This is a genomic window from Microbulbifer maximicatervae (SeqCode) (assembly GCF_056232625.1).
Map to the genome: position 1 here is coordinate 636888 of NZ_CP174324.1, position 230686 is coordinate 867573.

Annotated in this window: 195 protein-coding genes, 1 tRNA gene, 2 pseudogenes and 1 riboswitch (2 of these 199 only partly in view); of the genes and pseudogenes, 126 read left to right on the plus strand and 72 right to left on the minus strand. The window is 47.7% G+C overall.

The genetic code is table 11. The annotated features are described in order from the left end of the window. From ACJJI6_RS02810 to ACJJI6_RS02825, 4 genes are all read right to left on the minus strand, one after another. Positions 1–421 carry the 5' portion of a DUF8426 domain-containing protein gene (locus tag ACJJI6_RS02810; RefSeq protein WP_475712445.1) on the minus strand. It extends 1856 nt beyond the left edge of the window, so 421 of the gene's 2277 nt are visible here — the first part of the coding sequence; its start codon is at positions 419–421; the stop codon falls past the left edge of the window. A gap of 65 nt (positions 422–486) precedes the next feature. Then, positions 487–1182, minus strand: coding sequence for a YecA/YgfB family protein (locus tag ACJJI6_RS02815; protein ID WP_475712446.1), 696 nt, complete (start codon positions 1180–1182; stop codon positions 487–489). 147 nt (positions 1183–1329) lie between these two features. Continuing rightward, entirely contained in the window at positions 1330–1950 is a 621-nt protein-coding gene (locus ACJJI6_RS02820) for a hypothetical protein (protein WP_475712447.1), read from the minus strand. Positions 1951–1966: 16 nt separating this feature from the next. Next, a complete protein-coding gene (locus ACJJI6_RS02825; RefSeq protein ID WP_475712448.1) occupies positions 1967–2212 on the minus strand; it encodes a hypothetical protein in 246 nt (81 codons plus the stop codon). A 507-nt stretch (positions 2213–2719) separates the two neighbouring features. On the opposite strand from ACJJI6_RS02825, the pseudogene ACJJI6_RS02830 reads away from it, so the two are divergent. Next, positions 2720–3824, plus strand: a pseudogene (locus ACJJI6_RS02830) (IS630 family transposase). A 530-nt stretch (positions 3825–4354) separates the two neighbouring features. Here the strand turns inward: ACJJI6_RS02830 and ACJJI6_RS02835 are convergent. From ACJJI6_RS02835 to ACJJI6_RS02845, 3 genes are all read right to left on the minus strand, one after another. After that, entirely contained in the window at positions 4355–5101 is a 747-nt protein-coding gene (locus ACJJI6_RS02835; protein ID WP_475712449.1) for a siderophore-interacting protein, read from the minus strand. A gap of 5 nt (positions 5102–5106) precedes the next feature. Next, positions 5107–5556 (minus strand): MarR family winged helix-turn-helix transcriptional regulator, encoded by a 450-nt coding sequence (locus ACJJI6_RS02840; RefSeq protein WP_444958016.1) that lies wholly within the window; start codon positions 5554–5556, stop codon positions 5107–5109. A 168-nt stretch (positions 5557–5724) separates the two neighbouring features. Next, positions 5725–7449: a hypothetical protein gene (locus ACJJI6_RS02845; RefSeq protein WP_444933520.1), complete on the minus strand. Its 1725-nt coding sequence runs from the start codon at positions 7447–7449 to the stop codon at positions 5725–5727. A 438-nt stretch (positions 7450–7887) separates the two neighbouring features. Between ACJJI6_RS02845 and ACJJI6_RS02850 the strand changes: the two genes are divergently transcribed. The 5 genes from ACJJI6_RS02850 to ACJJI6_RS02870 all read left to right on the plus strand — a co-directional run bounded on the left by ACJJI6_RS02850 (position 7888) and on the right by ACJJI6_RS02870 (position 11579). Beyond that, complete coding sequence (locus ACJJI6_RS02850; RefSeq protein WP_444933519.1) at positions 7888–8280, plus strand: hypothetical protein; 393 nt, start codon at positions 7888–7890, stop codon at positions 8278–8280. Between the two features lie 185 nt (positions 8281–8465). Further along, entirely contained in the window at positions 8466–8900 is a 435-nt protein-coding gene (locus ACJJI6_RS02855) for a type 1 glutamine amidotransferase family protein (RefSeq protein ID WP_444933518.1), read from the plus strand. Between the two features lie 260 nt (positions 8901–9160). Then, positions 9161–9505, plus strand: a complete 345-nt coding sequence (locus ACJJI6_RS02860) for a type 1 glutamine amidotransferase family protein (RefSeq protein WP_444914099.1) — start codon at positions 9161–9163, stop codon at positions 9503–9505. Positions 9506–9733: 228 nt separating this feature from the next. Continuing rightward, positions 9734–10153: a hypothetical protein gene (locus ACJJI6_RS02865; protein WP_444933517.1), complete on the plus strand. Its 420-nt coding sequence runs from the start codon at positions 9734–9736 to the stop codon at positions 10151–10153. Positions 10154–10355: 202 nt separating this feature from the next. Continuing rightward, positions 10356–11579 carry an enterotoxin (HBL) gene (locus tag ACJJI6_RS02870; RefSeq protein WP_444933516.1) on the plus strand — a complete coding sequence of 408 codons (1224 nt, stop codon included), beginning with the start codon at positions 10356–10358 and terminating at the stop codon, positions 11577–11579. Positions 11580–11690: 111 nt separating this feature from the next. Here the strand turns inward: ACJJI6_RS02870 and greB are convergent, their stop codons facing one another. Together greB and ACJJI6_RS02880 are read right to left on the minus strand one after the other, a co-directional pair. After that, positions 11691–12191: a transcription elongation factor GreB gene (greB, locus tag ACJJI6_RS02875; protein ID WP_475712450.1), complete on the minus strand. Its 501-nt coding sequence runs from the start codon at positions 12189–12191 to the stop codon at positions 11691–11693. A 39-nt stretch (positions 12192–12230) separates the two neighbouring features. After that, entirely contained in the window at positions 12231–14177 is a 1947-nt protein-coding gene (locus ACJJI6_RS02880; protein WP_444959645.1) for a S9 family peptidase, read from the minus strand. A 263-nt stretch (positions 14178–14440) separates the two neighbouring features. On the opposite strand from ACJJI6_RS02880, the gene ACJJI6_RS02885 reads away from it, so the two are divergent. The 4 genes from ACJJI6_RS02885 to ACJJI6_RS02900 all read left to right on the plus strand — a co-directional run bounded on the left by ACJJI6_RS02885 (position 14441) and on the right by ACJJI6_RS02900 (position 23813). Continuing rightward, positions 14441–15295, plus strand: a complete 855-nt coding sequence (locus ACJJI6_RS02885; protein WP_444913362.1) for a beta-keto acid cleavage family enzyme — start codon at positions 14441–14443, stop codon at positions 15293–15295. A gap of 464 nt (positions 15296–15759) precedes the next feature. Further along, entirely contained in the window at positions 15760–23061 is a 7302-nt protein-coding gene (locus ACJJI6_RS02890; RefSeq protein ID WP_475712451.1) for an FG-GAP-like repeat-containing protein, read from the plus strand. Next, complete coding sequence (locus tag ACJJI6_RS02895) at positions 23040–23486, plus strand: hypothetical protein (protein WP_475712452.1); 447 nt, start codon at positions 23040–23042, stop codon at positions 23484–23486. Before ACJJI6_RS02890 ends, ACJJI6_RS02895 begins: the two co-directional genes overlap by 22 nt. 39 nt (positions 23487–23525) lie before the next feature. After that, on the plus strand, positions 23526–23813 hold the full coding sequence (locus ACJJI6_RS02900) for a hypothetical protein (RefSeq protein ID WP_444933512.1): 288 nt from the start codon (positions 23526–23528) through the stop codon (positions 23811–23813). Positions 23814–24117: 304 nt separating this feature from the next. Here the strand turns inward: ACJJI6_RS02900 and csrA are convergent, their stop codons facing one another. Continuing rightward, positions 24118–24288: a carbon storage regulator CsrA gene (csrA, locus tag ACJJI6_RS02905; protein WP_444933511.1), complete on the minus strand. Its 171-nt coding sequence runs from the start codon at positions 24286–24288 to the stop codon at positions 24118–24120. Between the two features lie 1149 nt (positions 24289–25437). Beyond that, entirely contained in the window at positions 25438–25728 is a 291-nt protein-coding gene (locus tag ACJJI6_RS02910; protein WP_444933510.1) for a hypothetical protein, read from the minus strand. Positions 25729–26690: 962 nt separating this feature from the next. Between ACJJI6_RS02910 and ACJJI6_RS02915 the strand changes: the two genes are divergently transcribed. Further along, a complete protein-coding gene (locus tag ACJJI6_RS02915; protein WP_475712453.1) occupies positions 26691–27038 on the plus strand; it encodes a DUF5992 family protein in 348 nt (115 codons plus the stop codon). 257 nt (positions 27039–27295) lie between these two features. Here the strand turns inward: ACJJI6_RS02915 and ACJJI6_RS02920 are convergent, their stop codons facing one another. Continuing rightward, complete coding sequence (locus ACJJI6_RS02920) at positions 27296–27520, minus strand: hypothetical protein (protein WP_444933508.1); 225 nt, start codon at positions 27518–27520, stop codon at positions 27296–27298. Positions 27521–28132: 612 nt separating this feature from the next. Between ACJJI6_RS02920 and ACJJI6_RS02925 the strand changes: the two genes are divergently transcribed. The 4 genes from ACJJI6_RS02925 to ACJJI6_RS02940 all read left to right on the plus strand — a co-directional run bounded on the left by ACJJI6_RS02925 (position 28133) and on the right by ACJJI6_RS02940 (position 32026). Next, on the plus strand, positions 28133–28468 hold the full coding sequence (locus ACJJI6_RS02925) for a hypothetical protein (RefSeq protein ID WP_444933507.1): 336 nt from the start codon (positions 28133–28135) through the stop codon (positions 28466–28468). Positions 28469–29199: 731 nt separating this feature from the next. Then, a complete protein-coding gene (locus tag ACJJI6_RS02930; RefSeq protein WP_444933506.1) occupies positions 29200–29535 on the plus strand; it encodes a hypothetical protein in 336 nt (111 codons plus the stop codon). Between the two features lie 225 nt (positions 29536–29760). After that, the gene (locus tag ACJJI6_RS02935; RefSeq protein ID WP_444933505.1) at positions 29761–30102 is read left to right on the plus strand and encodes a hypothetical protein; all 342 of its coding nucleotides are present in this window, start codon (positions 29761–29763) and stop codon (positions 30100–30102) included. A 457-nt stretch (positions 30103–30559) separates the two neighbouring features. Next, a complete protein-coding gene (locus ACJJI6_RS02940) occupies positions 30560–32026 on the plus strand; it encodes an alanine/glycine:cation symporter family protein (RefSeq protein ID WP_444933504.1) in 1467 nt (488 codons plus the stop codon). Positions 32027–32069: 43 nt separating this feature from the next. Here ACJJI6_RS02940 and ACJJI6_RS02945 read toward each other — a convergent pair whose 3' ends face one another. Beyond that, a complete protein-coding gene (locus tag ACJJI6_RS02945; RefSeq protein WP_444933503.1) occupies positions 32070–32444 on the minus strand; it encodes a SirB2 family protein in 375 nt (124 codons plus the stop codon). 233 nt (positions 32445–32677) lie between these two features. After that, positions 32678–33550, minus strand: coding sequence for a M91 family zinc metallopeptidase (locus tag ACJJI6_RS02950; RefSeq protein WP_413662402.1), 873 nt, complete (start codon positions 33548–33550; stop codon positions 32678–32680). 677 nt (positions 33551–34227) lie between these two features. On the opposite strand from ACJJI6_RS02950, the gene ACJJI6_RS02955 reads away from it, so the two are divergent. The 5 genes from ACJJI6_RS02955 (at position 34228) to ACJJI6_RS02975 (ending at position 38411) form a co-directional block, all read left to right on the plus strand. Continuing rightward, positions 34228–34644 carry a hypothetical protein gene (locus ACJJI6_RS02955; protein WP_444933502.1) on the plus strand — a complete coding sequence of 139 codons (417 nt, stop codon included), beginning with the start codon at positions 34228–34230 and terminating at the stop codon, positions 34642–34644. Between the two features lie 5 nt (positions 34645–34649). Further along, positions 34650–34871 (plus strand): hypothetical protein, encoded by a 222-nt coding sequence (locus tag ACJJI6_RS02960; protein ID WP_444933501.1) that lies wholly within the window; start codon positions 34650–34652, stop codon positions 34869–34871. Positions 34872–35141: 270 nt separating this feature from the next. Then, a complete protein-coding gene (locus ACJJI6_RS02965) occupies positions 35142–36137 on the plus strand; it encodes a zinc-dependent alcohol dehydrogenase family protein (protein WP_475712454.1) in 996 nt (331 codons plus the stop codon). A 273-nt stretch (positions 36138–36410) separates the two neighbouring features. Continuing rightward, positions 36411–37367: an antibiotic biosynthesis monooxygenase gene (locus tag ACJJI6_RS02970; protein ID WP_475712455.1), complete on the plus strand. Its 957-nt coding sequence runs from the start codon at positions 36411–36413 to the stop codon at positions 37365–37367. Between the two features lie 96 nt (positions 37368–37463). Further along, positions 37464–38411, plus strand: coding sequence for a DUF5996 family protein (locus tag ACJJI6_RS02975; protein WP_413662398.1), 948 nt, complete (start codon positions 37464–37466; stop codon positions 38409–38411). Positions 38412–38429: 18 nt separating this feature from the next. Here ACJJI6_RS02975 and ACJJI6_RS02980 read toward each other — a convergent pair whose 3' ends face one another. The 4 genes from ACJJI6_RS02980 to ACJJI6_RS02995 all read right to left on the minus strand — a co-directional run bounded on the left by ACJJI6_RS02980 (position 38430) and on the right by ACJJI6_RS02995 (position 41496). Beyond that, complete coding sequence (locus tag ACJJI6_RS02980; protein WP_475712456.1) at positions 38430–38909, minus strand: low molecular weight protein-tyrosine-phosphatase; 480 nt, start codon at positions 38907–38909, stop codon at positions 38430–38432. 41 nt (positions 38910–38950) lie between these two features. Further along, on the minus strand, positions 38951–39577 hold the full coding sequence (locus ACJJI6_RS02985) for a hypothetical protein (protein WP_475712457.1): 627 nt from the start codon (positions 39575–39577) through the stop codon (positions 38951–38953). A gap of 126 nt (positions 39578–39703) precedes the next feature. Next, positions 39704–40372, minus strand: a complete 669-nt coding sequence (locus ACJJI6_RS02990) for a class I SAM-dependent methyltransferase (protein WP_475712458.1) — start codon at positions 40370–40372, stop codon at positions 39704–39706. Positions 40373–40584: 212 nt separating this feature from the next. Then, the gene (locus ACJJI6_RS02995; protein ID WP_475712459.1) at positions 40585–41496 is read right to left on the minus strand and encodes a LysR family transcriptional regulator; all 912 of its coding nucleotides are present in this window, start codon (positions 41494–41496) and stop codon (positions 40585–40587) included. A 106-nt stretch (positions 41497–41602) separates the two neighbouring features. Between ACJJI6_RS02995 and ACJJI6_RS03000 the strand changes: the two genes are divergently transcribed. After that, the gene (locus tag ACJJI6_RS03000; RefSeq protein WP_475712460.1) at positions 41603–41902 is read left to right on the plus strand and encodes a GFA family protein; all 300 of its coding nucleotides are present in this window, start codon (positions 41603–41605) and stop codon (positions 41900–41902) included. Positions 41903–41969: 67 nt separating this feature from the next. On the opposite strand, the gene ACJJI6_RS03005 is transcribed toward ACJJI6_RS03000, so the two are convergent. From ACJJI6_RS03005 to ACJJI6_RS03030, 6 genes are all read right to left on the minus strand, one after another. Continuing rightward, a complete protein-coding gene (locus tag ACJJI6_RS03005; RefSeq protein WP_444893547.1) occupies positions 41970–42413 on the minus strand; it encodes a YtoQ family protein in 444 nt (147 codons plus the stop codon). Between the two features lie 156 nt (positions 42414–42569). Further along, positions 42570–43037, minus strand: a complete 468-nt coding sequence (locus ACJJI6_RS03010; RefSeq protein WP_475712461.1) for a nuclear transport factor 2 family protein — start codon at positions 43035–43037, stop codon at positions 42570–42572. 166 nt (positions 43038–43203) lie between these two features. Next, positions 43204–44085: a phosphotransferase gene (locus ACJJI6_RS03015; RefSeq protein ID WP_475712462.1), complete on the minus strand. Its 882-nt coding sequence runs from the start codon at positions 44083–44085 to the stop codon at positions 43204–43206. Positions 44086–44097: 12 nt separating this feature from the next. Then, positions 44098–44748, minus strand: a complete 651-nt coding sequence (gene pnuC / locus ACJJI6_RS03020; protein WP_475712463.1) for a nicotinamide riboside transporter PnuC — start codon at positions 44746–44748, stop codon at positions 44098–44100. Beyond that, the gene (locus tag ACJJI6_RS03025) at positions 44741–45004 is read right to left on the minus strand and encodes a hypothetical protein (RefSeq protein ID WP_444893550.1); all 264 of its coding nucleotides are present in this window, start codon (positions 45002–45004) and stop codon (positions 44741–44743) included. Before ACJJI6_RS03025 ends, pnuC begins: the two co-directional genes overlap by 8 nt. 61 nt (positions 45005–45065) lie before the next feature. Next, positions 45066–47207: a TonB-dependent receptor gene (locus ACJJI6_RS03030; protein WP_475712464.1), complete on the minus strand. Its 2142-nt coding sequence runs from the start codon at positions 47205–47207 to the stop codon at positions 45066–45068. 55 nt (positions 47208–47262) lie between these two features. Beyond that, positions 47263–47378, minus strand: a riboswitch (TPP riboswitch). A gap of 61 nt (positions 47379–47439) precedes the next feature. Here ACJJI6_RS03030 and ACJJI6_RS03035 point away from each other — a divergent pair. The 3 genes from ACJJI6_RS03035 (at position 47440) to ACJJI6_RS03045 (ending at position 49981) form a co-directional block, all read left to right on the plus strand. Further along, positions 47440–48276: an SDR family NAD(P)-dependent oxidoreductase gene (locus ACJJI6_RS03035; protein ID WP_475712465.1), complete on the plus strand. Its 837-nt coding sequence runs from the start codon at positions 47440–47442 to the stop codon at positions 48274–48276. Positions 48277–48309: 33 nt separating this feature from the next. After that, on the plus strand, positions 48310–48603 hold the full coding sequence (locus tag ACJJI6_RS03040; RefSeq protein ID WP_444928144.1) for a hypothetical protein: 294 nt from the start codon (positions 48310–48312) through the stop codon (positions 48601–48603). 427 nt (positions 48604–49030) lie between these two features. Further along, positions 49031–49981: a DUF2608 domain-containing protein gene (locus tag ACJJI6_RS03045; RefSeq protein ID WP_475712466.1), complete on the plus strand. Its 951-nt coding sequence runs from the start codon at positions 49031–49033 to the stop codon at positions 49979–49981. Positions 49982–50406: 425 nt separating this feature from the next. Here the strand turns inward: ACJJI6_RS03045 and ACJJI6_RS03050 are convergent, their stop codons facing one another. Beyond that, positions 50407–53172, minus strand: coding sequence for a di-heme oxidoredictase family protein (locus ACJJI6_RS03050; protein WP_475712467.1), 2766 nt, complete (start codon positions 53170–53172; stop codon positions 50407–50409). A 1262-nt stretch (positions 53173–54434) separates the two neighbouring features. Next, positions 54435–55523, minus strand: coding sequence for a tRNA (uridine(54)-C5)-methyltransferase TrmA (gene trmA / locus ACJJI6_RS03055; protein WP_475712468.1), 1089 nt, complete (start codon positions 55521–55523; stop codon positions 54435–54437). A 53-nt stretch (positions 55524–55576) separates the two neighbouring features. On the opposite strand from trmA, the gene ACJJI6_RS03060 reads away from it, so the two are divergent. Next, positions 55577–55981: a secondary thiamine-phosphate synthase enzyme YjbQ gene (locus tag ACJJI6_RS03060; RefSeq protein ID WP_444917522.1), complete on the plus strand. Its 405-nt coding sequence runs from the start codon at positions 55577–55579 to the stop codon at positions 55979–55981. Between the two features lie 27 nt (positions 55982–56008). Here the strand turns inward: ACJJI6_RS03060 and ACJJI6_RS03065 are convergent, their stop codons facing one another. The 6 genes and pseudogenes from ACJJI6_RS03065 to ACJJI6_RS03090 form a co-directional block, all read right to left on the minus strand. Then, positions 56009–57034 (minus strand): Gfo/Idh/MocA family protein, encoded by a 1026-nt coding sequence (locus ACJJI6_RS03065; protein WP_475712469.1) that lies wholly within the window; start codon positions 57032–57034, stop codon positions 56009–56011. 150 nt (positions 57035–57184) lie between these two features. Beyond that, positions 57185–57519: pseudogene (locus tag ACJJI6_RS03070) on the minus strand (TusE/DsrC/DsvC family sulfur relay protein). A 6-nt stretch (positions 57520–57525) separates the two neighbouring features. Further along, a complete protein-coding gene (gene tusB / locus ACJJI6_RS03075) occupies positions 57526–57819 on the minus strand; it encodes a sulfurtransferase complex subunit TusB (protein ID WP_475712470.1) in 294 nt (97 codons plus the stop codon). A gap of 1 nt (position 57820) precedes the next feature. Next, a complete protein-coding gene (tusC, locus tag ACJJI6_RS03080) occupies positions 57821–58183 on the minus strand; it encodes a sulfurtransferase complex subunit TusC (protein WP_445364002.1) in 363 nt (120 codons plus the stop codon). Positions 58184–58737: 554 nt separating this feature from the next. Then, complete coding sequence (locus tag ACJJI6_RS03085) at positions 58738–59082, minus strand: hypothetical protein (protein ID WP_445364004.1); 345 nt, start codon at positions 59080–59082, stop codon at positions 58738–58740. A gap of 577 nt (positions 59083–59659) precedes the next feature. Continuing rightward, complete coding sequence (locus tag ACJJI6_RS03090; protein WP_475712471.1) at positions 59660–60775, minus strand: agmatine deiminase family protein; 1116 nt, start codon at positions 60773–60775, stop codon at positions 59660–59662. A 1316-nt stretch (positions 60776–62091) separates the two neighbouring features. Here ACJJI6_RS03090 and ACJJI6_RS03095 point away from each other — a divergent pair. Beyond that, positions 62092–62607: a hypothetical protein gene (locus tag ACJJI6_RS03095; protein ID WP_475712472.1), complete on the plus strand. Its 516-nt coding sequence runs from the start codon at positions 62092–62094 to the stop codon at positions 62605–62607. Positions 62608–62808: 201 nt separating this feature from the next. After that, a complete protein-coding gene (locus tag ACJJI6_RS03100) occupies positions 62809–63384 on the plus strand; it encodes a hypothetical protein (RefSeq protein WP_475712473.1) in 576 nt (191 codons plus the stop codon). A gap of 250 nt (positions 63385–63634) precedes the next feature. On the opposite strand, the gene ACJJI6_RS03105 is transcribed toward ACJJI6_RS03100, so the two are convergent. The 9 genes from ACJJI6_RS03105 to ACJJI6_RS03145 all read right to left on the minus strand — a co-directional run bounded on the left by ACJJI6_RS03105 (position 63635) and on the right by ACJJI6_RS03145 (position 72685). Next, positions 63635–63970, minus strand: coding sequence for a TusE/DsrC/DsvC family sulfur relay protein (locus ACJJI6_RS03105; RefSeq protein WP_444941451.1), 336 nt, complete (start codon positions 63968–63970; stop codon positions 63635–63637). Positions 63971–63976: 6 nt separating this feature from the next. Then, positions 63977–64270, minus strand: a complete 294-nt coding sequence (gene tusB, locus ACJJI6_RS03110) for a sulfurtransferase complex subunit TusB (protein ID WP_475712474.1) — start codon at positions 64268–64270, stop codon at positions 63977–63979. Position 64271: 1 nt separating this feature from the next. After that, positions 64272–64634 carry a sulfurtransferase complex subunit TusC gene (tusC, locus tag ACJJI6_RS03115; protein WP_444941453.1) on the minus strand — a complete coding sequence of 121 codons (363 nt, stop codon included), beginning with the start codon at positions 64632–64634 and terminating at the stop codon, positions 64272–64274. Between the two features lie 2 nt (positions 64635–64636). After that, complete coding sequence (tusD, locus tag ACJJI6_RS03120; RefSeq protein WP_475712475.1) at positions 64637–65029, minus strand: sulfurtransferase complex subunit TusD; 393 nt, start codon at positions 65027–65029, stop codon at positions 64637–64639. Positions 65030–65100: 71 nt separating this feature from the next. After that, positions 65101–65784, minus strand: coding sequence for a Bax inhibitor-1/YccA family protein (locus ACJJI6_RS03125; RefSeq protein WP_444897635.1), 684 nt, complete (start codon positions 65782–65784; stop codon positions 65101–65103). Between the two features lie 239 nt (positions 65785–66023). Continuing rightward, positions 66024–68453 carry an endonuclease/exonuclease/phosphatase family protein gene (locus ACJJI6_RS03130; RefSeq protein WP_475712476.1) on the minus strand — a complete coding sequence of 810 codons (2430 nt, stop codon included), beginning with the start codon at positions 68451–68453 and terminating at the stop codon, positions 66024–66026. 10 nt (positions 68454–68463) lie between these two features. Beyond that, positions 68464–69738, minus strand: a complete 1275-nt coding sequence (locus tag ACJJI6_RS03135) for a glycosyltransferase (RefSeq protein WP_475712477.1) — start codon at positions 69736–69738, stop codon at positions 68464–68466. Next, positions 69735–71978, minus strand: a complete 2244-nt coding sequence (locus ACJJI6_RS03140) for a glucosidase family protein (protein WP_475712478.1) — start codon at positions 71976–71978, stop codon at positions 69735–69737. The genes ACJJI6_RS03135 and ACJJI6_RS03140 overlap by 4 nt, the downstream gene beginning before the upstream one ends. Then, the gene (locus ACJJI6_RS03145; protein WP_444897631.1) at positions 71978–72685 is read right to left on the minus strand and encodes a TVP38/TMEM64 family protein; all 708 of its coding nucleotides are present in this window, start codon (positions 72683–72685) and stop codon (positions 71978–71980) included. Before ACJJI6_RS03145 ends, ACJJI6_RS03140 begins: the two co-directional genes overlap by 1 nt. Before the next feature lie 367 nt (positions 72686–73052). On the opposite strand from ACJJI6_RS03145, the gene ACJJI6_RS03150 reads away from it, so the two are divergent. The 7 genes from ACJJI6_RS03150 to ACJJI6_RS03180 all read left to right on the plus strand — a co-directional run bounded on the left by ACJJI6_RS03150 (position 73053) and on the right by ACJJI6_RS03180 (position 82521). Continuing rightward, positions 73053–74375 (plus strand): TolC family protein, encoded by a 1323-nt coding sequence (locus ACJJI6_RS03150; RefSeq protein ID WP_475712479.1) that lies wholly within the window; start codon positions 73053–73055, stop codon positions 74373–74375. Between the two features lie 3 nt (positions 74376–74378). Next, the gene (locus ACJJI6_RS03155; protein WP_475712480.1) at positions 74379–75488 is read left to right on the plus strand and encodes an efflux RND transporter periplasmic adaptor subunit; all 1110 of its coding nucleotides are present in this window, start codon (positions 74379–74381) and stop codon (positions 75486–75488) included. Positions 75489–75498: 10 nt separating this feature from the next. Next, positions 75499–79179: an efflux RND transporter permease subunit gene (locus ACJJI6_RS03160; protein WP_475712481.1), complete on the plus strand. Its 3681-nt coding sequence runs from the start codon at positions 75499–75501 to the stop codon at positions 79177–79179. A 141-nt stretch (positions 79180–79320) separates the two neighbouring features. After that, complete coding sequence (locus ACJJI6_RS03165; protein ID WP_444941461.1) at positions 79321–79668, plus strand: hypothetical protein; 348 nt, start codon at positions 79321–79323, stop codon at positions 79666–79668. 202 nt (positions 79669–79870) lie between these two features. Next, positions 79871–80761, plus strand: coding sequence for an AEC family transporter (locus ACJJI6_RS03170; RefSeq protein ID WP_444917495.1), 891 nt, complete (start codon positions 79871–79873; stop codon positions 80759–80761). A gap of 139 nt (positions 80762–80900) precedes the next feature. Then, entirely contained in the window at positions 80901–81425 is a 525-nt protein-coding gene (locus ACJJI6_RS03175; RefSeq protein ID WP_444917494.1) for a hypothetical protein, read from the plus strand. Positions 81426–81552: 127 nt separating this feature from the next. Further along, positions 81553–82521 carry a UDP-glucose 4-epimerase family protein gene (locus tag ACJJI6_RS03180; protein WP_475712482.1) on the plus strand — a complete coding sequence of 323 codons (969 nt, stop codon included), beginning with the start codon at positions 81553–81555 and terminating at the stop codon, positions 82519–82521. Between the two features lie 30 nt (positions 82522–82551). Here the strand turns inward: ACJJI6_RS03180 and ACJJI6_RS03185 are convergent, their stop codons facing one another. The 6 genes from ACJJI6_RS03185 to rne all read right to left on the minus strand — a co-directional run bounded on the left by ACJJI6_RS03185 (position 82552) and on the right by rne (position 92502). Further along, positions 82552–83103, minus strand: coding sequence for a hypothetical protein (locus tag ACJJI6_RS03185; protein ID WP_444917492.1), 552 nt, complete (start codon positions 83101–83103; stop codon positions 82552–82554). Positions 83104–83377: 274 nt separating this feature from the next. Continuing rightward, entirely contained in the window at positions 83378–84043 is a 666-nt protein-coding gene (locus ACJJI6_RS03190) for a class I SAM-dependent methyltransferase (protein WP_444917491.1), read from the minus strand. Positions 84044–85484: 1441 nt separating this feature from the next. Further along, positions 85485–87137, minus strand: coding sequence for an asparagine synthetase B family protein (locus ACJJI6_RS03195; protein WP_475712483.1), 1653 nt, complete (start codon positions 87135–87137; stop codon positions 85485–85487). 1227 nt (positions 87138–88364) lie between these two features. Beyond that, complete coding sequence (locus ACJJI6_RS03200) at positions 88365–88601, minus strand: hypothetical protein (protein ID WP_475712484.1); 237 nt, start codon at positions 88599–88601, stop codon at positions 88365–88367. Positions 88602–89282: 681 nt separating this feature from the next. Beyond that, positions 89283–89370, minus strand: a tRNA-Ser gene (locus tag ACJJI6_RS03205). A gap of 165 nt (positions 89371–89535) precedes the next feature. Then, positions 89536–92502, minus strand: coding sequence for a ribonuclease E (rne, locus tag ACJJI6_RS03210; RefSeq protein ID WP_475712485.1), 2967 nt, complete (start codon positions 92500–92502; stop codon positions 89536–89538). A 784-nt stretch (positions 92503–93286) separates the two neighbouring features. Here rne and rluC point away from each other — a divergent pair. Together rluC and ACJJI6_RS03220 are read left to right on the plus strand one after the other, a co-directional pair. Further along, the gene (rluC, locus tag ACJJI6_RS03215; RefSeq protein WP_444928108.1) at positions 93287–94282 is read left to right on the plus strand and encodes a 23S rRNA pseudouridine(955/2504/2580) synthase RluC; all 996 of its coding nucleotides are present in this window, start codon (positions 93287–93289) and stop codon (positions 94280–94282) included. A gap of 14 nt (positions 94283–94296) precedes the next feature. Next, positions 94297–94938, plus strand: coding sequence for an HAD-IA family hydrolase (locus ACJJI6_RS03220; protein ID WP_282932471.1), 642 nt, complete (start codon positions 94297–94299; stop codon positions 94936–94938). Here the strand turns inward: ACJJI6_RS03220 and ACJJI6_RS03225 are convergent. Further along, positions 94935–95531 (minus strand): Maf family protein, encoded by a 597-nt coding sequence (locus tag ACJJI6_RS03225; RefSeq protein WP_475712486.1) that lies wholly within the window; start codon positions 95529–95531, stop codon positions 94935–94937. The genes ACJJI6_RS03220 and ACJJI6_RS03225 overlap by 4 nt on opposite strands. A 106-nt stretch (positions 95532–95637) precedes the next feature. Here ACJJI6_RS03225 and ACJJI6_RS03230 point away from each other — a divergent pair, with 106 nt between their 5' ends. The 22 genes from ACJJI6_RS03230 (at position 95638) to ACJJI6_RS03335 (ending at position 113956) form a co-directional block, all read left to right on the plus strand. After that, complete coding sequence (locus ACJJI6_RS03230) at positions 95638–96180, plus strand: YceD family protein (RefSeq protein ID WP_108733565.1); 543 nt, start codon at positions 95638–95640, stop codon at positions 96178–96180. A 73-nt stretch (positions 96181–96253) separates the two neighbouring features. Then, positions 96254–96448 carry a 50S ribosomal protein L32 gene (rpmF, locus tag ACJJI6_RS03235; protein ID WP_108733564.1) on the plus strand — a complete coding sequence of 65 codons (195 nt, stop codon included), beginning with the start codon at positions 96254–96256 and terminating at the stop codon, positions 96446–96448. Between the two features lie 3 nt (positions 96449–96451). Continuing rightward, a complete protein-coding gene (gene plsX / locus ACJJI6_RS03240) occupies positions 96452–97510 on the plus strand; it encodes a phosphate acyltransferase PlsX (RefSeq protein WP_282932473.1) in 1059 nt (352 codons plus the stop codon). 51 nt (positions 97511–97561) lie between these two features. Continuing rightward, the gene (gene fabD, locus ACJJI6_RS03245; protein WP_475712487.1) at positions 97562–98506 is read left to right on the plus strand and encodes an ACP S-malonyltransferase; all 945 of its coding nucleotides are present in this window, start codon (positions 97562–97564) and stop codon (positions 98504–98506) included. Positions 98507–98562: 56 nt separating this feature from the next. Continuing rightward, positions 98563–99306 (plus strand): 3-oxoacyl-ACP reductase FabG, encoded by a 744-nt coding sequence (fabG, locus tag ACJJI6_RS03250; protein WP_282934677.1) that lies wholly within the window; start codon positions 98563–98565, stop codon positions 99304–99306. Between the two features lie 225 nt (positions 99307–99531). Then, positions 99532–99768: an acyl carrier protein gene (gene acpP / locus ACJJI6_RS03255; RefSeq protein WP_020415205.1), complete on the plus strand. Its 237-nt coding sequence runs from the start codon at positions 99532–99534 to the stop codon at positions 99766–99768. A gap of 191 nt (positions 99769–99959) precedes the next feature. Next, positions 99960–101201, plus strand: a complete 1242-nt coding sequence (gene fabF / locus ACJJI6_RS03260; protein WP_475712488.1) for a beta-ketoacyl-ACP synthase II — start codon at positions 99960–99962, stop codon at positions 101199–101201. Between the two features lie 45 nt (positions 101202–101246). Next, positions 101247–102017, plus strand: a complete 771-nt coding sequence (locus tag ACJJI6_RS03265) for an aminotransferase class IV (RefSeq protein ID WP_444896975.1) — start codon at positions 101247–101249, stop codon at positions 102015–102017. Continuing rightward, positions 102014–103078: an endolytic transglycosylase MltG gene (gene mltG / locus ACJJI6_RS03270; RefSeq protein WP_475712489.1), complete on the plus strand. Its 1065-nt coding sequence runs from the start codon at positions 102014–102016 to the stop codon at positions 103076–103078. Before ACJJI6_RS03265 ends, mltG begins: the two co-directional genes overlap by 4 nt. Further along, positions 103078–103698: a dTMP kinase gene (gene tmk / locus ACJJI6_RS03275; protein WP_282932477.1), complete on the plus strand. Its 621-nt coding sequence runs from the start codon at positions 103078–103080 to the stop codon at positions 103696–103698. Before mltG ends, tmk begins: the two co-directional genes overlap by 1 nt. Positions 103699–103745: 47 nt before the next feature. Then, entirely contained in the window at positions 103746–104771 is a 1026-nt protein-coding gene (locus ACJJI6_RS03280; RefSeq protein WP_413662280.1) for a DNA polymerase III subunit delta', read from the plus strand. 104 nt (positions 104772–104875) lie between these two features. After that, complete coding sequence (locus ACJJI6_RS03285; protein WP_413662279.1) at positions 104876–105229, plus strand: PilZ domain-containing protein; 354 nt, start codon at positions 104876–104878, stop codon at positions 105227–105229. A gap of 7 nt (positions 105230–105236) precedes the next feature. Next, positions 105237–106013 (plus strand): TatD family hydrolase, encoded by a 777-nt coding sequence (locus tag ACJJI6_RS03290; protein ID WP_413662278.1) that lies wholly within the window; start codon positions 105237–105239, stop codon positions 106011–106013. A 27-nt stretch (positions 106014–106040) separates the two neighbouring features. Beyond that, positions 106041–106664: a dUTP diphosphatase gene (locus tag ACJJI6_RS03295; protein WP_444942543.1), complete on the plus strand. Its 624-nt coding sequence runs from the start codon at positions 106041–106043 to the stop codon at positions 106662–106664. 133 nt (positions 106665–106797) lie between these two features. Next, complete coding sequence (locus ACJJI6_RS03300) at positions 106798–107778, plus strand: malate dehydrogenase (protein ID WP_475712490.1); 981 nt, start codon at positions 106798–106800, stop codon at positions 107776–107778. Between the two features lie 72 nt (positions 107779–107850). Next, complete coding sequence (locus ACJJI6_RS03305; RefSeq protein WP_413662277.1) at positions 107851–108489, plus strand: DUF2244 domain-containing protein; 639 nt, start codon at positions 107851–107853, stop codon at positions 108487–108489. A gap of 83 nt (positions 108490–108572) precedes the next feature. After that, positions 108573–109049, plus strand: coding sequence for a thioredoxin-dependent thiol peroxidase (bcp, locus tag ACJJI6_RS03310; RefSeq protein WP_475712491.1), 477 nt, complete (start codon positions 108573–108575; stop codon positions 109047–109049). Between the two features lie 416 nt (positions 109050–109465). After that, positions 109466–109912 carry a helix-turn-helix domain-containing protein gene (locus ACJJI6_RS03315; RefSeq protein WP_020415217.1) on the plus strand — a complete coding sequence of 149 codons (447 nt, stop codon included), beginning with the start codon at positions 109466–109468 and terminating at the stop codon, positions 109910–109912. Between the two features lie 111 nt (positions 109913–110023). Continuing rightward, on the plus strand, positions 110024–110356 hold the full coding sequence (yajC, locus tag ACJJI6_RS03320; protein ID WP_282932486.1) for a preprotein translocase subunit YajC: 333 nt from the start codon (positions 110024–110026) through the stop codon (positions 110354–110356). A 137-nt stretch (positions 110357–110493) separates the two neighbouring features. Further along, complete coding sequence (locus ACJJI6_RS03325) at positions 110494–111087, plus strand: OsmC-related (seleno)protein (protein WP_475712492.1); 594 nt, start codon at positions 110494–110496, stop codon at positions 111085–111087. A gap of 63 nt (positions 111088–111150) precedes the next feature. Further along, positions 111151–112188 (plus strand): D-cysteine desulfhydrase family protein, encoded by a 1038-nt coding sequence (locus tag ACJJI6_RS03330; protein ID WP_475712493.1) that lies wholly within the window; start codon positions 111151–111153, stop codon positions 112186–112188. Between the two features lie 109 nt (positions 112189–112297). Next, positions 112298–113956 carry an alanine/glycine:cation symporter family protein gene (locus ACJJI6_RS03335; RefSeq protein ID WP_413662275.1) on the plus strand — a complete coding sequence of 553 codons (1659 nt, stop codon included), beginning with the start codon at positions 112298–112300 and terminating at the stop codon, positions 113954–113956. A 126-nt stretch (positions 113957–114082) separates the two neighbouring features. Here the strand turns inward: ACJJI6_RS03335 and ACJJI6_RS03340 are convergent, their stop codons facing one another. Together ACJJI6_RS03340 and ACJJI6_RS03345 are read right to left on the minus strand one after the other, a co-directional pair. Then, positions 114083–116245 (minus strand): M4 family metallopeptidase, encoded by a 2163-nt coding sequence (locus tag ACJJI6_RS03340; protein ID WP_444896982.1) that lies wholly within the window; start codon positions 116243–116245, stop codon positions 114083–114085. Between the two features lie 421 nt (positions 116246–116666). Then, a complete protein-coding gene (locus tag ACJJI6_RS03345) occupies positions 116667–118001 on the minus strand; it encodes a glutamine synthetase family protein (RefSeq protein ID WP_413662273.1) in 1335 nt (444 codons plus the stop codon). Between the two features lie 168 nt (positions 118002–118169). On the opposite strand from ACJJI6_RS03345, the gene ACJJI6_RS03350 reads away from it, so the two are divergent. Further along, on the plus strand, positions 118170–119459 hold the full coding sequence (locus ACJJI6_RS03350; RefSeq protein WP_475713435.1) for an NAD(P)/FAD-dependent oxidoreductase: 1290 nt from the start codon (positions 118170–118172) through the stop codon (positions 119457–119459). Between the two features lie 60 nt (positions 119460–119519). Here ACJJI6_RS03350 and ACJJI6_RS03355 read toward each other — a convergent pair whose 3' ends face one another. Beyond that, positions 119520–121325, minus strand: coding sequence for a M4 family metallopeptidase (locus tag ACJJI6_RS03355; protein ID WP_444957910.1), 1806 nt, complete (start codon positions 121323–121325; stop codon positions 119520–119522). Between the two features lie 867 nt (positions 121326–122192). Between ACJJI6_RS03355 and ACJJI6_RS03360 the strand changes: the two genes are divergently transcribed. Both ACJJI6_RS03360 and cysB read left to right on the plus strand, forming a co-directional pair. After that, entirely contained in the window at positions 122193–123095 is a 903-nt protein-coding gene (locus ACJJI6_RS03360; protein ID WP_413662270.1) for a 5'-nucleotidase, read from the plus strand. 313 nt (positions 123096–123408) lie between these two features. Continuing rightward, positions 123409–124380, plus strand: a complete 972-nt coding sequence (cysB, locus tag ACJJI6_RS03365) for an HTH-type transcriptional regulator CysB (protein WP_282932493.1) — start codon at positions 123409–123411, stop codon at positions 124378–124380. 46 nt (positions 124381–124426) lie between these two features. Here the strand turns inward: cysB and ACJJI6_RS03370 are convergent, their stop codons facing one another. The 3 genes from ACJJI6_RS03370 to ppsR all read right to left on the minus strand — a co-directional run bounded on the left by ACJJI6_RS03370 (position 124427) and on the right by ppsR (position 127128). Continuing rightward, a complete protein-coding gene (locus tag ACJJI6_RS03370; RefSeq protein ID WP_444896984.1) occupies positions 124427–124720 on the minus strand; it encodes a hypothetical protein in 294 nt (97 codons plus the stop codon). A 175-nt stretch (positions 124721–124895) separates the two neighbouring features. Then, positions 124896–126227: an aminodeoxychorismate synthase component I gene (gene pabB / locus ACJJI6_RS03375; RefSeq protein ID WP_475712494.1), complete on the minus strand. Its 1332-nt coding sequence runs from the start codon at positions 126225–126227 to the stop codon at positions 124896–124898. A 73-nt stretch (positions 126228–126300) separates the two neighbouring features. Next, positions 126301–127128 (minus strand): phosphoenolpyruvate synthetase regulatory kinase/phosphorylase PpsR, encoded by an 828-nt coding sequence (gene ppsR, locus ACJJI6_RS03380; RefSeq protein WP_444896986.1) that lies wholly within the window; start codon positions 127126–127128, stop codon positions 126301–126303. Between the two features lie 189 nt (positions 127129–127317). Here ppsR and ppsA point away from each other — a divergent pair, with 189 nt between their 5' ends. From ppsA to rraA, 3 genes are all read left to right on the plus strand, one after another. Continuing rightward, on the plus strand, positions 127318–129681 hold the full coding sequence (ppsA, locus tag ACJJI6_RS03385) for a phosphoenolpyruvate synthase (protein ID WP_282932498.1): 2364 nt from the start codon (positions 127318–127320) through the stop codon (positions 129679–129681). Between the two features lie 430 nt (positions 129682–130111). Then, entirely contained in the window at positions 130112–130681 is a 570-nt protein-coding gene (locus tag ACJJI6_RS03390; RefSeq protein WP_444928099.1) for a L,D-transpeptidase family protein, read from the plus strand. 135 nt (positions 130682–130816) lie between these two features. Next, a complete protein-coding gene (gene rraA, locus ACJJI6_RS03395; protein ID WP_413662263.1) occupies positions 130817–131296 on the plus strand; it encodes a ribonuclease E activity regulator RraA in 480 nt (159 codons plus the stop codon). Positions 131297–131365: 69 nt separating this feature from the next. On the opposite strand, the gene ACJJI6_RS03400 is transcribed toward rraA, so the two are convergent. Beyond that, on the minus strand, positions 131366–132805 hold the full coding sequence (locus tag ACJJI6_RS03400; RefSeq protein ID WP_444917463.1) for a di-heme oxidoredictase family protein: 1440 nt from the start codon (positions 132803–132805) through the stop codon (positions 131366–131368). Positions 132806–132959: 154 nt separating this feature from the next. Here ACJJI6_RS03400 and ACJJI6_RS03405 point away from each other — a divergent pair, with 154 nt between their 5' ends. From ACJJI6_RS03405 to ACJJI6_RS03415, 3 genes are read left to right on the plus strand one after another with little or no spacing between them, the layout of a single operon-like run. Further along, positions 132960–133199: a hypothetical protein gene (locus ACJJI6_RS03405; RefSeq protein WP_444917462.1), complete on the plus strand. Its 240-nt coding sequence runs from the start codon at positions 132960–132962 to the stop codon at positions 133197–133199. Continuing rightward, positions 133147–135381 carry an acyl-CoA dehydrogenase gene (locus tag ACJJI6_RS03410; protein WP_413662260.1) on the plus strand — a complete coding sequence of 745 codons (2235 nt, stop codon included), beginning with the start codon at positions 133147–133149 and terminating at the stop codon, positions 135379–135381. The genes ACJJI6_RS03405 and ACJJI6_RS03410 overlap by 53 nt, the downstream gene beginning before the upstream one ends. Positions 135382–135403: 22 nt before the next feature. Then, complete coding sequence (locus ACJJI6_RS03415) at positions 135404–137611, plus strand: acetyl-CoA hydrolase/transferase C-terminal domain-containing protein (RefSeq protein WP_475712495.1); 2208 nt, start codon at positions 135404–135406, stop codon at positions 137609–137611. Between the two features lie 6 nt (positions 137612–137617). Here the strand turns inward: ACJJI6_RS03415 and pta are convergent, their stop codons facing one another. The 3 genes from pta to ACJJI6_RS03430 form a co-directional block, all read right to left on the minus strand. Continuing rightward, entirely contained in the window at positions 137618–139792 is a 2175-nt protein-coding gene (pta, locus tag ACJJI6_RS03420) for a phosphate acetyltransferase (RefSeq protein ID WP_444896993.1), read from the minus strand. A 2-nt stretch (positions 139793–139794) separates the two neighbouring features. Continuing rightward, on the minus strand, positions 139795–140997 hold the full coding sequence (locus tag ACJJI6_RS03425; protein WP_475712496.1) for an acetate/propionate family kinase: 1203 nt from the start codon (positions 140995–140997) through the stop codon (positions 139795–139797). Between the two features lie 235 nt (positions 140998–141232). Further along, on the minus strand, positions 141233–142831 hold the full coding sequence (locus tag ACJJI6_RS03430; protein ID WP_282932507.1) for an isocitrate lyase: 1599 nt from the start codon (positions 142829–142831) through the stop codon (positions 141233–141235). 114 nt (positions 142832–142945) lie between these two features. On the opposite strand from ACJJI6_RS03430, the gene ACJJI6_RS03435 reads away from it, so the two are divergent. The 10 genes from ACJJI6_RS03435 to asnB all read left to right on the plus strand — a co-directional run bounded on the left by ACJJI6_RS03435 (position 142946) and on the right by asnB (position 157035). Next, positions 142946–143881: a LysR family transcriptional regulator gene (locus tag ACJJI6_RS03435; protein WP_108733532.1), complete on the plus strand. Its 936-nt coding sequence runs from the start codon at positions 142946–142948 to the stop codon at positions 143879–143881. A 176-nt stretch (positions 143882–144057) separates the two neighbouring features. Next, complete coding sequence (locus ACJJI6_RS03440; RefSeq protein ID WP_475712497.1) at positions 144058–146232, plus strand: malate synthase G; 2175 nt, start codon at positions 144058–144060, stop codon at positions 146230–146232. 406 nt (positions 146233–146638) lie between these two features. Next, positions 146639–147487 carry a right-handed parallel beta-helix repeat-containing protein gene (locus ACJJI6_RS03445; RefSeq protein WP_475712498.1) on the plus strand — a complete coding sequence of 283 codons (849 nt, stop codon included), beginning with the start codon at positions 146639–146641 and terminating at the stop codon, positions 147485–147487. A gap of 86 nt (positions 147488–147573) precedes the next feature. Further along, positions 147574–148422 (plus strand): NosD domain-containing protein, encoded by an 849-nt coding sequence (locus tag ACJJI6_RS03450; RefSeq protein ID WP_475712499.1) that lies wholly within the window; start codon positions 147574–147576, stop codon positions 148420–148422. Between the two features lie 323 nt (positions 148423–148745). Then, complete coding sequence (locus ACJJI6_RS03455) at positions 148746–150926, plus strand: FUSC family protein (protein WP_475712500.1); 2181 nt, start codon at positions 148746–148748, stop codon at positions 150924–150926. Positions 150927–150943: 17 nt separating this feature from the next. Then, a complete protein-coding gene (locus ACJJI6_RS03460; RefSeq protein WP_475712501.1) occupies positions 150944–151156 on the plus strand; it encodes a DUF1656 domain-containing protein in 213 nt (70 codons plus the stop codon). 41 nt (positions 151157–151197) lie between these two features. Further along, positions 151198–152280, plus strand: coding sequence for an HlyD family secretion protein (locus ACJJI6_RS03465; RefSeq protein WP_444893662.1), 1083 nt, complete (start codon positions 151198–151200; stop codon positions 152278–152280). 40 nt (positions 152281–152320) lie between these two features. Continuing rightward, the gene (locus tag ACJJI6_RS03470) at positions 152321–153781 is read left to right on the plus strand and encodes an efflux transporter outer membrane subunit (protein WP_475712502.1); all 1461 of its coding nucleotides are present in this window, start codon (positions 152321–152323) and stop codon (positions 153779–153781) included. Positions 153782–153913: 132 nt separating this feature from the next. Then, a complete protein-coding gene (locus ACJJI6_RS03475) occupies positions 153914–154954 on the plus strand; it encodes an aspartate/ornithine carbamoyltransferase family protein (RefSeq protein ID WP_475712503.1) in 1041 nt (346 codons plus the stop codon). Positions 154955–154995: 41 nt separating this feature from the next. Continuing rightward, a complete protein-coding gene (gene asnB / locus ACJJI6_RS03480) occupies positions 154996–157035 on the plus strand; it encodes an asparagine synthase (glutamine-hydrolyzing) (RefSeq protein ID WP_475712504.1) in 2040 nt (679 codons plus the stop codon). A gap of 252 nt (positions 157036–157287) precedes the next feature. Here asnB and ACJJI6_RS03485 read toward each other — a convergent pair whose 3' ends face one another. After that, positions 157288–158463 carry an alpha-hydroxy acid oxidase gene (locus ACJJI6_RS03485; protein WP_475712505.1) on the minus strand — a complete coding sequence of 392 codons (1176 nt, stop codon included), beginning with the start codon at positions 158461–158463 and terminating at the stop codon, positions 157288–157290. Positions 158464–158737: 274 nt separating this feature from the next. On the opposite strand from ACJJI6_RS03485, the gene ACJJI6_RS03490 reads away from it, so the two are divergent. Together ACJJI6_RS03490 and ACJJI6_RS03495 are read left to right on the plus strand one after the other, a co-directional pair. Then, complete coding sequence (locus tag ACJJI6_RS03490; protein WP_475712506.1) at positions 158738–159064, plus strand: hypothetical protein; 327 nt, start codon at positions 158738–158740, stop codon at positions 159062–159064. Positions 159065–159159: 95 nt separating this feature from the next. Continuing rightward, the gene (locus tag ACJJI6_RS03495; RefSeq protein WP_475712507.1) at positions 159160–159663 is read left to right on the plus strand and encodes a GNAT family N-acetyltransferase; all 504 of its coding nucleotides are present in this window, start codon (positions 159160–159162) and stop codon (positions 159661–159663) included. A gap of 82 nt (positions 159664–159745) precedes the next feature. On the opposite strand, the gene ACJJI6_RS03500 is transcribed toward ACJJI6_RS03495, so the two are convergent. Beyond that, complete coding sequence (locus tag ACJJI6_RS03500; RefSeq protein WP_445358517.1) at positions 159746–160174, minus strand: Rrf2 family transcriptional regulator; 429 nt, start codon at positions 160172–160174, stop codon at positions 159746–159748. Positions 160175–160290: 116 nt separating this feature from the next. Between ACJJI6_RS03500 and ACJJI6_RS03505 the strand changes: the two genes are divergently transcribed. After that, positions 160291–161190 (plus strand): NAD(P)/FAD-dependent oxidoreductase, encoded by a 900-nt coding sequence (locus ACJJI6_RS03505; protein ID WP_475712508.1) that lies wholly within the window; start codon positions 160291–160293, stop codon positions 161188–161190. A 107-nt stretch (positions 161191–161297) separates the two neighbouring features. Here the strand turns inward: ACJJI6_RS03505 and ACJJI6_RS03510 are convergent, their stop codons facing one another. The 4 genes from ACJJI6_RS03510 to ACJJI6_RS03525 form a co-directional block, all read right to left on the minus strand. After that, complete coding sequence (locus tag ACJJI6_RS03510) at positions 161298–162683, minus strand: L-serine ammonia-lyase (RefSeq protein WP_475712509.1); 1386 nt, start codon at positions 162681–162683, stop codon at positions 161298–161300. 188 nt (positions 162684–162871) lie between these two features. Next, on the minus strand, positions 162872–163849 hold the full coding sequence (gene cmoB / locus ACJJI6_RS03515; protein WP_444897008.1) for a tRNA 5-methoxyuridine(34)/uridine 5-oxyacetic acid(34) synthase CmoB: 978 nt from the start codon (positions 163847–163849) through the stop codon (positions 162872–162874). 7 nt (positions 163850–163856) lie between these two features. Next, positions 163857–164600 (minus strand): carboxy-S-adenosyl-L-methionine synthase CmoA, encoded by a 744-nt coding sequence (gene cmoA / locus ACJJI6_RS03520; protein WP_444914037.1) that lies wholly within the window; start codon positions 164598–164600, stop codon positions 163857–163859. A 100-nt stretch (positions 164601–164700) separates the two neighbouring features. Further along, positions 164701–167610: an insulinase family protein gene (locus ACJJI6_RS03525; RefSeq protein WP_475712510.1), complete on the minus strand. Its 2910-nt coding sequence runs from the start codon at positions 167608–167610 to the stop codon at positions 164701–164703. A 177-nt stretch (positions 167611–167787) separates the two neighbouring features. Here ACJJI6_RS03525 and ACJJI6_RS03530 point away from each other — a divergent pair, with 177 nt between their 5' ends. Genes ACJJI6_RS03530 through ACJJI6_RS03540 form a run of 3 tightly spaced genes read left to right on the plus strand, consistent with a single transcriptional unit; the run spans position 167788 to position 169625 of the window. Continuing rightward, the gene (locus ACJJI6_RS03530; protein WP_108733516.1) at positions 167788–168519 is read left to right on the plus strand and encodes a DUF599 domain-containing protein; all 732 of its coding nucleotides are present in this window, start codon (positions 167788–167790) and stop codon (positions 168517–168519) included. Then, positions 168506–168841 carry a nucleotide pyrophosphohydrolase gene (locus ACJJI6_RS03535; RefSeq protein WP_444917440.1) on the plus strand — a complete coding sequence of 112 codons (336 nt, stop codon included), beginning with the start codon at positions 168506–168508 and terminating at the stop codon, positions 168839–168841. Before ACJJI6_RS03530 ends, ACJJI6_RS03535 begins: the two co-directional genes overlap by 14 nt. Further along, positions 168834–169625: a methyltransferase gene (locus tag ACJJI6_RS03540; protein ID WP_444917439.1), complete on the plus strand. Its 792-nt coding sequence runs from the start codon at positions 168834–168836 to the stop codon at positions 169623–169625. Before ACJJI6_RS03535 ends, ACJJI6_RS03540 begins: the two co-directional genes overlap by 8 nt. Here ACJJI6_RS03540 and ACJJI6_RS03545 read toward each other — a convergent pair. Continuing rightward, a complete protein-coding gene (locus tag ACJJI6_RS03545; RefSeq protein ID WP_444917438.1) occupies positions 169622–170131 on the minus strand; it encodes a DnaJ domain-containing protein in 510 nt (169 codons plus the stop codon). The two genes, ACJJI6_RS03540 and ACJJI6_RS03545, sit on opposite strands and share 4 nt — an antisense overlap. 348 nt (positions 170132–170479) lie before the next feature. Between ACJJI6_RS03545 and msrA the strand changes: the two genes are divergently transcribed. The 9 genes from msrA (at position 170480) to ACJJI6_RS03590 (ending at position 182515) form a co-directional block, all read left to right on the plus strand. Next, positions 170480–171103, plus strand: coding sequence for a peptide-methionine (S)-S-oxide reductase MsrA (msrA, locus tag ACJJI6_RS03550; protein WP_282932528.1), 624 nt, complete (start codon positions 170480–170482; stop codon positions 171101–171103). A 328-nt stretch (positions 171104–171431) separates the two neighbouring features. Then, positions 171432–172106, plus strand: coding sequence for a YopT-type cysteine protease domain-containing protein (locus ACJJI6_RS03555; RefSeq protein ID WP_444917437.1), 675 nt, complete (start codon positions 171432–171434; stop codon positions 172104–172106). A gap of 545 nt (positions 172107–172651) precedes the next feature. Then, a complete protein-coding gene (locus ACJJI6_RS03560; RefSeq protein ID WP_444917436.1) occupies positions 172652–173428 on the plus strand; it encodes a hypothetical protein in 777 nt (258 codons plus the stop codon). Between the two features lie 1036 nt (positions 173429–174464). Next, a complete protein-coding gene (locus tag ACJJI6_RS03565; protein ID WP_444917435.1) occupies positions 174465–175835 on the plus strand; it encodes a DUF1254 domain-containing protein in 1371 nt (456 codons plus the stop codon). Positions 175836–176733: 898 nt separating this feature from the next. Beyond that, entirely contained in the window at positions 176734–177513 is a 780-nt protein-coding gene (locus ACJJI6_RS03570; RefSeq protein ID WP_444917434.1) for a hypothetical protein, read from the plus strand. 1256 nt (positions 177514–178769) lie between these two features. Then, positions 178770–178958, plus strand: a complete 189-nt coding sequence (locus tag ACJJI6_RS03575; RefSeq protein WP_475712511.1) for a hypothetical protein — start codon at positions 178770–178772, stop codon at positions 178956–178958. Positions 178959–179041: 83 nt separating this feature from the next. After that, positions 179042–179605 carry a hypothetical protein gene (locus tag ACJJI6_RS03580; protein WP_475712512.1) on the plus strand — a complete coding sequence of 188 codons (564 nt, stop codon included), beginning with the start codon at positions 179042–179044 and terminating at the stop codon, positions 179603–179605. A 525-nt stretch (positions 179606–180130) separates the two neighbouring features. After that, complete coding sequence (locus ACJJI6_RS03585; protein WP_475712513.1) at positions 180131–180700, plus strand: hypothetical protein; 570 nt, start codon at positions 180131–180133, stop codon at positions 180698–180700. Positions 180701–181651: 951 nt separating this feature from the next. Beyond that, complete coding sequence (locus ACJJI6_RS03590) at positions 181652–182515, plus strand: hypothetical protein (protein WP_475712514.1); 864 nt, start codon at positions 181652–181654, stop codon at positions 182513–182515. A 280-nt stretch (positions 182516–182795) separates the two neighbouring features. Here the strand turns inward: ACJJI6_RS03590 and ACJJI6_RS03595 are convergent, their stop codons facing one another. Then, entirely contained in the window at positions 182796–183404 is a 609-nt protein-coding gene (locus ACJJI6_RS03595; RefSeq protein WP_444917430.1) for a YopT-type cysteine protease domain-containing protein, read from the minus strand. 2643 nt (positions 183405–186047) lie between these two features. Here ACJJI6_RS03595 and ACJJI6_RS03600 point away from each other — a divergent pair. The 4 genes from ACJJI6_RS03600 to ACJJI6_RS03615 all read left to right on the plus strand — a co-directional run bounded on the left by ACJJI6_RS03600 (position 186048) and on the right by ACJJI6_RS03615 (position 192226). Beyond that, complete coding sequence (locus ACJJI6_RS03600; RefSeq protein ID WP_475712515.1) at positions 186048–187940, plus strand: VCBS domain-containing protein; 1893 nt, start codon at positions 186048–186050, stop codon at positions 187938–187940. Positions 187941–187977: 37 nt separating this feature from the next. Further along, positions 187978–188283: a hypothetical protein gene (locus tag ACJJI6_RS03605; RefSeq protein ID WP_444917427.1), complete on the plus strand. Its 306-nt coding sequence runs from the start codon at positions 187978–187980 to the stop codon at positions 188281–188283. A 407-nt stretch (positions 188284–188690) separates the two neighbouring features. Continuing rightward, on the plus strand, positions 188691–190595 hold the full coding sequence (locus tag ACJJI6_RS03610) for a hypothetical protein (RefSeq protein WP_475712516.1): 1905 nt from the start codon (positions 188691–188693) through the stop codon (positions 190593–190595). 953 nt (positions 190596–191548) lie between these two features. After that, positions 191549–192226 (plus strand): hypothetical protein, encoded by a 678-nt coding sequence (locus ACJJI6_RS03615; protein WP_475712517.1) that lies wholly within the window; start codon positions 191549–191551, stop codon positions 192224–192226. A 416-nt stretch (positions 192227–192642) separates the two neighbouring features. On the opposite strand, the gene ACJJI6_RS03620 is transcribed toward ACJJI6_RS03615, so the two are convergent. Further along, positions 192643–193560 carry a helix-turn-helix transcriptional regulator gene (locus ACJJI6_RS03620; protein ID WP_444917424.1) on the minus strand — a complete coding sequence of 306 codons (918 nt, stop codon included), beginning with the start codon at positions 193558–193560 and terminating at the stop codon, positions 192643–192645. Positions 193561–195025: 1465 nt separating this feature from the next. Further along, a complete protein-coding gene (locus tag ACJJI6_RS03625) occupies positions 195026–195415 on the minus strand; it encodes a hypothetical protein (RefSeq protein ID WP_475712518.1) in 390 nt (129 codons plus the stop codon). A 355-nt stretch (positions 195416–195770) separates the two neighbouring features. Between ACJJI6_RS03625 and ACJJI6_RS03630 the strand changes: the two genes are divergently transcribed. Beyond that, the gene (locus tag ACJJI6_RS03630) at positions 195771–195995 is read left to right on the plus strand and encodes a hypothetical protein (RefSeq protein ID WP_444941491.1); all 225 of its coding nucleotides are present in this window, start codon (positions 195771–195773) and stop codon (positions 195993–195995) included. A 17-nt stretch (positions 195996–196012) separates the two neighbouring features. Here ACJJI6_RS03630 and ACJJI6_RS03635 read toward each other — a convergent pair whose 3' ends face one another. Together ACJJI6_RS03635 and ACJJI6_RS03640 are read right to left on the minus strand one after the other, a co-directional pair. Continuing rightward, positions 196013–197143: a hypothetical protein gene (locus ACJJI6_RS03635; protein WP_444917422.1), complete on the minus strand. Its 1131-nt coding sequence runs from the start codon at positions 197141–197143 to the stop codon at positions 196013–196015. Between the two features lie 623 nt (positions 197144–197766). Then, positions 197767–198093, minus strand: coding sequence for a hypothetical protein (locus ACJJI6_RS03640; protein WP_475712519.1), 327 nt, complete (start codon positions 198091–198093; stop codon positions 197767–197769). 1493 nt (positions 198094–199586) lie between these two features. On the opposite strand from ACJJI6_RS03640, the gene ACJJI6_RS03645 reads away from it, so the two are divergent. Next, the gene (locus ACJJI6_RS03645; RefSeq protein ID WP_475712520.1) at positions 199587–201167 is read left to right on the plus strand and encodes a bifunctional AfsR/SARP family transcriptional regulator/alpha/beta hydrolase; all 1581 of its coding nucleotides are present in this window, start codon (positions 199587–199589) and stop codon (positions 201165–201167) included. Between the two features lie 185 nt (positions 201168–201352). On the opposite strand, the gene ACJJI6_RS03650 is transcribed toward ACJJI6_RS03645, so the two are convergent. Further along, positions 201353–201685 carry a hypothetical protein gene (locus ACJJI6_RS03650; protein WP_444917419.1) on the minus strand — a complete coding sequence of 111 codons (333 nt, stop codon included), beginning with the start codon at positions 201683–201685 and terminating at the stop codon, positions 201353–201355. A gap of 1127 nt (positions 201686–202812) precedes the next feature. Between ACJJI6_RS03650 and ACJJI6_RS03655 the strand changes: the two genes are divergently transcribed. The 7 genes from ACJJI6_RS03655 (at position 202813) to ACJJI6_RS03685 (ending at position 208604) form a co-directional block, all read left to right on the plus strand. Then, positions 202813–203004: a hypothetical protein gene (locus tag ACJJI6_RS03655; protein WP_444917418.1), complete on the plus strand. Its 192-nt coding sequence runs from the start codon at positions 202813–202815 to the stop codon at positions 203002–203004. An 841-nt stretch (positions 203005–203845) separates the two neighbouring features. Further along, positions 203846–204208, plus strand: a complete 363-nt coding sequence (locus ACJJI6_RS03660) for a hypothetical protein (RefSeq protein WP_444917417.1) — start codon at positions 203846–203848, stop codon at positions 204206–204208. Positions 204209–204294: 86 nt separating this feature from the next. Then, positions 204295–205203 carry a hypothetical protein gene (locus tag ACJJI6_RS03665; protein WP_444917416.1) on the plus strand — a complete coding sequence of 303 codons (909 nt, stop codon included), beginning with the start codon at positions 204295–204297 and terminating at the stop codon, positions 205201–205203. A 104-nt stretch (positions 205204–205307) separates the two neighbouring features. Next, a complete protein-coding gene (locus tag ACJJI6_RS03670; protein ID WP_475712521.1) occupies positions 205308–205694 on the plus strand; it encodes an OTU domain-containing protein in 387 nt (128 codons plus the stop codon). Positions 205695–205904: 210 nt separating this feature from the next. Next, positions 205905–206537, plus strand: a complete 633-nt coding sequence (locus ACJJI6_RS03675) for a hypothetical protein (RefSeq protein ID WP_444941496.1) — start codon at positions 205905–205907, stop codon at positions 206535–206537. A 321-nt stretch (positions 206538–206858) separates the two neighbouring features. After that, positions 206859–207671, plus strand: coding sequence for a hypothetical protein (locus ACJJI6_RS03680; RefSeq protein WP_444917413.1), 813 nt, complete (start codon positions 206859–206861; stop codon positions 207669–207671). Between the two features lie 540 nt (positions 207672–208211). Then, positions 208212–208604 carry a hypothetical protein gene (locus tag ACJJI6_RS03685; protein ID WP_444917412.1) on the plus strand — a complete coding sequence of 131 codons (393 nt, stop codon included), beginning with the start codon at positions 208212–208214 and terminating at the stop codon, positions 208602–208604. 432 nt (positions 208605–209036) lie between these two features. On the opposite strand, the gene ACJJI6_RS03690 is transcribed toward ACJJI6_RS03685, so the two are convergent. Beyond that, entirely contained in the window at positions 209037–209171 is a 135-nt protein-coding gene (locus ACJJI6_RS03690; protein WP_475712522.1) for a hypothetical protein, read from the minus strand. Between the two features lie 598 nt (positions 209172–209769). On the opposite strand from ACJJI6_RS03690, the gene ACJJI6_RS03695 reads away from it, so the two are divergent. The 21 genes from ACJJI6_RS03695 to sctC form a co-directional block, all read left to right on the plus strand. Further along, positions 209770–211029: a hypothetical protein gene (locus ACJJI6_RS03695; protein WP_444917410.1), complete on the plus strand. Its 1260-nt coding sequence runs from the start codon at positions 209770–209772 to the stop codon at positions 211027–211029. Between the two features lie 59 nt (positions 211030–211088). Then, entirely contained in the window at positions 211089–211367 is a 279-nt protein-coding gene (locus ACJJI6_RS03700; protein WP_444917409.1) for a hypothetical protein, read from the plus strand. A gap of 12 nt (positions 211368–211379) precedes the next feature. Further along, positions 211380–211910 (plus strand): SycD/LcrH family type III secretion system chaperone, encoded by a 531-nt coding sequence (locus tag ACJJI6_RS03705; RefSeq protein WP_444917408.1) that lies wholly within the window; start codon positions 211380–211382, stop codon positions 211908–211910. Next, positions 211897–213081, plus strand: coding sequence for a type III secretion system translocon subunit SseC family protein (sctE, locus tag ACJJI6_RS03710; RefSeq protein ID WP_444917407.1), 1185 nt, complete (start codon positions 211897–211899; stop codon positions 213079–213081). The genes ACJJI6_RS03705 and sctE overlap by 14 nt, the downstream gene beginning before the upstream one ends. 46 nt (positions 213082–213127) lie before the next feature. After that, complete coding sequence (locus tag ACJJI6_RS03715) at positions 213128–213874, plus strand: hypothetical protein (protein ID WP_444917406.1); 747 nt, start codon at positions 213128–213130, stop codon at positions 213872–213874. A 72-nt stretch (positions 213875–213946) separates the two neighbouring features. Beyond that, positions 213947–214843 carry a helix-turn-helix transcriptional regulator gene (locus ACJJI6_RS03720; RefSeq protein ID WP_444917405.1) on the plus strand — a complete coding sequence of 299 codons (897 nt, stop codon included), beginning with the start codon at positions 213947–213949 and terminating at the stop codon, positions 214841–214843. Further along, the gene (locus tag ACJJI6_RS03725; RefSeq protein ID WP_444917404.1) at positions 214834–215619 is read left to right on the plus strand and encodes a hypothetical protein; all 786 of its coding nucleotides are present in this window, start codon (positions 214834–214836) and stop codon (positions 215617–215619) included. The genes ACJJI6_RS03720 and ACJJI6_RS03725 overlap by 10 nt, the downstream gene beginning before the upstream one ends. 35 nt (positions 215620–215654) lie before the next feature. Continuing rightward, entirely contained in the window at positions 215655–216773 is a 1119-nt protein-coding gene (locus ACJJI6_RS03730; RefSeq protein WP_444917403.1) for a TyeA family type III secretion system gatekeeper subunit, read from the plus strand. Beyond that, on the plus strand, positions 216766–217143 hold the full coding sequence (locus tag ACJJI6_RS03735) for a hypothetical protein (protein ID WP_475712523.1): 378 nt from the start codon (positions 216766–216768) through the stop codon (positions 217141–217143). Before ACJJI6_RS03730 ends, ACJJI6_RS03735 begins: the two co-directional genes overlap by 8 nt. A gap of 3 nt (positions 217144–217146) precedes the next feature. Beyond that, complete coding sequence (locus tag ACJJI6_RS03740) at positions 217147–217542, plus strand: hypothetical protein (RefSeq protein ID WP_475712524.1); 396 nt, start codon at positions 217147–217149, stop codon at positions 217540–217542. Between the two features lie 369 nt (positions 217543–217911). Then, positions 217912–220035: a type III secretion system export apparatus subunit SctV gene (gene sctV, locus ACJJI6_RS03745; RefSeq protein ID WP_444917400.1), complete on the plus strand. Its 2124-nt coding sequence runs from the start codon at positions 217912–217914 to the stop codon at positions 220033–220035. A gap of 11 nt (positions 220036–220046) precedes the next feature. Beyond that, positions 220047–221456 carry a type III secretion system ATPase SctN gene (gene sctN / locus ACJJI6_RS03750; RefSeq protein WP_444917399.1) on the plus strand — a complete coding sequence of 470 codons (1410 nt, stop codon included), beginning with the start codon at positions 220047–220049 and terminating at the stop codon, positions 221454–221456. Between the two features lie 143 nt (positions 221457–221599). Further along, the gene (gene sctO / locus ACJJI6_RS03755) at positions 221600–222067 is read left to right on the plus strand and encodes a type III secretion system stalk subunit SctO (protein WP_444917398.1); all 468 of its coding nucleotides are present in this window, start codon (positions 221600–221602) and stop codon (positions 222065–222067) included. 8 nt (positions 222068–222075) lie between these two features. Continuing rightward, on the plus strand, positions 222076–223824 hold the full coding sequence (locus ACJJI6_RS03760) for a hypothetical protein (protein WP_444917397.1): 1749 nt from the start codon (positions 222076–222078) through the stop codon (positions 223822–223824). Then, the gene (sctQ, locus tag ACJJI6_RS03765) at positions 223821–224873 is read left to right on the plus strand and encodes a type III secretion system cytoplasmic ring protein SctQ (protein ID WP_444917396.1); all 1053 of its coding nucleotides are present in this window, start codon (positions 223821–223823) and stop codon (positions 224871–224873) included. Before ACJJI6_RS03760 ends, sctQ begins: the two co-directional genes overlap by 4 nt. Continuing rightward, positions 224863–225525 (plus strand): type III secretion system export apparatus subunit SctR, encoded by a 663-nt coding sequence (gene sctR, locus ACJJI6_RS03770; protein ID WP_444917395.1) that lies wholly within the window; start codon positions 224863–224865, stop codon positions 225523–225525. Before sctQ ends, sctR begins: the two co-directional genes overlap by 11 nt. Before the next feature lie 51 nt (positions 225526–225576). Continuing rightward, complete coding sequence (sctS, locus tag ACJJI6_RS03775; protein WP_444917394.1) at positions 225577–225831, plus strand: type III secretion system export apparatus subunit SctS; 255 nt, start codon at positions 225577–225579, stop codon at positions 225829–225831. A 1-nt stretch (position 225832) separates the two neighbouring features. After that, entirely contained in the window at positions 225833–226633 is an 801-nt protein-coding gene (gene sctT, locus ACJJI6_RS03780) for a type III secretion system export apparatus subunit SctT (RefSeq protein WP_444917393.1), read from the plus strand. Further along, positions 226630–227688, plus strand: coding sequence for a type III secretion system export apparatus subunit SctU (gene sctU, locus ACJJI6_RS03785; RefSeq protein WP_444917392.1), 1059 nt, complete (start codon positions 226630–226632; stop codon positions 227686–227688). The genes sctT and sctU overlap by 4 nt, the downstream gene beginning before the upstream one ends. A gap of 25 nt (positions 227689–227713) precedes the next feature. After that, positions 227714–228178 carry a type III secretion system chaperone gene (locus tag ACJJI6_RS03790; protein ID WP_444917391.1) on the plus strand — a complete coding sequence of 155 codons (465 nt, stop codon included), beginning with the start codon at positions 227714–227716 and terminating at the stop codon, positions 228176–228178. Between the two features lie 1249 nt (positions 228179–229427). After that, positions 229428–230686: the 5' portion of a type III secretion system outer membrane ring subunit SctC gene (gene sctC, locus ACJJI6_RS03795; RefSeq protein ID WP_475712525.1), read on the plus strand. It continues 583 nt past the right edge of the window; only the first 1259 of its 1842 coding nucleotides appear in the window; its start codon is at positions 229428–229430; the stop codon falls past the right edge of the window.

The following is a 230686-nucleotide window of genomic DNA, read 5'->3' on the forward strand; positions in this document are numbered from 1 at the left end:
ATTGGTTGGGGTGAGCGGCAGCAAAGACCCGGTTAATCACTGAGTGCAACACGCCAATAACCAAGCCCTGGGATTTAAAAGCAATAAAGCTATCGACAACCTGACGGTGTGTTGCTTCTGAGCCATCAGAAAAAATTTGCCAGGTTAGGCTGCGAAACTCTTGTTGTAATTGTTCGAGCGCTTTCCGTGAGAGGGCTCCTGTCTTTATGGTGGCGACGCCATTGCTGCGGGTCCACCACAAGTCTTCCAGTAGCTTATCGGAAATAGTACCGGTTTCTCGCGCCTCCTGAATACGGGAAAGTAGATCTTTATAATCTGCTTCCCACTGGGCTTTCGAATCGAGAAAGGTTATTCCGGCAGCGCCGAAAAGTGTAGCAACGGCGCTAGAGAGTTTGCGGGCGCTGGTGGTTTCCGTATCCATCTATATCATCCCTGTAACTGGTTATTTTCTTGGTTTGGACTGCCCCGGATTTCTAGCTGGAGTACTTAATGCAAACAGCAGCGTTTAAACTTTTTACCGCTGCCACAGGGGCAGGGGTCGTTGCGGCCGGTTTTGGGGTCTGCTCGGTGGGGACTGGAGTTGGTTGAGAGTTCCGGGGCCCGTTGTTGCAGCCAGTGACGGTGCAGGGCGCGGGCGGCGGGTTCTATTTGGGTGATGCTGTGCTGGTGCTCTGCATCGGTGAGGGCGCCGAGGTGATCGAAGTGTTCCTCGCGGCCGTGTAGGGCGATGGCTTGCAGCTGGGTGTCCAGTTCTGCGGGCAGGTTGGGCCATTGGCCCAGGTCGACGCCGCGCATATAGCCGAAGCACCACTCCTCGACGATGGCGAAGGGAGCTTCGCCCTCTCGCTCGGTGATACGAAACAGGGCGCTGAACTCTGCGGGGGTTTCCACCAGCATCATGGCATTGCTGTTCATCAGCTGGAACAGCAGCGCGGTAAAGCGCTGCATCTCCTCTTCACTCTGCCACTCCGGCTCATTGCCGGGGCCGCCCCAGAGGGCGGAGAACCAGCGGCTGGGGGGAATCATTTCCGGGCCGGACACCAGGGCGGTGAGAAAACCGTCCAGTTCGCAGATATCCAGCACCGAATCGTCGTTGCCGTATTTGAGCAGCACGTCCTCAATAAATTCCAGATCGGCTTCACTGATGGGTGTATCGAGATTGAGGGTTTCGCTAAATGTCATTGGGCGTCCTCCAGCAGGGCTCGGCGCTATTGCTGCTCTCTTGTCCTTTGTGTACTGCTGGGGATGGTGATTCAGCTGCCGGGTGGCGTCAAGGGTTGGGGACCGCTTGTTTCTTTAGGGGAATCGGGTTGGTTGTTTATTGTTCAGCTAGAGGTCTAGTTTTGTCGAGGGTATTGGGTCGGCAGGCTTGGTATGTTCCAATTGCTCGTCAATCTTGTAGAAGTGGGGTTCGCAGTTACTATTGGTGTTATTGGTTATATGAATAATTTCGGTGGCTACAAATAAATAGCTGTAAGTACTGAAGTGCCCATACCTGCCGGGGCCGTGTAGTTCGCCTTTTGCGATAAGAAAATGACTGCTCCAGTCTACAACCTCAATATCTGGTTGCGAACTAAACCAAATAGATTTGGGTTCGATTACTCTATCAGTTTGAGCTTGTAGAAGCTGGATGTTACAGGGCTCAAAGGTGTGCGTTTCTGGCGCTATGGCTAAGTTGTCTCTGAAGTACCCAATTAGTTTTCTATCTGTTTGATTAGTACATGTTTCGATGAGGGAAAGGGTGGTAGGAAAGTCCTGGTCTGGGGTGCGCTGGTATTCTAAGCCGCAGTTTCTACTTTTCTCAATAGTCTGTTGCGGTAAGTTATAGCCACCGAATCGCTCTCCCGCACAGCTGGATAGCAGTGGTATCGCTACTAGACGTACGTGCCTAAAAATCTCATGTTGAAATACTACCCTAAAGATCATTAGGGTGTATTTAATTGTGGGCACAATTAGTTTGTACTGTTTATTCCCCCTTTTTGGATATTGGCATCCAGCCTAAATAGGTGCGGGCATTTTCATAATGATCCATACCCACTTCCCAGGTGGTATTAGCGTCCCCATTAATAGATCTTGTTGATTTCCATATTACCCGTACATAGCCGCGGCTGGTGGCATCCCCTTTATGGGGCAGGCGTTCGCGGCAACTGATCCACTGTGGGAGTTCTGGAGTGGCCACTTTGTCTGTTATTGAGGGGGAGTGATTGATCAAATGATTACTCCTTTTGAAAACAGGGTTTTTATTGGAATTTTCTTAACCAGCTTTCTAGCTCGGCAGCTTCTGCTCACTGCCTAATCGCTTCGGATGAGTATAGTTGCTGTTTGTGATTTCTGCCGCCTGATAAGCTCGGTTACTACGGAAAGTAAAGGTTAGTTTGTAAAGCACTAGAGGGCGCCATACTAAAGTTGTTAACACCCTTGGATTTGGCTCTTGAGTAGTGCGGGCGGAAATTAGGTGGCAGGTAAACCCTTTATGGCTCGAACTGGGATGATGTTAAAAGTGGCAGCTCTAGTGGTGACTATTTTTACGCTGTTTGTAGTGGTCTAATACTTCCGGGTACTTCGCTAAGACGGTAAAACCGCCAAGCGAGGTGAAGTATGACAACAAAAGGTACACGCCGGCAATTCAAGCCGGAGTTCAAAAAAGACGCCGTAGCCCTATTAGTCCATGCGGAAAGTAATGTAACTAATCTAGGGCTGTCCGTATAATGTATCTATTATGCGTACACCTAAACCTGTTCAAGTTTCTGACAGTGACACGGATATTTTGAACGAGTGGTGCCGGTCAACAACTCTTCCACATGGTCAAATTATGCGGGCGAAGATTATTCTTCAGCTCAGCGAAGGCATGACTCCTACAGATGTAGCTATCGCACAGCGAGCGTCACCGAAGACTGTTCATCGCTGGCGAAGCCGCTTCGAACACGAAGGTATTGAAGGACTGCGAGAACGTACTCGTAGTGGGCGACCAACTGTTATCGAAAAGGACGTTGTAGATCATGTATTGTTTTTAACAACACAGCGTATACCGGAAGAAGCGACACACTGGTGTATTGAGCTAATGGCTAAATACGCAGAAGTAACACCATGGCAGGTTCGGCAGATATGGAAGCAGCTGACCTACGACCCCATCGCCTAAAAACGTTCAAGATCAGCAGTGACCCTGAATTTTCTGAAAAGGTTATCGACATTGTGGGTCTATATATGAACCCACCAGAAAACGCGGTAGTTCTTAGTGTTGATGAGAAAACACAAATTCAAGCCTTGGATAGAACTCTGCCCGGTCTCCCTCTAAATCCGAGTCGAATAGGCAGTCGGACTCATGATTACAAGAGGCATGGTACTGCGAGTTTGTTTGCCGCCTTCAATACACTGACTGGAAAAGTGATTGGAAAGGTTGTGAATAGAACTATCAGCAAGGAATTTCTATCATTTTTGAAGTTGGTCGATCGACGTACAGATTCAAATAAAGATCTCCATATAATATTGGATAGCCTCAGCGCACAGAAGATGAAAGAGGTTTGAGATTGGGTGGAATCACGTCCGCGCATTCACCTTCATTTTACCCCTACCAGTTCATCATGTTGAATGCAGTAGAGGGATGGTTTGCCCAACTAGAGCGTAGAGCGCTATACTGGAGAGTATTCACGAGTGTTTCGGAGCTAAAGTCAGAACTGGAATACTTTATCAAGATTCATAATGCTAAAGCTGCAAAGCCATTTAAATGGACAAAGCCTGCCGGTCAAATTCTGGCTTCAGTAGAACATGCAAAACAATCATTACAGAAAAACAATCATTACAGAATTAATCGCATAGACCACTAGCCGCTTATGAAACGACTAGCCTCTTGTGGTATTAAATTAACAATTCTTTTAAATTAGTCAGAGCGATGACACTCAATTGGTAGCCACGGATAATGGCACCTATTAGATTCAGTTTTGTTGTCTTGGTCGGAAGAGGCTTCGTCAGCGGCGAAAGCCGGCATAAATGTACAAACTACGGCTAGAAGCAAAGCTCTAAAAGAAATTTTTTTAATCATCATTTAATCCTTTAATTGATATAAGTCTCTTGAAGGCTAACACGTCAATTTAAAGCGCACAAGGCATGAATCATTACCATGCTTTCCTATTGCAAAGATAATCAAAGTTCCGGGACCATTCCTGCGGTAGTGGCTGGCCGTGCCTCTATGTATGAATGGCGCTGTAGGTCGGGTGCCCCGGAAATTATCAGGCAGATTTCTAAACCCGATGCCCGGGTTTTTTGTCTAATTATTGGTATCGGTTAGATAGGCCCGTTTCTGTTGAGTAGGGAAAGCCTATAATCAGAAGGCTTTCTCTTCCCGCCTACCCATAAGTTATCCCTGTCCTTCCATCTTTTCATTGTCCATGCGCTTGGCGAGTTTGTGGCCTTCGTCCGACTGCCCAATTTTCCAGTAACTGGAGATATAAATATGGGTTTTAGGGATTGCTCTTTCCTGCTTAAAGAATTGCCGTAGGGTGCGCATGCTGTCGAATTCACAGGCGGCCCATACGGAGGCCTGTCCATCGAGCCAGGTTAGTGCCTGTAATTTTTCCAGTAGTTTCTCGCCGGATGGAGCCGGATTGATAATCCATTGGATTTGCAGATTCTCTGGGTGTTCCAGCTCTTGAATATCAGCTTCACTGGAGACCTCAATTAATGCGTACCCCTTTGCATCCTTGGGTAGCTCCGCAAGGTTTACGCTGATGGCTGGCAGTGCAGTCATGTCCCCCAATAGTAAAAACCAGTCTGCCTCGGGATTGGTCATTTTTTTGGGGCCGGGGCCGCGGGTTAAGATCGTATCGCCGGGCTGTGTTTTAAGTGCCCAGCTTAGAGCGGGCCCTTCGTGTTCATGCAGGGCGAAGTCGATATCAATTTCAGTTTCACGCTGGTGTCTGATGGTATAGCTTCGCAATAGCGGACGCTCGCTTCCAGCTTGTGGAAACAGAAATTTGATATAGGCGCTTTCCTGATTGGGGGCGAGAGTTTTTAAATCATCGCCACCGAGGGTGATGCGCAGCATATTTTCAGTAATTTGTGTCCTGCGAATAACGACCAATTCTCTGGTAACTTTCTCGGCCATAGGGTTTAGCTCCTTTCGTCAGGGGTGGAGTGTTCTTTCATATTGGCGACCATAACGCTGGCAATGCGGGCGAAGTTTTCTAGTTCTTCAGTACTCAAGTTGCGAGTCATTTGTCTGGCCACTTCAGCTTCTTGTCCGCTTACTTTTTCCAGCGTGCTTATTCCGTCTGTAGTTAGTGTCAAAAACTGGCTGCGCCGATCATTGGGGTTGTCGGTCTTTTCGATTAGCCCCGAGTGCACCAGGTCGTTTAGCACTCGTGTTACTTGGGCTTTGTCCAAATTCATCCGCTGGGCAATTGACCGGGCAGTACTCAGTGGAAATTTGAAGACACCTTTGAGTACCCGTATATGGCTCACCGGCAAGCCAATTTGCTGCTCCTGTATGCCAGCTCGCAAACGCCGTTTGTAGGCGTGAATAAGCTGGTGGAGGGATTCATTGATTGCGGTATCTTTCATGGCGCCATGCTAACTGGTTGATAGTGTCAACTTTATTGATATTGGTTGACTCTGTCAACTAAACTTAGATGGAGAGAGGCTGGATTGGTGGTCTGTGGAGGATAATTTGGATGGGGGTGTAGGGAGGCTGGGAAGGGGGTACCCCCTTCCCGTGAGCTTAATTAGGTGTTACCAAGTCAAGCTGATATCGGTTCCATCAAACTTTACATCTGAATCGTACACATACTTCAAGGTACCTTTCCAGAAGGAGCCGTGCCATTCCCAGTCGGCATCGTAACTTACCTCATTGAGTACTTTCTGTCTGAAAGCATCAAAGCTCCCGTAGCGCTCTTCACTTCCCATAATGACGACCCAGGTCTGCTCGTTCCAATCGCAGGTCACAGTGTTGGAGTCACCATTGCCGCAGGGGTAGCGGACGGCAACGTATCCATCATCTTCCCTACCAAACTTCCAGTTACCGCTGCGGGACTCCTCCTCGAACTCTTCGGGCCACTGTAGAGCGACATCGGAGCCGCCGGAGTGAAACAATTCTATCTCCGGATAGGGGTTGTACTGGATCACGGCGACATTGTTTACCTGCTTTATTTTCGGCAGGTGGTCATTTTGCATGGTGCTATTGCCGTCGCCGACTTTTGCCCAGATAGACTGGGAGCCGGTGGTGGCTATCCAGGGGGTTTGTTGGTAGCCCTGGCGGCCTCCCCAATAATTCTGGATGGAGTGCATCATGACTCCGCCATCTTTGTACATGGAGAAGTTGGCCGAGGAGAGTACGGAACTGCGGCTGAATACAGCCCCCGCCTTGGCGGCCGCAGGGGCGGCTGCTTCGGATAGTCCCAGGAACTGGTCAAATGCTTTGAGCCCCTCATAACCTTCGAGTTGGTATTTGCTGGCGAACCAGGCGGTATCCGCTGCGACATCGGGGTGGAAGTAGGCTCCCTGGCTCCAATAGAAGGGTACGCGCTCTTCCCGGGGAAAGTCTGCATAGATCTCGTTTCTGGCATCCCCCAACGAATGGCCGACTGAATAATTTATGTTGAGATCTTTACCGAAATATTCGAAAACCTCATCGGTGATTTCCAATCCGGAAGTGGCGAGCATTACTCCGGCGGGACTGGGGGTGCGTACTGACTCTTTGCCCAGGCCTGTCAGGAGGTAGATAATCCGGTTGATATTCCCACCGGACCCATTGCGGCGGTAGCCGTCATTACTGCGCCCGGCTGCGGCGAAGTTGATCCCCTGGTCGTTGGTCACCAATAAAATATCTTGCAGCAAGCGATGAGCAGCGCCGATTGCTAGTTCACGGATTTCCTCATCCTCTGCAAAGTCTACGAGGTTTAGCAGTGCCGAGAGGGTATAGGGGTAGTAAACAGGGGAGTAGAACTCATAGAAACCATATTGGTTCTTCACTTCCAGGTAGCGCTTTAGGCGCTTATAAGTTCTGTCGTCCTCAAATGCCCCATATTTCTCCTGGAGGAGATATTGGGCAGAGGTGTACATGATCATATGGTTTTCTGAAGCAAAGACATGGTCACCCGTCCCGCCTTCATTAAACCAGAAGTGATAGCCGTCGAGTGCGGCAAAGAGTTCGTCTTTTATTTCGGGGCGGAAGAACAAGATGCGGATTAGGCGGGTGAGAGTGAAGTCAGAATTTTTCTTGCCGCCGTTGCGGAGTACATCCAGGTTCTTATTTAGCGCATCCCAGTTGAGATCATCACCGGTGTATGCCTGAAGTACGACGGCAGTATCGTTGGTAGAGGTGACTCCTTCCTCAATATATTGCAGCTGCCTGTCAATATAGGCGTTCTCATCAAAGGACTGGGCTTGAGACGTCGCTGACTGAATCGCCAATCCTAATAAAATCGGGTACAGCACTCCTGCTGATGGCACTTTCATAAGTACTAGTTCCTATTTGGTTTTAATTGATTTATAAAATAAATACAAGCGTACCACTTATCTATTACATAAATTTGGCGCTTGAGAAGCTAGTTATTTTCTTTCGGGATTAGTTGCAAAAACGATCAGTGGATATTGCTGGTTCTCAAATTGAAAATATTTTTTAAGTAGTCATTCTTGAGAAGTAGGGGGCTGGTGCTTTATCTAATTTTTCTGGCGTTTCCGCTGTGTCTAATTGGTACGCAGACGTACTCAAGATAAATCTGGTTTATGCTCTGTATTATTGGGTGGGTAAAGTAGAAAAGTTACTCTGTCATCTCGGGTGGGGTTGTGATTCGTACGAGAGGTTATTTTCCGTTGAGTGACGATGGTTCTTCTATATTGTGGTTTGATTCGCCAGTAAATATTGCAGTGTTTCTACAGCTCTAGGAGAGGGAGATGAAAAACCTACTGATATTCTTCGCAGCCGGAAGCCTCGGTGCTTTGGCAAACAGTATTGCGGTGTGGCTATTTGGCCAGTTGGGGATTAATGCCGCTTTGGGCGTATCAATTGCCCCTCCTCTATCTCCTGAGTGGCTTTATCCTCGTATTGTTTGGGGTGGCTTGTGGGGACTGCTATTTATTCTTCCGTTCTGGTCATCAAAGTTACTTGTAAAAGGAGCTCTTCTTAGTTTTTTTCCCTCTGCATTTCAATTGTTTGTGGTTTTCCCTGTGATGGCGGGGAAGGGTGTTGCCGGATTTGAGTTGGGAGTCTTAACACCAGTCCTGGTATTGTTTTTCAATTGGATTTGGGGTGTTGTTACTGCCCTAACTATTAAGGCTGCTCGGTAATAGGGTGTTAACTTTGTGGTGGTAGGCTTGGCGCTATAGAAATGTTGGCCGCTGTTACTTCAGGGGCAGTTCGACCTCGCTATATCGCTTTTCTCCTGCAAACTATCGATCTTATGTCAAGGTTGTACGTTACTCATGTAATCTATCTATTTCGTATCAAAGTTATTCGAATGGGGAAGTTGAACGTGGGAAAAACGGCAAAAATCTGTAGCCTTATCTGCTCTATGATAATTCTTGTGATGGGCTTTATTACAACTTCACAAGCAGCTGAGACTAAGCGGATACTAATCGTTGCTTCTAATCTTCAGGATATGGGTGATCCGGAGAAACACGATGCAAGAAATAATTTGTGGGAGTACGCTCCGCCTTACCATATTTTTGTTTCCCATGGGTATGACGTGGACTTTGTTTCGCCAAAAGGTGGGGTGGTCCCGTTTATGATGGATCCACTGGGAATTAGTAGTTACACCATCAAACATGAAGGTTTTTTAGAGCGGGCTAATAGTTCACTAAAGCCTGAGCAAGTAGTTATAGAGAATTATGCAGCTGTTTATATCGGTGGAGGCTATGGAACCTTATTTGATGTGGCATCTAATCGTGAGCTGCTAAGGAGCCTCTGAATAACTCCGTAATGCCTCTGCGGGTCTTGAAGGCTGCAGATGTTAGGCGCAGCTCGCCGCGAATGGCCGTAGCCCTTTGCAAGAGCTGCAACGCAGCAGCTGTGGCCTTCAAGGCCCGCCCTTCGGGGCTTGCAGAGCGATTCACACTCCGCGTTGCGACTTCTTGAAAGGTCTAGACATTCCTGCGAAGCCGCGCCTTGATTGTGAACCGCTCTGCATGCCAGAGGTATCACGGAGTTATTCAGAGGCTCCCTAATATTATGGGTGGGATTTACCAGAAAGGGGGAGTTGTGGGCAGCTGTGGCCATGGGGCAGGTGCGTTTGCTGATGTGAAACTGAAAGATGGCCATTATATGGTAAAGGGCAAGAAGGTTGCCGGTTTCCCGGATTCCACAGAAAAAGAGAAGTCTTGGGCTAAACAGGGTACTTTATTACCGTTCTTGGTAGAGGAACGCCTTCGAGAGAATGGAGCCATTATTATTAATAAGGATAATGTTGCAGATAAGCATGATGTCATATCCGATCAGCGTATTGTTTCTACAATGTTTTTACCTTCTTCTGCGCTGGTTGCAAAAGAAATGCTGGGTTTAATCGAGAGCAACTAAATTGCTCCAGTACCTTATTGTGTATTTGCTCTATCGTTAGGCAGTCATTCTGCGGGTCAAGCTCTAACGAGTTTGGCCTCAATGCGACCAATCTCTACCTGTTAGTCTCAATATGCTATAACGCGGGTAACCAACTCGGGATCACTCGATCGCCCTGTAGCTAAATCTTGTCTCTGCATATTTATCTACCATTCTTTCTAAAGGGAACTGAAATCGGCGGCAGTGAATATGCGTCCATTTATTGTATTAATAATATCGGTAACTTTGGGAAAGCTGGCCTATGTATTTAGCCCCTCTCTGGGGAATAATGTAATAGTGGCCTTATTGGCCCTATTGGGTGTGGTTCCCTATTTGTTAATGCCGATTAGATCCGAGTTTTTCAGGGCGCAGATTCTTCAATGGGCTAAACAGAATAATATTGGCGTTTTGAGACTCGAGAGTAGGGGGTTTTCCAAAGGACGATTGTTTTGGCGTGTATCTGATGCGCAAAGTGTCTTCTGTGTTACCTCAAAAAAAGATACTTATTGGGTGGCGTGTGGCTCGTGGCTGCTGGGTTCTTATAGTCGGAAGCTACTGGTCTACAAACAGGTTGGAAGTGTTCTGGACTTGGTTGCAGCATTTGACGGAGATAATTGCCTGGTTGAGTGACTCTGTTTGGCGGTTATTTGCCTTAAGAGTTCGCCTTAATAGCAGCAATGTGAATATAAATATATTTTTGTTTGCGATTCATTATAAGAAGTAACCTATTGATTATAAAAAAGCCTGATATATTTGGCCGCGGTTCAACAAAGGTGTTTTCCATGGCGTTTCGCTGGTTTCATCTTTAATTTTCATTAAGAGAGAAATAAATATGTCACAGGTAAGTGATGACTTAGATTTGGTGGCGAAGAAAACGTCCAGCCCAGTGGTGGTGAAACTTTCATTAGCCAAAGCGTTTAAGAAAAGTGCCGAACCTATTCGTGATACTCAGATTACTTACAAACAGAATGTTGTTGCAATTAACACTCTGGTTACCAGTGTGTTGTCCTCGAGTTTGCCCACTTTAAATCAAAACCCACCGGACTGGAGTGATTTTGTAACAGCCTACACACAGGCCAATGCAGATGCTTTGGACTGGGTAAACAATGTACTAGCCAGGCTTCTGGATGTGCCTGGTGAAGTACAGAGCTATAACAGTGTTATCAGCCAGCTTTTACAGGATGCCCTTTCTCAAGCGAATATCCTCAAAAATGACCCGAGTAATAGTTCTGCACTGCAAATACTCAAGAATGATTTGAACTCAATTACCTCGCAACTGGGAATTGTTTCAACCTTTATCAGTGGTGCGATTAAGGCAATTCAAGGGTTTCAAGATAAACTGCCAGATATGGCGACACAATTGCAGTCAATTGCCGACAATTCTGTAAAGGATTCCCAGGCTGACGAGAAGAAAATTGCTGATCTAAAGCAGGATATCAAGAATTTACAGGCAGATATCAAATCCCTGACTGCCAGCATCGTTGCTCTGGGTATTGCCGATGCCACTGCTATCTCTCTGGGGACGGTTGCTTCTATCGTGGCTTTTCCTGAGGGCTTGTTGACCTGGTTTGTGATGGGGCCGGTGGCTGCTGTGGCATCAACCTTTATTGCTCTGGATGCTGCAAAAATTGTTGCCGATCAAAAGAGTATTCAGGATAAACAGGCAGAGATGGACCTGATCACTGCTGATGTATCTACTCTACAAATGTTGTCTCAGAGCTTTGGGCAGCTAGCAGAAGAAACCCAGCAAGTTGAAGATAATTTACAGGCCGTGTTACAAGAGTGGCAAACGCTTGAAAGTGATGTTTCCGATGCGATAAGTGACATTCAAACTGCGATCTCTGATGAAGAGGGGGCGAACTATACAGCTGTTATCAATGACCTTAACGATGCCGTGGCCGAGTGGAATGATGCTTATTCCCAAGCGGGCAGCCTGTTTATTGAGCTCAACGTGAACAATGCAGAATTGAACATTGGAATGAGTTCCGAACAGGTTAAATCTGCTTTTTCTACTGGAAGCACTGTTGGTGTGATTCAGTATTATAATAATCTCTGAGAATATTTTTGCAGTTTAGCTTTGAAGGCTTATTCCTGTGGAATAAGCCTTTTTAATTGCGCGGCAGCTAAATTGACTTCCCAAACTAAGTGTTTGAGAGTGCCAAGGTTTTTATTCCTCGTAACGAATGTCAGTAATATAAAAAGTCTGCCACTTTTCCCCCTGACGGATATCCACTTCATCATCGAGCTTGCGCCCTAATAAGGCACGGGCAACGGGGGAGTCCATGGATATCAAGCCTGCTTTTACATCGAATTCATCGGGTCCTACAATGCGGTAGCAAACGCTCTCTCCCTCATCATCTTCAAGCGTTACCCAGGCTCCAAAAAAAACCTTTTCCTTATCGTCCGGTATTCGATCTACAACAGTAATCTCTTCCAGGCGCTTGGTGAGAAAACGTACGCGGCTGTCGATTTCCCGCAGTCTTTTTTTACCGTAGATATAGTCTGCGTTTTCCGAGCGATCTCCCAGCTTGGCGGCGTCGCTAACCGCCTGGGTTACCCGGGGGCGCTCCTCCTCCCAGAGATGCTTAACTTCGGCGCGCATACGTTGCGCGCCCTCTGCGGTGATGTAGCGGGAGCCGCGTGGACGCGGCGGTCTCCATCTTCCCATAGTATTTTTTTAAACTCTTTTTAATTCAATATTGTTTAATTATAGGTTTTCGATGGTAATTCCCGGGCCGGGTTCCGCGAGCGGGAAATTAAATATGCGGCTATAGAATTCAAGCTCTCCCTCCAGGGCCAACTTGATACTGTCGCCACTGCGGAACCCATGCCCTTCATTGGCAAATGTAATATAAGACACCGGGATACCTCGCTCCCTCAGGGCATCCACCATGGTTTCGGCTTGGTTGGGTGGTACTACCTTGTCCTCCATGCCCTGGAAGAAAATCACGGGGCAATTCAGCTTTTCCACATCGTTAATGGGGGAGCGCTGAAGGTAGACTTTTTCTGCGGAAGGCCAGGGTCCTACCAGTTTATCCAGGTAGCGGGACTCAAACTTGTGGGTGTCTTTGGCGAGGCTGCTCAATTCCCCAATTCCATAATGGCTGGCACCTGCTTTAAAGGTATCGTGGTAAGTCAACGCTGCCAGCACTGTGTAACCGCCGGCACTACCACCTTTGATCAGCAGGCGATTGGGGTCGGCGAGCCCATCTTCTACCAGGTATTCTGCACCGGCGCAGACATCTTCCACGTCGTAGATGCCCCACTTATCGGCGAGGCGGTCCCGATATTCGCGGCCATAGCCGGTACTGCCGGAGTAGTTTACGTCCAGAATGCCAAATCCCCGGCTTGTCCAGTATTGAACTTTCAGGCTGAGGCCTGCTGATGTGGCGCCGGTGGGGCCTCCATGACTAAATACAATCAGCGGTGGCTTGTCGCCACTGGGTGCTTGGAAGTTGGGGTTGTGGGGTGGGTAATAAAATCCGTGTACCGCACGATTATCCACTTGGAAAGTGACGGCTTGAGCGATGGAGAACAAATTGGTTGGCAGCGAGCTGCTATTGCTACTGGCAATCTGTTCCGTTTTACCCGTCTTTTGGTTAAAGCTAATAACAGCGGGAAAGCTCTCTGCACCTGCGGCAATCATCACCCCGCTGCCATTTTCACAGTGCAGGCTTTCGATATCACAATAAGGCTGGGGAAGAGTTTGATGCTCTCCGCTTTTTATATTGACCTTCCCAAGGTGCCAAGTGCCACTCTGGGTGTAAGTACAGAGGATTTCCGTGGGGCTAATAAAGCCGTAAGTGGACATTCCAAATACCCACTGTGGTGTGGCGAATTCTGCTTCTTTTTTCCACAAGGGTTCGCTTTGTCCCAGCCTATATAGGTTCCACCAGTTGTTGCGATCAGAGACATAGCAGAGTTCGCCCTCAGGAGACCACTGGGGCTGAAAGACGGATTCATTCTCACCGCCGGCTACTTGGGTGACTTCACCGATATCCCCCACCTGATCGAGTTTGGCGATACAGAGCTCTGTCGCGTCCCAGGGGAGGTTAGGGTGGTGCCAGCGCAGAAAAGCCAGTTGATCACCGGCCGGATTCAGGGTTGGGTTCGAATAAAAGTCTGCCCCTTCTTGAAGGATTGTCGGCGGATTTGCCAGTGGGTTGTTTAGGTCTACCGCGATAATGCGCGCACGGGGTTCCTCGCCCTGCTGGTGGCCACTGGTATCTTCCTCGACACAAATTAATCGATTTCTCAGGGGGTCGACAATCAGATCGGCGTAGCGGGAGCTATTTTCTGCGGTGATTGCTTCGGGGATCGCATTGTCGAGCTTCATGCGATAAATGCGCTGATCTTCTGCCAGTACGAAATAGGCGGTGTCACCGTAAACAAGATAACTGCCGCCTCCATATTCATGGGCCTTGGTGCGTACGGCGATAGGAGCGGGGGTGAGATCTCTGCGCCCATTTTTTGGACAATACTGCACCAGTACATTCCTGCCTTTTTCAGACGGGCGGGACTCCAGCCAGTAATAGCGGCCATCTACTAAATTGGCTTCTGCCAGGCGAACGCTGCCCTCCACGAGAAGTTCTGCGTTGATTGCAGATTTCCAGCTGCCGTAAGGGGCGATGGTTGGAGTGATAGTCTCGCTCATGAGGTACTTACTTCCTTATTGGGTTTTTTCGCATTCTGCCGAGATGAATCCGGGGAAACAAGGTGCCTTGGCGGGGGCCCTATGATAGTCTCGCATAACCAAGCAAGCGCTTGGTGCTGTATTTTGTCGATGCGCTATCCAGAATCAGCTCTTCCACTCGCTCTGGTCCTTTTACGATCAGTTGGTGTTGTAGGAGCGACGCGCACACGCTGGATAGCCCTGTAAACAGCGGCCTTAACAAAGATAATTCAGGAGAGCCAGCGATGTCTGATGAAGTGGTGATTACTTGCGCCCTAACCGGAGTGCTTACCAACCCCCAGCAGCACCCGGTCCCGGTTACCCCCAAGGAAATGGCGGAATCCGCCCGTGAAGCCTACGATGCGGGGGCTTCCGTTATGCATGTTCATTTCCGCGCGCAAGAGGAAAACAAAGGCCATTTACCCACCTGGGACCCGCAAATAGCCTTGGAAATTGCCGATGCAATTCGCGATAAATGCCCTGGCGTTATTCTAAATTTTTCAACTGGCACTATCGGACGGGATCAGCAAGGCCCCTTGAGTTGTGTGCGTGCCGGTAAGCCGGAAATTGCCGCCTGTAATGCGGGAAGCCTGAACTATTTAAAGGCGCGATCCAACGGCACCTGGGCTTGGCCACCCATGGTATTTGATAATCCGGTCGATAAGGTAGAGGAGCTGTTGGCAGTTTGTCGGGAGACCGGTACCCGCCCGGAATTTGAGTGCTTTGATATTGGTATCGTTCGCTCTGTGGGAATGTATGCGGATGTAGGGATGGTGGATAAGCCCAACTACAACCTGGTGATGGGAGTGGCTTCAGGTATGCCTGCCGATCCCGATTTACTGGAAATTATTCCAAAATATATGAAGCCCGGCAGCTTATGGCAGAGCACAGTGATCGGCCGTGAGGAAATCTGGCCGGTGCATCGCAAGACTGCAGAATTGGGCGGCCATTTGCGCACTGGAGTTGAAGATACCTTTTACTTGCCGGGAGGAGAGCGGACTTCAGGGAATGGTCAATTGATTGAGGCTCTTGCGGCTGTAGCTGAAGAGACTGGGCGAAAGGTGGTATCGCCGAGCCGGGCGCGGGAGATTTTTTGTTGAGATTGGTTTAATTCTGCAAAATAGCCCGGCACTGGGTCGGACTATTTTGAACACTGCGCGCACCTCTGCTGGGGCGATAATTTAAGAAATAATAGGGTTATTTTAAAATTGTCGGGGCTCTCGGTATTTCTAAATCTTGGTGGTTTATCTGAAACTGTTAGGACCAGCTGCTGAGGTAAGTTTCAGAATGCAATCGGCTCTCTTCAGAAGTTAGTGATAATGTTGTCTCTGATTGCTAAAAATTGATCAATCTTAAGTCGCAAAGAATTACTGCCCCCCAAAGTATAGTTTCTAGTAAACAGTTGTTTGGAAGCTACAGGCCTCTTCAGGAAATGGATTAGGCTGTGGCCGAGCACGATCTATCCTTATTCGTAATGTCGTGATTAGCACAACTTTGTTGACTTTGATGGTGTTTTTGTACAAAATCCGCTCCATTTTTTATGCCCTATAGGTAAGGAAGTCGGATGATTGCGGTGCGTACTGTTGTTCCGAGCGGCAATATAACTGTAAGGTTTATACTGTTGTTGGGTGTGTTGCTGATGTCATTTTGCGCACATGCCTTTGACTCGACCGGGAAAGCAATTTACACCAAGGATATCGACGGGGATGGTGAGCAGGACTACTATATTGTTGGTCGTGAACGGTATCTGATATTACATGGTGAAATTCCTACTCCGATTACTTTGCCTCCTAGCCCCTCTTATGTAGTTTATGCAGATGGTTTAATTGCCCCTTTTACGGTGTCTGATAGTGAGCTGTTAGGGTATACACTTCTTACAGAAGGGGTTGATTTTTATTATGGTGATTTTGATGGCGACTCTATAACAGATACGCTTTTTAGGAACCAATATGCAGATGGTTCCCCGTTTGTTCTGACTGGCGTAAATGGAGAAGAGGTTCCAGCAAATATCGTCGCATTTCCGTCATCTGACAATTTGTCAGCTTTATTGTCTGATACTCAAAATAGATTTTACATAGATGATATAAATTCGGATGGTCTTGATGACCTAGTTTTACAACCTGATGAAGTTTACTTAGCCTATACAGCTTATCTTTCTGATGGGGAACTACCCAAGTTAGAGCAAGATATTCTATCGAGCGAGATGCAATCCGCAACCATTGCTGGTAGTTCTGCAGGTCAGTTTAGGGTCAACGAATCAGGTAGCGCTACTTATTCATTAGCAATAGCAACTGGAGTAGGTACCGCCGGTGTTGCCCCCCAGTTATCCATTAATTACCAAGGTAATAGTGGTAATGGCTTATTAGGGAAAGGGTGGTCTATAGGGGGGCTGTCAGGTATAACTCGTTGTAGGCAGACCCTTGCTACAGATGGGCAGGCTTTACCTATTAATTTCACTTCTTCAGATAGATTTTGCCTGGATGGACAGAGGCTTATTAACGTCTCTAATAAGGTTTATGGCTCTGAGGGTGCTGTGTACCGCACGGAGATTGATTCCTTTATCAAGGTTACTTCATTTGGCAGTTTAGGAGATGGGCCAGCGTATTTTACCGCTGAGAGAAAAGACGGCTCTACGAGCTGGTATGGTAATACAGCTAACTCCCGAGCAACTGCAGATGGTTCTGATGAAAACGTTGTTTCGTGGTTACAGAACGAGTTTCAAGATAGTGTTGGCAACCGAATTGAGTTTGAATATGAAGGTGACGCGAATACTGGCAAGCGTGTTCATGAAGTAAGATATGCTTACGGAGCGGGAGATAATGCCGCAGCTGTACAGTTTACCTATACCCCTAGACCTGACTACCTGGAAGCTTATACCGCTGGGCACTTGTTTAAAACCACTAAGCGCCTATCTAAGATTACCTCCACTTCAGATGGTAGTACCCTTCGCGAATACAATATTAGTTATCAGTTAGTAATAGATGACCTGTCTAAAAACCAAGTCTCCCTAATTGATGGAATTCAGGAATGTGTGGGTAGTAACTGTTTGCCCGCCCTCACTTTTGATTGGTCCCAGTATGACCTGAGCTATGGCTCAGCCAGTGGTACGGTAGACTTTACCGCTAACAGCAGTAGGTCGTTGAAGGATTTCCAGGTTGGCGACTTCGATGGTGATGGATACCAAGATGTTGTTTGGTTGGAGCTGGATGTTGACAGTGAAAGTGATCAAGATCACCAGGTCAAATATGCTCTGTCAAATGGGGTACGATTTGATCCGACAACTTATACTAATGGTAAGAGCTACTTATATTCAGGGGCCAATGCCGACGAGGATATCAGCATTGGAGTGCTTGATTACAATGCCGATGGCCGCTCAGATATTGCTGTATATGATAATCGCTATGCCAGTAAAACTTGGCATGTTTACCTGTCCACATATGTTGGCTCTCAGTGGAGGCTATCATCCAATGGTATTGACACGGGAGTACAAGAGCCTGATGGTGTCTTTGTTGATGTAAACTCTGATGGTCTTTCTGATTTGGTGGTTTTAAGTGGGGATAGCCTGCGTGTGTATCACCTTGAAACCGGATCAGCCCCGATTACTTCAGACTCCTACTATAAATTTGGGGATCCTAAAAGTTACTCTATTGATCTCCCATCCAATAGGAATATAAATAGGATTACTAATACACCATTAAAAGCTGCATCAGCAGATTTTAATGGTGATGGTAATGTCGATATAATGGTCGCTTTACAGAGGCCTTCAGTTAGTGGGTGTAAAGACGATCGTACTAATAGATCTGTAGACTTGGATATTTGCCTTGATGAGAATGGAGACATAAAAGAAGGGTATTCCTATACCTATACAGCATCTCATTCTGGGCATGCGATATATGTTTATAATTCTGAAACAGATAGCTACGATCTCTTTGACAGTCTTGGGGGATACCCCATGGAGTCTCATGTTGCAGCTGACTTTAATGGCGATGGGCTGACAGATTTATTGTTGCATGAATCCTCATCAACAAGTGTTTATCTGAGCACTGGCACTGAAATGGTCGAGGTTACTCCCAGTGGCTTCGCTTCAGAGGATGCAGGGGTATTGGATTTAAACCAGGATGGAAATCTGGATGTCTATTGGCCAGATCATGATTCTGGAGTATTGAAAGTTGAGCTTTGGGACTCTCAGACGTCGAGCTTTGCCACTACAAAGTCAGTAATCTCTATACCTAGTGACGAAGATTACACATATATCTTTGTTGATATTAATGGTGATAACCAGCCGGACTTTCATAAAATTACAGACGGAGGAAAGCTGACTTCCTATGTCTCGAATTATGATAGTTCTGCAAGCCGGGATATTCCCAGTAAAGTAATTACAGAAATTGATAATGGTTTGGGGAATGTTACCAATATTTCCTATAGTAATACGGTAGATGCTGGGTTCTACAGCCGCCTTGAGATGTCTGAATCTGTAAATGGAAAAGAGTGTACCACCACGCCTACCGAATACGATGAGAATGGATTGGAAATTCCAGGGGCCCCATATTGCTATCTAACGAAAACGGCAAATCCCAATGATTTTTATTCTGAGCTCAACGGCCCTTGGGCGCTGCCGGAGGAGAGCGTTACATTAGGAAAAGACACTCCAGTTTTAGATGTTTTGATACCAATGTATTTGGTTTCTAAAGTTGAGAGCACTTCTCCTTCCGCAAGTGTATCCCCTGGCTCTGTTGATTATTCAGCAATGAATGCAATTTCCTACGAATATTCGCAAATGAAATTGCAAGCCGCAGGGCGAGGAATGCTTGGCTTCCGAAAAATTTCTACCATTGATGAGCAGACTGGCGTAGAAACATCCACTTACTATCGTCAGGATTATCCTTTTATAGGAATGCCCCTGCAGACTGAAGTCCGAACTGCATCCAATGCTTTGATTCGAAAAGCCGCGAATATCTGGAATTTACAGGGATGGAATGGTTCAAATACGTCTGTGTTTCCTTATCAGCCTTATTTAGAAAATGTGATTGAGGAGACTTACTCGCTTGAAAATGATGGCGCCTCACATGGCGATCATCTACAAACGGTAATGACTGAAAGTAGCTATGATAACGATGGTAATGCAACTTCAATAAAAGTCAGAACAGTTGATGAGGTATCTGGTGAACAGTTTACTAAAGAGACGCTCAATTGTTTTGGCGGAGTTATGGCAACCCACCCTAATTCTAGCTGCTCAGCTGGGAGTGAATGGGAGTCTGAAAAAGGACGCTTGACTTTTACCCGGGTGACAAACAGTCGACCGGGGCTTGCTGACCATGTGCGTGAATCTGAATTCTCTTATTACGATAGCGGAGAATTAAAAGGCCTATTACACACCGAAACTGTTGAACCTAATAAAGCAGAATATAGATTAACAACGACTTATGAATATGATGATTTTGGTAATATTCAGAAAAAGACGTCAAGTGCTTCTGGTGAACAAAGTCGTTATACAAGAACTGAATATGATGCTTCAGGCCGTTTTGCAGAAAGGATATACAATAGCCTTGAGCATCTTACGGAGGAAGTGGTTAGCAGGAATTCATTTGGGGCACCTCTTCAGGTTAATGGCTTAAATGGATTAATAAGTTATATCACTTATGATGTTTTTGGGCGGGAGACGTATCGATATGATTCTTCCGGCGCTGATACAGAAATCCAATACTTGCTCTGTAATTCCGGGTGTATTGCTGGAGCTGAATATAAAGTTATAAAGAGCAGTAGTACTGGTGCAAATGCTACGGAGTATATGGATGCGCTTGGGAGAATAATCCGCACAGAAATTCAAGGCTTTAGTAAAACTATCTATACGGATCAGGAATATGATGATCTGGGAAGGGTCAAGTATGTCAGCGAACCCTATTTCGCCGGTGATGGTACCCTATGGACACAGACAGGCTATGATCTTTTAGGCCGCCCAGTTCATATTAGTGCACCAGATGACTCAGAGTTATCAATAAGTTATGACGGTCTTGAAATTGTTACTGTTAATGATAAGGGGCAACAAAAAACTGAACGAAAGAATGTTCTCGGTGAGCTGGTGGAGGTTGTCGATGCACTCAGTGGACGTATTACCTATGAGTATGATAGTCAGGGCAATCTGGGCAAAATTCACTCTTGGGGTCTAACAAACTCTTCTGGGAATCATATTGAGGAAAATGATGGCTTGACTTACCCCATTTCGGTCGTGATTGATTACGATGATATGGGGCGAAAAAACAGTATGAGCGACCCTGATAAAGGTGATTGGTCTTATACTTATACCAAGTTTGGTGAGCTGGAAACCCAGACTAATGCAAATGGCCATAGGGTTGAGTTTACCTATGACGCTCTAGGCCGAATGAAAACTCGTATCGATCTTGAGAATGGATCTACAGTTTCTGCCAATGTCACCTGGCAATACGACTCTGCTAACAATGGTGTGGGACAGATAGAGCTGGTTGAGGATTCTGTTAGTGGCTACCAAGTGCTCTATCAGTATGACGATATTGGCCGAAATACCACGCAATTGGTGGACTTTGATGGTAGTGGCTCCCAAGTATCCTATGTTACGACCACAGAGTTTGATGAATTTGGGCGTATTTACAAAGCCTACGATGCCTTGGATGATTTGTTGGCCGGCGGCCAGTCAGGTATTGAAAATCACTATAATGATTACGGCTATCTTGACAAAATTACCGATCTTGCTTCAGGTGACTTAATTCAGCAAGTATTGGAACAAACTGCTCGAGGACAGCTAAAGAAACAATTGCTAGGTAATGGTGCAACCAATAGCTACGGTTACGATAGCAAAACTGGGCGGCTCCTTAACCAGACTTCCGATGTGCTGGGTGTATTTGGTGTCCAGCATATCAGCTATAACTGGGATACCTTAGGTAATCTGACAAGTCGTCATAACCAGAGTGGGGATAAAGACCTACGTGAAAGTTTCTGCTATGACGATCTTAATCGCTTGGTAAAGAGTCATATTGGCGGTAATGATTATAATTGTTCTGGCTTGGCCTCTTCTGACCAGGACTTGCGTTACAACGCTATTGGCAATGTCATTTATAAGGCTGGTGTGGGTGATTACGCCTATGGAAACAGTTCTGGTCCCCATGCGGTCACTTCTGCCGGAGGTGTCGCCTATCGTTATGATGATAATGGCAATATGACTGCCGATGATTTTGATGGTGGCCGGGATATCGATTACACCACTTTTGATAAAGCGGAGCGTATAGAAAAAGGAAACCATATTACTGAATTTCTGTATGGTACTGAGCGCTCCCGCTATTATCGTAAAGATACCAATAATGCTACAGGGGAAGTGATTGAAACTTGGTACCTCGGTAATATTGAACGTATTGAAAACTCGTCCAAGCCTGGGGAGATTCAGTGGAAGCGCTATCTTGCCGGCACAGCAATTTATACCCTGACTACAGATGCTAGTTACGCTGTCCAGTCAACTGAGAAAGTATTCCAATATTTGGATCATCTGGGTTCGATAGATTTGCTGACTGATGATACTGGTGAGGTAATTCAGCAGATGTCTTTCGATATTTGGGGGCAACGTCGAAACAGTACAGATTGGGGTGGCTTGAGCTTATCGTCCTTGGCTGAGTATGATACTGATAATACAACGCGCGGATATACCGGCCATGAGATGCTGGATGCGGTTGGTATTATTCACATGAATGGCCGTATTTATGACCCTCGATTGGGGCGGTTTATGCAGGCAGATCCTTTTGTTCAGGCTGCTGCTGATACACAGATGTACAACCGCTATTCTTATGTGCGCAACAATCCCCTGAATGCCACGGACCCCAGTGGATATTTTCTTGACATTTTGGAAATGTCGTATGTTTCTGCTCGATTAAATAAACCAATTACTAGTTTATTTGCCGAAAGTCCTGAGTTTACGGCGGCGTTGCAAATTGTAGGAACGGCAATCAGCGCTTATTATTGTGGTCCCTGCTCAATTGCTTTTTCCGCTCAATTCTCGACGGATGTAGCCTATGCGAGAACTGGGGATTTTGGACAGTCCTTAAGAGCAGGCGCAATCAGCGGAGCCAGCGCAGCGGCCTTTTATGGGATTGGTAGCGCTTTTCAGGGAACTTCAGGTGCTGGGGCGGGAGCCGCCCGGATTGCTGCCCATGCAATGGTGGGAGGTATTACTGCTGAGCTTCAAGGTGGTAAGTTTGGCCACGGCTTCTTAGCCGCAGGGTTTAGTGCGGCAGCTTCAGCTAGCGGTATTTTAGGTGAGCCAGGAACTTTCACTCCAGAAGGGATTATCGGCTCAGCGGTTATTGGTGGGACAGCCTCAGTGCTCACAGGCGGGAAGTTTGCCAATGGGGCAGTTACGGGGGCGTTTAGTTATGTGCTTAATCATGCATTGCATGAGTCCCCGCTAGATCAGGCTATTGATAACGCTCATTCGCGACTTGATGCTCTTAGGCGCGGCCTTGAAGGTGCAAACTCAACTTGGGAAGGTCAATACTTAGGAATGTATGTATATGAAGTCGATGGGAAGTATATTCTGTCACAACCCTTTCCTGCAGATGTGGAGGGTGGTTATATGATTAACCCTGATAATCAAGGGTTTGCGGGCACTTCATTTGCTGTTGATCTTGACGCGGTAAGTATAGCTGCCGTAGCCATTAATGATGTATCTGGGACATGGAGATCTCCAGAGCAGTGGAGTAAAGGGGTTTATCTAAACTGGTCTAGTCAAATTGATGGGCCTGTTTCTGTGACTATTAATGATAATAGTTATCCTTGGTATAAAACTAGCTGGAGGTTTCAGCAGGATCAATGTATGAGAACTGGATGGAAAGATGGGGCATGTTAAAAAAAACGATTGCTAAAATTATTTATGTAGGACTAGCCAGTTTACTTGCTTGTAATGTACAGGGAGGTGAATTAGCGAATCATATATCAATTTATAAGCTCATAGTCGATCCTGAAAAATATGATGGCCAGCTTGTGATGGTATCCGGTTATATTGGCGGAAAAAATGGCCCTAGTAGAGGCTTATTCGTTAGGAAAATTGACGCATTAATCTCTAATACGGTGAACAAAATTAACTTTGATAGATCTTCTACATCTGAAGCCGTATTCGAAAAATGCCCATGGTCTTATGCGACGGTTGTGGGGAATTTTTCAGTTTCACCTATCACTGGTAAGTTATCATTAAAAAATATTCGATCTGTTAGCTCCTTTGATATCTCAAATGAGGAGCAAGGGGTTAAGCGCCTGCTTTGCTATCATGATTAGTCAGAATCAGTATTGATCGGGGGAGGGTATTCTACACAAATGGACTATTCCAAGAATCCCATTCTCCCTGGGAAGCATTGTTACTTAAGAGGTCAAACCATATGCACTATTGGCATTAATGGTTGTAGTGAAGCCGTTGTAGCGCAGGCTGCGTATGCAACAAATCTAGATATCCATAAATTCGAGAAAGGTCCTAGTAGTATTGCTGGCGTTGATGATTATTGGCCATTTCAATTTGGTTCAGAGCTAAGCGCTATGAAGTCGTGGAGAGTTTCAATCAAGGCGCAAAATGATGAATTTGGATACAAGCAGAAGGGATTGTATTGAGAAATTGGGTATAAATTTTCAGGATGTAGTAGAAAGGAAGCGTCAGCAGTCGCTTATACCCTGTGCCCAGCGCATATCGAACTGGATACAGTCTCTGCTGACCCCACCAAGCCTTTAAAGCGGCTGTAAAATTACGGCTGAGATACAACCAGTGTTTTGCTTATATACCCAGGCGTTCGAGTATGGGGGAGCCTTCTCAGAAATGGAGCCGTGCTTTCTGGGATCTAAATGTCGACCGTTCCAGTCCGCTAGCTTTAAATAGCGATCCAGCCGAAAGGGCAGCCCTTTCGGCATATTCAGTTTCTCACTGGCTACTCCTCCTGATACGCACATAAATCTCTTCGCGGTAAACAGGCAGGGATTTGGGGGCATTGATCCCTATCTTCACTTGATTGCCCTTAACCTCCAATACTGTAACTGAGATATTGGTTCCAATTCTCAAGTTCTCGCCGGTCCGGCGCTTTAAAATCAACATGGTCATTTCCTGCAGAGATTAAAAATCGTGTGCGGATCTTCCGCATGGGGGATGCTTGGTAAGTAATGGGTGGCAGAAGTGAGCGGCGGTGCACGAGAGCGGTAAGCGTAGAATAAGAAAAGACAGACGCAACGCTGCCAGAGCTTGAAGAATCTCTTCAAGCCTCTGAATCTGCTCCACTTTATTGAAGACGAGCGGGTTTCTAGCGTATTATCCACTGAGCCACTTTGATAGTTTGGTTATCAATTTGGTTAGCTGGCCCCTGGTGTGTCCGCACCTTGGGTCAGCGCCTTTTACTTACTCTTACGTCACGCTACCGTTCTCCTTTGAGAGATGGGGTTGGAAAACTCTTGGGTCTCTTGATCTTTTGGTTGCGAGCCTATTCAGGCATACTCAATTACGGCCAAAATATCGATAAATATCTGTCAATTCTACGTAGCTTTGACACTAAAGCAAACTGAATAAAATCTAATAAGATTATTTTCGTGCCTATATTTTATGGCCTATTCATCCATGGATAGGGCATGGAGCACCCATAGATTGAAAGTTGTAGGAAGGTTTCACGGTGAGTTTTTGTAGATTCTTAATTATAAGTTTTGGATTGGTAGCTTTGAATAGGTGTGGTTTGAATCATGTAAAGCTTGTCTCCGTGATTTAGGCCGTAAGTAGCCCATCCAGCTTCAATGGTGAGAAAATTCTAGTTAGAGGGTATTTGCGTATTCGCAATAAAAGTAGGGCTCTATATCTAAGTAGAAGTTTAGCTAAAGGGCGATTAGTATAATGCAAGAGGCTGCTGGCTTTCTCCACCGCCTCTACTCAACTCGCCCAACCTGTAAATCGGCCTTCCAAGTTTTGATTGAAGTAAAACCCGTGCTTGGAATTGATACCCAATCACTCGTGGGCAGGAAGAGCGCTGCCGGCAATACCACCGCGTTTTCTAGGGGCTATATACCGACTGTATTGGTTCAAAAGTTCCACATAAGAAAGTGTAACTAGTCGGTTATACCTTGTACTTAGAGTTTATCGAGGTTGTATTACCGCCTGAACTGAGCTCGCTCAGCCTTAAGGTGACTTTAATAGTATTAATTGGGATGGTGAAGTAGCCATCCCCCAGTACATCAATATGCTAACCTGTCTTTGCTGCTTAAATTAATGTATAGACAGATTTCTTAAATCAGCAACATTTGAATGAACACTACAGTCATCTGTGCTCTTTATTACTACATCTCTTCCGGCTGCCAGTGCTGATAAAAGAATACTTAAATACATCTTCCCTTCTTCAGTGGTTCCTATGAAAGCAAATGAAAAACTAGTATTTGTTGAGCAGGCTACTTCCCCGGTTGGAGCGTCTTCAGTTTCAATAAAGACTTTTCCTTCATCTTCAGAGCTTGTATATGAGGGGGCCTGTATGAATTTGGGAAATCTTTCCTGAATAAACAAACTCGGCATTGCTGAATGTGGAATAAAAGCCCAGTAAAACCACTACCAAAATTCTCATTTTGATTTCCTTGTAGTAAATTGTAAAAAATATAAAGGTGTTAGTGTAGAGGCTGTATGGTACAATACTTTGACTACGCTGCGCTAGCAGCGTGCAAATTTATATCGTTTGCCATCCCATCTATTTAGTCTGCTTGGTTGTGCATGTAGGTTCGAGAAAGCATTTGATCCTTGTTTCAATTCCATGGCGCTTATAACTAAGATTATTTTTATTTCTCAAGCATTGGTTTTTGGTTGGTGAGCCCTGCTACCAATCCGTCAACATTAAGTTCATTTTTGGAAAGATTACAACTTAGTTTTAATTGGGTGAGATGTGGAAGGTGTTTCTGGACGCCCGAGGGTTGAAAGGAGCAAGAATTAGGTTTTGGCTTTAAAAATTGAGGCTTTAGGTAAAAGCCAAGAGGAGTGGAGGTAGCTAGGGAAGGAAAAAATAATCAGCAGGGTGCTCTAGAATGGTAGCGTCAGCGATCGCTGATGCCGTGTACCCAGCGTTTCCCGAGTTTGATACAGGCTTGTCGCGATCCAGTCAGGCCTTGAAAACGGTATTCAAAATTACGGCTGAGATACAACCAGTGTTTTGGTGGTACTCCCAGGCGTTCGAGTATAGGGGGCGCCCTTAGAACTGGAGACGCGCTTTCTGGAACCTAAGTGTTGACCACTTCAGCCTATAAGCTCCAGGTAGTGATTTAGTCGAGACTTCTTATATTTTGAATAACTAGAAGTAGACGCTGTTCGCTTCCTTTGGGTAAGCTTATTGGAAGGCGGGTTTGTGCTAAGTAGAACATTAGTTTTCTTGGTGGCGATTAGGGGTAGATAAGCCACCTTGCCGGGCAGTCAAGTTGACCTTGTCCGGCAAGAATAATAAGATTTTCCCCTCTATTTAAGAAACTACACTGGAAGTAATGATGAAGAAAATTATAGCCACTAGCTTAATGGCGCTTTCCATGCAGGCAGTTGCAGATAAAGGCTGGATTGCTACAGATGTTGAGGTAACAGCTGTTACAAATACCAATTCTAATGGCCAAAGCTTTTCAGTGGTTGTGACTGATGGTGATGGAAATTATCCATGTGAAGATACAACAATAGGTTTTCCTCTTGGTGCTGCAGGCAAGGAAGGCGGGGATGAAGGTATTCATAACAGAGCATTTAGCTTAGCCATTACAGCCTTAACTGCTGGGAAAAGAGTCAGCATATATAGCTATTCTGACAACTCAATATGTAGTGGAGCAGCACATATTAAGTTGCTTAAATAAGCTTATCGGCCTAGGTGCATCCTCACTGTATCTAGGCAAATTTGTAAAATTTAAGCTCTAGACTCTTTAGTGATCATAGATTCGTCCATGCAACGCATAAACCAGTTGATATCCATCGATCTTTCTCTCCAGAGGGCGATAAGCACCTTGAGTTTTTCCATATCATTGTGATCAAGGGGGCTGCCCTGAATATAGCATTGAGCTAGTATTGATGTATTAAAAGGCTCTTGCCAGCGATGAATGACTTCAGTGTCGGACTAAGTTTTGGCCGTAGTTGAGTCAATATAGAGCATAAGATGATGGTAGTGACTGCTCATTACCGCATAGGCTGCGATATCAAGGGCAAAGGTACCAGCCAGTTTTTGTATTCTGGCCTCAATCCAGTGACGTCGGTGCTCATAGTTTTTCCCAGACTGAGCATCTCTAGCAAAGGAATGCCCTACGTACACAGCGAGAGATGCAATGATAATAGGGTGCCGCATCAAGAGATATCTGTGAGTATCAAGGTGGGGTCATGGAATTAAAGGGTATCTTTTTTATATCCAGTATTTTGTGGAGATCCTTACACTAAGTTAATGGATTTAACATTTAAATATATTTCTTTGATGAGTGCCCGAAAATACGGATGCTTCTTTCCGGAAATACGTTCGTTGTTTTTCTTTCGGTTTCGAGTGAGTTCGTCTCAGAATTAGGTGTAAAGGTTGATACCTTTAATTGTTGGTGCATTAGCTCCATTTGAAACTCTCTTTTTTTGGGAGGTGAAGCAGCTGGGAAAGAGTATCTGAGTGCTATTTGATAGGTGGATTATTTTTCTTTCTTTTGTTTTTATATAGAGTTAATTGCGTGATTTTCACGATATAAAAATGTTAAAGTTGGGCGGCAAGCTGCCCAGAAGATAATTGTTGTGTGAGTTATATAGAATGATGAATAAAATGTATTTGCCTTTTAAAACAGAAAGCTTATGATGATTGCTACTCTAATTGAAGCGTTGATTCTGCTTAATTTATTGTTGAGTGCCGGGTAGGAGAGGTGCAAAATTGTGCTATGATACACAAGCCTCACCTTTTTATTATAGTGATTTTTAGGATATATTGATGAGAAGAAGTATAACTGCAATGTTAGCAGTACTCTTAATGAGTACATCTGCGCTAGCTGAAGACTGGGTAACTCATACGGATACGATTGAGAAGTTAGATGTTTGGCCTTCTGGTAGTAATGCGTGGGCGATATCGATTGTGCCAAGTACAGAGCCCAATGCAAGCTGCCCCGATGGCTTTTACATTGAGCAGAATGCGGTTAACAGTTCTGCGGCTTATAGTACTCTTTTGACCGCTTTCAGTATGGGGCTTCCGGTATCTATACAGTTTAAAGTATCTACTGCTTTAAACGATAACTGTAAGGCGAATCGAATAAGGTTAAAAGCTTCTTAAAGGTAATAGTTTGATTTTGCGAGCGGCGGATCAGACGGGTTCGCCTTCTCTGGTTTTTGTTTCTGATGCCTATTCTAATGGCTATTTCTTTCTGGTTTAGAGTTAAGCGCTATGAAATCGTGGGGAGTTCTACTTGGGGCTCGAAACGGTGGGTTTGGATAAAGACAGAACAGATAGTGTTAGAATATTGGGTGGAAATTAGTAGGATTTAGTAAGCGAAAAATTCAGGACACCTATTGGTTAAAAGGTGATATGGGTCGGTCATACAGTTGGCAAGGGCTTATACATCTACCAAGCCCTGGGGCTTAAAAGAGTGCTGCACGATCACCTTCGGGATTGGCCTGGCACGTGAAAACCTCAGCCTCAACAGCAAGTAGATCAATTGATCTTTTACAGAGTTGTCCGCCAAAAAGGTGCAATGGAATTCGGACGTTTCTATTTCACTGTGATCAAATGGATTACCCCCTAAAAACGCAGGGCTAATTCGTAATCTTTCAATAGTTGCTGGCAGTGGGTATTAACCTTAAGGTTTAGTCAGGTGTTTAGGGGTTCCGAATCGATAAAATTACAATATGGTTCTAACATTTACTTTCGTATAAATTGCCGAACAAATTCGCTGTGTATAAAATAGATAAGTTGGATTTTGCCTCATTTCTAAAAAATGAGACAAAGTTATTATAACTGGTACAAATGAAATAATTATCGTCCCAAAATAGGGATAAGGGTTTATAATGAAAAGTCAGTTAGCGGCAATTATAGCGGCAGGTTTGCTGAGTGCTAATAGCTATGCAGCAGAATACTCCGGATGGACAAGCATCGAACAAATTTCTCTTGGATGGGGAAGTAAAAGGGTTAACTTAATGTTAAAGGATGAGATGCCTGATCCACTTGATTGTAGTGATGCTAATTTAATGGTACAGGCAGATGAAAATGCACCGAATTTAGATCATATCCTTTCTATTGCTCTCACCGCTCATTCAGCAGGAAAAGAAGTAAACCTGGTAATCGATGATGAAAGCTGTTCAACTGGCGGTAATATTAGATTGCTTTCTCTATTGATTAGATAGTTAATAAAAGTAAAAGTGATATATATCTAGGTTAGAGGCGGTGCGACAACTGTAAGGCAAATTGAATCAAGCTAAGCGCACCGTATAAACGGTCAGGTTTTACAATAGACAAACTGATTTTTGTAATTTTAGATTACGATAGGTGTTGCTGATTTTTTAAACGGGACAATTTACTTTGTCCCGTTAGTAGATAGAAGCACAATAATTTTTTATTGGAGTGTTAATGTGAGATTTTTTTCGTTATTTTTGATTTTTTTCTCTGCTAGTGTTTTTGCGGACTTTCCTGAAGAGCAGGGTGAGATTAATTTTCTACAGGTCCATAAAACGCCTGAGTCAGACTCATCCTTAGGGAATAGATTTATTGTCAGGCTAGATGGAGATATGTCTGACGATACTTGTGGTGGTGGACAGTGGACTGGTTATTTGACGTCTGAAGCTGGTGCGGCCCAATATTCAATGCTGCTTTCTTCTGTAATGGCCGGGAAGAAAGTGAAGATTGAAGGAAATTCAAATGTGATCTGTGAGGGTACTTCCACTCTTATTCGAAATATTTATTTGGTGTTCTAAGTCAGCTTTATAGTGGTTTCGCGCTGAGGGTGTTGGAGTGTCGTTTTAATGAATGATCTTCAGCGCATTAATAGATCTTATGAATTTGACAGATTTCATTATTATCATTTTGTTTTACTGGTTTTGCATGCCTCCTAAGTACTATATCTTGCGCAACGATTCAATTTTGAAGTAAATAAAAGTCTTTTGAAACGGCTATAGTTGCTAGACCTTATTTCTTAAAGCTAGTTAAGCTTAATTAGCGGTTAGTAGTTCTTAAAGTGTTGCAACATACCATTCTCTGAGTATTCCAAGGTTAATAGGAAGGTTTTTGAGGTTGGTATAATTTCTACGCCAACTCTGTCATGTATCTTTACAGATCCATTTTTTTCTCAAAATTAATTCTTGAAATATCTGCTAATCTTACTACCAGCGGGCTGGCGGCATTTATAACTATAAGCGGTCAATGGGTTAGGTAATGCAGGATTTTCTAGATCATTTCACTACCCTGATCGAGTGGGCAAACCTGCTTGCCTGGGGTGGCGTCGGTGGCATCTGGTGGCTTGGAATCTTGATTTTAGGATTGCTGCCGGCGGGGCTCTACTTTTCTATTCGGACTCGCTTTATACAATTTCGTCACTTTGGTCATATGGTCAAAGTCATGATTCGTGGCATCCATAAGGAAAATGAAAATTCAGTAACCGCATTTCAGGCATTTGCCACTAGCGCAGCTGCGAGAATCGGCACCGGAAATATTGCTGGTGTGGCTGTGGCTATAACCGCTGGCGGGCCCGGAGCGGTGTTTTGGATGTGGCTGGTGGCCTTGCTGGGGATGGCTACCAGTTTGGTGGAGAATACTCTCGCGCAAACTTACAAAGAGCGCGGCGATGTTCCCGGGGCGTTTCGCGGCGGGCCTGCCTATTACATTGAAAAGGGGCTGGGACCACAGTGGAAATGGTTGTCCCTGACTTTTTCAGTTTTTCTCATGATTTGTTACGGATTTACCTTTAATGCTGTGCAGTCAAATACGATGGCTGCCGCATTGTATGGAGCTTGGGGTGTAAGCCCTTTATGGGTGGGTTTTTTTATTGCGCTCTTTGCCGGGATTATTGTTTTTGGCGGTATTCGTTCAATTGCGCGCTTTGCCGGTATTGTTGTCCCTTTTATGGCAATTGGTTACTTGTTGGTAGCATTCTATGTGTTGGTCGCCAATATTGCTGAATTACCTGGGGTGCTGTTGGAAATTCTGGCAAATGCCTTCGGGTTTCAGGAGGCTGGGGCGGGGGCCTTTGGTGCGGCGGTGGCCAATGGAATCAAGCGGGGCCTGTTTTCCAATGAAGCTGGACTTGGCTCCTCGCCGAATGTCGCTGCTGCTGCAGATGTAAAACACCCAATGGTGCAGGGATACGTGCAAATGGCATCGGTATTTCTCGATACCATTATTATCTGCACTTCCACGGCAGCAATTATCTTGGTGGCAGATGTCTTTATGGTCGGTAATTTGGAAGGGGTTGAGTTGGTTCAAGACGCGCTGGCGAGTGAGGTGGGTACCTGGGGGAGTAGTTTTATTGCTACTGCATTGATGTTTTTTGCCTTTACATCAATTATCGGTAACTACTATTACGGCGAAACCAATATTTATTATCTCTACCACACTCGAACATCCATCTTATGTTATCGGCTATTGTTTTTGATGTTCGTACTTTTTGGGGCTTGGGTGGCAGATACGGGAAGTGCAGAAAATTTTGTCTTTCTTTGGCGTATGGCCGATGTCTCGATGGGTTTTATGGCATCGGCAAACCTTATAGCTATCTTACTTTTGTCTGGTGTGGCCTTTAAGGTAATGGCAGATTACGAGAGCCAGTTGTCTTCCGGGGTGCGTGAGCCGGTGTTCAATGGAAGTAAATTTAAAATAAAAGGCATTGAGCACGATGTTTGGGGTTGATACCAGTTTGAGGTTGATACCAAGAGTGCTCAATGCCATCCAGTTACAAGCTGGGCTTGTGCATCGCCAGATAGAAAATAGCGACTACTTGCAGGAAGGCAAGTACACAGGCAGTGATTCTAATTGGCTTGGAGAAGTTGGGGCGCAAAGCAAAGATGCCAGCAATAATGTAGCCAAATACCAGGGCTACTTTCGCAGCTAGCCAGGGCGATGTGCCCGGGTTCCAGCTGCCGAGAACCACCAGTCCGGCAGCCGCAGCTAACAGCAAGGTGTCGTTGAGGTGTGGCACCCAGCGTAGGGGGCCATTTCGCCAGCCCGTGTTGTGGCTGAACTCCAACCCCACTCTGATGGTAAACAGCAGGATACTGAGCGCTGCGGCGGTCATGTGGACGTGTTTTATAAGGGCATAATCAATCATGGTTATGATCTGCTGTATGTTGACCAAGGTGTTCTGTGTGCCTTCCATGCAAAGGGAAGGTGTGATTCTAGCCGCCAAAGCATAACGACATGCTGCGGTCGGATGCAATATGTAAAGCGGGGAGGGCAAGAAACCTGCTGCTAGCGATATCTCATAAGTTGATACCGTTAGCAGTAGGTACAGATCATATCTGTCAGTTTGCTTTGGTGCTGGCGGGGCCCATATGCGCGAGATTAGTTCAGGTTTCTGATCTGGCCATACTTCATCCGTTGCGCTACGCCATGTTCAGCCCGAATCATGTTTTCGTTAATGGCTAGCGGGTCAGTAGGTACATTACCGTCATCGTCACTGAGCCCGACAGTGGCGATCTCCTCACGCAATTCCATGGAGCCACCTACCCAAATCCAGCCGCTAGTTCTGGTTGAGATCAGGTTGTTACGGTTTGGGATAGTTATATTGTTATAAACAATATTTAGACCGCCATTGGCAATGCGGGCCATGGTTAAGGGAGCATTTTGCTGGCGGAGCACTCTACCCATGGGAGCCTGGCGTTCATCCGCCAGGAAAGTGGAATTTGCACTGCCCGACAGGTATCGCCCGCGATTACAGCGGTCAGCGTGGACCAATTCATGGGCCAGGGTGATATAGCTTGGGCAATTCCCCATTGCCACGGTGCCGTTGTTGGCCAGGTTGGCGGTTTGCAGGGCTGTATTGTTCCACATTACAACTCCGCTGGAGCCGCTGCTCATCACTTTGGCCATAAAGCCTCTGTCTGGGCTTACTAGTGGGAGGTAGCTCTTAAAGCCGCTCCATACCTGATCCATCAGCCACTGGTCGGGACGAAATCCGAGAGCGTGGTGCTCAGTAATTCTGGTGTCGTGGCGGCTGGTAATTAGTCGGCGTAGCAGAGTGGTGCTGTTTGCCCTCAAACCAGCTGCAGTCAAAATACCAACTCCCTCTGTAATTCGCAGCACATGTCGCCCCCCGGTTCGGTATCGCTCCTGTGTATAGGTAAGCGCGGTACCGACACCGCCGACAAGAGTATTCAGGGCAGCCCTTACTTGTGTGATAAACGTGATATTACTGGAGTCAATGCAGAGTCCCATTGTTATTCTCCCGTCCTGCTCGCAATACGAATTATCGTGGCTGAGAAAAGCTGTGACTTTTTGAAGTTTCTTAAATGGAAATTAATACGTAAGCAGCATAAAGCTAAAGGTATTAATCGATATGATTTTGATAATAGTGTTCTGTACTTGCCTAGAATTTCTGAACTGAAAAGTTCTCTTTGGTCAGGTTGTATGTTTTGTAAGCGAGGCAGGATGAATTCCTGGAAAATTAAATTTTTTTTTGTAATTTTTTTGAAATACATCTTGTAACTATCTAAATGATTATTTTAGGGATGCCTCTACGACTCTACTCCCAACTGGTACGTTTTGCTATATATTTTATTTTCCATGATGATTATTTTAATAAATTTAAATAATTGCCTGTTGAGCAGTGTTGGAGAGCGCTATTTGGCAACTTACTACTGGGGTGGAAGGAAAGAATACACCGCACTCGAGACACGCTGTGAATACATCCCTGTAAGCTCCTAATCGGCATCCATGCCTCATAGGGTCCCAAGCGTGGTGTATTCTTTCCTTCTCCCTTTTTAGTATGTGCTTGTCTGCTTTTGGGTACTGCGAAATGCTAAGTTTGGCTTGCATTGTGTGTTTTCTTGGTTCTGATTGGGCCTCAAGGGATGTAGCTGTAAAGTATTAAGGAAAGTATTTGGGGGAGAGATGTGGGATTAACCATTAAATTAGTGCTGGTGTTAGTTGTTGTTGCGGGTTTGATTCTGGTATATGCAACTGTTTCCTATAGCAAATATAAATGGGTAGCGGTTGAGTATCCCGTTGATGTTACAAAAAAGGGAAGACGTGAATTTAACTTCCGATCGCAATTAAGTGTGCCTTACGAGCTGGAGTTGCAGACAGAAAGGGTGCTTGATTTTCGCGAGCAAAATTGTCGGTTGGGTATTCAATTTCTTGATAAGGAAAAGTGTAAAGATTATTCTGAAACGCTGGCTATCGATTGGGCAATTTTAGAGGAGGGGGTCGAGGTTGCAGTGGGTAAGAGCGGTGACAAGGCCTCAGGATTTTGGGGGGCAACAATGGGAAAAACACTGCATGTATTCGAAATAATAAAGGGCAGGAATTAGCTTCTGTGATAGAGCCTGACCCTGCATTTGCTGTTGCGGACCCGGTGCTTAAGGCGGTAATTGATCGGGTAGAACACAAAAGTGCCGTTGTTTACTCCGGCCTGCTTAATTTAACTTCTTATCTGCTTATTGTTATCGCTGCTGCAATTTGCTTCATTGGACTTACTACTGGGGTGGAAGGAAAGAATACACCGCACTCGAGACACGCTGTGAATACATCCCTGTAAGCTCCTAATCGGCATCCATGCCTCATAGGGTCCCAAGCGCGGTGTATTCTTCCCTTCTCCCTTTTTAGTATCTTCAAGTGGCTGACTTGAAATTGCTAGCTTGAACCACACATAAGTAGATCCAAATGGCGATTTGTAAATGGGTTTGATTTATCAGGAGGAATCTAAATGGCCCCACTGTTAATAAGCGTCAAACTCTAGTGTTCATGGTACATTTTGTACAGCGTGAAGGTCGTTGTTCATAATCAATCGAAAAAAGGATACGGCGATATGTTAAAGGCGGAATATCAAGAGCGCGGACCAGTGCCGCAGGATGTTATTGAGGCGGTGTCCTTTGATACCCCTGAACTTCAAGAGGGGCAGGTGTTGCTGGAGATGCTGGCAGCACCAATTAACCCTTCAGATGTTCTGACCCTGACGGGCGATTATGGGATGTTGCCTCCTCTTCCTGCGGTTGGAGGCAATGAAGGTGTTGCCAAGGTCGTCAAACATGGACCTAATGTTACCGCGCCAGCCATTGGCCAGGTCGTTCTCCTGCCGGTAGGAAGCGGCACCTGGGCTACACATATGGTGGCCAATGCCCAGGGGCTGATTCCGCTCCCGAATAATGTAGACCCTCTACAGCTTTCCATGATAACGATTAATCCGCCAACAGCTTACTTGCTGTTGAGCGAATTTGTAGATCTCAAGGAGGGGGATTGGGTTATTCAGAATGCCGCAAATTCCGGTGTGGGGTCTTATCTGACAACCCTGGCCAAGTTGCGGGGCCTGAAAGTGATCAATGTTGTCCGCCGTGAGTCTTTGATTGAGCCGATGAAGGCCGCAGGCGCTGATGTGGTTCTCGTGGATGGTGAGCACCTGGGTAAGCGAGTGGCTGAGGCTACTGGTGGTGCTGAGATCAAGCTAGGCATTGATGCTGTTGGTGGAATGGCAACTGCTCGCATGGGTGAAGCTCTGTCAAATGGCGCAACCTTAGTGAATTATGGCGCGCTTAGTGGGGAACCTTGCGTTATCGCACCGGGGATGATCATCTTTAAAGATATCACCGTGCGCGGGTTCTGGTTGGCCAAATGGTTCGGCTCGGCATCCCCAGAGCGGCAACAGGAAGTTTTTGGCACTATCACAAAGCTTGTAGCGGAAGGTAAGTTATCTGCACCAGTTCATGGCACATACCCTCTGTCTGAAATTAAAGAAGCGGTACGAATAGCTGCGGCAGGCGGGCGTGACGGCAAAGTACTGGTTGTTAGTGAAAGCCTTGCCAGTTGAATTCTAAGTATTAAATAGTACCCCACCAAAAGTGCCACCTGATAAGGTGGCACTTTCGAAGACAGTTCCGTCATTTTTTCAGAGCTTTATTCCTCAAATGCTACCCTTGATGTCAGCTCTGACTTTTCATCTAAATTTATCTGCTGCCCATTGCTTTCTAAAAAGCGTTAGTTCGTGGAAATCGACAACGACGAGTTTGTTGTTTATATAAAATTTTCAACTTATGTGGACTTTAGTTTTTCTGCCTAACTTCATGGAGATTGCTGCCAGCTAATGGAGGAGAGTACCGGCGCATGCCTTGTCTTGTCCCAGGAAGTGCCAAAGCGCTTAGGGGAAGAGTACCGCTCATGCCACCAAAAGTTGGTAGACATTGCGCTAGAGTGCGATGGATTACGTGAGGTCAGTTTGTTGGAGCCCGTCTCTAAAATTCAAAATGAGTGGGTTCAAATTTTTCAGTTTGAGACAATTACTCAACTGGAGGAGTTTGTTAGTAATGGATTATTTAAAGACCTGATTATTTTTTTGGAGAAGCAGTTTTCTGTTGAGGTGGTGTCACAAGTTATAGCTGAAGCTGATCAGTTGACAGTGCCGGTGACAATTGTGATTTCCAAGAGTGTTAAACCAGAGTACTTTCGCGAATATATGGAGTGGCAGGAAAAGATAAATGAAGCAATTAAAGCATTTCCAGGTTTTTTGGGGGCAGGTCTTACCAAACCTATAAAAGGCGTTCAGGATGATTGGGTAGTGGTGTTTCGGTTCGATTCCAATAAGCATCTTGATGATTGGCTTGACTCTGATGAACATCAGAAGTTGGTGAAATTAGGGAAGGGTTTTTTTAGGGATGTAAATGTAAAGCGGATAGGGCACGGATTTGAGGATTGGTTTACTCATGCTCGTGGACGAGCCAACAATCCTGGGCCCGCGCAGTGGAAGATGGCAATGCTGGTTCTACTGATGTTGTACCCCATAGTTATGGCCATTGAAATATGGCTGTTGCCCTTGGTGAAGGACTTGCCGTTTGCATCAACCAATTTTGTTGTGAGTATGCTGATTGTTTCTTCACTTTCGTGGGTGGCTATACCCGCTATGACTAAAGTTTTTAGAGTTTGGTTGTCAGATACATCAGGGAAGCTAACTCGAGTAAATTTCATGGGAACTTTAGTCGTTATAGTGCTGTATTTTATTTTGATAATACTTGTTGGTTGGGTAGCTAAATTGCCCACAGTCTAGGGTGGTATATAAGAGATTCTAGGGCTATTTTTCATCGAGAGTCTGTCGTTATCTGCAGTTTACGGGGCCAATGGTTGGCAAGCTGGAGCACATTTAGTGAGCAATTTAAAGAATCGGTCTGAGAGTAAAGACTGGCCAGAGTTACCCTACGCTGAGTCGGTAAATACGATTGCCACCCTGCATATGTGGATGCAAGTTATTGGCAAGATTCGCCTGGTACAAACTCCTTGGATCAATCACTCCTGGCATGTTCCTTTATATATTACCGCCAGAGGGCTGGAGACATCTCTTATCCCTTATGGAGGGCGGTCGTTTTCTATTAGCTTTGATTTCTATCATCACGTACTGAAGCTGTTGACCACTGAGGGGGGAGAATGGGTATTACCCTTGGAGTCCCGCACAGTATCTGATTTCTACTGGGAAGTAATGGCTGCACTCAAGCAGCTAGGTATACCGGTTGAGATTAACACCATGCCATCCGAAGTGGCGGATGCGATACCCTTTGAGAGGGATCAGGATAACTACGAGTATGATCCCGAATATGCTAGGCAGCTGTGGCAGGCGTTGGTGCAAATTCATCGGGTTTTCACTGAGTTTCGCAGTCGTTTTATTGGCAAGTGCAGTCCAATTCATTTTTTTTGGGGAAGTTTTGATTTAGCACTTACCCGTTTTTCTGGCAGGGAGGCGCCTCCGCACCCTGGAGGCGTTCCACACTTTCCCGATTGGGTGGCCAGGGAAGCCTACTCTCATGAAGTTAGCAGTGCCGGTTTTTGGCCTGGTGGCGGTGGTGTAGATGGTGCTTGCTTCTATTCATATACTTACCCAGAGCCCCAAGGATTTCCCGAAGCAAGGGTCGCGCCCGCCTCAGCTTACTATTCCAAAGATCTGGGTGAGTTCTTGCTGCCCTATGATGCGGTGAGAGCTTCACGCTCCCCCGATGAGGCGCTGTTTGATTTTTTGCAGAGTACTTATGAAGCCGCAGCCGATAAGGGAATGTGGGATAGGTCTGCCTTGGAGGAAAGTTTCCCCCCACAAGCCCGGTAGAATTTGTGGGGGCTTTGCTTACTCTCTGCTTTTAAGCTGCTCGATAAATGCATCAGATGCTTGTTCTATAAGCTGGAGAATATGTTGAAACCCTTCAATACCACCATAGTAAGGATCGGGCACTTCAGCTAAATCACTATCTTGCAACACTGATAAAAATAACCCTAGTTGGGCGCCTGATGAGTCAGGCTGCAAGGATTGCAATGCTTCCAGGTTATCTTTGTCCATCGCAAAGATATGATCGTATTTTGTAAAGTCGGTAGTGGCTACCTGGCGAGCGTAGCTATTTTCAAATGAATAGCCATTTTCTTCACCAATAGCCAAAGTTCGCGGATCTGGTCGCTTACCTGCGTGGTAGCTGATAATGCCCGCAGAGTCGACGGAAACAGGAATACCCGCCTGCTGTGCCTTGGTGCGGAAAACGGCTTCCGCCAAGGGAGATCGACAAATATTACCGAGGCAGACAAATAATATCGAGAGAACTGAATTTGCTGTCAAAATTGCTCCAAGATACTTTGGGTAAATTAAAGAGGGGTATTTTAATCAAAATATCGAATGTTTACACTTTGGCTATCAGGGGTAATAGAAAGCACAGCTTTAGTCTCAATATAAAAGGGCTGATTTTCATTTGAAAAATAGTTGGGGTTAAGCTGCTTTTGTGTGAAAGAGACCGCATTCTCTGTTGTCCAGTAAGCTTGCTCTGGCCCCCAGTTTTCAGGCTTTAGCTCGTATAGTAAGTCCAAAGTATTTTCAGATAGCTTGTAAACCTGTAAGGCATTTTCATTAAAACCGGCATCCAGGTCTTGTTCGGCAACAAAAAGATATCCGCCTTGCGGAGACAGCAAAGGGTAGCCGGCAAGAGAATATTCATGGCCGTTTCTCAAGTCTAGCAAAATATAGGAATGTGCTTCCCAGAGCTGTTGATGAATCAGTAGCAGGTTATCAGTTATTTGATCAATTGCAGAGTAGGTTATATGTTCTGCGGGATTATTAGCGGGAAGGATGTCTGTGTACGTCAGTGATTTTCCGCTATTCAGGGCTATAGTCAGGTGCCTTGGTTGCGTTCGCTGGATATGGTCGACCTGATTACTCAATCCACTTTCGATTGACCTTGCACAGTCTAAGGAGTTGTGAATGTCAGGACATTCAAATTTATCTTCAAACACACTGAAATGCAGGCCCAGGCAATAATTGGGAACTACTACTAAAGCTGACAAGGTAACGAATATCAGCGGATTTCTCAGCCCCAGCTTAAACGAGAACTTCATCCTCATAAGTGCCCTATAGATGCTCTAGCCAGTGATTTTGTGCCGCGCACTGAATAGTGCCACACACCCGCGAACTTCTATTTTGTACTCCTTAAATCGACTGGCAAGGAATTTATTGAGGTCCTCTTCACAATCCTGGGTATTAGAAAATATCCCTTTCTTATTGTAGATAGCCATTAATTTCTTGGCAGCTCCACTTTTCGGTACGCCTTCAGACAGGATGGTGGAACCAAATACGGTGCCTGATTCCGATAGCAGGGTTGCGACATTATCCAGCGCAACCAGTTTTTCTGACAGCTTGCCGGGAAGGCAGTGAAATAGGTAATTTAAGGAAATTGAATCAAAAACTTCAGTCTCTAAAGTAATTTTATCCAGGACATTGCAGCGGAACTGTGTTGGATTATACCGAGCCACTCTTTGCGCTGAGATATCCAGGCTGTTTTGGTTTAGGTCCATCAGGGCGAGGCGGACTGTGTCGGAGGGGAAATGGCACCTGTCCATAAAGTAGCCCGTTCCAACACCTACATCCAAGTGGTTGGAGGATATATTTCGATTGAAGTGCTCTAGTATTCCAGGAGTTGGGCACTTCCAAATAAAGCGGTTTGATATGCCCAGAACCCACATATCATAAAGCCAAAGTACGGGTTTGGAATAGACAGCTTGGCCTTGTTCGACCTCTTTAGTGATTGTCACTTCAATCTCCAATGTATGACTGTTGTGCGGCTTTACCAATAAAGGAGAGGGGATGTATTTACAGTGTATTTCGAGAGTATTGTTTTCACTCTCTTCAGCCCCAGTAGCAAGCCGCTTATTATTGTTCTATGGTACCACCTAATGTGGTGCTAAACAGCTGAGTGTTTCACAGAGGATCTCTAATCGCTGCAGAGTTCTTTAGTGGCACATTCTCACTCATCAAACAGGCTAAAGTCATACTCCTGCAAGCGCTCCTGTGCAAAGTTCAAAAACACGTCAATTTTCTTTGAATCTTTTCGCTTTACTTTATAAATAGCACCTACAGTTTTATCTTTTCGCTCCAGCTCAGGGAGTACCTCTACCAGTCGCCCCTTTTTGATATCCCGTTGGCAAAAATAGGAGGGAAGCTTGGCGATGCCATTCCCGTTTAATGCGGCTGCTCGGGTATGGAAAGTTTTGTTGGAGATTAAATTTCCATTGAATTGGTAGAACTTCCCATCAATTGACCAGCCATCTTCCAGGCCGTCAAGGCGGGTTAGCATGATGTTGTGTTGGCTGAGCTCGGCAATGGATTTGGGGCAGCCGTGTTCTTCCAGATAGGTCGGCGCGGCAATAAAAATAGGGCGGATACTAAATAGGGGCTGGGCGTAAAACTGGCAATCGGGCAGGGTTTCCCATACGCGAAAAGCAATGTCGATATCGTCCTCGATTAAATCCAGGTGGTAGGGGCTGAAGATAAGCTCCAAGCTGAAATCGGGGAATGCTTTCTGAAAATCATTGCAGATATGACTGAATACTTTTAAGCCGAGGGTTTCCGGAAAAGTGATTTTTAATTTTCCTCGGGTGAGCGTTGCCGCCTCTGCAATCTGGTCTTCCAGCTCGGTGAATGAGCTGATTATTTTTTGCCCTTTCTGGTAAGCAATCCTTCCGGCGTCTGTGACAGCGATTGCCCGGGTGGTGCGATTGAGTAATACCTGGCCAAGGGCCTGTTCAAGTTGGGCGAGAGTCTTGCTTACGGTGGGCGTAGACAGGCCCAAGTGCTTGGCAGCTTTGCTTAAGGAACCGTGATCAACAACACTGCAAAAAACGTTGATCAAGTGGTATTTGTCGTACTCTCTGCGCACAGACTGTTTCCTTAAAGCTAAAAGATCTTTTCAATATATCCCCTTTGTTAAATTAAAGTAAATAGTAAACTGCTTCCCCATACTAATCGACCAGGGAGATAAGGCTATGAATCCGTTAACTTGTCATTGTGGAGCGATTCATTTCAACAAGCTTATAGATGCCCTGTTTGTACCATCGGGCCAAAGGGGGCACGCTGATACTGAAGTCGCTATCCATATCAGCGATCCTGAAAAGTCACTGCGCAAATACCACTTTAAAGAGGGGGCTTTACGGGAGAAGGCATTCTGCAAGCACTGCGGTGCAGAAATCTATGCGATCAATCGTAGCGGCGAACTAGTGCACAATCTATCAGCAGAGGCAGCCTCTCGGCCGAACTATGCCGGTGTCCTTAATTACGGCTTTTAACTAGCAGCACCTACTGATTGTGCAGTTTTGTCAGTAGATGCCTGCCGGCTTGCTATCCAGAGGCTCTTTAGGCCTGAGTGGTTAAGTACTTCAGGATATCGACAACCTGTGCGGGGGTCTGTGCCCAGGCCTGGGCGGCACCGTCCACTTCCTTGAGTGCGTGCACCAAGGATTCATCGTGAAGTGTGATATAAGACTTGCCTAAGGCTGCACAAAAGCCGGCATCAAATGCGGCGTTCCATTGTTTGTATTTCTCTCCAAATCGAATCACCGCCAAATCACAGTTTTCAATCAGGTGCTTGATTCGGATTGCGTTAACTTTGGCAGATTTGTGATCCCGCCAGAAAGCGTTCTGCTCCTCACCCAAGCCATCACCAGCGGCATCGCTGGCATCGTGGTTGGTGACTGCGGAAGAGAAGGAGATATCCAGCCCTTCTTTTTGGCAACCCTCGATAATTTGCGCACGCCAATCGGAGTGGATTTCGCCGGAGAGGTAAACTTTAAGCTTCATTGAGTGGCCCTTTAAAACTGGAGACTAATATGCAATTTAGAGTCACATACTAGCACTTGGAAGCTTTGAAATCCGGTAGTTGTTCCAGTTGGGAGGGACCTGAGAGAGATCAAATGGACATAGGCCCTGTGCGATCAGGGCCTGTAAGGCATTTTATTATAGGACTTGCTGCTCAAACTGGACATCTTTGGGGAATTTCTCTGCGGGCAGGCGGGTTGAGTGCAATTGGGCTACTAGCCACTTGCCATCGATTTTCTTAACAATGGCGCTTTCCAACCACACCGCTTCTTTATTGCCATCCTCGGATTTAAAAATGGACTTGGTCCAGTAGTTGATGGTCAGCAGGTGCTCACGCTCTTCAAAATTGATAATGCTGAAGTAGTTGATTCTTTCCAGCTTTGAGGAATTGGGCTTCATTACGGCGATAAGGTCTTCAATATCCCAGACTTCACCGTGCTCAAGGAGTATAAAATCGTCGCTGACGCCGTCTCGCATAGCCTGGTGGTCCAGGTTTGAAAGCGCAGCAAACAGCCCATCTATCGTTTTAAAACCCTCGGGTTTCTCTACCGCTTGTGCGTTGATTGCGATCAAGGTAAGTAGTATTGCAAAAAATGATCTGATCACAGGAGTACCTCTGTGGTTATTTTTTAGGGGTGTGAAAAAGGGGGTATTTTAGCCGAGTCGGGCCCTAGTTGAATTACTTCGGTAGCAACTTCGAAAGCAACTTGGATTGCGCCGCAGTGACTGAAAGTCGCTTCTTGGGGATTGGGCCTATTCTAGCAGGGATTACTCAGCTGAGGCTGTGAACCGATAGGCCTTTCAATAACTGTTGGGCTTTTTTCCCGATATATCTCCCTTGCTCCGGGGACCTTTGGGTTTGGTTACTCCATTGTACCCCGTGCCAGAGAATACAAAGGTAACCGTAGATCAGCTGCCATAACCCCAAGCGCTGATTGTCTTCAGGTGACACAGTGCGATTAAGATAGCACTCCAGCAAACTATTTTGCTCTCGCTGATTCAAGTTGTGTTCCTCTACCAAAACAGCGAGGTCATAGAATTTATCCCCCATTGATGCGTACTCCCAGTCGATAGCGTATAGCTTGTTAGAGGGAGCCCAGATCAGGTTGCCAACCGTTAGATCGTTGTGACACAGGCAAAATTCGTCGCCCATCCGATAAGCAGCGTCAATTAATTGCGGAAGTTTCTCTTGCAGTGTGTCGAGCAAGTGGAAATAACTGGCTCGCTTATCGATAAACTGCCTGTAACTTGAGATTTTCTCACCGATGTTTAATTGGGCATCAATTGCAGGGGAACCGTGTATACGGCGCAGCAGATCGGCAAGTTTTTCCAAACTGTGGGCGACATTTTTATCCCAGGGAGTGCCTTCAATATAGCGGGTCAGCAAATATCGGTAATGCGGGTCACAGTAAACCAAAGGGGCACAACTGTCGGAATATGTGGCAGCTTGCAACGCCTGCTGTTCAGCAGCCCTGTCGAGATTGAGCTGATCGCTGATGCCGGAGTTTATCCGCAGCACCATCAGCTGATCGGCGGACTCAACCAGAAAGGCGTTATTGGTCAGCCCCCCAGCCAGGGCCCTGACCACCCTGGGCCGGGCCTTGCTCCAATGATGCCAATCGTTGGGGATGATGTTGCTCAAGTCCTGGCTCATATCAGTTGGTCACTATGCCGCTGCCATTGTTTGAGGAGCGCTATCGGGTTGTTGTTTCTCTTTTCGGAAAATGGCCAACCACTGGAAATAGCCAATCACAACCAGCACCAGGTACAGCATAAACAATACGGCAGTAAGGTAGAGTTCTCTGTCCAGGTAGAGATAGATTGAAGCTCCGTCTACGACAATCCAGTAAAGCCAGTTCTCCAGTACCTTCCGGGTGACCATATAGGTGGTGACGATTGCCCCCAGAGTCGTGAATGAATCCAGGTAGGGGAGGGCGGCACTGGTGTTGTGATCCAGCAGGTAGCCGATCAGTAAAGTCAGTATCAGGGTAGCGCCAATAACTATCGAGTGGGTTTTTCCGCTCCAGCGGTGGATTTTCAGATCGTCCTGCTGGTTTCGGTGATTTCGCCATTGCCACCAGCCATAAACTGCCATCAGCAGATAGAAAACCTGTAGTGCAGACTCCATTAACAGGCTGACATCCCAAAACAGAAACAAGTAGATCGTCGTACTGACAAAGGCGGCATACCAGCAGCTGATTTTCTCTCTCATGGCCAGAAGTAAATAAGCCAGAGCCAGTATTACAGCGGCTACCTCCCAGAGGGACATGGCCGCAATCGAAGCGCTGATTGCGGTGCTGATATCCTGGTCAAACATGCGCTTCTCCCGGGGCCAGGTCGCCGTCAATAAACTTGCATACAAAAATGGCGCGGCCAAACTGCTCGTAGGATTTGCGCATTTCCAACTTGAGCACATCCATCAATAGATCGTAATTCCCAAACACCTGAGTACTCATTGTATTGGTGATTACCTTGAGTTCTGGATGGCTGTTTAACTGTGCGATAAACGCTTGAATAGCCGGGATGTACTCGTCCTTTAACGGATACATACTGATTTCGACAGAGAGCTGCATAATTTCCCTCTTGATAGAGAGTTTTGGAGCAGCGAAACGCTGCCCCAAAGTCACTGAGTGATTAGAAGGTGTAGGTGCCTGTTACCCCGGCAATCCGGGGCTCACCATACTGATAGTAGGGCTCGGGTGCGTAGCCGTTGGCCGGGTTGTTGCCATATTGGTTACTGAAGTAAAACCCGCGCACATAGTAATCTTCATCAGTCAGGTTTCTTCCCCACAGGGCAACATCCCAGTTATCTCCCTGGTAGGTCAGGCGAGCATTGACCAGTTCGTAGGCTGTGGATTTTTCGTCGTGGCTGTTTGAGAAGTAGAATTCGTCTTTACCCTCAAGCTCCAATCGCAAGATCAGGTTGGGAAGCAGATCGATTTCTGTACCGGTGAAGAACTGGTAGTTGGGGGCGTGAGCGATATCGCGGCCATCCAGATCAACCGCAGCCAACACCGTTCCTGCGTAGTCATCTCGGGCATCGACGTGGGAACTGCTTTCGTAGTCTTCGAATTCTGCATTCAGCCAGCCAGCAGAGGCGAAAAAGCGCAGGGCGTCGGTAGCCTGATAGTTCAGTTCCACCTCAAGACCAGTAGTACTTCCGCCGGCTGCATTGGCAAGGTAGTCACTAAATGAGTAGTCGGCAGGGTTAAAGATAGAAACCTTGGCCTGAACGTCATCCCGGTCCTGGTAGAAAGCGGCAACCTGGGCTTGCAAACGATTCTCCAGCCAACTGCCCTTAATACCTAATTCATAGTTGAGCAGTTGTTCGGTATCGAACTCGAACATGTCACTGTTGATCTCAGTGTTGCTTGTTGATTCTGAGATGATTCTGCCGTTTACACCGCCGGCTTTATAGCCCCGGGAAACCGTAGCGTAGAGCAGGGTGTTGCCGGTGTAATGGTATTGCAGGGAGATATTGCCGCCCCACAGATTTTCACCATTATCTGCATCGATGTTATAGGAGTCAGAGTAATCGGCTTCGCGTCTTTCCAGTCTAAGACCGGTGATCAAGTTGATCGCTGGGGTGATTTCCGTAGAGAGCTGGCCGTAGATGGCAGAGTTTTCAGTATCAAAAGTGCTGCGGAAGTTCTGGTTGCGATTCAGGTCCTCGCGCTCCGTGCGGCCGTAAAGGCCCACTACCCAGTGGCTGCGATCCCAGAATAACTTGGACTCTTCGGTAGAGAGTGCGCGAAGGTCAATACTGATATTGTCTTTATCGCGCTGGTAATTATCCGTGGAGCTGTATTCCCAGGAATGAAAGCCGACATAGCTCCAATCCTCATCGTAGCCATATTCTGTATCTGAATCGGCGAGGCTGAGAGTGCCTTCTAGGGTAAAGTTCTCGTTACCAGACCATTGAGCAGTCAATGCGCCGGCAAAGGTTTCCTGGCGATCCCAGCCGGGCTGGTCAGATTGGGTTTCGCGAGTGTTATAGAGAGAGAAAGCATCGTAGCCGTTATCAACATCGATATAGAAGAGGGTAACGCCCAGCTTTAAATCGTCGGACGGGGAGTAGGCCAGCTTACCGCGCAGTACAGACTCATCAATATTACTGGTGTCATCTCGGTTGAGATACACATTCTCGGTATAGCCGTCGGATTTGCGTTTGCTGGCAGCCAATCGATAGCCAAGAGCATCGCTCAAAGAACCACTGGTAGCCGCGGACAGACTCTGTCCATTGTACTCACTTAGCTCGGCGGACACCTTGGTGGTTGACTCACTGGTGGGCGCTGCACTGGTCATGTTGATCAGGCCGGCCAGGGCATTAGCACCGTACACGGTGCCCTGTGGACCCCGCAGGATTTCCACTTGGTCGATATCCAGGGTGCTGGCTGCGAGCCCCAGGCCAGTAAAATCGATACCGTCGATGATCAGGCCTACAGAGGGGTTTACCGGATCGATAAACTGGCTGCGCTCACCAATTCCGCGAATCTGTACAAATCGTCCCCTGGAGGCGCCGGAGGAAAAATTCACATTGGGCGCCATGTTCAAAAGCTGGTCCAGATTGGCCGCGCCCCGCGCATCGATCGCGCTTTCATCCAGTACGGTAACACTGGAAGGAAGCTCCAAAAGGTTGGTTTCCCGTAGCTGTGCCGTAACCACCACTTCCTCAAGCCCGGTCTCTGCGGTATTAGCGGTGGCGATACCGGCGAACAGGCTGCTGGCAAGGCTGACAGACCAGGCAATAGGGTGGGTGGGAAACTGTTTTTTCATGGTTCTCTCTCGAATAACGGCAGTGAAAGAGACCCGGAGTGCGACGTGGGGAGGTTTTGCTTTGTCTACCTATTCCTACGCCGGTATTAACCGGATCAGGTTCAAGGGTTTGTCGCGACAGACCAATTTGATCCCCGGACATCTCAGGCAAGGCCACCCCTTAGGTTTTGCGGGCGCGATGATAGCAGAAACTGGGGTATAAAGTGGTAAAAGCAAGGAAGGGAAAGCGCTTATGGATCAGGTATCTTACTTCAGTGGCAAGACGGCACTGATTACCGGTGGTGCTTCTGGAATCGGTGCGGCCTTGGCCTGTCGACTGGCAGCATTTGGGGCTCAAGTCATTATCGCGGATATCCAGCAGGACCTCGCTACGCAGGTTGTCAGCCAAATACAGGAGTCCGGTGGGAGAGCATCGTTTGTTCACTTGGATGTTCGTAACTATGATCAATTTTTTCAGGTCATTAGTGAAGTATCTCCGTTAGATTTCCTTTTTAACAATGCTGGCGTAGGAGTTGGAGGATATTTTTCCGATCATAATCTTGAAGATTGGAAAGCGGCGATTGATATCAATTTGTTTGGCGTTATTCATGGGCTCCAATGTGGTTTCCAGGCCATGAAGCGCCAGGGCTCTGGCCATATTATCAATACTGCCTCGATGGCGGCTTTAGTTCCGTCGCCAGCAATGGCTGCCTACTCAGCTTCCAAGAGTGCTGTGGTAGCAATATCAAAGGCTATTCGCCCTGAGGCCGAGTCCTGCGGTGTACGAGTGAGTGTTTTGTGTCCCGGGGCAGTATCAACGCCGATTTTGCAGGGAGGTGGCGTCAATGGGCGGATGCCAACTCCCATTCCTCCTCAACAGCAGGCAGAAATGTTCGAGCCTCTGGGGCCAATATCTGCTGATGCTTTTGCAGAAAAGGCTTTGTCTCAAATTGCAAAGAACAAAGAAATCATTGTTGTGCCAGCAAAACTTAAGTTGCTGTGGTGGCTGGAAAGATTGTTTCCTTCTTTGTTGTGTCGCCTTTCCTTTAAGCAGATGGAAAAAATACTTCAGCCTTTGGGACTAAAATAATTGTATCTTTGGAAAGGTGGAGTAAATTGGGAAATGATAATTTCCTGTGACCACTGTGGTGAAGTTTGGGAGTTTTCTGCTGAGACCCTGTCGAACATTCAAGGAATAGCACGGAATTTTCCTGAGGGGCGCATTACTGCAAGCTTACTAAAGGCGCTGAGAAGGGAACTTAAGCTGCCCATGCTCTACAGCAAAAATTTTGCTAATCATTTGACTATGAGAGAGGGATGCTGTTTTTACTGCCAGGAGCCCCTGGGCATAGAAGAAGCGTTTATAAAACACTGTCGGGGCTGTGGTGCCTTGAATTTGGATCGCAGATTTGCTTAATGGGGAGCAGCTTATTTAGAAGCACCCGGCGTGCCGAATTATCAGCATGCCGGGGTGGGGGCGGGGCAGCTTTATGCCGCTAATAGCAGAATCTAATATCCTGGTTTGGAGAAAGTATATCTATGAAGGGACTGGTGGTTGTATTGTACGACAACAATATGAAGCTCTGTTCAAATTATTCACAGATTAAGTATTATTTCTTTGCTAATAGAGCTGGCGGCTTACGCTTCCTATTTGGTACCCCCTCAGAACTTGATTCGATTTTCTGTTTTTCTGGCTCTGAATGATAAATTGCTATTTTTCAGGGGCACAAGTTAAGTACTATCTAGTCTAGGCATCATGCCAGTACAGTCTCTGTCTCCAGCTACGCCAAAACCATTCACTTTTTTGTGTTAATAATCAGGGTAAGTAAAAAGGAATTTATTTTATGAGCAAGTTTAATTCTCTACTGTATTCGATTGTTTTAATTGTGGCTTCTCATTGTGTGTCTGCCGGTGCTATTAAGAAAGAGGTGAGCAGCTTTGAGGACGTCCAGAATATAATTGAAGAATCAGCTACCCCAATAAATACGTTACTGGTTATGGATAATGATGACACCTTGAGTATGATGCCTTGCGCTGAAAAGTCTCAATGTCAATATCTTGGTGGCGCAGCTTGGTACTCATGGCAGGAAACTTTATTGGAAACCGATCCTAATTCAGGTTTCCTTGTGGCAAAAACAAAAGAGGAGTTGATTAATATATCCGGTTTGCTCTTCTCTGTGAGCAATATGGTTTATACAGATGACAATATTGTGCCGGTACTTGACAGTTTGAGGCAAAGTGGGGTGCGATTGATGGTTGAAACTGCAAGGGGTGATGCAGATGTTTCAGCTACCGAGAGACAGTTCAAACGCTTGCCAACCCCGAATACGTCCTACCAAAATTTATTAGAGCTTATTCGGTCAAATACTCTCAACTTCAGTCCAAATAATCAATTTAGCCTTGCAAGTCCGTTTAAGCCCTGTGATTTAAGTGAGGCAAGGCCAGTAAGCTATCGGCAAGGTATTATGTACTTAGCAGGGCAAGATAAAGGCTTTATGCTTGACTGCTTGCTGCGATCCTACAATTCTTCGGCTAATAGTAGTGAGCACTACCTAATTTCCAACATTATCTTCATTGATGACAGTTTTGAGAATGTCGAAAGTGTTTACCAGGCATTCAAGGACAATAAGAAATATGAGGTAATAGCCCTGCACTACACCCGTCTAAGTAAGCACAAGCAGGATTTTATGGACGGGCCTCAGAAAAAAGCATTACAAGAAACTGCGAAAAAGAGATGGGAAACCATCATGGCGAGTCTTAATAGTGCGCTATTAATGCCGGCTGTTGAAAACTAGTTTAACTTCCTTGTAACTAAGCTCAACGGCTCCATTTCTAAACTGTCATCCAAGTAAAAAGGGAAGTGTATACGTCTACCTCCAATATTTAATCGATTTTGGAGGTGCCGAGCACTCAGAAGAGATGGTAGTCGTTGTATAACGATTAATCGGTTATAACTCAGTTGAAGAGGGAGGAGCATTAACCGGCTGTAATTTCGCGAGCCACGCGCCTAGGTCTTTTTGGCAGAGTGCAGGCTTGCCGCACCATTGCTACTGAATCGATTTTTTAAGTTTTGATAAAAATAGAACACGTTATTTGCGGATGGACGTTTCTGTAAAAGCTTTGAATTTTTCCAGTGAACAATAACGTATATCTCCACCAGAAAGGTATCCAGCAAGCTATGACCTTAGCTGGATACCCTTGTGATTGGTTAGGTTATGGTTTACAGCGACTGTAAGAACTTGAGTAGCGAGTTTCGCTCTGAAGCCGACAGATCAATATAGTTCTGTTGGCTCTCAGCAGCTTCTCCCCCGTGCCAGAGAATGGCTTCTTCAATAGACCGGGCGCGACCATCATGCAACAAATTACTGTGACCATTCACTGCGCTATTAACACCCAATCCCCATAAGGGAGGCGTTCTCCACTCGCGGTTGTACTCCGCGCTAATCGTTAAGTTGTCTGCCAAACCTTCGCCCATATCATGCAGGAGTAAGTCTGTATAGGGGCGAATGACCTTGCCTCTCAACTCCTCAAGAGGGTGAGCGTGATTGGTGTTCATCTCTGGCCGGTGACAGGATGAGCAGTTGATCGATTCAAATAGAGCTTCACCCTGAGCCACGATGGATTCATTGATTAAATCGGGATTTCTGGGCGGTGCGCCCAGTGCCTGAAGATAAGTAGCTAGGTCGTCCAGGTGAGAATCAGTGAGCTCTTCGTCGTGATTACTGTGCTTTTTACATTCCAGCTGTTCGATACCACAGTTTGCATTGGGTTCCAGTGCTGTGTTCACGCCAATATCATTGTTCAACGCATCTGCTGAGAAGCTGCGCAAGCTCGGTTGGGTAGCTTTCCAACCAAAGCGTCCTACCTGGGGAAGAGGTGTTGAGCCCGTATCGACTAGTGATACTCGCCCAGAGATACCATCGCTATTGGAATCGTTAGGGTCGTGCCACTCAAGGATTTCTGTTTCGTCAACCGCCTCAAGTAAGCCCAAGCCAGTGATGTTTTGTGGCATACGTGGCGAAAAGTAATCAGCGGATGTGTTTTCACCTTCATTGGTTGTTACTACATAAGTGGGGGACTGTAGGGTGTAGCTATCCCCATTGGCATAGCTATCTTGAATGGGGCTATAGGTGACTTGAATAGATCCTTCTGGAGCTATGTCACTATTGAGTGAATGGGTTTGGAGGACAGGGCCAAAGTAGTGGTTTGGCAGGGGTTGTCCTGCTTGGGTTATTGCACCGGACGACAGCTTAAAGACCATCGAATTGGGAACACTAGCCTCTGAGGGGGCCGGGCCCCGGCCGTTATTGATATGGCACGCCAGACATGATTGCTCAATGGTTAAGCCTGCTGATAGGTTTGCCATTTGGTTGAAGTCTGGGTTCCCGAGTTCCTCGTGCTCTCCGGTATTAAACCGGGTGTGGAATATCCTGCGACCATCTAGAAACTCGTTGTGCGTCTCCCACTGGATGTTGAGGGCTTCTCTGAAGTAGGCTGTCCAGTCGGCGATTCCGCTATCCACGATGTAAGTATCATAGACATCAATACCATCCAGTATTGGGTAGGTGACTTCAACTGCATCAGCGTCGGAAGCCGTTGCCCATTTACCATCGCTGCCTGCGTAGTAGGTAAGAGTATTATCGTCAGTATTTACTGAAATGACTTCTGAAGCGGGTACCGGGTCAGTAGCCCTGATGTATGCTGCGGTTGCTTCACCGGCACTTTCAACAGCGGTCTCAGTTTCCAGGTCTGCAACCATATGAATACCAGGTTGGCCCAGGAGAATGCGGTAGGTGTCTGTGTAGTAAACTGTCTGCCCACTGACATTCTCATCGCCCTCCTCAATGCCAATGAATTGCTGAAACTCCACCTCCATCCATTCGCCGACTTCCAGCTGCCCGTCATCACCATCGTGAGCATCGTAGGTGATACGACATACCCAGACTTGGCCTCTCCCATCTTCATCAGCTTCCCGGTAAGGGGTTTCATCAAATCTGGCGTTGCTATTAAAGTCAGCGCGGTGTTCATTTGAATAAGAGGAGCGGCATTCGGGTGGCCGATAAAGCGCGTATTCGGCAGAGTAAAAGATCTCAATCAGGTTCTCACCGGCGGGCGTATGGTCGTGAATCTCTATGCCAAAGGTTCTGTGTTCAAAGTAGAAGGTCGGGAACTCGTAAAAACTATCTTCGGATTCATGTCGCAGACGTGCTCGGCCACTTGCCAGTGTTACAATGGTGCCATCTTCCTGAATATACCAGTGTTGAGACTCTTCTTCTGGCTGCTCAGTATCAAATAGAGGGGTATATTCTATGGACGCGGTTTGATTAATTTCCTCTGCCGCACGATCAAAAACCATCAGTTCCCACAAACTATATTGCGAACTCCCCTCACTGAGTTCAGTTCCGTTTAGCTGGATATAGCGATACTCTCCACCAATTAGGTGAGAATCAATGCGTTGGCCATATTCTCCTGAATCAGCTGTTGCCAGGGTGGTCCATGTTGTGCCGTCGCTTGAGCCCAGTACCTCGTAAGATTTTGCGTTGTGGTCGCCCCAGTCTATGACCACTTTGCTGAGCAAGTGTGTAGATTTAAGGTCAAGGGTGAGGCTTGATGTGTTGGCAGTATCACCACTTTCCCAAAGTGTCCTTCTTAAGTCATCAATGGCAAGGACCCCGTTGCCAGAACTGGAAGAGATAGTTCCACTACCTGCAATGTTTTGTCCAACCTCTTTATCGGACTCAGCTGGATCACTGTTTGAATTTGGTGTCTCTTCGTCGGACTCATCCGGGTCACCGCTTGAAGTCGGTGTTTCATCAGTGGAGCCGTTGCCCTGAGAGTTGGGGGTAGCTTCTGTGGGGTCTTCATCAGAGCTATTATCCCCGCCTCCACCACCACATCCGGACAATACCATTATGAATAAGGCGAAAAATGCTGTTAAACAGATTTTTGCCAGTGGATTGATTGTTTTCTTGAAATACGGATCCATATATTTCTCTTTTTATCAACAGCTATTTATAGTAATAGTGATGAAATGAACTTTATCTGTAATTTAAAAGGAGAATTTTCAAAATTCCTGTTGAGGGTGCTTGGTTCGGGGTAAAAATAATTTAACTATTATTTTTGGTGTGTGTCCTTTTGTTTGTATGTGCTGCTGTCTTTTGGTGATGATTACTCTTGGCCAATATTGGATATGAATTTTCTAGCTTGATTTGTAGGACGACATAATAGTTATATTTTTTATTTGCATCGTTATGCTGCGTCCAGAAGGGATGAATTTAAGTTAAAAAGGACAGCGATATGAGCTTGTTCTCAGCTTTCTGTTTTACTTCGCATAAAGTATGTGATAAGGCGCACCTTATGTCTGTGATTTAGATCGGTGTATTTAATAGGTCTGGCTTATAGATTGATATCGTGTGTCAGTTGTGATGCTGGGTGCGTTAAACAGTTAATCTTAGGTCTTGTGTAAGATTTGGTACAACTAAAAATAGTTGTTTAAAGTTTGGTATTTAGTTTTCTACCCACAGTTACCTTTATTCCCTTGGGTGTTTTTTATTAATTAACAAACTCACCAGCACTAGGTGTCACGCTCTAAGGAGCCTCTGAATAACTCCGTAATGCCTCTGCGGGTCTTGAAGGCTGCAGATGTTAGGCGCAGCTCGCCGTGAATGGCCGTAGTCCTTTGCAAGAGCTGCAACGCAGCAGCTGTGGCCTTTAAGGCCCGCCCTTCGGGGCTTGCAGAGCGATTCACACTCCGCGTTGCGACTTCTTGAAAGGTCTAGACATTCCTGCGAAGCCGCGCCTTGATTGTGAACCGCTCTGCATGCCAGAGGTATCACGGAGTTATTCAGAGGCTCCCTAAGTCTTGATAATTAATTTTTTATACGCGAAGGTGTTATGTATATTGAAAGGTGAGCCGTACTTTTTTATGAATGGTTGTCGAACATTGAGCATCGCTACGTCGAGCCTGCTTCGTATAAAAAGCCCAAGCTTATTGGAGTGGCTGGTTTTGGCCATTGATTAATACAGCAATGACTTGAGCAGGGTGTGTAGATTATTTAATGGTGCTCATCGTTTGGAAAGTAAGCCGAAATCTCTTCGGCTCAGATAATATCGAGAAATGAGTATAGTTTTTAATAGCTACTTGTATTGCTGAGCTTTGAATCTTTATGGTGATTTTATAAATGGACTTAGGAAGGGCTCCAGCGTTCAATAGGATCAGAATGCTGGAGGCCTTCAGCTAGTGAGGCACTACTTCCTCACTAGCAATAACCCGGTTTCCGTATGATCTGTATAAGGGAACTGATCAAACAGAGCAAATCGTTCAATGCGATGGGTTTTGGTCAGCGACTCCAGGTTTTCCAATTGGGTTTCCGGATTGCAGGAGATATACAGGATTCTCGGGAAGCGGGCGACCATCGCACAGGTGTCTTCATCCAGGCCCGCTCGAGGAGGATCAACCAGGACGGTGGAGAAGTCGTAGCTATCAAGGTCTATATCCTTAAGTCGGCGAAAGGGGCGTACCTTATCGATCGCCTGGGTAAACTCTTCACTGGACAGGCGTACGATATCCAGGTTGGTGATCTGGTTGTTGGCGATATTCTCCTGGGCGGAATTTACCGATACCTTGGAGATTTCAGTGGCCAGGACCTTACGGAATTTCTCACTGAGCGGGATGGTGAAATTGCCATTGCCACAGTAGAGCTCCAGCAGATCGCTATCACTATCTCCGCAGGCACTTCTCGCCCACTGGATCATGGAGCGACAGATCTCTCCATTGGGTTGGGTGAAGCTACCTTCCACCTGTTTGTACTGGTAAGTTTTCCCAACGATATCCAGTTTCTCGGTAACGAAATCACGCTCCAAAACCACTTTTTGCTTGCGTGAGCGCCCCAAAATCGGGAATCCTAGCTGTGCCTGGAGTGCTTTGGCTTCCTGCTCCCAGGTCTCATCCAGTTTCTTGTGGTAGATCAGCGTAATCAGCGCATCACCATTCAGCGTGGTAAGAAACTCGGCGGAGAACAGGCGCTTGCGCAGGACTTCGCTATTATTGACAGCAGCCAGCACCTTCGGCATCAACTGATTCATCAGTTCAGAGCCGACGGTAAATTCATCGATGATAAAGGGCTTCTTGTACTCACCCTGGCGGTACATGGCGTAATTGGCTACACCTCCCTCATGCCACACCTTGAATTCGGCGCGCAGGCGGTAGTGAATGGGCGGGGAGGGGAAGAGTTCCGGCTCCAGGTCAGTGAACTTGCTGTAAGCCTCTTGCAGGCGCTCGGCCTTGTCTTGAAGCTGTTGTGGGTAGTCGTCAGTATTAACGCGGTACAGTGCCATATTACAATGCGGTGTCAGTACAAAAAGCGGGCGCGAATTATATAGGAAACCGTATGGCAATAGGTGAGATAAAAATTCCGGTTCATGGGCAGGGGCTTCACGAGTTTACCGGCAGTGTAGTTGATTGGGTCAGTGAACAGGCTCCCGATGAGGGTCTGTGTACACTTTTCATACAGCACACCTCTGCAAGCTTACTGATCCAGGAGAATGCCGACCCCAGCGCGCGCCGTGACCTTGAGAGCTGGCTTAATCGACTGGTGCCGGAAAATGACTCGCTTTACACTCATACCCTTGAAGGGCCAGATGATATGCCGGCTCATATCAAGTGCAGCCTTACCGCGACCAGCTTGTCCATTCCAGTGCAAAAGGGGCGTTTGATGCTGGGTACCTGGCAGGGGATCTACCTTTGGGAGCACCGCCATCACCACGGGGCTCGGCACGTTATCCTGCATATCTGATTCAATACGGCGCGTTGGTGGCGATAGCTAGACGGCTACGCCAACTGCCTGACAGTATTGGTCGATCAATGACTGGGTTGCGCGGGCCCTCTCGATAGCCTGGATACGGTCAACTTGCTTATCTGGTCCTGTTAAGCAGCAGAAGTTTTCGATCATTTGTACCGCCTGCGATTGCTCTATTGGGACTTGTTGGTGTTCGAACTTATCTGGCGATGCCTGACCTCGGCGAACCACAAACTCTGGCGTATATTCAGGATTGTAAAAGGCAGCGCTGTCTCTCCAGTCGAGTACAAAGTCGTCTAGCTGGATTAGGCCGCTTTCTCCCAGAATGTCCAGGTCCATTTGCCAAACGCCTGAGTCATAGCCGAACTCAAAAGTTGAAGTCTGCTCGCTGGCAAATTCAATCAGGCCCGCACCGCTTATAATGGTCCCTGTTTGTGAGTCCCGCTTTATCGCTCCTGAAATTGTCTTTATTGCTCCTGTAGGGCGCATATATTCGACGATTGCACGCATGTTGTACCAGCCGATATCCCCGATTGCGCCAGTGGGTTCTTTTTGTGAATTGAAGCGAATATTGTCGCGGTCCATCATCGAGACAAAAAAGGCGCTGTGAATTCTGTTAACTGGGCCCAGATGCTGTTTTTGTTGCTGAATAATTTTGGCCGTGCGGGGATGGTGGGTGAAATGTGTGGCGTCCATAAATGCCAATCCTTCAGACTGAGCCCGGGCGGCAATTTTGTCGACCGAGGCAGTATTGAGAAAAGGTTTCTCGCAGAGAAGATGCTTATGGTTGGCCAGTGCCGCGAGGCAGATTTCCTCGCGGCTGGTGGTGGGGCTAGCCACGTAAATGGCATCCGAATCTTGCGCTTCTAGCAGGGATTTCCAATCCTCGTAGGTATTGGGAATTTGATGCTCATGGGCAAACTCCTTGGCTTGCGAATACCGTCTGCTGGCAACGGATGAGAGGCAGGCATTGTTAGCACGACTGATTGCCTTGCAGGTAAAGTCGGCAATTGCGCCACTGCCGACTATTCCAAAGCGCAGCTTTAACATTGGATGACTCCTGGTGAGATTTAAAATTGAGAGCGATAGATTACGCTTCTACCAGAGTCTAGAGCAGGTGATTGATGGGGGCGGTCAGCCGGATATTTAGAGGGGAAATTGACCAGGCTGTTTCAAAGTGCGCCTGGCCGGCGGAGAAATTTACAGGCAATTAGTTGGTTTAGGTAAGCCGGCAACTTTACTGGCCACCCTTGCTGGGCTTGGGGGGAAAGTTGCATCAAATAGATACTGCGGCCCTTTTCTGCGCCTAGATGCTGGCCAATATATTTCACCAGCGGGCGCATCGCGGGGGAGAGTTCAAACTCGCGGTAGAATTCTTGTAACAGCTCAATAACTTGCCAGTGTTCCTCGGTTAACTCGATGCCCTCAGCATTGGCTAGCTGAAGGGCGGCGTCCCGGCTCCAGTCGCTGAGGTTGCGCAGGTAACCCTCCTTGTCCAAAGGGATTTTCTGGCCATTGACTACTAGGTTGCTCATTTTTTGTTACCGAAACCAGCTGACTATGGGTTGATGCTGGGTACAGAGCTGTACCCAGCGCGCATCATCGATCATTTCCACTTTATCCATATTTGCTGCAAGTTGCTGCTGGCCACGGGCAGCGGTGTCTGCTTCAAGGCAGAAAATTTGAGTACTTGGCACCGTTTCCAGAGCCTTGTGCCTCAGCGCATAGACACCATCTTCAATAAGCAGGAGCGAGTCATCCTGAGTAAAAGCACCCAGGCATTCCTTAAGGGCACTGCTGGTATAAGGGGATTTACTAACAATATGCAAAGTCATATCAGAAGCTCAATACAGTGGGATAGGCGCTGATCAGTGAGCCGGTATCTTTAGCGGCTTTAGTCTCGGCGCCGGCAACCTGGATCTGCTCCAGGGTGATATTGCGTTCAGCAAGGCTTTTCTCACAAACGAAAAACTGTTCAATGCCAAACATCGGCAGAGCCTGCAAATTGCGTCGCAGGCTTTTCTGGCCGATATCCGCAGGTGATTGCTGGTCCAGCAACTGGAATACCCCATCGCCGAGAAATAGCAGGTCCATGTCCTGTTCCATCGCGGCCGCTGCCAGTACGGCTTCGATACCTTCCCTCGCCAGGGCATTGCCGTAGGGGGCGGTGCGGCATAGGGCCAATGATTTAGTACTCATGCTTAGCCTCCAAAGGTAATCAGGCGATCGGAAATTAGAAATTATTCTGGACACCCATAGATTGGAGAAAGGCGTTAACAGTGTTGCTAGCGCTAACCCCAGTATCTATTTCTTTCTGTTTGCTAGGGAGCCTCTGAATAACTCCGTGATGTCTCTGGCATGCAGAGTGGTTCACAATCAAGGCGCGGCTTCGCAGGAATGTCTAGGCCTTTCAAGAAGTCGCAACGCGGAGTGTGAATCGCTCTGCAAGCCCCGAAGGGCGGGCCTTGAAGGCCGCATCTGCTGCGTTGCAGCTCTTGCAAAGGGCTACGGCCATTCGCGGCGAGCTGCGCCTAACATCTGCAGCCTTCAAGACCCGCAGAGGTATTACGTAGTTATTCAGAGGCTCCCTAGTTAAGTTGAGATGAAGTGCTGAAGGTCAATGCTGGCCTTAGGAAAACTGCGGTTATGGGCAAGTATGGAAAACAGCATCGAGAGAATCGGGGGGGGCTAGCAGGGTGTTGCAGAAAGGTGTAGCTGAGAATCGCCTATGCTGCGTACCTAGTTTTATTGAGTCACCTGCAAGCGTGTCGTACGGCCTCAGCAGACCCTGCCAAACGTTTGAAGCGGCTTTCAAAATTACGGCTGAGATAAAGCCAGTGCCTTGGTGGAATATCCAGCCGCTCGAGTATGGGAGGAGTATTTTCATCAATGGCTCTGCGCTTACTGGGGGCTAGATGCCGTCCGCTCCGATTAACTAGCTCTAAATAGTGATCCAGCCGAAAAGGAAGCGCTTTAGGCATATTCTGTCGCTCACCGCCTACAAGTGGCAGTAGCTTTTTGGGTTGCACTTCTAAGATTACTGCACGAATACGCTGTAAAATGGGAGTGTGATCAGGATTTTCTGAAGTTTTTGCCATATTGGCTCGGATGAGTTTGAGGTCGATATAGCCCACACAGGCGGCAAGAGCCTTTTCATTCAATAAAGCTTGGGATTTAACGCGTCCTTCTCAGATGTGCTCCGTGCACTTATCTTCAGCGATAGACTCGCAGGGATCAAGAGTATCGCTGTTTAGATAGCGCTGGGCCAAATTAGGGGCCTTGAATATTCTTTGCCAGCGATCAATCACCTCGAAAAGAGACCACTTATCAGCAGTTTTTTTATCAATGTAGAGTACCACTTGGTAATGATTGCTCATTATTGCATAGGAGGCAAGATCCAGGGCAAAACCTCAGTCAAATTATGCATGCGATTTTCAATTCACTCGCGTCGATGCTCGTAATCTTTCCTGGATACACTATTCCGACCATAAAGAAATGCTCGCCGTACACAGCGGGATACGCAGTGGTAATAAGGTTTGCGTCAAGAGATATCTGGGTGCTTCGCGGTAGAGTCATCGGCTGTACGAGTATTAGTGTTTTGCAGATTTGTGCTCCTTTATCAATAATGTTAGCGATCTATACTTTACGTTTGATGAGTGTCTAGTAACTTGATCCTTAAATAATAATTTCTTGCTGTGTAGAACAATGAATACTGCCACCACCAGAGGCAATTCCATCAATTGCTATTTGCTCAATATTATGATTTGGAAAGGCCTCTTGTAAAATAGCTCTGGCTTTCGCGTCTGCGTTTTTATCACCAAATTTTTGAGAGATTATTGCACCGTTACAAATATAGTAACCAATATAGCCTGCGGCAAAGTCTCTAGTGCCAAATCTTTCGTTAATAATTTCTGGTGTATCCAAAATATGTAGTTTAAGTGGGTTTTCATCTGCGTCGACACTATTGCTTAATGTTTTGATGTTTTCACGAGTAACCCAATAGTCATAGGAGGATTGATAATTATCCCGGCTAACTATCACTTCACCTGGCTTAATAAAGCGTGCATAAAAATCGGTATGGCCATCTGTGATATCCTTACCCTTAATACCTTTGAGCCAAATAATCTTCCGTAATCCGAGTAGTACCTTGAGTTCCTCCTCAATATCAGACTTTGACCATCCTGGATTGCGATTTTCATTGAGAATGCAGCTCTCAGTCATTATTGCGGTGCCATTGCCGTCGACTTCAAAGCATCCACCCTCCAGTACAATATTTGCTCTCTCATGGATTGCTCCAGATCGATTAGCGATATACTTGGCGACGTGTTTGTCTAGTGAGTGCTCCTGTTTGTTGCCCCAACCATTGAAATTGAAGTTTAAAGCGACTTTTTCTCCATAGCTGGATCTTACGAAGATAGGGGCAGTGTCACGGAGCCACAAGTCATCAACTTCAAAAGTGTGTAGCTCAATTTCATAATTTGAATTATCTAAATCCAGTAGTGTTTTCGCTTCATGTAAGTCCTTTCTGCTCACCAGGATAGATACAGGCTCATAATTGGAAATTGTATTCGCAATTAATGCCAGATTTTTTTTCACCTCAGGAATTTGCTTGTGTGACCAAATGTAATTGTTTGCAACAAAAGCCATCCATGTTCTTTTGTGTTGGCCACTTTCATCAGGCATGTGAAGTGAGCTATAGGCTAAGCTCTGTGTGGCTAATGTTTTTTTTGCGAATAAGGAGCCTCCGAACAAAAGGGAGCTCATCTTAATAAATAGTCGTCGGTCAATCATGGTGGCTTGCTGCTATTTTAAATAGTTACTTTTCTGAGGTTGATGGGGTCCAAGTCTAATGTCATTTTGCATTTAAGGCTATAAGTTCATGTGAAGTTTGCAGTCTAATTGCTATATAAAAATTATATTAAAATATATTTTCTTTTTAAGTGGGGTTGTCGTGTGTTTGAAGGGAATTTGTCCTATTTGAGTGCGCTCTATAGAGCCTTAATCTATCTTTTTGTTTAAAAGTATAATTAACTAATATTATATTAAATAATTTGTTTATAATAAGAGTGCCCGGTTGTTGCTGGGCGATACGACCTGTAGAGAGATTGCTGGGGAAAGCTTTACTGGCTAAGGCTCCAGCGACCCGTGCACTTGTCTTCAGCATTAGCTTGATAAGTGATAGGCTCGTTTAAACAGCGCATAAACAGGCTGAAACCTGTTAAGCGTGAAACGGCATGATCTAGTGTCTTAAGCTCGTAGCGTTCAATACTATCGCCGTTTATATAGCGCTGGTCCAAATTAGAGGCTTTGAATATTTTTGCCAGTGATCAATCACCTTGAAAAGAGACTACTTATCAGCAGATTTTTCGTCAATGTAGAGTACCACATGGTGGTGGTTGCTCATTACTGCATAGGCGGCAAGATCCAGGGTAAAAATCTCATTCAAATCATACATATGATTTTCAATCCACTCGCGTCAGTACTGGCCGGATACACTATCCCGACCACAAAGGAATGCTCGCCGTACACAGCGGGATACGCAGCGGTAAAAAGGTGTTGCGTCAAGAGATATCTGGGTGCTTCGCGGTAGAGTCATCAATTGTATGCGCATTAATGTGTATAAATATACAGTACTTTGTGGATTTGCGCTCTTTTGTTAATAGTGTTGGCGGTTTATACTTTACGTTTGACCGGTGTCGATAAATGTTATTCTTGGGCCTGTAGGGGATGTGGCAGAAGTTACGCTTGACGTTATCGAAAATGCTCATACATATGAAGTGGGAACAACTGAGTGTTGGGCAGCAAATACGCTTGATACAATTTAGCTTTGGGTAAGTGGAGTAATTTCAACTACTGCTGGAACTCTAGTTGGCACCGGAGCTGTAACGGCTGGTGTTGGCAGGCCCGCTGCAGTATCAGGTAGAATTGTGCTTGGTGTGGGTACAACTTACGCAGTGGATAATGCTCTTTATAATGTGTACAAGAAGTACTTGAAAGAGCCTTTGGTACAAATAATAAGTACTGGAGTGGATTTTATACGGTCAGATGATGAGAACATCAGATGATGTTCTGGAGTGATTTGCTCAAAAGGATGGTTGGTAAGAGATATGAATAAACTTACAATGACAAAACTAAAAATCGGACTTTCAATAATATTTTTGTCGATAGTTCTGGGACTTTTAGTGTCAAGGGGTAACCTGCATTATACTAATATTTTTACTAGTTTTTTTCCTTTATTTTTATTGTTTCTATTTGCTTCCGCGCTGGTTCTGCCGAGGTTTCATATAAAATATTTATCTAAAAAAAATGAAGATTTAGTCGTTATCTTTGCGTTACTTGTTGCTAGTGCTGTGTCATCGAGGCTCATACTAGGGGGTGTGCATGCGATAACTTGCTCTCCGTCTGAAATAAGTGTGATGGTTGAGTCCAAGGGGAGGGATTGTGGCACTTTTAGCTGCCTCAATTATGTAAGGGTGCAAAGCGATGATTTTGTCAGCGGTGTTGCAAGGTTGGATGCAGAGCATCTTAGGGGTATTAAGACGGTTAGGGATGGAACATACGTGAAAATTAAGGGTTGTCTTTCCAGTGTAGGGATTAACCTAGATGGATTCTCTTCCAATTGATAACGGTAATTCCGGTCAATTCTGTACACCCATAGATTAGAGAGAGGTGCTAGCAGCGTTGCTGGCGTTAGTCCCAGTAGCTATTTCTTTCCGCTTTATAGTTAAGGTGAGATGAAATTCTGAATATCTATGCTTGGACTTAGAAAAGTCTTTGGGGTGTAATGAGGTTGTAGGTGATTTAGAAGGGATTGTGCATTCAAAATGCAAAATAGTGATTTGCAAGAACCAATAGTTTTTGTTGTTGGTTATAGCTATGTAAGTTGGATTAATGCTCTTTTGCTATCTTGCCTGCTGGTTGCTCTTTGTTACAGAGTATACCTAGTTGGAAATTGCAAGATGGTTTTTAAATATAAGTCGTTGATGAGCTTTTTTGGGGCGTGGCTACTGTTGATTTGTATGTTTGTATATGGAGGTATGTCTCAACGATCTTCGGTTCAAAAAAGCCATGAAGCTTTAGCCGAGGGGCGAGGTGTAGGTTATGTTGAGGGTGATGTGGTATATGAAGAAAAGCCATGGTTTAGAGGGGGTGATGATGGTCCCCAAATGTCCTTTGCTAAAATAAATGGCGTGTTGTTTGTCATATATAACAGGTCTTCATCTGAATGCATTAACAGAAAGCTTGCAAAGAAGGTGGGGGGTAACGGGAATATTGGTCTAGTTTATCGGGCCTGGTATATTGAAGAGGAGAAAATATCTCAGCTGGAAGAGGTTCAAGATTTCTCTCCTTGCCTAATAAGGTTAGAAATTATTTCCGCTGACAAATTTAAAAAAATTTAACCATTCTGGGCCCAGTGCGCCGAGTTAAATCGGCAAAAGATTGGAGATGTAAGCCCTCTGCCCGGTAAGGTTTAGCAAACTGCTGGGACCCTGAGTCATGGGCGTTGTGTGCAGTACATATGGATTTGAGCCCAAGGGGCAAAGAACTCGCAAATAAGCACTGACCTTATATGGTGATTAGATTAAATCCATTTAGGTGGTCTGCCGGCCAGGTTGTTTCTAGCTTACCTGGCCAAGTGTAGTGAGGGGATTACAAGCAGTTGGTTGGCTTAGGTAAGCCGGCAATTTTACTGGCCACTTTCGCTGGGCTTGGGGGGAAGAGCTGCATCAAATAGATACTGCGACCCTTTTCTGCGCCGAGATGCTGGCCAATATATTTCACCAGCGGGCGCATAGCAGGGGAGAGTTCAAACTCGCGGTAGAATTCTTGCAACAGCTCAATAACTTGCCAGTGTTCCTCGGTTAACTCGATACCCTCAGCATTGGCTAACTGAAGGGCGGCGTCCCGGCTCCAGTCGCTGAGGTTGCGCAGGTAACCCTCTTTGTCCAAGGGGATTTCCTGGCCATTGACTACTAGGTTGCTCATTTTTTGTTACCGAAACCAGCTGACTATGGGGTGATGCTCGGTACAGAGCTGTACCCAGCGCGCATCATCGATCATTTCCACTCTATTCATGTTTGCTGCAAGTTGCTGCTGGCCTCGGGCAGTGGCGTCTGCTTCAAGGCAGAAAATTTGGGTACTTGGCACTGTTTCCAGAACCTCGTGCCTCAGCGCATAGACACCATCTTCAATAAGCAGGAGCGAGTCATCCTGAGTAAAAGCACCCAGGCATTCCTTAAGGGCACTGCTGGTATAAGGGGATTTACTGACAATATGCAAAGTCATATCAGAAACTCAATACGGTGGGGTAGGCGGCGATCAGTGAGCCGGTATCTTTTACGGCTTTAGTCTCTGCGCCGGCAACCTGGATCTGCCCCAGGGTGATATTGCGTTCAGCAAGGCTTTTCTCACAAACGAAAAACTGCTCAATGCCAAACATCGGCAGAGCCTGTAAATTGCGTCGCAGGCTTTTCTGGCCGATATCCGCAGGTGATTGCTGGTCCAGCAATTGGAATACCCCATCGCCGAGAAATAGCAGGTCCATGTCCTGTTCCATCGCCGCCGCTGCCAGTACGGCTTCGATACCTTCCCGCGCCAGGGCATTGCCGTAGGGGGCGGTGCGGCATAGGGCCAATGATTTAGTACTCATGCTCAGCCTCCAAAGGTAATCAGGCGATCGGAGTTGGCGACAGCGTCGGTTAGTTGGCCGAGTCCAACCAGCTCAAAACCCTCAGCCAAGTTGGCGGCGGGTCTTTCCAGGCGCTCGGCTTCTCGCTGATTCAGCACGCCGCGCCGTTGCGCAGCGGCAATACAAACTACCAAGTCCAATTGGTGCTGGTGGCCCAGTGCCTGCCACTCTGAAGTCAGATCAGTTTCGTCCTGGGGAGGGGCGGCAATGGCATTGCTGTTTTGCACGCCGTCGCAGTAGAAAAACACTCGATAAATTTCGTGGCCTTGCTCTAGAAGGGCTTTGGCAAACCGGAGTGCACTGGATGAAGACTGGGTGCTGTGGGGGGCTGAGTAGATGGCTAGGGAAAACTTCATAGGGGGCCAAATAGTAAAATGCCCCGCGGAGCGGGGCATTGTGACTTGCTCAACAAAGCTGATGCTTATGCTTAGTCGTCAGAGGATGCGAATCCAAGGATGTGCAGCAGGCTGGTGAACAGGTTGAAGATGTTCAGGTACAGGGAGGCGGTTGCCATCAGGTAGTTGGTCTCGCCACCATTGATGATGCGGCTGGTGTCGTACAGGATGAAGCCAGACATCAGCAGGGCAACAACGCCGCTCAGGGCCACGCTAAACAGCGGCATGTGGATGCCGAAGAAGCCAGCGATGATAACGCCCAGGAAACATACCAGTACTGCGATCAAGCCAACGGCCAGGAAGCCGCCCATAAAGCTGAAGTCTTTGCGGGTAGTCAGTACGTAGGCAGACAGGGCAAAGAAGATCAGGGCAGTGGTGCCCAGGGCTTGCATAACGATCTGACCGCCGCCAGCCATGCCCAGGTAGTGGTTAAGCAATGGGCCAATGGAGGCACCCAGCAAGCCGGTAAATGCGAATACAACACCAACGCCTGCGGCGGAGTTTGCTGTGCGCGGTAATACGAACCAGATGAGGGCCAGGGCTCCGAGGGAGCAGACCAGGCTCATGCCACGACCCATGCCAATAGACATGGAAATACCGGCGGTAATGGCACTGAAGAGAACGGTCATTGCCAGTAGGGCATAGGTATTGCGCAACACCTTCGCCGATTCCGAGCGATCCAGTGCGCGGGTTTGAGTATAAGCTTGCGGTTGCATTTAGCGACTCCTGCTATTAAGTGATAGAAGAATCATATAGCTCGCAGTGGGGACCTTCAAGTCGGGAAAACCCTTTTAGCGTCCGTCTGCCAGTCTCTATGAATTCACAAAAACCCTATATTTTTAAAGGATTTATTCAAATATTCTCCGCTTATTGTGGGGGCTCTGGGGCATTTTTCAAGTGTTATCGCTCGGGTTGGAGGGTGCGAAGAGTGTGGGGCTCGATAAACCGAGATCGATTACTTTCCACCCTTGATGGGTAGGTCGATATCCACGATCAATGGCAGGTGATCTGAGGCTTGTCGGGTCAGCGATGTCCTGGGCACCCGTACCCGTTTCACATTGAGTCCCGCACTTAGGAACATGTGATCAATACGGACCTTTAGGAAGGTCCCTTTGGGGTTGTGGCGGGGCGCCTGTTCCTGGGCATCCCTGAGATAGCCTCCGAGTCGCTTGCACTCGGCAGAGTTGGGTAGCGCGTTGAAGTCTCCCAGTAGCACTCGCTCTCCGGTGCAGCGGGGGTTGCTGAGCCATTCGGGGCCGAGAAGGGCATCCACCTGGCGCAGCCGCTCTGCACGGGATAACCCCAGGTGGGTGTTGATAATCTGGATAGGTTTGCCATTGGCTTCGATTTCCACCCAAACAGCTCCGCGCGGTTCGTCTGCGGAGGGGTTAAAAAGTCCCCCTTTGCCGGAGGGAGGGCCGGGCAAAATCCCTTTCTTGATGAGCCGGGCGGGGAGATGGGTGAGGATCGCATCACCGTAGCGCTCCTCTTTCATATTTATGGTGGGCTGGAAGTGCAGGTCCATTGCCAGTAGACGAGCAAGTCTTTCGGCCTGGTCGAGGCCTCCGGTGCGTTTGCGCATGACATCCAGTTCTTGTAATGCCACCACATCCGGGCGATAGCGGGCAATTACCCGGGCAATTCGCTGTGGGGAGAGCTTGCCATCCAGCCCTCGGCAACTGTGCACGTTGTAGGTCATGATGCGCAAAACAGTTTTTGGTATCCTGTGGTTATCTACCTTCATGGGGCGGGCGCCACGGAGGTAGGCACGGGCTGTGGAGCGCAGATCCTGCGGGCGCCAGTAGCCCCGACTGGGGTCTGGGGGCTGGATATCCTCTGGCATCAGGGCGAAGGCATGGGTCTCATTGGGGCCTGAGCCGCCGTGACTGCCATTTTCCATGGCGAAAGTCATGGGTTGCCGCATACCGGCACACCAGCCGTACATCATAAAGTCGCCAGAGTCCGGGTGCCGGCACAGGCTGGCCATATCCTCTGCGGCTTCAACCGGGTAGGGGTGTTCGTCCCCCATCAATTTGCGGCCGTCTTCAGGAAGCTTGATGGGGCCATCTTTCCACCACCCATGCACTGGTGAGGAAGCGGGGGAGGATGGGTCTTCCAGATAGAGTACTAGGGGCACATTGGCTTGCTCCACCATCCTTTTGGCGGCATCTGCCCGGCTGGTACCGTTTAGATCAATGTTGTACAGCATCGCGATTGGGCCCAGGGCCGCTATGGCAGTAGGCGTTCTATCGCCCTCTTGCGTGGATTCCTCTTCGATGCTGCTTTTGTCCATCCACTCACTGCCGAACAGTCGAGCTCGCTCGAAACGGACTTTTTTGGGGATAGTGGTAGATTTGATCTGCGGCGCTGAAGGTAAATTGGATAGAGCTTTCGAAAGGGCATCGCCAAGGCTGCGCCCGTTGACCTCTTCATAGGCCACTGTTTGTTCCTGGCCGTGGTCTGAAAAAATCCATACGTCGTAGTGCCGTCGCTCAGAGCCGTGAGCAGCCTTCCAGATTTTGGCTATCGCACTGTCTATCCCCTTCAATACCCAGTGGGCAAAGGCCGATTGCGGCCCGCGCCGGTGGGACTGCTCATCGTAACCGAGCAGGTTGATATAAATAACCGGTAGGCCGCGGGTGATATCAACTTTCACCCCCATGGTGCAGAGCTCTCTCGTGAGAATGGTGATGGCGACCCTTGTGGGAATAAACATCAACTCCTTAATCAGGTTTTGGCCACCGATTATCCCGCGTACGCAGTCGACTAGAGATAAAACCAGCTCAATCAAAATTAACGCAGTAGTGCGAACAAGGCTCCAAATATTGGTGACAATCAGAATGGCGATTGCCATGGGGCTGGCTTCGCGTAGGGCTGGGCCCCATCCCTGGTCGGCGGGGCAGAAGTGCGCTTCACCGGTTTTTGTGCCGGCTTTAAACAGGCTGAGATAACAGCTTCCCCCACGCAATAGTGGATCGCGGTGTTGAGTCTTAATTCTTTTTTCGACCAGGGCGGCAACCTCGGGATCGTACATCCGTCCGAGTTTTTGCGTCTCGTGGACGAGGAAGCCAAATGCAGGTACGGCCTGGCGCACTCCATAAAAAAGTTCGGCCTGTACTGCAGGAGTTGTCGATGGGACTCCCGGGTACATGTGCTCCAGGCGATAGTGCTCTTTTCTGATTAGCCGCTTCAGAAATGGCATTCGCCCTCGGGCCAGTGCTTTGAGAAGTTCGGGGTAGGCCAGTCCGTCAATCTGGATCAAAATTAGCCCCGGAGCATGGGGGCTATTTGGGTTGGTGGATAGTCCGAGCAAGCGAGTAATCCACTCGCTGCGACTGAGTCGGCGGCGCCAGCGTCTGATTGATAGTCCGATACGGCTTAACATAGTTTCTGGACTAACGCTTAGGTGGTTGATTCAAGGCTGCGCCTGCGGCTTCTGTGAAGCCCTCGAAAATCTCCCACTGTATGGTGATTAATTTTCCAGTGCGTATACATCGCGCATAAATAGAGTTATCAAGCGGCCAGTTGTAGTGCACGAGGGGTTGATAGAGATCCAGTGCTCGCTGGGCACAGCTATTCATGGAAAAGTCCTGGGCCGTAATTCTGGCTTCCTTAATCATCTGCTGGCGGTGGTCGTTAGACAGGTTGTGGAACCAGCGTATCGCGGCGACAAAATCATTGAGCGATTCTTTGGTTACCAGGCAGCCGTTAATACCTTGCTTCAATATATCTCTCGACCCATTGGCTTCCAGTGCGATCACGGGAACTCCAGAGGCCATTGCCTCAGACAGCACTAGACCTTGGGTTTCAGTAGTGGAAGTAAATAGAAAGGTGTCCATTGCGCTGTAGACATCCCGGCGGGCATCACCAATGACTTTCCCTGGCATATGTACACGTTGTATTAATTTTTTGTCGGTAAAAAACTGCTGGAGCTGATTTTCCAGTGGGCCGCTGCCAGCGAGAAGAAAGTGTGCGGATGGATATTCCTGTAAAAATTTGGCGACGGCCTGACAAAGAAAAACCAGGTTTTTTTCCTTCCCAAAGCGGCCCAGGTGTCCCAACAAGAATGCTGATGCAGGTATTTTCAGTTTTTTCCTGAGCTTATTGCCTTCTCCATGGGCGTATTGCTCTGGGTGCACTCCCGTAGGGACTTCCGCGATTGGAGTTTGTACCCCTCGCTCCCGGAGAAGTCTCACAACACTCAGGCTTGGTGCCAAGACCAGATTAGCTTTATTGGCGAAGCGGGTGGCAACTTCCATTACAAAGCGTTTGAGCGCTTGTGAATCTCCCATCAAGTTGTGGGTATAGTGCTCGTACAATGTGTGATGGGTAAAAACGAGCGGTAGCTCGCGCTCGCGAGAAATGCGCAGGGCTGTCAGCCCCAGGAGAAAAGGGTGGTGGGCATGAAGGATATCCGGACGGAATTTATCCAGCGCATCATTCAAAACCCCCGAAAATGGCAGCGCCATGGAAAAGTCGGTGCCATTAAAATTCTGGATGGAGTGAATTCTCAGAACATGTTCTTCATCGTCAGACTTTTGCGGGAACTCAGGTGCGATCACCAGTACTTTATGCCCACGTTTGCGATATTCCTCACTAAACGCGGCGACGGAGTGCGCAACGCCGCCCACGTGAGGCAAGTAGGTGTTGGTGAGCATCACGATATTCACTTGGGGCTCAACTCCGCACTCTGCGATTCGTCGGTGATCAGCACTGGCCGGAAGCCGATGGCCTTAATGGCGATAGGTGGGGGCTTCCCATGCCAATCGGCAGCCCAAGAGACCGTTGGTGTGGAGCCTGGTTGAATTTGCAGGGTGACCGAGCCAAACCGGGTTGGCGCGGGCCCAAAGCGGATGGGCTGATCTGAGTCAGTACCTTTGAGCCACTCGGGGGGTAGCCCGGAGATAAGAACCAGAGCGTCCTGCTCTTCGCGGACAAAGCAATTGCGTTGCATCGCCACCCACTCAGCCGCTGCCCAGGCGTGCTGTCCATCCCCCATACATCCGCCGAGAGAATGGGGGTGAATGGCTTCCGGCCATTGCCCTGTTGGCGATGCCAGTTCTGCCACACTGCGCATAAGGTCAATACAGCGGGCATCTCCAGCGCGAAGCAATACCTGGGCAATGTGGAGAGTGAGGTAGGCGTTAATGCCGGAATGGATCATGTCCTGGAAAAACCCGCCGCTCACAAAGCACTTTTCCATCAGGTATTCCGCCAGATCTACCAGCCTCGGGTCCTCTGGTGGGTAGAGTTGCAAGGGATAGCCTGCGGCGATCGACCCTACGGCACCGGCATCCAGGCGCCGGTTTGGTGAGGCTGGCATCGCGGGGCGGCCCAGGCGGTCCTGAGCATCCTGCAAGCTTTGATCAATAGTGCTTTGGAAGTCGCTGGCAGCGGTATTGAAGCGATGGGCGTTGTCATCCATACCTTCGCGCGTGCAAATACTGGCGGCACTTTGCAGACCGGCGACGCCCCAGAAGTCGTCCCAGTAGTAGCAGTCGTTGGGCCCCAGGTGTTCTGCACTGAATCCCGCAGGGAGCAGGCCCCCACAGGGGCTGCCATCATTCGGCAGGCGCTTGTTGATAATCCATTTGGCACCCCTGACGACAGGCTCGCACCACGGCTGCTTTAAGGGTTTGCCGGTTAATTCACAATAGAGATTGAAGATCCAAAGGGCTTCACCATTGGAGTCCCATTCGCCATCCTGGGAGTGAAAAAAACCATCCCGCTTTTGCCGGTGGGGAAATTGCTCCAGAGCTCTTTCTGCGCGGTCTGTCAGTCCGGCATAAAGCAGCGACTGAATCATAAATGCCGCGTCTCGAAACCAAAACCGTTTATACGTGTAAGGGCCTGGGTAGACATCTTTGGGAGAGTGGAGAATAAGGGTGCGTATTGCTGAGTCGTAGAGAAACTGAAACTTTTCGTCGGGAACGGTCAGGGCGCAGTGACCTTCCAAGACGTGTTCCCAGCAAAGGGGAGAGCGCTGCTTACTCTCCTCTGTGACCAGGGGAATAGCAACCTCAATCTTGCGGGATTTTCGGTCTTCGATGCGAAACATGGCGGCAGCGGAGGCCATGCCAATATCGCAGAGTCCCTCGCGATTGCTTTCTTTGTCCCGGAGATGGAGGTAGATATCGCCACGCTTGTAATTGGATGCCAGGTGTTTGTCTACCGGCTGACTGAACTCTACGGCGGCCTTGTCTTCAATAAGCCAATTGCGTCCGCTATCGCCCAGGCGAACCTTGTGAACAAAGCTGACGCCTTCAGGATTGCAGGGGCGCAAGACCACCATTAGCCAGCCGCCTCCCGGGCACTGGGCATTGAGTTCAAGCACACAGCGGGGGTGGCCCTGGAGCAGGCTCACTGAGGCCCTATTGTGCAACTTCAGACCCCGACGATGGGATTCGGTAACTATTGCAATATCATCTCCCAGTTCCTGGTGCTGGTTGCAGAAGCCGAGGGTGGAAGGCATTAGCTCTTCACCGCTATCACTGATGACCCAGACATCGATAGACCAACCATCGTAGTGGGGTGTAAGTAGGCCTCGGGGGTCGACAATCGGCAGTTCTTCGCAGTCGGGTATACCTACAGCGGTCCAATTGCGGTGGCTCAAATTGCAGTGGCTAATGGAAAAAGCCCGAGGGATAAACGACTTGTCATAGGGGTCGAACTGGCGCTGAATCCAGTAGGGCCACACCCAGTCCAGGTTGTGTTGTATGACTTTACTGTTGATCAGTGCTCGAGCGTGAAATACCGCCCCTGCGCGTAGCAGCTCGATGGGTTCACTCACCTCTGAAGGCTCGGCAAAGCGCTGTAAGTGCGCCATCAAAGTGAGTGGATCAAGGAAACCGTGAGCTGTGGCAAAGCGGCGTACGAAGAAGCGCCAGGGTAGCCATTTCATCCAAGGCATCAGAGGTCCTCTTCTTTAATAATTCTTTTCAAAGCTCGGCGAGCCATTCGGGTGAGCCCAATTAGTGCAATGACTGCCAGGGCGAATCCGGCAATATAAAATCCCCATTGAACGGGAGTGCGCTCTTCAACCTTGCCCAGGGAGGTGAGGTCTGCTGCGATGGAGCCGATGTAAACGTTGTGCAATGTAAGGGGGATAATTCCAAGGAAATTTCCGATCACAAAGTCACGCAGTCGAACTGGAGTCAGTCCAAAGAAGTAGTTCGACAACTTGAAGGGAAATAGGGGAACCAGTCGGGTCAACATAATCATTTGCCAGCCCTCGCGACGAATCACTTCGCCAACAGTCGCGGGCTTGATATGAGACATAACCCACCGAGAGGGCTTCTCGCCAAGAAGGTAGCGGGCGATAAGAAATGCGAGGGTTGCCCCAAGTACGGTGCCGGCAATAACCAGTAGAGTTCCTTTTATAACGCCAAATACGAACCCCGCCCCCATGGTAAAAATGACGCCAGGGAGTAAAAAGACGATTGCTGCGGCCACAATTAAGATAAATAGCAAACTTGTCTGCCAGCCCTGCTCATTGAGCCACTGCATCAGCTCAATAATCTGATCATCCAGGTCAAAATAAACCAATAAGCTCAACACCCCAGCCACGGCGATAGTGCAAACCGCGAGAATCAATAGAGGAATAAACTTCACCGCCATAGGGTTTTCCACGGAACCAAAGAAATACGGTTTTGATTGCCGCCATTAACTAGCCTAGCTAAAGGATCGCGACAGGTGATGCTTCTTTATGGCGTCTACACAGTTTCTGTTCGGAAAACTGATGGGAGGGGGCTGTCCGCTCTAAGAGATGCTGGTGTTTTCGAAAATGAATCTCTAGTCGAGAGTCGGTGGAATATAAACTTACTAAGTTATTAAAAATGTGAATATTGTCCAAGGGGATAAATAGGAATCCGCCAGTCTGGGGTCAGCAGTCCGGGCAGTGGCTGTCAACAGATATACTTACTCGATCCTAAATTTATTTGCGTAGTGAGCAGATTTAAATTGTTGCTGGAAATAGAGGTGGCCGTTGTTCGAGTGTGCGCTCGCAATACTGCTGACTGGCGGCGGAGCCTGGAGCTATGCCAGCGAGCCGGTTTTGACCCTGGAAGATGCCGTCGATTTGGCAGTGACAGCTAATTTGCGGATTCAAGCGGCCGCGCTCGAAGTTAACGAGGCTTGGGATGACGTCGAGGCATTAAAAACAAGGCGCTATCCCCGGCTGGAAATGAATGCGGGAATAATCGATAACCTAACACGCCAGAGGTACACCTTCGATCGTGGCGTTTTTATGCAGAATTCTCCGATAGGCCCTATCCCCCCTCGGGACATAGAAATCACATCAGAGGAAGGTGTGACCAAGACCTTCTCCGTCAGCGCGACTCAACCTATCACACAGTTGTACACCATAGAGCTAGAGATTTGTGAGGGGTATGTTGTCACCGAAATGGCGGAGGAAAAGGTTCGCTTGGTGCAGCAGGATATAGGCTACCTCACCAAGATTCAGTATTTTGAAATCGGCAGAATCCTTGGTGATTTACAGGCCGTGGATGAAGCCATTATCTTCCTGACTTCTTTGAGTGAACTTGTTGGGAATTATGTTGCACAACAAGTTGCCCTCGAGTATGAACTGTTGGATGTGCGAGCACGCCTGGCCCAACGCAGGCTGGAGCGCCAGCGCCTTACCGATGAGATGGCGACAGCGAAGGAGCGTCTCAATGCGTTGATGGCCCGGGATGTTGAGACCCCCTTCAATATTCAGAGCCTTCCAAACCCACATCATTTAGCGTTCGATGTCGAAACCTCTTTAGGGCTTGCCTTTGAGCAGCGTCCAGATCTTGCTGAATCAGAGCTGTCGATTGAGCGGGCTGAATATAGTTACGATGTGAAGAAGTCTGAATACATCCCCGATATCGATTTGAATATTGAATACCTGAAGCTCTATGACGTCAGGTTGATACCTGATGCTGAAGCTTTTATTGCCCTGGAAATGCGCTGGGAGTTTTTTGATTGGGGGCGGAAACGGGATGAACTGTCCAGTCGTGCCAATAAAATTCTTGAAGCGGAAAAAAAGTCTGAAGAGGTTCGAAACCGAATAGAAATAGAGGTTCGTGAGAGTTTGCGTCGCTTGCGTACTTCTCAGGAGTCAGTGGGGGTTGCACGGGAATTACAGGCAGCTTATAGGGAGAAAGTGCGGGTAATGACAAATCGTTACCGCGAGCAAGCTGCCGTTCTGAGTGATGTCCTGGAGGCGGAAAAACAGCTTTTTCGTGCGAATAGCGACTACAACCGCGCGATACTGTCTGTATGGGGATCCCTGGCGGAATATGAAAGGTCGGTGGGGGAGGTGTGATAAATGCGCGTTATCTGCCTCTGTATTATCGCTATATTAGTGTCCGTTAGTGGTTGCCACCGCCAACCCCCGGAAAGAAAACCCACACCGGTAGAGGTTTTTGTTGCCCGCTCGCAAGACGCAGCAGCTGGTTATCCCTACTCTGCAGTCGTCAATCCTTATACGCAAGTTGACGTAGCTTTTCGTACAGAAGGCTATGTACGTGTAATTCCCTCGCGAAAAGCGCTGGGGCAGACTCGTTTGCTGCAAGGAGGGGACTACGTTAAGCGTCACGAAGAATTGGCTAAGATTGATGACGAGCAATACAGAGATCGCGTGGTAGAGGCTGCGGCAAATGTGAGTAAAGCGGAAGCAGAACGGCGTAAAGCTGATCTCAATTACAAACGGGCAACTGCGCTTTTTGCCACGGCTAGTATTACCGCTCCTGATTATGATTCAGCCAGGGAGGAGTATGAGATTGCTCAAGCTGCGGTGGTCGGTACCAAGGCTCATTTAGATCGGGCAGAGGAAGAGCTGCGGGATACAGTACTGCGCTCTCCACTTACGGGCATTATCCTGCAACGCAATATCGAAGTGGGTACATTGGTCCACTCGCAGTCGGTTGGCTTCGTTGTGGCTGATATTTCCCGCGTTAAGGTTGTATTTTCCGTACCGGACATCGTGTTGAGTTATGCTCCACTGGGCAGTGTGGTGTCATTGCGTACAGAGTCTTTGCCGGATCTTGTTTTTAAGGGAATGATCACTGAAGTTTCACCTATGGCAGATCCCCGCACCAGGGTTTTTGCGGTCACTGTTACCGTTGATAATCCTAAGGCGCAGTTGCGGGTAGGAATGATTATGTCTCTGGCCTTGGACAAAATACCGATACCTCCAGATAGGGTTCTCATACCACTTTCCTGCTTAGTTGCTCATCCTGAGAAATCTAAAGGATTCGCTGTATTTGTACTGGAACGAGATGGTGAAGTTTTACGAGCAAAACTAAGAAAAGTGCTCCCGGGGCAAGTAGTTGGCAATAATATTGTCATTATCCAGGGGTTAACTGAGGGCGAGGAGGTAGTATCAACGGGTGCTGCTCAGCTCAGAGATGGGGAAGCCATAATTGTCGTGCCTTGAGGGCTAGGGAATGGCAGATCAGGAAGAAAAAAGACAGGCAGAAATTATTGAGGCGGAAAGTCACCACCGTTTCAATACTGCTCGTTTTTTTGTAGATAACCCGAGTATTTCTGCTGCATTGCTGGTCACTATCCTGGTATGGGGGGTAGTTGCTTATCTCTTCATGCCGAAAAGCAAAGATCCAGATATTCCTGTGCGTATAGCGATAGCAACAACCTATTGGCCTGGTCAGTCTGCAGTTCGAGTTGAAGAGTTAGTAACGCGAAAAGTTGAAGAAGCGATTGCGCAAAGTGAATACTTGCATGAGCCAGATGCGAGAACTTTTGCAATAAAATCCTTAACGCTAAATGGTGTCTCCATGGTGCAAGCACAGCTGGCACCGAAAACTGATGTTACTAAAGCATTTAATGATCTCAATCTGAAATTAATTGATGCACAACAGCAGTTACCGTCTGGTGCGGGCAAAATTTCCCTAAATTCAGAATTCGGTGATACAGCCGCTATATTACTCAGCGTGGCGAGCCCCCGAGCGGGCCCTACAGAGATTACCTTGCGTGCAGAGGACATTAGGGAAGGTATTACAGAAGTTCGCGGACAAGAATCGAATGGTAAGGGGCGTGTCAGTATTGTTGTTGCTCTCCCTTTGTCGTTGGCTAATACGTACTCTGCAATAGGATTATGGATTTTTGCAAGTTGGCTTGAAGAGCAGGGATATGGAACAAATTTTGAAGTCTTAAATGGTGCCGGATACTTAGGGGTGGATTTCTTATCTGATAAGAGTAACAGCGAAATACTGGCAGCTACAAAACGCTACTTATCCGACAAATTAAGCGCCCAGCGCTTTTTCCCCGATGCCTGGGATCCATTCGTGGTTCGTGATCTCGCCAACACTCGTGAACATTTAACGAAAGTGGCCGGTGCAAAATATAGTTATCGGCAGCTTGATGATTTTTCTGACCTTATTGCTGCAAATATCAGAACTATTCCTGAAGTGAAAAGAGTGTTGAGAACTGGAGTGCTTACCCAGGAAGTAAAACTTCTGTATTCTCAGGAGAGGCTGGCTTCCTATGGGCTGCGACCTGATATGATTGCCCCGATTCTTAATGCGCGTAATACGACTATTCCTGGCGGCACCATCATTTCGAATGACTTGGGTATCGCCATTATGCCTAGTGGCGAATTTGGTAACCATGAGGAAATTGCCGATGTTCCCGTTGCTCTTAGTAACACAGGAACGCCGGTATATTTGCGCGGAATTGTCGATGTTATTATGGGGTATGAAACTCCGCCGCCCTTATTAAATTACTATGTCAATAAAGATGAAAACGGAGAGTGGCAGCGTAGTCGCAGTATAAATTTATCTGTGCAAATGCTGGATGGCAAACAAATAGGGGAGCTGGGGCGTAATGTTAGTGAGGTACTGGACAAGGTTAAGGTAGATCTTCCGCCAGACCTGATTATAGACCGGGTTTCTGATCAGCCTCGACAGGTCCGGGAAAGTGTAAGCCTCTTCCTGGAGGCATTGATTGAAGCCATTATTTTAGTTGTGATAATCGCTTTTATCGGATTCTCTGACTGGCGATCCGCCGTGCTTTTAATGATATCTATACCAGTAACATTAACTATGACCTTTGGGTTTATGCAGTTGTTGGGAATAGATATTCAGCAGGTATCGATTGCGGCGCTGATTATAGCCTTGGGGCTTTTGGTGGATGATCCTGTTGTTGCCAGTGATGCGATCAAGCGGCAAATGGCATCCGGTAAGCCCTCTATCATTGCCGCTTGGTTGGGGCCAACTTTACTAGCGAAAGCCATATTTTTTGCGACATTAACCAATATCGTTGCTTACCTACCATTCTTGCTATTAACCGGAAATCAGGGAGATTTTCTACATAGCCTTCCTATTGTTATGGTTTGTGCCTTAGCTGCATCCCGAATCGTTTCTATGACGTTTATTCCTTATCTGGGTAACACATTATTGCGTCCCCCGGAGCAAAAGGAGCGGAGCTTGGAGGTGAGGCGAAAAGAAGGGCTGACAGGGAGTTACTATCGGGCGGCAGGCTGGGCTATTAGTAATAGAAAGATTATTTTGTTGGTTGCCTTGGGATTGCTTGTATTTGGTGTTGTTATAAAGACCCAATTGAGGAATGCATTTTTCCCGGCGGATGTTCAGTATCTTTTTTATGTGGATGTGTGGCTACAAAATGATGCGAGTATTGATGCAACAGATAATGTTGCAAAATTAGCCGAAGAAATAATTAGAAAAACTATTGAGGACTATGAGCAAAAACACTCAAAAAAAGGGTCTGCACCTATTTTGGAGGGGATTAGCAGCACCTTGGGCGGTGGGGCGCCGCGTTTTTGGTACACAGCCAACCCTCAGCAAAAGCAGTCTAACTATGGGCAGATTATTGTCCGATTAAGTGATAAAAATCTAACATCTATCCTAATTCCACTTATCCAAAGTGCTCTTTCTGAGAGTATTCCGGGGGCGGGATTGGACGTTCGTCAACTGCAGACAAGTACAGTAGAGCACCCTGTTGAAATAAGAGTTTCGGGGCGTGTGGCTGTAGGTTCTTTGGAGGAAGAGAAGGATATTGCACTCTTGCGAGAATATGCCGCAGAAGTTAAAGAAATTATTGAGAGTTCTCCCTATGCCCGCGTAGTCCGTGCTGATTGGGCTGGAAAAAGCCTGGTATTGGATATGAATGTGATAGAGGATCGCGCCGAGATGTCAGGGGTAACTAATGCTGATATTGCCATGGCCTCATCCTCTGGCTTTAATGGTTCCAAAGTTGATACCTTACGGCAGGGAGATAAAGAAATTCCTATCGTAGCCCAGCTTCGCCTGGCAGAGCGTGGACAGCTGGAAGATGTCAACAATCTATATGTATTTGCATCTGATAGCGATATTCATATCCCACTGCGGCAAGTGGCAACAACCTCAATACTGTTTTCGACAGAGCGAATCTATAGGCTGGAAAAGTTTCGAACAATCACAGTATATGCATTCCCATATGCCGGTTTTATTTCATCAGATATTATGGCTGATATTGGGGGAGAGTTGAAGGAACTCTCTGAATCGCTACCTGCCGGATATCAACTACAGATATCTGGAGATGCGGCCAGTACGAAGCATGGATTTTTGCAGCTACTAATGATTATGGCTGTCTCTTCCAGTGCGATTTTTTTAGCTTTGGTATTTCAATTTAGCAGCCTGATAAAGCCTTTGGTTGTATTTGCCACTGTGCCATTGGGCATGGTTGGTGCATTGGTGGCCCTATATATCTCCGGCCAGCCATTTGGCTTTATGGCGTTTTTAGGGATAGTGAGCCTAATAGGAGTCATTGTCAGCCATATTATTGTTCTGTTTGATTTTATTGAGATGCGTCATGCTGCAGGAGATTCGCTTCGTCAGGCATTACTTGACGCAGGTATTCTTAGGCTGCGCCCCATTTTAATCACTATTGCGGCGACTACCTTCGCCTTGATTCCCTTAGCCATTCACGGAGGCCCTCTCTGGCGGCCATTATGTTTTGCACAAATTGGCGGACTTATCCTGGCCACTTTTGGAACACTATTCTTGGTGCCGGTAATCTATACAACCATGGTAGAGGACTTAAAGTGGATTAAGTGGGTTGAGCGTAAGTCAAAGAAGGGTAGGGACCCCAGTGATTTGGTGACTACCTAAAGTGTGGCTTCTCTCCCTTGAGTCATACTGTTAAGGTTTGATGACTCTTGCAGTTAATAATCCTATTGGCAGGAAGGAAACGGCTACTTACTGAACATCAGTTGTAAATTACCACTGATATACTCTGAGAATTGTCACTTAATGCAGCGCAGCTGGATAGTGAAAAGGCTATGTTTTGATCCTATAACCTCGACAACAGCCAGGATCAAAATGCGCCTATTAATGAAACTCCTGATACCGGCAAAGGCCGGCAATAAGTCCATTGCTGATGATAGTATGTCTGTGGCGATGAATGATTTTATCGCCTCAGCCAATCCTGAGGCTTCTTACTTCTTTTTGGAGCAAGGAAAGCGGGCAGCAATTTTTATCTTTGAGGAGAACTGTCAAGATCAGCTGATGACCTATAATGAAAAATTTTTTGCGGCCTTTGATGCTGAAATATGGATCACTCCGACCTTAAACCTTAAGGAGTTGCAGCTGAATTTATAGGCATTTTTTACGGTTGCTGTTTCTCACTTGAAAATCCGTCAGAGTATCGCAATTTTGCCTGCGTAATTCTGTGGGGTATTTAAAGGTAAATATATTATCGAATTTTTTGTGTGTTCTGTGGGCTCTAGTGGGGCTGTCAGCGTATTAAAGGGGTGCTTGTTACGCAGTGCTGAGAAGTAGGGCAGAGGGAGTTTGATGTTCGATGAGAACCCTATTTGAGAACATATTTGAAGTTATTATTCCTGTATTTATCTGTGTTCTTATTGGATACCTATTTGCGGCAAGTAAGCAAGAACTAAATTCCAAAATGGTATCCAAATTAATGGCCCATATTGGTTATCCGGCGCTGATATTGGATCATATGCTGGGCCAGAAGATAGTATTGGGTAAGTTTCTATGGATGCTGCTGGCCGCCTTCCTGATGTATTCGTTGATGTCAGTACTAGCCCTTCTACTCTTATCTTTATTTAGGCAAAATATACGTACTTACTTTTCTTGTATAAGTATGAACAATGTAGGCAATATAGGCCTTGCAGTGTGTGCGTTAGCATTTGGACATGCGGGAGTTCTATACGGAATTGCTTTTGTTGTTGTGGGAATGATCTTTTTCTTTGTTGTTGCCCCTGGAGTAACATCGGGTAGCTGGTCGGCTAAGGAAATTATGCTTAGCCCAGCAATTTACAGTGTGGTTTTTTCTATAGTCGCATTGATTTTCAATATAAGTTTACCAAAGCCCGTTATGTCATCTCTTAATATTTTGGGCGGTATGGCAATCCCTCTAATGTTATTAACCCTAGGACATAGCTTGGCCCAAATTAAGCTGGGTGATACTAAGATTGGATTGGTCTTTGCTATTGGACATATAATTCTCGGTGGCGCCGTCGCGCTTATTTTGACAAATCTGTTTAACTTTACTGGTGCTATGCGAGGGGTGCTTATTCTGCAATCCCTTATGCCATGTGCTGTTAGTACTTACCTCTGGATATCTATTTATCGCCCCCAAGATACCCCCAAGATATCCGGTATTATTTTCCTCTCAACTATTATGAGCATTTTTATTTTGCCTGTTGTGTTGACTTATTGGGTACAGTAGTTCACAGCCAGTGTTGTAGCTCCAGGCTGATTTGGGAGTGATAAGGTGGTTCACTAAACTTCTGTGTGTTGTTCATTTGGCCTTCACAATGCGTAATTCACTGCCGTAGGTAGATAATTTAGGGAGGCTTCATACTTCAATGCCAACACAGACCTCGACTGGGCGGCCATTTTGGTTGCTGTTGACTTTGCTACTTTTCCTGCTGGCAATGCCCCCCCTTGTTCTTGCGACCCCCCATCCCTTAGGGCTATCAACCAGCTCCGGTCGTGATCAGTATGCTATTAAAGAGTATTTGTTTGTTACATCTTTTCGCGTGCTCTACCTGGATAGTGCTGCGGATAAGCAGGTTGGCCTGGATAGGAAAGTGCAAGCTCCACCGATCCGCCACTTTGAAGGTGCTACTGCCAAGAACTTTCAGGAAAAGATAGCCCATAAAAAATACCACCAGATTTGTGATCGTCAGTCACCCAAAGGGTTGTCTCTTTGCGAGGAGGCGAACTGGAAGTACAAGCAAGCGAAAGCCTGTTTACAAGCCAGGGAAGCCTGGGAGGCCCGTTGGGGCAGGCCGGATACTCAAGCTCCACATGGGAGAGCCCTGAAGAATGTCCGGGCTCGGCTTAAAAATGCTATTACTGATAAAGAACGCCTTTGTGGTATTGAATAGACTTCTAATAGACAGCGATGCTTTGATAGCTTGTCATGTTCGCTATGTAGTTGACGAGATAAAGGTGTGTCGAAAAAGTGGTCCGTGTAAACTAACGTGAATTCTACAGCTGAGAAATAGGCCTCCATTGAAAGGACGTATATTACTAACCGGCGCTAGTGGCTTTGTGGGAACCGCACTCTTGCCGCAGCTTCGCAAAGACGGTTACCAGGTTTTGCCGGTGTATCGCCGGGAAGTTGAGGGCGGCTTTCAGATCGGTGACCTGTCAAGCAATACGGATTGGGCTCAGGGGCTTGTTGATATAGATACAGTCATTCACACCGCAGCACGTGTCCATGTAATGACGGAGACATCTGCTAACCCTCTGGAGGAATTCCGTCGGGTGAATGTCGGGGGCACTATCAAGCTGGCACAGCAGGCGGCTTCATCTGGTGTTAGACGTTTTATTTATCTTAGTTCTATTAAGGTTAACGGGGAGTCTACCGACAACCGCTTACCATTTAATGCGGATGAACAATGTGATCCTACGGATCCCTATGGGATTTCAAAGAAGGAGGCCGAAGACGCACTGCTTGAGCTGGCTGAGTCAACAGAGATGGAAGTCGTTATTATCCGCCCACCTCTGGTCTATGGCCCTGGGGTCAAGGCGAACTTCCAAGTGATGATGCGTTGGCTTACCAAGGGAATCCCACTGCCACTTGGGGCTATTAATAATCGCCGAAGCTTGGTATCTATCGGTAATTTGATCGACTTGATCCGCGTTTGCATTTCTCACCCCAATGCGGCAAACCAGGTATTTCTGGTATCCGATGATTTGGATGTATCGGTAACAGATTTGTTGCGTGGTTTATCCCATGCCATGGGATGTGATGCTCGACTATTGCCTCTTCCCCAATTCGCACTCACCAGTGCGCTGAAGCTAATAGGAAGGGGGGCAGTTGCCGAGCGCTTGTGCGGTTCACTACAAGTGGATATCACTAAAACCAAAGAGTTGCTTGACTGGACCCCCCCGGTGGCCTTAGGTGAAGGTCTGGCGGAGACTGCACAGGCATATTGCCAGGCAGGAAACTCTCAGTCCCCACAAAAGAGCACTTAGTCAACATTTATTGCCTACGGAGAGGGGTAGTCACCCCTCGTAATTGGCAACCGCAGCGTAAAAACCAAGCAAGTAGGTTGCTGGAACCTCAATGGTAGAGCTGTGCCCGGATCTTGCTCTCAGTTTAAGTTTGAGTTTATCTCGATTGCGCACCGAAGCCTGTATTTGTTCCTCAGTGAGAGCAATATCCAGAATCTCTTCAAGCATACATTCATTACCACTTACGCATTGAAGGACATTTTTGTTAATAGGGGCCGTCTCTACTGGTTGTCCGCCATTTAACTCCGCAGACTCATAGTGACGCCACGCCTTGCGATAGGTGATATGGATCTGTAGATGGTACTTCGTTGGCTCGTTAGCAGCGGGTTCAAATGCGCGGAGGTTGTAGTAGTAGAGGTTCAGGTCAGAGCCATCAGTAGTGGCCTGTAATTTCGGTCCTGAGAACTGAGTACCAGAATTTTCCCCACTAGCTTGGATAGATACGGCCTGCCTGATTTCCCCTGCCGTTTTTTCCGAGAGCTGAGTGACTGAGCTACAGCCAACCAATAAAATCGCTACCAGAGTTAGTGTGAATTTGGTCATGGGTCTTCCCTGTTTTCTTTTCACTTCTTTTGGGGCGAAAGTATCGCATAGTTGGGGTGCTGGCTGAAATTTTACGTAAATCTTTATACTCTAGGAGGGCAGTGGCATCAATTGACAACTTCGGAGGGAGCTTTTTAGTTGCAAATAATAGGGCGTATCAGAGGGTAATTGGCCGTCTATTCAGTATTCTAGATTTTGAAAATAGGAACATCAAAAGGCGGTATCTACCTTGCGATACTTTACGAGATACCGCCTTTGCAGTTGAGCTTGTATTTCACGCTGTGTAGATGGATTTTTTCCCAACAATGATAACCGAATCAGCTGGTACAGTTGTATTTTCAAAAGGAATTTGTTCTTCGTCAAAGTAATAGGACTCTACGGTATCAAAGCCCGCATTTTTCATAAGAGATTTAATTTCTTCCGTAGAGCGTATATGAAATTTAAATTGAGTGAAGGGTATTTTTTTGAGCGATTTATCTGAACGAATCCCGAAAACTGCTCGCCCTCCAGGTGAAAGCCAGTTGCTAATATGACTGAAAAAGCTTAATAAATCGTCGATAAAGTACAGAATATTAACTCCGATAACACCGTCAACGCTTCCATCTTTAAGCTGGACTTCCAGGCAATCACCACAAATTACTTCCGCTGCACACTGGCTGCCTCTTAGTGTTTCTCGAAGTTCACTGGCCATAACTTCTGACATTTCAATACCTAAATAGTGGCCATTAATGCCTAACCCGCTCAATATCGGTAGCGACAGCGACCCATTACCTGGTCCGATTTCGACGATTGACTCATCTTTTTGCGGCGATAACTTTTGAATGGTTTGATTGGTAATAAGCTGATTGAGCATACTCATTTTGTTGCCCATTTCAATGCCAGCCTCTCCCTCAGGGCATGAAAGCTGGTTTGCGATAGATTCTAGATCTTGGTTTTCCATTAGTAATTTCTTTGTTGTCGGTCTCAGTTATATCGCCAGGAGTATAACCCTGAAGTTTAAATAGTGTTTCCTTTTCTTAGTAGGGCTTTAGATTCACAAGAAATTGTGCCGAATGCCAGGGCCCCATTCACAGTCATACCCAAGAATGATGATTGTGTGTTATTCCGTCTTGAAAGCAGGAGTGGACTCGGTAGAGTTAAGCGATAGATTATCAAGTGAGAAGATTGAGGGGGGGTTATAGTTCTGACGTTTCTAATGACAATCGAGAAGTGTTATAGGCTAGCAGGGTGCAATAAACTTCGATGCTTACTTCCGACCGACTCTGGCGGTGAGAGTAAAGGCCGGTAAAATGAAGAGAGCCTGGCTCTGAGCTATGGGTGGCACTTTCTTCTCTACAACACTTTGTGGTAATAGCCTGGGATATTTTGCCAAGGCTGCTTTTTGCGCACATTCACAAACATAACGGTGCAGTCCCAGCAGCACTGCCCGCATTGCGCCTTGATGCTTTTATAGTAGTGACAAGCTTCCCGAGGTGGAGTTCGCGGGGATGCAAATGGATATCATCTGGTAGGCAAATCCTTGGGCCGAGCACCAGCATGCTGGAAAAATCATTAAACGAATTGTGCGGTACCTGTTTCTAGGGTTAACTGACGGGCTTGCCGTTGTAGGGTAAGCGATCAATGTCCCGGCAACCATCTTTGAGGCGCTGGAGAGTGCCGGTGGACAGTCTGGCTATTCGTAGATGAGCAGCTACTGAGCGCAGACGACACGTCCCGTTGCTGATAACTGGCATTGGTGCTAAGCGGGGCTTGTATGCATTCCCGCAGCCAGGCTCCCTAGTGGATCTGGGTTTTGTAAAAGGCCTGCCGCATAGTCCGTTTATTAGTTCGGCACTTGCGCTGGGGCCACCAACTGTTATCGCAGTTGGGGATAGCTTATTTATTGCCGATCTAGCATGTGGCCAGTCATTATCGCATCGATGGCTCGGGAAATATTAGCGAGTAATGCAAGGCAGTAGCTGGACTCTTTGCCAAATAGAAGCAATGCCTAGTAGTGACGGACAGCGACACCGTTTAGGTGGGCAATGGATTTAACAAATTGCAGCACATTCTGGCTGAATTAATCAAAGTGATCAGCGCCATTGCCAATGCGGCCGCAGGCCTTACCCGCGAGCACATTGGCAATGGTACCCCGAAGGCGACCAAGGAATTTGGCTAGGCTGGGGACCTCAACGGGGCAGAAGGGCGACGCGAACAAGCAGGATACTGAACTGGCGACGATTGTGGGTTGATATCCCAGAATATTGTATCGTTTGAGCTCGCTCTTCATTACAAAACACCAGCGCTAGAATACTAATTTTCCCGAAACAAGGTGGCATGCGATTGTGGTCGCCACAAATATTCGGGACTTGAAGACTCTTCGTAATCGGTGTCGCAAACTGCTAGATTGAACCTGTACGGCTGAGTTTGAGAATATGAGCCCAATGAATGGCGGCGCCGCTTCCATGCATGTTACGGGTGACTTTTTCCGACTGCCATTTGTTCAGATTTGCAGTCAAATCCTCAGCCATTTGCTTTTCTTTGGATGAAACGAAGTCAAGCTCCTTAAGTATTGATCTGGTACGGTCAAATAGGACTTCGTTTGGATGCGCTTTCCCCTTTCCGAAGAAAAGTGATTTGGCCCATTTTATCCCAGAAAGGTTTTGCTCAGAGGTGTTTAGATCCAGTTCGGATTGAATAGGGGTTGCCTGGCCTGGCTCCAATACCGGAATGTCTATTGAGTTGGGCAAGTTTTCCAGCATATCTGACGAAGGCATCTTTTTCTGTGTGTCATAGGGCATTGTCACAAGATCGGGGCAGCACACATGCATGATATCGTAAAGGACCTGGCCGTTGCCGACACGCAATGGGTTTGCACTCAGGACAAGTTGATAAAAGTACTTACTACCAAGTGTGACGCCCATCACCTCAGTGCGGGGCATCTTTGCTGCGTGATGGCGACTTCTGTTTGCCCGATAGTGGCGGATTGACATTTCAATGCCGCGATTTTCAGGCAACGCCGCCGACTTCTCGGTATTGGAGATAATGTCACCCATCCATGCCTTGAAGTTTTCGGTCGTTGAAAAATGGTTCTGGTAGCCAAAGAGGAAGCTTACAAAATTCGTGGAGCCGAATTTTAGATAGAAATCCCGGTGATCCTCACCGCCTGCACCCGGAAAATTTACAACTCGCCCTTGGTTATTACCAAGCGACAGAATATGGGGTGCATACCGTCCCAGGTTGTAGTCCAGCCAATTCTCGACGCTTTGCTCAGCAGGAAGACCTATCCGCTGAATTTTCATCCCTGCATTTAACTTTAAGCCAAACTTGTGGGCAATCCGCGTAGCGCAGTCGTAATCTTCCTCCTTACGCTTGATCGAATGAAAAAGAATCGAACCATCAGTGAATGCATTTTCCAAGCCATAGGTTTTTACAGTGTAGATGAGCAGAGCTAGCACCACTCTACTATCCAGCCCGCCTGTTAAGTCTAAGCGAATAACGCGGCCTGATTGTAAAATAGCCGCGATGCGGGAAGACCAAACCGAGACGAATTGTGCAATTGCTTCTTCGTAGTTCATTTCCTGAAAGAAATTACGATTTTTCGAAGCGAGCTTGAGGCCTGACTGCCTAATTTCAAGAGTCTCTGATGCAGAAAGTTGCTTGATTTCTTTATAAATGGTCTGCTCAGACACTGACTGGAGGCAAAATGTACGTTGAGAGTACCAAGAGCGTAAGTGGTGGGGAAGAATGGTTAAATTCCAGCCACGTTTTTTTGCAACCTGCACTAGCTGTCGGAAAGAACTACAGACAGCCCAGTTATCACCGCTCTGATAAAAATAGACTGGGAAATACCCGCGATAATCTGTTTCCAAAACAGCGCAATCGTTTTTTAAACGTACATGAGCATAGCACCCATCACTGTCTGCCTCAAAGGGTGTGCTGTTTTTATTCAGTAAGCTGTTATATACGAAATTAGTACCAGAAAACGCATAGCCCCATACTTGTTCTTTGTTCGGAAGATTACCTTGGTCAAAAAAGAAATCTTGATTTTGCATTATTGATTTTCCAAAAACATCAAATTCTATAATACCATTTTTTAGATGTTGGTAATTAATAATCTTGGCAGGGTGACGTTTCCGTTGGTAAAAAATCTATTGCGAGGTGTTGTTTTGAATTTTTTCGGGGGGGTAAGAAAGCCTATTTGAAATCTTTCTTTACAATTAGATTTAATAGAGTTGTATGCTTTTTAACTTGTACCATTGTCTCTCTTTGCCGCTTGCATTGTGTTTTTGTTTTGCTCTTTCACCTATAAAATTCGCTAGTTATTTGTGATTCCCTGCCGCAAGATTCTTAGCCTCAATGAATTTAGTTTATTAGGTTCAAGTTTTATTGGATGATCTGTCGTCAGGTGGAATTCACTTTACTTCAATGTGCCCTGACCGATATGCAAGGTGGCTAAGTTGATGTAAACCCTCTAAGACTATTTGAGAGTGAGAGCCCGTATATCTTGCTCCTTTTGTTTTTACTTGATTGGTAATTGTGTAAGCTAAAGGGTCGCCGTTTACTTCTCCTGATTCTTGGGGCGCTCTTAGTTTGTGAAATGACTCAAGCGGCGCTTGAGTTGGTGCGAGGTATGTGGTCAAAGTAGATTTCACGGCGTGGAGCGTTTTTAGGTGCTCGGAATATATTTTCACCGATTTAGAACCTCAGAATACTGGTGCGGGCTGTATGAATTGAGGCAGGGCATAAGTCGCCACGAAGAAGCTCAAAGGCTCGAAGCTCCAATGTATGCGTTTGCTGGCTGTGTCGGGGTATGAGCCGCCATCTCGAAACCAATGCCTATAGAGGTAGTAATTAGGGGGAGTAATCTGAGGCACCGAAAGCTCAATTTTCAGCTTTGGCTCAATCATGGTTTTCCATCGTAGTCAGAATGATAGCCGAGGCCTCTAGTTAACCGAATGGTTGACTAGGTGATGGATGCGAATGACTGATAGTGGGATGCCCAGCTATAGAGCTGGTGCTCTTATATATGCGCACATCTCTTCTTTGCTGCCTGCTATTAGGCCGGCCTTTTTAGCGGGCAATTGACCTATAAGCTTAGGGGTGTGCTCCATACTGTACCCGGTGCAAGTGGCAGCCTACGGATCTTCCAATTCGGTAATAACTAACTTGTGCCTTTACCTTTTTTCACTTCAGCTAATGCCTTGGGGATTACTTGTATTGCCTTTGTGTATAAGTTTTTCGGGGCTGCGTCATTTGGCCGAGTTGTGATTTACTTTTCTTTATCCGCTAGTGGTCTGTTGCTCATCGTCATCGTCTTCATCCAGATCAATGATCATTTTTCTATCTCTACCACTTTTACAGGACGTCAAACCTTTAGGTTCGTTGATCTTGCCTTTCTCCGCTCTCACTTGTTGAGTCAGCTTCTCTAGCCTAGCTCTTGCTCGCTCTTCTTTGGAAAGCCCTTTGAGTTTCTCATGATGAGCAGTATTGAGGTCTTTGATATTGTTATTTATCAAATAATTGTCCGGATACAATTATCGCTTATGCGGTTGCGCTGGAGTCTTTTGTGTTCATAGCAATCTCGGACATTGCTATTTATGAGGAGGGATGTGATTTTTACTCACGTAGAGCCGAGAAGAGTGGCGTGGGCGTATAGGGTCAAAATGTGGCTCACCAGCTTCTGGTGGTCCCTCAATGTAGTTCCATCTGCAATAGGTTGGGCGCCCCATGATAAAGCTTGCCAAGTGGCTGACAGCTCAAGTGGCAGATTCAAATCGTTTGGGGGATTTAAGCTTTCAGTCTGGCCCAGAAGAGGGGCAGCCCCTGTTAGGATGATTTTCCCATTGCTGGAAAGAGGTACTATCGACAAGTGTGAGGTGAGTATCTGGCATCCCTCGTGTGTCATTAGCCATTTGGGTTTATTGCCGCCTGAGTTCAATATATCTGAGCTCTAGCTCCTCGCGCATGTTTAGCTTATAGCCCGCGATATAAATTCATTTTCAAATGGCTTTTCTACTTTTCTTTCGTAGCTTGGAGGAGAGTACCGGCGCTATGAAGGCATACACTTCCCGCCTCATTGGCAACAAGAGATGAATTTGCGTTGAGGCTTTGTTGAGATCTATACGAAAAAGGGCGGTACCAAGAAAATTGGTACCACCCTTTGTTGCTTGTAAGTCAATGATTTACAAGACTTTATATGGCGGTGGGGCAGGGATTCGAACCCTGGGACCTGTTACAGTCAACGGTTTTCAAGACCGCCGCTTTCGACCACTCAGCCACCCCACCAAATTGTGCTGCGCATTATACATGGCTTCCGGGGATGTACAAGCGCCATTTTGATTTTTTTTATATAGTTCAATAAGTTAGGTGATTTATTGACCAGTTCAAGGCTTACTGTCAGGTTGATAAGGCCGCCCTGGCCATTGGCTGGGGCGGCTTGGCAGCTATCGCTTAGCTCGCTTCTGCAGAGTCGCGATCGATATCTGCGTTGGCATCAATTTTCACGGCCTTGCGGCTGATACGCGGGTCGTTGGCCGGGCGGGCGAGGGCGCGTGGATTGTGCTCAATCGCTGCCGGCTGTGCGGTATCCAGCGGCTGCTGGGAGCCCACTTCACGGCGCTCAGTAACAATTGAGAATTCACCCAGTGGTTTGGGGTTGATGCGCGGATCATTTACTGCGCGTCCCTGGCTAGGTGCGGTCGGTTTCTCTTCGGAAGCTGCCTGCTCGGCGGCAACAATTTCTTCCCGAACTTCCGGCTCGCTGGTGCCTGCCTGTTCCTGTAAAGCTTCAGCTGCAGCTTGTGCTTCCTCAAGCACGATTTCCTCTGCTGCTTCTACTTCTGGCTTGGCAGGAGTGGTTTCAGCTTTGGGGGCAGCCGGAACTTCTGCCGTGGTGGCTTTTTGTTCTGGCGCTTGCTCTACAGGCTTGGCCGGCTCGGCAGCTGGCGCAGCTGCTTTTTCTACCGGGGTAGCTTTGGGTTTGGGCTGAGTAGGCTGCTGTTGCTGCTCGGAGGCGGCTGCTTTGGCTGCCTGCGGGGCGCTTTGTGGTTGGGCTGCAGGCTTCTGGGCCTCTCGTGCTTCAGATTTTTCCTCGTGAGCAGTTCGCACCGGCATTGTGATGGCGGGCTGAGCTGCTTGCTTGGGGGCTCTCTGAGGCTTCTGAGAGTCTTTCGCCTTTGGCTTGGGCGCCTCGGTACGAGCCTCTTTTACGACTTCCTTGGTCTTGCGGGCTTCGCTTTCAGCTTCGTCAATGGCTTCGTGAACTTCGCGATTCAGCTCTTCCTGGCTGTGAGCTACCGCGGTTGCTGCGGTGTTCTCACTGCGGCGTCCGCCTCGACGGCGCGCCTGAGGGCGGCCGCGCACATTGCTCGGGCGACGCGCTGGACGTTGCTGATCGGAAGCGTCTCCGGCTTGTTCGTTGGTATCAACGGTATTTTGGGTTTCAGCAGTTTGAGTGCGGTTGTCGCTGCGGCGGTTGTCGTTGCGGCGACGGCGACGTCTGCGCTGACCTTCACCCTGGCGATCGGAGGCGCTGTCATGCTCGTCCAGCTTGGCGCTGCGCTTATCTTCACGTTGGTCGTCGCGTTTATTGTCTTCGCGGCGATCATCTTTGCGGCGCGCGGGGCGGCCGCTGCGGTTGTTGCGATTTCCGCGCTGGTTGCGATTGCGGTTGCGCTGCTGGTAGTCCTTGCCGCGGCCTTTGGACTTTTGATGCTTCTTCGGCTCTTCCTCTTCTGCGGTGAAGAAGGAGGCGATAGCGCTAATCAATCGACTGAAGAGTCCAGGCTCTTCCTTTTTCTCCGGAGTGGGTGCTGGAGCGGTGTGGGCAATTTGCTGCACGGCCGCTTGCACTGGAGCTGGACGCTGTGGCTTTTCCTCTTTCTTGGTCACTGTCTCTTCGGCAGTGCCAGAAATCTTGTAGGAGGTTTCCAGGGTGGCAGTGTCATCGTCACGTAGGCGCTGAACTTCAAAGTGCGGCGTTTCCATTTCTGCGCTGGGCACAACTACTACGCGAGTGGAATTGCGGGACTCGATCTGGGAGATCGTTTTACGCTTTTCGTTCAGTAGGTAGGTTGCGACATTCACCGGGGTAATTGCACGGATCTCGGCGCTGCGCTCTTTCTTCGCTTCCTCTTCTACCAAGCGGAGAATTGAGAGAGCCAGAGACTTGGTGCCGCGAATAGTGCCTTGACCGCTACAGCGGGGGCAAACGCGGAAGGTGGTTTCACCCAGGGATGGGCGCAGGCGCTGGCGGGACATTTCCAAAAGTCCGAAGCGGGAGATGCGGCCAACCTGAACGCGGGCGCGGTCCATGCTGAGGGCCTTCTCCATACGCTTTTCAACTTCGCGCTGGTTGGACTTGCTCTGCATGTCGATAAAGTCGATTACAACTAGTCCGCCCATATCGCGCAGGCGCAGCTGGCGAGCGATTTCGTCGGCGGCTTCCAGGTTGATATTGCGCGCGGTCTCTTCGATATCGCCGCCCTTGGTTGCGCGGGAGGAGTTGATATCGATAGATACCAGAGCCTCTGTCACATCGATAACAATGGAGCCACCGGAGGGGAGCTTCACTTCGCGCTCGAACGCTGTCTCAATCTGGCTTTCAATTTGATAGCGATTGAACAGCGGGATGGCGTCTTCGTAGTACTTCACCTTATTGGCGTAGTGGGGCATTACCTGGCGGGCAAACTCTGCGGCCAGCTCAAAGGCGCCTTTGTCGTCGACAATAACTTCGCCGATATCATCGCGCATGTAGTCGCGGATGGCGCGGATAATGACGTTGCTTTCCTGGAACAGGAAGTGTGGCGCTTTGGAGGTATCAGCTTCTTCTTTGATGGCGTTCCAAAGTTGCAGCAGGTAGTTGAGGTCCCATTGCAGCTCGTCACCGCTGCGGCCAACGCCGGCGGTGCGCACGATGATGCCCATGCCTGAGGGGACGTCTACACTGGCCAGTGCGTCGCGGAGCTCGGAGCGCTCATCACCTTCAATGCGGCGGGAAATGCCACCGGCACGAGGGTTGTTGGGCATTAACACCAAGTAGCGGCCGGCGAGGCTGACAAAGGTGGTGAGGGCGGCGCCTTTGTTGCCGCGCTCTTCTTTGTCCACCTGGACAATAACTTCCATGCCTTCTTTGACAACATCTTTGATTTTGATGCGGCCTTCGATGTCTTTGGGCTGCTTGAGGAAGTACTCGCGAGAGATTTCTTTCAGGGGGAGGAACCCGTGGCGCTCTTCGCCGTAGTCGACGAATGCAGCTTCGAGGGAGGGTTCTACACGGGTAATCTTACCTTTGTAGATGTTCGCTTTTTTCTGCTGGCGGGTTCGGTTCTCAATATCTAAATCATAGAGCCACTGGCCGTCGACCAGGGCAACACGCAACTCTTCAGGTTGGGTTGCGTTGATTAGCATTCTTTTCATGCGTGTCGTTTTCCTTGCGTTGCGCAAAGGTGTGACACCGCTACTCACAGGCTTGCTTGTTGGCTGTCCGGTGGAGAGGACCACCAGGCAGGGCAGGGAAAATAAGGTATGCCAGCTCTACCGCGCCATGGATCTATGCGGCTTGTTGAGACTGACATTTGCCTATTATTCGCTCTGCAAAAACTCCGGATACGCGCTGTTATTGTGCTATCCGTTGGTACCTTTAATACCTTTTGTTAGTACTGCCCTGTACCTGTGCTGCAGGCTTCTGCAGCAGGGTTGGGCGCCGCCCCTTGGTTTGTTTCATGCTGGGCGGCAAGGTTTGCGTCAATCATCAGAGGTTCTGCAGTTCAGCTTTTGGCTGATACCCATTCTTCTTAATTTTTTTACCAGGCTTGCGGAAGCTGTGCTGCCCTGGTTGCCAGTTCGGTTGCTGGCTCGTCGTATTCTGCAAAACCGGACGCAAGTTTGAGTCGTCCTTTCAAGCGCTGCGGGTCACGGCCCGTCTTACCTTCGCGATAATTACCCGCATAACCGCGGGCTGTTGTTGCCGGTGAGCTCCCCTCTGGTTCTGGTAATTGGGGGACATCTCAACGGCTAAGTTTTATCAATGACGCGGCATCCCCGCGCACCGACCGAATGGGGTATTTTCGTTGGGGTCACGGCTATCTCTTCATGTGGGAAGTCGCCTTTGACCGAAAATACGCCGAATTCAGGCCGGCCGAATATAGCATGGGCAGGGAGGTGCTTCAATTGTATCCCTGGCAACGCTATGATGCGCGTCATGCGAAGTATACCCCACCCTAAGAAGGCTCCGGCCGAGACCCCATCAAAGACCTCGAATCCATCTGGCGGCGTGCAGCTTTTAACTGTACCTGAAGAGCTGGCGGGACAGAGGATCGACAATTTCCTCCAGGCGCGCCTCAAGGGTGTGCCGCGTTCACGTATATACCGAATCCTGCGTAAGGGTGAGGTAAGAGTAAATAAAGGACGAATAAAGGCTGAATACAAGTTAAAGGCGGGCGATGTGGTGCGAGTGCCGCCAATTCGTGTTGCCGAGCAGGCTGAGGCCCCTCTCGCTGGTGAATCTCTGCGCCAGCTGATCCAAGAGTCCATACTTTATGACAAGCACGGGCTTATGGTGATCAATAAACCGTCGGGCCTTGCGGTCCATGGCGGCAGCGGTGTCAGATTGGGCCTGATTGAAGTTTTGCGCCAGATGTTCCCGCAAAGCCCGTTTATTGAGTTGGTGCACCGCCTGGACCGGGATACCAGTGGCGCCATCATGGTGGCCCGCAAGCGCGCGGTATTGCAGCATGTTCAGTCGGAGTTGCGGGCGGGAAAGATCGGTAAATCGTATCAGGCATTGGCGGTGGGCAAGTGGCCCCGAGGTCGCCGCGTTGTTGAGGCACCTTTGCGCAAGAACACTTTGAAAAGCGGCGAGAGAATGGTGTCAGTGCACCCTGAGGGGAAGCCTTCAGAGACCCGCTTTAAGTTGATTGAGAGATTTAAGGCGGCGACTCTGCTTTCCGCAGAGCCGGTCACCGGGCGAACACACCAAATTCGAGTTCACGCTCAGTTTGTTGGTTGCCCTCTGGCGGGCGACAACAAGTACACCTCGGACGAAGTCAATCGTGACTTTCGTGGTCGCGGTCTGAAGCGTCTCTTTTTGCACTCGGCTTCAGTGCGCTGCTCTTTGCCAGATGGTTCCAAGGTTGAGGTGGAGGCTCCACTCCCTGCGGAGCTGAGTGCAGTGCTGAATAGGTTAAGGGAAGAGTAGGGCGTTCTTTTGTTATGTTGGTAATCCTCGATTGGGACGGGACGGTTTGTAATTCTGAGGCGCGTATCGTCGATTGTATGTTGCGGGCAGCAGATAGAGCCGGTTTGCCGGTGCTTGCCCCGGAAGCGGTTAGCAACATTATCGGGCTTGGTCTGCCGGAAGCGATATCCTCTCTGTTTCCGGAGGCTGCCAGTGAAGAAAAGCTCACGTTGCGCCAACTTTACTTTGATGAGTGGATGGCGGCCCGGGTTGAACCCCTGCCGTTATTTGAGGGAGTCCTGGATACCCTGGACCAGTTGCTGTGCGGTGGTCACCAGTTGGCGGTAGCGACCGGGAAGAGTCGGCAGGGGCTCAACCGGGAATTTGAGGAGCACGGCCTCGGCCACTTGTTTGCCGCCAGTCGTTGTGCGGATGAGACCGCTTCCAAGCCTGACCCGCTGATGCTGAATGAGTTGCTACATGAGACCGGAACCGGTCCGGAGCAGGCGGTAATGGTAGGGGATACCGTATACGACTTGGAAATGGCGGCGGCGATCGGTATGCCCTCTATCGGGGTGAGCTATGGCGCTCATTGCCCAACCCGACTGCAGGGGTGTGGCCCCAAGGTTGTTATCGATCGTTTCTCTGAGCTGCTCCGCTGGCCGCCACTCCTTTAAGTGGCCTGCGGGCCCAGTGGATCTATGCCAAAGTGGTTCAACATATCGGTAAGGCGGATTAGTGGCAGCCCAACCAGGGTGTTGAGATCTGCCCCTTCAAGCCTCTCAAACAGGGCGATACCTAGCCCTTCCACCTTAAAAGAGCCGGCGCAATCGTAAGGTTGTTCCAGCTCTAAATATCGTTCAATTTGCTCTGTGCTCAACTGCCGAAAGTAGACGGTGAAGGTTTCCGTATCGCCCAACTGCTCTCCGCTTGCGCTATTCAGCAGGCTCAAGCCGGTGTGGAATATCACTTTTTTGCCGTTGCAGGCTTGCAGCTGGGCGATGGCGCGCTCCCTACTGCCTGGCTTGCCAAGTATTTGACCGTCGCAAGAGGCAACTTGATCTGAACCGATAATCAGTGATTTCGGGTGGCGGCCTGCCAGGGCGCGTGCTTTCTCTGTGGCGAGGCGCAGGGCGAGTGCGGCTGGCGCTTCCCCCGCCTGTGGTGCTTCATCTATATGGGGCGAATCCTGCTGAAAGGGGATGCCAAGCTGTTGTAGTAGGGTTCTGCGGTAAGGAGAGCTGGAGGCTAGTATCAGAGGGTGGGGCATTCTGGTGGATTTTCCGCTGGGTCGAGTAGTGGTTTGTGACCGGGCGATACTGCAATGCCTGATTTGTTTTGACAAGGCTAAGGTGAGTCCATAGAATTGCGCGCTTATGTCGATAGCCCCCTCTAAATCAGTATTGCCAAAGAGCATTGATGCTCGGAAATTGGTACAGCGAGAGCAGTTGCTCGATGGTGTTTTGCCGTTGGAGTCCCTGCCTCGGGTTGGTAGCGCAGTTGAGTCTGTCCACGGAGAGATTTCTGCTGAATTGCAGTTTGAGCGAGACTTGCAAGGTCACCAAACGGTGAGTGGCAAGGTTCAACTTGCAGTTGACCTTTTGTGTCAGCGCTGTTTGTCACCGGTCCATGAGCAGATCGAGGCACAGTTTAGCTGGGGTATCGTATGGACTGAGGAGCAGGGTAAGGCCCTGCCCAAAGATCTGGACCCGGTGATCCAGGACGGCGATGAGCTGGACTTGCACCAGATCCTTGAAGATGAAATTTTGCTCAATTTGCCAATGGTGGCTTATCACCAGGAAGAATGTGTCTCCAAGGAGAGCTTTCATTTTGGTGGCGAGGTTGCCGAGGCGGATGAGCAACAGGCAAACCCCTTTAAAGTGCTGGAGCAGTTGAAGGGTTCGTCGGGTAAATCCTAGGTTTCCCGATGAGTTTGGGCTCGCCGGTAGGCGCCCCGGTTCCAGCGAAATTTGTTTATTTTAGGAGCTAGCAATGGCTGTTCAACAAAACAAGAAGACTCGTTCCCGTCGCGGTATGCGCCGTTCCCACGATGCGCTGGGCGCAGGTGCTACCCTTTCCGTCGATCCGACTACCGGTGAAAAGCACCGTCGTCACCACGTGACCAAAGACGGTTTCTACCGTGGTCGCAAAGTGATCGAAGTTAGCGGCGGCTCTGAAGAAGAGTAAGCTTTGTCCAGCCAATTGCGATTGGCCGTGGATGCAATGGGCGGGGACTTAGGTCCCCGCTCTGTCGTTCCGGCATGTATTAGATTTCTTCAAAACTTCCCTGAAGCGCAGCTAAAGCTATTCGGTCCGCGCGCAGAGCTTCAAGCTCTGGTTCATCAAGAGCTGCAGCGCCATCGCCGCCGCGTTACCCGCCGTCTCGAAATTATCCATTGCGAGCAAGTCATCACTCAAGAGTGCAATCCGTTGCAGGCTGTTCGCCATAAGCGCGATTCAACCATGGCGATGGCTCTGAAGAGTGTTGCATCGGGAGATGTGCAGGCTGCAGTTACCTCCGGCAATACCGGCGCCTTGTTGGCGTTGAGTCGCAGTATTCTCGGTAATATCCAAGGTGTTAGGAAGCCGGCGCTCGGTAAGTCTGTACCTTCGGGTATGGGTTCCTGCTATCTTTTGGACCTTGGTGCCAATGTGGATTGCAGTGCTGAGGATTTGCTTCAGTTCGCCCGTATGGGGATAGAGGCTCAGCGGATTCATACTGCCCGCAAGAGTGTGAAGGATATAAAGGTGGCGCTGCTCAATATTGGGGCGGAAGCACATAAGGGTAGCGCCGAAATACGCCGTGCAGCGGAGCTGCTCGATGCAGACCCCGGGGTCAATTATGTTGGCTTTGTTGAGGGGCATGATATTTTTACCGGCTCGGTAGATGTGGTTGTTTGCGACGGCCTGATGGGTAATGTCGCGATGAAATCTGCCGAGGGTGTGATTCGACTAATGGGTCAAAAAGCGTTCACAATCGAGAAAAGAGGGTGTTTCAAGCGTTTTTTTGGCCAATTGGCCATAAAGCTGTTGCGAAAATGGCGTACACAGGTGGAACCTGCTCGCTATAATGGCGCCAGCTTTGTAGGGGTAAAGGGCAACGTGATCAAGAGTCACGGCGGTGCCAGCAGCGAAGCTTTTTATCGGGCGATGGTTACGGCGAAGGAGTGTGCCGATGCTGACCTGGCAGCCAGGGTCGATGCCGCTATGGCACAATCCGGCGAAAGACGCTCCATGGATGAAGGGTGAAAAGCAGTTTTCCCTTACTGAAATCAGCCACATTTAGGTTAAGGATATCTTATGACCAATGCCGCACTCGCATTTGTCTTTCCGGGGCAGGGTTCCCAGAAAATAGGTATGCTCTCTGAGATTGCCCAAGAGGCGCCTGAAATTCAGGCCACTTTTGCCGAAGCATCCAATGTGCTCGGCTATGACCTCTGGGACCTGTGCCAGAATGGCGAGCAGGAAGCCATTAATCTCACCCAGCGTACCCAGCCTCTCTTACTGACTTCCAGTGTTGCCCTTTATCGCATGTGGCGCTCTCGCGGCGGTGCCCAGCCTGCATTCATGGCCGGTCACAGTTTGGGCGAGTGGTCAGCACTGGTGTGCTCTGGCGTTCTGGCATTTAAAGATGCGGTTCATTTGGTTCGCGAGCGCGGCCGCTTGATGCAAGAGGCGGTTCCCGTAGGGGAGGGCGCTATTGCTGCGATCATCGGTCTTGATGATGCAGCTGTTGAAGAAGCTTGTGCTGCTTCTGCTGAGGGTGAAATAGTCGCTGCGGTGAATTACAACTCTCCCGGCCAGATTGTTATTGCGGGAAGTAGCGCGGCGGTGCAGCGCGCCATCGAAGCCTGTAAAGCTGCCGGTGCAAAGAAGGCCATGCCTCTTCCGGTCAGTGCCCCATTCCACACTGAACTGATGCGTCCTGCGGCGGAAAAGCTGACCCCTCAAATAGAGACGACAGAATTTAACGCGCCAGAAATACCCATCGTGCACAATGTCCACGCTGAGCTTGAAGCGGATCCGGAAAAAATTAAGACCCTGATGATCGAGCAGATTTATCGCCCGGTTCGCTGGACTGCCTGCGCACAAAAAATTATTGGCTCCGGAGTGGAGCAAATGGTTGAGTGTGGTCCGGGTAAGGTTTTGTCTGGCCTGATCAAACGTGTCGATCGAAGTGTTTCCTGTCACGCAATCGATAGCCCCAGTAACTTTAATGAAGCTCTGCGAGCTACAGCGGTATAAATCGCTCAAAAAGTAGTCCAGTAGTCGAATAAGGATAAGTGAGAATGACCTTACAGATGTCCCTTGAGGGTAAAGTTGCCTTGGTGACAGGTGCAAGTCGCGGTATTGGTGCGGCAATTGCGGATATGCTCGGTGGAATGGGTGCCACAGTTATTGGTACTGCCACCAGCGAATCCGGTGCTGAAAAAATAAGCGCCCGCTTCGCAGAAGCCGGTATCGCAGGTGCCGGTAAAGTTCTGGATGTGGGCAATGCGGAAAGTATTTCCGAGCTTCATGCAGCGATAAAAAATGAGTTTGGTGCTCCTGCGATATTGGTTAATAATGCTGGCATCACCAAGGACAACTTGTTGATGCGCATGAAGGATGACGAGTGGGATTCAGTCGTCAATACGAATTTGACCGCGGTCTATCGCATGAGTAAGGCTTGCCTGCGCGATATGACCAAGGCGCGATGGGGGCGGATTATTAATATCAGCTCCGTCGTAGGTAGTATGGGTAATGCCGGTCAGAGCAATTATGCGGCGACCAAAGCTGGTGTGGGAGGGTTTGCCCGCTCCCTGGCTTCAGAGGTGGGCTCCCGAGGAATCACGGTTAATACCGTAGCCCCCGGCTTTATTGATACTGATATGACAAAAGTCTTGCCTGAAGCGCAACGCGAGTTGCTTCTGGGTAAGATTCCTCTCGCGAGGCTCGGGAAGCCGGAAGAAATTGCTTCGGTGGTTTCCTTCCTGGCGAGTGATGCGGGAGGCTATGTCACCGGCGAGACAATTCATGTCAATGGCGGTATGTACATGGCGTAGTTTGTGTTTCAGAATGTCTCTTTAACTTATTGATTTTAGAGATATTTATGTTTTTGCTGATGGTGTTGAGGGGCCGCACATTACATCCCGAAAAACTTGGGGTACAATGGCCTCTGAATTATCCAAAAGCTGTGTGAGCCGGTCGTTATCACCAACAACATTGGATACGGTGAAAAACAATAGCGACTAAAACAGATTTTTACCCACTAGGAGTTAAATTGAATCATGAGCAGCATTGAAGAGCGCGTTAAAAAGATCGTTGCTGAACAACTGGGCGTTAAGGAAGAAGACGTTAAGCCTGAAGCCTCTTTTGTTGAAGATCTGGGCGCTGACTCACTCGACACAGTTGAGCTGGTTATGGCTTTGGAAGAGGAATTCGAAACTGAAATTCCCGATGAAGAAGCTGAAAAAATCACTACTGTTCAGCTGGCAATGGATTACATCAAGGATAACCTTGGTTAATTCCTGCTGGGTAGTTTAGGCACGGGCAGCTCAATATGCTGTACCTAGCCGAGCGATTCTGAAAGCCGTTCTATGTTTCATAGCGCGGCTTTCTTGTTATTGGTACTACGGAATTGTGACTGCTGACCGGATGTTGTTCTTTTAACTACATTGGTGAAGGACGGTAGCAGAAAATTTCAGGGGGGAGCGCAGTGTCGCAAAGAAGAGTTGTTGTAACCGGAATGGGAGTCGTTAGCCCGTTAGGTAACACCCTAGAGGATACTTGGTCTGGGGTACTACAGGGAGCTAATGGTGCTGCTCCGATTGAGACATTTGATGTCTCGGCTTTTTCAACCCGCTTCGCCGCTACTGTAAAGGATTTTGATCCCACGCCATACATGCCCGCAAAAGAAGCGCGCAAGATGGATACTTTCTTGCAGTACGGACTGGTTGCCGGTATTCAGGCTATGCAAGATAGCGGCCTGGAGGTAACCGAAGAGCTGGGTCCGCGCGTGGGTACCTGTATTGGCTCTGGTATGGGCGGTATCCTGGCTATCGAAGATAATTCATTGCTGATTGCCGAAAAAGGCCCTCGCCGTGTATCACCTTTCTTTGTACCTGGCGCCATCATTAATATGGTTGCGGGTAACCTCTCGATTAAATATGGCCTCAAAGGCCCCAATCTGGCAGTGACAACAGCCTGTACCACAGGAACCCATGCGATTGGTCTCGGAGTTCGTGCGATTCAGCACGGTGATGCCGATGTGATGGTATGTGGTGGTGCAGAAATGGTTACCACCCCGGTAGGGCTCGGCGGTTTCTGTGCGGCAAGGGCGCTGTCCACCCGCAATGATGATCCGCAATCAGCAAGCCGCCCCTGGGATAAAGACCGTGATGGTTTTGTACTGGGTGAAGGGTCTGCGGTACTCGTTTTGGAAGAGTACGAAAATGCAATCGCTCGCGGAGCCAAGATTTATGCAGAAGTAGCTGGCTTTGGTATGAGCGGTGATGCCCACCACATGACCTCTCCTCCGGAAGATGGCGCAGGCGCTGCTCTCTCAATGGAAAATGCCTTGAGAGATTCCGGTATGAGCCCAAGTGATATCCAGTATATCAATGCTCATGGTACTTCTACTCTGCTGGGAGACACAGCTGAGATCCTGGCGGTTAAAAAAGTATTCGCGGGGGTGGCGGACTCCCTCGCTGTGAGTTCTACCAAGTCGATGACCGGTCACCTGCTGGGGGCTGCCGGTGCTATTGAAGCCGTTTTCTCGGTATTGTCATTGCGCGACCAGGTTGCGCCCCCCACTATTAATCTCTTCTCCCCGGATGAGGCCTGTGCCGGTATTAACCTGGTGCCCCAAGAGGCCCAGCCGATGGCAATCAATGCAGTCCTATCCAATTCCTTTGGTTTCGGTGGCACCAATGGGTCACTGATATTCAAGCGAGTCTGATTCCCGTGCCCACCGCGAGGTGGGCACACCTGCCTTGGGAGTTCCATGTACCAGTTACCTCAAATGTACTTTCGGGGGCTGGCCGTTGATCAGTTACCAGATGATGCTGATTACTCGGGTGGAATCCTCGAAACAATGCGCTGTCACAACAAAGGTCTACCGCTTTGGTCTTTCCACCGCGCTCGCCTGGAGCGTTCGGGAGTGTTGGATGAGGCCTGTCTGGGAGAAATTGAGCAGTCGACGTTAAAATTGACAGCCGGCTGTCGCTGGCCTGAGGCGATTGCGCGCCTGCGTGTTGGCAGTGTGCGCGGGCAGCAATGTTGGGATTTGGTGCTGCGGCCGCTGATTGAAACCGCTGAGGGGCAGGTGGGCACTAGCCTTTTCCCTTGTTCGACGAGCTTGCCGATCGGTAGTAATTCGAACCAGGGCTGCAAAACTTTACTCCGTAACCGATATAATGCGGCAAAAGCAGAGCTGCCGGTGGGTCAATTTCTCGATGGATTGATGCTGGATTCGGCGGGAAGGGTCATCGAAACCCTGCGCTGTAATATCCTGGCCCGATTTGGTGGGAAGTGGATGACTCCATCCCTGCACCGGTGTGGTGTTCATGGTGTGATGCGGCAGTGGCTCTCGAGCCATATCCACTGGCAAGAGGAAGACATGGAGCTTTCCGAACTCTGTGAGGCCGATGAGCTGGCTCTCTGCAACAGTGTTCGAGGTGTATTACCGGTGGTAGAGGTAATCGGTTACAAAAATTGGCCTGTGGGTGTCGAGACCCGCAAGCTACAGAAGCTGATATTGGATAAATTGTGGTGAAGAAAAAGCAAGCGAGTTTCGCTTGGAGAGTGTTGAAGCTGTTATTTGGTGGGCTGGTATTGGCCTGCTTGGTTGCAGTTGCCTCTCTATACGTGGCAAAGGAAGCCTTGGAATCCCCCCTGCCGATTGCACAAGATGGGCTTACGCTTCAGGTGGAAAAGGGCGGAAGTTTGTCCCGGACGCTGCGAAGCTTGCAGGGCGAAGGGATAATCCAGTGGCCGCAAATACTCCTCGCCTATGCCTACTGGGAGGGCACAACAGAAATCCATTCCGGCGAGTATTTAGTTCCCTTTGGCAGTAACGCGCGGGACTTGATTGCGCGCCTGAATCGCGGTGAAGTTACCCGCTATCGCATTACGCTATTAGAGGGCTGGACCTTTCGCCAGGCCCTGCGACAAATCCGCTCCGGTGAAAGAATCGTTCAGTCCGAAGAGGGGAGCAATGTCAGTGCCGCTGCCCAGGCCCTGGGCCTAAAGGAAGATGAAGTCGAGGGTTGGATTTTCCCGGATACTTACGTCTACCGGTCCGGTACCACAGATATTGAGCTGCTGCGTCAGGCCTATGATCGGATGCAGAAGGTACTGGATGAGGAGTGGCAATCAAAAGGGGATGATCTGCCCTATAAGTCGCCCTATGAAGCCTTAATCATGGCTTCAATTATCGAGAAAGAGACAGGGCAGCCATCTGAGCGCAGTGAAATAGCTGGTGTTTTTGTACGCAGGCTGAATAAAGGTATGCGCTTGCAGACAGACCCCACCGTAATTTACGGCTTGGGTGAGGACTTTGACGGAAATCTGACCCGTACACACCTGCGCCAGGCAACACCTTATAATACTTATGTTATTAATGGCCTTCCCCCTACGCCGATTGCCCTACCTGGGCGAGCGGCAATTCGGGCCGCTTTAAATCCAAAGCCCGGCAAGAGCTTGTATTTTGTTGGCAAAGGGGATGGATCTCATCATTTCTCAGCGACTCTGACAGAGCACAACCGTGCGGTGCGGGAGTATCAGCTGAAAAGGCGCGCGGATTACCGCTCGAGTCCGGCAAAAGGAAAGAATTAGTGTCGCACGGCAAGTTCATCACCCTCGAGGGTGTAGAGGGGGTGGGGAAATCTACCAATTTACTCTTCATCACCGAGTGGCTCAAAAAGCACAATATTAACTTTATCCAAACTCGGGAGCCGGGAGGCACCCCGTTGGCAGAACAGCTGCGCGAGCTGTTATTGGCCAAGCGGGATGAATCCGTTGATCCCACGGCGGAATTATTGATGGTGTTTGCCGCCCGCGCGCAACATCTGTCTCAGGTTATACTGCCCGCCTTAAAACGTGGGGATTGGGTGATCTGTGATCGCTTCACCGATGCTACCTATGCCTACCAAGGCGGTGGTCGTAGACTGGATCGACAATTGATCGAGCAGTTGGAGCAGACAGTTCAAGGGGATTTGCGTCCAGATAAAGTGCTTTTATTGGATCTCGATCCAGAAGTGGGGCTACAGCGAGCCGCACGGACTGGGGAAGCGGATCGGTTTGAGAGTGAGCACCTGGAGTTTTTTCAGCGGGTGCGTGCGGCTTATCGCGATCGAGCTGAAGCTGCACCTGCCCGTTACGCGGTTGTGGATGCCGGCCAATCTCTGGAGCAGGTGCAGATGGATCTAGCCAAGCAATTGGAGCTGTTGCTTTAAGCTATCTTGCCCCAGAATCTATTTTTAAATGATAAGAATTGTGGCTGATGTCTGTGCCTGAAACTTTTGAGTATAAATCGATACCGGTACCTCTTCCCTGGCACTCCGAGCAATGGCAGCGGTTGGGCTTGCAGTTGCAGGCGGGCCGCTGCCCGCACGCTTTGCTGCTGACTGGCCCGGAGGGGTTGGGAAAGCGACAATTCGCGGCTGCTTTTACTGCGTTGGCCCTATGTGAGCAACCGAGGGCAGGTCAGGCCTGTGGAGAGTGTAAGGATTGTCGGTTGTGGATGGCTGGCTCGCATCCTGATTTCCTGCAAGTTGAACCTGAAAAGCCCGGTGGCCCGCTGAAAGTGGAACAGATCCGTCAGCTGGGCAACTTTGTTTCCCGCACCAGTGGGCGGGGCGGGGCGCGTCTGGTTTGTTTGTCGCCGGCGGAGGCGATGAATGTCAACGCAGCCAATGCCCTGTTGAAAAACCTGGAAGAGCCGGCACCCTCCGTTATCTTTGTGTTGATCACCGATGCCCCCACAGGCCTTTTGCCAACCATTCGAAGTCGCTGTCAATCTATAGCTTTTCCGCCCCCAACTGGAGAGGTGGCGCTACAGTGGCTATACAGCAATGGGCTGGAAGAGCCGCTGGCACAGCGTGTCTTAACTCTGGCAGGCGGGGCACCATTATTGGCGGCGGAGCTGGCCGAGCCCAAGTCGAGAGAAGTACGTGAGCAGTTTTTTAAAGATTTGGTTGCTGTAGCTCAGGGTACGGCAAGTTCAGTCTCTACAGCGGGCCGTTGGGAAACACCGGCCGAGGGTGTTGAATTGGTTCAGCTACTGCTTTTTTGGCAGCACTGGTTAACCCAGATGGTGCAGATTCGCAGTTGTGATCTTAGTGGAGATGCCCAGCTAATGGTTCTTTTGCAGAGGTTGCCGGGGTCGAGTGAGCAAAGCTTGCAGCCAGTATTTGCGTTCTACGATCATTTGCTTCAGGCGCGGAAAGGGTTACTGGGCACAGCTAACCCCAATCGTCGTTTGCTGCTGGAAGAATTATTTATTCGTTGGGCGAAGCTTTTTGCTTAGGCATCTTGCACAAGTCGGGTAGGGTAATTGACGTTGCCTGGACACAGGCAGCGGGCTTAGATAAGTTAGCGCATCATTTAGAAATATAAACATTGAGGTTGTCCATGAAAGCCATGGGAGGCGGTGCCCGCAACGGCATCCTGTCACTGAAAATCCAGGATAAATCTGTGCTCTATGCGGCCTATATGCCCTTCGTAAAGAATGGTGGCTTGTTTATCAGTACGGATAAATCGTACAACCTTGGCGATGAGGTTTTTCTGCTTCTGAGCTTAATGGATGAGCCGGAAAAGATTCCGGTTGCCGGTAAGGTGATCTGGATTACCCCCAATGGTGCTCAAGGCAACCGCACTCCCGGAATCGGAGTTCAATTTGGCGATAAGGACAATATCGCGCAAAACAAGATTGAAACCCACTTGGCGGGAACCTTAGAATCCAGCCGCCCAACCCATACGTTGTAACTCTCTAATGCTTGTTGATTCTCACTGTCACCTGGACAGACTTAAGCTCGATAAATTTGATGGCGATCTGGATACTGTATTGGACCTGGCCCGCAGTCGCGGTGTTGGCAAGTTCCTCTGTGTCGGTATCAGTTTGGAAAACGCCGATGCGGTTGTTGAAATCGCATCCCGCTACGAGGACGTAGTCTGTTCCGTTGGTGTGCACCCGTTGGATGTCGACTCTGGCATGGCGGATGTTGAGCGACTGGTGGAAATGGCTAACCAGCCCAATGTTGTTGCATTGGGGGAGACAGGTCTGGATTACTACTACAGCACTGACACCCAGGAAATCCAGCAGCAGAGCTTTATTGCACACCTGAAAGCGGCGGGGCAGGCAGAGCTTCCGGTTATTGTGCATACGAGAGATGCGCGGGAAGATACTATCGCTCTCATTAAAGAGCACGGTAATACCAATACCGCAGGTGTTCTGCACTGTTTTACCGAGAGCTGGGATATGGCCAAGGCTGCCCTGGATCTCAATTATTATATTTCTTTGTCCGGCATCGTGACCTTTAAAAATGCCGAAGAGCTGCGGGATGTCGCCCGCAGGCTGCCTTTGGATCGGTTGCTCGTTGAGACCGACTCCCCTTATTTGGCTCCAGTGCCCTATCGGGGTAAGCCCAATATTCCGGCCTATGTGCGTGAAGTGGCAGAATTTATCGCTGATTTACGCGGTATTCCCTACGAAGAGCTGGCCGAAATCACCTCAGAAAACTTTTTCAGATTATTCCCCCGGGCAGTTTGATCCGGGTCTATTGGATGTTCCCCTATGATGAAGCAGCAGTTGCAAGTCATGCTGACTCTGCAAGACCAGATTAATACAGTAGTAAATGAAAACTGGCGTGAGCAAAACTTTGCCTGGTACCGCGCTATTTGGGTAGAAAGTGCAGAGTTGTTAGACCATTACGGTTGGAAGTGGTGGAAGAAGCAACTTCCAGAAATGGATCAGGTGAAGCTTGAATTGGTGGATATCTGGCATTTCGGTTTGAGCCTTGAGTTGCAAAAAGGCTCTCCGCAGGAAGTGGCTGAGATCATGCTGAAGGAGTTTGCCGGTTCCGAGCGTACGGCGGGTGATTTCCGTGAAAACCTCGAGTCTTTCACCTTGAACACCCTGGCCACCAAGCAGTTTGATGTTGCTGGCTTTGCTCAACTATTGGCCGATGCAGAAATGTCTTTTGCTGAGTTGTACCAGCGATACGTTGGTAAAAATGTACTCAACCGATTCCGTCAGGATAACGGCTATAAAGATGGCAGCTATGTAAAAAACTGGGCGGGCCGTGAAGACAATGAACACCTAGCGGAAATTGCCGGACTTTTGGACTCATCTGCTGCTGATTACAGTGATCAGGTTTACAAGGCACTGCAGACGCGTTACCGGGAATTGGCGCTGACATAAACACTCGCAAAGAGTGTCCAATACAGTCTGAGAGGTTTTGTCATACAAATTGAGCCGCTATTTCGCTTGTGTAAGATGAAATTTACTCGCGAGGCCCTATAATGCGGCCGCTTACAAACGAGGGAGAACTATCGTGAAAGCACCTGTACGTGTTGCTGTTACCGGCGCTGCCGGTCAGATTAGCTATTCGTTGCTGTTCCGCATCGCCTCTGGCGAAATGCTGGGCAAAGATCAGCCGGTTATTCTGCAATTGCTGGAAATCACTCCGGCATTGGAAGCGCTGAAAGGCGTTGCTATGGAGCTTGAAGACTGCGCTTTCCCGCTGCTCGCGGGTATCGTTCAGTCCGATGACGCTACTGTTGCGTTCAAAGATGCAGATTACGCTTTGCTGGTAGGCGCGCGTCCCCGTGGACCGGGTATGGAGCGTAAGGACCTGCTGGAAGCTAACGCTGCTATCTTCTCTGCACAGGGTAAAGCCCTGAACGACGTTGCTTCTCGTAACGTAAAAGTACTGGTTGTTGGCAACCCGGCTAACACCAATGCCCTGATCGCTCAGCGCAATGCGCCAGACCTGGACCCGCGTAACTTCACCGCGATGACCCGTCTGGATCACAACCGCGCTCTGTCTCAGCTGGCAAACAAAACTGATTCCAGCGTTAACGACATCATCCATATGACCATTTGGGGCAACCACTCTTCCACTCAGTACCCAGACTTGCACCAAGTGAAGGTTTCCGGTGCTGCAGCCATGGATAAAGTGGAGCAGGAATGGTACGAAAACGACTTCATCCCGACTGTTCAACAGCGTGGTGCAGCTATCATCAAGGCGCGCGGTGCTTCCTCTGCGGCTTCCGCTGCCAACGCTGCTATCGACCATATGCGCGATTGGGCTCTGGGCACCGCTGAAGGTGACTGGACCAGCATGGCTGTATTCAGCGATGGTTCTTACGGTATTCAGGAAGGCCTGATTTACTCTTTCCCTTGCACTTGCAAAGACGGCGACTGGGAAATTGTTCAAGGCGTTGACATCAACGACTTCTCCCGCGAGAAAATGTCTGCTACCGAGCAGGAGCTGGCGGAAGAGCGTGATGCAGTAGCACACCTGCTGCCGTAATAGGGAGTGACAGGTCCCAGGCCTTGGCCGCAGACCTCTCCCAAAAACCCACACTGAGGTGTGGGTTTTTTTATGCCTGAATTTTGTAAACCCCGGCCCGGACCAGGAAACTTTCCCGGTCAGTATCTTCGTGTGAGCTGCCGCCATCGGCACTACACTGATTTTATATATCTGCCGGATGTCCCTGCTATGGTCACTGAAGTTGGCCGCAACACCGCCCGTTGCGCCTGTATCCTGCTGCAGCCTAACCAGTCCCTGTCCCTCTCCGGCAATCTGTGGGTGTTTTTCTCCCTGGTTGGGGTATCCCTTGGAATCAGCCTCGCTTTTGCGATGGCGGGAGCCTGGATGATTCTTCCCTTTGCCGGGCTTGAAATGATCCTGCTGGGCATCCTGTTTACCTACGTGTACCTCGAAGGGACCCGCAGAGAAGTAATACGCATCAATGAGGAGTTGGTAATTCTGGATTGCTGTAAGGGGTTCAGGCAGCAAACGGTGTATCACCGGGAGTTCGCCCGCGATAAGTTGGCAGTACTCGTAAGGATGGGGAGCAGTGCTACCGAAATGGCTTCGGTAAACTTTAGTGGTCCTGAGGGGTGCCTTGAAGTCGGGGAGTTCCTCACCGAAGCTGAAAAGGCGGAGCTGGTGCAGAAGTTAGGTCGTTTTGGCATTTGTGCCAGGAAAGAGAAAGAGTTTCGTCTGCAGCAGTTCTGATTTCTCTATAGAACTGGCGTCTCGTTTGTTTCTTTTCGCTATAATCCCCGCTTTACTCTTAACTGTTCCACAGGGGATATCAGATGGCTTTTCCGAAGATCGGTAATTTGGCTCCGGCTTTTACGCTGACCAACCAAAGTGGCGAGAAAGTGTCACTTAAGGATTTTCGTGACAAAAGTAATGTCGTCCTCTACTTTTACCCGAAAGCACTTACCCCCGGTTGTACCACTCAGGCATGTGGGATTCGCGATAGTGCGGCTGAATTTAAAAAAACCAATACTGTTGTGTTGGGGGTGAGCCCGGATCCAGAAGCAAAGTTGCAGCGCTTTATCGACAAGCACGAACTGAATTTTGATTTGCTATCTGATGAAGAACACAAGATTGCTGATAAATATGGCTGCTGGGGCTTGAAGAAATTTATGGGCAAGGAGTACATGGGGCTTCTGCGAACAACTTTTATTATCGATAAGAGTGGGCGCCTTCGCCATATTATCGACAAAGTTAAAACCAAGACCCATGACACTGATGTTTTGAATTGGATTGGCGAGAACCTGGATTAATTGCCAGACTCTGAGGGGCGGGGCTGGACTGGTGCTTGGTCTGCTGTAGCCCCTACCTTTCGGACTCAAAGGCGACACGTGGGTACCGAAAGTAAGTATTTTGGGCCCTTGGTACACAATAAGATGAAAAAAAGCACTGTCGCCCCTTGCTTTCTTAATTCTTGGTCTATACTGGCAGTTGTAAAGGAAAGGTGCGCCGGCTAGAGAGAGTCTCTCTGCGGGAATTGCCGGAGCGGTTAGTTTAAAAATTGTACATCTCTGTGAAGGATTCGATGTCTGTTTTTTGGTGCATCCCGCATCACGTAGTCGTCCGCCGAAGTTGATGTTGTGTTGGTGTGGGCAGGGGCAACCGGGATTCGCTGGATGCGGACATAGAAAAATAACTGCGGCTCACGGAACTCAATAGGAGCAGCTCGATGAACCATACTCAGCCCGACCAGACTTCGCTCTCTGAAGACAAATCACTTCAGCAGGCCAGAATATCCGGAGACCCGAATATTCTCGACCAGCTGCTGGCCCCCCCCGAAGCAACCAGTTTTGGTATTGCCGCACGGGTAATAGATGTGCTGGAGCAGCGTATCGGTAAGGCCTCTCTCGCTATTCGCCCGGTAGCGTCCGACCTAAGTATGTCCACCCGGACTCTGCAACGCCGGTTGCAGGAACACAACCTCAGTTTTGCATCTTTACGTGACCATGTTCGTTTTCGTCACGCGGTGCATTTCCTCAAAGATACTGCGCTGAGCGTTGATGGAATCTCACGAATTCTCGATTTCTCTGATCGAACCAGTTTTACCAGCGCGTTCAAACGCTGGACCGGGATGTCTCCCACTGGCTACCGCCGGCAGGTCCGCCAGAGGTTCTGAGTGTGGATTGGTTTGGCCGGTCTCTACGGGATCGGCCCAATCCGTTGCCTCGGCGGGGCAAACCCGTTAGAGTTGGCGGCAATTTAATAGGCTGACTCTTTGAGGTTTTGCATGAGCTTTTTTATCCCCTCCGCCATGGCACAGGAAGCGGCGCCGGCAGCACAGGGTAATCCGATGATAACCCTGCTGATGTTTGCGGGTTTGTTTGCATTCATGTGGTTTTTTATTATTCGCCCACAGCGCAAGCGCCAGAAAGAGCATCAAGAGCTGGTTGGCGCTCTGAAAAAGGGTGACGAAGTTGTAATGAGCAGCGGGATGCTGGGCCGCGTCGACAAGGTTGATGAGGACTACATCGTATTGGAAGTTGCAGACAGCATGTCTTTGAAGTTCCAAAAAGTAGCTGTGCACGCAGTATTACCGAAAGGTACGATTAAAAAGATCTAATCCTATTCAGGGTTTATCTTTGAATGTCGTAACTAAAAAAGCCTGGCAATTGCCGGGCTTTTTTATTGCTGCCAGCTTTATGTTTTGAGGGCTTGGTCTAATTTTACCTTGTTGATAGATAGTCTCAGGTGAGTGCTATGTCGTTTACGGGTGAAAAAGAAGAAAAAATCAGTATTGTTAGAAAAGTCCGATCATTGCCCACTTTACAGGAAGTCCAGGTAGAGGAGCCGCAGAAGGATGATGGAAGCTTCTATTTTCAGGTAAATCTTTCCGCTAAAACTTCTGTTGGAGATGGGTTTCTGAAAACAGGGGTTGTTCAGGCTAGTGTGCCAGGTTGTAGTGCGTTTGAATTACGATGTGACGAGGGCAGTATTATAGGTGGTGCGGATAGTGCTCCAGCTCCGCTAGACTATTTGTCAGCAGGAATTGCATTTTGCTTTCTCAGTCATATTTCTATATACATTAATTCAGTCAAGCTCAAGGTTGATAGTGTGCGCCTGGAGCAGCAGATGCGCTTTAAAGCTGAAATTTACAGCTTGCAAAACTCCACGGATGACCAGCCTCATAAGGGGCTTTGCGAGGGTATAGATATCTTTGTGTTTGTGGAATCAGAAGAGCCAAGGCAGTCTATTGAGAGGATGGTGGCCGCCTGTCGGACTGCCTGTATGGGGCTGCAAACGGCAATAAACTCAGTTCCGGCTGAAGTATCCTTGATTTATAACGACCCTTGACCCCCCAGCTGTACACCTATGTTGGTGCCAGCTTTCAGTTGCTCGCATTTTTAGATTGCTAACATGGTGCTCAAATTGCTGAAGAGTTTGCCTATCAAGCTGCCCGATCGCGTACGCCTTGCAAATCTGCCAACGCCACTACAGCCGCTGGACCGTATCACCGAGCGTTATTCCTTGCCTTATGATGGGCCGAGAATCTGGATAAAAAGAGACGATCTTACCGAATCCGCAATGTCCGGAAATAAGCTGCGCAAGCTCGAATTTGTTTCAGCAAAGGCGCGGGCTGTGGGAGCGGAGGTCTTGATAACCTGCGGTGGAATTCAATCCAATCATTGCCGTACCACTGCTTTGGTGGGGGCTCGATTGGGGTTTAAGGTTCAGTTGATTTTACGTGGCGAGCGCACTGCAAATCCCGATGGCAACCTTTTACTGGATGAGTTGGCAGGTGCTGAAATTGCAGTTTACTCACCGGAGGAATACTCCCGGAATTTACAGGGCCTCTTTGACAGCTGGGCTGCTGAGTATCTGTCCAGAGGGCAGAGGTCTTTCTGTATCCCCACTGGTGCCAGCGACGGTTTAGGCATCTGGGGTTATATCTCGGCCTCTCAGGAATTATTGGCAGACTGTGCAGATAGGGGCTTCTCGCCTGATCATATTTTATGCGCTACTGGCAGCGGTGGGACCCAAGCGGGTTTGACCTTGGGATGCCACTTGCTGGAAGCCGGTACGAATGTTACGGGTTTCGCCGTTTGCGACAGTGCAAATTATTTCCAAGTGAAAGTGCGTGAGGATATTTCGCAGTGGATGGCACAGTCTGGTGTATCGCTTGATTTTGAGTCTCTCAAGATTTTGGTTAATGCCGACTATAAAGGTCCCGCTTACGGGGTGGCGGAGCCAGAGGTTTACCAAACTATTAAAGAGTTGGCTTGCCTGGAGGGGATTCTTCTCGATCCTGTCTACACCGGCAAAGCATTTCATGGTCTGCTACAGGAGTTAAAAAAAGGAAATTACCAGGGCTCAGACAACCTGGTTTTTATTCATACCGGAGGGCAATTTGGCCTATTCCCCCACCGAACTCACTTCTTCCCAGTGGCCGAATAATACGACATTACTGTTCTCGTGCCGCGTAAGCTGCTAACCTGCGCAACAAATTACAGTTGTATCTGTATATAAAACAAACAGAAATAAGTCAGAGTAGTGGGGGGTTAGTTTGGATTCCTTTAACAATCTGCTGTTGTTAATAGACGGCATGCTCGGCTCAGCACCTTGGTTCCCCTGGGTGTTACTTGGAGTCGGTTTCTTTTTCACCATTTATCTTGGTTTTCCGCAGCTTCGTTATTTTGGGCATGCGATCAAGATTGTGCGCGGTAAGTACGACAAGCCCGGAGACCCGGGTGATACCTCCCACTTCCAGGCATTGGCTACAGCACTGTCGGGTACCGTAGGTACCGGTAATATCGGTGGCGTTGGCTTGGCTATTTTCCTCGGTGGTCCGGCTGCGCTATTTTGGATGTGGATGACCGCATTCCTGGGTATGACCACAAAGTTTGTGGAAGTGACCCTGTCACACAAATACCGTATTAAAGCAGCGGATGGTTACTACGCGGGTGGCCCCATGTTTTACATGGAGCGTCGTTTGAATATGAAATGGCTTGCGGTGCTCTTTGCAATCGCGACCGTTATCTGTTCATTCGGTACCGGCAGCTTGCCCCAGGTCAACAATATTGCCCAGGCAATGCACGATTCTTTCGGTGTTGAGAAGGCTCTGACGGGTGGCATCCTGGCGATTTTGCTGGGCATGGTGATTATTGGCGGTATTACCCGAATCGCTAAAGTGACCTCCACCATTGTTCCCACTATGGCAGTTATCTACGTAATAGGTGCCTTGGGCGTTATCATCTACAACTACGAAAATATTCTGCCGTCCTTTGGGGCTGTTTTCCGCGATGCCTTCACCGGTAGTGCGGCTGTAGGTGGATTCCTGGGTGCGAGCTTTGCCTATGCCTTTAACCGTGGTGTGAACCGTGGCCTCTTCTCGAACGAAGCGGGTCAGGGCTCTGCACCTATTGCTCACGCCGCCGCTCGCGCAGACGAGCCGGTTTCTGAAGGTATGGTTTCCCTGCTGGAACCCTTTATCGACACCATTATCATTTGTACCTTAACCGGACTTGTGATTCTTTCTTCTGGTGTTTGGACTGAGAAACACGAGAACCTGTTTGAAGGTGCAGATACTTACGTTGTAGCGGGTAGCTACGATGAGAAGAATACCCAGGATGTTGAGCAGCTGTTCAAGTATTTGAGCGGTCAGGAGAGTGATGTTAAGGCCTATAACGGCTCCATTGTTGTGACTGACGGCCACCCGCTGAACAGCCAGGACTTTACCCTCATTCACGCCCGTTCTATTGCTGAAGACCTGGACTTCCGTGTGGGGGATGACAGCTTCAGCGGTGTTCTGGATGTGAAAGATGGTAAGTTTGCCAATGAAGATGTGGATATTTGGGGTAAGTCCCTGGTGCACTCTGTGGCCCTGACCAATCTTGCCTTCCAGCGCGGTTACTTTGGTGAATACGGTGGTCTGATTGTTACTTTGGGAATTCTGCTGTTTGCTTTCTCTACAGCAATTGCCTGGTCATACTACGGCGACCGCTCAATGATTTACCTTTTCGGCCCCAAGGCAGTAATGCCTTACCGAATAGTTTACGTTATTGCATTCTTCTGGGCTGCGATTGAGGACACCACAGTTATTTGGAACCTCTCTGCGGTGGCCATTGTGATAATGACCTTGCCCAACCTGTTTGGTATAACTGTGTTGGCCAAGGAGATGAAAGATACCGTGAAGGACTACTGGAAAGACCCAAGCCATAAATAATTTGTCTGGGTTTGATTAAAAAAGGCGGCCAGTATGGCCGCCTTTTTTGTTTGTGCACCGCCGATCCTTTGATCGGTCTAGAGCTTGCCCACCCAGCAGAGACCTGCTGGGTGGAAATCAGCTCAATTACTCAGTGCTTGCACTCAGGGTAACGCCAGAGTAGGCAGAGTAAGCGCGGATACTGATATACCAGGTTCCAGCATCCGGATTACTGATGGTGCAGCTTTCGTCATTGCCCCACTGGTAGGGACGGCAGTCGTACGCTGTACGGGTAGGCTCTTGGCTGTGGCGAACATAGAGATCTGCATCTCCGCTGCCACCTTCCATTACGGCGCTCAGGGTAGAAGCTCCAGCATCAACCTCAATGGTGAAGTGCTGCCAGCTGTTGCGAGAACCAGAAAGGTTGGTTTCTTCCCAGCTGTCGCTACCGCCACCACCACCGCCACCACCGGTGTAGCTGCCTACCAGGGTGACATCGGAGAAGGAAGAGTAGCCGCGCACCATGACGTAATAAGTTCCGCCCTGTAGATCAGCGTCAGCGATATCACAAGTTTCATTGTTGCCTGAAGTGTACGGACGGCAATCATAAGTACTGGTGGTTGGAGCATTGCCGAAGCGAACATAGAGGTCGGCATCGCCGCTTCCGCCTGACATTGCAAAAGACAGGCCTGTGGCATCTGCGGGTACATCCAGGGTGAAGTGAACTTCATCACCACTGCTGCCCTCGATGTCGGTCTCGGTAACCCCGTTTTCGAGTTCTCCGCCTTCATTACCACCACCGCCACCACCACCGCCGCCACCGCAGCTGCTGGTGGAAACGCCTACCGTGGAGAATGCGGCAACAACGTCATCAGTGTCGTAGCCTAAATCTGATGCTGCAGAGAAAACACCACAGGCACCATCTTCAAAATCAGTATTGGCACTCCAATACATCTGGTTGGCAAGAACAAAGGGGTCGAATGCTGTGCGGGTATTCCAGCCGCTGGTATTCGCCAGTAGGTAGAAGGCCCGGTTAAAGACGCCGGAGCTGTAGTGCACGTCCATGCCGTTGTAGTAATCATCGGCATGACCGATGGAGCTGCCATCGTCAGTTGGATCTTCAAAGTAGCGGAGTGCTCCGCTGGACTTAAAGATTTCGGCCCCTACCAACCAGTCATTGCTGCCGCGCATATAGTACTCGGCAGCTTCACCGGCAATATCAGAGAAGGCTTCATTGATACCGCCGGACTGATTGTAGTAATTCAAGTCCGAATTTTGCTCGGTAAAGCCGTGGCTGACTTCGTGAGCGGAAACATCGAGGCTAACCAGTGGATAGAAGTAGCTCTGGCCATCACCAAATGTCATCTGGCTGCCATCCCAGAAGGCATTCTCGTAGTTGTTGCTGTAGTGCACCCGCATTCTCAGTTTTTGTGTGAGAGGGGATGTGTTGTACCAGTCGCTATAGAGATCAAAGACCACACCGCCAAAGAAGTGTGCGTCATTGAGTGGTGAGTAAGCGCCGTTGATTGACTTATAGTCATTGTCCGGGCAAGTGAACGAGTGGATGCTACCGCCATTCGTGCTGTGGTTCATATCAACGGTTTCTACATTGTCCGTATCCATGGCACAGCTGTCGTCAACAATCATGTGGGGGTAGTCAGTACCGTACTCGTAGCGCCCGGTCTTTGAATTGCCCCCTGGGCCTGTCGCATTTTGTGCAAAGTTCAAGCCGTCCCAATGCTTGAGAACTTCGCCAGTCATTGCATCGATAAAGTAGAAGGGGCGTGTGGGTTCATCGCCGTACTCAACCCAGTTGACCAGGTAAGCCAAGCGGGCATTGTCTTGCTCATCGATATAGACGTAGAGTTTCTTTTTGGGGTTATGTGCTTCCAGCTTCAAAGCCTGAACTGACAAAGCTCCCTGGATAACGCCCTGCTGCGTGCGCCAGTTGATCTGGTGGTCCATTGCCCGCTCAATAGCATTATCTTCATTGATAAATGCTTTGATATTGGGTACTTCCAGTTCCAGCCCAGTGATGACATTGCCGCGAACCTCAGTAATCAGACCCTGCCCGGAGCTGGTTACTGTTTGGCCGTAGACAGGAATGCCTTTGTGAGTCTGTTGGTAGCGGGCTACGGTTTTGCCGTTGACGAGAGTGCGCTCACGAACTTTTTCGAGCGCCATATCCGATCCGCCGGTGGCAGCTAAAGTTTGTGGTGAGAGCATGTCCGCCGTGGCGGGGACGCGCTCAACAGCATGTGCACTAATAGCCAAGGCTAAAGTGCAGCTTAGTCCTACAAAATGCTTCATTGCTAGCTTTCCCTTTTATAGCTTTTTTATATATGAATCCGCCGGTATACAGCCGTATTTCCCTTGTGGGGACCGTATTAAATCTGGTTGGCCAATACAGGCTGGATTTTTATGTGGTAAGACAGCAGAAGATAACCGTCGCCAGGAAGGGACCGCGGTAGCGGCAGTGGCGTTCGCTTTCTCAAACCGGTTGCCCTAATTAATTGGGCAACTTGAGATTACCCTGCATACGCATCTAGGCAACAAAAAGGTGATGGCAAACTAATATATTTGAATTGTTTTCGATATTTTTGCTCGGATCGTCACAAATTAGGAAGTGATGTTCTGCCTGTGAGGTGGAAAAGATGAGTTGTTTTTTCCGAAAAAATAAATTTGGCGATAACAGTTTATTATTTCTGTTAGCTTTTAGTGGAACGGTTATTTATACATTTAATAATAGAAATTCCCTCTCCCATGAACTGATCACACGATTAAACTCCTCATATTCGTTTCTCTTGATTGCGTTCCAGGCTTTTACGAATTTTCTGCCAAACATTTCTGTTGCTTCATCACAATCTGATAGCAGTGTCAGGGCATGTTCCTGGGTGCGGGGAAGTGTAATTGACTCTTTGGAGCAGTCGCCCTGATAAGGTGCGCTCGGTGCGACTTTATTGGTCATTCCTAAATATCCGCAGGCAAGGGAAGCTGCTATGGCAAGATAGGGATTGCAGTCTGCCCCGGGAAAACGATTCTCAAGACGTTTACTTTGTGGCGAGCTGTCGGGAACCCGAAGGCCTGTTGTTCGATTGTCATAACCCCAGTGGAGACTGGTGGGTGCGGCCATTTCAGGTGTGAAGCGGCGATAGGAGTTTACATTTGGAGCAAAAAAACTAATAAAACCGGGAGTGTATTTCTGCATGCCGCCAATAAAGTGCAAGAAATTATTGCTCTCTTTTCCTGTATTATCGACAAAAATATTTTCACCGGTTTTTCTATCCGCCACACTCTGGTGTAAGTGCAGCGCGCTTCCAGGTTCGTCTTCCATCGGTTTTGCCATGAAGGTTGCATAAATGCCGTGGCGCAGAGCTGTTTCGCGCACTGTGCGTTTAAAGGTAAAGACCTGGTCAGCTAAATGAAGTGGATCTCCATGGAGAAAGTTAATTTCCATCTGGGCAGTGCCTGATTCGTGGATCAGTGTGTCGACATCAAGCCCCTGAGCTTCACAAAAATCATACATGTCTTCAATGATGGGCTCGTATTCATTGGCTGCATCAATGCTGTAGGATTGTCGGGTTTTTTCTGTGCGTCCCGATCTTCCCACAGGCGCGGATAGCTTTTCATCCGGATCCAGGTTTCTTTTTACAAGATAAAACTCTACCTCAGGGGCGACAATAGGCTTCCATCCTCTGTCTGCATATTTTTCGAGGACAAATTTTAAAATATTACGGGTGCTGATAGGGTGAGGGTCCCCATCTCGAGAATGGCAGTCATGAATGATTTGTGCTGTCGGATCATTGGCCCAAGGGTTTAGGCGCACTGAGTTGGGGTCAGGGATTAGGAGCATGTCGGTGTCTGCTGGATCAACAAGCTCATTGTGTTCGTCGACATAATCCCCCGTGACAGTTTGCACCAAAATGCTTTCCGGTAAACGGCTGTCTTGAGTTAAGAACTTATCGGTGGGGGTGAACTTTCCTCTGGCGTTACCTGACATGTCGGGAACAAGGCATTCAACTTCTGCAATATTGTGATTTGCCAGCCAGTTTGTAATTTTATCCATTGGATAGCCATTGCTTACTTTTTCTTCCTGAGTGAAATTCTATGATCAGTGCCGGAAAGCGTTGCGCTGAAAATAATTCCTCCTGTGTAAAGGAACTATATACTGCCGATTGGAACAGGGCCGTTTATTTAAATGGCATTGAGGGTATCTGGTAGAAATATGAAGCTGATGAATAGGTTGGATGAGCACACGGAATCCTATTATGCCGCTACAGCTAACGACCTTCAGGAGTATCCATGCCTGGAGGGTAACGTAGAGGCAGATGTCTGCATCATTGGTGGTGGTTATACGGGACTCTCCAGTGCTTTGCACTTGGCAGAGCGCGGCTACCGTGTGGTGCTTCTGGAGGCCAATAGGATTGGTTGGGGCGCATCAGGAAGGAATGGAGGACATGTCGGTGTTGGACAAAGGCGAAGTCAGGGTGATCTGGAAGCCATGTTCGGATTCGACACCGCTAAGCAGCTCTGGGATTTGAGTATCAATGCTGTTCAACTGGTGGAAAGCCTTATAGTCAGGCACCAGATTCAATGTGATTTAAAACGCGGGATTATGCATCTTGCAGCAAAATCCAGTCACGATAAATATCTGCAGGATGAAACTGAAGAACTCAGAGAGAAATATGATTACAGGCAAGTTGAGTATATAGAGAAAGAAGAAGTTCGAGAGCTTGTAAGTAGCAAACGATATCTCGGCGCACAGCTGGATTTTGGTTCGCTACATCTTCATCCTCTCAATTTTGTATTAGGTCTTGCCCGCGCAGCAGTTTCTGCCGGTGCCAGGTTTTTTGAGTGTAGTGGTGTGCAAGGGTATTCGAGCTCTTCTCCCTTTACGGTGAAAACTGCACGAGGAAAGGTGAAGGCCGAAAAGTTGATTTTAGCTTGCAATGGTTACTTGAAAGATCTTGAGCCCCGCTTAGCGGGGCGCATAATGCCAATAAATAATTTTGTGCTGGCAACAGAGCCCTTACCGAAGGGGCTCGCTAGGGAAATCATAGCCAATGACTTCGCACTGCAAGATACTCTATTTGTTATAAATTATTGGAAATTATCTGGCGATAATCGCTTAATTTTTGGGGGAGGGGAAAATTACACCAGGCGTTTCCCTAAAGATATTCGCAGTTTCGTCCGCAAGTATATGTTGAGGGTTTACCCGCAGCTGGAAAATACTGCTGTTGATTTCGGCTGGGGGGGTACGCTGGCCATTACTATGAATCGGATGCCCTGTATAGGACAGTTGCAGTCGGGCCTATATTACAGTCAGGGGTATTCTGGACATGGAGTGCCTACGGCGACTTTTGCCGGCAAGCTTCTGGCTGATGCAATTTATGGGGAGTGTGAGGGTTATAACGTGTTTTCTTCTCTTCCTAAAGTAGAGTTTCCAGGTGGCACTTTATTGAGGTGGCCGGGGTTGGTGTTGGGGATGCTTTACCACAGTTTGTTAGATAGGTTTGGAAGCTAGTCTTTGAATGATGTGATAGAGAATGCCGACACACTAATGTGTCGGCACCGGCCTTAAATATTACTGGCTCTGGGCGGAAAGAGTTACGCCTCTGTACGAAATATAGCCTTGTACACTGATGTGCCAGGTACCTGCAGCTGGATTGCTAAAGCTACAGAATTCATTGTTGCCGTTTACGTAAGGGCGACAATCCCAGTTGTCGGTGGTTGGGGTGGCACCATAACGGACGTACAAATCGGCATCGCCATTGCCGCCGAGCATTTCGACAGTCAAAGATGATGAGCCTGATGGTACATCCAGAGTGAAGTGCTGCCAGCTATTTCGGCGGCCTGATAAGTTGGTTTCTTCCCAGCCTTCTGAGTTTGAGCCACCATCATCGCCACAGTTACTGGTAGATACCCCTACGGTGTCGAACGCTGCGATTACTGTTGCAGTATCGTATCCGAGATCTTCAGTAGCTGACAGGGCTCCGCAAGCCCCTTCAATGTAATCAGTGCTTTGATTCCAATAAGTTTGGTTAGCAAGCACAAAGATATCGAAAGCAGTTTGGGTGTTCCAGCCGCTTGAGTTGGCAATCAGGTAGAAAGCCCGGTTGAATACGCCGGAGCTGTAGTGCACATCCATGCCGCTATAGTAGTCGGAAGCATGGCCAATGGATCTGCCATCTTTGGTGGGGTCATCCATATAGCGAAGAGCGCCATCAGCCTTGTATATATCGGCCCCCACCATCCAGTCGTTAGTGCCCTTCATGTAGAACTCGGCAGCTTCACCGGCCATGTCAGAGAAGGCTTCGTTGATGCCGCCGGATTGGTTGGCGTAGGTCAGGTTGGAGTTTTGCTCAGTAAAGCCATGGCTCACCTCATGAGAGGATACATCCAAGCTGACAAGTGGGTGGAAGGTTGTGAAGCCATCACCAAATGTCATTTGGCTGCCATCCCAGAAGGCGTTCTCGTAGTTGTTGCTGTAGTGAACTCGCATTCTCAATTTTTGTGTGAGGGGCGATGTTCCATACCAGTCACTATACATATTGAAAACGACGTTGCCGAAGAAGTGGGCATCATTCAATGGAGAATAAGCACCATTGATTTCTTTGTAATCATTTTCCGGACAGGTGAAGGAGAAAACGCTACCTCCGCTTGTACCATGATTTAAATCCACGGTTTCTACGTTAGCTGTGTTCATGGAGCAGTTATTGTCAACTTCGAGGGCAGGGAAGTCTGTTCCATATTCATAACGCCCGGTTTTTTCATTGCCACCGGGGCCTGTGGCATCCTGGAAGGCAAGGCCGTCCCATTGTTTGATAACTTCACCAGTAAGTGCGTCTACAAAATAGAACGGTCTGCTCGGCTCATCTCCGTATTCGACCCAGTTAACCAAATAAGCTAATCGCGCCTGGTCGTTTTCATCGACATAGACATAGAGCTCTTTTTTCTGGTTTTGTGCGTTGAAGCGCATGGACGACATTGAGAGAGCTTTTTTACTGTCACCATCCTGAGTGCGCAGATTCAGCTGATGGTTCATGGCTCGATCAATAGCATTATCGGCATCAATCGTTGCGCGGGCGGTAGGTACCTCAAGCTCTAGACCAGAGAGTACGTGGCCTCTCACTTTTTCAGTTAAGCCTTGCCTGGAACTGGTTATGGTTCTCCCCCAAACGGGTATGCCTTTGTGAGTTTGCCGATATCGGGCAACCGTTCTTCCATTGGCAAGCGTGCGCTCACGAACCTTTTCCAGCTTCATATCTGAGCCAGCGATTGAGGCTAGGGATTGATTGGAAAGTAGCTCTGGTGTGACATTAATACGCTCCGCAGCTTGGGCGCTAATAGCGAGTGCGAGTGTGCTAGCGGCTCCTAACAAATATTTCATTAAGTAATTCTCTTTATGATTATAATTTAATGGCCATAGTTAACCGGGAGCATAAATTAAACGCTCAGTAGTTAATGCTGTCTGGTTAAGCGGCCAATTGAATCACACCCCAAGAATATCTCGCGCTATGAGCTGAGAGCTGTATGGAGTTTATGTGCAAAATTTTCTTGGGGGTTGTTTGCCGTTGTCAGGCGAAATAACGATATCCCTTGTTGTTATTCCTGACAATAATTTTTTTGTAGTGGATGTAAACTTGAAAGGTCAAATTGTTTTTTTGATGTGTATGTCACGAATTCAGATATTTGCAACTTTGGTTATTTGAGGGGTTTTAATTGGTTAGTTTATAGCTTTTTTCTGAGTGGCAAACTTTTTTTGAATTGTATTTAAACGGTAAAGCTTTCTGTGGTTTTGTTATTTTTGTTTGTTTCTGGTGCGAAATTCTTCAATTTAATTCAATTTGCATGAGGAGGGTGCTATATGTTTGTTAAGTTTGAAGGAGTGTATTAATCTGGGTTCTTTAAGGGGTTGTCAAACTAAAGGATTAAAGTATTAACCCTTTCTGAGTTTAATGGGGGTGGATATTAACTCTACCAAAACTTTACTGTAGTAAAATGCACGCGGTAGTTTGGGGCGGTTTCAATTTCGAGTTTTGAAATGTTTTGCTCCATCGTCTTAATCCCGCAGTCAAGGCAACTTTGACTCCCTGGACACTTGTGCAGCGCTCTGGAGGTAACATCGGGAAGGGTTGGCATTCTTATCTGTACATATCGCTCAATTTGTGGGATATAAGTTTGAGATTTGTCGTAGACTCTCACTGCCCTCAGTGACGCTGCGGTGTCGGTGGATTAACGATGTAGAGGCTTTCTAATGGCTGTGCGTCCAGATAAGTTAGTAATCGCTATTTCCTCTCGCGCTCTGTTTAACCTTAGCGATAGCCACAAGGTTTTTGAGGAGCAGGGATTGCACGCCTTTTCTCATTATCAAGTTGAGCGTGAGAACGATGTTCTGGAAAAAGGGGACGCATTCCCCCTGGTTGAGAAGTTTCTAAAGATCAATGAGCTTCTTGGCGGGGAGCCACGGGTGGAGGTGATCCTGCTATCAAGGAATAGTGCCGATACCGGATTAAGGGTATTTAACTCGATAGAGCACTATGGACTCAATATTACTCGTGCGGCCTTTTGCAATGGTGGAAGCCCTTACCGTTATATTGGCCCATTTGGATGCAACCTGTTTTTGTCTGCTGATGGTGTAGATGTCCGCCAAGCGTTGGAGCAGGGGGTTGCTGCGGCAACCTTGGTTGCCGGAGGAAATCGCGAATATCGTGATGATGTGTTGCGATTTGCCTTTGACGGCGATGCGGTAATCTTCTCTGATGAGGCTGAGCGAGTCTACAAAACGGAAGGCCTGGCTGCTTTTACTGAGGCGGAGCGTGCCTCAGCACAGAAGCCACTGGGGGGAGGTCCCTTTAAGGGGTTCCTTGAAGCTTTGCAGAGATTGCAGGCTGAATTTGAGATGGATACCTGCCCGATACGAACGGCTTTGGTAACGGCACGTTCCGCTCCGGCCCATGAGCGGGTCATCAGGACATTGCGCGCCTGGGATATTAGAGTGGATGAGTCAGTTTTTCTCGGCGGGCTTCCTAAAGGTGAGTTCCTGCGGGCTTTTGGCGCCGATGTCTTTTTTGATGATCAGCCTAGTCACTGTGTTTCTGCAGGTGAGCATGTGGCTACGGGTCATGTTCCTCATGGAATCGCAAATGCAGAGGTATAAAAAGTTCAAAAGTGATAAAGGTGTACGTTATCACTCAGTGCTCTCTATGCCGATAATGTTCGAACTTTTCCCGGTCCTCATCCGAGAGGCTTAGCTCTAGTTATTAGAAAATAAAGCCGACAGAAAGTCCGGGATCCCCCAAAGTTGATTGACACTTTCGTCTCTACCACGGATATTCAACCGTCCATTGGCCCTGGCTTTGATTCACTGCTATTCTTTTCTCGTATAACTCAAGATAGTTTTTATAACTATCGATCAAAAAATGGTATTACTCGCTCTCGGCCATGAGCGAACTTAATGAAAGGGAGGATCTATGAAGCTGCAGCAGTTGAGATATATCTGGGAAGTGGCACATCACGACCTCAATGTTTCTGCTACAGCGCAGAGCCTCTATACCTCCCAGCCGGGAATCAGTAAGCAAATCCGACTTTTGGAGGATGAGCTTGGCGTAGAAATCTTCGCGCGCAGCGGCAAGCATCTCACAAGGGTGACCCCGGCAGGGGAGGCAATCTTAAAGACTGCCGGCGAAATTATGCGCAAAGTGGAGAATATCAAACAGGTTGCGCAAGAGTTCAGCAATGATAAAAAAGGTAGTCTCGCTGTAGCCACCACTCACACCCAGGCGCGCTATGCCTTGCCCCCGATTATTAAGTTGTTTATAGGCCGTTATCCGGAGGTTTCCCTGCATATGCACCAGGGAACCCCTATGCAAATTTCTGAGATGGCGGCAGATGGCACTGCAGACTTTGCTATAGCTACCGAAGCTCTAGAGCTTTTCAGCGACTTGGTGATGATGCCTGTCTACCGCTGGAACCGCTGCATTCTGGTACCGAAAGATCACCCGCTTTGCCAAGTGAGCAAGCTATCCCTTGAGGACGTGGCGAAGTACCCGATAGTTACTTATGTATTTGGGTTTACCGGCCGCTCCAAGTTAGATGAAGCTTTCTTGGAGAAAGGGTTGTCACCTAAGGTAGTCTTTACCGCCGCCGATGCTGATGTAATCAAAACTTACGTGCGTCTGGGATTGGGAATTGGCATTGTGGCTGATATGGCCGTTGATGGTGAAGATGAGGACCTTGTGGCTCTCGATGCCAGTGATCTATTTGAATCGAGTGTTACGAAAATTGGCTTCCGTAAGGGGATTTTCCTGCGGGGCTTTATGTATGAGTTTATCCAGCAATTTGCCCCCCATCTCAGCCGTGAGCTGATTGACCAAGCGGCACAGGCGACATCCCGTTCTGAGGTCGATGCGCTGTTCGCCGATATGGAGTTGCCGGTTTACTAGAGGTGCTGCTGAATAAAGGTGCCGAAATAAAGGTAAGGGATGGAGGCTATGAAGCCTCCATCTCGATCAGGGGGCGCAGCACTTCTTTGGCGAACTTGAAGTAAACAGTGAAAATCTCTGCTTCCTTACCTTCGCGCTCTACGACAAAGAAGGGCGCTCGCTCTACCTTGTACTGCTGAGCCAGCTGTAAACCTGGGCTTTGCGGGTCACGCACGTCGGCGATAAGTGTCTGGTCGATAAATTGCATTTGGCCATTTTCTTCCAGCTTTTCTTCAACGTCGCGACACTTGGCGCAGGGCGAGCCGTCGGCGAGAATTTTCTTGACCAGTGTGATCTTCACGATAATTTCCTTGATCCAGTGCAATGCCATTAAAGGCAAGATGGACTGAATCTATCAGAACCCCTAATAACTTTGAAATATCAATCGCCGATACCTTTATAACTGAAATTTGTAGTGATGCTACAAAAGGCGCCAAAATAGGCTATTTTTTGGTCGTTTTTCGGCGATTTGATGCCTACTGCAAAAATTGTTCAGTTGTTTCCAGTAGTAAGCGCACCTTGTCCAAGCACTCCTGGTGCTCTGAAGTGGGATCGGAATCTGCAACGATCCCACCACCTGCCGCGCAGGTTAGGTGTCCATCGTTGGCACTGAAGGTCCGGATGGCGATATTGGTGTCAGCGCGGCCGCAGCTGCTGATGTAGCCAATACTGCCGCAATAAATCCCCCGAGGACTGGATTCCAGCTCCCGAATTACTTCCATAGAGCGTCGCTTTGGAGCACCTGTGATAGACCCTCCAGGGAAACAAGCTTCGAGTAATTCGCTGTAGACCGACTCTTCGGCTAGCTCGCCAGTTACTACGCTGACCAAGTGGTGGACATTGGCAAAGCTTGCCAATTGGAATAGCTCGGGAACACGTACAGTGCCACTGCGACACAGCTTACTCAAATCATTGCGCAGTAAATCGACGATCATCAGGTTTTCCGCCCGGTCCTTGGGGCTTCTCTGCAACGAGAAGGCGGCGCGCTGATCTGCCATCTTGTCAGCGTGTCTTGCAGCAGTGCCTTTAATCGGTTCCGTGCGCAAACTGGCGCCATCAGCTCGGATAAATCGCTCCGGCGACATACTGAGCAGACTGCCATGGGGCAGGGCCATATAAGCAGAAAAGGGACCGGCAGCTTGAGAGCGCAATGCCAGGTAAGCTGTTAACAGATCGCCGCTGTAGGGGGCCCTGAAACGCTGGGTAAAGTTTGCCTGATAGATATCGCCGGCGGCGATATATTCCAATATCTGCTCAATTTGTGCCCGATAATCATCTGCACTCAGTTCGTGCTCAAATGGTGAAAGCAGCCGGAAGTCCCCGGGTGTAAGCGTGGTCTCCCAGTTGATAGCTTTAAATCGCTGTATCAATTCGCGAACTTGCTGGGGTGGGCAGGCGGGGTGGAAAACCAGGTGATTGCTGCCCAGTTGGTGGTCGGCAATAAAGGCCCATGTGTAGAGCCCAAAAAAGCCTGCGGGCAAGTCCGTAGGGCGCATATCTGCCGGCAGATAATTGCCCTCTACACCGAGTTCATAACCAGCGTAACCAATAACCCCGCCGCAAAAAGGCAGTTGTGAGTCCCTGTCCTGAGGGCAGAGTTCGCACACGAGGTCATCCAGCCGGGCAAATGGCTCGGGCGTGTCGGCACTTAACTCGAGGGTATTTATTGGGTCGGCACTAATGATGTCATAGCGCCCACCCTCCGCGAGAGGTCGACCGCTGTCGAGCCAAACGGGGATAGGTAAATCCGCTATCGCCGCAAATGCGGCGGGCGTGTTTAATGAGTAGGGCAGAGAGACAATTTGCATATCAAGCTACAGCAGTCCGGAAGACGGCGCACACTACACATTTTGCGGCGGCAATTAAAGGGTGTGTGGCTCTTTAGTCAATCCTGCGCTCAATACCGGCCTGAGACATCAGGCGGGTGGCGAGTTCCTCCACCGAAAGTTGGGTTGCATTGAGGAAAGGCACCTGGGCCCGCCTCAGCATTTGCTCAACTTGGCGCACCTCGAATTCACATTGTTCCTTAGAAGCGTAGCGGCTGTTGGCGCGCCTTTCCTGTCTAATTTGCATCAGACGCTCGGGCTCGATTGTCAGGCCAAACAGCTTGTTGCGAAACGGGCGCAGGATCTTGGGCAGGGTGGTGGAGTCCATATCCTCTTCGGTGATGGGGTAGTTTGCCGCGCGCAGGCCAAACTGAAGTGCCAGGTACAAGCAGGTAGGCGTTTTGCCGGAGCGGGAAACGCCCAACAGGATTACATCGGCTTGCTGGAATTCGCTGACTCTGCGGCCATCGTCATTGTCCATGGCGAAGTGCACTGCTTCAATCCGGTCGGTGTAGCGGCGGTTGTCGTCAATGCCGTGAGAGACGTTGACCATCTGCGCTGGATCCCGGTTAAACAGATTGGCCAGTGGCGTGAGGTAGTTCTCGAAGATATCGAGCATCAACGCAGAGCTTTGGTGTAGCTGTTCCCGGATCTTGTCAGAAACAATGCTGGTAATAATGATCGGCTGTAAACCGGATTCATCGGCTGCTTTTTCTATGCGTTGCAGGGCCTGTTTAACTTTTTCGGTGGAGTCGATATAGGGAAGCGTGACCTGCTCAACTTGTTGATCGCGGAACTGTGCGAGTAGGCTGTGGCCAATCGCTTCGACGGTGAGACCGGTTCCGTCGGAGATAAAAAAAGCCGTGCGCTTGTCTTTTGCCATGTTTGTTCTCAGTTTGTCGGCGTGAGGGGGCTATTGTAGGGGAGGAATGGGGCAAAGGTCTTTTATTCTGGCGTTTTGCAATTTTTGTAGAAAATTTACAACATTTTGGCCAATTTTTACGGGCTATTTTTTACAAAACTCATCCTTATAATCTGCCGCCACTCAACCTGAATTTTAGAGGGCCTTCACTTGACGAACTTCACGATCGACTTCGCAAAACTGGGCATGGCCGATGTCGACAAAGTCGGCGGCAAGAACGCATCACTGGGCGAGATGATCTCCTCTCTCGCCGGTGCCGGCGTGAGCGTACCCGGTGGATTCGCTACCACCGCAGAAGCCTTTAGGGCTTTCCTGGCTCACGAACAGCTGGAGCAGCGTATAGCCGAGCGTTTGCAAGGATTGGATGTTGGTAATGTCACCGAGCTGGCCCAGGCGGGAGATGAAATCCGCAACTGGATTTTACAGACTCCGTTCCCCGAGCAGCTGGAAAAAGAGATTCGCGAGGGCTATGAGGCCCTGGGTGGTGCGGAAACTGCTGTTGCAGTTCGCTCCTCTGCAACCGCCGAAGACTTGCCGGATGCGTCCTTCGCCGGTCAGCAGGAGACCTTCCTTAATATCCGCGGTATCGACGCTGTATTGAAGGCAGTAAAAGAAGTTTTTGCTTCCCTCTACAACGACCGTGCTATCGCCTACCGCGTGCATACCGGTTATGCGGATGTGGGCGTTGCTCTGTCTGCCGGTATCCAGCACATGGTGCGCAGTGAGACTGGCGCAGCGGGTGTGATGTTTACCCTGGACACCGAGAGTGGCTTCCGCGATGTGATCTTTATCACCGCCGCCTTTGGTTTGGGCGAAACCGTTGTTCAAGGTGCGGTTAACCCGGACGAATTTTACCTCTACAAGCCAGCCCTGGATGCGGGCCGCCCTGCGATTCTGCGCCGCAACCGCGGTAGTAAAGCGATCAAGATGGTTTACGACGAGAGCGGTGAATGTGGTCGTTCCGTGAAAACTATCCCGGTGGCAGACGAAGACCGCCAGCGCTTTGCCCTCAACGATGCAGAGCTGACAGACCTGGCAATCCAGGCCCGTAAAATTGAAGAGCACTACGGTCGCCCGATGGATATCGAGTGGGCCAAAGACGGCGACAGCGGTAAGTTGTTTATCGTACAGGCGCGTCCGGAAACTGTACGCTCCCGCGATCAGGGAACCAGCATTGAGCGCTACAGCTTGCAGGAGCGCAGTGACGTACTGTGTGAAGGCCGCGCAATCGGCCAGCGCATTGGCGCGGGCCCCGTTCGCAAGCTTGAATCCGTAGAAGATATGGCGCTGATGCAGGATGGTGAAGTCCTGGTTACCGACATGACCGACCCGGATTGGGAGCCGGTCCTGAAGAAAGCGAGTGCTATTGTTACCAATCGCGGCGGCCGTACTTGTCACGCGGCAATTATCGCTCGTGAGCTGGGCATCCCCGCAGTTGTAGGTTGTGGTAATGCAACCGAGCTGCTCGAAACCGGCACCCCGGTGACTGTTTCCTGTGCGGAAGGCGATACCGGTTTTGTAATGGCTGGTGAATTGGAATTCCAGCGCGAGGAAACTGAAGTTGCGGAAATGCCGGAGCTGCCGTTCAAAATTATGTTGAACGTGGGCAACCCGGATCGAGCATTCGCTTTCAGCCATCTGCCGAACCAGGGCGTTGGCCTTGCACGCCTCGAGTTTATCCTCAACCGCATGATCGGTATTCACCCGAAAGCACTGCTCGAACTGGATAACCTGCCGGAAGATCTGCAGCAGAATATTCGCGAGCGTATCGGTGGGTACGATTCTCCAGAAGACTTTATTGTCGAAAAGTTGGTGGAAGGCATCGCTACCTTGGCTGCAGCCTTCGCACCGAATCGCGTCATCGTACGCTTGTCCGACTTTAAATCTAATGAGTATGCGCACCTTGTGGGTGGCCAGTTGTACGAGCCAAGCGAAGAAAACCCAATGCTTGGCTTCCGTGGTGCAGCTCGCTATCGCTCTGAAGATTTCCGCCAGTGCTTTGCCCTGGAGTGCCGTGCACTGAAGAAAGTCCGCGATGAAATGGGACTGACCAATGTGGAAATCATGGTGCCCTTCGTCCGCACCCCGGAAGAAGCTGAGGAAGTAGTCGGTCTGCTGGCTGAAAACGGCCTGCGCCGTGGAGAAGGTGGCCTTAAGGTCATTATGATGTGCGAACTGCCGTCCAACGCTTTGCTGGCGGAAGACTTCCTGCAGCACTTTGATGGTTTCTCCATCGGTTCCAATGACTTGACCCAGCTAACGCTTGGTCTGGACCGCGACTCCGGCCTGGTTGCCGATTTGTTTGATGAGCGCAACCCAGCGGTCAAGGCACTGCTTTCCAGGGCAATCCAAGCCTGTAAGAAAGCGGGTAAATATGTAGGTATTTGTGGTCAGGGTCCTTCTGACCATAAAGACTTCGCCCGCTGGTTGATGGATGAGGGGATCGACAGTGTGTCCCTGAATCCGGATACCGCAGTAGATACCTGGCTATTCCTGGCCAACGAGGAAGGTTAATTTTCCTCTTTAAGCGGCCCAATTGTGGGCCGCTTTCCCAATTTTTCCCCCGCTATATTTAATTGTAATTTTTCTGCTGAAGCGATGTTTGCCTTGGTGGAAAATGAGTCCGTTGTTGCGGTTAAACCCGGAAACATCTGATTTTGTTCTGCTAATTGTGTTTGAAAAATTTAAACGACACATTATCCAAAAAATACAAACCTCTATCAGCTGATCCACACAGAAGAATTCATTCTAAATCTTTCCGCTCGCCTCAATAGAATCGGAAGAGTCTTAAGGTTGCGTGTAAATCGAAAAACAGATTGCGCAATGTGCTCCGTAAAAATGTTCGCCGTGGGCCCTGGCCCCACTGGCGCGCACCTGAAAATTACCGACAGACTGTTTATCTGTTGGATTCAGGGCAGGGTACCCAGACTCGGTGAGGTGAGCTATGCAAACGAGTAGACAGTTTCAAATCCCCATACTTCATGTCTTTTTGATGATGTGCCTTATGGCTTTAATGGCAGCGCCACCGGCAGATGCAAAGCCACGCGCATCTAATTGGTTTGATGATCGCGCCGCAGCCAGGGGTGGTAGTCCATCAATTAGAATTGATTTAAGTGAGCAGCGCGCATATCTGTATAAAGGTGGGAAATTAGTTGGTGTCTCCCGTATTTCTTCGGGGAAGCGCGGTTACAGCACACGCCCCGGACATTTTCGTGTGTTGTCCAAACACCCTTATCACCGCTCGTCTATTTATGGCAGTTTTGTTGATAGACGCACTGGCAGAGTCGTGAGATCGAATGTAAATACTCGAAAGCATCGTCGCCCTGCGGGTACTGTGTATCGCGGTGCAAAAATGAATAATTACATTCGTTTTAATGGCGGTATCGGTTTACATGCTTCTGGCCATGTGCCCGGCTATCCCGCTTCTCATGGTTGTGTACGTATGCCCCCACATATGGCGAGAAAGTTCTATCAGCATGTGCGTGTAGGCACGCCGGTTCGTGTAACACACTAGTTTTAATTTCGTGGCAGCGAAGGCTTGGCCGGGTATTATCCATCGTGGTGATACCCGGTATTTATTTGCCTCTTAGCTCTTCTACTTTTTTCCCGCTATTATCCTTCTCTTCCATAGATTGCTGCGAGAATATTGATGCTCAAGTCAACCCCCGATTTATGTGATGCCTACCCTGATGAGGTGCGAGTAGTTGATCCTATGTTTATCAATTACGGTGGCCGAGATCGTTTTGGTGGGCAGATTGTCACTATCAAATGTTTTGAAGATAACTCCCTGGTGCGAGAACTGGTGGCTGAACCGGGGCAGGGCAAGGTTTTGGTAGTAGATGCCGGTGGATCTATGCGGCGGGCTTGTCTTGGCGATATGCTGGCAGAAAAGGCGGTTGCCAACGGTTGGGAAGGTATCCTGATGTATGGCTGCATTCGCGATGTAGATGAAATCGCGGAACTGGACCTGGGAGTGCAGGCACTTGGTAGCCACCCAATGAAAACAGAAAAAAAGGGAATTGGTGAAAGAGGCCTGGCGGTGAGCTTTGCCGGTGTGGATTTCCGCCCGGGGGAATACCTCTACGCGGATAACAACGGTGTAATTGTGGCGGGTAAGGCACTTACCTAAAAACGCCAGTAAGTCCATTAGGTCTGGAAACTGGCAGCCCAAAAGCGCTGCCAGTTGTTGAGAATCAACTCAGCGGGGATCAATTAGATCATCAGCGGGATTCTCCGGCATTCTCAGGGACATCAAAAATGCCAAGATCTTATTCTGATCATTTTCACTTAAATACTTGAAATTCTGTGCTGCGTTACTGGCCTCGCTTCCGGGGTTGTCGTGGAGAAATATGGCTTCTGCCAACGTAGTGGCTCTGCCGTCGTGTAAATAGGGCGCGGTATCGGCCACTCCCCAAAGGCGTGCGGTAATAAACTCACGGTTTTGCTGGTCCGTTTGGAAGAAGGCGTTCTCAGCCAGCCCCTCGCCCATATCGTGGCGCTTGAGATCAGAGAACATTGCGACCTCTATTCCGCCATTGCGGGTTTGGCGAAAATTTGTCGGTTGCTTGGTGAGGTCCACTTCGTAAAAAATGTCTTCAAAGGGAGTTTCTGGAGAGCCGGTAAGTTTATAAGGGAGGGTCCTTCTCTGGGTGACCATCGTTGGGCGATGGCAGTCGGCGCAGCCAATATCGGAGAAAAGCCTCCGGCCGTCACGGTGTTCTCTGTCATCGACATCGAATGGTGGTTCCAGGGTGGTAATAAAGATACTCAGTGCGGATAAGTCCCCAACGGTGATTTCGTTGACGACTCCGTCATTATCAGCATCTGCTGTTGCTCCGCCAAAGGCTTCCGAGGCCTGCATCCCCATATGAAATGCCAAGGCGGAGACATCGAACTCCCTGACTGAGGCGTTGTCACCTTTTCGACCAAATGGCCTGACAACCAAATCGTGCTCGACGCCTTCGACATTGGTTGTATCCAAATTGCCGTACTCGTCGGCAATGATGCTCCCAAAACTGACTGATTTTGTTTCCAGTTCAACGATGGTGCCGGGGTTGTTGAGGGCGTGTTGTTTAAGATTTTGTAATTCATGGGTCATCTCACGACCAACCAATTCAATCCCCCCAGCGCCAAATAAAAATACCGGATTAATCAGCCGCCCATCAAACTCTGCGATACCGTCAAAGTTTTCATCGATAACATCGATATTGGCGGGACGGAATAATACGCTGGTTCCGAATCCTCCACCTCCGCCAATGCCCAATCTGGGTGGCGTTGTTCTATTGCTGATAACGGTGTGGCACTCCAGGCAATTTTGCGCATCGAGGCCATTGACCCGTAAAAATGTGCCATTACCTTGCAGGGTGGGCCTGTTACCTCCGGTGGGGGAGTGGTTGTCCGGTTCAGAAAAATCGTGGGGGCCATCACCAAAGCCGTCGTAACGATTGAAAGGCGTGCTGAAAATAATCAGCCCCGCTTCACGTATTTCGTCGAGGTGAAGTTGTCCTTGGGAAATTTCATCCTGGCTAATCCTATCTGCTGGGTCTAAGCGCGGTGCTTCGCCGATAAGATCGGCGTAAATTAATGAAGGGAGCATCAGGCTGATGCTGGTGAGAGATATTGCCGTTAATCGCTTCATGTCAAAATCCTTGTTTATTTTTCTTTCCCTTTCAAAAAGTTATAAGGCCAAGTCCCTGGAAAAAATGGTTATTTAATTGAAAGGGGGTGAGGGGGTCTCACAATACGAATTGCTGTGGACGGAGTGAGAAAAAGCTAATCTCAATAACTTTTCAATGGCCCTAAAAAAAACAACGCCGGTTTTGTTGAAAAATAAAATGTCTATCCGGGTAGGGGCATGGATTTCTTCTGTGAATTCTTACCTGCAATCAAACGTCTCCTATTATTGTGCATTGATGACTCTCTCGACCCTGCGGGAATTAGCAGTGTTTGTTGCAACGGCTGCCGCTATGGAAGGTGAAAATGAGCGAATTGCGCAAAAAATTCTTTACCGCGCCTCTTTTGAAAATTATTAAACGGGTACTTCCGCCAATTTCTGAAACAGAAAGGGAGGCGATGGAAGCGGGTGAAGTTTGGTGGGATGCTGAGTTATTGTCAGGTAAACCACATTGGGATCAATTGTTGGGGATGGGGCCACCTGCGCTCAATGAAGAGGAGCAGGCTTTCCTGGAGGGGCCAGTCGAAGAGCTGTGCCGAATGATCAACGATTGGCAAATTAGCTATGTGGATCGCAATATTCCGGAGCATGTTTGGGATTTCCTTCGGAAAAATCGCTTTTTTGGCATTATTATTCCCAAGAAATATGGCGGCCTCGGCTTTTCCCCGACAGCTCATGCGGAGATAGTGACCAAAATTACCACCCGCAGTACCTGTGTGGGTGTCACAGTAATGGTGCCTAACTCATTGGGCCCGGGAGAGCTGCTACTGGCTCACGGTACGCAAGAGCAAAAAGATTACTATTTGCCACGCCTGGCAGATGGCACTGATATTCCCTGCTTTGCGCTGACCAGTCCGGAGGCCGGATCTGATGCGGCATCCATGATTGACCGTGGCGTAGTCTGTTACGGCGAGTATCAAGGCGAAAAGGTCCTTGGTATGCGTGTTAATTGGCACAAGCGCTATATCACCTTGGGCCCGATAGCCACAGTGTTAGGTTTGGCCTTCAAGCTCTATGACCCGGACCATATTCTCGGCGATGAAGAAGAGCTGGGTATTACGGTTGCCCTGGTTCCCACAGATACACCGGGAGTTTCCATTGGTCAGAGGCATCTCCCAGCGCTGCAAGCATTTCAGAATGGGCCCAACTGGGGAAAAGATGTTTTTATGCCGATGGATTGGATTATTGGCGGCGAGGAGAATGTCGGCAAAGGTTGGGAGATGCTGATGAGTGCCCTTGCCGCAGGCCGAGGAATTTCTCTGCCATCCCTGTCTACCGGTGGGGCAAAAATGGCCGCGCGCATGACCGGCGCTTACGCCCGGGTTCGAGAGCAATTTAATGTGCCTGTTGGCCGCTTTGAAGGCGTGCAACGCCGCTTGGCTGAAATTGCTTCTATCGCCTTTGTATTGGACAGCGCCCATAAAACGACTACCCGTGCCCTGGATGAGGGGCGAAAGCCAGCGGTGATCACCGCAATTATGAAAGCCAATGCTACTTGTGGTCTACGCCAGGCCATTATTGATGCAATGGATATTCATGCGGGCAAGGCCATTATGGATGGTCCATTAAATTACCTGGGTAATGTTTATCGAGCGATACCGGTAGCAATTACGGTAGAGGGGGCCAATCTTCTCACTCGCAGTTTGATGATCTTTGGTCAGGGCGCAATTCGCTGTCACCCCTATATCTTGCAGGAGATGTTGGCGGCAGAAAATCCGGATCATGAAGCGGGTTTGGATGAATTGGATAAGTTGCTGCCCAAGCATATGTGGTTTCAATTCAAAACCCTGTGTCGGGGTATTTTTCACGGCTGGACGGTGGGCTTGTTTGCCAGCAGCCCTCGCAACGTAGGGCACGCTGCCAAGTACTACCGGCAACTGAATCGGTATTCGGCGGTGCTATCTCTGGTCACCGAATTTTCCTTGATGACTCTGGGAGGAGAACTCAAGCGAAAAGAATTAATTTCTTCCCGATTGGGCGATGTCTTGAGTCAGTTGTACCTGCTCAGCTGCACCCTGAAGCGCTTTTATGATGATGGCAACCCTAAGGATGACCTCCCTCTGCTGGAATTTGCCATGCGAGATGGATTGCATAAGATCGAAGTCAATTTGTTGGAAGTGTTTCAAAATTTCCCCCGGCCATTTATTGGCCAAGTAATGCACTTCCTCACCATGCCTTGGGGGCACAGTGTCCACACCGCATCGGATCGGCAAGCCAAGGCCTGTGCGGAATTACTGTTGACGCCGTCGGCGACTCGCGACCGGCTGACCAGTGGAGTTTTTCTCGGAACTCCCGGGGATGGAGTGGATATTGTTGAGCAGGCGTTTGATCGGGTATGCGCTTCCGAGCGGGCTCGTGAAAAATTAAAAAAAGGCGGTATTCGCAACCTGAGCAGGGATAGCGTGGAAGAAGGGTTAAAGAAAAATCTAATCAGCGATGAAGAGGCTGAGATACTCTACGATGCAGCGGATGCTGTAGAGAAGGCAATTCAGGTGGATCACTTCGAGCACTTGGGTGGGTGTGCGGGCACAGTCCAATAAGGTTTGAGGAAAGCTACCTCCGATGGAATCTGCGCACAAGAATTCTCCAGAGAGCTTTACCAGTGCCGAGGAATGTGTCGATAAGCTTTTAGAAGTCGTCGGCAAGAAAATAGTTCTGGCATTACCGCTGGGGCTTGGTAAGGCAAACCATTTCGCTAATACGCTATACGCTCGAGCGGCAGAAGATCATACGATTTCTCTGACGATATTTACGGCCCTGACGCTGGAGCGCCCCCGTGGGGATAGTGATATTTCCCGGCGCTTTATCCAGCCACTTCTGGATACCCATTACAGTCAATACCAAGACCTTGCTTATGTTCCCGCGAGGAGGAAAGGGCACCTGCCAGGTAATATCCAGGTTATTGAATTCTTTATGGAGCCCGGTTCGCTGCTCGGCAACAACTATGCGCAGCAACACTACGTGAGTGCAAATTATACCCAGGTACCCGGTGAGCTGATCAGTCGGGGGGTTAACGTTATTGCGCAAATGGTGGCGCCTTCAGAGTGTGGAGGTAAGTTCAGTTTAAGTTGCAACCCAGACCTGACACTGCCTGTTCTAAAGCTGGCTGCTCAGCGCAAGGACTACCCCCTGTATTTATTGGGTGAAGTAAATACACAGCTGCCCTATATCCATGGAAGCAGTGAGCTACCGGCCAGTGCTTTTGACTTTTTGCTGAAAGGCGAAACTTTTGATACGCCGCTGTTTGCGGCTCCGGCCCTGCCAGTAACCTTTACCGAATACAGCATCGCCTACCATATCGCCAGTCTGGTTGAAGATGGAGGAACCCTTCAAGTAGGTATCGGCGCCCTGGGAGATGCGGTTTGCCATGTACTGCGCTTGAGGCATAAGGAAAACGCCCTCTTTTGCCGGATTCTGGATGACTTGGTGGAAGAGGATGCTAAGCGCTACCGAGAGGAACTGCCTCTATGTACTGGCACCTTTAAGCGGGGCCTTTATGGGGCCAGTGAAATGGTGCCCCACGGTTTTCTCCATTTGCGCAGAGCGGGGGTTCTGACCCGTAGAGTCTACGCTGATGCGACAATTCAACATCTGCTCGATAGCGATCAGATTACTGATACTGTGCAGGAAGAAACGCTGCTTGCATTAAAGAATGCTGGCCGTATCAGTTGCCCTTTAACCGTGGCAGATACAGATTTTTTACAGCAGCTTGGCATTGTGGACCCCAGCTACAGTTGGCGGGGCCATAAGTTGCTGACTCCTGATGGTGAAGAAGAGGAGTGTGATCTTCACAGCGAACATGGGCGCCGCCGTCTAATTGGTAGTTGCCTGAATAAAAAGATCGCTGGGGGGATCTGGTTACATGGCGGCTTCTATCTGGGGCCGGAACTTATGTATCGAGAGTTGCGGGATCTGGACCCTAAGGAGGGTGCAGGTCTCGATATGATTGACATCAGTTTTACCAATGACCTCCAATCCCAAAGAGACCTAAAGCTGGCGCAGCGACAGCATGCGCGCTTTGTAAATTCGGCCATGATGGTGACACTTGGAGGGGCGGTTGTCTCGGATGCCTTGGTGGATAACCACGTGGTGAGTGGGGTGGGAGGGCAATATAACTTTGTCGCCCAGGCTTGGGACTTGCCAGGGGCCCGATCCATTATTGCGCTCCCCAGTGTGCGAATGCGCGATGGTGTCTGCGAGAGTAATATTGTGTGGGAATATCCTCACACGACGATTCCCCGGCATTTGCGCGATGTGGTTGTGACGGAATATGGCGCAGTCGATTTGCGTGGTAAAACAGACCGGGATGTAATGGTGGCCATGCTCAGTATCTGTGATACCCGCTTTCAAGCTGTATTGCTAGAGCAGGCCAAGCACGCGGGGAAGATAGAAAAAAGCTTTTCGATTCCCGAGAGTTTCAATAAAAACACACCTGAACACCTCGCCAGTGTATTCAATGACGAAAAATGCCTGGCGGAACTGCCTCACTATCCACTGGGTACTGATTTCTCTGATGAGGAAGCCCTGCTAGCGGTAGCCCTACAGCACTTGCGCTCCGCCGATAAAAGTTGGTGGAAAGTGTTGGCCAATATTTTTAAAGGTCGTCGGGTCTGGCACGATAAATCCTCAAGTGCCGACTATATCCAGCGCTGCTTACAGCGAATGGGGTACGATCATACAGAGACCTATGAGCACAGGCTGGAAGCCTATACCGTTGCGGCCGCGTTACAAGAGTATATCGACCAGCGAAGGCCCCTGCGCCGTGAGTAAATAAAATTAGTGAAGTTTGCCCTGGGCCTGGATGGCGGTGAGGGCAATGGTATACACAATATCATCCACGAGTGCGCCCCGTGATAGGTCGTTAACCGGCTTGCGCAATCCCTGCAACATTGGCCCAATACTCACTAAGTCAGCGCTGCGTTGAACGGCTTTGTAGGTAGTGTTGCCGGTATTCAGGTCGGGAAAGATAAAAACTGTGGCCCTGCCGGCCACGGGACTGTGCGGGGCTTTTTGGGCAGCGACATTGCGGATTAAGGCGGCATCGTATTGAAGGGGGCCATCAATAATTAGCTGCGGTCTCTTCTGTTTGGCCAGCTGGGTGGCCTCGCGGACTTTATCGACATCGCTGCCGCTGCCGGATGTGCCGGTGGAGTAACTGATCATTGCGACTCGGGGTTCTATACCAAATGCCGCTGCGGAATCTGCTGATTGAATGGCTATAGCGGCGAGTTGCTGTGCATCGGGATCGGGATTGATCGCGCAATCTCCGTAGACCAGTACCTGTTCAGGGAGCAGCATAAAAAATATCGAGGAAACCAGCTCTTCATCCGGGGCGGTTTTGATCAGTTGCAGGGCGGGCCGAATGGTATTGGCTGTTGTGTGAATAGCGCCGGACACCAGTCCATCCACTTCACCCAATGCCAACATCATGGTTCCGAGAACCACATTATCCTGTAGCTGCTCAAGTGCCACTACTTGAGTAAGTCCCTTGTTTTTACGCAGGGCAACCATGGGCTCCACATAGTGTGCCCTCACCGCCTTGGGATCGACAATTTCCAACTTTTTATTGAGCTTTAACCCCTGCTGCTCAGCAATTTTGAAAATATCTTTTTCTTCGCCCAGTAAAACCGGGTGTGCAATCTCTCTCTCCAGGCAGAGCTGGGCGGCGCGAATGGTGCGGGGTTCGGTTCCTTCGGGTAGGACAATCCGCATAGTGCGGCGCCGGGCCAGTTCCGTGAGGTGGTAGCGGAATGCCGGGGGTGAAAGGCGTTTGGGGATTTCACTTTGTTGGCTCAGTGATTCCACCCACTCCTCATCCAGGCGACTGGCGAAAAATTCTTGTACCCGATCCACGCGATTTCTGTCATCTGATGGGGTGCGCAAATTAAAAGTCTGCAGTGACATCACCGTGTGCCAGGTATTGGATGGCACCAGTAAAATGGGTAGGCCTGTTTCCATGGCCGGGGTGCACAGTTTCAAAATGGCTTTGTCCAAATGGTAGCCGCCGGTTAATAGCAGGCATCCAATTTTGACTCCATTCATCACGGCCAAACATGCGCCCACAACCACATCGGGCCTATCGGCAGAAGTTACCAGCATGGCCCCGGGCTTAAATCTTCTCAACATATTGGGCAGTGAGCGAGAACAGAAAGTAACGGTATGCAGCCTGCGTGTTTCCAGCTCCCCTTTATTGAGTACCTTTGCATTAAAGTGCCGCGCCAGGTCGAGTGCACGGGGAGAGAGTAGTTCTGCATTCCAGGGAATAAAACCGACAATACGCAGTGGAATCTGCTTGGAAAGTATCTCTGGGGTCAGGCTAGGGGGGCTTTCTTTACTAGATTCCAGTTGTGAATGCAGCCCAATTAAATGAGCTCCGGGAGTATCCATAATTTCCGCAGGCAGACCCACTTTATTGATGATGCAGCCCACTACGCGCTTCGCATCCTCGCCGCCATAGAGACGTACGGCAAACTCCAGTCTCTCGCGAAGTTGCTTGATTGAATCGCTGGCACCGGGAGATGGGCAGGCGACGAGTACCACTTCCGCATCAAGGGTTTTGGCAATTTGATAATTCAGTTGGTTAGTCACGGGATTGTCGCGGCTGGGTAGCACGCCTTCGATCACATTAACTTCAGCCTTCGCCGAGATTCGTCTGAAGCGGGCGAGAATCTCTTCCAGTAAATCCGCCATTTTTCCGGTGGATACCATCGAGTCCGCATATTCGGCACTCAGTGAGCTGGGGATGGCCAGGTTGGATGTTTGCCGCAAGATCTCAGTGGTGCGCTCTATAGTGCCGTCTGGTGGCGGGGGCTCGGCGACGGGCTTAAAAAATTGAAGCTCAATACTTTTTCGGTCTAGCGCCCGAATTAAACCCAGGCTTACAGAGGTGATACCGGCTCCCGCTTCCAGAGGAACCAGCATCAGGGTTCTGGCATTGCTGTGTCGCAGCATGTTTAAGACTGCACCAAGTGCGATGTATCCCGGGCAATAATCCAGTCTTCCTTAGTGGGGATTACCAGGATGTTGGGAGTTTCCTGCGCAGAGATTAACCCCTCTACTTGCGACTTGGTTTTCTGATTGGCTTCGGGGTTGAGTTGGTAGCCTAAGGGCTTGAGCCATTCGATGGTCCGGCTTCGCACCCCGGAGGAGTTCTCCCCGATACCGCCGGTGAATACCAAAGCATCGACGCTACCCAAGGGGATGGTGTAAGCAGCAATATATTTGGCCAGGCGGTAACAGAATATTTCCAGGGCGAGTTTGGCTCCCTTATGATCTTTCTCGGCAGCTTGCTCCAGTGCACGGCAATCACTGCTCAGGGTGGATATGCCCAACATACCGCTTTCTCTATTTAGAAGCTGCTCAAGTGAGGCTTGGGTATATCCCAGCGCTTGCTGTAAGTAGAGGAGTATTCCCGGGTCCAGATCGCCGCAGCGACTCCCCATTACCAGTCCTTCAAGAGGTGTAAGCCCCATGCTTGTATCTACACTGCGCCCCTGTTTGATGGCGCAAATAGAGGCGCCGCCACCGAGGTGGGCAGCAATAATATTGAGTTCAGCAGTCTGCTTTCCCAGTAGTTCAGCGCACCGCTCGCAAATGTACTGATAGCTACTGCCATGCATGCCATAGCGGCGGATCTTGTGCTCTTCGTACAGTGGGTAGGGGAGCCCGTATAGATACGCGTACTTAGGCATTTGCTGATGAAAGGCGGTATCAAAGACGGCGACTTGGGGTAGTTGGGGGAAGGCATCGAGGGAGGCGTAGATCCCCTTGAGAGCAGCGGGGTTATGTAAGGGGGCCAAGTCACAGCACTCTTCGATACAGGCCATCACTTTCTGATTGATCAAAACGGAGCTGGAGAAATGCTCGCCGCCATGGACGACTCGGTGACCTATCGCTTTTAACCCATCCTGTAACTCTGACCAGGTTCGGTCAAACTGTGTTACCAGCTCATTAATTACCGCCGCGTGGTCGCTATCCAGCGCGAGCCTATGGGAGTCTTCTGTTCCTTGATAGTGCCACTTCAGTTTGGCTTTGGGGGTGCCAAGGGCTTCCGCGATACCGGCAAGGTGTTCTGCACCCGAATCTGGGTCCAGCACGGAAAACTTCACTGACGAGCTGCCGCAATTGAATATCAGAATTAAATTTTGATCGCTCATGATGCGCGAATTTCAACGAGGGTGCTTTAAGGCTAGCCGAGGAGTTGTCTTTGCGAGGGAAAGAACCGGAGTAGTTCAGTTTCGGAATAAAAAAGGGCCGCAGTAGCGGCCCAAGTAATAAAAATTGCAGAGATCAAAGCATAGGCAAACTTGCGGTGCTTTGAGATGAACCCAATAGGTTCAAAAAAAGAGGCGGCAAGTGCCGCCTCAAATTTACTGAAACCGTACCGGTCGATTAACCGAACTGGTTCATGGTGTTGTCTTTACCGCCAGCCTTCAGGGCAGCGTCACCAGCAAAGTATTCTTTGTGGTCGTCGCCAATGTCGGAGCCAGCCATGTTCTGGTGCTTAACGCAGGCGATGCTCTGGCGGATTTCTTTGCGCTGTACGCCTTTCACATAGCCCAGCATACCTTGCTCACCGAAGTACTCTTTGGCCAGGTTGTCGGTAGACAGGGCCGCAGTGTGGTAAGTCGGCAGAGTGATCAGGTGGTGGAAGATACCAGCTTCGCGAGCCGCGTCGGCCTGGAAGGTACGGATCTTCTCGTCGGCCGCTGCAGACAGCTCAGAGTCGTCGTACTCGGCGCTCATCAGGTTGGCGCGGTCGTATGCGGATACGTCTTTACCTTCTTCAGACCAGGCATCGAATACCTGCTGGCGGAAGTTCAGGGTCCAGTTGAAGGACGGGCTGTTGTTGTAAACCAGCTTCGCATCGGGAACGACTTTGCGGATTTCGTCCATCATGCCGCCGATCTGGCGAACGTGAGGCTTCTCGGTTTCGATCCAGATCAGGTCTGCACCGTTCTGCAAAGAGGTGATGCTGTCCAGGATGCAGCGCGCTTCGCCAGTGCCCTTGCGGAACTGGAACAGGTTGGAAGCCAGACGCTTAGGACGCAGCAGCTTGCCTTCGCGGTTGATGATTACGTCGCCGTTGGCCAGCTCGGAAGCATCGATTTCTTCGCAATCCAGGAAGGAGTTGTACTGGTCACCCAGGTCACCCGGCTTATTGGTTACAGCGATTTGCTTGGTCAGGCCAGCGCCCAGGGAGTCGGTACGGGCAACGATAACACCGTTGTCTACGCCCAGTTCCAGGAATGCGTAGCGAACTGCACGGATCTTGGCCAGGAAGTCTTCGTGAGGAACGGTTACTTTACCGTCCTGGTGACCACACTGCTTCTCGTCAGAAACCTGGTTTTCGATTTGGATACAGCAAGCACCCGCTTCGATCATTTTCTTGGCCAGCAGGTAAGTTGCTTCGGCGTTACCAAAACCTGCATCGATGTCGGCGATGATCGGTACAATGTGAGTCTTGTGGTTGTCGATCTTGTCCTGGGCAGCTTTCTCAGCTTCTTTATCGCCAGCTTCGCGAGCGGCGTCCACTTCGCGGAACAGGTCGTTCAGTTCGCGGGCATCAGCCTGGCGCAGGAAGGTGTAGAGCTCTTCGATCAGAGCAGCTACGGAAGTTTTTTCGTGCATGGACTGGTCGGGCAGAGGACCGAATTCGCTGCGCAGAGCGGCAACCATCCAGCCGGACAGGTACAGGTAGCGGCGGTCGGTATTGCCTTCGAAGTGCTTCTTAATAGAAATCATCTTCTGCTGACCGATGAAACCGTGCCAGCAACCCAGGGACTGGGTGTACTTGGACGTGTCCTTGTCGTAGTTTTCCATGTCGGCGCGCATGATATCAGCGGTGTACTTGGCAATATCCAGGCCGTGCTTGAATTTGTTCTGGGCACGCATACGGGCAACAGATTCGGGATCAATGGCGTCCCAGGAGCTGCCATGGCTTTCACGGAGCTTTGCTACCGCGTCGATGTCTTGAGTGTAAGTGGACATGACTGTAAATCCTTAAACGGTGACTGCGATTAGGTGTTGAGTATCTTAGGAGGAGTGGCATAATTTGCCTAATTTATTGATTTTATTTTCACTATCGATTTGGCGAATAGATGTATGCAACTGGAAAGAGCTGACCTGAACCTGCTGGTTTACCTCGATGTGCTACTGCGCGAACGCAATGTGACCCGTGCAGCCAATTACCTGGGGCTGTCCCAACCGGCCATGAGTAATGGCCTGAAGCGCCTGCGGGAACTGTTTGACGATCCGTTGCTGGTGCGCACCCGTGAGGGCATGATGCCCACGGAAAGGGCTTTGGAATTGCAGCCGATGGTGCGCGAAGCACTCTCCTCCATTGATCGGGTTATCCAGCCAAATCGGGATTTTGACCCCGCCAATACTCGCCGCACCTTCCGCATCATGGCCAGTGACTACGCCGAGTCTACCCTGATACCGCCGCTGTTAAAGCAGCTTCGGGATGACGCCCCGGGTATCAGCCTGGATATCATGACGCCCAGTGATGTGAGCTTTGTGGATGTAGAGCAAGGCAAAGTGGATATGGTGATCAACCGCTTTGACAGCATGCCGCAGAGCTTTCACCAGGCCACCGTATGGCGCGACAGCTTCTCCTGTGTGATGCGCGCTGATAACCCGATACTCCGGGATTACAATCTGCAGAGTTATCTGGAAGCCCAGCATATCTGGGTGAGCAAGACCGGTATGGGGGTGGGTGTCGGGGTTAACCCGGAAGATGTACAGCGCTTGGGCTGGGTAGATGAGGCCATAGGTCGTTTGGGAGAGAAGCGGGATATCTCCGTTTTCACCCGTCACTACCAGGTAGCTATGCTGCTGGCTGAACAGAGCGATCTGATCGTAACGGTGCCCACTCGCTTGGCCCAACTGGCCAGTGATAATCCCCGCGTGGTGAGGCGTGATCCGCCCCTGGATATTCCCAATTTAGAGTTAAAAATGGCTTGGAGCCCGCTGTTGCAACAGAGCGCCCCGCACCGCTGGCTGCGCCGTTTAATACTCGATATTGGCCGCGCTTTGTAACGATGTTGCAGGTGGACGCTGTGTCTGCGCGGTTCTGTCCGGGCAAACACACATCAACTGCTTTGTCATAAAAATTCGATCTATGAATAGTGGAAATTGTGTCTATAAATTAGCGGTATGTGGAAATGGCTGTTTAGAATGCCGCTATTCCAACAATCTGATGAGAGGCCCTGGGTATGACGGAACGAGTCCAAATCGGCGATCTGCAAATCGCACCAGAACTATACAACCTGGTTTGCGAGGAGGTGATTCCAGGAACTGGAGTTAGCGCCGAAGCTTTCTGGGCCAAATTGGAATCTATTGTCCACGATTTGGCCCCAGTAAATCGCGCATTGCTGGAAAAACGCGATGAACTGCAGGAGACCCTGGATCGCTGGCACACGGACAACCCCGAAGGTTTCCGCGATCTGGAAGGCTACCAGACCTTCCTGCGAGAGATCGGCTACCTCGCCGACGAGCCTGCTGAATTCAGCGCAACTACCGAAAATGTCGATGAAGAGATCGCCATCCTGGCGGGACCTCAGCTGGTTGTGCCGGTAATGAATGCACGCTACGCCCTCAATGCGGCAAATGCGCGCTGGGGCAGCCTTTACGACGCACTCTACGGTACAGATGTGATCAGTGAAGAGGGTGGCGCGGAAAAAGGTACGGAATACAACCCGGTTCGCGGCACTAAAGTGATCGAATATGCACGCAACTTCCTCGATCAGTCGGCCCCGCTTACCTGTGGCAGTCACGCTGAGGCGGTGCAATACCGCATCAATGGCTCGCTGCTGGAAGTGGTACAGGCCAATGGCGACATCGCCACCTTAAAAGATGCCAAGCAGTTTGTTGGTTATTTGGGTGACAGCGAAGAGCCTTCCAGCATCCTGCTGAAGCAGCACGGTTTGCACTTTGAGATCCAGGTGGATCGCGAGAGCCCCATCGGCAAAACCGATGATGCCGGTGTTAAAGATGTGCTAATGGAATCTGCGCTGACCACCATTATGGATTGCGAGGATTCGGTAGCGGCTGTCGATGCTGAAGATAAGGTAGTGGTTTACCGCAACTGGCTAGGTCTGATGAAGGGCGACCTGAAGGAAACCATTAGCAAAGGCGGCAAGTCCTTTGAGCGCAGGCTCAATGCAGATCGTGAGTACACCTCCCCGAACGGCAACCAGGTTACCTTACCAGGGCGCAGCCTGATGTTCGTGCGCAACGTCGGCCACCTGATGACCAACGATGCAGTGCTGTTCGGCGATGGCCAGGAAATCCCCGAAGGGATTCTCGACGGCATGATCACCAGTTTGATCGCTTTGCATGACCTTCGTGGTGAGAGCCCGATCAAGAATTCCCGTGAAGGCAGCATCTATATCGTAAAACCAAAGATGCACGGCCCGGAGGAAGTGGCTTTCGCCAATACTCTGTTTAACCGAATCGAAGATGCGCTCGATCTGCCCCGTTACACAGTAAAAATGGGCATTATGGACGAAGAGCGTCGCACCACTGTGAACCTCAAAGCTTGTATTGCCGAAGCGAAAGAGCGTGTAGTCTTTATTAATACTGGCTTCCTCGATCGCACCGGTGACGAGATCCATACTTCCATGCTTGCGGGCCCCATGATTCGCAAGGGTGATATGAAACAATCCACTTGGATTAGCGCCTACGAAGAGTGGAATGTGGATGTTGGCCTGAACAGTGGCCTGAAGGGCAGGGCGCAAATTGGTAAAGGTATGTGGCCAATTCCAGACCAGATGTCAGCCATGATGCACGCTAAGTTGGCCCACCCAATGGCCGGTGCCAATACGGCGTGGGTACCGTCGCCCACGGCTGCTACCTTGCATGCCTTGCACTACCACAAAGTGGATGTGAATCGCCGCCAGGAAGAGATTCAACATCGCCATCACGCTAAGTTGGAAGATATTCTGACAGTTCCGGTAGCGGCTGAAACCAACTGGAGTGCTAAAGATATCCAGCTTGAGTTGGACAACAATGCTCAAGGTATTCTCGGCTATGTAGTGCGCTGGGTAGAGCAGGGCGTGGGTTGCTCCAAGGTGCCGGATATCAATGATGTAGGCCTGATGGAAGACCGTGCAACCCTGAGAATTTCCTCTCAGCATATCGCCAACTGGCTCAAGCAGGGTATCGTTAGCGAAAAGCAAGTGCGTGAAACCATGGAGCGTATGGCTGCTGTGGTAGATCGCCAGAATGCCGGCGACTCCAATTATAACGATATGGCACCGAACTTTGATAAGAGCGTTGCCTTCCAGGCTGCTTGTGAGCTGGTATTCGAAGGTTGTGCCCAGCCGAATGGTTATACCGAGCCGGTTCTGCACCGTCGTAGACGCGAGTTTAAAGCTCTAAATGCATAATTGCTGAGCTAGTTGAGTTCGAGAAGGCCCCATTTGGGGCCTTTTTTATTTTGGGGGTCATTGGATTATTAATTAATTGGCACGAGCTTGATTGTTCCGCGTTAACCCACTTTGCTGCGGGTAATCCTGTAGCTTCTCTATTGGCGATTAAGTTAAATTATGGAACTCTAACTTGCAGAGTTTTTCATCTTTGTTATTCGTTATTGGGTTGGGTGACCAAGGCAAAATAAGCAGTGCACCTTAGAGGGGCTGATGAAGAAGGAAGAATTCTTCTTATGTGTGGTTGGGGATTGGTCTGTGCAGGCATGTTATTTTCTATGGATTGAGATGATGTTCCTATGGCAGGGTAATACGGACAGGCGATACTGAGGTGATATTTTTTTACATTCTTACTAGAGCTCAATCCATGTTTAATTACCCAAAGGATATCTACGCGACTGGATTAGTGATGCTGTTTTCATGTGTTTATTCTACCGATAGTTTGGCTGTCCAATGCGGAGATATTATTGCCAATTCTCAAGTCCTCACTGACGCATTATCTTGCAGTGATGATCCAGCGCTAATTATTGAGGGGCCGGAGGGTTTCCTTGTGATAGAAGGTGAGGGTTCTATTGAGTGCACTACTAATGGCATAGGAATCCATATGCTGGGGAGATCTGGAGTTGTCATGGGCGGGGTTGTCACTAATTGTGATTTAGGGTTGTTGTTGGATGGAGATGGTTCCCATAAAGTGATTGGTGTAACAGTTGAAGAATCCTCTAGTGCAGCAATTTTTGCACAAAGTGACGGCAATCTAATTCGTCAAAGCACGGTATCGAACACTACTAACGTAATAGCATCTGGTTTGGAGCTAGATGGTGAGAGAAATGTTGCCGTTGGTAATAATGTGTCCGGATTTTTAGAATATGGAATAGCTGGCTTTGGTTTCTATTCATATATTGGAAATAATTATGTAGAGAATAGTGAGTTGGGGATTATATTGGGTGCATTAATAGTTGATGGAGAGAGTATAGGTGCTTCGTATTGCGTAATTGAAAGTAATACAGTGGTAGGCAGTCTACGTACGGGAATTGGAATAGGCGCACCCTATACATATCCTAACATGGATAATTTAGTGACAGGGAATACTGTAACTGGAAGTGGTAATGATGATATTTTGGATGATAATGAAGAGTCAGATTGTAGTGATGGCTTAAATGTGTGGTCTAACAATACTGCTGACACATCATTTCCATCCTGCCTTAAAAATCTTTAGAAGTTAAGAAAATATTCCTATAGTGGGTTGATCGTAAAGAGGCGACACTTTGGTGAAGCTATATTCTACTTGCTGAGGTTCCATCAATGTCCTTCTCTCCAAAAACACTCCTTGCTCCTGGGGTGATGATCTCAACTCTATGTTTTTCTTCAGTCTGCATTGCGGATGTTGAATGTGGCGATACTATTACTGACGCGCAGACTCTTACTGGTGAGCTTTCTTGCAGCGAAGATCCAGCAATAACGGTTGAAGGTCCTGACGGTAGTCTTGTAATGTCTGGTGAAGGCGCAATTGAATGCACTACCGATGGGGTTGGGATACTTATGTTAGGAACTTCAGGAGTTGTGACGGGTGGAGTTGTTAGTAATTGTGAAACTGGATTGGAGTTGGCGGGGAGTGGCCTACATAGAGTATTCAGTGTAACCGTCGAGGAATCCAGTGGCGCAGGCGTTTTTGCAGAAAGTGATAGTAACCTTATCCGACAGAATACCTTGTCAAACACCACTAATGTTCAGGCATCGGGTATTGTGCTGGAAGGGGTGGCTAATGTTGCAATTGGAAATAGTGTCTCTGGTTTTTTTGAAAATGGAATAGGTGGCTTTGGTTTCTTTTCTTATATTGGGAATAATTATTTAGAAGGTAATGCTGTTGCTATAAGCCTGGGAGCAAGAATAATTGATGGTGTGACTGTAGGTGCTTCTTTTTGTGTTATTGCCAGTAATAATGTCCAGAATAATGAAATTTGGGGCATAGCGATTGGAGGTCCCTATGTCATTCAGAATATGGACAATGTAGTTAGTGGAAATACAGTAGCAAGCAGTGGTTTTGATGACCTTTTAGATGACAACGAGGCTTCAGATTGTAGTTCTGGGACCAATATTTGGTCTGGCAATACAGCAAATACTTCGTTCCCTTCATGCCTTAAAGATTTATAAGTAGTGTATTTGGGGTGTGGCTCAGTTAGTCATAATCTTGATCTTTAGGCTTGCAGAAAGGAAAAGTCTATAAAGATGTACCTGCATGTTTGGGGGGTAGGCGTTTATTTTTATTGTTTGTCAGCTTTTATATTTATTATTATTTGGATTGATTCTTAGATCTGGGGTTGGTTTAGATAAGCTCGCCGATAGCGAATTTCTTTAGCTCTTGGTATGCCATACTTCCTTTTGGTTATCCGGTATATATTCGGGGTGAATATATATTGCTGTGTCATAGATCAAAATGACGAATTAATAGTATGTAGAAATGGTCGGAGAAAGCTTTGCAGTTGTCTCGTAATGTTAAAGAGTCGATTAAGCTAGCAACAGCTTTAGTGATCGTTTATGCCATTGCCTTGGGCCTGAATTGGGAGAAGCCTTTTTGGGGTGGATTTGCTGTTATTGTCTGCAGTCAGGCGAATCTGGGGCAGTCTCTTAATCGAGCCATTTTGTGGATTTTAGGGACGCTATTTGCCTTGCTGGCTGGCTGGTTAATCGTCGCATTATTTCCACAGGATCGCTGGTTGTTTATGATCGCCCTATCTATCTGGGTATCTATCTGCGTTTATTTTTTGCAGAGATCAAACTATCAGTATTTTTGGCTTACAAGTGGTTATGTCATCTTTTTGTTGTGGGATGTGACTGGTGGCGACTTCTCTATCTCCTACAAGGCTGGGGTTTTACGTATTCAGGAGTCCTTGCTCGGAATAATTGTCTACGGATTGGTAGCCGTTTTGATCTGGCCTAACTGTAGTCGTGGTGAGTTGAGAAGAGCATCTCTGGATTTATTGAGAGAACATCGTCGATTTGTGGATAATTGTTTTTCTCGGGTTAGAAGTGGCGAGAAAATAAAGATTAGGCGTAAAAAGCGTGTTGCTCTTTTAGAGCTTGATACGCGCTTACAAACAGCCATTGGCGATGCGAGCTCAGATAGTTATGAGGTGTGGGAATGTCGAAAGCAGTGGGGTCACTTTGGTCAATCTGCGACAGCCGTCACGCAATCCCTCTTGAAGTTGGAAGAAAGCTTAGCACTCTCAGGTGATCTGGGTATATCAAAATTCCTTATTGGTGTAGAGGAATATATGCCTGACATTGAGGGGCGCCTCGCGCAAGTGGAGGCAGCGCTTTCAGGGGAAAGACCAGCAGATAGTGCCAATGGAAGAGTGGTTCGAGGAAATATTGAAGAGGTAAAGAGGCTGTCAACCTTTGAAACCGCTGCTTTAGCCGTTACTAGAAAATCCTTAAATGACTTGGAGGTAGAAACCCGATCTCTGATTGATTCAGTAAATGATATACAAACCCGGGGTGACTCCTATTCGAGACAGGTAAGTAGTGACGGTATAGGGTGGCTTGGAGCTTTGATGCCCGACCCAGACAGGTTGACTAATATTGTCCGTGTTCAGATGGGAATGTGGATCGCTTATCTGGCATATCTTTTTATCCCTGACATGATTGGTGGATTGCTGGTTATATTACTGATAACAGTAATAGGTATTCTCGCCTCAATGACCCCCAAAATTCAATTGTTTGAAACCTGTGTTTTCACGATTTTAGTGTGCATATTATCGGCACCTATATATTTCTTTTTAATGCCGAAATTGCATGGATTTTATTCGTTGGCTGTCGTGATCTTTGTATGGACGTTTGTAGTAAGCTTTTCCTCAAATAAGGTCTTTGGACCCCAGTCGATGATTCGAACCCTGGTTCTTATCTTTCCCCAGATTATTTTTAATTTTAACAACTCTCAAGAGTATAGTTTTGTGGTTTACACAAATTATCTATTTGTGTTGGCAATAATTTTTTGTATTTTGGCCGTTTCAAGAAATATCCCCTTCACTGCCCATCCAGAAATAAACCTGAAGAGAAGTATTGATAGAATTCTCAATAGTGCCGCATGGCTGGTGGTGGAGGGCGATATTCCGAAAAAGAAGAGGAAATCATTGTTTTTCCGGTTATATATATTGTACCACCTGAATATTATTATGATCTCAAGGAAGAGAGTGTTCTATTGGGTGGAGGGTATTTCTGATAAAAAAATGCGGGGTATGACCAGAAGCCAGATGCAAAGCCTTATAGGTTTGGCTATGTTGATATCCAACCAGGTTAGGCTGTTATATAAGATAGATAAGAAGAAAATCAATTTTGTGGCTCCTAAAAGATTACTTCGCGAGGCATTCATATGGAGGCGGCTTGCAAGCAAAATACTTATCTATTTTTCTGGTGGCAACCAAAAGGTTGATATTGAATCCCTGCGAAGAGGTTATAGGAGGATATTTGAAAGGGCAAATATTGATGTCGGTGAGTTGATGGAGCTAAGGGAATGTAGTGAAAAATCCAGAGAGGGTGTAACAAACTTTCTTTATTTCTTGGGTGTTGCCCACTGCATCAATAACTATCTGGTAGAGTTTCGTCGCGTTTCAGAAACTGTGGATTGGAAGGCTTTCTGTGAGGAAAGGTGTCTTTAATGTCTGTAGGGTTTTAAATGGAAAGAGTACCGCACGATATATCAATAGGCAGTTTCTATCTATCACCAATATTGGTGATAGCTTTGTTTGGTGTTGTTGCGGCCTTGTTAACCGCTAGGCTTTTGGATCGGTATCGTTTATCCCGATATTTTGCCAATCCACCGATTGTTATTATCTCCCTCAGTGTAATTTATTCAATTTTTATAGGAAGGATATTCTTGGGAATATAGTAGTGGCTAGGTATAGAAAATATATTTTTACTGGAACAATAGTGCTTGTAGCACTGCTGTTACTTATTATCCAGTTCTGGAGATATCTCAATAATCCCTGGACCAGGGATGGAAAAGTGCAGGCGGACATTATTCAAGTGACTCCCAGGGTAACTGGACAGGTAGTTGAGTTGCCTATTAAGAATAATCAGTTTATTAAAGCAGGGGAACTACTGTTTCAGATTGATCCGAGAATATATGAAGCAGCCTTGGAAGAGGCCAAGGCAGAGTACGAGGAAGCTCTCGATACATACCGAGCGCAAAACAAGAATGTTCTCGCTTATGAGGCCAGGATTAGGGAGTCAATAGCAAATATTGATCTGGCAAAAAGTAATATCGGCGCGCTTGATGCGGAAATTGCAAGAACCAAAGCTGAATATGATCGGCAGAGAGAACTGCTACCCCAGAGAGCGACATCAGTAAGGGCATTGCAAGCGGCTCAGGCTGAGTATGAATCCACAATTGAGTATCGAGCGGGTGCAGAAGCCAGCTTGGTGGAATCTATGGCTGCTTTGGAGCAATCCCAAGCGGAGCTGGAGCAGGTTAGAGCACAATTGGGAGCGCTTGGAGCCGATAACCCGGGCGTTCGTGCGGCTTTTGCGCTGCTGGAGCAGGCGCGGCTAAATCTCGAATACACAACAGTTGTTGCTCCGGTTACTGGTTATGTCACCAATATAGATTTTCGTTACGGTGATCAGGCCGTCGCCAACCAACCCGCACTTTCTGTAGTTGATATAAGCACTTTTCGTATTGATGGTTTTTTTCGCGAAACTTTTGTTCGTCGGATCGCTCCGGGGGATAAGGCGTTTATGAAGTTGATGGCTTATCCTCATCTAGAGTTGGAAGGATATGTTGAAAGTATTGGCTGGGGTATTGCTCGCAAAGATGGAACTGCAGGTAATGACTTATTGCCAATGGTAGATCCCACATTTGACTGGATTCGCCTTGCACAGCGTATTCCTGTCAGGATTCATCTGACAGAAGTTCCCGAATCTGTGAAGCTTCGTGTTGGATTTACCAGCTCAGTGCTAGTAATGAGCAATTCTGCGGGCACCGAGCAAGATGAACCGGTGCAATCTCAATAGTTTCAGGAAAGGGTTAATACGGAGCCTACAGGGGTGTCTGTTGGCATTGCTGCTCATCTTCGGCAGTAGTTGTATGCTGGGGCCAGATTACCATCCCCCGCCGGTAGAGGTCGAAAGTGAGTGGATCTATCAAACCAGCTCAAAACTGGATACCTTGGAAGCCGTTAACCCATTGTGGTGGCAGTGGGCATTTTCAGATGTGACGCTGGACGAATTAGTCTCACTTGCGATTGAGAATAACCTGGAGCTGCGTTCTGCGGCTCTCAGGGCTCTCCAGGCCCAGCAACAGCTAGCTATTGCAATAGGTAACCAGTATCCCCAAACACAGCAGCTTGAGGGACTTATTGATCGTTCAAAGTATGTTCGATCGGGGATCACTGGCAATCTGCAGACTGAATATTACCCGAACTTTAATTTAACCTGGGAGTTAGATACCTGGGGGCAGTTAAGAAGGCTGGTTAATTCGGCCGCAGCAGATTTTGAAGCCAGCATAGCTGACTATGATGGTGTGCTGGTTTCTATTATTGCCCAGGTGGCGCAAACCTATATCAATATTCGCACAACGAAACGCAGACTGGAAGTTGCCCGGGAAAACATTCGCGTACAACGCGAGGGTTTAAGGATCGCGAGAGTCAAATTTCGTGCAGGAGAGGTCAGTGCACTGGATGCGGAGCAAGCGCAGGCTCTGCTAAGTAACACGGAAGCCAGCGTGCCGGGACTGGAGATAAGCTTACAGCAGTTTGAAAATGCCCTGGCAGTCCTTCTGGGAATACCTCCTAATAGTTTGAGGTACATCGTCTCTTTTCCCTCATCCATTCCTATGATTCCCACAGTCGTTACTGTTGGTATGCCTCAGGATCTACTAAGACAGCGACCTGATATCCGTGCAGCAGAGCGACGGCTGGCAGCTCAAGGTGAATTAATAGGCGTTGCGAGGGCGGAACTCTATCCAAATTTTAGTATCGGGGGGGAGATAGGGGCTATCGATATCAATGGCGGTCAACTTAATGGCAGCAGTAGTGCCTGGGACCTTTTTATTGAATTTGATTGGAACCTCTTTAACTACGGAAGACTTCGGAGCAATGTCAGGTTACAGGATGCGATTTTTCAGCAGTTGGTGTCTGACTATCAGCAAATAGTTCTGTTGGCGCAAGCTGATGTGGAGAACGCTATTGTCGCTTATATAAAATCCCAAAGGCAATTAGTTCACTATGAGGTGGCTGCCCAGGCCTCCCAGCGATCTGTCGATATTTCCCTGTCTCAATATACTAATGGTCAAGTGGAATTTGATACTGTGATAACTACGCTGATATCAGATGTTCAGCAGCAGGATATTTTGGCGATAGCACGAGGTGCCGTGGCTGCGAATCTGGTGCAGGTGTATCTATCGCTAGGAGGCGGATGGCAGATACAGCAGGAAATTCCACCATTTCAACTTCTTCCAGAAGATATTCAGCAGGAAATGCTAGAAAGAACACCGTATTGGAATAAGGTTCAATAAATTGGTTGAAGCTTCTTAGTTTGATGGTGGTACTAGATATATGAATTTAAGTAACCGTATTGTAAGTGCTTTATCTGCACACAGATTATTCAAGCGATAATTGTCCCGTCAAATTCTATTTAGGCTTTGGTTATGATGACTAGCGCTCCGTTCGACAAAGATACAAATTTGATGGCAAAAGCTCTGGTAGAGGCTATCCCAGAGCGGGGTAGATACTTAGAGTCCCTAAATGGTAAAAGCCTTATATCGAGCAGTCAGCTTAATAGAGATGGGATATTGCAGTTACTCAGACTTGCCGCTCGTTGTGAGCTGGATAATAGAAAGTTCTCATGTCATTTAAACAATAAAATATTAATCAGCGCATTCTTTGAGTCGAGCACCAGGACGAGGCTATCTTTTGAAAGCGCCTGGCTGCGACTTGGAGGGAGTACTGTTTCAATTACAGATAAAGGGACAACACGTATTGGTGTCGGAGAGAGCTTAAGAGATGTTGCAGAGATGGTAAGTAATTATGGTGATTGTGTAATTTTGAGGGATTCTTCTGAAGATTCAGTGAAAATTATGTCTAATAATTTAAGTATACCAATCATCAATGCTGGTAACGGGATAGATGAGCACCCCACGCAATCCCTTATCGATCTATATGCACTTCTCAAGTGGAACCCTTCCATTCTGTCAGGAAAAAGTCGAAAACTCTCCATTGGCTTAATTGGAGCGCCAGCTCGAATGCGAGCGGCGAGAAGCCTCTTGATACTCATGAGCTGTTTTCCTGATATTTTCTCAGAGGTTTTTGTGCTTTGTGATGAGGAAGAACAAGAACCGTTTAGGCAAGCGCAATTATCAATGCTTCAGGAAAAAGGTTTAAAAATAAGGTTAACGGATAAGATTGGAGATATTCTTCCCCGACTCGATGTGGTCTATATGAATGCTATATCCCTAAAAACAGCGGGGCATAGAGATTTTGGGGCTGGATATTTTATAGATAATAATTCTCCTTTGAAAAAACAAGCTATTGTGCTGCATCCTTTACCCCGAATGGGGGAGCTTGATAGTAATCTGGATGATACACCCCATAATTGGTATTTTATACAGGCAAAAGGTGGTGTGTACGTCAGAATGGCCTTGGCAATGGCTATTTGTGGCCGCCCTAGTGAGGTCATAGACATTATCTAGCCGCTCCAGTTTCGAAATGACCCCAATAAAGGGTATCGTCTATGTGCGGAATAGCTGGGATTCTTCATAGTGCGCGTACAATGCCTGTCGATGGTCAACTCCTTCTAAATATGGCTGCTATCCAGTACCACCGCGGCCCGGATGGTGTAGGTTTTACAAACCCTCCAGGTCTGGGATTTGGGATGAGTCATGTGCGCTTATCGATCAATGACCTGAGTGATGAGCGCGCTTCTCAGCCTTATGTGTCAGAAGATGGTCGTTACTATTTGGTTCATAACGGTGAAATCTATGATCATCAGCGAATAAGAGCCAGACTGAGGTCCTCTGGAGCTTCTTTTTTAAGTAAAAGTGATTCCGAAATTATCTTGCATCTTATTGTGGAGTTAGGTCTTGTTCGGGCTATTAAACATCTTCGAGGAGAATTTGCATTTGCCGTTTACGATCAAATGGAGGATTGCCTCTACTTGGTTAGAGATCGGTTTGGAGTGAAGCCACTTTATTGGGCAAGAATCAAAAAAGGTTTAGTATTTGGTTCTGAAATTAAAAGTTTGTTTGCCCACCCTGATGTCCAAAGAAGACTAACAGCGTATGGAGTGTATCACCAGCTTATTCAGGTGTCGATTCCTGGAACAACCGCTTTTGAAGGGGTTTTCCAGGTTGAACCTGGGTGCATTACAAAAGTTAAGCGAGATAACACTGAACTGGCTGTTACTCAACATAAATATTGGGATATCGATTTTTTGATTTCAGATGAGTATGCTCGTGACAAGTCTGATGAGTATTATATTGAGGGCTTGCGGGAACAAATTATAGACTCCGTGTCTTTGAGGCTTCAAGCTGATGTCCCAGTAACCTATTATCTTTCAGGTGGTGTTGATTCGGGTAGCTTACTTGGAGTAGGGCAGTCGCTTTCGCAGCAGGATCTCACCGCCTTTACGATAGCGTTTGAAAATCCGGATTACGATGAGTCTCATATCGCAAAGGAAGCCGCGAGTGAGATTGGTATCAGCCAATTCATAGTAAAGGTAACTGATGAAGAAATATATGAAAATTATTCAGAAACCATCTGGCATACCGAAAGGACATTTTACAATACATTATCAGTAGCTAAATTTTTGCTCAGTAAAGCTGTTAAGTCTAATGGCTACAAGGTTGCAATTACTGGGGAAGGGGCAGATGAGCTATTTTCTGGGTATCCTGCATTTAAAAAAGATTTTTACTTGTATGGCACATCTGAAACTGAGTTGAATAAACGAAGAACCTGGCAGCAACATCTAGAAAGAAGCAATAGCTTATTTAAGGGAGCTATGCTACCAATTGATAGTTATCGATCAGAGGGAATGGAACGGACTTTAGGATTCACCCCTACATGCTTGCAATCTTGGTTAAGCTGTCATCATCAAGCAGAAAAATTGCTTAACAAAGAGTGGCGTAAAGAAATATCTGGTTATGATGCCGGTAAGGCAATTGTTGATACGCTAGATTTATCACAACTCGAAGATAGACATCCGCTGGATGTTGCTCAGTATGTTTGGATTAAAACTATGTTTGAGACCCAGATATTGGGCTGGGTAAGTGATCGAGTAGATATGGCACACTCCATTGAAACCCGTCCGGCCTTTCTCGATCATCACCTGGCAGCGTTTGCTATACAAATCCCACCATCGGTCAGGATTAGAGGAACTACAGAAAAGTATGTTCTTCGCGAAGCGATGAAGGGAGTTCTTCCGGATGTTCTATATAAAAAGCAAAAATTTGCATTCATGGCTCCTCCGGTAGAGACAGCTACCGGAGCTTGGACTCGGGTGCAGCGAGTTATTGAGAAATTTCTCAGCCCAAAGGAGGTTAATTTAGCTGGATTGCTACGATATTCGGAAATAGATACTTTAATTCAAGAGTATAAGTTACCGACCCTACATCGATCAAAAAAGGTTCAATTGGATGCGATGCTCAATCATGTCCTGGGAGTGCAAATATTATATAAGCGTTTTATTGAGGCTAATCTGCCATTGTTGGCGCAAGAAAAATCCTCTCTTCTTGGTTGGAGTTTGGATCGTATGGTTAAGTATCGTAAAAGTTAGAAAACAATAGGAAGTGAGATTTTTTAAGTGCCTATAATGTTTAATTATCTTCTTATGTAAGAGGTGGATAAGTAATCCTATTGCGCCTACTCAGGTTAGTTTACGGTCAGCCTACTTAATATGAAAAGTTGCTAGAAATTTTGTTTTAGCTCGCTGTAACTTTTATTGTTCTGCATAAAGGTGAGCTTGGGATAACTCAACTCTAATTTGTTATCCTAAAGATAACGTTAGGATAAATAGTGTTATGCACCATCATATAGGTCTTGGAGTTATGGAGAGTTCTACCTTTCCACAAAGATCTTTAAGCGTATTAGCCCCAACTTGTTGCATCACCTGCATCATTTGAGCTTTAAGTAGGTAAATTGCATGATTAGCTCCTTCATTGCCAAGGGCACAGACGCTATACATAAAAAATCTTCCCAGAAAGCAAAAGTTTGCCCCTAGGCCACAAGCACTTGCGATATCCACACCGGATCTGATTCCACTATCGATAGCCAAGGAAATCCTATCCTGATAGCTGGAAAACCGTCTCAGTAAGGGGAGAGTCGCTTCGCCTAAATCAAGTTGCCGTGCACCGTGATTGGATAAAATGACTCCATCTGCCCCGAGTTTAATCGCTTGTTGAAGATCGGGTTCACTCATTATCCCTTTAATAATAAGTTTATGGGGCCATAGATCTCTTATACGTTTTACACTGCCAAAATCCAGTGGGCCCATAGTTGTGGTGTTCATAAACTCGGTTAGTTCAAGTTTTTTGTTATCGGTATCAATGTAAGGCTCTAGATTTTTAAATTTAGGGAGACCGTATCGCAATGTGGATAGGCTCCAATTTGGTCTGAGTATCGCTTGCCAGATGTTTTTTACATTCAATTTCGGTGGCATTGCCAATCCGTTGTGGAAGTCTCTGGGGCGTAAGCCAAATGTAGGAACATCAATGGTAATGACTAAATGTTGGTATTGGGCTGAGGTTAGTCGGGATAGTAGGTCAGAAAGAATAGCTGGGTCTGTTGGGTTGTAGAGTTGGTACCAAGCTGTTCCCTGTGAGACTTCAGAAATTCGCTCCAGTGATTCAGAAGATACAGTGCTGAGGATGAACGGGATCTTGTGCTCATATGAAGCCCTGGCAAGTATTACGGGCGCATTTGGCCACATAAGCCCCTGTAGCCCAATGGGCGCTATGCCAAATGGGGCACTGTATAGCTTCCCAAAAAGTTCACACTTTAAGCTCGGTGTGGAGTTTGGTCGGATATATTGGGGGGTGAACTTTACAGAATCGAATGCCTGGCGATTGCGGCATAAGCCAATATCATCCATACAGCCTTCTATTAAGTAGTCATAAGAAAATTTTGGAACTCTCTGCTTTGCTCGATTTTTAAGCCGTTCTGAACTTGCGAAGTGACGGTTAAATAGGCTGTTGTAATTGGTCATACTCCCCCCTTTTTCTGAGTACCTTAGAGATTAGACTAGTCTAGTTATATAGAAGGTGCCGCCTGGTGCAGAAGTGACAATACACATGGGTTGTAGTGGATCTTTCAAATATTGAATTCATTACTACGTACTAATTGGTTATGGGGTGAGTGTTTCCTTTAGTTGTATTCTGGCTTAAAGAGTTGCTTCTGAATTACGTGCCTGTTATCTGGGATTTTGCAGGGATACGGTAGGGTGTTATTCTCGAAATATTAAAGGGGTAAGAGGATTGATAGTGCGTAATACCTTTTGGATTTTTATTTTATTGATGTTAGCCGGTTGTGCAAAACCACTTCCTGAAGACAAGTTAGATTACGCTGGCCCTTGGATTGGTAGCCAAATAAGTTTGATCATAACAACTGATGGCCGGGTCTTGTATGAACGGGTTGAAGGGAGCGTTACAACTTCTATAGAGGGGCCGATAAAAGAGTTCAACGGAGATGATTTCAGTGTTGGATTTTTATTTTTGACTGCAAATTTTCATGTTTCCAATCCCCCTTATGAAGAGGATGGGATTTGGCAGATGACAGTGGATGATGCTCGGCTAACACGGGTTGATTGATCAGTTCGCGCTTTAAATTAGTATCTGGTGTATATGGAGTAAAGAGAACAATAGAAGTACTTTCTATTGTTTTCGATATCCCTTAAGGAGTTCCGTTGAATATAAAAATCAGACACCTAGAAGAATCCGATAATAAGGATTTGTTCGAGATTCATAGTTTTGCCTCAGTAAATGAAAATACCTCTCAACTACTTTTCCTAAACTCTGATAAAGTCGCTAATCTTTTTTCTGATCCGAATAATTATACCTTGGTCGCTGAGTTGGATACCAAGGTCGTTGGGTATGTCACTCTGTTCTTAACCAATAAAATCCGGGATAGACATAGTGCTGTGCTGGCAATTGCGGTACATCCTGAATTTCACGGTCGGGGAGTTGGCCGGATGTTAATGAAAGAGGTGCTTAATCAGGCGGATAATTGGCTCAATCTAATACGATTGGAGCTGGAAGTTCATGTTGATAATGGTACTGCAAAAGCACTTTATGAGGGCTCGGGTTTTCAGGTGGAGGGAACTAAGCGGCTTGGTAGGTTTAAGGCGGGTCGTTATATAGACGTTTTGTTGATGGCGAGAATACATCCTGAGTACCAAGCTAAAGCATAGGGTGCATCTTGCAATCGCAAAATGGACCTGGATATTAGGGAGGCTCAGAATCGAAATTTGGAGCTCCCTAGGGAGAGGCGAATTATTCCGAAGTCTCTATGTGTGTAAATTCTCCACCGAGCTGATCCAGAGTGATCTCTCCAAATCGCGCGAGTAAAATACTCTCCGCCTCATCCATTGCATCCTTCAGGGCGGCATTTACTGCGTGCTCAATGATGCAGTTAGTGTGTTCGTCTGTGAGGCCAATGGTAAAAACTGAGCTGTCTCCCAGCGCTTTATGGATATCCAGAAGTGTAATTTCATCCAAGGGCTTCGCGAGTGACCAGCCCCCATTGTGCCCTTTACTGGAGCGCACGTACCCCTGATCCCGCAATAGCGCCATAGTTCTGCGAGCCACCACAGGGTTGGTGAGGAGCATAGCCGCCATCTTGTCTGAAGTAACCGGCTTGTCGGTCATGTTCAAATGGATAAGGACATGAAGTGCCCGGGATAATCGGCTGTCTTTGCGCATAATTCACCTAAATTTCTGATCCTGCAGTTTATCACGAAACTTTTGCTGTTACGTGTGTTGTGCAGCTTTGAATTTTTGTGTAACAATAAAAGTTACATGATATCGGAGGGGTGGCTATGGATACGGATGTATTGATTATCGGTGGAAGTTTTGCCGGTCTGTCTGCGGCGATGCAGCTCGTTCGCGGCAGGCGCAAGGTCGTTGTGCTGGATGCTAAAAGACCTAGAAACCGCTTTGCAAAAGCGTCCCATGGAGTGTTTTGCCTGGATGGTAAGACGCCCGAGGAAATTCGTAGCACGGCGCTTTCCCAGCTACATGCTTACTCGAGCTTCCAGGTGGTTGAAGACACTGCGGATACTGTGGATGTTCATGAAGAGGGGTTTGCTGTTGCTGCACAGGGAGGTACCACCTTTGAAGCGAAGAGGCTAATTCTGGCAACCGGCATTACGGACCAGCTACCGGATATCCCTGGCGTGAGAGAGCGCTGGGGTAGGAGTGTGATTCACTGCCCTTATTGCCACGGTTATGAGCTGAGTGATCGCCCTTTAGGTGTGCTGGCTACCAGCGAGCTGTCTTTCCACCAGGCGGCGATGATTCCGGATTGGGGCGCTACCACTTTGTTTACCCAGGGGCGGTTTAATCCTGAGGGTGAGGTACTAGATCACTTGTTGGCTCGAGGAGTGATGCTGGAAGAAGCCCCAATTACGCAGTTGGAGGGAGAGGGGGATAGTTTAAGTGAAGTTGTTTTGGCGGATGGCCGCAAGTTGCCACTGGAGGGGCTCTACGTGAGCCCCAAAGCGGAGTTGACCTCTCCGTTTATCGATAAATTGGGGTTGGAGCTGGAGGAGTCTTTTACCGGGCGGATTGTGAAGGTGGATGGCTTTAAGGAAACTTCTGTAAAGGGAGTCTTTGCTGCTGGGGATTTATCCAACCCGATGCAAAGCGGAACCTTTGCGATTGCATCCGGCACCATGGCGGGTGTTGGAGCTCATCGCTCGTTGATATTTAACCAGTGACTTTTAAAGACCGGTGGGGGTTCGTTGGAGATATGCCACAAAAAGAATTTGGTATCTTCCGGGCTAAGTAAGCGGCAGGAGCGGATTTGTGCTCCTGCCGAAAAATATCAGCAGTTCACAGCGTTAACTGCGAGCCCGCCGAGAGAAGTCTCTTTGTATTTGCTCTGCATATCGATACCGGTTTGACGCATCGTCTCGATAACGCTGTCCAGCGGTACGATATGAGCGCCATCACCGCGCAGGGCCAGGCGTGCGCCGTTAATGGCTTTTACTGCACCCATGGTGTTGCGCTCGATACAGGGGACCTGCACCAACCCGCCGATTGGATCGCAGGTAAGGCCGAGGTTGTGTTCCATACCAATTTCAGCAGCGTTTTCAATCTGCTGGTTGGTGCCGCCCTCTACGGCGGCCAAGCCGGCGGAAGCCATGGAGCAGGCTACGCCGATTTCTCCCTGGCAGCCCACTTCAGCGGCAGAAATAGAGGCATTCTTTTTAAACAGCATACCGATAGCGCCGGCGGTGAGCAGGAATTTCACTACCTGGTCTTTCAATTCACCGTGAATTTTACTGTCGTGTACAAATTCCACGTAGTAGGCGATAACGGCGGGAATCACACCGGCGGCACCGTTGGTGGGCGCGGTGACGATGCGCCCGCGCGCGGCATTTTCCTCATTTACGGCGAGGGCAAAAAGACTAACCCAGTCGAGAATGGCGAGGCCGTGGTTGCGTTCTTCCGGACTCTGTTTGCTCAACTCCCGGTAGAGTTCGGCAGCGCGGCGGCGAACATTGAGGCCGCCGGGCAAGATGCCATTCTGGTGGCAGCCTCGCTCAATAGAGGCATCCATTACTTTCCAGATATTCCACAAACGGTCTTTGACTTCCTGCTCGCTGCGGAAGGCTTTTTCGTTTTCCATGGCCAGCTCGGCAATAGTCCAACCGTGATGATCACAGATCTTCATCAGCTGTTCTGCATTGCTGAAGTCATAGGGCAGAAGGGTGGCGATTTCCTCTTTGTGAGCGAAATCTTCTTCGGAGAGCACAAAGCCGCCGCCGATGGAGAAATAGCTGCGCTCGAACAGCAGCTCTTCGCCAGCGTAAGCCTGGCAGGTCATTCCGTTGGAGTGCTGGGGAAGAAATTCCTCCATATGGAAAACCAGATCGCGCTCGCGAATAAATTCGATACCCTGGTCACTATTTAATAACAGGCGGCGCTCGCTCTGGATTTGCGCCATTTTCTCGTCAATCGAGTCGACATCAATGGTGTCTGGAGATTGACCCAATAGCCCCATCAGAACTGCCATATCGGTGCCGTGACCAACCCCGGTCAGGGCCAGTGAGCCGTATAAATGGACTTGTACGCGGTCTGTGCGGGGCAGTTGGTCCCGGTCTTGTAAATCTTGCACGAATTGGCGGGCAGCGACCATGGGGCCCACCGTGTGGGAGCTGGAAGGGCCAACCCCAATTTTGAAAAGCTCAAAAACGCTAATACTCATAAATATTCTCTGCGCCGGGCTGCATCCTGCGGCAGCCCTCCCTAAAGGATATAGTTGCACTATTTAGGGGCGCACTTTGCCTTATGAGTCGCAACAATCAAGATGGTGCTCCCCATTCCGTACAAAATTCTATTAGCAGCAAATTTTGCGGAATTTATGAGTTCCCAGACCTTAAGCGTATAGACAAGCTACGGCGCTTCCGCGACCAAAACTGCTCTCTTGGGCGCGGGGTGACCTTCCACGGTTTTGTCTGGCGATTCCGGGTCGAGAAAATCTGCCAGGGATTCGAAGTGCATCCAGTCGGTGCGCCGCTGTTCCTCCAGGCTGGTGGTGTTCAAATCCACGGTCCTGGGGTTGCGGAAACCGCACTTGCGCAGCCAGCTCTCCAGGGTGGCGCAGCTGGGGAAAAACCACACATTGCGCATCTTTGCATAGCGGTCTTCGGGTACCAGGCAATCGCCGAGTCCGCCGTCGATAACCAGTGTCTCCAGTACAAGCTGGCCGCCGGGACGGAGGGTTTCGCGCAATTCGCGCAGGTGATCCATGGGTGAACGGCGGTGATAGAGTACCCCCATGGAAAAAGTGGTATCGAAAGCGCGCAAGTTTGCCGGGAGCGCTTCAATACCCAGGGGCAACAAATCCACTGGTGCTTCCTGGCCCAGGTATTTTTTCAGCGCGTAAAATTGCGCGACAAATTTGGCGGAAGGATCAATACCGATTACGCGGCGCGCGCCGGCACCGTAGGATCGCCAGCAGTGGTACCCATTGCCACAGCCCACATCGAGCACCAGTCGATTTTTCAGTGGTGCCAAGTGCGGAAGTACCCGATCCCATTTCCAATCGGAGCGCCACTCAGTATCAATATTTAGTCCAAATAACTCCCAAGGGCCTTTGCGCCAGGGGTGTAATTTGCGCAGTTCCCGCTCCAGGGCTTCGAGTTGTTCCGGGCTGGCATCGGCGGCAGTGCCTGCGCTGACCTTGCGGTTGAGTTCGATAGCGGAGGGCGTGATTTCCGGTAGGGCTTCCACCGCTGCGCGCCAATCGGGCAGGTCGCCCCAGCGATGAGGACTCAGGTTTTCAGCCACCTGTGTTGGCAGCTGGGCCAGCCAGGTGCGCAGGGCGGGAACGTGTTGCAGGCCTTGATAGAGTTGGGTGTAGTCGATCACGGGGTACTTACTTTTCCGGCGCGCCTTTGATGGCGATTAAAGAGGCAAAATTAAAACACTGGAACCAGACATCGACACTGGTAAAGCCGACATTTTTCAGTCGTGTGCGGTGGGTATCCAGGGTTTCCGGAATTAATACATTCTCCAGGGCAGAGCGCTTCTGTGCGATTTCCAGCGCGCTGTAACCGTTGGCGGCTTTAAAGGAGTGATGCAGTTCGATCATTAAATCGTTATGGGCTTTATCGGCGAAGTCCACTTTCTCGGAAATAATCAGAATGCCGCCGGGGCGCAAACCATCGTGGATTTTCTGCAGGATTTCTTCGCGCTCTTCCACCGGAATAAATTGCAGGGTGAAGTTGAGCACTACCACCGAGGCATTTTCGATAGCTACGTTTTGCAGGTTGTCGCAGATAAGCTGAACGGGAACCTCGCCGCTATCGGCTTCGAGGACCGTACGCGCCTGATCAACCATGGCTTGCGAATTGTCTACAGCGACGATCTCACAGTCGGCAGCGGGAATGCGATGGCGCATGGCCAGGGTTGCCGCGCACAGGGAGCTGCCCAGGTCATAGCAGCGGCTTCCAGCTTGGGCGTAGCGCTCTGCCAGGGTGCCGATCATGGCTACGATCGTGGTGTAGCCGGGCACGGAGCGTTTGATCATATCGGGAAAAACTTGCACCACCTGGCGATCGAACTCGAAGCCGGCTACCTGGCCCAGTGGGTTTGCATAAATATTGTCGTGTTTACTCATTGGAACTTCGCTAGAGGATAACGGCGATAGATCGGCGCCGGTTTTGGCCGGCGCCGCAGAGCTTCCCCGGACAAATTGTCGGGGAATCGTCGAGCTCCAGTTAGAGCTTCTCTTCCTTCAGGTTGAGTTTGGCTGCCGCTTCGCTACCCTGGGGACCGGTAACAATGGCGGTACTGGCCTTGCTCCGGTCCAGATAGGTGGCACCGACGCGTTGCAGGTCTTCCAGGGTAACTTCTGTAACCTGCTTGCGGAATTGTTGGCGCGTCTCGTGGGTGCGACCGTAAAGGCCCGAGTGGAAGTTCTTCTTGGCTTCACCAGCGGGGGAGCCGGGTTTATCCAGACCGCCGACGACGCCGAGGATCGCTTCCTCAACCTGTTCTTCCTTGTGCTTCTCTTCGGCCAACCACTTAAGGGATGCGTCGAAGTCCTCCAGGGTTTCACCCATACGCGGATCGCGGTAGGAGTAGAAGCGGAATACGCCGATATTGCTGTCGTGGCCGGCTCCGCCGCCATAGGCGCCGCCCTGTTCGCGGATGGTGCGATGCAGGAAGCCGTTGCGCAGGAAGCCGCTCAAAACCGACAGCGGGGCCGCATCCGGGTGGGACATAGGCACAGTAGCGTAGGCCTTGGCACAGAAGTTCACCTGGCTGTTGGCAACCCAGAGTTCCTCGATTTGTTTGCGTTCGAAAGGTGCAGCGGGGTTGGCTGCGGCGATGCTGGAAGTCGAGGTCAGTGGCATCAGTGTCTGGCTGAAATCGCCAATTTTCTCTTCTTCACCCACCAGCAGGAACTGGCGCGGTGCTGCGAGGATTTTCTGGTGGATAGCCTGGAATTGGGTGGAAAGGTCTTGCAGGCCTTCCTCTTTTTCCAGTCCGGCAACCAGGGCTCGCAGGTTGCGCAATCCCAGCAGACCACCGCTGGCATGGCTCTCCCAGGCGGCGCGGTTGTAGCCGGCACTGGCGGCAGCCATGGCAAGGGCGTGGCCGTTGCCGACAACACCCTGTTCGCGGCGGGCGAGGGTTTGTAGTAGCAGTTCCTTGATGCGGGCGTGCTCGTCAAAACGCACCTGCTCCATGGTGGCTTGCATCAGTTCGGTCAGGCCGCCCTGATTGCGTGCCAGCGCTTTACCGGACAGGATAAAGTGGCCGGACAAGTGATCCAGGTTGTCGATGGCAGTGCGGCTGCTGGTGAAACCGTGCAGGGCGCCTACCACGCTGGTCTGCCACTGCTGGACTTCCAGGTAGTCTTTTTCACCCAGGCCAACTTCGCTCAGTACCTGGCAGTAGTAAGGCAGCAGCTGTTTTTCGGTTTCGGTGAATTCCGGCAGCGCGCAGACCATTTGTTGGTAAACCAGGCCGTTGGTGCCCGCGCTGTAGCGGGTCAACTTCTGTGGGCCCAAGTCTATTGCTTCGCCTTCGACATCCGGAAGCTCTGCGGGAATATCTTCCACGCCGACCTTGGGAAGGATAGAAGCGTCGTCCTCGCGGTTTTGTCGATCGGCCAGGGCTTTGGCGGTTTCGACAATCTGTGCTTTTTCTTTTTCGCTGAGAGCGGCTTTGATTTCCGCCAGCTGGTCTTTCTCCGCTTGCTCGCGGCGCGCAGCCAACTGCTCATCGGGACTCAGTACCATACGTACGCGGTGCTGGTTCTCCAGCAGAAGTTCACGGGCTTTATTGGCGATAAACTTTGGATCTTTGATCTGCTCGCGCAGACGCTCCAGGGTGGCATCGATATTCAGCAGGCCGATGGCATCGCCACGGTGAGTGGCGCCGGTCAATGCGGTGAGAATCAATTGCAGGCCGAAGGGGTAGCCGTCGCCACCAATTTCCCGCTGTTGCAATTCCAGCTGGTGCAAGCTGGCTTCTACCTGTTCGTAGGGGATGCCGTTTTCCGCCACGTCCCTCAGCACGTCGAGAACTTGTTGCTCAAGCTCGTCGGCACTTTCGCGTTCGCTGCCTTCAATACCGCAGACAAACACCAGTTCGCGTTGGGAATCGTCCAGGCCAACCAGCGGAGAAGGGGAAGTGCCAAGGTCGGTGGTTTCCAGCAGCTTCATCAGCGGTGAGGCGCTGTTATCCAGCAGTACACCGGCGAGCAGGTGTGCGGTCAGGGCCTCTTCAAGATCGGTGACATCACCCAGCAGCCAGCTCAATACGATATGGGTCTTGGCCTTCAGAGGTTCGCTATTTAACGGGTAGTGTTCTTCAACTTTCAGCGGCGCCTGGTAGCGGTCTTCGCGCCCAACGGAAATAGTCTTGTCGAGTTTCTCGAACTTGTGCAGCGCTTTTTCTTCAAACGCGGCCTGGTGTTCCGCTGCGGGAATATCACCGAAAGTCATAAAGGTGGCGTTGCTGGGGTGGTAGTGGCTGCGGTAGAAGGCAACCAGCTGCTCGTAACTCAGCTTTGGAATATCAGTAGGTTCGCCACCGGAGTTGTAGTGATAGGTGGTGGTGGGGAACAGATATTTGCTCAGGGTGTGCCACAGCTGCGAGGTGACGGAGCTCATGGCGCCTTTCATCTCATTGAACACGACACCTTTGTAGACGAGCTCGCTGCTCGCATTATCCGCCTCGGCAAATTCCAGGCGGTGGCCTTCCTGGGCAAAGTCCAGCGGGTCCAGGCGCGCAAAAAATACCGCATCCAGGTAGACGTCGAGAAGGTTGTCAAAATCCTTTCGATTCTGGCTGGCAAACGGGTAGGCGGTCCAATCTGAACTGGTGAAGGCGTTCATAAAGGTATTGAGTGAGCGCCGGATCATCATAAAGAAAGGATCGCGCACCGGGTACTTGTCACTGCCGCACAGGGCGGTGTGTTCAAGAATATGGGCGACACCGGTGGAGTCTTCAGGCACGGTGCGCAGGGCGACAAGGAAAACATTTTCCGAGTTGTCTGCGGCGATGTGCAGGTGCTGGGCACCGGTCGTAATGTGTCGGTATTCCTCGACGCGCACGCCGAGAGAATCAATATCTGCGCTGGTAACCAGTTCAAATGCAGGATGTGAGTTGCTCAAAAGACAGCTCCCTGGAGTTATATGAATTTTCTGGCCGGCCACTGCTGCCGGCGAAAGGGCGCTATTCTACCGCTTGCACACATCGGAAAGACAGTGTTGACAAGGATGCCAGTAGGGCGAAGACTTCGCTTGCCGAAGCTACGGCATAAATGTAGACGAACACGGAGATATTAGAGGTTGTCCTGGTTGGATATTGCCAGTGTCATTGGCTTTTTTATCACATGGGTGGGTTACACCGTTTTTGCGCGAAAAAAAGCCAAAGAAACCTGGTGTCTTACTTCATCGCTTCAGTGGTACCGCGTTGAATGGATGATGCGTATGCTCGATAGGGATATGCGCATGGCGGATACCGCTATTCTCAGTAACCTGGAGCGGGTCATTGGTTTTTTTGCCTCCACCAGTATTCTTATCCTGGCGGGTTTAGTGACGGCTTTGACGGCGAACAAGGCCGCCATCGAAGTGCTTACCAGTTTGCCTTTTGCGGAGCCCACCACCGTTGAGCAGTTTGAGCTCAAGGTGATGTTGTTGATCCTGATTTTTATCTTCGCCTTTTTCAATTTTACCTGGTCACTGCGCCAGTACTCCTTCGCCAATGTACTTATTGGCGCAGCACCGCCGCCGGAAACCGGTGATCTATCTGAGGAAGAGCGACGCCGATTTGCCATCAGTACAGCCAAGGTGATTGACCATGCGGGCCACAGTTACAACTACGGTCTGCGCTCTTATTATTTCTCAATGTCAGTGCTGGGCTGGTTTATCCACCCAATCCTGTTTGTTGCCGGCTATCTGTTTGTTGTCTGTGTTTTATACAGGCGTGAGTTTTTGTCCCGCGCACTGAATTCAATTTTGGCGGCCCGGGAGGGCGGGCTGGAGCGCCAGCAGAGGAAAAAATTCGATGAAAGACCGTGAAATCCTGGCGGCTTTTGATGAAGTCGCTGAAATGCGCGGCTGGCAGTCACTGCATACCCCAAAAAACCTGGCCATGGCGCTATCTGTGGAAGTTGCAGAGTTAGGGCGACACTTTCAATGGTGCAGTGATAAAGATATCCAGGATCTAATGGCAGGCGACAAGGCCGAGCAAGTTGCCGCTGAACTGGCGGATATTCAGATGTACTTGAGCAAACTGGCCGCTGTACTGGGGGTTGATATGGAAGAGGCGCTACAGCGCAAATTCGCCGAGAACCGCCGCCGTTGCAATGAGGCTTTGCAAGGTGAGGGCTCCGATGGGTGACAGCCTGCGTAAAGATCGAAACTTTGACGATCTCGCTCACCGTTTTCGCAACCGTATCTATGGCGGCCTTAAAGGGGATATCCGCTTGGCAGTGCTCAACCGGGATCTGGCGCCGCTGTTGGGGAGCGAGCAGCGCATTCTAAAAATCGTTGACGCTGGGGGCGGCCAGGGCCACTTTGCCATGGATCTGGCTGAGGCTGGGCACGAGGTTTTTCTCGCAGATATTTCTGCGCAGATGCTTGAACTCGCGGATGCGGAAATTCGCCAGCGCCATTTGCAAAAGCAAATGACCTTGCTGCATAAACCCCTGCAAGAACTGCCGCAAGTAGAAGCGTTAAAGGACGCCGACCTGGTAATTTGCCACGCTGTGTTGGAATGGTTGGAGCAGCCGCAACAGGCGTTGCAGCAGCTGCGCAGCCTGTTAAAGCCTGGTGGGCATCTTTCGCTCACTTTCTACAATCGACGTGCCCTTGAGTTCCGTCTATTACAGCGGGGCAGCTTTCGCCAGTTGGACCGCAATATTGAAGGGGATAACTGGGGTGGCCACCCTGGCAGCCTCACACCACAGAATCCACTGCTGCCGGAATGGGTGGAAGACTGGCTGACCGAAGCGGGCTTTTCTGTGGCTTGTCACAGCGGCATCCGCTGCTTCCACGATTTTATGACGCCATCAATCCGGGAAAAGTTGCCCGCGTCGGCCATTGTGGAAAAGGAGCTTGAATACTCCCAGGTGGACCCCTATCGGCAATTGGCCAGGTATATCCACCTGCTTTGTAAGGTTTAACCAAGAATGCTCAGTAGTAACTCCTTAGCGGCGTTGATACGCGATGCCAGGTAATCGTTGCCGCCGCGATCTGGGTGGAGTTTTTGGATCAATTTGCGGTGTGCACTAATGATTTCATCTCTGCCAGCATCGGCGTCAACGCCAAGGATTCGGCGCGCTTCGTGTTCCGAGAGTGGCGGGCCCTCGGCGTTGTGTGGCGGCGGATGTTGAGTGGCCCCTGGATTTGGGCGCCTGCTTGAATACTTTTCAAACAATGGCATCAACCAAGGTAAATAACGGGAGAGCTGACTGAGTAAACGGCCCAACACAGGAAGAATGAGCACGAGCGCTGCTCCTACCCAATGCAGGCGCCCGGTGATAGCCAGCACAACCACTATTACGGCGACACCGGCGATACAGGCCATAAATATCTGCTTGCGCCGCTCCTGCGGTGAGCTAGATTTGATTTTTTGCCAGAGATACCAGGCACCGATGGCGATTAAAATCAGTAAGATTAAGCGCGCCAATGACGACTCCTTATAGTGTTGATCTGCCAATGTTTGTTCTGCGTATCATAGAGTCCTCTTAACTACTTGATTCGCGGATTAATATAGTAAGGAAGCCTCTGAATAATTCCGTAAGGTCTCTGCGGGTCTTGAAGGCTGCAAAGCTTATGCACAGCTCGCCAGCGAATGGCCAAGAGCTGCAAGGTAGCAGCTGTGGCCTTCAAGACCCGCCCTACGGGGCTTTCAGAGCGATTCACACTCTGAAAGCCAGAGGCACCACGGAATTATCCAGAGGCTCCCTGGATCTGGGAGGATAAGCGCCTTCGAGCTATCCTGACAAAAGAAAATACCTGCACTTGAGAAAACAGTATGCAATACGACAAATTTCAGATACCCGATGCGGACCAGGTGCTGCCCGGCCGGCCCCAGCCGATGGAGATCAGTGGCACCCACTTTGTAAATGGCAACACCATTAAAGAACCATTCCCCGAGCACCTGGAAGTCGCCATTTTTGGTATGGGATGCTTCTGGGGCGCAGAGCATGTGTTCTGGGATACGGATGGTGTGTTTGCCACTGCCGTTGGCTACACCGATGGCGCCACTGAAAACCCGAACTACGATGAAGTCTGCACCGGCCGTACCGGGCACGCAGAGGTGGTGAAAGTAATCTTTGATCCCAAAAAGGTGAGCTACGCAGAGCTCCTGCGGATCTTTTGGGATCACCATGACCCAACCCAGGGTATGCGCCAGGGTAATGATATCGGCTCCCAGTACCGTTCCTGTGTTTTCTGTCTGAACGAAGGCCAGAAACAGGAGGCGGAAGCGAGCAGGGCGGCTGTGCAGGAAGCGTTGGACGCCAAAGATCGTGGGTCAATCACCACCGAAATTAGCATGGCTCAACCGTTCTACTACGCCGAGGAGTACCACCAGCAATATATGGCTAAGAATGAAGACGCGGTTTGCCCAATTCTTCGCAACCCAATGCATGACTAAGAATTGATAGATTGCAGAAGCAGGCGACACAGCGGATGTCGCCTGTTTTCGCCATCCAGAACACGGCTACATCCCCCCTTAGCTTTCCCATTCTTCTAGATGCTCCCTGTATTTGGCTGTTATTAAATTATGGCCAAAATCTAAAAATTCCCACCCATTATCTAAAGTTCTGCCTAATTTTTGCCCGTAAGCTTATCACTTCTAACACGCTGCACTTGAGATTTCAGCAAGAGTCAATTTGAAGGGAAAAGAGCGTAAATGATATCCCTGCGTAAGAACTGTGTGCGTTTATTGCACTAACAACAAATTATTTGAGTAGTAGTAAAATATGTTTAATAGTGTTTATGATTTGGCTAGACAGCTTAACGGAGTGTGTACTTGGGATTTAAACCAAGCAGGGTCTGGAACGAGTGTCGGGTTTTGGCTTGGTTTTAATAGTATGTCCCAGTCCTTTTCTGCCGATTGGATCAAGCATCATGCTTATGACGACCATTTGGTTAATACCCTTGGCGGTGTCAAAGGTTGGAGTGGAGCGTATATTCCATTCAATGTTCATGCTTATTTACGAATAAAGAGTAGGCAAGATGAATGGAGTAAGTCAGGTGACTGGGAAAAGTATTACCAAAGGTGGCTAAGTCTAAATGGGCTGAAGGTATTGTCTTGGGGGAAAAATAAAGGCAAAGAGTTTGGTTATGCACGACTAGAACTGGCAAAAATCAATGGTGCATATGCATCGATCCTATTAAGTTATTCGAGTATGAGGCGCCCAAATGAAAGAGTCGCCGATGCACACTCAATGGCCGCATGGGTAGGGGCTCCGACATTTAATCAGTTGCAGCAAGATGCACTTTTCTTTGATCCAAATTTTGGTGAATTTTGGTTTCAGGACCGAGAGCATTTTTTCCTATTTTTTAATATATTGCTTACTCGATACTACAGGCCCAAGTTTGGTTATGACTCCTGCCTTATTGATAGAGTTTGGAAAAGTAGTTCTTGTAGGTGATATATTTCGTTTAACTCTAAAAATATTGAGAAGGAACTAATTTAGGGGATTGCTAATGGCCTAGTAAGTGGACTTGCAACTTTGAACCAAAAGGCCGGCTTTTAATTTAAAAAAGGTACCTCTATATCCCGTGGATTTAGACCTGTTTGAGTCCCATGGAGGTACCTTGATTATAAAATAGTCTCTGTAGGTAACCATACAATCGTCAGTAAGCTATGGAAGGTTGTACTTGATACCTGCGTAGGTATTAATGGTAGCAATATATTTAATGTCGATATTAAAAGGAGGTTAAAGGGTAATTAGTACTATATCTACCAGGGAGGGCTAACCTGTAGTTGAGCAATCTAGCCAATCAAACACCCTAGATGTCATGCAGGCGGAAATCCTTAGCATAAAATCCTCAAGGGCTGGGATCCAATAGGTCGCAGTTGATATATACGGTTCTCGTGGAAAAGGTGGCTAATAGTAGATGGTGTGTGATACCTGAAAGCTTCAGATTTTCGTAGATGTAAATAAATTAATGCTTGAAAAAAGGATTTGAATTTATGCACATTGATCGAATTGCGAGGATGTACGGTGGAGTAAAAACTTGGGCGTTTACACAGACTACAACACGATTGCGTGTTTACCCATGGTATGCAATCCATAGTCCAAAGGGAATTTGTGAAGGCCTATCGGCGAACTGGGTTAAGACGAATGCCCTGGATGAAACAAGCTTACCTGCTCAATTGGGGTTGTATCCGAAGCGAGTAAAGCTTGGACCGTTTACATATATAAGGTACCAGTCCTTAAATATAACTCATCTAATGAAAGTAGCAAAACAGTTTAAGGCCTGGAGAGCGACCGGTCGTCAATCTGAAGAAATTAAGGAATGGTTGATATGGCACGGCCTTGAATACAAGTTGGCTTGGAGTGATTCCTCTGTAGATAGAATGGCTGCTAATAGGGTTGAGATTATACCGGGACAGCCCCGGCCTGCACTAAGACGGGAGCCCCCAAATAATATTGCTTTATCATTGCAGCTACGCAATTTATATGATGCATATGCAATGATAACTTTCGGAGGGCGCATTAAAATGGGGATGTTTTCGATGGGAGCGGCGCACAGTGTGGCCGCTTGGCTGTCTAACCCCAATGTCCCGTGGCGTACGGAGGTGGGAGCACTATTTTTTGATCCCAATTACGGTGAGTATCGTTTTTCAACCAGAGATGATTTCTTCCGCTTTTTTGAAAGCTATTATCGGACTGCTTATATGTCTGGGGGGAGTCAATACACGGGCTACTGGGCAGTTGATGCTTACGTAAAAAGGTATGTTGGATGACGTTATGTAAAGATTTTTGTAATGACAAATAAGCTATGTGAAAGATGCCAGCCGCTAACTGGCTGGTATCGGCTGCTATTTAGTTGCGTATTTACGTTGTTTCTGAGGGTGTCAGTCTATATTTTACTTTGTAAATTTGTGTGAAATGTAATTGGTTATAAGATCCGTACGCCATAGCTATAAGTCTGTATGTTTAAATTGACGTTTGATTATCCGTAGTATTGGTGTGTCCCTTTCAAATCGTAAAAGCGATTGAATATTGTCTCTAGAATTCCCACATTTGTAATTGGCGTCTCACAACCAGTGGCTCTGCTCAAAAGTTATCATTTGCTTCCGGTTAGCTCGTCATCAGGAGAATCCACTTTAAGATGGGTGCACTGTGAGAGATTGTGCGCAGAAGTAACCCAGGAGAACAATGGTTACATACAGCTTCATACAACTCATAATTAAAGCTATTGTTTCGCCGGAAGGTGTTTTCTTGAAGCGTTTAGGTTGGTTGGTATAGATAATATTTCTGAATTAACCGTATGGACGAGCAACTTTGTATTTTGGTAGTTATTTTGTGTGTTTATTTGTTGGGTAGGATTATTTCTTTGCTTTTTTATGTTTGGGGTGGGAGTTATAGATACTCTACTGGAATATAGGTTTGCGAATAAGTGCGTTATACGACATCAAGGTAGATGGTGCTTGAAACTGTAAATTCTATACGTTTTTGGGATAGGTTTTGTGGTCTGCGGAGTTAAATCTTGGTGGACTTTATAGGTTGCAAGTTTCCGCAGATAGATGCTTGCGCCTGTTAGTAATTGTGATAATGTATATTGATGGATTGAAAGGTTGCGAAAATGTGGCCTTTAGATGCAATATTGGGTGTGCAGCTACAAATGCTTCACCTAAGAAAATAATAAAAATTAATCGAGTAGTGAAAAATCTGGAGCCTAATTTCGGCCTAATTCAGGTGGCTATTTTTTGTTGTCTTATGTGTATCGCTAGCGTTATAGGGGCATAATTTTATTCAATAACAAGTACATAATAATCTATGAATAAATTTACTGGTGTCTTGGTGGTTGCAGTTTTTCTAGGGGCGATCATTGGCTGGTATAGTTTTAAGATTCTCAAACAAGGGGCTAACGCCTACTTGTTTGCTTACCCTTTGGTAGTGATGGAGGCTACCCGTCAAAGTATGGCTGTCGATTTCGTATCCGGAAGGGAATCTAATCACCTATACCATATGCACAGTTTTCCGGATCATACCTTTCGAAATGTGGTAAGACCCAATAATGATACGCTTTACAGCGTAGTATGGTTTGATCTTACTGATGGTCCCATGGTTATTTCTGTGCCAGCGATGGAGCGCTATTACATACTGCCATTTATGGATGCTTGGACCAATGTTTTTGGTAGCATAGGTACTTCCTCTAATAATGGTGAATCGGGTGAATATTTATTGGTTGGGCCCGAGTGGAGTGGTTCAGTACCGGATGATCTTGAGGTTATTCGTTCTCCTACTTTAATGGTGTGGATGATAGGCCGCATTGAAATCTATAGTTATGAGGATGTAGCCAATGTAGCTACCATCCAAGAGGGGTTTGCAATTACCCCCTTGTCTCGCTGGCCTGACGGTGAATCGTTTCCATCAACGGTAATTAGCGAGAGCCGGATTAATCAGCATGATAACCCCAAGGCTTTTGTCGACAAGCTTTCTGTCGACGAGTTTTTTCAGCAATTTGTTAGCTTGTTGCGAAAACAGGCCATCGTGCCCAAGGACCCGCTTGCATTAAAAAATTTAATGCGCTTTGATTTGCTGACTAAAAATGATTTCTCGCTGGATAGGCTGCCTTGGTGGCGGCGTGTGGCTCTCACTATGGGATCCAATATTGCTAACCAACGTCTTCATGAGGCAACTGAAAGCAGGCGACAAGATAACCTTGAAAATGGTTGGAGAGTCTGGCGGGATACGATTGGTGAGTATGGCACCAATTATGCCACTCGTGCGGGCGTTGCCATGGCGGGCCTTGGTGCGCTAAAACCGGATGAAGCAGTATACCCAACGACTTACGTGGATAGTCGGGGAGAATTTCTCGATGGAGAAAACAGCTATCGACTGGTATTTCCATCAGCACCACCAGGTAATGCCTTTTGGTCCCTGACGCTCTATGATGTTGATGGCTATCTGGTAAATAATCCGATAAATCGCTACCTTCTCAGCAGCCGAGACCCTCTGATCGTTGGCCCGGATGGGGCCTTAAGTATTTTGATCGCCAATAAGGCACCGAAAGGGAACATTACAAACTGGCTGCCCTCCCCAAAAGGTGAGTTCAGCTTAACTCTTCGTATCTACAATCCATCGGATACCTTTTTGAATGGCAAATGGATAATGCCGGGAGTCGAGAAGCTCCATCATTACTGAGCGATGAATGCAGTATGGTTTAAATCGCACTTCTTAATAAATTCTTACTCAACAATTCAAACTCTCGGTGCCTAACTGATTTTAGTGATGGGCTAGTTGCTGAATAATCCCACGATGCCTCTACGGAACTTAAAGGCTACAGAGGCTAGGCCGCACTCGCTGCGGATAAACCTACCATTGTAAGAGCTGCAACGTGTTACCGTTAAGCCTAGCGCTATGGAGTTTTCATGGAGATTCACACCCCGTATTGCGACCTGTTGAAAGGTCTAGGCCTTCTTACAAGGTCGTGCATAGATTTTGGCCTGCTCTGAAGTCTGGATGCATCATGGAATTACTCACAGCCGCCCTGACCCAGATCTACCAACACGCAGATCTTTAATATGCTTGCATAAACAACGAGTACAGGCTGATATAGGGATAGGAGGCAACCTTTGCTGAAGTAACTGACTTTCAGGTGTTTACTAAATTATTTTATGGTAAAAGCTTTAGAAATGTTTGGACGGGCAGTACTTGTTATAGTGAAGAACTTGAGAGTATATTGAGGGTGGAGGGCTATGGAAGCAGATTCCTTAAAAAAAGAATAAAATAACAGTAAATACTATTTGACGCGACTGTGAAAACACCGGCTATCAATATTTTAGGGTAAGCTTGACCTTCTAATTAAGGGTCAGCAATAAAAAGGACGTTAATGGTCCTCGGCTTCATCTTCGAGTATATAGAAGCGCACTACAGCTTGCTTTCGCAATTTAATTATCGGCAGCATATTTTTATGCTTTGGGTTGTTTTTTTCAATATTGGACATATTTTTATTAAGGCGTTGAGTTGCAGAGATCTTTTAAGGTATAAGAAATATCAACTTTGATTAAATGGGACTTGATTTCAAGTATTAAGTGACTCTATGACAAACTTAAGAATATCTACAGGAATTTCTCAAAAAAAGCCTTCAGAATCCTTGCAGAGAAATAAAGACGAGAGGGTAGTTGTAAAAGATAGGAGGTTGAAATTTTCTAGGTTGATTGGCTATGGATTATCTTACAATAATTATAGTTTGCGTTTTCCAAATGCTTTTAAGGCTGTTGCCAGTCAAATACAGGCACGAAATAAGTCTGAAAAAATTCCGCCGACAGATGCTGCTGATGAAGAAATTGCGGAGATTATGGCCGATTGTAATACGAAGCAAGCTACTGGCTTGAATGTGATTTTTAAGCCTATCCTTGAAAGCCGCATAAGAGAGCTTGAAGATAATGTAGGTGGGTTGGTTAACTTCAATTTGGCCGGCAAGCAAATAACTGCTCAAAGTGTACCTACCTCCAAATATAAAACGGTTAACCCGGAGCAGGTTAGTCATCTTTGTTCCTCGTCTTTTGCTCCTTGTACTCCCGTGGTTGTATTTGATAAGAATGGTCAATGTACCCTTGCTCACTATCTTGGCATTATAGTATCTAGAGATGGTGGGCTTAGCACGGATATTTTAAATATAGAAAGTGGTAGTGAGGTATTTATTGTTAGAAGACCGGGATCAAAAAGAAATTATGTTAGAGCCTCCGCGATAGCTAAAGCAATTGAAAAGACAGGAAGGAATGTTAACATTATCGATCTGGATAATTCAGCAACGAATGTAAGCGTTTTGTTAAATACTAAAAATAGAACTTTGTTGGTCTATGGTTTGCCGGGGTGACCTGGGAAGGATTAGGGATTCCTAGGTTCGATTAGTTTAGACCTGATAGTTACCGATTTCTTATAAGGTGTTCTGTCAGGTCTAATTCAGTTTGTGAAATTATCTTTCCGGATGCTTTTACCCTCTGCAAGGGTTGTCGTCGGTGTGCGCTCACAATACTCTGTTCCTGCCGAGTGTGATCATTATGGCAATATACTAGCTATTTCCCCAAATCCTTTTGAAGCTCTTCTATTAACCCATAGATCTATCGTCGTAATGAAGGCTGCTAGAGTTCTTATAAAATGTTTTTTGCGGCGTGAACGGATGTATATTCGCTTGTGGATGTTTTATTCCATTAATACTTAAGTACAACTGATAATTATGCTGCCCCAGCGTTCCGCAATATCCAGTACTCTGGCCAGATAGGGTATGCAGTACCGGCAGGTTATTTATGATGGGAAACGACAATACTCGATTGTTCAAAGAAGTTACTGCCGTGATTTGTGCCTTAGTGGTGCACAGATAGCAATGGGTAACCTTTGCATGGGTATTGACAAACGACGCGTTGATAAACACGTTCAAGATCCTTAAATGTCCCCTGCGAGCTTGGATGACTGGGGCGTTAAGCATCAATTTCACTTGAGGTTGCAGTCACGCTGCATTCTTTCCAAAGCCTGAGTCTGCGATTCCACTAGGCTCACCCCCCTTCACAACTACCTTGGCTTTAAGCGCTTTTGATCACAGTTGGAATTTGGCTTGGTTATATTCAAGCCTGTTGCGCCGAACACAACTGGGAGCCGCAAGTAGGCCACGCTTGCGTAGTTCATCTCAGTTTCGAGTCTGCCCACGAGCAGGCTCTTGAAGGGCAGATGACGTCAATCTTGTCCAATCGACGGATACCTCCTCAAAGGCTCTTTTAGTGAGAGTGGGCTCCCTATTAGGGGGGGGAATATTGGTTGTGGTGATGAGGGGGATGGCTATCTCTATTTTGTGGTTAGTTCCAGTTGGACGTGTCATTAAGCACAGCTTTTAAACTAGATAGGGGTTCAACCTCAGCCTTGATTCGCTGAGCGTCCGAGCTGCCCGCGCCTAAAAATCGGTGCCAGGGAACTCATTTAAGCTCAAAATTTAAAAATTTAGGGCCGTTTGTGAAAGATCCAGAAAGTTGAATAGGGGTAAAATTCAGCTTGAGCAAAGGGTTGATGTTAAGCCCTTCAGGTTAAAGTGGCCTATCTGACATCCTTTCCAGTAAAAATGAACTGTATATGGAGTGAAAAATGCCCCCAGAATTACCCATTGGTAGCGCCACAAAAAAGCAGGCTGTAACGAGTGCGCCTGGCGATAATGATCGCGGCCAGGCTCGTCATTCACAGAATAGAGTGGCGGATAGAAGGCGTGAAGCGCAGGCTGAGTTAGGGAAACAGCTCAATAATGCGGGGCAGCCTCAGGGGGGGATAAAGAAATAGAGCCTAAAAATCCTATACTTGTGTCCGCTTCCGATAGTATAAGATCAGCTAATGTAGCCCCTTCCAGCAACCCTCGGGCGCAAATGTTAAAATCTATAGGCTTTCTAAGAGAGTCCTTTGGCAATGGTCCGCATCTTCGAGCGTGCTGTGGACCTTTTAGTGAGCTTATTGCAAACAAGCTTAATGAGCAGTTCCAAGATGTGTCAGCAAAAGTCTATCAATTGGCAGATGCCTTGCCCGGCAATAACGCTAGGCATGCGATATGTATAGTCCGGGATAAAAAGAATCCGAATGAATTATATTTAGTTGATGCAACAGTTAAACAATTTGATTCACGTAAATCGGATCGATCGCCGACTCCTGTTAAAGGTGGAGGCTTCACGGATGAGATTAATAAGAAAATTGAGGAGTTGCGTGAGCTGGGTTTCACTAGATTAACGGATGAATTTGCAAAAATTTATGCAGATTTTTTTAATTCCAATGATAAGAAGTGGCATGAGCGGGATAGTGCAAAGTTGCCAAGGTCGTCAGAATTTATTATTAATAGGTTGGCGACTCAAGGTAAGTTCGTTAGAAATTTATTTGAAGGGGATGAGGCTGCAGCGGACAGGTGGAGAAAAAAGGCGGTTGATATATTTTTAACTTGATGTGTTTCTTTAATGGTAGGGTGTTACACAGTGGTTTTTAAGAGAGGTGAAAGTGCTGGCATGTATGTAAATAATAAATCCAAGTATCGACCACCTCTAACATTTAATAATAAGAAATAGTTTGGTTGAACGGGGCGTGCTTTCGGTGGTTTCAGGCATTCAATATGTAAAGGTAATGGACTTTGGGTCGATTTCTACTGGCTATTGAGCATAGCTGACATACTTGGTGTGTGGCGTAAAGAGTCAGCATAGTCGGATGTCTCATTAAGTGTAGTTTTAAATTAGATGGAAGTTAAATTTTCTGGCCTGGCTTACTGCGTACCAGAACTGCCTGTATCTAAAAATCGGTGCCAGGGAACTCATTTAAGCTCAAAATTTAAAAATTTAGGGCCGTTTGTGAAAGATCCAGAAAGTTGAATAGGGGTAGAATTCAGTTTGAGCAAAGGGTTGATGTTAAGCCCTTCAGGTTAAAGTGGCCTATCTGACATCCTTTCCAGCAAAAATAAACTGTATATGGAGTGAAAAATGCCCCCAGAATTACCCATTGGTAGCGCCACAAAAAAGCAGGCGGTAACGAGTGCGCCCGGCGATAATGATCGAGGCCAGGCTCGTCATTCACAGAATAGAGTGGCGGATAGAAGGCGTGAAGCGCAGGCTGAGTTAGGGAAACAGCTCAATAATGCGGGGCAGCCTCAGGGGGGAAATAAAGAAATAGAGCCTAAAAATCCTACATCGGTTACTGCTGTCGATAAAAGAGAAGAGGTGTCTTCTCTTGCCAAAAATAAAGAGAAAGAAAGTGGGCTGCCGGAGAACCCACCCTCTACTGAGAAATCTTTAAAGAATTGGCATAATTTCACGAAGGATGAAAAAAGTGAGAAGGTGGAAGAGCTTGCTAAGGAGTATAAAGCGAAATTCGAGAAGCCTCCAACAAAGTTTGCGTTCGAGTTAGTGCGTGAACCTGAACCTGAACCTGAACCTGAACCTGAATTTGAGCTTGAATCTGACTATGGCTCCGATTGTAGCTCTGAGGCGGAGGTTAATCTCTTTAATGAGAATGGTGAGGCTGGAGAAGATGCGTTCACCTATTTACGTTAGCGTTAGCCCCGGCAAAACCCAATATTCTTGGCGTTAGCAAAGGGGGATAGCTTGTGCTGGCTTCGGCCCCAAGCAATCCCCCAAGCACATTGATAATCATGGTGTGATAGCTGATAGGTCTTCATTGTTAATGAGGTCTATCTGACAACTCTTTCTAATCAATATGTACTGTATGTGGAGTGAAAGAGGCTCCTTAACTATCGGAAGTGGCAAAAAAACAGGCGGTAACGGGTGCGACTTCTGATAATAATTGAGGTCAGGTCCAGAATTCACGGCTTAATCTGCTAGAGCAAAAATAAGAAAAGCTGGATAAGCTGAAAAAGCAATTTCTTAATGTGAGCCAGCTCCCCGAAAAAAGTAAAGAAAGGGATGCTAAAAATCCTGTATCTATTCCCTTTGCCAGTAAGATTTCTGCCTCTAAGCGATAATTGCTGTTTAAAACAGATGCAGAGCGCAAAAACAAATATGAGGGGGCGCAAGCAATTTTTTCAAAGCATAAAGAATCAGATAAGGCTCGATTGAATGTTCATTCAGTAGCGGTAGAGGTGCAAAGTCCGAATAAGCCCGCCCCTGAATAGGAGGCTTTTAATTTTAATCCGACACCAATTTATATGTCGCCTGTCCTGCAACCTACTGTGATTGCGGAGCGGAAGGCAATGGAAGAATTCATTAAAAGCTTCAATCATGAAAAAATATAACACTTGAGGAGTGCTCAAAAGGATTCAGAATGGATCTCCTTGAAACCCTGAAAAGGAAGGTGAACCGGCTAAAAATTTGGAGCCCTCAGGCACCAAGTATTGCTTAGATGAGCTGTATTGGGCTATGGAAGAAACGAAAAATGATCCCAGCTCCTTTAAGGCAAGCATTGGGGTTATTGATACTATTAAGTCTATATTTTTAATTTAACAATCAGATATCACTATTAGATTGGCATTGTAGCCAAGGAAAAAAATGAGCTATCCATTTTCAAAAGTCAATAGTAAGCAAACCGCTCCCGCTAATAGAGTAGAAGCCCATGCAACAAGAAGGTTAACAAGGCCTGGAAGGTTTAGGCAGGCAAGGGAAGCGCTATTCTCCAGGATGGGTTTAGTAAGCAAAAAGCCACTCGCAATGACTAAGGCTCCATCAGCGATAACATCAAAGAGTGTCAGCGCAGAAGAGGAGGTTTCTTCTTCCTTAAAAAACGATAAAGAGCAGATGGGGGCGGCTATACAGCTTAAAAAATATTCGGCTGAAGATAAAGAGAAATCCACAAAGGCAGAGGCACTTTTTTTCTCAAAGTACCAAGAGTTAAAAGTCAAGATGGTGGATATTATGAGTGCTCTTGTGGAGTGTGATAGTTCGGATGGAGGCGTTGAGGAGTCAGCGCTTGAAACGGTTGGATTTGAAGAGGTTATCCTTAGCTTGAATGGCCTTCCGGAGGAGGATCGCTTAAATATAGCGCCAGACTTCTATAAAGCAAAGGCGGCCCTTTTGACAAGCTTTTATTATAAAGAGGATGCAAATGTCTTCGATTATTCATCGGAATTTAGATCTAAAGTTATTGACGACCTTCTAGAGAAATTTAACAGTTCGGACAGTGAATATCATAAATATCACATTAGCTCGCTGAAATGGGCTAAACAGAATATCAACGAGCTTGCTTTTTTTGAGAGGACCATTGGTATTATTTATGAGGCACAGAGTAGAATTAGACATGAGCTAACTCCAAAACAGCAAATGCAGCGAGGAGTAATCGACGTAGTGACGGCTGAACTAAAAAGAATGAATTGTCGACCCAATCAGTCTCTTTACGAGCTGTATCATAGGATATAAATTGTTCTGTAAATATTGTTACCTTCAGGGTTAGTGGAATTTGTAGTCAGGCCTTCCGGATAATCCTCTCCTTCAATAGCAGGAATGCCGGACGGTTTTTACCGAAACACTTCAAGGCCAATTATGATTGTTCTCGTTGATTCAACAGGATTGATTCTTGCTTGGCCTTGTAGTCGCTTGTTTTCCAGGAGGCGTTCTGTCAGGTCGGGCCCGAACTAATCGGGTTAAATTGCTAGGGTTCGCTGGAGTTTCTAGCGAGCATGCGTCCAGCGACCCGCTTTCACCTATTTCTTACCCAGCAAATTTTCCATGAGTCATATTCAACATCAGTGTTATATATGGTGCTAATCAGCAGATGAAGGAAAGTAGAAAATTTATCTCCAGACCCAAACTGGAGTTCACCAATATTGGGGTCGAAGAAAAACAGTCCATCATCACCGGAGAGCCATGCGGAGGCCGTATGGGGAGTACTTTTATCCTTTTTTGAGTAAAAGACGATTATCGCACAGCAACTATTTGCCGTTGATATAGTCTCTGGTAGGGTACCCAGTTCCCCGCCTTTCCACTCAAGATGCAGGTTGTTCAATCCCAGTAGTTGCAAATAATGGTCCCAAGAGCTGGGCCCTAGCTGTGAATGGACATCTAAATGTGTAATATAACTATAAAAATTGTCATTGAATGAAATATATTCTCCTTTATCAAAATAACCGCCCAGCCTATGGTGTAAATGCTTACCATCGGAACGATATTTAACCCAATGGGCACTTAAGCATACACAGGCGCTAAACTCCTTTTTTACACCCAGCACAGGTAGACCCTGATCAAAATCCCATGCAAGCCTGCCTTGAAACTTACGCGCCAGCTTAAGCGCACACCCTCTACCAGTCATCACTTAACCCTTTAATTGCTAATGCCACTATCAACACCTGCTCTCTCCAAATGCAAAATCTAAGGTGCCTCTGAAAGCCCCGTAGAGGTATTGCGGAATTTTTCAGAGGCTCCGTAGGTTCTTAGAATTAACTTAAAACCATACCCTCATGTACACTGCGGCTTGACGCCGTTAAAAAACATAACGTGACACGACAGGTCCATCCAAGGGGGGCAAATAACTCCGTGATACCACTAAAATAATATCGGGCTAGCTGTCCCTGAAGAAAAAATGTGTACCCTACATTCCTTAAATGGGAATATCTTTTGATATTGGACTGATATTTTTATATTTTGGACATTTATTTGATCGCTCCCCGGCCAACGGTTTTGTTGGTGGTGTAAGGCTTTGGTGTAATTGTTTGAATTGAACAGTGGGATTGAGCAGTCGGGTCGAGTGATATCAGCACTTGATACCGCCGCTTCAGCGTGGCTGGCAGACGGGGGCTATACTTTCGGCTTGTTTTGCGGCGGGACATCAGGCCTGGATACCTTAGCTATCGCCAGGTGTGAGGGGTGTTCCAGGGGCGGGGAGTCTCCGAATAATTCTGCGTTATCTCTGTCTTTCGGTGCGGTTTATAATCAGGATAAGACTTTACAGGAGCCTATGGATTTTTAAGTGGTGCAACGCTGGGCGTAAACCGATCAAAAAGTCCCCGAATGACACCTTGTAGATTGTATCTGCTGCATTGCTCCTTGTAAGAAGGACTGCGAGCCGGGCCTAATATCGTTAACCTTCAAGGTTCGCAGGCGGGGGCGAAAGTTCTCACGGCCTCCTCATTCAGGTTGTCATTCATGACTTCACTTGAATAGAGTGCAAAATAGCCCGGTTCCTGATTGACACTATTCAAAAATCATCCCAGGTTAAATGTACTCTCTGGGTACGGGGAAATCCATCAGATGCCTGCAAATTATAGGAGCTGAAATCATCCCAATATAGAGATGTAGAATCGGGCTTGGATATAACTGATGGGGTCAATGGATCCGATTCTCTCAAGTCCGCATTAAAGTGCGGATACTTTCCTTTGCAAGGAGCCTCTTTAGCTTTGTCTGGAGTGGTACTTTTTAAGGGTGGGTTCTCAAGTGACTTAGTTTTTAGCGTGCTGTTTATTTTCTTAAAGTCACTTGAAAATAATATCCTTGATTTCGTAAGTGTACTCTTACATAAGACTATTTTCTTTGGAAGGTTGAAAGCTATCTTCTTGGGACTCAACAGTTGCGTGGAGGCAAAAGCAATTTTCTTACACTTGCTAACTGCTTTTGCGAAATTGCTCGTATGTTCACGATAGGTATTTCGCGCCTGGCCCACCTGTTTTAGTGGGCCAGACTTCGTGGCTGTTAAGCTTTTTATGGGCATATGTCGCTCCGCGCGATTGGTTCCTGAGAGGCTGCCGTTTAGGTCTATCAATAAAGTTTTAGTAGGGTAATTACGCAGCACCTATAATAACCAAGTTTTTATTCTGGTTGCACCCTTTAATAGATCGTTTTAGGGGTTAGGTGTGGTTTCGGTTTGAGGCTAAATTTGTTAGGGAGCCTCTGAATAACTCCGTGATATCTCTGGCATGCAGAGCGGTTCACAATCAAGGCGCGGCTTCGCAGGAATGTCTAGACCTTTCAAGAAGTCGCAACGCGGAGTGTGCATCGCTCTGCAAGCCCCGAAGGGCGGGCCTTGAAGGCCACAGCTGCTGCGTTGCAGCTCTTGCAAAGGGCTACGGCCATTCACGGCGAGCTGCGCCTAACATCTGCAGCCTTCAAGACCCGCAGAGGCATTACGGAGTTATTCAGAGGCTCCTTAGCTAAGTCCAATAGTTCGCAGGCTGAGGGGGGGGATTTGCTTGGTTCCCAGGAGTTCTTAATCCCGGGGTGCAATTTCTGAACCCGCCTGGGCTTACACAGAGTCGTAACGCCTTAAAGGTGTCACCTTTAAGGATGTAAAGCTCGTATCTATGTAGATATAGAAGCTACAGTCTGTCGCGAGCGACTTAAAATAGGTATGGCCAGAGTCCCGCCTAGAAAAGCCATTATCGAGCCCGCTTTAAATACCATGGGAGATTTTTGTGGGCGAGGGAGCTTAGAAAATACAGCAATTGCGACCCTAATTTCTCAAAATCCAGCTAGTAGGCACAGTTAATTTAGCCAGTAATGCATAGCGTCTGCACATTGTTGCCTGTGACTTATGGATTGGAACTTATACATGACTCAATTTTAATGCTCTCGCGCCAGAGGTGTATAGAAAGTTGCTATGTTAGGGTAATTAACCTATTGCAAGATCTCGATCCGATATCGCTTTGCCATGATAGCTTGCTAGTGCGGGAGTCAACCGGCCCGCATTAGCAATTGAATAGAGGATCTTGCTTTTATCAAAAAAAGCCCAAAAACTAAAATAACCGCATCAAAACCTAAAGCGCTTGACGCCAAATGAATAAATAATGGCGGCCTGTAAGGTGATGTAGAACGCTCTATAGAAATGAATAGAGTTTCTAATTATAGCTAGTATTGGATACGGCTAAACATATTTCGTACGTTAATAACAAAACTGGTTCACATTTTCAGGTCGTATCCTTACTTGTTCACGGGCTCCTTATAGTTTAATCGAGGGAAAGGCATGGTGAAAAATCTTAGGCTTGCTTCAGCATTTATTATTTGTGTTTTATTGGCCTCTTGTGGTGGAGGTGGTAGTTCTGGGTCAGAGGCCACAGGCTCAGACAGTGCTTCATCAAGTGGTTCGGGCTCAGGCGGTTCAGGCGGTTCGGGTTCAGGCGATTCAGGCGGGGATGGCACAGGTTCAGATGATAGTGGAAGTTCATACACTATAGATGGTGGATCAGGCAGTATTAAAGAGGATTTGGAAGAGGAGATTACAGGGGAACTCAAAGACGTAAATGGTAAGGATGTGACATTTGATTCAGGTACTTTCCAAGGTGATTATGGAGAGTTTTCGGTCGATTCGAGTGGGCACTGGATCTATGCTATTGACGAAGAGTTGTCTAACCCCATTGCTGGGGGGCAAACTGCTAAAGACTCTTTTCAGGTGGGAATAGTTGGAACTGATGATACAGCTACTGTTTCTATTAGTGTGTTAGGGTTTGATGATCCTTACGCGTTGAACATTAAAAGCCCCCTGGCAACCCTGTATGTAGAAAAGGTAGAATTTTCTTCTGGTAATCTCACTATAGATGACGTTGATGGTAATACGCCCAATTTTACAGAAGAAAAAGTTCGGGGGGCATATGGTGACCTCGAAATTTTCAGTAACGGATATTGGGAGTATTCTCTCACAGAAGCCTCCCAAAGTTTAGAGGTCGGCGAGTCGGTCCAGGATATCGTTGATATTAAACTGAGTGATGGTGCCTCTCACCCTGTAGTGTTTGAAATAAAAACGGTAGAAAATACGGAACGTAGCGTCGTATTTATTTATATGGAGTTTGATGATAAGTCGGCACTGGAAGCCTACAGTGTACCTGACTTGGCTGATTTGTTTTTCAATAATGATGACTCTATATCTACGATATTTTCAAATAATTCTCTGGGCCAATATGAATTTATTCGGCACCGTGTAAATGATAAGTCCCTGGATAACTATTGTTATGGGAACCCTGGCCAAGAGAAGAGCGCATTAGACTGTATTGTTTATCAAGTCCCTGACAAAATTAATGGTGATGCGCTCAGTTATAAGGAGCTATATGAGCGTGAGCACTTGGGTGGTGAGTATACAGATGGAGGATTGACGTTCAGCAAGGAAGCCGCTGCATGGGCTAAAGCTACTTATGTCGATGAAAACAATGAGCCATTGGACTTAAATAAATGGGACCATTTGGTTTACCTTTTTCCTGAGTCTATATTTGGACTTGCGGTTTTAGGTACCGCCTCTAATGGCGGTAACTGGACAATGGTGGGGCTGCAAAATGGTTCTTCGGAAATAACCAAGCTCACTTTTATGCATGAGATAGGCCATAATATGCGATTTGGCCATTCTGGTGTAGACCGCAACAATGATGGCCAAGTGGATGTTGGCGCAAATTACTCTGGAACCGGTGAGATAATGGGAAACACCTGGAGCCAGGTGTTTGGCAGCGGCCATCGAGACTTACTGGGCTGGTATGACCTGTTTCCAGAATACACGCAAACAATAACGCCGGTTGCGGGTATGGTCCAGACGGTTGAGCTGCAGGCAATACAGCTTCCATTAAATGAGCTATCAAAAGAATTGCCGCAACAAGTGAAGATTAGCAGCGCGAACAACAACCATGGGAATGACAACTATTATATTAGTTATCATATCGAACACGATATCATGAATTCAAATCTCTGGAATGTTGGCCATATAACCATTAGCTACTTACCCAACAATGATTTCTCGCCAGTATATACGCGTGTTTCTACTCTGAAGGAGTTTGGAGATGATTTTATTGATTACAATAATGGGCTTAAAATAAAGTTTGAAGCAAAAGATATCAGTAAAAATACTGCAACGATATCAATAACTTATAACGACTAGACAGATTCGGAAAGTTCAAGATAGGGAGTCTAATATTATGCGCACACTGCTTTTTACTATTGGGTTGGCACTTTCAATAATCGCCCATGCAGGGGAGCACTTTAGCGGAATCGTTGAGGAAGAAATAGTTTTCGACACAATAGATATTGATAAGTCGGAGTACTTTTTTTCTATTAAAGATGAAAGCTCAGGTAGTTACTACTTGATAAATTCTGGGCAGGCAAGGAATAAAGGCGTAGGCATAGGAGATCGCGTTACTTTTTATGGTACGGCTAAAGGTAACCGTATTGATAATATAGAAAGTGTAAAAGTGCTGAAAAAACATGATCGGGATGATCTTTAAGGCGGCTAGTATTTAGTGAAGATAAGGGGCCCTAGAAAGGCAAGGTGATCGACACACGTTTGTCTACCGCAGCTTTAGTGGGCTCCAGCAAACTCAATTTTCTTTGCGGCCTGGTATTAATGTGAAATACCATATTGTTAATCTGTCTTTTTGGCAGTTTGTTGATTTTTATCAATTTCACAAGGTAACAGTTTATTAGTACGTTATTGATTTCGCTGATGCTTCGCACTTGCAGAATATTGCTACTTGTATATAGAAATACCTTTTTTGCCAGGGGCTCTTTCGTAAAGGCCGGCAGTATTGCATTGATATTTCACTGACAATTACAAAGTGCAACAAAATTAAAGGACCATAAAGAAAAGTTTGGATACTCCTCCGGTGATAATAGAACAATACGTTAGGTAAATATGACCAGCCAATATTTAAAAGCCATTGTTATAGCAGTACTTCTTTCTTTCCTGGCGGCCTGTAGCGGCGGGGGATCGGGTAGCGATGATTCGGCCACTGAAACGCCAGCTGTCGAAGACCCACCGACTGAAGACCCACCGGCTGAAGACCCACCGGCTGAAGACCCACCGGCTGAAGACCCACCGGCTGAAGATCCACCGGCTGAAGACCCGCCCGCTGAAGATCCACCAGCTGAAGATCCGCCGGCCACATCAAATGCCGTGCGGGATTTTGCGCTCGACTTTGAACCGATAAAGGTGTTCCGTTTCACCTGGACTGATGCTGCGAACGCCAGCCATTACCACCTATTGGAAAACCCCGACGGGCTCTCCGGTTTTACCCGGGTTGCAGAGGATATTCCGCAGGGGAGTGAAACCTTGGCACTGGAGGTGCCGCTCTATGCGCGGACCAATGCGCAATACTTGATTCAGGCATGTAGTGGGCAGGGTGACCAGGAGCGGTGCACCGACTCAGAGCCGCTGTCGGTTAGTGATTCTTTGGATTCTGCGGTGGGTTATTTTAAAGCCAGCAATACCAATGGATATGATTTCTTTGGAGGCTCTGTCAGTCTCAGCGCTGATGCTAACACCCTGGCAGTAGGGGCGCCTGGTGAGGGCAGTGGTGCCTCGGGAGTCGATGGCGATCAGGACAATAATGAGTTTCCGCTTTCTGGTGCGGTTTATATGTTTGCGCGACAGGATGCTCGCTGGGTGCAGCAGGCCTACCTCAAGGCCAGTAATCCCCCGGTTTCGGGCAGCTTTGGTAATTCTGTCAGTCTCAGCGCCGATGGTTCCAGCTTGGCAGTCGGTACTCGACCACAAGGCGCCAGTTCCTCTTGGGACGGCCCTGCAGCAGTGTATATTTTTATACGTCAGGATAATAGCTGGGCGCAACAAGCCTATTTGGAGGGTGATAGCGATACCAATAACTCCTTTGGTTTGTCAGTTAGTCTCAGTGCCGATGGCAACACCTTGGCGGTGGGTGCACCTTATGAAATAGCTAGTGCCAATGAGGATCAGGAGGATCAGGAGGATCAGGAGGATCAGGAGGATAGCGAGGCCGAAACTGCTGGCGCAGTTTATTTATTTACACGGCGGGACGACAGCTGGGAGCGGCAGGCGTACCTGAGCGCCGCTAATGCTGATACAAGTAAGCACTTTGGTTGGTCTGTCAGTCTCAGTGCTGATGGCAACACCCTGGCGGTGGGAACCCGCTATGAGGGGGGGGCGGTATATTTGTTTGCCCGCCAGAGTGATGCATGGATTCAGGAAACCTACCTGAAGGCTAACAGTATCGATGAAGTTGACGAGAGAGGTGTTTCAGTCAGCCTCAATGCTGATGGCAATGTTCTGGCGGTGGGGATGCCCAGTGATGCCAGTGGTGCTACAGGTGTCGGTGGTATCCAGGGCAGCATTGGAGCGGAAGATTCGGGCGCAGTTTACCTGTTTGTACGGCAGGGAGCTGGCTGGATGCAGCAGGCCTATCTCAAGGCCAGTAATGCCGAAGCGGGCGATTTCTTCGGCAGGTCGGTAAGCCTTAGTGCCGATGGCAATACCCTGGCGGTAGGCGCCGACAATGAGCATAGCAAGAGTCGGGGGGTTAATGGAGAGCAGTACAATAACCAATTAGAGGGCGCGGGCGCGGTTTATGTGTTTACCCGGCAGGGGGCCAGCTGGACGCAGCAGGCTTATGTAAAGGCAAGCAATACAGATTTACATGCATTTTTTGGTATATCTGTAAATCTCAGCGCCGATGGCGCTACCCTGGCGGTGGGCGCTTATGGTGAGTCCAGTAATGCCACCGGGATCAATGGTGACCAGCGCAATATTGACGCCACCTCTGCTGGTGCAGTCTATATTTATTAATTACCGCTCGGCCTTGTAAGGCCATCCCCCGCCGCTTTGGGTGGGGGCTCGAATAGCGGGTATTACCCACCGTTTAAAAATGATAGTGTCCTGGCTTTTTGCCTGGCCAGCAGAGCCTTGTTGGCTATTGGAACCTTGATTAATTTTCCTTCTCCGAGGCAATAGGGTTTCAGCAGTTCGACACCGTTTTTATAGTTCCCGCACCCGCAGAAACTAAGGAGCCTCTGAATAACTCCGTAATGCCTCTGCGGGTCTTGAAGGCTGCAGATGTTAGGCGCAGCTCGCCGTGAATGGCCGTAGTCCTTTGCAAGAGCTGCAACGCAGCAGCTGTGGCCTTCAAGGCCCGCCCTTCGGGGCTTGCAAAGCGATGCACACTCCGCGTTGCGACTTCTTGAAAGGTCTAGACATTCCTGCGAAGCCGCGCCTTGATTGTGAACCGCTCTGCATGCCAGAGATATCACGGAGTTATTCAGAGGCTCCCTAAGAAGGTTCATATGCGGGCCCGGTAACTTTGTGGATTTTTTAAGGCTATGGAGAGTCGTACTTACTGCTGCTAATAGGAGGGCGAAGTAAACCAGTCATCTCTGTGTCGGTCTCTATGGCTGAAAAGGTCTGATGCAATGTCTGCGCTCTCCACCGCTCGCTCTTCGGGATTCCCCGGGGCTTCCTGGATATTTCGTTTTAGAATGCCAGCGCATTCAAGTTGAGTGTTAGTGTTTATGTGGGCGGGGCAACCATTACCTACTGATTGGGCTTAGACAATCCTGCCTGTTGGGACTTGGCCCTAGTGTCATTCTCCCTGGAAAGCGCAGGGTGGAGTGCCTTATTCGCATGGACACCAATCTGGCGCAGTACCCTTCGCTACCGAAGGCGTTTATCAGGTGGCCGAAAAGACTACAATCTAAAAAAACAAGTTAAAACTGAAAGATTTAATTGGTCAATGGTCCCTACTATTGGATGTGTCTATCTCGATATGCCTGTGCTTACTAATCAGAAGCACTCATCTGGCAGATCCGACAATTATTACCGTTGACAAAGAAGGTACACTGATGGCCGGTCCGCGCATTAGCCGCAAAAAACCACAATTGAGATCTAGTGAGGGGGCGCCCGATACTGGGCAGAGCAAAAAAAAGGAAAGCTATTTTTCAAAGTTGAAAGAAAGAATCTTGAAATCCATGGGGGGCTTGAGAAGGGCACCTAATTCTAAAGGGGGGCAGCCAAAAAGTCCGTTAAAAATACAGCCGGTTAATCTCGGGAAAGAAGAGGGTGAGAAAGATATGAATCCCTCGGAAAAAAGCAAGCACTCACTAATGACCAGTAAAGGCCTTGAATTTAAAAAAACGGCCATTGGCGAAACGCCAGGGGAGGCTACAAGTCAGGATTCCAGGCTGAAAGAAAAAATACTGGCACTTGTAGATAGTAATTCTGAATCTTTATCATCGGATGCCGAAGATCTTCCACCGTTTCTAAAATTTGCTTCGGAAGTTGGTAATCTTGGACAGCTGGGTGCCCCTGATGAACTAATTGAAGAAATTCTAAATGGCGAGACTGACTCTGACTCTTCTTCAGAAGCTTCTGATTTTAGCTACCGCTATAAGAACTTCCTGGTGCCTTTGGGGCATAGAATATAAACCCATACGACAATTTTGATGATCTTACGCTCGTATCCTGGCGGGAGACACTGACTCTTCAAAGCTGAGCGATGTAGGAACCCTAGCGAAGTAACAACCGGAGAGGGGGGGATATAGATGGTACTACTAAAGCTCTATCATAGTGGGATACTAAAAAGCGTGCGAACATCGGGAGCTTCAAAAGCAGCAAGGCACAGGTTTAAGACTGATCTTCAACAATAGCGAACAACACCTAACACATATAACCTTCAGGCTAGGCAGGGAGACTGTAGATTTATTTACAGGCTCTTTAGTAATTCTAAGCTGCCTGGGGAAGCCGTAGTTTTTCTGGTTCTGGTTCTGGTTCTGGTTCGCAGTCGAGTATCGCTAGGCTAATGATACTCGACACTCTATTTGCCATTAAATAGGCCGAAATATCACGCTTTTTGGGCGATTTGTTTTGCCTCGGTAGGCGTGAAGCCATATTTAGCTTTGTAAGTCTGTGTGAAATATGACTGGCTGGAAAAGCCTGATTCCTCGGCAATATCTACGAGCCGCATATTGGTGGTGCGCAATTTAAAGTCTGCGTGACGAAGACGCTGCTCAATGAGCCACAATTTAGGAGAGATGCCATTAAATACCAGCCTAAATTTTCTCCTAAATAAGGTTAGGCACATTCCAATATTTTCGGCATACATGGCTACGGTCCAGCACTTGGTGGCATTTTCCTCCATATAGCGTTTAAAGCTATGGATCTCAGGATTTGCCCTGTCAAGGAGTTCGCCTGCAAGAATTTGGCCGTGTGTACTGCTTAATTTTAAGAGTAACAATTCTTCCAGCTTTAATGCACTCAGTTGATTGTCGCCAAGCTGCTTAACCAGCTTAAAGGATGACAAAGTCAGGTCAGTTAAATGGCAGTTGGGGAATATAATTGGCGTACTCCCTTCAGGGAACATTGGTTTTTCGACGGTGATCCTGTGTTTCTCGCTGTGCAACGAATGGTTATATCTTTTGCAGAAGCGGTTGAGCATGGTTTCCCGGATGCCGACAGCCACGATAACCGCTTGTTGGCCGCTACTGGTGTTGCTGAGTTTACAGCTGTGTCCTGAACCCGCTAGCCAAACCTGCCCTTTTGAAAGCTCAAAGGGGCTATTGCGAGAGGTGACCTTCGCATAGCCGGTGTCCATGATGATCAGGTTTAAAAAAGGGGAAAGACTTAACTCAATAGATTTTCCGGGTGGAACCAGTAGCGTCTGTATCTCAAATAAATCCCCACAATGTTGACATTCGACAACTATCTCCGTGGCCGTCAGTTTGCTCAGCCTCTCGTAAGAGGAGTATTCAATGCTTTTCACTTCTTAGTATTAAACCACTTTCTGATTAAGTCTTTGGGGATGGGTTTTGCTGCTTTAATTGGCAATTAACCCGGGCTGTTCAGGGTTTACTGGTGCAGGGGTTGGGTGTAGGGCTGCGCACAGGTTGGAATGACTCCAGCCTGAAGGGGGGCCCTGAATCCATTGTGGCAACACTCAATAATGGCTATTGTATTCGGGGCTTGGAGCCATGTTTTGTGTAATTGTTCGACATTCATCCCATACTATCCCTACTGTCACTCAGTACTGGCCGGTCTAGCCCTAATGTTACGTTTTCTAATGCTGAACGCTTTAGGTTTCGCGTTGACTTCTTTTGATCTCGGTCTTTTTGATGGTGCTTAAAGGGCACTACAGCCAAGCATCACCACTAAACAACGGTTTAAGGGAACTCGAAAAGTTCCACACGGATATTGCAGCGTTGTTCAGCTGGAAGCCGTGCTGCGATTAGGCCAAATTCGAGCCGCCCGATAACGGGATTGAAACTTTCATCTCCCAGGGGGGGCTTCATTGGCATAAAGTTCCGACTTGATAACTTGGGGAAAGTATCGTTACTGGCGACCCAAGCCTGGTCTTGCCGCCAGCACCTTCCCCTGTACCTGAGAGGCACAAGAACACCGATCCTAACGGACTATCGTTTGAACCAGCGTTGAAATTTAACCTCCAATCATTCTTTATCCTGGTGAAATTGATTTAGATCAAGTTGGGGCTTTGGGTTTTAAGAGTGTTTGATTTTCGAAATGTTATATAAGCAGTATGGCTGGCATTAAGGAGCCTCTGAATAATTCCGTAATATCTCTGCGGGCCTTGAAGGCTGCAGATGATAGGCGCAGCTCGCCGCGAATGGCCATAGCCCTTTGCAAGAGTTGCAACGCAGCAGCTGTGGCCTTCAAGGCCCGCCCTATGGGGCTTTCAGAGCGATTCACACTCCGCGTTGCAACTTCTTGAAAGGTCTAGACATTCCTGCGAAGTCGCGCCTTGATTGTGAACCGCTCTGCAAGCCAGAGACATCACGGAATTATTCAGAGGCTCCCTAAATTTAGAGGCTTTTCAGTGATACATACTATGTCGGTGAATTTTTCAATGATCGGTTTGCTGGATTCTCGCAACAGTCGATACAATTGGACGGTATTTCCTGGGCACAGGGGCGTGAGGTTGCATCAAGATTAGATTGTTGCTGGGGGAAAGTAACGGTAGAGCCCGTGTTTGCCAGGGCCGCCCTCTATAGAAAAGACCGGAATCGATTCCATCTTTATAGTACAAATGGCCATTTCAGCCCTGAACCGTATGCAGGAGCCTGAAGCGCGGTCTTGATAAGGCCGCGCTTACAGCTTAACCAGCAATTTTTACTGGCAGTAAATTTCAATCTCGCCCTGAGGAGATGGCTAGCTCACCTTTCGTGATCGCTAACTATCGGGCGATAATTTACCGTATTGATATAGATGGCGCTTTAAGTTATTGGAAGTTCACAATTACTACTTCCATCGGATTTTCGTAGCTCATAGTCATCACATTTATCGAATCTTCTGACTGCTGCAACTAAGGGAATTCTTCCTGCTCCTCTATTGTCCCTCTCGGAATCCTTAACGAGGTACTCTGAACCTCTAAATTCTTGTACATATGATTGTTTAGGCAGGTTGCATGTTCTTCGGCTATGGAATCCATACTTCTCCCTAAAGCGGTTTACTGCGGAAAAGAAACTTTTCTTTACGCCCGCTAGCAGCTTGGAAAAGCTGCTTTTATTCCCATCCTGTTCGTTTGTTGCGGGGGCGCCGCCATTGACTGCATTCAAACTTGTTGTGGAAGCTGCTCTGCTATTTGCTTGACCTACTCCAGCCATTCTTATACTCCTGGCATAACTTAAATTAGGTGTTGAGATTTAGTGGATGAGCTAGGTTTGATTAAGATCATTACCGCTGCATCATTCAGGTTAAATATTATGGAAATTTATCGATTAAGTCTTTTAGATTTGACCTGGAATTTTAGTTTCTGGACATATTTTGAATGGTTGCCAATGGCTTGAGTGGTTGGTCGATTCCAGTGTTTTTGGGCTAAGGAGCCTCTGAATAACTTCGTGATACCTCTGGTATGTAGAGCGGTTCACAATCAAGGCGCGGCTTGGCAGGAATGTCTAGACCTTTCAAGAAGTCGCAATTCGGAGTGTGAATCACTCTGCAAGCCCTAAAGGGTGGCTCTTGAAGACCACAACGGCTGCGTTGCAGCTCTTGCTAAGGATTAAGGATATTCGCGGCGAATTGCGCCTAACCTCTGCAGACTTCAAGACCTGCAGAGGTACTGCGGAGTTATTCAGAGCTTTCTTTGTTCTCGTTAACGATGGTTATTTATCCGGCCGTCGAAGAAAGCTCTGCGGCTCCATTACCCTATCGTGGCAGGCAATGGGTACCGGAAGGGTTTATTGAGTGGCCCAGGCTAATGCTCAATCTCCGACATAGACTACGCTATCGAAATCCTCGATCATAGGTTCTACGTAGTTTTCAATTTTCTCTTTATTATTTTCCAACTGACAGTGGACCTGGTTTAAGTAGTCCTCCGCAAGGGCGAGTAATGTAGAAAAGTCTCCTTTTGCTTTGCCCGTATCTTCTCCCTGGCCGGGATATACTGCGCCGCCTTTAATTATGGTTGTTTGAGGCGCACCCGTATGTACTCTTTGTAAAAGATCACTTAACTTTTTCCCCTGGTTGGCAATGTTTTGTGGGAGGTTGTTGTTTAGGGTCTGTATCTGTTCACGCTCATAGTCTAGTGTGCCCGTGTCATCTATATCGACTAATTGTTTAAGGGCTACATCGTAAGTAGTAATCGCCTTCTTAATTTGGTCAATATTGCTATGCCAGTGAGGGAGGTCCAAGGGCTTCTTTCCCTCTAACTGAGAATAAATCATTGCGATGGGGGTTTTATAATCCGATTTTAATAGTGAATCGATTTTATCCTTGAGGGAGATGTTTTGTTGTCCCAGTGCTAGTTTTCTGAGGGGATCTTGTTGGCGGGCTTGTGTGGGGCGCACGCGACGAAAATAATCACCCCTTTTCGGCTTTAGCTTTCCGCCTCTTGGCATCAGTGCTTTTTTCCGGTTTTGTTTCAGTTGCTCCTTGGGTGAGAGGTCTGCCTCACTCTCGGCGGCCTTTGCTTGGCAGGCCATTTCCTGCTTAACGTGCAGTTGCAGTTGCTTATCATCCATTTTTTGGAGCTCTTCCAGATATTTGGCAGTCTCTTTCTGGGAATTGCGATATTTTCGCTCAAGCACTTTGTCTCCCCCCAAAGGTTTTTTCAGAGATTCCAAACTATTTTTTGTGAGTTGAAATCTTTCAAATCCCTTTGCAAAAGCAGATTTCTTTTGGACTTGGTGCTTCCTGGTGGAAAAAGTAGATGAAGGTCCACCCTGTTTGCCGCTGGTATCAGCATTTCGACGCTCGTTATTGGGGCGGCTGGATTGGGCGTTGGGTTTGCGTGATTTAGTGATGCACATACAGATTCCTTGCTTATACCGGCGTTGTGAAGATGGTTGATAGCCAGGATAATAATTGACCTGCACTGTGTCTTTCGAATTCATTGAGGATTTTTAGGTTTCGGTCAAATTTCCACATTGTGTGGAGTGAGACTGGGGGTTTACCAATAATGCCAAAATATTCGATCACTCCCTGCCTGTTGGTGGCAATATTTAGGGAGTAATTAACCTCTGAACAACAAAGCTGGATAGTCTACTGAGTATTATTTCCAGGTTGTATGGATCGCTAGGCAGTGGCTAATTATATCGAGGGCGGGTTGGTATTAGGAGTCGCTGACTATAGTGAGTATTTGCCAGGGCTGCACCATATAGCAAAAATAGCGCTCTCCACTCCGGGCTAAAAAAATAGTTGCTTACCCTTGTGTCTGATATTTGTAGCTTAGCCTTTAATTTAACTGGCGGGAAGCAGCTGCTTCACTCTTTGTAAATAAATGGCTTTAAATTGCGCTTCCGCCAGTGATAACAAATATGTTACCAATTAAAGGGGAGTCATTTGGTTGGGTTAAATATTTAGTCATTGGGCGGTTATTTCTTTATTCTGTCGAATGCAGGCTATGAATTTGTAGAAGAATTTTATTTGTTGGATGTTTCCTTTTATATGGCAAGCCTGCCACCGGGAATGCCTGGACCAGAAAAGCTATCCAGGCTGCCCGCCTTAACGGATATATTTAGTCTCCATTGGTAGCGAGGAGAAACTCTCCCGCTACGGGGAGAGCATTTTTTTCTTCATCCGGTACATCTTCTATTTTAGTGGCATCCGGAACCTCGAAGGATGTAGGGTCATGTTCCGGTACCAAAGGGTATGCTTTGTTTGGGTCCTCAATTGTTATCTCAGATGCTTCTGCGGTATATTCGGCTGAATCATGTGTAATTCGGGAGTTTACACTTCTTTGAGTTACGCCTTCATTGATTTGTGATTCGTACTGCGCCTGGTAAAGTGAAGAGCGATGATTGAGTGCCCTTTCTGGGCGTTGAAGCCCTATCATGCGCTTCAAGGCGTTTACTGCGGAAGCGAACCATTTTTTTGCGCTCTCTAGTAGCTTTGAAAATGTGCCTCTATTCCCGCCTGCTCTGTTTCTGCTAGGGTCATTTTGAATTTCCGGTACAGTGCCTGATACGTGCGCTGATCTATGTGAAAGTTGACCTACTCCGGGCATGTTGCACTCCTGGTGAAATTTAAGATAAGTACTGAGGTTTAACGGATGGGCCAAGCTGGGCTGGAGCCATTGCTATAGCTTCATTCAGGTTGGATCTTATATTAATTTTATCGGGTAAGTCTTTTGAGTTTGACCGTAATTTTTAGTTTATGGGCATAATTTGAGTTGCTGCCAGGGATTGAGAGGGTGGGTCGAATTCAGTAGCTATCAGCTTGAGCGTGCGGTGTTCTCGGGGGAGCTGGAATTGTCGCTATTACCATAATACAGAGCGTCTTATGGTGGCGTTTGATTTTTTTGCAGTCACTGGAGATACCTGCGGGCTTCTTGTGTTTTTCACTAAAACCGAAATACTAAAAATAGGACGAAATCCGGAAGGCGATTGAATTATAGAGAAGTGAGTTTTCCCTGATAGGTAGCGTTACTTGCGCGCCTGACTTGAAAGTTTGATTGTAAAGAAATGTATATGCCCCAGCCCGAGTGAAAGTACCGTTTTGGTGGTACTTGATATTTCATGTAAGGGGGGATCTCAAACCTACCTGAAAGCGACTTATAGCAGGATTATCACCATTGATAAGGAGGTGCAAATTTGGTGCGCCACGACAGGCATATGGAACCCCTTGCATAAGTTCGGCACCTGCGCTGGCTGAAGAAGAATTTCCGGCTCCCATGTATTTCGGGTGAAGTCTGTGAGTCCGGCAGAACAAAAGAGGGGGTAGTAGCCAGGTTTTCGAGATAGTTGCCCAGCCTGGTTGGGGGTATAAAGAATTTTTTCCCTGACTCAAAAGTACCAATATCGATAGGCTCTTTGGGGGTACTCCCAAGTATCCCAATAGAGCCCAAACTTAAAGTTGCCCGGCTCATTCCGTATCAACATTTTGTAAAGTATAATGCCGCTATTGTATCAAGCCTCAGTTCTGCCCGCGTGACCTGCTGCCTAGACTGAATAGTCAATTCCATATTTTAGTATCCGCACTGTTGCACGGGCTCCCTGCTTATAGACCCTGCAAGGCAGGGAAATAACGACTGGGGCTCCTTCAGGACCTGATACCCTATTTAAGGAAGAGGTTGGTTCTCTGAATAGTTCCACGCTCTCTGTGTGTCTCTAAGGCCCACCTTGGGGTTTTTCTAAGCTGCGTTGTGGCTCCTTACCTGCGGCCTGGTAGCGACTGCTCTGAAAGCAATGAGCACTACGGAATTATTCAGAAGCGCCCTGGGAGTTGTTTTGATGTATTTGGAGTGTTAATGCGCGCTTTCTCACCCGCTTCTATAAGGCTAATTTTACATTTAGCTGATACCACTGAACCTATGGAGGGGCTTCTGCGGTTATGTGTATGACGGTCAAAATGCTCGGAGAGCTGACGATTTACTGTGATGGAGAGCTGCTCAATTTGCCGAAGTCCAGAAGGACAAGGGCACTTTTGGCCTTTTTGATTATGGCCGCTCGGCCACACCGTCGCGATCGGCTGTGTGAAGTCTTTTGGAAAATGCCTGATGATCCAAGGGCATCGCTGCGGTGGTCATTAAGTAAAATACGGTCGGTTGTTAATCATCCTGGTGCCGAGCGCCTAATTGCGGATCGGGAAAGAGTCAATTTAAAAGGGGATGATTTTCTGGTTGATATCAGCGTTATCGCAACGCAGCTGGAATCACCAGGATTATCAGCCGGCAAACTCAAAGCCATTTATACTGATCTAAAAGAGCCGTTTCTAGAGGGGATGGATTTGCCGGACCAGCCGTTATTCCAGGAGTGGCTGCGCGGCGAGCGGGAGGAAGTAGGGCGTCTGCGTGGTAGTGTTCTGTCACGCCTGTCTGTGCATCCAGATATACCAATACCCGATCAGTTGAGATGGGCGCGAGCCTGGGAGGCTCTTGAGCCGTTTAACCCCCAGGCAGCGACAAACCTGCTCAAGTGTTTGGATAAGCTGGACCTAAAGCGTGAGCAGGCAAGGCTGCGCCCCGCTTTGGTGGACAGGTTTCGCAAGGCTGGATTAGCCTGGACCCCATTTGTGTCAAGTGCCATCACGGGCAACCGGGAGACCGCTGGCAATCCAGTTCTGGAGCGTAAACTTCTCACGGAGCAGGAAGTTAAATTTTGTACGGCTTCCGATGGTGTGCGCATTGCGTATGCGACCTTGGGCAAGGGGCCGTCCATTGTGAAGGCTGCTAACTGGTTGAGCCATTTGGAGTATGACTGGGACTCACCGATCTGGAGCCCGCTATTTAAGGAGCTGTCGATAGATCACCAGTTTACGCGCTATGATGAGCGCGGCAATGGTCTTTCAGACTGGAATGTCGGTGATATATCTTTTGAATCTTTCGTAACGGATCTTGAGACGGTTGTTGAGGCCTGTGGTGCGGATGATTTTACCCTGCTGGGTATCTCTCAGGGGGTGGCTGTTTCTATTGAGTATGCGATACGGCATCCAGAAAAAGTAAAGCGGCTTATTTTGTTTGGCGGTTATGCAGCGGGCTGGCGGATAGGGGCTACAGAAGCTGTTGTCAAAGAAAGGGAAGCGGTAATGACTCTCACGGGGACTGGTTGGGGCAAAGATAATCCCGCTTATCGGCAAATATTCTCCTCAACCTTTATGCCAAGTGCTAATGCTAGCGAACTGGCTTGGTTTAATGAGTTTCAGCGCCTGACAACCTCCCCGGAAAATGCAGTGCGCTTCCTGTCGGTGTTTAGCAGTATTGATGTTCGTTCTCGATTGAGCAAGGTAACTGTTCCTACGCTGGTTCTTCATTCTCTGGGAGATCAACGTATTCCGGTAAAGACAGGCTACGATATTGCATCAAGTATTCCAAATTCGAAGTTTATTAGTTTGAACAGTGATGGGCACTTGTTACTGGGGCGAGAACCGGCCTCAAAAGTATTTGTGGAGGAAGTTCGGAGGTTTATATCCAGCACTTAACCTGAGCCTCTAATAGGGCATCTTCCATGCTGGATCGCCGGGCTTGTAAATAGCTGCACACAGTGGTTGTGCCCAGGCATGTGCGATCAATGGCAGGGTAGTATTATAGGCTATACTAATTATCATCGAGTGAAGGGGGGTATCCGGGAAAGATGCCCCCCAACCGTTATATATTGCTTTCAATATCACAAAAGATATACCGATAGCTCTCTAGTGGATAGATAGCGAATATCAGCCTGTGGATACTTTCGAATAATCTCCAGTGCTGCCAGGCTTGCAGAGTCTTTATCAGGGTATCGTTCCGGTTGTTTAATATTTGATATCCTTCTGCCGGACATAAAGCGGACAACAATAATATAATGCCCTCCCCATTTCCCCCAAAGTACTTTGCTCGGGTACTCAGTGGGGGGCGATTGCTCTGGTGGCTTTTCCTTTTTTTTAAAGGATAACTCCGTCTCACGTTGATGCATTAATTCAGCGAGTTGATTGAGCTGTTGACTATAATCTTTGATTACCATTTTTCCTTAGTGCCAGTAAAGTCCTTTCCCATCAATTCGCAGTCAAAGCGCGATTCGCAAGGGGCTATTGTTATGATTAATTATTATGCGGAAGTTTTATAAACACAGGCACAGCGCCTTCCGCTTTTACTGCACCCTGGGATATTGCCGCCCGGAGGCGTTTAGCGTTTAAAGCGCGCTGCTTATTTGTGGTGACTTGTATAGTTGCATTGAGTTTTTATTCACTTCCTTAAGGGTAGCAATTGTATGATCTTTAGTAGATAAGGTGATCTCTCCCTGGCCTGGAAACAGGGGCTGCACTTGCTGGGAGGTAGCGGGAATAAACTGGATTATGCTCAGCTGTCCTCATTTTTGAGCGGCCTGCCTTACGCCTTGGTGCCGCTAAATTATCGTCTGGCGTTACCACTAGTTTGGCGGAGCACTACCTGCCTGTGTTGAGGCGGCAGTATTGGCTGTTTTCACGCTACATACTGCATATTTCAATAAGCGAGGTTGGGTAGGCGAATTGAACCTGCTAAAAAAGAGCAGTGCAAAACCTTAAGCAGATTAAATTTTATTACAATTTAATCCTCGAGTCTCTTAAATTTTGCTATTAGATTTTAGATTTTAGATTTTAGATTTTAGATTTTAGATTTTAGATTTTAGATTTTAGGTTTTGGGCTTTAATGGGTGTTCCAAGGTTTCGGTACATATAAGAAGCTTTGTTGGCTGCTACTATTCCCCTTCCGCCAAAGAGGAACCTTTCCGGAATTTAGGTGCTGAGCACCTGGTGGTGCCTCGATCCAATCCCGTATCCGGCCCGCTGGACATAGCTTCCCAGGAATTACTTGCTTGCCGGCTCGGCGTGACAGCTGCGGCCTTGGGGTGCACTGGTGATTGTAAAGTACAGGCCTCGGATTGGGGCCTGGGGGCAGGTAAATATGGACAATGGTCGTTGCGAGCTTGGCGCTACGCAGGTGCAATACAAGATTGAAAGTCAATCTGTCAGGGTTCTTTCGGGGGCATAGAATGATTGGAAAAACCAATTTCTAAAAAAATAAGTCCAAAGTTGAAAGATTAATCAGCGCCGGGCAATTACCATTAGTGCCAGAAGATGTGATATTTGTTACCGGAAGTTGAGGTATAAAATGAGCAGCGAATTTGAAATCCCCTGGATTGACTGCCGTGAGAGAGTGCCCACAAATGAAGATGCCACAAGACGTGGTATGGTTGAGGTGGTTTGGTTTGATGTAGAGGCTGGCCCGGTGCAGATCAGCTGGAAAACAGGCATTGATCACTTTGAAAAAGCCAAGAGTTATGCCGGCTGGCGCCCTCTATAATCCGCAAAGGTGGTGACTACATCTAATTTGTGGGTCTAGAGTGAGCGCGACAGGCTCGTGTGGCCCTGCTTGGTGTCATGAGGTCTGGAGAGGGTGTAATAGTCACCAGCCCTGGAGGGTGCGGCAGGGGGCTGATGCCTTGGCTTCCAAATCCTATGCTGATCCTGCTGCCCGGCCCTGGCTTTAAGGGTGGGCAGCATATTTGAGCTTGCGAGCTAAATCTTAAGCCCCCAATCAATCCCTGCGGAGTCAAGCGTGGCCGGCAGCCAGGCGGGAAGCCTTTGCGCTGCCTCGTAGTGCCTGCCAATGGTTCAGGTGCAGCCCGTTGACGTCTTTAAGGGGTTGGAGTACCTGGGAGGCAAGCCCTCTTTTTGGGGGCAGTCGTCGTACTTAAAAGTAGTTCCCGGCGCTTTAACTTTAATCGGGTATCACGGAGTTATTCAGGGGCTCCCTAAGTCGCAAGGAGCCAAGGAATCCTTGCCATATATCCGTCTGTGATGGGCGATGCCTCCTATCGGGCGGCTGCCTGCCTGGAGCTCTTCAGGGTGAACTTGGTTGGGACCCCTCAAAAATGACCAAAAGTCACAACTACATCAGGAAAACCTAAAGAAAAAGCGTTTTAGGTTGGGTAATCTTAGATAGTGTCACTTAGTCTTCCCGCTGGGAAGGGAAATTATTAATTGGGTGGTTCTATTAATGCTGCATCAATTGGAGCGAAAGAGTTGGACGCACTGTGTGAGGCTAAAGTTGGTCTCTGTAAGGCAGCTGCACCCTTCAGGACCAGGTGTGAGCTGGAAACCCTGCCTCTATAGCAACCATTTAATCGAGAGCCTATTTTATTATGTCAAATAGTATAAAGTTAAATGGAGCCCACACTGCCCCGGGGGCTCGCATAGATGGTTGTGGTGCTGCCCCCTTAAGCCAGGATGCACAAAAGGTCCCTAGTACCTTTGCAAAAAATCGCCAGACAGAGGTTGTGGCCGATGTTGCCCCCTCTCAGAGCCAGCCTTTCTCCAGTCCCAGGTCTATCGATAAGGTGGATGCGCACACTGTCCCCGGGGGGGAGAAAAAAGTTTTACGTGACCTCTTTCGCGGCATGAACGATATAGTTTCGATCGATAATTCTTCGAGTCCGGCGGAGAAAGTTAAGCAGCTAAAAGACATTATACAAGTGGCTGATAAAAAACTTGCCGGGGGCGATTGATAGCTCAATTGCTGGGAGCGCAAGCCCACTGCTTTTTGTTGAATTGAATTTTAATTACCTCTAGATAACTTGGGGAGAGATCGCGTATGGGCCTACATCTGCCTTCAATTTCGGGACTGACTTCCGCCATTAAAACCGACCCGGCACTACTTAAGCAAGTGGAAAGCATGAGTAGCGTTCAAAAGCTAAGGATTGGCGCACAGCTGATTTTTAAGGGTCTTACCAGTTGGGCATCTCCGCCCCGGGGCAAAGACAGGGATGAAGAACCTGCTGCCCCAAAAGAAATTAGAGCTGAAACTTCAAATGTAGATCAGCAGTTGACGGAGCTTTTGACTGTAATTAGACAGTTGGCAGTTCAGCTTGGAAAGGTGATTGATAAAATCGATCCACAAAAGGGCGGATCTAGTAGCTTGCCCCAGCTTCAAGGTGAAGATGCTGCCTCGCAGAGGCAGGCGAGCGAATTGAAAGCACCAGGAAGCGCACAAGGTAAGTCTACGGTTGGGGCTCGCCATGCGCCGTTTACACTTGGAGACCTTAACAATCAGATAGGAAAGCTTAAACAAACAGAGAAGCGGGAAAGAGCACAAGGAAAGCCCCCTACTAACGGTAACCGCCTTGCTTTGACGCCTGAACTCTTAGGAGGGGCAATAGAAAACCTAAAAAAAACAAGGATGCAGGAGTTTGCGCCAATAGAGAAGACTAAACCAGCCATGGCTGGGCAGCCTACTAGCGGTAAGCGCTTTGTGATGACACGTGATGTCTTAGGGGAGGCATTACAAAGCCTAAAAAAAACAAAGGAGCGCGCGCCAATAGCGAAGTCTGAGTCAACCCCGCTTGAGCAATTCCAACAGAAGATATTTGAAATAAGAAAAGATATAGCTCCGGAAGAGTCGGGTGATAATTTGGATGATAATTGGAGTGATTTTGAGGGTGGTAGCAAGGCGGCCTCCCCCAAGGCAATGGACGACCTGAGCGATTCGCAAAAAAAAAAATAGAAGAGCTGATTGCGTTTATTAAAAAGGATCGTCAGTGGAATTCAGAAATCGGGGACTCGCTGCCTGGTTTAATTAGCGCGCATCTTAAAAGAACAATTTATGTTGTGAGTCCTAATGGTAGGGGAGGGGGCAAAAATGTAAAGAATATGCAGTGCATTCAGGTGGATGTGAAGTACCCAGGGAAAGAGCCGATATTCCTTTATCTCGATAAGCGCAAGCAGCATTACCAGCCTATGCTAAAAAAATTAAATCATCAAGGGCGGGAATCTTTCAGCTTTGCAGGCAAAGCAGGAAAGGGGGATCTTAAAACCATTCCTGTCAAGCCTGACGGGAACTGCATGTTTAATTCTGTAGCGATCGCTCTTAATCGTGAAGATAAACGCGAAGTTTGTAATAATAATTTGCTCCGCAATAGGCTGGCTGACTGGATTAGGGAAAACCCCGGACACCGCGCTGTTCAGTTTTATCTTGAAACAGATGGCTTAAAATAAGGTAAAGTTGCGAGGTCGCTTAGTGGCCTGGGGCAGTGCGGCTAAAATTCGCGTGTAACGGGCTTTGAGTTGGAGGTTAAGGGGTATTTGTTGAAGCTATTTTTATAAATATCCCATTCTGATTTTATAAATATCCCATTCTGAGATTGGTTAGAACTTTTAGGGAAAAGGCTTCCTAGGTATATTGTTAAAAATAAGAAGGTTAGATATATGTCGGATTTAAATGGTAGCACTCTCAGCGTTAGAGGCTCACATAGCCAAAAAGTCAACTCCCCTAATGATAATCAGGGTGCAACTCCCGCACGTGCACAACGGCAAGGGGTGTTTAGGCGAATTCGCAGCGCGCTAAGCGCTATTTTTTACAGAATGGTGTGTGTAAAAAATAGGGTTGCCCATTCCCGGCCGCAACAGATCACTGTAGAAAAGCACCCCGATAGTTCCCGGCATACACCACTAACTCCTGAGAGTTCTCATTATCGAGTGAGAGGCGAGTTCAATGGGGTTAAAGTGAATTTTAATGCAATCCCAGGTTCTTCTGAGAGCAAGGTGAATGGCGACAAGCCGGACTATACAAAAATTGATGATAGGAATTTAAGTAATATTTTTGGGCATCGTGAGGTTGGCAAGCTGGCGGTAGTTGGAGATTCCAGTAAGTGGATTGACATATTTGAAGAAGAAGCGATGGCTGCGCCGAAGGTGTCGTCGCAACCCAAAAGGCAGCCCAGTGTGCTACTCGACAGCGCAAAAGATTCCATTGATGCTTGGTTCGATAAAGCTCCTGGTGCAGAGGCGGAGAAGCGGGAAGTTGGCATTACCGGTAGTCTTCCGAGCGTACTGAAATAAGGGCGCGGAAAGCTCCAAGGAGTGTGTGAGAAGTGGAAAAGTAAATGTGCGGACTATGTTTGAGTGAAGATAGATAACGCCACTACTTGTTTTCAATAAAGCAGACGGTAGATTATTTCTTCGGATACATATGCGCGCATATATTTCCCTTTGTATAGCGGTATCTCCAGCATACGAATTTGTAACAGTGAGGCTTATGCAGTAAGGGCTTTACTGGGAACAGTGTAATCAATTACAGCAGGTTTAATTACCCTCCCTGCTGCCAATAATTATTTTGGAAACTGAGGGGGTTTAAACAATAATTTTTTGGAGGGTGATATTTTGCCAGGAACTGTAAACAGTGCTAGCAGTAAACAATCTGTAGGAAAGGCTAGTCAATTGGAAGATGCCGGTTTAAACCGGGATAATCTGCGGTCTAAGAAGTTGTTTAGCTTTAAAACCCTTAGGGCGGGCGTAAGCAAACTCTTTTCATCAATGGCAAAGATGAAAAAAACGGTATTGTCGATGCCGAAATTTATGCGTCCAAAGTTTGTGGGGGCGAGTAATGGTGGAAAACCAAATGAAGGCCTGGAGGAATTCAGGGAAAATATGCTTAAGGATCCTATAGATCCTAATAAACGCTCTGTATTTTTATCGAAGACGTTTGGTGGTCGTAAATCTTTGTTTTTATCAGCGAAGTATAATGATCAAAAGCTTCTCCCTGAGAAGCCCGATACAAAGACGGATACCCTAGGGTTAGCGGCGAAGGTGGACTCTCGGACAGCGCCACCGCCACCGCAAAAGACACCCGCTGCGCCAGTCTTATCGCCAATTGTAGCCTCTGCTGATTTCCCTAGTGATCCTGACCTTCGGCAATTGTTTAGATATGGGCTTGGGCCGGAGGTAACACCAGCCTCTGCTGATACAAGCAAGGGTGTGGATGTCGGAGATGCTCCTGATAGCGTAACAGATTTCGATGCGCAAACATTAGTAACCGAAGAGTTCACGTCCGACTGGTGGGACGACGTTCGTGACAAGTCGGAGGCCGCTAGTGAAGGCTATGTGCGAGGGCGCGGTCGTGAAGTACCGAAGGGTTATGCAGCGGAGGTCACAAAAAACGCAATTAAAGATATCGAAAAGGAAATATTCGGATGACTATCATTTGATGATGCTCTTCCTAAAGAAGTCACTAAAAATTGAAAGGTCTATCGCTTCGGTATCTTTAGTGCAGCGTTTAAAAACAAGTGTCAGGCCCTCAGTCCGGTAACAAGGGGGATGCCGAAAGCCTTGGATTAATTGCGAGCAGTAGTGAAGCCGTAGGTTGCTACCGTTGAAAACTGGAAAGCGGCACGTTTCCCTTAATGATAGCTTGCAAAGCTGAAGCCCTGGGGCAAAGGCTTTGCGAGGAAAAGTGCAATTACCACAGGTTTAATTGCCCCGGGCGCCAATAATTGTTTTGGAAGCCTGGGGCTTAAATAATGGTTTTTTAAAGAGATATAGTTTGCCAGGAAGTGTAAAAAGCGCTAGCGGTAAGCAGGCAGTAGATACGGCCAGCAACCAGAAAGCGGCAGGTGTAAACCAGGAAAATCCGCGGCCTAAGAAGTCGTTTGGCTTTAAAAGGCTTAGGGAGAACGCAAGCAAACCGTTTTCATCATTGGCAAGGATGAAAAAACGGTATTGTCTACAGGAAAATTTATGCGTCCACAGGAGGGGGCGAGTTGCAGTGATGATTCGTTTTTCGAAAAATATTCTGACTCTATAGAGTTGGCCTTAGCGCTTCGTGATGGAAAAACAACCCGTAAGGCTCTTCATCGGCGCTGGGGGCAGTTCAAGGAGCTAGGAGATTCCAAGTCCGTGGGGAGAAGATTGCCGGGCAGAGAGCCTCATCCGGTAGAAGTTGCCTACGATAAACTAGGGCCTATCTCTTGGCAAAAGGATGAGGAGGCGGGTGTCGATAATTCCAAGCTCGATGCGAGAACATTGCCGGACGTAATATCCTGCTGTGGTTGGGAGTGCGATTCAGAGAAGGAAGGTGAGCTTGTAGTGGACGACTATTTACGGGCAGCACGTTTACAGAAAGAAAGTTAAGTTTTTTCTTCCGCTTTTGCGGGCGAAGTTCGGGGTGCGGTTCATGGGGAACTCCTGATGCTGTATAAGATACTTAACTCATGGCTTGGCCTGAAGATCTCCAGGCCGGCCATGAGTAAAGCCTTCTGCGTCTTTTCCGGTGCGCAAGGGGGGGGGTATGCCGGAAGCCCCTACGCGCACTTGCGGTCATACATCCCGGTTGATATTTATCAATTCTGCAAGCCGGTGGAGCACTATAGTGATGGCCGTGGCTTGTTGTTGGGGTGCGGTTTTTCTGGAGGTAACCCTAACTTTTGCAGGATCTCGATGCGGAGCACGAAGTGTTCTGCAGTCTTCAGCTGGCGATTGTTAAAGACTACAGCATCTGCGTTACAGGTCACGCTATTGCCCACCAACTTGAGGTCTGGCTGGATATTGTGGTGTTACTCAGGGTTATCCTCCCGTCATTAACCTGTAGTCCCAATCCCAATCCCAATCCCAATCCCAATCCCAATCGCGCCCAAAATTCACCAGCGCTCCTCCTGCTGCCGCACTCGGGTAGTGACAAATTTCAACGGTGGTTTCCACGGTGGTTTCCACGATAGCTTCAATGGTCTCCGGGGATAATGCCTAATTAACCTAGATGGCTTGCATTCACTCCGCTTGCAGTCCCGCTCTCCAGGCCCACTCTTTACCCCTGTAGAAATACAGCGATGGCGAGATTTTATTTTGCTACTCGCCAGTTCCGCAGGAGGACAAATGGTGAAACTAAACTTTGACCGTTTTTAGGTGGGAGGTATTTCCCCAGCTGTACTTTGGGAGGTTTAGAAGTGAGGAGGGGAGCGTTAGGGCTAACCCCGATTGAGTAGGCGCTAACTTGTTTTTGGTAGAGCCTGGATAGTGGCAAGCACGCTTGGGTGTCGATGAATATTAAAGGAGCGGGCTTGTGGTGAGTGAGGTATTGAGCAGCCGGGCAGCTCCAGTGGCGAATTAAATATTTCGTGAAAAAAAACTGAAATCTAAAAAAAAAATACCAGAAATCTAAAGCGGCGATTTTTGGGCGACGTATGATGGTACTGAATGTTGGGTCAGGTAGGGCTTCTGTGCCGACTGACAGTAACGTGATTGATAACGGCAAGCGCTCATACCTCAGTTTAGCTTGCAAGGCTTGGAGATAGGGGGATCTATGGTTGACAGTGTCACGCAAGTAAAGGTGGCGAGTACCGACAGTGTCTCGCAAAGCGGTTCAACATCTGCGGCAGAAGCCGAATCTGTTTCGGCAGAGTCCAGCGGGGATCTGTGGTTCTTTGGCTCCTCCAAATTTCGCATGGATGGCAATGGCGATGTGCGCCTGGCAAGCTCGGAAGAAATCCTTGGGGAAACCAAAAGCTCTCCATCGGCCATGGTGGATGTGCTTTCTACCGGCGCCGACCTGCTGCGCTTCGATGCTAACGGCTATTACCAGGATGATGTAGATGCGATCGCCGCCCTTCATGCCCAAGCCGATAAAACGACCGAGGAAATCGCTGAAGAAGTCCAGCAAGCAACGGTCGATTTGCGCAATAAGATGAGGGCGGATATTGAAGCCGGTGTCTTTACTGTTGATGACGCCGGCCAGGTTTACCACAACGGCGTGGCAATTCCGCCGGAAAGTGTCGGCTTTGAATTAAACGCCCTTCTGATTGAATCCCTGACGAATCAGGTATCTGAGCTCAACCAATTAAAAAGTGACATAGTTGCTGTCGATGGGTGGGTACAGGCAGAGCTTGAAGAAAGTGAAGAGGATCATGTGGTTGCTCTCTATGATATTGATCAAAGGTGCTATATCGAAAAAAAGAGGGCCTATAGTGGAGGGTCAGCTATGATCGGCGCCAGTTGGGGAAGATCAGGTTATAACGATGAGTATGACTTTTGTAAGTGGCACGAGGTAGAAGGCCACGAATCAGACTTCGATAAATTTGCTGCGGAAACCTTCCCGGAGATGGAATCTGAAAAGGGTAAGGAGGGCGATGTACTCATGGACTCTATTCGCAGCGATTACGACCGCCTGATGGAAGGCTCCGGCCTCACCACCCCCGAGTGGGGAGAGGAGATGCCTAATAAGGAATACGATACAAAAGGCCCGATGTCGGGTGAAGGCCTTTCACAGAAGTCAGAAATCGCCACTCGAGATTTTAACTGGGAAAATAGCACCGGAGCGGCGGGGGGGAATAAATATCGAGGCACTGACCAAGCGAAAGAAACCAATAGAGTCGCCTTCGATACAACCACATTCACGTCTGCCAAGGAAAATATCAATGCCCGGGTATCCACACTGTCTACGGTGACTGAGCAGCTGGGCACCAACCTAAACGTGGATAATAGTCGCTATAACAACCTGATCGAAGCAATGAACAACTACAACAAGTCAGTATTGGATTCACTGAAAAGGTTTTCCATCTACTAATTCCGTTGGCAAATGTTACTACTTGCTGGATGCTAATTTTTTCAGGAATGGTGCAGGGTATGTTTATTGATACTGAAGAAGCTGCTAAACGCTGCCAAAACACGCTGGATCGAGCCAATCGCGCAATACGGCAAAGCGAAAAGCGAGAGGCTGAGCTGACTCGCGCCCTCGGGTGCTCGCGGCAGCAATGGGTAAATCAGGTAAAGCAGCAATTTGGGGAGGCAGGAGTGCAGGAACAATTTATGGCCAGAAAGTTGTTGGACGAAACCCTGTATAAGAAAGAGCAGATCGATTTGTCGCCCGTAAAAAAACCCTTTTTTGTGATGAACCCGGTATAGCGAGGGGCAAGTATGTCGAAAGTAGATAGTGTGCCCTCCCTGACTGATGATATTGATGAAAATGACTGGATTAATTTCCTGGAAAAAGGCGGAACCTTGGCGGAGGCTCTGGATGTTAATGCCGAGGAGCTGGAGGCCATATATACATTAGCCTATAAAAAATATGAAAGCTGCAATTACAAGGAAGCCTTATCATTATTTCAGCTGTTGTGTCAGTGTGATCACTATGAAGCCAAGTATATGCTGGGGTTGGGTGCGACCAGGCAAGCGTTGAGTGAACATCAATTGGCTGGAGAGACTTTTAGTTTTGCAGCTATTGTCCACCCGCACGACCCACGATTTCCATATTATGCTGCCGAGTGCCACCTGGCATTAGGTGATTGGCGTAGCGCTGGAAGCGGTTTTGAGATGACCATGCTTAGGTGCGAAGGAAAGCCAGAGTTTCAAACCCTAAATGAAAAAGCCACTGCTCAGTTTGAAAGGCTAAAAGCCAAACTGGACAGGGAACAGCAAATTAAGGACAAAAGCAATGACGACGGTTAATGGGAATCAACCCCCCTCAATCTTTACTAACACCCTACAAGTCCTCCCTGAGCTTTCACAGGAGAGCCTGGAAATTGCACAGCGAGAGCAGTTAAAGGCCGAAGCAGGTAATGCTGGCCTGGCCAGTTTGAACAAAGAGGTTAAGAGTGCGCAAAGGGCCGAGTTGCAAGTTCCTTCTGCAGATACTGAGACGGGTGATTTTTACGAAACAATCACACTTGCGCTGTCTAAAATGGCAGGGCTTATGGGTGACATGGCGGACACTATTCAGGTAGAGCTGCAATTTAAACAGTATGAAATCAAACAGCTGCTCAAAGATAAATTAAAGACAATTGAAGAAAATCAGGAGCGCCTCGAAGAGCAGGTAGAGGCTCGCAAAGCCTTTGAAAATCAGAAAAGGCGCTCAGGGGTTTTTGGCAGCGTGATGAATTTTACATTTGCGGCTGCGGAAATTGTTAGTGGGGCGCTGTTAGTTGTGGGAGGGGTGGTTTCAGGTAACCCCGCACTTATAGCCGGCGGCACCTGCCTAATAGCTGCCGGGTCATTGGAAATTGCAGCTGAAGTCGTAAAGCTGACGGGTGGCAGCGCTGAACTTGAAGGGAAGCTTAGAGACGCCGCATTGGGATTAATGATTGCCGGTATAGTCATGGGTACCTGCGGTGCGGGCACCGGCCTGGCTGGGGGGGCTGCTGCGGCAAAAGCAGGCGCTAAAGAGGGAGCAGAGCGGGCACTCAGGGAGGGGGTCGAGGAGGGCGCCGAGCGTGCGGCAAGGGAAGGTGCAGAAGCCTCTGCTGAGAGAGGGGCGAAGGAAGGCGCAAAAGCAACGACTTCAAAATCCACTAAATATGTAAAATCATCAACGGGTACCTTTGTCGCTTCAGCCACCGTCCAAAATGCAGGAAATGCAGGGATGAAGATCTATGATGCAAAAATACAGCGGGATTACGATAGGCGTGAAGCAGAGCTTGAATTTGACATCCAACGTTTGCAAGCACGACTGGAAGCCGTTATAGCCAAGCAGGAATTCGTCAATCAATTGATACAGCTTTTAAAAGAGCAGTGGTGTCGGGCGATTGTTAGCCCTGTGGAAAGTGCAATAAAAGTGCTTAATGGTGCAATTCAGGATCGTGGCGCTGCCAATACACGCATAGCCGCCAGTTTCAGTGTTTAAATATTGCCGTTGATATTAATCGTAGAGAGTATAAAGGGATAGTATTGTGCCTACCTTATCAGAGAATAATTTGGGAATTAGTTCCAATTCACTTAACCGCGCTGAAAAAATGGAGCTGGACAACACCAATCCAGCAGGAAAGGGCGGGCCGAAACCTTCAATTATTAGTGCCGAGGATGCGCCTAGCTCCTACCGGGCTTTAGATAGCGAATCAGAGGATGTGCAGAACTTCTTGAAGGCTTTCGCCCACAACAATCATATCTACGGCCTAATCAATACGTTAAATAATAATTTGAAGGCGGTGTATAGAGATATGCGGGAGGGGGAAATCTCTATCCGTGTTAATAAATATATCGATCAATTTGACACCGCACTGGAAAAGCGGGATGAAATTATTAAATATGCGGGTGAGATCTATGACACGCGTATGAGAGCTGCGAACATGAAGATGGGCATAGGCATAATGCACGGCGCATTGGGGCTTGGCAGTCTGAGTGGCGGTGGCGGCTCCGGTGGCGGCTCTCCAGTTGGCTCCTTCGCTCAGGCGGCGCAATATAACATCGAAGCTAAAATTGATAGGTTAAATGCAGAAGCTGAAAGGCTTAATTCGATGTTACAGGCTAGGCAGGTAGAGTTAGATGCGGAAATTAACCTGGATAAACAGGATGCAGAGTTAGCTGGTGCCCATATTAGTTTAATCGACAACCTGACCAGTACGTTTTCATCAATGATTAATGATCTTCATTCACATCATAGCGCAACAGTTAACGCACTATCAAAATCAATAGTGTAGATAGATTTACACTCGCTATTTGTAAATGTTAGGTACGGATAAATCGTTATTTAATTACGAGTTATGATAGAAATGAACAATCTTTCCTACAGGGAGCAGGAGAGTAACAGGGAAGTGATTGTCGAGAGCCAATTTAGTGGAGAGCTCTTTGAATTAACAACGTTTTTAATGCCAAGTGGAAAATCTATCGTACCTACATTTTCACCCTTTGTTAATTTGGTGATGATGGTAGCTGGCTCTGCCCATGTTACATCGGAGAATTTGGACTTTGATCTCGTAATGGGGCAAGTTTGGCTTGTGTCTTCTGGTGAAGAGTATGAGCTAAGCAACGATCATGCGCAGGAAGATATAGTTGTTATCTGCGTGGGCATTACTGCAGCAATGCTCGCAAGGTTTTACGACAGGTATGACAATGATCTTTTGCAGAAAAAGTATCCAGTTAACTCTTTTGAGTCATATGCCCCTAAAGGAAAGATGCCAATCATATTTCCTGCCTGCGAACTAACGAAGATATCACTAGATTCACTGCGCCTGTTCAGCCAGATGGGGCATGATGGATTGAATGCATTAAAGTTAGAAGAGTTACTGCTACTAAAGTTAAATAGTGAAAATGGACAAACCCTTGCAAATGAGTTCCTCGATCGGGTGGATCCCGCGCATGAGAAGTTTAGGTTGTTCATGGAGGAAAATATCGCCAAAAATTGGTCCGTTGCAGATTATGCAAAGAATGTTGGTATGAGCCTCACCTCATTTAAGAAAATGTTTGCGCAAGTTTTTAAAAATTGTTCCCCAAAATCATGGATCAATGAAAGGCGGCTTCGAGCTGCTGACTTCCAGTTGCGTACAACCGACAAGAGACTTGTTGATATTGCGATAGAGAGTGGGTTTTCCAGTCAGTCATACTTCACACAACTGTATAAATCCAAGTATGGTGTCTCACCATCAGAGGCGCGTCAAAAGTGTATTTGAGAGCAATTCTTATTTGCCTGGTTTCTTCCATAATGGTGGCTGGATGTGCGGCTCAGCATGGGAATGATCAGGATATATTACCTACGATTAATGTCGGGGTTCAATTAGACAGCCCTATCTCTACTAAAGCAGCAGATATATTATTTTCTGGGGATGCAGCTTCAGGAAATAGTCCATCTTCTGTGAAATCACTACCGGTGCAGGCACTTCAAAGGGAACTTTCATTGGGGAACTGTGATGTGGTGATTGGCTCTTTGAGCAAAATAGGGAATGACCCGAATCTCACTGATTGGGAGTCTTATGTAATTGGGGCCTTGTCATTCAATTATATTGCCTTAAAGGGGAGCGATCATATCTTAAGAGCCGCAGATCAATATACTTTTTTTTCCCAGGTTAAGTCCGTTGGGTATGTAACCGAAGGGACGCGTATAAGTATTGATACCTCTATTTTGAATTTGCACCCTTTTGCCAGTTCTTTTGTAGAGTGCGGGCCACTAAATCAGTGCCTTATGATGCTGAAAAATGGTGATATTGATGCGCTTTCTATTCCAGATATAGATTCCCGCCATCTGCAAAACTACATCCTAACCAAATATGATTTGGAGCTTGTCAGGGCGAAACACACTGAGCGTGCCATTTTCTCAATTGGCCTCAATGCTCGTAGCCTTACGTTGCAGGAAAGACGTGCGCTTACTGTATCATTAAAAAAGCTATTTAAAACCCAGGTTTCCACTGTTTTAGATGTACAAACAAACAATGATCGTAATAAAGCCTAGCCATCAATGAGTTATATTACTTCTAAGGTAGTCTTATGAGTTCTCCAAACGGTCAGCCTTTAGGGGTTAGTCGTACTATAGAAAAACCTACGGCTATCGATAGTGCGCATAGGCAAGTACAGCCCGCTCATTCCGGGAAGACCATGCTTGAGCTGGCAAGTGATCAACTGGAAGAGGCCGGTTCCTATTTACATAAATATAGGAACTTAAATCGTAGTAGAGCCAAAGAGTCCCGTAAAGATTTTGATAGTTCAGAAATAAAGAAGCTTACAAATGCTGCACTTAATCAGCATCAGGTAGGTAAAATCACTGAGCTGGCCGGTGGGATTAAGCAGGGGCGGTATAACAAATCCGAAATACTGGATCAAATTAGACAATTTTCACAGCAATTCTCTTCTGATTCTACACAGCGAGCGCTGGCCCTGCTTTCACTTAAGTCACAGATTGCAGATGCCCCTGAGCCTGTCCAAAATCTCAGTGAGATAAATTCCGAAATCGATGCGGAGTTAGAGCCTATATCAAACTCTTTGGAGTTTAAAGCGGGTATTCTGGCTTATAGCGCTTCAGATTTGGCGGAGCAGGGTGGGCTGGACAAGTACCAGCTCCAACAGGCAACCCAGCCATCATATGCCGTCGACTTTGGTAATATCTACCAGGTGGTATGTGATTTAAGGGAGAAGTTTGGAGAGAGGTATCTTGCACTAGGAGCAGCGGAACTATGCAAGCAATTATCAGCGCAATACCATGAGGGTGGGCGGAATATTGATAGCTCAGAACTTATATCCCTGATGAGGAATATGAGTGAGCTTAAAGTTCTGTTGGCGTTATTTGATGCTTGTGGCGATACCGCTAGACTATTGGTTACACCTGCCACAGATTTAAATAAAAAGAATGAGTTGACCAGCAACCTGTTAAGTGAAGTCTTATCTCTTCAAAAAAAGAACTGGGTAGAGAGTTCGGATATTACTCAAATAGCCACTAAGTTAGAAGTTAGCGATTTGGCACAGATGAATATCCTGGCAGTGCAGATTAAACATATCGTAGGTCTTGTGCCTGATCATATATATGGTGATCCAATGCAAAAACGTCAGTGCATTGATGCAATATTTAAATGTACAGATATGTTTGCTAAAAGAGAGAGTGCCAGTGCCTAATTGGGTTGAAGCGATATTAATCCGGGTTTTTTCTCGTCGTAATATTGAGGTCGATCAATGGCAGCTTAGCCAGGAATACTTGCAAGTAGATGTGCCAGATCTTGGCAATCTTGAGCTAAATTACTTATCTCAGGATGAAGCGTTATTAGTTTCCCTTAGGTTGGGCCATCGGGTTGATGATGACATATTAAAAGTGATGCTGGAATTGAACTCCTATTGCAGTCAAAGTTTATTATCCCCTACGTGCCATTTGTTCTCGGATCATATTGTTCTTAGGTTGTTGATTCACAGGGAAAACTTAGATGTTGTCAGTTTTGAGGCTGCGCTAAACAATTTGTATCAAGTTAATCAATCTGTAGTTGGGTTTTAGGTAATGTTATCTGCCAAATCTAAGGATGTGCTTAATTTTCATGGTGGAATCTCCGGTGTTTCTTATTTAGAGCAGCAACCTACTACGCGAGACTTGCCCTCTGCTAAGCGAATAATCTATTACAACAATAATACATCTCCTTCACATCTGTCAGAACTATTTAAGCGCTCAAATGGGCAGCAACTGTTGAATAAGGTGTGTGTCCCTGATCGAAGTGACATCCAGCCATCAGCACGCTATGAGGGTGAGAAAAAAGCGCTTTACGCACTTGAATGGATTAGGGGGCTGGATTGCAATTTGACCGCAGAAATAAGAGATAAATCTGAGCATATTTTTATGGAGTTGGCTGAGCTAGAGCTGAAAGATCAGGTGCAGAGAAACCTGCTCTGTAAAGTTTAAATGATTTAATTGAGTTTGTTAGGTCCAATTAAATATCATGAGAGAATGGATAGTTGCGCAGGCAGAGTTACAGTTAAATTATGCCAGTGTAGATAAAGCCGTTACCCTGTTGCTCTTGGTTGAGGAAATATACGGTGGCAGTTTGTCCACTGGGCTAATGCTGTGTAAGGCATGGGCGTCATTGCAAAATCTAGAAAATCTTGAACATAAGTCAAGTGAACTTATAGCTACATATAACTTGGACCGTGAACAGTCAGCTGCCTTGTATTATTGCTTGAGTACAACCAAGTGGAAGGCTGGACTATATGATTCCGCAAAAATTGATCATGAAAATTACCTAAGACTGACATGTGAGGATGTTTCGAGCATATGAAAAACCTGATACTGGCATTCAGTCGACGCGCTGATCTTGCATTAGCGATTTTATTGGTTGCTATCATATTTATGATGATACTGCCAATGCCCACCAGTGTAGTTGATGCTTTAATAGCAGTAAATTTTGCTATTGCAGTACTTTTAATGATGCTATCTGTCTATATTAAGTCTGCTTTAGAATTTAGTGCATTTCCAGCTGTGCTACTTATTAGTACTCTATTTCGATTAGCGCTATCGGTTACTACCACTCGCCTGATTCTTATGAATGGTGATGCCGGTGACATCATTACAACGTTTGGTAATTTTGTAGTGGGCGGTAATTTAGTCGTGGGTCTGGTGATTTTTCTAATCATTACCATTGTACAGTTCTTAGTTATTACCAAAGGTGCTGAACGTGTAGCTGAGGTCAGTGCGCGATTCTCTCTCGACGCATTGCCAGGCAAGCAGATGAGTATTGATGGTGATATGCGCGCTGGAATGCTTGACATGGAGGAGGCACGGGATCGCAGGGAATCATTGAACCGAGAGAGCCAGCTCTTTGGTTCGATGGATGGTGCAATGAAATTCGTAAAAGGGGATGCGATTGCCGGCCTTATCATTATTTGTGTCAACATCATTGGTGGAATTTTAATCGGCACCACTCAGCATGGGATGACTACAGGTGATGCACTGGAAATGTATTCCATTCTCACCATTGGCGATGGGCTTATAGCTCAGATTCCTGCTCTATTTATTTCCATGACGGCGGGGATGATCGTTACTCGTGTGGCCTCCACGGAGGATGAGCTGGAGAGTAAAGACATCAACCTAGGCACAGTAATTGGTTCGCAAATTACTGCACATCCACGTGCACTTTATATGTCTTCTGCTCTTTTGTTTGGCCTGGCTGCGATCCCTGGCTTCCCTACAGAAATTTTTATTGCCCTGGCTCTAGTTATTGGTGGGGGCGGATTCTTTTTGGCAAGGCTCGCTAAAAAGCATCAATCACGAGGTGAAAACTTACCTGCTATATTGGCAAAGGACGGCGGTTCAGCTGCTACTGCATCCCCCGAATCCAAGAAGTTGGCTGCAAGAGCAGCGAGTAGTGGTAGAGATGACTTCTCTATCACGGTACCACTATTGGTTGACGTATCAACTGATTTAGAAGGTATATTGGATGGCGAGGAGCTAAACGCTGAGTTAAGCCGTGTAAGGAGAGCACTATACCTGGATTTGGGGGTCCCCTTTCCTGGTGTACATCTACGATTCAATGAGAATCTCCCTGATCACGAGTACCATATTCTTAACCAGGAGGTTCCCGTTGGTCATGGAAAGTTGGTACCTGATAGCATCCTGGTAACGGAACCAAAGGATCAGCTATCTATAGCAGACATTGAGTTCAAGCAAGAAGACGAATTCTTACCGAATATAGATAGCCTATGGGTCCAAAGATCACAACTAGAGACACTGGAAAGCAACAATCTATCCTATTTCTCTTTTAATCGTATTATTACATACCATTTGGCCTATATCTTAAGGCGATATGCAGAGGAATTTATAGGAATACAGGAAACGCGGTATCTGCTAGAGAAGGTAGAGCCCCATTTTGGCGAGCTTGTAAAGGAAGTTGAACGTGTAATGCCGATACAGCGCCTTAGTGATGTATTCCAAAGATTGGTCTCTGAAGATATTTCTATTCGAAACTTAAGGGTGATACTCGAGGCTTTGGTTGAGTGGGGCCAAAAAGAAAAAGATGTGGTCCAGCTGACTGAATACGTAAGGAGCAGTTTAAAGCGCCAGATTTGTTTTAAGTATTCAGCCGGAAGTAGTACGCTCCCCTGTTATTTGCTGGATCAGGAGCTGGAAGATAGTGTTCGCGGGGCTATCCGGCAGACTTCAGCAGGATATTACTTGGCTCTGGACCCTTCGGTGGCAAAGCGATTTACCGATAACTTGGCAATTTATACGAAAGATAGTTTGCAGATGGAGCGAAAGCCCGTTCTGTTAATTGCCATGGATATACGCCGGTATGTTCGCAAGCTGATTGAAAATGAATTTTATGAGCTTCCCGTCCTGTCTTTTCAGGAGTTGACCAAGGATATAAATGTTCAACCAATTGCCCGTATATCTATTAGCTGAAGACACTGACTGTGAAGAAAGCACAACCGAAAGAGCAACCGGCTGTTGATGTTCAGTTGGAGTTAAAGTCTTACCTTTCTCAAGTTGAGGAAACGTGGGGCGACAATAAGCATAAAATATACCATGCAATTGCTGAATGTAATTGTATGCGGATGCGAGGCTGGGTCCAAAATGTATCCGGTACGATTATCAAGGCCCAGGTTCCAGATGTTCAAATTGGTGAATTGTGTCGACTGGTTTCCCCTGGAGTCGAAAAACCTCTGTTAGCTGAAGTGGTGGGGTTAGAAAAGAGCATTGCATTATTATCCCCCCTGGGTGAACTCGCGGGAATATCGAATAAAACAGAAGTATTGCCCACAGGTCGCAGTCATCAGATAGAAGTGGGTGAGTTTTTACTGGGGAGTGTGCTTGATGGTTTGGGGAACCCGTTAAAAAAGGGCAGCCGCTATGATGGTGATTCCGCAACAAGAGAGAGAGTTCAGGTTATAGCTGACGCTCCGGATGCCATGGAGCGGCAGTTAATCGATAGACCGGTGTCACTAGGCATAAAAGCTATTGATAGTATCCTTACCTGTGGAGAGGGGCAGAGGATTGGTATCTTTGCTGCTGCTGGCGGGGGTAAAAGTACATTACTGTCTATGATTATCCGCAATGCGGAAGTCGATGTTATCGTTATTGCGCTAATTGGAGAGCGAGGGCGCGAGGTCCGCGAATTTATTGATCATGATTTAGGAGCTGATGGTCTAGCGAGGGCCGTTCTTGTTGTAGCAACATCAGATAGGCCTGCTATGGAGCGCGCTAAGGCCGCATTGGTCGCGACAGCAATTGCAGAGCACTTCAGGGAAAAGGGACAAAAAGTCTTGTTACTGATGGATTCCGTAACACGATATGCCAGGTCGTTGCGGGAGATTGGACTTGCTGCCGGAGAGCCCCCAACACGCCGGGGCTACCCTCCATCTGTATTCGCTGCGCTACCACAGCTAATGGAGCGTAGTGGAAACTCCGCCAAAGGGTCAATCACGGCTTGTTATACCGTTCTCGTTGAAGGTGATGATATGACAGAGCCTGTTGCAGACGAAACGAGATCTATCCTAGATGGCCACATAATACTTTCTCGTGCCTTGGGAGCAGCTGCACATTACCCAGCGATCGATGTGCTGCAAAGCGCAAGCAGGGTAATGAATAATTTTGTGGCACCGGAACACAAATTGGCGGCCATGAAGATACAGAATCTATTGGCAAAGTATAAAGAAGTAGAGCTGTTAGTGCGTATCGGTGAGTATCAACGCGGCAATGATCCGGTCACCGATGAGGCTGTAGATAGAATTGATGAGATAAATTCATTCCTGAAACAGGGTACCCACGAATTGATACCGTTTGATGCTAGTGTGACGCAACTTTTAAAGATGTTTCCTTCGTAGTGTCAGGGATAAGGCGTGGAGCTGACCTATCTAGCACTTTCCTGCAATAAATGGCCTAAATCTAAAAAAAACAAACCAAATTATAAAGAGAATATTTAGGCCATCAATATAATACCAAAAGCTCCGTGTGGTGGTGGCGATGCATGGTTAGTCTAGACCGTATTTTAACAGTAAAGACACTTAAGCTGGATGCTGCGAAAAAGGAGTTTCAGCGGGCAACTGAATTACTACGCCAGAGAACGACGCAGCTTGAGTTAGCGCAGAAAGAGTTTGAAAACCACAGGTTGTGGCGAATCTCTGAAGAGGCCAGGCAATACAAAGCCATCATGGGACAACCTCTTCAAACAGCACAGCTAGATAAATTTAGATCCTCTATGGCAGCGATGCACGAAGATGAGGCATCGCTTAAATTGAAGGCCATCGAGTCGGAAAAGCTACTTCAGGATGCCATAGACAACAAAGAAAGCTGTCATAGGCAACTTCAGCATTGTTTGAAGGGAGTCGAGAAGTACGAGCAGCTTATAAAAGAGCTGCATAACATGGAAAGAGCCATAGAGGAGCGGCTTAGTGAAGAAACGCTGGATGAATTTTTAATTACCTCTACTAGGTAGAAATATTGATGTCAATAGAATTAGAACGTATTAAGGTGAGCGGAAAAGCACCCTTGGAATCGACCCAATGGACATCAAGTATTTTTTCTAGCAAGAAGGATTCAGGTATCAGTTTTGATGCCGATACCAGTGCAGCTAAATTCCAGCAACGAGCTCAAGTGAAAGAGAGTCATGGTAATGAAGCCGTAAGCTATCAGGACTTCCTTCAGGACTTCGAACGTGAACTGACTTCCCTAGTCGGGTTTTTCGAGCGCCATACCGATAGAGTCCCTATGGATAATGGGCCTGAAAGGCAATCTATGCCGGAGCTGTCAAGAAAAAAGGTCAATGGGGATCAGTATCAAACTGTGCGTGTTAGTGCAGGAATGATTGATGATCATAAATCATCTAGCCAACAAGCGGAGACCTCCACAGGCTATCTCCATGAAGCTGCCATGGATAATAGATCGCAGGGGCATCAAAGTACAGATTCCGTAGATAATGGACTTGCCAAGCCATCTATGCAGGCTCCCCAAAAAATCGATGTTAACGGGACTCAATACCGAAAAGACCGCATTTATTCAGCGGCGGGTGGCGATATTGGATCGCAGGGGCATCAAAGAGCAACTACCGTAGATAATGGACTTGCCAAGCCATCTATGCAGGCTCCCCAAAAAATCGATGTTGATGGGACTCAACACCGAAAAGACCGTATTTATTCAGTGGCGGGTGTCGATATTGGATTGCAGGGGCATCAAAGAGCAACTTCCGTAGATAATGGACTTGCCAAGCCGTCTATGCAGGAGCCCCCAAAAGTCGATGTCGATCGGGCTCTACACCCAAAAGATCATATTCTTTCTGCAGCGGGTGGTGATAATGGGTTGCAGGGGCATCATAGAGCAGCTTCCGTAGATAATGGACTTGCCAAGCCATCTATGCAGGAACCTTCAAAAATCGATGTCGATCGGACTCAACACCGAAAAGAGCGTATTTATTCAGCGGCGGGTGACGATATTGGATCGCAGGGGCATCAAAGAGCAACTTCTGTGGATAATGGACTTGCCAGGCCGTCTATCCAGCCTCCCCAAAATATCGATGTCGATGGGACTCAGCACTTAAAAGACTGGTTTTTTTCAGCAGCTAGTGGTGGTCATAAGTCACTAGATCATCAAATGGGTACCTACGCCAACACCCCGGTTAATAACCTCAAAAGCTTATTGTCTGATGAGCAGGCCGGACAATTGATTTTGAATTTGGAGGGTGTCGAATATCTAGAAGAAGGTGAGGTTATTTATGTAGCGCAATCCGCACTTTCTGCAATTGATCGTTTGTATTTATCACAGGTAAGTAAATGCAGTGAAGTGAAATCGGATGTTGGCTTGCTGTCCAATTTGCAGGGGGCCGGGCTAGAGACTATATCAATCAGTAAGAAAGTTATTCGCGCTGAGGTGGTGTGTAGGGCGCTCTCGGATACTAGGGTTACTGTTGAATTGCAAGATGGAAAATTGTCAGTGCATTTTGATATACAAAATCAAGACTTGGGCGTAGCTGGTACCTCTATGCTCACCGAGCTTCGGGCAATGCTTGACCATAAATACGCACAATTTCATGTGTCGGTAACTACGAGCAGCGCTGATCAGGTCGAAGTAGAGAGCAGTGCAAGTGATAACTCAAAGAAGCGGGATGGGAATAGTTCGGGTGATGATGGTAATCAACGTGACGCCCCTTCCGAAGAGAAGTGGGAAATAGATTACTTGCTTGGTGGTCTAACTAAATGAATATAAATAAGCTTGCATTGCTAAAAACGACCATGCAAGAAGTGGCGTTAAAAAATTTCCTCATTTGTAACAAGCTGGATATTGAGCTGGGTTCGCCAGACAAAGAGATCCCGCCGCTATTGCACATCAGATCAGTCGGCTGTACCAGTAAATTGCCAGAAAGGGCGCTTTACTTTGAGTTAAGTGGAGGGGGGGGCGATACACACTGGAAATTCTACGTTTCCTTGAGTGAGGCCAGTACTCTGCTGTCTTGCTATTTTCAAGGTGTATGTATTTCAGGCTTGCCCTGCGAATTGATTGAGGCAGCATGTGAATTATGGTTTGAACATATTGCTGAGGCGAATCAAGGGTTGAGAGATTATCACCTTGGTGGAGTTCAAATTGTCACAACAAGCGAGTCAAGTTCTTCAGCTAATCTGGCTTGCAAACTGCGGGTTTCTGAGCAGAAAAATTGTATCAATGTTTTCTGTGTGATCCCAAGATCAGGCTTTGAGCTGCCAATAAGCAGCTGTGTTAGCAAAAGACGGCACCCTCTGCCAGCTGCGCTGCCCATTAGGTTTGTTATTGGCACTACCCACCTGGATATCCATGAGTTAGAAGGTATTGAAGCCGGTGATATTATCCTAATAAAGAAATCATATCTATCACAGCAGCATTGTTTAGTAATGTTTTGCCGCCAGCTAATCTGGTTAGCAGAATGCGATATGAAAAGTATTACACTTAAATATCCTTGGAGTGAACAAATGGATAATGAGTATAGCGAAGCTGATGATTCACTAGGGGAGCTTGATGAAGCCTCTGATGCAGCGGAAGTAACTCGAAAACTACAAGATGTTTCTTTGACTCTCAGTTTTGCTTTGCCCGGAGTAGAAATGACGATCGAGGATGTTCAGGCATTATCAGAGGGATATACATTTCAATTGGTTGACTCGGCTTCAACTCAAATCGCCATTATTGTAAATGGGTCTGTAATAGGTAAAGGGCAATTGGTGAACATAGAAGGTCAGTTGGGCGTACAGGTCTCGAAGTGGGGTAAAAATGGGGATTAGTTTTCTAGGCGGCCAGCTTGACCATATATCGATAATATTAGCGCTTGGTGCTCTAGCATTAGTCCCGTTTCTGGCGGTAATGGGAACCTCCTTTGTTAAGATTGTTATTGTTTTTTCACTGCTCCGTAATGCCTTGGGAGTTCAGCAGACACCACCTAATATGGCGTTGTATGGCGTGGCTTTGATTCTGACGCTATATATAATGGCTCCGGTGGGGTTTGATATACAAGAATATGTTGAGGCTAATAGTCATTTAACGGAATCTTCTGAGAATTATAAAGAGTTATTTTCAGGGGCAGTTAAACCCTATGCCGCATTCTTACAAAACAATACGACCGAAATAGAAAAAAACTATTTTCTGGATACTGCCAGGGAAATTTGGCCTGAGCGCCACGCAGATAAAGTAACGGATGATAGCTTATTGGTCTTGTTGCCAGCGTTTACCGTTAGTCAGGTTACTGAAGCGTTTAAGATTGGGTTTTTAATCTATTTACCCTTCTTGGTAATTGACCTCATTGTTTCAAACATACTTCTTGCTATGGGTATGATGATGGTATCTCCAATGACAATCTCGCTTCCATTTAAATTATTGTTGTTTGTTGTGTTAGATGGATGGACAACCCTTACTCATAGTCTGGTCATGGCCTACTAGTGAGAGAAAAACACCATATTATATTTACCTTTTGGTCGCGAGAGTAGAGTTGTGGATGTAGGTGAGATGATGAGGTTGGCACAGGAGGCAATGATGTTAGTGTTGATACTTTCTCTTCCTGCTATTGTAGCTGCCTCGATAGTAGGCACTCTGGTGAGCCTCATCCAGGCATTGACCCAAATTCAGGAACAAACGCTAGGGTTTGTATTAAAACTGGTTGCGGTTATCTTTGCATTGATTGGTACGGGCAGCTGGATGGGGGCTGAGTTAGTCGCTCTTGGTGCGACTGCTTTCAACAGCATATAAAATGGATCTTGATTTAAATAACCTAGAAGCAATGATTCAGGCCTATATTTTATCATTGCCACGCGTGTATTTGGTATTTACAGTTCTACCAATGATGAGTAGAGGGTTTTTAGGTAGCTCAATGGTGCGCAACGGTATTCTATTGAGTTTGTCTCTATTTATATTTCCGCTTACGGAAGGTAGTTTGCCTCCGGACCTGGGAAAGCTTGGGTATATTTCAATACTCCTTAAAGAATCTGCCATTGGATTGATCATTGGAGTGGTCGTGGCAATCCCATTTTGGATTGCCGAGGGGGTTGGTTTTTTAATTGACAATCAGAGAGGGGCCACTATGGCGAATATTGTCAACCCATTGCTGGGGGACGAGACTTCGCCACTAGGTATTTATCTCAGTCATTTATTGAACACCTTCTTTATTCTTAGCGGAGCGTTTCTGCTGATGATGGGAGTAATCTACGAGAGCTACATATTTTGGCCAATTAATGAAATGTTTCCCCGAAATTTGGCTGGTGCGGATATCTATATTTTTTCACAGCTGGATTTTTTAAGTAAATCCATTGTTGTCTTTTCCGCACCAATTGTCATTGCGATGTTTTTGGCAGAGTTTACCCTTGCGCTGATTAGCAGGTTCTCACCACAATTAAACGTTTTCTTTATGGCAATGCCAGTTAAAAGTGCTATCGGCATATTTGTTTTGGTTGTATATATCCACGCCCTATTAGGCCATATCGATAGTGTTGTTACTGATACTTTTGAAGGGATGCATCACTTTATGCGAAACACTCTTGGTGGTGTAATGTGAGTTCATCATCAAAAACGGAGCCCCCAACGCCCAAGAAAATACGAGACTCCAGGGAAAAAGGCCAGGTAGCAAAAAGTAAAGAGGTGGTATCCCTGGTTCTGCTTGTGTCTGTAACCGGGTATTTCTGGCTATTTGGTGAAAGTATTTTTTTCCAGATTAAAGGTCTTTTTTATGATCTTTCGAGGCATATAGATCTTCCGGTTGGTCAATTGTTTTTAAATGCCTCGGTTGAGGCGTTCTATATAGCGGCAAAAATATTATTGCCAATACTGGCTGTGGTTTTTGTTTTTGCAATTATATCAAACGTTATGCAGATCGGATGGATATTTAGTGGGGAGACGGTCAAGCTAAAGTTTGAAAATATAGGCCTGGTGAATGGTGCAAAGAAAATATTCAGCGCGCAAAATGCCATGGAGTTTGTTAAATCCCTTATCAAGATCGTGGTCCTTAGCTATGTTTCATGGTATGTATTAAAAAATAATCTTGCGCTGATTATGGAGATACCCACTTGTGGTGCTGATTGCGCCATCTATATAACCGGATCATTAATGATGAAGTTAATCCTATATTGCCTTGCGGCATTTGTCTTCTTGGCTGGGGCTGACTTTGGGCTCGAACGTTTTTTGTACTTCAAGAAACTCCGCATGTCTATTGATGAGGTGAGAAGGGAGTATAAAGAGACTGAGGGTGATCCGGAGATTAAGGGGCGCAGAAAAGAGCTGCATCGCGAACTTATGAGTGAGGAGGTGGTTCAAAAGAGGGTGTCACAAGCAGACGTTTTGATTACCAACCCAATACACTTTGCGGTAGGAATTCGGTATGATCAAACAGTTTCCCAGCTACCTTTTGTTACAATCAAAGGTGAAATGTTATTTGCACAAAAATTAAGGCATATAGCACAAAAAAATGAAATCCCGGTTATCGAGAGCGTGGCTCTCGCAAGAGGTCTTTACGCAAAAATAGATATAGACCAAAAAATTACGGATGAATTTGTAGAACCGGTGGCGGATGTTATCCGCTGGTTGCGTGAGCAAAAAACACCCCATACTGACTGAGACGTATAGACATTGGAGTTTGATTATGAATCTTGATTTTCCCAGGCTGATTCAAGAGTTAGCAGTAAACTTGCAGCAACCGCTTATGGAGCCCGTTGAAGACGCTTGCCGTATCTCTTGGGATGAGGTTGATATGCATATTTACCTGCATGAGGAAGATGGCAAAGAGCTGGTTATTGTCACTTTGGATATTGGTGAGATTCCAAATGGGCAGGAGGAGCATATCTGTAAGTTAATGCTCCAAGGTAACTACCTTTGGGTAGCCAGTGAGTATGCAACACTGTCCTTACATCCTGAGTCGCAGATGATAGTTTTATGCGATAAAGAGCGTGCAGAAGTAGTAGAGATTGAGTCCTTCACTCAAAGAGTAAAAGCTTTGTACCAAACGGCAGTCTACTGGCAGGAAATAATATCGGTTAACGGTGGAGATGCTTCCGTTGAAACGAATGGGGCTCCTGTGTTGAACCATGACTTTGGGATAAAAGTGTAACTATAGGTATAGGCCTTTATTAGATAGACCTTCTAAGAATAGATTGGCTGGCAATGTAGAAGCTTAATATAGGAATCATTGTCAGTCTTGTTTCCTGCATCACTTGACCATCACCCGTTTTACGAATGGTATTTAGCCGATTATTTTAAGCAATTGCATTCATGGAGTTGGAACAGTCGAGTGGCCACTTATATCACTACTATAATTGAAGCCATTTTTGACGGGGCTGATGAATTGCACGGGGTATGTTCGGCTTAAAGTCGTAACGCTAGGCGTCAACTATTTAAGTGGTGGGGCTAAATCCGAACTGTAAATATAGACCAGGCCATTTTGCGGCGGACTGATTGCTGTATTTATCCCTATCACAGCGTTAGTTGATCAGCAAATGTATGATCAACTAATGTACCCATTGGTTTTTCAGTGTAATGTCTATGGAATGTACTCGTCAGAACTTTATAGGGCTGGCCAGTATTAGGGCGATGTAAATTACAAGCGCAGAACTCTACCATTACCGTGCTAATTTGTAGCCTTGCGAGTGTCAGGGTCGCTTGCGGTATATTTAAACAGGAAGGTGTTTTGATACGTCTTAGGGGGGAGCAAAGCTTGGACTTGATAGCCTATCTTGGTCACCGAACACCCAATATTCTGTGTGTCCGTGTTATAGCTATTTAATCCCGGCTTATCCAGAGCGGAGTTGACATTTTTAATATTCCGCTGTGGCTTAAATTTATTGAGCATAAGTCCCACTTGCGGGCCTAAAAATGACCTTTATCTAAAAAAATGCGATCAATTCTTAAAGAAGGTTTCCTTGATCGCTGATATAGTAAAAAAATAAATATTGCCAATATTCGGGTTACTATGACGCTTCAGGCTAAAATTTCTGCTTTATGCTCAGAAGTATTCTTACCTATGCCGAGGATTGGTAGTGATGGCTCTTATACCTTGAGTTTTGATTCGAAGTTCAATGTGAAATTTATCGAGCATCAGAATAGATACATTCTTTGCACAAATGAGCTCGGCTTGATTTCTGACAAGCAAAATCTTCTGGATGCAATGCATAGGAGTTATGCTTGGAAGGGGTTGAAGCTGTCTGTGGTATCAGATATTTCCGACAACTTTGGGGTTCAAAGTACTATGCCCAGTAGCATACCGTATGATGAATTTTTCGACGTTGTCAATCATCATTGTGGATATTGTGAGGTTCTATTAAGGCAAGTGGCTATTAGTCAAGTAAACGAGTTGCGGTATCATGAATTTATTACGCCATAGTATCCCTTTGTGTTTGATTGCAATTGTAATATTGCCTTTTGCTAAGGTTCACAGCCAAACTCTTAATGGAGATCCTTTTGAGTTTTATGGCGAGGAGCAGCCACTGGTTGATGTACTTACCTCGATAGCAACACATTCACGTCTAGGTGTAGAGGTGAATGAAGAAATCGATAGCAACTTTAGTGGATATTTGATGAAACGAGATAGTGAGGAAGCACTAAACTTTCTCGCTGGGGCGTTTGATCTTGTATGGTACTTTGACGGCGCAACCATCTATGTTGACCCTATCAGTTCAATGGATAGCAAGCTGTTCTTGCTCGAAACAATTAATTCTGAGCTTCTTAAGCAGACAATGAAGGATCTATCAATTTGGGATGATAGGTTCGAATGGCGTTCATTGGGAGTAAGTGGAATTGCGATGATATCGGGCCCGCCTAGGTATCTCGATTTGGTGGATCAAACAGTAGAGATGTTGAAGTTGCACGCAGCTGCCGCGAACAATGATACGCTAGCCATTCAAATTTATAAGTTGAAATATGCATCTGCAGCTGATCGTAGAGTGAATGTTAGAGATGAAGAGGTGGTACTGCCGGGTGTTGCGACACTATTAAAAGGTCTTCTTAGTTCAGGTTCAATATCTGAACATGCCCAGGTTTTTCCTGATCTAGATAATACTCAAGCTGAGGGAACACAGCTTGATGAGATATTACTGCCTGGAGCCGAGTCTAAAAATAGAGCGAATACTATTGACCAGCTGGGATATTCTAGTGGTGCCTCGCATCCTAATGCGGCGGTTTATCCTGACCCAAGTACGAATTCAGTAATTATACAAGACTACAACTCTAGACTACTTCTCTATGAAAACTTGATTGGGCAATTGGACCAGCAGAGACAACAGCTTGAAATTAGCTTGGTGATTATTGATCTAACAACTAACTCATTACGTGAGATCGGCGTCAACTGGAATGTTGACTCGGTTGCACGTGGAGGCGGTCTTTTGGATTTAGTCTTGCCTGGAAGTACGCTCGTGGATGCTGATTTTTTTGCCCAAACGAATGTAGATTTCCTAGCAACAGTGAGAGCGCTCGAATCTGAAGGCAAGGCTCGTGTTACTTCCAGACCGGCTGTCGTTACTGAAGATGGAATGGAAGCTTTGTTAGATAATAATGAATCCTTTTTTGTACGTGTCGAAGGAGAGCGAGTAGCAAGCTTAGAGCAAATTACATACGGTACGCTATT

Excerpts from the sequence above, each read along its gene's own strand:
- ACJJI6_RS02815 (WP_475712446.1), bottom strand. The coding sequence starts at position 1,182 with ATGACATTTAGCGAAACCCTCAATCTCGATACACCCATCAGTGAAGCC.
- ACJJI6_RS02835 (WP_475712449.1), bottom strand. The coding sequence starts at position 5,101 with ATGGCCGAGAAAGTTACCAGAGAATTGGTCGTTATTCGCAGGACACAA.
- ACJJI6_RS02840 (WP_444958016.1), bottom strand. The coding sequence starts at position 5,556 with ATGAAAGATACCGCAATCAATGAATCCCTCCACCAGCTTATTCACGCC.
- ACJJI6_RS02845 (WP_444933520.1), bottom strand. The coding sequence starts at position 7,449 with ATGAAAGTGCCATCAGCAGGAGTGCTGTACCCGATTTTATTAGGATTG.
- ACJJI6_RS02850 (WP_444933519.1), top strand. The coding sequence starts at position 7,888 with ATGAAAAACCTACTGATATTCTTCGCAGCCGGAAGCCTCGGTGCTTTG.
- ACJJI6_RS02860 (WP_444914099.1), top strand. The coding sequence starts at position 9,161 with ATGGGTGGGATTTACCAGAAAGGGGGAGTTGTGGGCAGCTGTGGCCAT.
- ACJJI6_RS02865 (WP_444933517.1), top strand. The coding sequence starts at position 9,734 with ATGCGTCCATTTATTGTATTAATAATATCGGTAACTTTGGGAAAGCTG.
- ACJJI6_RS02870 (WP_444933516.1), top strand. The coding sequence starts at position 10,356 with ATGTCACAGGTAAGTGATGACTTAGATTTGGTGGCGAAGAAAACGTCC.
- greB (WP_475712450.1), bottom strand. The coding sequence starts at position 12,191 with ATGGGAAGATGGAGACCGCCGCGTCCACGCGGCTCCCGCTACATCACC.
- ACJJI6_RS02880 (WP_444959645.1), bottom strand. The coding sequence starts at position 14,177 with ATGAGCGAGACTATCACTCCAACCATCGCCCCTTACGGCAGCTGGAAA.
- ACJJI6_RS02885 (WP_444913362.1), top strand. The coding sequence starts at position 14,441 with ATGTCTGATGAAGTGGTGATTACTTGCGCCCTAACCGGAGTGCTTACC.
- ACJJI6_RS02890 (WP_475712451.1), top strand. The coding sequence starts at position 15,760 with ATGATTGCGGTGCGTACTGTTGTTCCGAGCGGCAATATAACTGTAAGG.
- ACJJI6_RS02895 (WP_475712452.1), top strand. The coding sequence starts at position 23,040 with ATGGAAAGATGGGGCATGTTAAAAAAAACGATTGCTAAAATTATTTAT.
- ACJJI6_RS02900 (WP_444933512.1), top strand. The coding sequence starts at position 23,526 with ATGGACTATTCCAAGAATCCCATTCTCCCTGGGAAGCATTGTTACTTA.
- csrA (WP_444933511.1), bottom strand. The coding sequence starts at position 24,288 with ATGTTGATTTTAAAGCGCCGGACCGGCGAGAACTTGAGAATTGGAACC.
- ACJJI6_RS02915 (WP_475712453.1), top strand. The coding sequence starts at position 26,691 with ATGAAGAAAATTATAGCCACTAGCTTAATGGCGCTTTCCATGCAGGCA.
- ACJJI6_RS02920 (WP_444933508.1), bottom strand. The coding sequence starts at position 27,520 with ATGCGGCACCCTATTATCATTGCATCTCTCGCTGTGTACGTAGGGCAT.
- ACJJI6_RS02925 (WP_444933507.1), top strand. The coding sequence starts at position 28,133 with ATGAGAAGAAGTATAACTGCAATGTTAGCAGTACTCTTAATGAGTACA.
- ACJJI6_RS02930 (WP_444933506.1), top strand. The coding sequence starts at position 29,200 with ATGAAAAGTCAGTTAGCGGCAATTATAGCGGCAGGTTTGCTGAGTGCT.
- ACJJI6_RS02940 (WP_444933504.1), top strand. The coding sequence starts at position 30,560 with ATGCAGGATTTTCTAGATCATTTCACTACCCTGATCGAGTGGGCAAAC.
- ACJJI6_RS02945 (WP_444933503.1), bottom strand. The coding sequence starts at position 32,444 with ATGATTGATTATGCCCTTATAAAACACGTCCACATGACCGCCGCAGCG.
- ACJJI6_RS02950 (WP_413662402.1), bottom strand. The coding sequence starts at position 33,550 with ATGGGACTCTGCATTGACTCCAGTAATATCACGTTTATCACACAAGTA.
- ACJJI6_RS02965 (WP_475712454.1), top strand. The coding sequence starts at position 35,142 with ATGTTAAAGGCGGAATATCAAGAGCGCGGACCAGTGCCGCAGGATGTT.
- ACJJI6_RS02970 (WP_475712455.1), top strand. The coding sequence starts at position 36,411 with ATGGAGGAGAGTACCGGCGCATGCCTTGTCTTGTCCCAGGAAGTGCCA.
- ACJJI6_RS03000 (WP_475712460.1), top strand. The coding sequence starts at position 41,603 with ATGAATCCGTTAACTTGTCATTGTGGAGCGATTCATTTCAACAAGCTT.
- ACJJI6_RS03005 (WP_444893547.1), bottom strand. The coding sequence starts at position 42,413 with ATGAAGCTTAAAGTTTACCTCTCCGGCGAAATCCACTCCGATTGGCGT.
- ACJJI6_RS03015 (WP_475712462.1), bottom strand. The coding sequence starts at position 44,085 with ATGAGCCAGGACTTGAGCAACATCATCCCCAACGATTGGCATCATTGG.
- pnuC (WP_475712463.1), bottom strand. The coding sequence starts at position 44,748 with ATGTTTGACCAGGATATCAGCACCGCAATCAGCGCTTCGATTGCGGCC.
- ACJJI6_RS03025 (WP_444893550.1), bottom strand. The coding sequence starts at position 45,004 with ATGCAGCTCTCTGTCGAAATCAGTATGTATCCGTTAAAGGACGAGTAC.
- ACJJI6_RS03030 (WP_475712464.1), bottom strand. The coding sequence starts at position 47,207 with ATGAAAAAACAGTTTCCCACCCACCCTATTGCCTGGTCTGTCAGCCTT.
- ACJJI6_RS03035 (WP_475712465.1), top strand. The coding sequence starts at position 47,440 with ATGGATCAGGTATCTTACTTCAGTGGCAAGACGGCACTGATTACCGGT.
- ACJJI6_RS03040 (WP_444928144.1), top strand. The coding sequence starts at position 48,310 with ATGATAATTTCCTGTGACCACTGTGGTGAAGTTTGGGAGTTTTCTGCT.
- ACJJI6_RS03045 (WP_475712466.1), top strand. The coding sequence starts at position 49,031 with ATGAGCAAGTTTAATTCTCTACTGTATTCGATTGTTTTAATTGTGGCT.
- ACJJI6_RS03050 (WP_475712467.1), bottom strand. The coding sequence starts at position 53,172 with ATGGATCCGTATTTCAAGAAAACAATCAATCCACTGGCAAAAATCTGT.
- trmA (WP_475712468.1), bottom strand. The coding sequence starts at position 55,523 with ATGGCACTGTACCGCGTTAATACTGACGACTACCCACAACAGCTTCAA.
- ACJJI6_RS03060 (WP_444917522.1), top strand. The coding sequence starts at position 55,577 with ATGGCAATAGGTGAGATAAAAATTCCGGTTCATGGGCAGGGGCTTCAC.
- ACJJI6_RS03065 (WP_475712469.1), bottom strand. The coding sequence starts at position 57,034 with ATGTTAAAGCTGCGCTTTGGAATAGTCGGCAGTGGCGCAATTGCCGAC.
- tusB (WP_475712470.1), bottom strand. The coding sequence starts at position 57,819 with ATGACTTTGCATATTGTTAGTAAATCCCCTTATACCAGCAGTGCCCTT.
- tusC (WP_445364002.1), bottom strand. The coding sequence starts at position 58,183 with ATGAGTACTAAATCATTGGCCCTATGCCGCACCGCCCCCTACGGCAAT.
- ACJJI6_RS03085 (WP_445364004.1), bottom strand. The coding sequence starts at position 59,082 with ATGGCAAAAACTTCAGAAAATCCTGATCACACTCCCATTTTACAGCGT.
- ACJJI6_RS03090 (WP_475712471.1), bottom strand. The coding sequence starts at position 60,775 with ATGATTGACCGACGACTATTTATTAAGATGAGCTCCCTTTTGTTCGGA.
- ACJJI6_RS03095 (WP_475712472.1), top strand. The coding sequence starts at position 62,092 with ATGAATAAACTTACAATGACAAAACTAAAAATCGGACTTTCAATAATA.
- ACJJI6_RS03100 (WP_475712473.1), top strand. The coding sequence starts at position 62,809 with ATGCAAAATAGTGATTTGCAAGAACCAATAGTTTTTGTTGTTGGTTAT.
- ACJJI6_RS03105 (WP_444941451.1), bottom strand. The coding sequence starts at position 63,970 with ATGAGCAACCTAGTAGTCAATGGCCAGGAAATCCCCTTGGACAAAGAG.
- tusB (WP_475712474.1), bottom strand. The coding sequence starts at position 64,270 with ATGACTTTGCATATTGTCAGTAAATCCCCTTATACCAGCAGTGCCCTT.
- tusC (WP_444941453.1), bottom strand. The coding sequence starts at position 64,634 with ATGAGTACTAAATCATTGGCCCTATGCCGCACCGCCCCCTACGGCAAT.
- tusD (WP_475712475.1), bottom strand. The coding sequence starts at position 65,029 with ATGAAGTTTTCCCTAGCCATCTACTCAGCCCCCCACAGCACCCAGTCT.
- ACJJI6_RS03125 (WP_444897635.1), bottom strand. The coding sequence starts at position 65,784 with ATGCAACCGCAAGCTTATACTCAAACCCGCGCACTGGATCGCTCGGAA.
- ACJJI6_RS03130 (WP_475712476.1), bottom strand. The coding sequence starts at position 68,453 with ATGTTAAGCCGTATCGGACTATCAATCAGACGCTGGCGCCGCCGACTC.
- ACJJI6_RS03140 (WP_475712478.1), bottom strand. The coding sequence starts at position 71,978 with ATGCCTTGGATGAAATGGCTACCCTGGCGCTTCTTCGTACGCCGCTTT.
- ACJJI6_RS03145 (WP_444897631.1), bottom strand. The coding sequence starts at position 72,685 with ATGGCGGTGAAGTTTATTCCTCTATTGATTCTCGCGGTTTGCACTATC.
- ACJJI6_RS03155 (WP_475712480.1), top strand. The coding sequence starts at position 74,379 with ATGCGCGTTATCTGCCTCTGTATTATCGCTATATTAGTGTCCGTTAGT.
- ACJJI6_RS03160 (WP_475712481.1), top strand. The coding sequence starts at position 75,499 with ATGGCAGATCAGGAAGAAAAAAGACAGGCAGAAATTATTGAGGCGGAA.
- ACJJI6_RS03165 (WP_444941461.1), top strand. The coding sequence starts at position 79,321 with ATGCAGCGCAGCTGGATAGTGAAAAGGCTATGTTTTGATCCTATAACC.
- ACJJI6_RS03170 (WP_444917495.1), top strand. The coding sequence starts at position 79,871 with ATGAGAACCCTATTTGAGAACATATTTGAAGTTATTATTCCTGTATTT.
- ACJJI6_RS03175 (WP_444917494.1), top strand. The coding sequence starts at position 80,901 with ATGCCAACACAGACCTCGACTGGGCGGCCATTTTGGTTGCTGTTGACT.
- ACJJI6_RS03185 (WP_444917492.1), bottom strand. The coding sequence starts at position 83,103 with ATGACCAAATTCACACTAACTCTGGTAGCGATTTTATTGGTTGGCTGT.
- ACJJI6_RS03190 (WP_444917491.1), bottom strand. The coding sequence starts at position 84,043 with ATGGAAAACCAAGATCTAGAATCTATCGCAAACCAGCTTTCATGCCCT.
- ACJJI6_RS03195 (WP_475712483.1), bottom strand. The coding sequence starts at position 87,137 with ATGCAAAATCAAGATTTCTTTTTTGACCAAGGTAATCTTCCGAACAAA.
- rne (WP_475712485.1), bottom strand. The coding sequence starts at position 92,502 with ATGAAAAGAATGCTAATCAACGCAACCCAACCTGAAGAGTTGCGTGTT.
- rluC (WP_444928108.1), top strand. The coding sequence starts at position 93,287 with ATGCGAAGTATACCCCACCCTAAGAAGGCTCCGGCCGAGACCCCATCA.
- ACJJI6_RS03220 (WP_282932471.1), top strand. The coding sequence starts at position 94,297 with ATGTTGGTAATCCTCGATTGGGACGGGACGGTTTGTAATTCTGAGGCG.
- ACJJI6_RS03225 (WP_475712486.1), bottom strand. The coding sequence starts at position 95,531 with ATGCCCCACCCTCTGATACTAGCCTCCAGCTCTCCTTACCGCAGAACC.
- ACJJI6_RS03230 (WP_108733565.1), top strand. The coding sequence starts at position 95,638 with ATGTCGATAGCCCCCTCTAAATCAGTATTGCCAAAGAGCATTGATGCT.
- rpmF (WP_108733564.1), top strand. The coding sequence starts at position 96,254 with ATGGCTGTTCAACAAAACAAGAAGACTCGTTCCCGTCGCGGTATGCGC.
- fabD (WP_475712487.1), top strand. The coding sequence starts at position 97,562 with ATGACCAATGCCGCACTCGCATTTGTCTTTCCGGGGCAGGGTTCCCAG.
- fabG (WP_282934677.1), top strand. The coding sequence starts at position 98,563 with ATGTCCCTTGAGGGTAAAGTTGCCTTGGTGACAGGTGCAAGTCGCGGT.
- acpP (WP_020415205.1), top strand. The coding sequence starts at position 99,532 with ATGAGCAGCATTGAAGAGCGCGTTAAAAAGATCGTTGCTGAACAACTG.
- ACJJI6_RS03265 (WP_444896975.1), top strand. The coding sequence starts at position 101,247 with ATGTACCAGTTACCTCAAATGTACTTTCGGGGGCTGGCCGTTGATCAG.
- ACJJI6_RS03280 (WP_413662280.1), top strand. The coding sequence starts at position 103,746 with ATGTCTGTGCCTGAAACTTTTGAGTATAAATCGATACCGGTACCTCTT.
- ACJJI6_RS03285 (WP_413662279.1), top strand. The coding sequence starts at position 104,876 with ATGAAAGCCATGGGAGGCGGTGCCCGCAACGGCATCCTGTCACTGAAA.
- ACJJI6_RS03290 (WP_413662278.1), top strand. The coding sequence starts at position 105,237 with ATGCTTGTTGATTCTCACTGTCACCTGGACAGACTTAAGCTCGATAAA.
- ACJJI6_RS03295 (WP_444942543.1), top strand. The coding sequence starts at position 106,041 with ATGAAGCAGCAGTTGCAAGTCATGCTGACTCTGCAAGACCAGATTAAT.
- ACJJI6_RS03305 (WP_413662277.1), top strand. The coding sequence starts at position 107,851 with ATGCCTGAATTTTGTAAACCCCGGCCCGGACCAGGAAACTTTCCCGGT.
- bcp (WP_475712491.1), top strand. The coding sequence starts at position 108,573 with ATGGCTTTTCCGAAGATCGGTAATTTGGCTCCGGCTTTTACGCTGACC.
- ACJJI6_RS03315 (WP_020415217.1), top strand. The coding sequence starts at position 109,466 with ATGAACCATACTCAGCCCGACCAGACTTCGCTCTCTGAAGACAAATCA.
- yajC (WP_282932486.1), top strand. The coding sequence starts at position 110,024 with ATGAGCTTTTTTATCCCCTCCGCCATGGCACAGGAAGCGGCGCCGGCA.
- ACJJI6_RS03325 (WP_475712492.1), top strand. The coding sequence starts at position 110,494 with ATGTCGTTTACGGGTGAAAAAGAAGAAAAAATCAGTATTGTTAGAAAA.
- ACJJI6_RS03330 (WP_475712493.1), top strand. The coding sequence starts at position 111,151 with ATGGTGCTCAAATTGCTGAAGAGTTTGCCTATCAAGCTGCCCGATCGC.
- ACJJI6_RS03340 (WP_444896982.1), bottom strand. The coding sequence starts at position 116,245 with ATGAAGCATTTTGTAGGACTAAGCTGCACTTTAGCCTTGGCTATTAGT.
- ACJJI6_RS03345 (WP_413662273.1), bottom strand. The coding sequence starts at position 118,001 with ATGGATAAAATTACAAACTGGCTGGCAAATCACAATATTGCAGAAGTT.
- ACJJI6_RS03350 (WP_475713435.1), top strand. The coding sequence starts at position 118,170 with ATGAATAGGTTGGATGAGCACACGGAATCCTATTATGCCGCTACAGCT.
- ACJJI6_RS03355 (WP_444957910.1), bottom strand. The coding sequence starts at position 121,325 with ATGAAATATTTGTTAGGAGCCGCTAGCACACTCGCACTCGCTATTAGC.
- ACJJI6_RS03360 (WP_413662270.1), top strand. The coding sequence starts at position 122,193 with ATGGCTGTGCGTCCAGATAAGTTAGTAATCGCTATTTCCTCTCGCGCT.
- cysB (WP_282932493.1), top strand. The coding sequence starts at position 123,409 with ATGAAGCTGCAGCAGTTGAGATATATCTGGGAAGTGGCACATCACGAC.
- pabB (WP_475712494.1), bottom strand. The coding sequence starts at position 126,227 with ATGCAAATTGTCTCTCTGCCCTACTCATTAAACACGCCCGCCGCATTT.
- ppsR (WP_444896986.1), bottom strand. The coding sequence starts at position 127,128 with ATGGCAAAAGACAAGCGCACGGCTTTTTTTATCTCCGACGGAACCGGT.
- ACJJI6_RS03390 (WP_444928099.1), top strand. The coding sequence starts at position 130,112 with ATGCAAACGAGTAGACAGTTTCAAATCCCCATACTTCATGTCTTTTTG.
- rraA (WP_413662263.1), top strand. The coding sequence starts at position 130,817 with ATGCTCAAGTCAACCCCCGATTTATGTGATGCCTACCCTGATGAGGTG.
- ACJJI6_RS03400 (WP_444917463.1), bottom strand. The coding sequence starts at position 132,805 with ATGAAGCGATTAACGGCAATATCTCTCACCAGCATCAGCCTGATGCTC.
- ACJJI6_RS03405 (WP_444917462.1), top strand. The coding sequence starts at position 132,960 with ATGGCCCTAAAAAAAACAACGCCGGTTTTGTTGAAAAATAAAATGTCT.
- ACJJI6_RS03410 (WP_413662260.1), top strand. The coding sequence starts at position 133,147 with ATGAGCGAATTGCGCAAAAAATTCTTTACCGCGCCTCTTTTGAAAATT.
- ACJJI6_RS03415 (WP_475712495.1), top strand. The coding sequence starts at position 135,404 with ATGGAATCTGCGCACAAGAATTCTCCAGAGAGCTTTACCAGTGCCGAG.
- pta (WP_444896993.1), bottom strand. The coding sequence starts at position 139,792 with ATGCTGCGACACAGCAATGCCAGAACCCTGATGCTGGTTCCTCTGGAA.
- ACJJI6_RS03425 (WP_475712496.1), bottom strand. The coding sequence starts at position 140,997 with ATGAGCGATCAAAATTTAATTCTGATATTCAATTGCGGCAGCTCGTCA.
- ACJJI6_RS03430 (WP_282932507.1), bottom strand. The coding sequence starts at position 142,831 with ATGTCCACTTACACTCAAGACATCGACGCGGTAGCAAAGCTCCGTGAA.
- ACJJI6_RS03435 (WP_108733532.1), top strand. The coding sequence starts at position 142,946 with ATGCAACTGGAAAGAGCTGACCTGAACCTGCTGGTTTACCTCGATGTG.
- ACJJI6_RS03440 (WP_475712497.1), top strand. The coding sequence starts at position 144,058 with ATGACGGAACGAGTCCAAATCGGCGATCTGCAAATCGCACCAGAACTA.
- ACJJI6_RS03445 (WP_475712498.1), top strand. The coding sequence starts at position 146,639 with ATGTTTAATTACCCAAAGGATATCTACGCGACTGGATTAGTGATGCTG.
- ACJJI6_RS03450 (WP_475712499.1), top strand. The coding sequence starts at position 147,574 with ATGTCCTTCTCTCCAAAAACACTCCTTGCTCCTGGGGTGATGATCTCA.
- ACJJI6_RS03460 (WP_475712501.1), top strand. The coding sequence starts at position 150,944 with ATGGAAAGAGTACCGCACGATATATCAATAGGCAGTTTCTATCTATCA.
- ACJJI6_RS03475 (WP_475712503.1), top strand. The coding sequence starts at position 153,914 with ATGATGACTAGCGCTCCGTTCGACAAAGATACAAATTTGATGGCAAAA.
- asnB (WP_475712504.1), top strand. The coding sequence starts at position 154,996 with ATGTGCGGAATAGCTGGGATTCTTCATAGTGCGCGTACAATGCCTGTC.
- ACJJI6_RS03485 (WP_475712505.1), bottom strand. The coding sequence starts at position 158,463 with ATGACCAATTACAACAGCCTATTTAACCGTCACTTCGCAAGTTCAGAA.
- ACJJI6_RS03500 (WP_445358517.1), bottom strand. The coding sequence starts at position 160,174 with ATGCGCAAAGACAGCCGATTATCCCGGGCACTTCATGTCCTTATCCAT.
- ACJJI6_RS03505 (WP_475712508.1), top strand. The coding sequence starts at position 160,291 with ATGGATACGGATGTATTGATTATCGGTGGAAGTTTTGCCGGTCTGTCT.
- ACJJI6_RS03510 (WP_475712509.1), bottom strand. The coding sequence starts at position 162,683 with ATGAGTATTAGCGTTTTTGAGCTTTTCAAAATTGGGGTTGGCCCTTCC.
- cmoA (WP_444914037.1), bottom strand. The coding sequence starts at position 164,600 with ATGAGTAAACACGACAATATTTATGCAAACCCACTGGGCCAGGTAGCC.
- ACJJI6_RS03535 (WP_444917440.1), top strand. The coding sequence starts at position 168,506 with ATGAAAGACCGTGAAATCCTGGCGGCTTTTGATGAAGTCGCTGAAATG.
- ACJJI6_RS03540 (WP_444917439.1), top strand. The coding sequence starts at position 168,834 with ATGGGTGACAGCCTGCGTAAAGATCGAAACTTTGACGATCTCGCTCAC.
- msrA (WP_282932528.1), top strand. The coding sequence starts at position 170,480 with ATGCAATACGACAAATTTCAGATACCCGATGCGGACCAGGTGCTGCCC.
- ACJJI6_RS03555 (WP_444917437.1), top strand. The coding sequence starts at position 171,432 with ATGTTTAATAGTGTTTATGATTTGGCTAGACAGCTTAACGGAGTGTGT.
- ACJJI6_RS03560 (WP_444917436.1), top strand. The coding sequence starts at position 172,652 with ATGCACATTGATCGAATTGCGAGGATGTACGGTGGAGTAAAAACTTGG.
- ACJJI6_RS03565 (WP_444917435.1), top strand. The coding sequence starts at position 174,465 with ATGAATAAATTTACTGGTGTCTTGGTGGTTGCAGTTTTTCTAGGGGCG.
- ACJJI6_RS03570 (WP_444917434.1), top strand. The coding sequence starts at position 176,734 with ATGACAAACTTAAGAATATCTACAGGAATTTCTCAAAAAAAGCCTTCA.
- ACJJI6_RS03575 (WP_475712511.1), top strand. The coding sequence starts at position 178,770 with ATGCCCCCAGAATTACCCATTGGTAGCGCCACAAAAAAGCAGGCTGTA.
- ACJJI6_RS03580 (WP_475712512.1), top strand. The coding sequence starts at position 179,042 with ATGTTAAAATCTATAGGCTTTCTAAGAGAGTCCTTTGGCAATGGTCCG.
- ACJJI6_RS03585 (WP_475712513.1), top strand. The coding sequence starts at position 180,131 with ATGCCCCCAGAATTACCCATTGGTAGCGCCACAAAAAAGCAGGCGGTA.
- ACJJI6_RS03590 (WP_475712514.1), top strand. The coding sequence starts at position 181,652 with ATGAGCTATCCATTTTCAAAAGTCAATAGTAAGCAAACCGCTCCCGCT.
- ACJJI6_RS03595 (WP_444917430.1), bottom strand. The coding sequence starts at position 183,404 with ATGACTGGTAGAGGGTGTGCGCTTAAGCTGGCGCGTAAGTTTCAAGGC.
- ACJJI6_RS03600 (WP_475712515.1), top strand. The coding sequence starts at position 186,048 with ATGGTGAAAAATCTTAGGCTTGCTTCAGCATTTATTATTTGTGTTTTA.
- ACJJI6_RS03605 (WP_444917427.1), top strand. The coding sequence starts at position 187,978 with ATGCGCACACTGCTTTTTACTATTGGGTTGGCACTTTCAATAATCGCC.
- ACJJI6_RS03610 (WP_475712516.1), top strand. The coding sequence starts at position 188,691 with ATGACCAGCCAATATTTAAAAGCCATTGTTATAGCAGTACTTCTTTCT.
- ACJJI6_RS03625 (WP_475712518.1), bottom strand. The coding sequence starts at position 195,415 with ATGGCTGGAGTAGGTCAAGCAAATAGCAGAGCAGCTTCCACAACAAGT.
- ACJJI6_RS03635 (WP_444917422.1), bottom strand. The coding sequence starts at position 197,143 with ATGAATTCGAAAGACACAGTGCAGGTCAATTATTATCCTGGCTATCAA.
- ACJJI6_RS03645 (WP_475712520.1), top strand. The coding sequence starts at position 199,587 with ATGACGGTCAAAATGCTCGGAGAGCTGACGATTTACTGTGATGGAGAG.
- ACJJI6_RS03650 (WP_444917419.1), bottom strand. The coding sequence starts at position 201,685 with ATGGTAATCAAAGATTATAGTCAACAGCTCAATCAACTCGCTGAATTA.
- ACJJI6_RS03655 (WP_444917418.1), top strand. The coding sequence starts at position 202,813 with ATGAGCAGCGAATTTGAAATCCCCTGGATTGACTGCCGTGAGAGAGTG.
- ACJJI6_RS03660 (WP_444917417.1), top strand. The coding sequence starts at position 203,846 with ATGTCAAATAGTATAAAGTTAAATGGAGCCCACACTGCCCCGGGGGCT.
- ACJJI6_RS03665 (WP_444917416.1), top strand. The coding sequence starts at position 204,295 with ATGGGCCTACATCTGCCTTCAATTTCGGGACTGACTTCCGCCATTAAA.
- ACJJI6_RS03675 (WP_444941496.1), top strand. The coding sequence starts at position 205,905 with ATGTCGGATTTAAATGGTAGCACTCTCAGCGTTAGAGGCTCACATAGC.
- ACJJI6_RS03685 (WP_444917412.1), top strand. The coding sequence starts at position 208,212 with ATGCGTCCACAGGAGGGGGCGAGTTGCAGTGATGATTCGTTTTTCGAA.
- ACJJI6_RS03695 (WP_444917410.1), top strand. The coding sequence starts at position 209,770 with ATGGTTGACAGTGTCACGCAAGTAAAGGTGGCGAGTACCGACAGTGTC.
- ACJJI6_RS03700 (WP_444917409.1), top strand. The coding sequence starts at position 211,089 with ATGTTTATTGATACTGAAGAAGCTGCTAAACGCTGCCAAAACACGCTG.
- ACJJI6_RS03705 (WP_444917408.1), top strand. The coding sequence starts at position 211,380 with ATGTCGAAAGTAGATAGTGTGCCCTCCCTGACTGATGATATTGATGAA.
- sctE (WP_444917407.1), top strand. The coding sequence starts at position 211,897 with ATGACGACGGTTAATGGGAATCAACCCCCCTCAATCTTTACTAACACC.
- ACJJI6_RS03720 (WP_444917405.1), top strand. The coding sequence starts at position 213,947 with ATGAACAATCTTTCCTACAGGGAGCAGGAGAGTAACAGGGAAGTGATT.
- ACJJI6_RS03730 (WP_444917403.1), top strand. The coding sequence starts at position 215,655 with ATGAGTTCTCCAAACGGTCAGCCTTTAGGGGTTAGTCGTACTATAGAA.
- ACJJI6_RS03740 (WP_475712524.1), top strand. The coding sequence starts at position 217,147 with ATGTTATCTGCCAAATCTAAGGATGTGCTTAATTTTCATGGTGGAATC.
- sctV (WP_444917400.1), top strand. The coding sequence starts at position 217,912 with ATGAAAAACCTGATACTGGCATTCAGTCGACGCGCTGATCTTGCATTA.
- sctO (WP_444917398.1), top strand. The coding sequence starts at position 221,600 with ATGGTTAGTCTAGACCGTATTTTAACAGTAAAGACACTTAAGCTGGAT.
- ACJJI6_RS03760 (WP_444917397.1), top strand. The coding sequence starts at position 222,076 with ATGTCAATAGAATTAGAACGTATTAAGGTGAGCGGAAAAGCACCCTTG.
- sctQ (WP_444917396.1), top strand. The coding sequence starts at position 223,821 with ATGAATATAAATAAGCTTGCATTGCTAAAAACGACCATGCAAGAAGTG.
- sctR (WP_444917395.1), top strand. The coding sequence starts at position 224,863 with ATGGGGATTAGTTTTCTAGGCGGCCAGCTTGACCATATATCGATAATA.
- sctT (WP_444917393.1), top strand. The coding sequence starts at position 225,833 with ATGGATCTTGATTTAAATAACCTAGAAGCAATGATTCAGGCCTATATT.
- ACJJI6_RS03790 (WP_444917391.1), top strand. The coding sequence starts at position 227,714 with ATGAATCTTGATTTTCCCAGGCTGATTCAAGAGTTAGCAGTAAACTTG.